The 230686-nt window shown below is 39.5% G+C and carries 219 protein-coding genes, 8 tRNA genes, 1 other RNA gene, 7 pseudogenes and 2 riboswitches (1 of these 237 cut by a window edge); of the genes and pseudogenes, 142 read left to right on the forward strand and 93 right to left on the reverse strand.

From position 1 onward, the window contains the following. Window positions 1-182: 182 nt before the first annotated feature. The 6 genes from ACERCG_RS01290 to recN all read left to right on the forward strand — a co-directional run bounded on the left by ACERCG_RS01290 (window position 183) and on the right by recN (window position 7325). Window positions 183-1094: a D-alanine--D-alanine ligase gene (locus ACERCG_RS01290; protein ID WP_373610292.1), complete on the forward strand. Its 912-nt coding sequence runs from the start codon at window positions 183-185 to the stop codon at window positions 1092-1094. Then, window positions 1094-1885 (forward strand): cell division protein FtsQ/DivIB, encoded by a 792-nt coding sequence (locus tag ACERCG_RS01295; RefSeq protein WP_373610293.1) that lies wholly within the window; start codon window positions 1094-1096, stop codon window positions 1883-1885. Before ACERCG_RS01290 ends, ACERCG_RS01295 begins: the two co-directional genes overlap by 1 nt. A 23-nt stretch (window positions 1886-1908) precedes the next feature. Next, window positions 1909-3180, forward strand: coding sequence for a cell division protein FtsA (gene ftsA / locus ACERCG_RS01300; RefSeq protein ID WP_373610294.1), 1272 nt, complete (start codon window positions 1909-1911; stop codon window positions 3178-3180). A gap of 30 nt (window positions 3181-3210) precedes the next feature. Next, window positions 3211-4437 (forward strand): cell division protein FtsZ, encoded by a 1227-nt coding sequence (gene ftsZ, locus ACERCG_RS01305; RefSeq protein WP_373610295.1) that lies wholly within the window; start codon window positions 3211-3213, stop codon window positions 4435-4437. Between the two features lie 30 nt (window positions 4438-4467). After that, window positions 4468-5388: a UDP-3-O-acyl-N-acetylglucosamine deacetylase gene (gene lpxC / locus ACERCG_RS01310; RefSeq protein WP_373610296.1), complete on the forward strand. Its 921-nt coding sequence runs from the start codon at window positions 4468-4470 to the stop codon at window positions 5386-5388. 257 nt (window positions 5389-5645) lie between these two features. Then, entirely contained in the window at window positions 5646-7325 is a 1680-nt protein-coding gene (gene recN / locus ACERCG_RS01315; protein ID WP_373610297.1) for a DNA repair protein RecN, read from the forward strand. Between the two features lie 350 nt (window positions 7326-7675). On the opposite strand, the gene ACERCG_RS01320 is transcribed toward recN, so the two are convergent. The 12 genes from ACERCG_RS01320 to gltX all read right to left on the reverse strand — a co-directional run bounded on the left by ACERCG_RS01320 (window position 7676) and on the right by gltX (window position 16658). Further along, complete coding sequence (locus ACERCG_RS01320; protein WP_373610298.1) at window positions 7676-8605, reverse strand: inorganic pyrophosphatase; 930 nt, start codon at window positions 8603-8605, stop codon at window positions 7676-7678. After that, window positions 8605-9057 (reverse strand): hypothetical protein, encoded by a 453-nt coding sequence (locus tag ACERCG_RS01325; protein ID WP_373610299.1) that lies wholly within the window; start codon window positions 9055-9057, stop codon window positions 8605-8607. Before ACERCG_RS01325 ends, ACERCG_RS01320 begins: the two co-directional genes overlap by 1 nt. A gap of 10 nt (window positions 9058-9067) precedes the next feature. Next, window positions 9068-9640, reverse strand: a complete 573-nt coding sequence (locus tag ACERCG_RS01330; RefSeq protein ID WP_373610300.1) for a hypothetical protein — start codon at window positions 9638-9640, stop codon at window positions 9068-9070. Continuing rightward, on the reverse strand, window positions 9637-9939 hold the full coding sequence (locus tag ACERCG_RS01335; RefSeq protein ID WP_373610301.1) for a Mor transcription activator family protein: 303 nt from the start codon (window positions 9937-9939) through the stop codon (window positions 9637-9639). The genes ACERCG_RS01330 and ACERCG_RS01335 overlap by 4 nt, the downstream gene beginning before the upstream one ends. 334 nt (window positions 9940-10273) lie before the next feature. Further along, window positions 10274-11839 (reverse strand): DUF5906 domain-containing protein, encoded by a 1566-nt coding sequence (locus ACERCG_RS01340; protein WP_373610302.1) that lies wholly within the window; start codon window positions 11837-11839, stop codon window positions 10274-10276. Window positions 11840-11849: 10 nt separating this feature from the next. Continuing rightward, window positions 11850-12077 (reverse strand): hypothetical protein, encoded by a 228-nt coding sequence (locus ACERCG_RS01345; protein WP_373610303.1) that lies wholly within the window; start codon window positions 12075-12077, stop codon window positions 11850-11852. A 190-nt stretch (window positions 12078-12267) separates the two neighbouring features. After that, a complete protein-coding gene (locus ACERCG_RS01350) occupies window positions 12268-12405 on the reverse strand; it encodes a hypothetical protein (protein ID WP_373610304.1) in 138 nt (45 codons plus the stop codon). 46 nt (window positions 12406-12451) lie between these two features. Beyond that, the gene (locus ACERCG_RS01355; protein WP_373610305.1) at window positions 12452-12928 is read right to left on the reverse strand and encodes an ash family protein; all 477 of its coding nucleotides are present in this window, start codon (window positions 12926-12928) and stop codon (window positions 12452-12454) included. After that, window positions 12912-13115 (reverse strand): helix-turn-helix domain-containing protein, encoded by a 204-nt coding sequence (locus ACERCG_RS01360; protein ID WP_283386349.1) that lies wholly within the window; start codon window positions 13113-13115, stop codon window positions 12912-12914. Before ACERCG_RS01360 ends, ACERCG_RS01355 begins: the two co-directional genes overlap by 17 nt. A gap of 588 nt (window positions 13116-13703) precedes the next feature. Further along, window positions 13704-14873, reverse strand: coding sequence for a tyrosine-type recombinase/integrase (locus ACERCG_RS01365; RefSeq protein ID WP_373610306.1), 1170 nt, complete (start codon window positions 14871-14873; stop codon window positions 13704-13706). Between the two features lie 192 nt (window positions 14874-15065). Further along, window positions 15066-15141, reverse strand: a tRNA-Ala gene (locus ACERCG_RS01370). A 77-nt stretch (window positions 15142-15218) separates the two neighbouring features. Beyond that, window positions 15219-16658 carry a glutamate--tRNA ligase gene (gene gltX, locus ACERCG_RS01375; RefSeq protein WP_373610307.1) on the reverse strand — a complete coding sequence of 480 codons (1440 nt, stop codon included), beginning with the start codon at window positions 16656-16658 and terminating at the stop codon, window positions 15219-15221. A 181-nt stretch (window positions 16659-16839) separates the two neighbouring features. Between gltX and ACERCG_RS01380 the strand changes: the two genes are divergently transcribed. From ACERCG_RS01380 to ACERCG_RS01395, 4 genes are all read left to right on the forward strand, one after another. Next, a tRNA-Val gene (locus tag ACERCG_RS01380) sits at window positions 16840-16915 on the forward strand. Between the two features lie 49 nt (window positions 16916-16964). Beyond that, window positions 16965-17040 (forward strand) — tRNA-Val (locus ACERCG_RS01385). Window positions 17041-17116: 76 nt separating this feature from the next. Further along, a tRNA-Val gene (locus tag ACERCG_RS01390) sits at window positions 17117-17192 on the forward strand. 48 nt (window positions 17193-17240) lie between these two features. Next, window positions 17241-17316, forward strand: a tRNA-Val gene (locus ACERCG_RS01395). Window positions 17317-17447: 131 nt separating this feature from the next. On the opposite strand, the gene mltF is transcribed toward ACERCG_RS01395, so the two are convergent. From mltF to ACERCG_RS01420, 5 genes are all read right to left on the reverse strand, one after another. Next, window positions 17448-18956, reverse strand: coding sequence for a membrane-bound lytic murein transglycosylase MltF (gene mltF / locus ACERCG_RS01400; RefSeq protein ID WP_373610308.1), 1509 nt, complete (start codon window positions 18954-18956; stop codon window positions 17448-17450). A gap of 117 nt (window positions 18957-19073) precedes the next feature. Beyond that, window positions 19074-19150 (reverse strand) — tRNA-Arg (locus ACERCG_RS01405). Between the two features lie 63 nt (window positions 19151-19213). Then, window positions 19214-19290 (reverse strand) — tRNA-Arg (locus ACERCG_RS01410). Window positions 19291-19303: 13 nt separating this feature from the next. Then, window positions 19304-19398, reverse strand: a tRNA-Ser gene (locus tag ACERCG_RS01415). A gap of 212 nt (window positions 19399-19610) precedes the next feature. Next, complete coding sequence (locus ACERCG_RS01420; RefSeq protein ID WP_373610309.1) at window positions 19611-20153, reverse strand: hypothetical protein; 543 nt, start codon at window positions 20151-20153, stop codon at window positions 19611-19613. Window positions 20154-20243: 90 nt separating this feature from the next. Here ACERCG_RS01420 and ACERCG_RS01425 point away from each other — a divergent pair, with 90 nt between their 5' ends. Continuing rightward, window positions 20244-21095 (forward strand): thymidylate synthase, encoded by an 852-nt coding sequence (locus ACERCG_RS01425; RefSeq protein WP_373610310.1) that lies wholly within the window; start codon window positions 20244-20246, stop codon window positions 21093-21095. 52 nt (window positions 21096-21147) lie between these two features. On the opposite strand, the gene ACERCG_RS01430 is transcribed toward ACERCG_RS01425, so the two are convergent. The 4 genes from ACERCG_RS01430 to ACERCG_RS01445 form a co-directional block, all read right to left on the reverse strand. Further along, on the reverse strand, window positions 21148-21438 hold the full coding sequence (locus ACERCG_RS01430) for an HU family DNA-binding protein (protein WP_279611707.1): 291 nt from the start codon (window positions 21436-21438) through the stop codon (window positions 21148-21150). A gap of 116 nt (window positions 21439-21554) precedes the next feature. Then, a complete protein-coding gene (locus ACERCG_RS01435) occupies window positions 21555-22145 on the reverse strand; it encodes a YjaG family protein (protein WP_373610311.1) in 591 nt (196 codons plus the stop codon). 69 nt (window positions 22146-22214) lie between these two features. Then, window positions 22215-23279: a uroporphyrinogen decarboxylase gene (gene hemE / locus ACERCG_RS01440; RefSeq protein ID WP_373610312.1), complete on the reverse strand. Its 1065-nt coding sequence runs from the start codon at window positions 23277-23279 to the stop codon at window positions 22215-22217. A gap of 90 nt (window positions 23280-23369) precedes the next feature. Next, the gene (locus tag ACERCG_RS01445; RefSeq protein ID WP_373610313.1) at window positions 23370-23927 is read right to left on the reverse strand and encodes a UPF0149 family protein; all 558 of its coding nucleotides are present in this window, start codon (window positions 23925-23927) and stop codon (window positions 23370-23372) included. Window positions 23928-24004: 77 nt separating this feature from the next. On the opposite strand from ACERCG_RS01445, the gene ACERCG_RS01450 reads away from it, so the two are divergent. The 6 genes from ACERCG_RS01450 (at window position 24005) to ACERCG_RS01475 (ending at window position 28866) form a co-directional block, all read left to right on the forward strand. Continuing rightward, a complete protein-coding gene (locus tag ACERCG_RS01450; protein WP_373610314.1) occupies window positions 24005-24298 on the forward strand; it encodes a cell division protein ZapA in 294 nt (97 codons plus the stop codon). Between the two features lie 99 nt (window positions 24299-24397). Further along, window positions 24398-24593, forward strand: a non-coding RNA gene (gene ssrS / locus ACERCG_RS01455) — 6S RNA. A 2-nt stretch (window positions 24594-24595) separates the two neighbouring features. Continuing rightward, entirely contained in the window at window positions 24596-25171 is a 576-nt protein-coding gene (locus tag ACERCG_RS01460; RefSeq protein WP_373610315.1) for a 5-formyltetrahydrofolate cyclo-ligase, read from the forward strand. Next, a complete protein-coding gene (locus tag ACERCG_RS01465) occupies window positions 25168-25950 on the forward strand; it encodes an IclR family transcriptional regulator (RefSeq protein ID WP_373610316.1) in 783 nt (260 codons plus the stop codon). The genes ACERCG_RS01460 and ACERCG_RS01465 overlap by 4 nt, the downstream gene beginning before the upstream one ends. Window positions 25951-26035: 85 nt before the next feature. Further along, a complete protein-coding gene (gene putP, locus ACERCG_RS01470) occupies window positions 26036-27550 on the forward strand; it encodes a sodium/proline symporter PutP (protein WP_373610317.1) in 1515 nt (504 codons plus the stop codon). A gap of 155 nt (window positions 27551-27705) precedes the next feature. Further along, on the forward strand, window positions 27706-28866 hold the full coding sequence (locus ACERCG_RS01475) for a sugar MFS transporter (RefSeq protein WP_373610318.1): 1161 nt from the start codon (window positions 27706-27708) through the stop codon (window positions 28864-28866). Window positions 28867-28919: 53 nt separating this feature from the next. Here ACERCG_RS01475 and rsmI read toward each other — a convergent pair whose 3' ends face one another. Continuing rightward, a complete protein-coding gene (gene rsmI / locus ACERCG_RS01480; protein ID WP_373610319.1) occupies window positions 28920-29792 on the reverse strand; it encodes a 16S rRNA (cytidine(1402)-2'-O)-methyltransferase in 873 nt (290 codons plus the stop codon). Between the two features lie 73 nt (window positions 29793-29865). Between rsmI and ACERCG_RS01485 the strand changes: the two genes are divergently transcribed. The 6 genes from ACERCG_RS01485 (at window position 29866) to ACERCG_RS01510 (ending at window position 35429) form a co-directional block, all read left to right on the forward strand. Then, on the forward strand, window positions 29866-31587 hold the full coding sequence (locus ACERCG_RS01485; protein ID WP_373610320.1) for a penicillin-binding protein activator: 1722 nt from the start codon (window positions 29866-29868) through the stop codon (window positions 31585-31587). After that, window positions 31562-31948 (forward strand): YraN family protein, encoded by a 387-nt coding sequence (locus ACERCG_RS01490; protein ID WP_373610321.1) that lies wholly within the window; start codon window positions 31562-31564, stop codon window positions 31946-31948. The genes ACERCG_RS01485 and ACERCG_RS01490 overlap by 26 nt, the downstream gene beginning before the upstream one ends. A 6-nt stretch (window positions 31949-31954) precedes the next feature. Continuing rightward, window positions 31955-32539, forward strand: coding sequence for an SIS domain-containing protein (locus ACERCG_RS01495; RefSeq protein WP_373610322.1), 585 nt, complete (start codon window positions 31955-31957; stop codon window positions 32537-32539). A 9-nt stretch (window positions 32540-32548) separates the two neighbouring features. Beyond that, a complete protein-coding gene (gene dolP, locus ACERCG_RS01500) occupies window positions 32549-33139 on the forward strand; it encodes a division/outer membrane stress-associated lipid-binding lipoprotein (RefSeq protein ID WP_373610323.1) in 591 nt (196 codons plus the stop codon). A gap of 193 nt (window positions 33140-33332) precedes the next feature. Then, window positions 33333-33575: a hypothetical protein gene (locus ACERCG_RS01505; RefSeq protein WP_373610324.1), complete on the forward strand. Its 243-nt coding sequence runs from the start codon at window positions 33333-33335 to the stop codon at window positions 33573-33575. Between the two features lie 438 nt (window positions 33576-34013). Next, window positions 34014-35429, forward strand: coding sequence for an autotransporter outer membrane beta-barrel domain-containing protein (locus ACERCG_RS01510; protein WP_373610496.1), 1416 nt, complete (start codon window positions 34014-34016; stop codon window positions 35427-35429). Window positions 35430-35507: 78 nt separating this feature from the next. Here the strand turns inward: ACERCG_RS01510 and argE are convergent, their stop codons facing one another. Genes argE through rdgC form a run of 4 tightly spaced genes read right to left on the reverse strand, consistent with a single transcriptional unit; the run spans window position 35508 to window position 39009 of the window. Next, window positions 35508-36653: an acetylornithine deacetylase gene (argE, locus tag ACERCG_RS01515; protein WP_373610325.1), complete on the reverse strand. Its 1146-nt coding sequence runs from the start codon at window positions 36651-36653 to the stop codon at window positions 35508-35510. A 13-nt stretch (window positions 36654-36666) separates the two neighbouring features. Next, on the reverse strand, window positions 36667-37461 hold the full coding sequence (locus tag ACERCG_RS01520) for a DUF998 domain-containing protein (RefSeq protein ID WP_373610326.1): 795 nt from the start codon (window positions 37459-37461) through the stop codon (window positions 36667-36669). Between the two features lie 12 nt (window positions 37462-37473). Further along, entirely contained in the window at window positions 37474-38079 is a 606-nt protein-coding gene (locus ACERCG_RS01525; RefSeq protein WP_373610327.1) for a beta-phosphoglucomutase family hydrolase, read from the reverse strand. A 21-nt stretch (window positions 38080-38100) separates the two neighbouring features. Beyond that, entirely contained in the window at window positions 38101-39009 is a 909-nt protein-coding gene (rdgC, locus tag ACERCG_RS01530; protein ID WP_373610328.1) for a recombination-associated protein RdgC, read from the reverse strand. Between the two features lie 87 nt (window positions 39010-39096). On the opposite strand from rdgC, the gene proC reads away from it, so the two are divergent. Further along, window positions 39097-39915: a pyrroline-5-carboxylate reductase gene (proC, locus tag ACERCG_RS01535; protein WP_373610329.1), complete on the forward strand. Its 819-nt coding sequence runs from the start codon at window positions 39097-39099 to the stop codon at window positions 39913-39915. After that, complete coding sequence (locus tag ACERCG_RS01540; RefSeq protein WP_373610330.1) at window positions 39912-41069, forward strand: 3-phenylpropionate MFS transporter; 1158 nt, start codon at window positions 39912-39914, stop codon at window positions 41067-41069. The genes proC and ACERCG_RS01540 overlap by 4 nt, the downstream gene beginning before the upstream one ends. A gap of 50 nt (window positions 41070-41119) precedes the next feature. Here ACERCG_RS01540 and ACERCG_RS01545 read toward each other — a convergent pair whose 3' ends face one another. Beyond that, window positions 41120-41332 (reverse strand): cold-shock protein, encoded by a 213-nt coding sequence (locus ACERCG_RS01545; RefSeq protein WP_373610331.1) that lies wholly within the window; start codon window positions 41330-41332, stop codon window positions 41120-41122. A gap of 334 nt (window positions 41333-41666) precedes the next feature. On the opposite strand from ACERCG_RS01545, the gene proQ reads away from it, so the two are divergent. From proQ to ACERCG_RS01570, 5 genes are all read left to right on the forward strand, one after another. Further along, the gene (proQ, locus tag ACERCG_RS01550) at window positions 41667-42197 is read left to right on the forward strand and encodes an RNA chaperone ProQ (protein WP_373610332.1); all 531 of its coding nucleotides are present in this window, start codon (window positions 41667-41669) and stop codon (window positions 42195-42197) included. Window positions 42198-42270: 73 nt separating this feature from the next. After that, a complete protein-coding gene (gene prc, locus ACERCG_RS01555; protein WP_373610333.1) occupies window positions 42271-44283 on the forward strand; it encodes a carboxy terminal-processing peptidase in 2013 nt (670 codons plus the stop codon). Between the two features lie 115 nt (window positions 44284-44398). Next, on the forward strand, window positions 44399-45898 hold the full coding sequence (locus tag ACERCG_RS01560) for a L,D-transpeptidase family protein (protein WP_373610497.1): 1500 nt from the start codon (window positions 44399-44401) through the stop codon (window positions 45896-45898). Between the two features lie 165 nt (window positions 45899-46063). After that, entirely contained in the window at window positions 46064-46618 is a 555-nt protein-coding gene (locus tag ACERCG_RS01565) for a YcbK family protein (protein WP_373610334.1), read from the forward strand. Between the two features lie 16 nt (window positions 46619-46634). Further along, the gene (locus tag ACERCG_RS01570; RefSeq protein WP_373610335.1) at window positions 46635-47267 is read left to right on the forward strand and encodes an MBL fold metallo-hydrolase; all 633 of its coding nucleotides are present in this window, start codon (window positions 46635-46637) and stop codon (window positions 47265-47267) included. Window positions 47268-47303: 36 nt separating this feature from the next. On the opposite strand, the gene ACERCG_RS01575 is transcribed toward ACERCG_RS01570, so the two are convergent. Genes ACERCG_RS01575 through rsgA form a run of 4 tightly spaced genes read right to left on the reverse strand, consistent with a single transcriptional unit; the run spans window position 47304 to window position 49685 of the window. Continuing rightward, window positions 47304-47675: a YcfL family protein gene (locus ACERCG_RS01575; RefSeq protein ID WP_373610336.1), complete on the reverse strand. Its 372-nt coding sequence runs from the start codon at window positions 47673-47675 to the stop codon at window positions 47304-47306. Window position 47676: 1 nt separating this feature from the next. After that, entirely contained in the window at window positions 47677-48036 is a 360-nt protein-coding gene (gene hinT / locus ACERCG_RS01580; protein ID WP_373610337.1) for a purine nucleoside phosphoramidase, read from the reverse strand. Between the two features lie 12 nt (window positions 48037-48048). Continuing rightward, window positions 48049-48648, reverse strand: coding sequence for a ribonuclease HII (gene rnhB, locus ACERCG_RS01585; RefSeq protein ID WP_373610498.1), 600 nt, complete (start codon window positions 48646-48648; stop codon window positions 48049-48051). Beyond that, a complete protein-coding gene (gene rsgA, locus ACERCG_RS01590) occupies window positions 48648-49685 on the reverse strand; it encodes a small ribosomal subunit biogenesis GTPase RsgA (RefSeq protein ID WP_373610338.1) in 1038 nt (345 codons plus the stop codon). The genes rnhB and rsgA overlap by 1 nt, the downstream gene beginning before the upstream one ends. Window positions 49686-50125: 440 nt before the next feature. Between rsgA and ACERCG_RS01595 the strand changes: the two genes are divergently transcribed. The 5 genes from ACERCG_RS01595 (at window position 50126) to pyrG (ending at window position 55231) form a co-directional block, all read left to right on the forward strand. Then, complete coding sequence (locus ACERCG_RS01595; protein ID WP_373610339.1) at window positions 50126-51016, forward strand: transcriptional regulator GcvA; 891 nt, start codon at window positions 50126-50128, stop codon at window positions 51014-51016. A 96-nt stretch (window positions 51017-51112) separates the two neighbouring features. Then, the gene (gene yjjG, locus ACERCG_RS01600) at window positions 51113-51790 is read left to right on the forward strand and encodes a pyrimidine 5'-nucleotidase (RefSeq protein ID WP_373610340.1); all 678 of its coding nucleotides are present in this window, start codon (window positions 51113-51115) and stop codon (window positions 51788-51790) included. 1 nt (window position 51791) lies between these two features. Continuing rightward, window positions 51792-52775, forward strand: a complete 984-nt coding sequence (gene cysB, locus ACERCG_RS01605; protein ID WP_373610341.1) for an HTH-type transcriptional regulator CysB — start codon at window positions 51792-51794, stop codon at window positions 52773-52775. Then, window positions 52776-53420 (forward strand): hypothetical protein, encoded by a 645-nt coding sequence (locus ACERCG_RS01610; RefSeq protein WP_373610342.1) that lies wholly within the window; start codon window positions 52776-52778, stop codon window positions 53418-53420. 173 nt (window positions 53421-53593) lie between these two features. Beyond that, entirely contained in the window at window positions 53594-55231 is a 1638-nt protein-coding gene (pyrG, locus tag ACERCG_RS01615; protein WP_373610343.1) for a glutamine hydrolyzing CTP synthase, read from the forward strand. Window positions 55232-55340: 109 nt separating this feature from the next. Here pyrG and nfuA read toward each other — a convergent pair whose 3' ends face one another. Then, window positions 55341-55937, reverse strand: coding sequence for a Fe-S biogenesis protein NfuA (gene nfuA, locus ACERCG_RS01620; RefSeq protein WP_373610499.1), 597 nt, complete (start codon window positions 55935-55937; stop codon window positions 55341-55343). A 489-nt stretch (window positions 55938-56426) separates the two neighbouring features. On the opposite strand from nfuA, the gene ACERCG_RS01625 reads away from it, so the two are divergent. The 15 genes from ACERCG_RS01625 (at window position 56427) to ACERCG_RS01695 (ending at window position 72303) form a co-directional block, all read left to right on the forward strand. Next, window positions 56427-57785, forward strand: a complete 1359-nt coding sequence (locus ACERCG_RS01625) for a Na(+)-translocating NADH-quinone reductase subunit A (protein WP_373610344.1) — start codon at window positions 56427-56429, stop codon at window positions 57783-57785. A 3-nt stretch (window positions 57786-57788) separates the two neighbouring features. Further along, the gene (locus ACERCG_RS01630; RefSeq protein WP_373610345.1) at window positions 57789-59024 is read left to right on the forward strand and encodes an NADH:ubiquinone reductase (Na(+)-transporting) subunit B; all 1236 of its coding nucleotides are present in this window, start codon (window positions 57789-57791) and stop codon (window positions 59022-59024) included. Further along, window positions 59017-59790, forward strand: coding sequence for a Na(+)-translocating NADH-quinone reductase subunit C (locus ACERCG_RS01635; protein WP_373610346.1), 774 nt, complete (start codon window positions 59017-59019; stop codon window positions 59788-59790). The genes ACERCG_RS01630 and ACERCG_RS01635 overlap by 8 nt, the downstream gene beginning before the upstream one ends. Then, entirely contained in the window at window positions 59790-60413 is a 624-nt protein-coding gene (locus tag ACERCG_RS01640; RefSeq protein WP_373610347.1) for an NADH:ubiquinone reductase (Na(+)-transporting) subunit D, read from the forward strand. The genes ACERCG_RS01635 and ACERCG_RS01640 overlap by 1 nt, the downstream gene beginning before the upstream one ends. 2 nt (window positions 60414-60415) lie before the next feature. Further along, entirely contained in the window at window positions 60416-61012 is a 597-nt protein-coding gene (gene nqrE, locus ACERCG_RS01645) for an NADH:ubiquinone reductase (Na(+)-transporting) subunit E (protein ID WP_025248146.1), read from the forward strand. A gap of 10 nt (window positions 61013-61022) precedes the next feature. Beyond that, window positions 61023-62252 carry an NADH:ubiquinone reductase (Na(+)-transporting) subunit F gene (nqrF, locus tag ACERCG_RS01650; protein ID WP_373610348.1) on the forward strand — a complete coding sequence of 410 codons (1230 nt, stop codon included), beginning with the start codon at window positions 61023-61025 and terminating at the stop codon, window positions 62250-62252. A gap of 189 nt (window positions 62253-62441) precedes the next feature. Next, window positions 62442-63479: an FAD:protein FMN transferase gene (locus ACERCG_RS01655; protein ID WP_373610349.1), complete on the forward strand. Its 1038-nt coding sequence runs from the start codon at window positions 62442-62444 to the stop codon at window positions 63477-63479. A gap of 12 nt (window positions 63480-63491) precedes the next feature. After that, on the forward strand, window positions 63492-63737 hold the full coding sequence (nqrM, locus tag ACERCG_RS01660; RefSeq protein WP_006250397.1) for a (Na+)-NQR maturation NqrM: 246 nt from the start codon (window positions 63492-63494) through the stop codon (window positions 63735-63737). Window positions 63738-63868: 131 nt separating this feature from the next. Continuing rightward, window positions 63869-65032, forward strand: a complete 1164-nt coding sequence (mnmA, locus tag ACERCG_RS01665; RefSeq protein ID WP_373610350.1) for a tRNA 2-thiouridine(34) synthase MnmA — start codon at window positions 63869-63871, stop codon at window positions 65030-65032. A gap of 102 nt (window positions 65033-65134) precedes the next feature. Next, a complete protein-coding gene (gene argH, locus ACERCG_RS01670) occupies window positions 65135-66511 on the forward strand; it encodes an argininosuccinate lyase (RefSeq protein WP_373610351.1) in 1377 nt (458 codons plus the stop codon). A gap of 183 nt (window positions 66512-66694) precedes the next feature. After that, window positions 66695-67663 carry a RodZ domain-containing protein gene (locus ACERCG_RS01675; protein ID WP_373610352.1) on the forward strand — a complete coding sequence of 323 codons (969 nt, stop codon included), beginning with the start codon at window positions 66695-66697 and terminating at the stop codon, window positions 67661-67663. A gap of 94 nt (window positions 67664-67757) precedes the next feature. After that, window positions 67758-68867 (forward strand): flavodoxin-dependent (E)-4-hydroxy-3-methylbut-2-enyl-diphosphate synthase, encoded by a 1110-nt coding sequence (gene ispG / locus ACERCG_RS01680; protein ID WP_373610353.1) that lies wholly within the window; start codon window positions 67758-67760, stop codon window positions 68865-68867. A 9-nt stretch (window positions 68868-68876) separates the two neighbouring features. Beyond that, window positions 68877-70148, forward strand: coding sequence for a histidine--tRNA ligase (hisS, locus tag ACERCG_RS01685; RefSeq protein WP_373610354.1), 1272 nt, complete (start codon window positions 68877-68879; stop codon window positions 70146-70148). 8 nt (window positions 70149-70156) lie between these two features. Further along, the gene (locus ACERCG_RS01690; protein WP_176807320.1) at window positions 70157-70777 is read left to right on the forward strand and encodes a tetratricopeptide repeat protein; all 621 of its coding nucleotides are present in this window, start codon (window positions 70157-70159) and stop codon (window positions 70775-70777) included. A gap of 479 nt (window positions 70778-71256) precedes the next feature. Then, window positions 71257-72303 (forward strand): hypothetical protein, encoded by a 1047-nt coding sequence (locus tag ACERCG_RS01695; RefSeq protein ID WP_373610355.1) that lies wholly within the window; start codon window positions 71257-71259, stop codon window positions 72301-72303. Window positions 72304-72586: 283 nt separating this feature from the next. Here the strand turns inward: ACERCG_RS01695 and dnaN are convergent, their stop codons facing one another. From dnaN to ybfE, 8 genes are all read right to left on the reverse strand, one after another. Next, window positions 72587-73690 (reverse strand): DNA polymerase III subunit beta, encoded by a 1104-nt coding sequence (gene dnaN / locus ACERCG_RS01700; protein ID WP_373610356.1) that lies wholly within the window; start codon window positions 73688-73690, stop codon window positions 72587-72589. A gap of 24 nt (window positions 73691-73714) precedes the next feature. Further along, window positions 73715-75064: a chromosomal replication initiator protein DnaA gene (gene dnaA, locus ACERCG_RS01705; protein WP_373610357.1), complete on the reverse strand. Its 1350-nt coding sequence runs from the start codon at window positions 75062-75064 to the stop codon at window positions 73715-73717. A 198-nt stretch (window positions 75065-75262) separates the two neighbouring features. Beyond that, window positions 75263-77110: an ABC transporter ATP-binding protein gene (locus ACERCG_RS01710; RefSeq protein WP_373610358.1), complete on the reverse strand. Its 1848-nt coding sequence runs from the start codon at window positions 77108-77110 to the stop codon at window positions 75263-75265. Window positions 77111-77183: 73 nt separating this feature from the next. Then, window positions 77184-77693, reverse strand: coding sequence for an S-ribosylhomocysteine lyase (gene luxS / locus ACERCG_RS01715; RefSeq protein ID WP_373610359.1), 510 nt, complete (start codon window positions 77691-77693; stop codon window positions 77184-77186). A 17-nt stretch (window positions 77694-77710) separates the two neighbouring features. Then, a complete protein-coding gene (locus ACERCG_RS01720) occupies window positions 77711-80371 on the reverse strand; it encodes an MlaD family protein (RefSeq protein WP_373610500.1) in 2661 nt (886 codons plus the stop codon). Window positions 80372-80465: 94 nt separating this feature from the next. Then, window positions 80466-80906 carry a ferric iron uptake transcriptional regulator gene (fur, locus tag ACERCG_RS01725; RefSeq protein WP_373610360.1) on the reverse strand — a complete coding sequence of 147 codons (441 nt, stop codon included), beginning with the start codon at window positions 80904-80906 and terminating at the stop codon, window positions 80466-80468. Window positions 80907-80937: 31 nt separating this feature from the next. Continuing rightward, window positions 80938-81462 carry a flavodoxin FldA gene (gene fldA / locus ACERCG_RS01730; RefSeq protein ID WP_373610361.1) on the reverse strand — a complete coding sequence of 175 codons (525 nt, stop codon included), beginning with the start codon at window positions 81460-81462 and terminating at the stop codon, window positions 80938-80940. A 5-nt stretch (window positions 81463-81467) separates the two neighbouring features. Further along, complete coding sequence (ybfE, locus tag ACERCG_RS01735) at window positions 81468-81743, reverse strand: LexA regulated protein (protein ID WP_373610362.1); 276 nt, start codon at window positions 81741-81743, stop codon at window positions 81468-81470. A 259-nt stretch (window positions 81744-82002) separates the two neighbouring features. Here ybfE and ACERCG_RS01740 point away from each other — a divergent pair, with 259 nt between their 5' ends. From ACERCG_RS01740 to ACERCG_RS01750, 3 genes are all read left to right on the forward strand, one after another. Next, window positions 82003-82989, forward strand: a complete 987-nt coding sequence (locus ACERCG_RS01740) for an oxidoreductase (protein WP_373610363.1) — start codon at window positions 82003-82005, stop codon at window positions 82987-82989. A 105-nt stretch (window positions 82990-83094) separates the two neighbouring features. Beyond that, entirely contained in the window at window positions 83095-84396 is a 1302-nt protein-coding gene (locus tag ACERCG_RS01745; protein ID WP_373610364.1) for an NCS2 family permease, read from the forward strand. A 36-nt stretch (window positions 84397-84432) separates the two neighbouring features. Beyond that, the gene (locus ACERCG_RS01750) at window positions 84433-85626 is read left to right on the forward strand and encodes an NAD(P)/FAD-dependent oxidoreductase (protein ID WP_373610365.1); all 1194 of its coding nucleotides are present in this window, start codon (window positions 84433-84435) and stop codon (window positions 85624-85626) included. A 52-nt stretch (window positions 85627-85678) separates the two neighbouring features. On the opposite strand, the gene infA is transcribed toward ACERCG_RS01750, so the two are convergent. Together infA and ACERCG_RS01760 are read right to left on the reverse strand one after the other, a co-directional pair. Further along, a complete protein-coding gene (gene infA, locus ACERCG_RS01755) occupies window positions 85679-85897 on the reverse strand; it encodes a translation initiation factor IF-1 (protein WP_025217878.1) in 219 nt (72 codons plus the stop codon). Between the two features lie 104 nt (window positions 85898-86001). Beyond that, window positions 86002-86661 carry a YtjB family periplasmic protein gene (locus tag ACERCG_RS01760; RefSeq protein WP_373610366.1) on the reverse strand — a complete coding sequence of 220 codons (660 nt, stop codon included), beginning with the start codon at window positions 86659-86661 and terminating at the stop codon, window positions 86002-86004. Window positions 86662-86746: 85 nt separating this feature from the next. Here ACERCG_RS01760 and serB point away from each other — a divergent pair, with 85 nt between their 5' ends. The 3 genes from serB to ACERCG_RS01775 all read left to right on the forward strand — a co-directional run bounded on the left by serB (window position 86747) and on the right by ACERCG_RS01775 (window position 88357). Beyond that, a complete protein-coding gene (gene serB, locus ACERCG_RS01765; RefSeq protein ID WP_373610367.1) occupies window positions 86747-87610 on the forward strand; it encodes a phosphoserine phosphatase SerB in 864 nt (287 codons plus the stop codon). Between the two features lie 13 nt (window positions 87611-87623). After that, window positions 87624-88115, forward strand: a complete 492-nt coding sequence (locus ACERCG_RS01770) for a YajQ family cyclic di-GMP-binding protein (RefSeq protein WP_334237072.1) — start codon at window positions 87624-87626, stop codon at window positions 88113-88115. Between the two features lie 71 nt (window positions 88116-88186). After that, complete coding sequence (locus ACERCG_RS01775; RefSeq protein WP_373610368.1) at window positions 88187-88357, forward strand: DUF5363 domain-containing protein; 171 nt, start codon at window positions 88187-88189, stop codon at window positions 88355-88357. A 42-nt stretch (window positions 88358-88399) separates the two neighbouring features. Here ACERCG_RS01775 and ACERCG_RS01780 read toward each other — a convergent pair whose 3' ends face one another. Beyond that, on the reverse strand, window positions 88400-89488 hold the full coding sequence (locus ACERCG_RS01780) for a hypothetical protein (RefSeq protein ID WP_373610369.1): 1089 nt from the start codon (window positions 89486-89488) through the stop codon (window positions 88400-88402). Window positions 89489-89726: 238 nt separating this feature from the next. Next, the gene (gene mdh, locus ACERCG_RS01785; protein WP_373610370.1) at window positions 89727-90689 is read right to left on the reverse strand and encodes a malate dehydrogenase; all 963 of its coding nucleotides are present in this window, start codon (window positions 90687-90689) and stop codon (window positions 89727-89729) included. A gap of 198 nt (window positions 90690-90887) precedes the next feature. On the opposite strand from mdh, the gene argR reads away from it, so the two are divergent. The 3 genes from argR (at window position 90888) to uvrD (ending at window position 94553) form a co-directional block, all read left to right on the forward strand. Next, on the forward strand, window positions 90888-91349 hold the full coding sequence (argR, locus tag ACERCG_RS01790; RefSeq protein WP_373610501.1) for a transcriptional regulator ArgR: 462 nt from the start codon (window positions 90888-90890) through the stop codon (window positions 91347-91349). A 65-nt stretch (window positions 91350-91414) separates the two neighbouring features. Next, a complete protein-coding gene (locus ACERCG_RS01795; protein ID WP_373610371.1) occupies window positions 91415-92311 on the forward strand; it encodes a TIGR01777 family oxidoreductase in 897 nt (298 codons plus the stop codon). Between the two features lie 43 nt (window positions 92312-92354). Further along, window positions 92355-94553, forward strand: coding sequence for a DNA helicase II (gene uvrD, locus ACERCG_RS01800; protein ID WP_373610372.1), 2199 nt, complete (start codon window positions 92355-92357; stop codon window positions 94551-94553). A 38-nt stretch (window positions 94554-94591) separates the two neighbouring features. Here the strand turns inward: uvrD and ACERCG_RS01805 are convergent, their stop codons facing one another. Beyond that, window positions 94592-94807: a YdcH family protein gene (locus ACERCG_RS01805; protein ID WP_373610373.1), complete on the reverse strand. Its 216-nt coding sequence runs from the start codon at window positions 94805-94807 to the stop codon at window positions 94592-94594. 186 nt (window positions 94808-94993) lie between these two features. Here ACERCG_RS01805 and ACERCG_RS01810 point away from each other — a divergent pair, with 186 nt between their 5' ends. Both ACERCG_RS01810 and ACERCG_RS01815 read left to right on the forward strand, forming a co-directional pair. Next, window positions 94994-95827 carry a cell envelope integrity protein TolA gene (locus ACERCG_RS01810; RefSeq protein WP_373610374.1) on the forward strand — a complete coding sequence of 278 codons (834 nt, stop codon included), beginning with the start codon at window positions 94994-94996 and terminating at the stop codon, window positions 95825-95827. A gap of 119 nt (window positions 95828-95946) precedes the next feature. Next, complete coding sequence (locus ACERCG_RS01815; protein WP_373610375.1) at window positions 95947-98217, forward strand: NADP-dependent malic enzyme; 2271 nt, start codon at window positions 95947-95949, stop codon at window positions 98215-98217. Between the two features lie 110 nt (window positions 98218-98327). Here the strand turns inward: ACERCG_RS01815 and adk are convergent, their stop codons facing one another. The 6 genes from adk to ACERCG_RS01845 form a co-directional block, all read right to left on the reverse strand. After that, entirely contained in the window at window positions 98328-98972 is a 645-nt protein-coding gene (gene adk / locus ACERCG_RS01820; RefSeq protein WP_373610376.1) for an adenylate kinase, read from the reverse strand. Window positions 98973-99083: 111 nt separating this feature from the next. Continuing rightward, window positions 99084-101216, reverse strand: a complete 2133-nt coding sequence (locus ACERCG_RS01825) for a TonB-dependent siderophore receptor (protein WP_373610377.1) — start codon at window positions 101214-101216, stop codon at window positions 99084-99086. Between the two features lie 27 nt (window positions 101217-101243). After that, window positions 101244-103193: a Fe(3+)-hydroxamate ABC transporter permease FhuB gene (gene fhuB, locus ACERCG_RS01830; RefSeq protein WP_373610378.1), complete on the reverse strand. Its 1950-nt coding sequence runs from the start codon at window positions 103191-103193 to the stop codon at window positions 101244-101246. Next, window positions 103193-104074, reverse strand: a complete 882-nt coding sequence (locus ACERCG_RS01835) for an ABC transporter substrate-binding protein (protein ID WP_373610379.1) — start codon at window positions 104072-104074, stop codon at window positions 103193-103195. The genes fhuB and ACERCG_RS01835 overlap by 1 nt, the downstream gene beginning before the upstream one ends. Next, complete coding sequence (locus tag ACERCG_RS01840) at window positions 104071-104838, reverse strand: ABC transporter ATP-binding protein (protein WP_373610380.1); 768 nt, start codon at window positions 104836-104838, stop codon at window positions 104071-104073. Before ACERCG_RS01840 ends, ACERCG_RS01835 begins: the two co-directional genes overlap by 4 nt. A 191-nt stretch (window positions 104839-105029) precedes the next feature. Continuing rightward, window positions 105030-106322: an AmpG family muropeptide MFS transporter gene (locus ACERCG_RS01845; protein WP_373610381.1), complete on the reverse strand. Its 1293-nt coding sequence runs from the start codon at window positions 106320-106322 to the stop codon at window positions 105030-105032. Window positions 106323-106439: 117 nt separating this feature from the next. Here ACERCG_RS01845 and metH point away from each other — a divergent pair. From metH to ACERCG_RS01865, 4 genes and pseudogenes are all read left to right on the forward strand, one after another. Next, a pseudogene (gene metH, locus ACERCG_RS01850) lies at window positions 106440-110141 on the forward strand (methionine synthase). A gap of 130 nt (window positions 110142-110271) precedes the next feature. Next, window positions 110272-110883, forward strand: a complete 612-nt coding sequence (locus ACERCG_RS01855) for a nucleoid-associated protein (RefSeq protein WP_373610382.1) — start codon at window positions 110272-110274, stop codon at window positions 110881-110883. Next, window positions 110766-111362, forward strand: coding sequence for a nucleoid-associated protein (locus tag ACERCG_RS01860; protein ID WP_373610384.1), 597 nt, complete (start codon window positions 110766-110768; stop codon window positions 111360-111362). The genes ACERCG_RS01855 and ACERCG_RS01860 overlap by 118 nt, the downstream gene beginning before the upstream one ends. Next, entirely contained in the window at window positions 111359-112501 is a 1143-nt protein-coding gene (locus tag ACERCG_RS01865; RefSeq protein ID WP_373610385.1) for a hypothetical protein, read from the forward strand. The genes ACERCG_RS01860 and ACERCG_RS01865 overlap by 4 nt, the downstream gene beginning before the upstream one ends. A gap of 242 nt (window positions 112502-112743) precedes the next feature. Here the strand turns inward: ACERCG_RS01865 and ACERCG_RS01870 are convergent, their stop codons facing one another. From ACERCG_RS01870 to ACERCG_RS01885, 4 genes are read right to left on the reverse strand one after another with little or no spacing between them, the layout of a single operon-like run. Then, complete coding sequence (locus ACERCG_RS01870) at window positions 112744-113418, reverse strand: stress protein (protein ID WP_373610386.1); 675 nt, start codon at window positions 113416-113418, stop codon at window positions 112744-112746. 47 nt (window positions 113419-113465) lie between these two features. Next, complete coding sequence (locus tag ACERCG_RS01875) at window positions 113466-114041, reverse strand: TerD family protein (RefSeq protein ID WP_373610387.1); 576 nt, start codon at window positions 114039-114041, stop codon at window positions 113466-113468. Window positions 114042-114071: 30 nt separating this feature from the next. Further along, entirely contained in the window at window positions 114072-114434 is a 363-nt protein-coding gene (locus tag ACERCG_RS01880; RefSeq protein WP_373610389.1) for a hypothetical protein, read from the reverse strand. Then, entirely contained in the window at window positions 114421-115431 is a 1011-nt protein-coding gene (locus tag ACERCG_RS01885) for a TerC/Alx family metal homeostasis membrane protein (protein WP_373610390.1), read from the reverse strand. The genes ACERCG_RS01880 and ACERCG_RS01885 overlap by 14 nt, the downstream gene beginning before the upstream one ends. A 148-nt stretch (window positions 115432-115579) precedes the next feature. On the opposite strand from ACERCG_RS01885, the gene ACERCG_RS01890 reads away from it, so the two are divergent. Continuing rightward, the gene (locus ACERCG_RS01890) at window positions 115580-116008 is read left to right on the forward strand and encodes a helix-turn-helix domain-containing protein (protein ID WP_373610391.1); all 429 of its coding nucleotides are present in this window, start codon (window positions 115580-115582) and stop codon (window positions 116006-116008) included. Window positions 116009-116131: 123 nt separating this feature from the next. On the opposite strand, the gene ACERCG_RS01895 is transcribed toward ACERCG_RS01890, so the two are convergent. From ACERCG_RS01895 to ACERCG_RS01915, 5 genes and pseudogenes are all read right to left on the reverse strand, one after another. Beyond that, window positions 116132-117370 carry a type II toxin-antitoxin system HipA family toxin gene (locus ACERCG_RS01895; protein WP_373610392.1) on the reverse strand — a complete coding sequence of 413 codons (1239 nt, stop codon included), beginning with the start codon at window positions 117368-117370 and terminating at the stop codon, window positions 116132-116134. Further along, window positions 117364-117627, reverse strand: a complete 264-nt coding sequence (locus ACERCG_RS01900; protein WP_373610393.1) for a helix-turn-helix domain-containing protein — start codon at window positions 117625-117627, stop codon at window positions 117364-117366. Before ACERCG_RS01900 ends, ACERCG_RS01895 begins: the two co-directional genes overlap by 7 nt. Window positions 117628-117733: 106 nt before the next feature. Further along, a pseudogene (locus ACERCG_RS01905) lies at window positions 117734-118108 on the reverse strand (hypothetical protein); the annotation flags it as partial. A gap of 157 nt (window positions 118109-118265) precedes the next feature. Continuing rightward, on the reverse strand, window positions 118266-119003 hold the full coding sequence (locus ACERCG_RS01910) for an ABC transporter ATP-binding protein (RefSeq protein WP_373610394.1): 738 nt from the start codon (window positions 119001-119003) through the stop codon (window positions 118266-118268). Further along, complete coding sequence (locus ACERCG_RS01915) at window positions 119000-119971, reverse strand: FecCD family ABC transporter permease (protein ID WP_373610395.1); 972 nt, start codon at window positions 119969-119971, stop codon at window positions 119000-119002. The genes ACERCG_RS01910 and ACERCG_RS01915 overlap by 4 nt, the downstream gene beginning before the upstream one ends. A gap of 234 nt (window positions 119972-120205) precedes the next feature. On the opposite strand from ACERCG_RS01915, the pseudogene ACERCG_RS01920 reads away from it, so the two are divergent. Next, a pseudogene (locus ACERCG_RS01920) lies at window positions 120206-120543 on the forward strand (addiction module antidote protein). Here ACERCG_RS01920 and ACERCG_RS01925 read toward each other — a convergent pair. The 5 genes and pseudogenes from ACERCG_RS01925 to zipA all read right to left on the reverse strand — a co-directional run. After that, window positions 120521-121117: pseudogene (locus ACERCG_RS01925) on the reverse strand (GlcNAc transferase); the annotation flags it as partial. The pseudogenes ACERCG_RS01920 and ACERCG_RS01925 overlap by 23 nt on opposite strands. A gap of 18 nt (window positions 121118-121135) precedes the next feature. Beyond that, a complete protein-coding gene (locus ACERCG_RS01930) occupies window positions 121136-122296 on the reverse strand; it encodes a hypothetical protein (RefSeq protein ID WP_373610396.1) in 1161 nt (386 codons plus the stop codon). Between the two features lie 60 nt (window positions 122297-122356). After that, entirely contained in the window at window positions 122357-123373 is a 1017-nt protein-coding gene (gene galE, locus ACERCG_RS01935) for a UDP-glucose 4-epimerase GalE (RefSeq protein WP_373610397.1), read from the reverse strand. A gap of 77 nt (window positions 123374-123450) precedes the next feature. After that, window positions 123451-125508 (reverse strand): NAD-dependent DNA ligase LigA, encoded by a 2058-nt coding sequence (gene ligA, locus ACERCG_RS01940; RefSeq protein ID WP_373610398.1) that lies wholly within the window; start codon window positions 125506-125508, stop codon window positions 123451-123453. 65 nt (window positions 125509-125573) lie between these two features. After that, the gene (gene zipA, locus ACERCG_RS01945) at window positions 125574-126488 is read right to left on the reverse strand and encodes a cell division protein ZipA (protein WP_373610399.1); all 915 of its coding nucleotides are present in this window, start codon (window positions 126486-126488) and stop codon (window positions 125574-125576) included. Window positions 126489-126601: 113 nt separating this feature from the next. Between zipA and cysZ the strand changes: the two genes are divergently transcribed. Together cysZ and pnuC are read left to right on the forward strand one after the other, a co-directional pair. Beyond that, window positions 126602-127480, forward strand: a complete 879-nt coding sequence (gene cysZ, locus ACERCG_RS01950) for a sulfate transporter CysZ (RefSeq protein WP_373610400.1) — start codon at window positions 126602-126604, stop codon at window positions 127478-127480. A gap of 78 nt (window positions 127481-127558) precedes the next feature. After that, window positions 127559-128299 carry a nicotinamide riboside transporter PnuC gene (gene pnuC / locus ACERCG_RS01955; RefSeq protein WP_373610401.1) on the forward strand — a complete coding sequence of 247 codons (741 nt, stop codon included), beginning with the start codon at window positions 127559-127561 and terminating at the stop codon, window positions 128297-128299. A gap of 58 nt (window positions 128300-128357) precedes the next feature. Here the strand turns inward: pnuC and malQ are convergent, their stop codons facing one another. Together malQ and purD are read right to left on the reverse strand one after the other, a co-directional pair. Then, window positions 128358-130415 carry a 4-alpha-glucanotransferase gene (gene malQ, locus ACERCG_RS01960; RefSeq protein WP_373610502.1) on the reverse strand — a complete coding sequence of 686 codons (2058 nt, stop codon included), beginning with the start codon at window positions 130413-130415 and terminating at the stop codon, window positions 128358-128360. A 64-nt stretch (window positions 130416-130479) separates the two neighbouring features. After that, the gene (purD, locus tag ACERCG_RS01965) at window positions 130480-131766 is read right to left on the reverse strand and encodes a phosphoribosylamine--glycine ligase (protein ID WP_373610402.1); all 1287 of its coding nucleotides are present in this window, start codon (window positions 131764-131766) and stop codon (window positions 130480-130482) included. Window positions 131767-131998: 232 nt separating this feature from the next. Here purD and rpsF point away from each other — a divergent pair, with 232 nt between their 5' ends. Genes rpsF through rplI form a run of 4 tightly spaced genes read left to right on the forward strand, consistent with a single transcriptional unit; the run spans window position 131999 to window position 133389 of the window. Next, window positions 131999-132373, forward strand: coding sequence for a 30S ribosomal protein S6 (gene rpsF / locus ACERCG_RS01970; protein ID WP_005598107.1), 375 nt, complete (start codon window positions 131999-132001; stop codon window positions 132371-132373). After that, window positions 132348-132722 carry a primosomal replication protein N gene (priB, locus tag ACERCG_RS01975; RefSeq protein ID WP_373610403.1) on the forward strand — a complete coding sequence of 125 codons (375 nt, stop codon included), beginning with the start codon at window positions 132348-132350 and terminating at the stop codon, window positions 132720-132722. Before rpsF ends, priB begins: the two co-directional genes overlap by 26 nt. Next, window positions 132697-132924 carry a 30S ribosomal protein S18 gene (gene rpsR / locus ACERCG_RS01980; protein ID WP_005598105.1) on the forward strand — a complete coding sequence of 76 codons (228 nt, stop codon included), beginning with the start codon at window positions 132697-132699 and terminating at the stop codon, window positions 132922-132924. Before priB ends, rpsR begins: the two co-directional genes overlap by 26 nt. A 15-nt stretch (window positions 132925-132939) precedes the next feature. Then, window positions 132940-133389, forward strand: a complete 450-nt coding sequence (gene rplI, locus ACERCG_RS01985) for a 50S ribosomal protein L9 (protein WP_373610405.1) — start codon at window positions 132940-132942, stop codon at window positions 133387-133389. A gap of 60 nt (window positions 133390-133449) precedes the next feature. Here the strand turns inward: rplI and dnaQ are convergent, their stop codons facing one another. The 5 genes from dnaQ to ACERCG_RS02010 form a co-directional block, all read right to left on the reverse strand. After that, window positions 133450-134223 (reverse strand): DNA polymerase III subunit epsilon, encoded by a 774-nt coding sequence (dnaQ, locus tag ACERCG_RS01990; RefSeq protein ID WP_373610406.1) that lies wholly within the window; start codon window positions 134221-134223, stop codon window positions 133450-133452. Window positions 134224-134237: 14 nt separating this feature from the next. After that, window positions 134238-134516, reverse strand: coding sequence for a type II toxin-antitoxin system RelE/ParE family toxin (locus tag ACERCG_RS01995; protein ID WP_373610503.1), 279 nt, complete (start codon window positions 134514-134516; stop codon window positions 134238-134240). Between the two features lie 7 nt (window positions 134517-134523). Next, on the reverse strand, window positions 134524-134715 hold the full coding sequence (locus ACERCG_RS02000; protein WP_373610407.1) for a hypothetical protein: 192 nt from the start codon (window positions 134713-134715) through the stop codon (window positions 134524-134526). Window positions 134716-134785: 70 nt separating this feature from the next. After that, the gene (ettA, locus tag ACERCG_RS02005; protein WP_373610408.1) at window positions 134786-136456 is read right to left on the reverse strand and encodes an energy-dependent translational throttle protein EttA; all 1671 of its coding nucleotides are present in this window, start codon (window positions 136454-136456) and stop codon (window positions 134786-134788) included. A gap of 81 nt (window positions 136457-136537) precedes the next feature. Further along, complete coding sequence (locus tag ACERCG_RS02010) at window positions 136538-137446, reverse strand: AraC family transcriptional regulator (protein WP_373610409.1); 909 nt, start codon at window positions 137444-137446, stop codon at window positions 136538-136540. A gap of 99 nt (window positions 137447-137545) precedes the next feature. Here ACERCG_RS02010 and ACERCG_RS02015 point away from each other — a divergent pair, with 99 nt between their 5' ends. The 13 genes and pseudogenes from ACERCG_RS02015 (at window position 137546) to ACERCG_RS02075 (ending at window position 148454) form a co-directional block, all read left to right on the forward strand. Beyond that, a complete protein-coding gene (locus tag ACERCG_RS02015) occupies window positions 137546-137887 on the forward strand; it encodes a carboxymuconolactone decarboxylase family protein (protein WP_373610410.1) in 342 nt (113 codons plus the stop codon). A gap of 42 nt (window positions 137888-137929) precedes the next feature. Next, window positions 137930-138262, forward strand: coding sequence for a rhodanese-like domain-containing protein (locus ACERCG_RS02020; RefSeq protein ID WP_373610504.1), 333 nt, complete (start codon window positions 137930-137932; stop codon window positions 138260-138262). Between the two features lie 263 nt (window positions 138263-138525). Then, complete coding sequence (gene rsxA, locus ACERCG_RS02025) at window positions 138526-139107, forward strand: electron transport complex subunit RsxA (protein ID WP_373610411.1); 582 nt, start codon at window positions 138526-138528, stop codon at window positions 139105-139107. Beyond that, the gene (gene rsxB, locus ACERCG_RS02030; protein ID WP_373610412.1) at window positions 139107-139724 is read left to right on the forward strand and encodes an electron transport complex subunit RsxB; all 618 of its coding nucleotides are present in this window, start codon (window positions 139107-139109) and stop codon (window positions 139722-139724) included. Before rsxA ends, rsxB begins: the two co-directional genes overlap by 1 nt. Further along, window positions 139711-142263: an electron transport complex subunit RsxC gene (gene rsxC, locus ACERCG_RS02035; protein WP_373610413.1), complete on the forward strand. Its 2553-nt coding sequence runs from the start codon at window positions 139711-139713 to the stop codon at window positions 142261-142263. The genes rsxB and rsxC overlap by 14 nt, the downstream gene beginning before the upstream one ends. Next, on the forward strand, window positions 142256-142891 hold the full coding sequence (locus ACERCG_RS02040) for a trimeric intracellular cation channel family protein (RefSeq protein ID WP_373610414.1): 636 nt from the start codon (window positions 142256-142258) through the stop codon (window positions 142889-142891). The genes rsxC and ACERCG_RS02040 overlap by 8 nt, the downstream gene beginning before the upstream one ends. A gap of 22 nt (window positions 142892-142913) precedes the next feature. Then, window positions 142914-143978, forward strand: coding sequence for a YhcG family protein (locus tag ACERCG_RS02045; protein WP_373610415.1), 1065 nt, complete (start codon window positions 142914-142916; stop codon window positions 143976-143978). 16 nt (window positions 143979-143994) lie between these two features. After that, a complete protein-coding gene (gene rsxD / locus ACERCG_RS02050; RefSeq protein ID WP_373610416.1) occupies window positions 143995-145050 on the forward strand; it encodes an electron transport complex subunit RsxD in 1056 nt (351 codons plus the stop codon). Beyond that, window positions 145050-145682, forward strand: coding sequence for an electron transport complex subunit RsxG (gene rsxG, locus ACERCG_RS02055; RefSeq protein ID WP_373610417.1), 633 nt, complete (start codon window positions 145050-145052; stop codon window positions 145680-145682). The genes rsxD and rsxG overlap by 1 nt, the downstream gene beginning before the upstream one ends. Before the next feature lie 8 nt (window positions 145683-145690). Continuing rightward, the gene (locus ACERCG_RS02060) at window positions 145691-146374 is read left to right on the forward strand and encodes an electron transport complex subunit E (protein ID WP_373610418.1); all 684 of its coding nucleotides are present in this window, start codon (window positions 145691-145693) and stop codon (window positions 146372-146374) included. Between the two features lie 439 nt (window positions 146375-146813). Beyond that, a complete protein-coding gene (gene lpxM / locus ACERCG_RS02065) occupies window positions 146814-147764 on the forward strand; it encodes a lauroyl-Kdo(2)-lipid IV(A) myristoyltransferase (RefSeq protein ID WP_373610419.1) in 951 nt (316 codons plus the stop codon). A 243-nt stretch (window positions 147765-148007) separates the two neighbouring features. Continuing rightward, window positions 148008-148148 (forward strand): annotated as a pseudogene (locus ACERCG_RS02070) (type II toxin-antitoxin system RelE/ParE family toxin); the annotation flags it as partial. 3 nt (window positions 148149-148151) lie between these two features. Beyond that, window positions 148152-148454, forward strand: coding sequence for a helix-turn-helix domain-containing protein (locus ACERCG_RS02075; protein ID WP_373610420.1), 303 nt, complete (start codon window positions 148152-148154; stop codon window positions 148452-148454). Between the two features lie 43 nt (window positions 148455-148497). Here ACERCG_RS02075 and ACERCG_RS02080 read toward each other — a convergent pair whose 3' ends face one another. Continuing rightward, a complete protein-coding gene (locus ACERCG_RS02080) occupies window positions 148498-149952 on the reverse strand; it encodes an aminoacyl-histidine dipeptidase (RefSeq protein WP_373610421.1) in 1455 nt (484 codons plus the stop codon). Window positions 149953-150905: 953 nt separating this feature from the next. Here ACERCG_RS02080 and ACERCG_RS02085 point away from each other — a divergent pair. The 5 genes and pseudogenes from ACERCG_RS02085 to ACERCG_RS02105 all read left to right on the forward strand — a co-directional run. Next, window positions 150906-151850, forward strand: a pseudogene (locus ACERCG_RS02085) (factor H binding protein domain-containing protein); the annotation flags it as partial. A 124-nt stretch (window positions 151851-151974) separates the two neighbouring features. Next, a complete protein-coding gene (locus ACERCG_RS02090; RefSeq protein WP_373610422.1) occupies window positions 151975-153384 on the forward strand; it encodes a surface lipoprotein assembly modifier in 1410 nt (469 codons plus the stop codon). A 145-nt stretch (window positions 153385-153529) separates the two neighbouring features. Beyond that, entirely contained in the window at window positions 153530-154003 is a 474-nt protein-coding gene (gene gpt, locus ACERCG_RS02095) for a xanthine phosphoribosyltransferase (protein ID WP_373610423.1), read from the forward strand. A gap of 109 nt (window positions 154004-154112) precedes the next feature. Then, entirely contained in the window at window positions 154113-154736 is a 624-nt protein-coding gene (gene gmk, locus ACERCG_RS02100; protein WP_373610424.1) for a guanylate kinase, read from the forward strand. A gap of 110 nt (window positions 154737-154846) precedes the next feature. Continuing rightward, a complete protein-coding gene (locus ACERCG_RS02105; protein ID WP_373610425.1) occupies window positions 154847-156241 on the forward strand; it encodes a TolC family protein in 1395 nt (464 codons plus the stop codon). A 71-nt stretch (window positions 156242-156312) separates the two neighbouring features. Here the strand turns inward: ACERCG_RS02105 and ACERCG_RS02110 are convergent, their stop codons facing one another. Beyond that, window positions 156313-157296 carry an amidohydrolase family protein gene (locus tag ACERCG_RS02110; RefSeq protein WP_373610426.1) on the reverse strand — a complete coding sequence of 328 codons (984 nt, stop codon included), beginning with the start codon at window positions 157294-157296 and terminating at the stop codon, window positions 156313-156315. 231 nt (window positions 157297-157527) lie between these two features. Continuing rightward, window positions 157528-157671: riboswitch (TPP riboswitch) on the forward strand. A gap of 42 nt (window positions 157672-157713) precedes the next feature. Here ACERCG_RS02110 and thiB point away from each other — a divergent pair. The 4 genes from thiB (at window position 157714) to folK (ending at window position 161498) form a co-directional block, all read left to right on the forward strand. Then, the gene (gene thiB, locus ACERCG_RS02115; protein ID WP_373610427.1) at window positions 157714-158667 is read left to right on the forward strand and encodes a thiamine ABC transporter substrate binding subunit; all 954 of its coding nucleotides are present in this window, start codon (window positions 157714-157716) and stop codon (window positions 158665-158667) included. A gap of 234 nt (window positions 158668-158901) precedes the next feature. Further along, window positions 158902-159351 carry an RNA polymerase-binding protein DksA gene (gene dksA / locus ACERCG_RS02120; protein WP_373610428.1) on the forward strand — a complete coding sequence of 150 codons (450 nt, stop codon included), beginning with the start codon at window positions 158902-158904 and terminating at the stop codon, window positions 159349-159351. A 66-nt stretch (window positions 159352-159417) separates the two neighbouring features. Continuing rightward, window positions 159418-160932 carry a polynucleotide adenylyltransferase PcnB gene (gene pcnB / locus ACERCG_RS02125; RefSeq protein ID WP_373610505.1) on the forward strand — a complete coding sequence of 505 codons (1515 nt, stop codon included), beginning with the start codon at window positions 159418-159420 and terminating at the stop codon, window positions 160930-160932. Between the two features lie 92 nt (window positions 160933-161024). Continuing rightward, complete coding sequence (gene folK, locus ACERCG_RS02130; RefSeq protein WP_373610429.1) at window positions 161025-161498, forward strand: 2-amino-4-hydroxy-6-hydroxymethyldihydropteridine diphosphokinase; 474 nt, start codon at window positions 161025-161027, stop codon at window positions 161496-161498. Here folK and ACERCG_RS02135 read toward each other — a convergent pair. The 3 genes from ACERCG_RS02135 to ACERCG_RS02145 are packed head-to-tail and all read right to left on the reverse strand — an operon-like array spanning window position 161495 to window position 165234. Then, entirely contained in the window at window positions 161495-161698 is a 204-nt protein-coding gene (locus ACERCG_RS02135; protein WP_373610430.1) for a YnbE family lipoprotein, read from the reverse strand. The genes folK and ACERCG_RS02135 overlap by 4 nt on opposite strands. Window position 161699: 1 nt before the next feature. After that, window positions 161700-164411, reverse strand: a complete 2712-nt coding sequence (locus ACERCG_RS02140; RefSeq protein ID WP_373610431.1) for a YdbH family protein — start codon at window positions 164409-164411, stop codon at window positions 161700-161702. A 4-nt stretch (window positions 164412-164415) separates the two neighbouring features. Continuing rightward, the gene (locus ACERCG_RS02145) at window positions 164416-165234 is read right to left on the reverse strand and encodes a hypothetical protein (protein ID WP_373610432.1); all 819 of its coding nucleotides are present in this window, start codon (window positions 165232-165234) and stop codon (window positions 164416-164418) included. Between the two features lie 91 nt (window positions 165235-165325). On the opposite strand from ACERCG_RS02145, the gene gloA reads away from it, so the two are divergent. The 4 genes from gloA (at window position 165326) to ACERCG_RS02165 (ending at window position 171270) form a co-directional block, all read left to right on the forward strand. Continuing rightward, window positions 165326-165733, forward strand: a complete 408-nt coding sequence (gene gloA, locus ACERCG_RS02150; RefSeq protein ID WP_373610433.1) for a lactoylglutathione lyase — start codon at window positions 165326-165328, stop codon at window positions 165731-165733. A gap of 81 nt (window positions 165734-165814) precedes the next feature. Next, window positions 165815-166480, forward strand: coding sequence for a ribonuclease T (gene rnt / locus ACERCG_RS02155; protein ID WP_373610434.1), 666 nt, complete (start codon window positions 165815-165817; stop codon window positions 166478-166480). Window positions 166481-166614: 134 nt separating this feature from the next. After that, entirely contained in the window at window positions 166615-168384 is a 1770-nt protein-coding gene (locus ACERCG_RS02160) for a transferrin-binding protein-like solute binding protein (RefSeq protein ID WP_373610435.1), read from the forward strand. An 87-nt stretch (window positions 168385-168471) separates the two neighbouring features. Beyond that, the gene (locus tag ACERCG_RS02165; RefSeq protein ID WP_373610436.1) at window positions 168472-171270 is read left to right on the forward strand and encodes a lactoferrin/transferrin family TonB-dependent receptor; all 2799 of its coding nucleotides are present in this window, start codon (window positions 168472-168474) and stop codon (window positions 171268-171270) included. Between the two features lie 104 nt (window positions 171271-171374). Here ACERCG_RS02165 and fis read toward each other — a convergent pair whose 3' ends face one another. From fis to sixA, 3 genes are all read right to left on the reverse strand, one after another. Beyond that, window positions 171375-171671, reverse strand: coding sequence for a DNA-binding transcriptional regulator Fis (gene fis / locus ACERCG_RS02170; RefSeq protein WP_006247967.1), 297 nt, complete (start codon window positions 171669-171671; stop codon window positions 171375-171377). Between the two features lie 30 nt (window positions 171672-171701). Then, complete coding sequence (gene dusB / locus ACERCG_RS02175) at window positions 171702-172664, reverse strand: tRNA dihydrouridine synthase DusB (RefSeq protein WP_373610437.1); 963 nt, start codon at window positions 172662-172664, stop codon at window positions 171702-171704. A 219-nt stretch (window positions 172665-172883) separates the two neighbouring features. Then, window positions 172884-173372: a phosphohistidine phosphatase SixA gene (gene sixA / locus ACERCG_RS02180; RefSeq protein ID WP_373610438.1), complete on the reverse strand. Its 489-nt coding sequence runs from the start codon at window positions 173370-173372 to the stop codon at window positions 172884-172886. Window positions 173373-173497: 125 nt separating this feature from the next. On the opposite strand from sixA, the gene pyk reads away from it, so the two are divergent. The 5 genes from pyk to ACERCG_RS02205 all read left to right on the forward strand — a co-directional run bounded on the left by pyk (window position 173498) and on the right by ACERCG_RS02205 (window position 179804). Then, complete coding sequence (pyk, locus tag ACERCG_RS02185) at window positions 173498-174937, forward strand: pyruvate kinase (RefSeq protein WP_373610439.1); 1440 nt, start codon at window positions 173498-173500, stop codon at window positions 174935-174937. A gap of 96 nt (window positions 174938-175033) precedes the next feature. Beyond that, window positions 175034-176071 carry a glycosyltransferase family 9 protein gene (locus ACERCG_RS02190; RefSeq protein WP_373610440.1) on the forward strand — a complete coding sequence of 346 codons (1038 nt, stop codon included), beginning with the start codon at window positions 175034-175036 and terminating at the stop codon, window positions 176069-176071. A 37-nt stretch (window positions 176072-176108) separates the two neighbouring features. After that, window positions 176109-177170: a 3-deoxy-7-phosphoheptulonate synthase gene (locus ACERCG_RS02195; protein WP_373610441.1), complete on the forward strand. Its 1062-nt coding sequence runs from the start codon at window positions 176109-176111 to the stop codon at window positions 177168-177170. Between the two features lie 145 nt (window positions 177171-177315). Beyond that, window positions 177316-178437 (forward strand): bifunctional chorismate mutase/prephenate dehydrogenase, encoded by a 1122-nt coding sequence (gene tyrA, locus ACERCG_RS02200; RefSeq protein ID WP_373610442.1) that lies wholly within the window; start codon window positions 177316-177318, stop codon window positions 178435-178437. A gap of 110 nt (window positions 178438-178547) precedes the next feature. Further along, window positions 178548-179804, forward strand: coding sequence for a colicin-like pore-forming protein (locus ACERCG_RS02205; RefSeq protein ID WP_176812770.1), 1257 nt, complete (start codon window positions 178548-178550; stop codon window positions 179802-179804). A gap of 389 nt (window positions 179805-180193) precedes the next feature. On the opposite strand, the gene recF is transcribed toward ACERCG_RS02205, so the two are convergent. Further along, window positions 180194-181276: a DNA replication/repair protein RecF gene (gene recF, locus ACERCG_RS02210; protein ID WP_373610443.1), complete on the reverse strand. Its 1083-nt coding sequence runs from the start codon at window positions 181274-181276 to the stop codon at window positions 180194-180196. 140 nt (window positions 181277-181416) lie between these two features. Here recF and ACERCG_RS02215 point away from each other — a divergent pair, with 140 nt between their 5' ends. From ACERCG_RS02215 to ACERCG_RS02240, 6 genes are all read left to right on the forward strand, one after another. Beyond that, entirely contained in the window at window positions 181417-181746 is a 330-nt protein-coding gene (locus tag ACERCG_RS02215; protein WP_005600053.1) for a YbaB/EbfC family nucleoid-associated protein, read from the forward strand. Between the two features lie 6 nt (window positions 181747-181752). After that, window positions 181753-182358: a recombination mediator RecR gene (recR, locus tag ACERCG_RS02220; protein ID WP_373610444.1), complete on the forward strand. Its 606-nt coding sequence runs from the start codon at window positions 181753-181755 to the stop codon at window positions 182356-182358. Between the two features lie 67 nt (window positions 182359-182425). Beyond that, window positions 182426-182752, forward strand: a complete 327-nt coding sequence (grxD, locus tag ACERCG_RS02225) for a Grx4 family monothiol glutaredoxin (RefSeq protein WP_373610445.1) — start codon at window positions 182426-182428, stop codon at window positions 182750-182752. 148 nt (window positions 182753-182900) lie between these two features. Further along, the gene (locus ACERCG_RS02230; RefSeq protein WP_373610446.1) at window positions 182901-183938 is read left to right on the forward strand and encodes a branched-chain amino acid aminotransferase; all 1038 of its coding nucleotides are present in this window, start codon (window positions 182901-182903) and stop codon (window positions 183936-183938) included. A gap of 69 nt (window positions 183939-184007) precedes the next feature. Beyond that, window positions 184008-184514 carry a hypothetical protein gene (locus ACERCG_RS02235; RefSeq protein ID WP_373610447.1) on the forward strand — a complete coding sequence of 169 codons (507 nt, stop codon included), beginning with the start codon at window positions 184008-184010 and terminating at the stop codon, window positions 184512-184514. A 1-nt stretch (window position 184515) separates the two neighbouring features. Beyond that, window positions 184516-184860, forward strand: coding sequence for a RidA family protein (locus ACERCG_RS02240; protein ID WP_373610448.1), 345 nt, complete (start codon window positions 184516-184518; stop codon window positions 184858-184860). Between the two features lie 78 nt (window positions 184861-184938). Here the strand turns inward: ACERCG_RS02240 and ACERCG_RS02245 are convergent, their stop codons facing one another. Together ACERCG_RS02245 and ACERCG_RS02250 are read right to left on the reverse strand one after the other, a co-directional pair. Further along, a complete protein-coding gene (locus ACERCG_RS02245) occupies window positions 184939-185508 on the reverse strand; it encodes an elongation factor P hydroxylase (RefSeq protein ID WP_373610449.1) in 570 nt (189 codons plus the stop codon). 9 nt (window positions 185509-185517) lie between these two features. Further along, on the reverse strand, window positions 185518-187263 hold the full coding sequence (locus ACERCG_RS02250) for a protein-disulfide reductase DsbD (protein WP_373610450.1): 1746 nt from the start codon (window positions 187261-187263) through the stop codon (window positions 185518-185520). A 207-nt stretch (window positions 187264-187470) separates the two neighbouring features. Between ACERCG_RS02250 and artP the strand changes: the two genes are divergently transcribed. Genes artP through artM form a run of 4 tightly spaced genes read left to right on the forward strand, consistent with a single transcriptional unit; the run spans window position 187471 to window position 190311 of the window. Next, complete coding sequence (gene artP / locus ACERCG_RS02255) at window positions 187471-188202, forward strand: arginine ABC transporter ATP-binding protein ArtP (RefSeq protein WP_373610451.1); 732 nt, start codon at window positions 187471-187473, stop codon at window positions 188200-188202. Between the two features lie 19 nt (window positions 188203-188221). Beyond that, window positions 188222-188950, forward strand: coding sequence for a transporter substrate-binding domain-containing protein (locus ACERCG_RS02260; RefSeq protein ID WP_373610452.1), 729 nt, complete (start codon window positions 188222-188224; stop codon window positions 188948-188950). Between the two features lie 4 nt (window positions 188951-188954). Further along, on the forward strand, window positions 188955-189626 hold the full coding sequence (gene artQ / locus ACERCG_RS02265) for an arginine ABC transporter permease ArtQ (protein ID WP_373610453.1): 672 nt from the start codon (window positions 188955-188957) through the stop codon (window positions 189624-189626). A gap of 1 nt (window position 189627) precedes the next feature. Next, window positions 189628-190311: an arginine ABC transporter permease ArtM gene (artM, locus tag ACERCG_RS02270; RefSeq protein WP_373610454.1), complete on the forward strand. Its 684-nt coding sequence runs from the start codon at window positions 189628-189630 to the stop codon at window positions 190309-190311. Window positions 190312-190416: 105 nt separating this feature from the next. On the opposite strand, the gene pgi is transcribed toward artM, so the two are convergent. After that, window positions 190417-192057 (reverse strand): glucose-6-phosphate isomerase, encoded by a 1641-nt coding sequence (gene pgi, locus ACERCG_RS02275; protein ID WP_373610455.1) that lies wholly within the window; start codon window positions 192055-192057, stop codon window positions 190417-190419. 39 nt (window positions 192058-192096) lie between these two features. Next, window positions 192097-192345, reverse strand: a complete 249-nt coding sequence (locus ACERCG_RS02280) for an accessory factor UbiK family protein (protein ID WP_373610456.1) — start codon at window positions 192343-192345, stop codon at window positions 192097-192099. A 176-nt stretch (window positions 192346-192521) separates the two neighbouring features. Continuing rightward, window positions 192522-192566: riboswitch (PreQ1 riboswitch) on the forward strand. A gap of 3 nt (window positions 192567-192569) precedes the next feature. Between ACERCG_RS02280 and queC the strand changes: the two genes are divergently transcribed. Both queC and queD read left to right on the forward strand, forming a co-directional pair. Continuing rightward, window positions 192570-193238: a 7-cyano-7-deazaguanine synthase QueC gene (gene queC, locus ACERCG_RS02285; protein WP_373610457.1), complete on the forward strand. Its 669-nt coding sequence runs from the start codon at window positions 192570-192572 to the stop codon at window positions 193236-193238. Continuing rightward, the gene (gene queD, locus ACERCG_RS02290) at window positions 193231-193614 is read left to right on the forward strand and encodes a 6-carboxytetrahydropterin synthase QueD (RefSeq protein WP_373610458.1); all 384 of its coding nucleotides are present in this window, start codon (window positions 193231-193233) and stop codon (window positions 193612-193614) included. Before queC ends, queD begins: the two co-directional genes overlap by 8 nt. Window positions 193615-193873: 259 nt before the next feature. Here the strand turns inward: queD and ACERCG_RS02295 are convergent, their stop codons facing one another. Then, window positions 193874-194983 (reverse strand): hypothetical protein, encoded by a 1110-nt coding sequence (locus ACERCG_RS02295; RefSeq protein WP_373610459.1) that lies wholly within the window; start codon window positions 194981-194983, stop codon window positions 193874-193876. A gap of 229 nt (window positions 194984-195212) precedes the next feature. Next, the gene (locus ACERCG_RS02300) at window positions 195213-196517 is read right to left on the reverse strand and encodes an isochorismate synthase MenF (RefSeq protein ID WP_373610460.1); all 1305 of its coding nucleotides are present in this window, start codon (window positions 196515-196517) and stop codon (window positions 195213-195215) included. Between the two features lie 186 nt (window positions 196518-196703). On the opposite strand from ACERCG_RS02300, the gene ACERCG_RS02305 reads away from it, so the two are divergent. The 4 genes and pseudogenes from ACERCG_RS02305 (at window position 196704) to priA (ending at window position 201862) form a co-directional block, all read left to right on the forward strand. Continuing rightward, window positions 196704-197921, forward strand: coding sequence for a pyridoxal phosphate-dependent aminotransferase (locus ACERCG_RS02305; RefSeq protein WP_334238778.1), 1218 nt, complete (start codon window positions 196704-196706; stop codon window positions 197919-197921). Window positions 197922-198147: 226 nt separating this feature from the next. Then, window positions 198148-199047, forward strand: coding sequence for an EamA family transporter RarD (gene rarD, locus ACERCG_RS02310; RefSeq protein WP_373610461.1), 900 nt, complete (start codon window positions 198148-198150; stop codon window positions 199045-199047). Then, window positions 199040-199652: pseudogene (locus tag ACERCG_RS02315) on the forward strand (LysE family translocator). The gene rarD and the pseudogene ACERCG_RS02315 overlap by 8 nt, the downstream one beginning before the upstream one ends. 11 nt (window positions 199653-199663) lie before the next feature. Then, complete coding sequence (gene priA, locus ACERCG_RS02320) at window positions 199664-201862, forward strand: primosomal protein N' (RefSeq protein WP_373610506.1); 2199 nt, start codon at window positions 199664-199666, stop codon at window positions 201860-201862. Between the two features lie 76 nt (window positions 201863-201938). Here the strand turns inward: priA and ACERCG_RS02325 are convergent, their stop codons facing one another. After that, the gene (locus ACERCG_RS02325; RefSeq protein ID WP_373610462.1) at window positions 201939-202685 is read right to left on the reverse strand and encodes a YdcF family protein; all 747 of its coding nucleotides are present in this window, start codon (window positions 202683-202685) and stop codon (window positions 201939-201941) included. 142 nt (window positions 202686-202827) lie between these two features. Between ACERCG_RS02325 and ACERCG_RS02330 the strand changes: the two genes are divergently transcribed. The 10 genes from ACERCG_RS02330 to ACERCG_RS02375 are packed head-to-tail and all read left to right on the forward strand — an operon-like array spanning window position 202828 to window position 212850. Continuing rightward, the gene (locus ACERCG_RS02330; RefSeq protein ID WP_373610463.1) at window positions 202828-203472 is read left to right on the forward strand and encodes an acetyltransferase; all 645 of its coding nucleotides are present in this window, start codon (window positions 202828-202830) and stop codon (window positions 203470-203472) included. Continuing rightward, window positions 203472-204509: an N-acetylneuraminate synthase gene (gene neuB / locus ACERCG_RS02335; RefSeq protein WP_373610464.1), complete on the forward strand. Its 1038-nt coding sequence runs from the start codon at window positions 203472-203474 to the stop codon at window positions 204507-204509. Before ACERCG_RS02330 ends, neuB begins: the two co-directional genes overlap by 1 nt. 58 nt (window positions 204510-204567) lie before the next feature. Continuing rightward, a complete protein-coding gene (locus ACERCG_RS02340) occupies window positions 204568-205827 on the forward strand; it encodes a cytidylyltransferase domain-containing protein (protein ID WP_373610465.1) in 1260 nt (419 codons plus the stop codon). Further along, on the forward strand, window positions 205828-206988 hold the full coding sequence (gene neuC / locus ACERCG_RS02345) for a UDP-N-acetylglucosamine 2-epimerase (RefSeq protein WP_373610466.1): 1161 nt from the start codon (window positions 205828-205830) through the stop codon (window positions 206986-206988). It begins immediately after the preceding gene. Between the two features lie 33 nt (window positions 206989-207021). Further along, the gene (locus tag ACERCG_RS02350; protein ID WP_373610467.1) at window positions 207022-208227 is read left to right on the forward strand and encodes an oligosaccharide flippase family protein; all 1206 of its coding nucleotides are present in this window, start codon (window positions 207022-207024) and stop codon (window positions 208225-208227) included. After that, window positions 208224-209162, forward strand: coding sequence for a glycosyltransferase family 52 (locus ACERCG_RS02355; RefSeq protein ID WP_373610468.1), 939 nt, complete (start codon window positions 208224-208226; stop codon window positions 209160-209162). The genes ACERCG_RS02350 and ACERCG_RS02355 overlap by 4 nt, the downstream gene beginning before the upstream one ends. A gap of 1 nt (window position 209163) precedes the next feature. Then, window positions 209164-209949, forward strand: a complete 786-nt coding sequence (locus ACERCG_RS02360; RefSeq protein ID WP_373610469.1) for a glycosyltransferase family 25 protein — start codon at window positions 209164-209166, stop codon at window positions 209947-209949. Between the two features lie 9 nt (window positions 209950-209958). Next, window positions 209959-211173: a hypothetical protein gene (locus ACERCG_RS02365; RefSeq protein WP_373610470.1), complete on the forward strand. Its 1215-nt coding sequence runs from the start codon at window positions 209959-209961 to the stop codon at window positions 211171-211173. Then, window positions 211166-212050 (forward strand): glycosyltransferase family 2 protein, encoded by an 885-nt coding sequence (locus ACERCG_RS02370; RefSeq protein WP_373610471.1) that lies wholly within the window; start codon window positions 211166-211168, stop codon window positions 212048-212050. Before ACERCG_RS02365 ends, ACERCG_RS02370 begins: the two co-directional genes overlap by 8 nt. Then, the gene (locus ACERCG_RS02375; protein ID WP_373610472.1) at window positions 212050-212850 is read left to right on the forward strand and encodes a glycosyltransferase; all 801 of its coding nucleotides are present in this window, start codon (window positions 212050-212052) and stop codon (window positions 212848-212850) included. The genes ACERCG_RS02370 and ACERCG_RS02375 overlap by 1 nt, the downstream gene beginning before the upstream one ends. Window positions 212851-212893: 43 nt before the next feature. On the opposite strand, the gene msrA is transcribed toward ACERCG_RS02375, so the two are convergent. Further along, entirely contained in the window at window positions 212894-213400 is a 507-nt protein-coding gene (gene msrA / locus ACERCG_RS02380; protein WP_373610473.1) for a peptide-methionine (S)-S-oxide reductase MsrA, read from the reverse strand. Window positions 213401-213591: 191 nt separating this feature from the next. On the opposite strand from msrA, the gene ACERCG_RS02385 reads away from it, so the two are divergent. The 12 genes from ACERCG_RS02385 (at window position 213592) to napF (ending at window position 225867) form a co-directional block, all read left to right on the forward strand. Beyond that, complete coding sequence (locus tag ACERCG_RS02385; RefSeq protein WP_373610474.1) at window positions 213592-214854, forward strand: NupC/NupG family nucleoside CNT transporter; 1263 nt, start codon at window positions 213592-213594, stop codon at window positions 214852-214854. A gap of 147 nt (window positions 214855-215001) precedes the next feature. Continuing rightward, a complete protein-coding gene (gene deoC, locus ACERCG_RS02390; protein ID WP_373610475.1) occupies window positions 215002-215778 on the forward strand; it encodes a deoxyribose-phosphate aldolase in 777 nt (258 codons plus the stop codon). 26 nt (window positions 215779-215804) lie between these two features. Beyond that, window positions 215805-216524 carry a purine-nucleoside phosphorylase gene (deoD, locus tag ACERCG_RS02395; protein ID WP_373610476.1) on the forward strand — a complete coding sequence of 240 codons (720 nt, stop codon included), beginning with the start codon at window positions 215805-215807 and terminating at the stop codon, window positions 216522-216524. Window positions 216525-216707: 183 nt separating this feature from the next. After that, a complete protein-coding gene (argC, locus tag ACERCG_RS02400) occupies window positions 216708-217649 on the forward strand; it encodes an N-acetyl-gamma-glutamyl-phosphate reductase (protein ID WP_373610477.1) in 942 nt (313 codons plus the stop codon). A 76-nt stretch (window positions 217650-217725) separates the two neighbouring features. Further along, on the forward strand, window positions 217726-218580 hold the full coding sequence (gene argB / locus ACERCG_RS02405; protein ID WP_373610478.1) for an acetylglutamate kinase: 855 nt from the start codon (window positions 217726-217728) through the stop codon (window positions 218578-218580). Window positions 218581-218613: 33 nt separating this feature from the next. Further along, entirely contained in the window at window positions 218614-219456 is an 843-nt protein-coding gene (locus ACERCG_RS02410) for a hypothetical protein (protein ID WP_373610479.1), read from the forward strand. A gap of 8 nt (window positions 219457-219464) precedes the next feature. Then, window positions 219465-220646, forward strand: coding sequence for an aspartate aminotransferase family protein (locus ACERCG_RS02415; protein ID WP_373610480.1), 1182 nt, complete (start codon window positions 219465-219467; stop codon window positions 220644-220646). 166 nt (window positions 220647-220812) lie between these two features. Further along, window positions 220813-223227 (forward strand): DmsA/YnfE/YnfF family dimethyl sulfoxide reductase, encoded by a 2415-nt coding sequence (locus tag ACERCG_RS02420; RefSeq protein ID WP_373610481.1) that lies wholly within the window; start codon window positions 220813-220815, stop codon window positions 223225-223227. Between the two features lie 9 nt (window positions 223228-223236). Continuing rightward, window positions 223237-223854 carry a DMSO/selenate family reductase complex B subunit gene (locus ACERCG_RS02425; RefSeq protein WP_373610482.1) on the forward strand — a complete coding sequence of 206 codons (618 nt, stop codon included), beginning with the start codon at window positions 223237-223239 and terminating at the stop codon, window positions 223852-223854. 1 nt (window position 223855) lies between these two features. Then, a complete protein-coding gene (locus tag ACERCG_RS02430; RefSeq protein WP_373610483.1) occupies window positions 223856-224692 on the forward strand; it encodes a DmsC/YnfH family molybdoenzyme membrane anchor subunit in 837 nt (278 codons plus the stop codon). A 51-nt stretch (window positions 224693-224743) separates the two neighbouring features. Then, the gene (dmsD, locus tag ACERCG_RS02435; protein ID WP_373610484.1) at window positions 224744-225343 is read left to right on the forward strand and encodes a Tat proofreading chaperone DmsD; all 600 of its coding nucleotides are present in this window, start codon (window positions 224744-224746) and stop codon (window positions 225341-225343) included. 5 nt (window positions 225344-225348) lie between these two features. Then, on the forward strand, window positions 225349-225867 hold the full coding sequence (gene napF / locus ACERCG_RS02440) for a ferredoxin-type protein NapF (RefSeq protein WP_373610485.1): 519 nt from the start codon (window positions 225349-225351) through the stop codon (window positions 225865-225867). A 47-nt stretch (window positions 225868-225914) separates the two neighbouring features. On the opposite strand, the gene rho is transcribed toward napF, so the two are convergent. From rho to thrA, 4 genes are all read right to left on the reverse strand, one after another. After that, the gene (gene rho / locus ACERCG_RS02445; RefSeq protein WP_373610486.1) at window positions 225915-227177 is read right to left on the reverse strand and encodes a transcription termination factor Rho; all 1263 of its coding nucleotides are present in this window, start codon (window positions 227175-227177) and stop codon (window positions 225915-225917) included. A 180-nt stretch (window positions 227178-227357) separates the two neighbouring features. Then, window positions 227358-228305 carry a cysteine synthase A gene (gene cysK / locus ACERCG_RS02450; protein WP_373610487.1) on the reverse strand — a complete coding sequence of 316 codons (948 nt, stop codon included), beginning with the start codon at window positions 228303-228305 and terminating at the stop codon, window positions 227358-227360. 175 nt (window positions 228306-228480) lie between these two features. Beyond that, the gene (gene thrB, locus ACERCG_RS02455) at window positions 228481-229428 is read right to left on the reverse strand and encodes a homoserine kinase (protein ID WP_373610488.1); all 948 of its coding nucleotides are present in this window, start codon (window positions 229426-229428) and stop codon (window positions 228481-228483) included. Beyond that, on the reverse strand, window positions 229428-230686 hold the 3' portion of the coding sequence (thrA, locus tag ACERCG_RS02460) for a bifunctional aspartate kinase/homoserine dehydrogenase I (RefSeq protein ID WP_373610489.1). It continues 1198 nt past the right edge of the window; only the last 1259 of its 2457 coding nucleotides appear in the window; the start codon falls outside the window, past its right edge; the stop codon is at window positions 229428-229430. Before thrA ends, thrB begins: the two co-directional genes overlap by 1 nt.

Below are 230686 nucleotides of genomic sequence, written 5' to 3' on the forward strand. Positions count from 1 at the left end.
AAGTTATCGGCTCTCTAAGCTACACAACGAAGTGCTTTCAAGGGACGAGACGAGATGCCGATAACGGGTTGTGTTGCTTAGTTTAACTCATTTGAGATATACAAGGGGCGGGTCCTGTGCCCGTCTGTCGCAAAGATATTTTTCGGACAGGCACAGGACCTGTCCCTACAGGATAGATTACTATGTCAATTAAAAACGAAAAAATTGCAGTGTTATTTGGTGGCGTTTCTCAAGAACGTGAAGTTTCGCTTAACTCAGGTGCAGCAGTAACAGAAGCATTAAGAAGTCTAGGCTATGATGTTGAAGGTATTGATACCAAAGAGTTTCCGATTGAAAAGCTAAAAGAAAAAGGTATTCAACGTGTATTTAATATTTTACACGGTGGCATTGGCGAAAACGGCGTGCTACAAGGTGCATTAGAGCAAATGGGAATTCCTTATACAGGCTGCGGCGTGATGGCATCAGCAGTAACACTAGATAAATTCCGTACCAAATTATTATGGAATGCGGTCGGTTTGCCAACCGCTGATATGGTCGTAGTTCAACGTGGGCAAGCGGTCGATTTTGATGAAATTATTGCAAAATTAGGTTTACCTGTATTTGTAAAACCATCTTGCGAAGGTTCAAGTGTGGGGGTTTTCAAGGTAAAAACCAGAGAAGAGTTAGAACCAGCTATTCAAGAAGCATTAAAATTTGACTCTATTGTGTTAGTAGAAGAATTTTTAGCCGGTAATGAATATTCTGTGCCCGTGCTAGATGGTCAAGTTCTGCCTGCGGTACAAGTGATCCCAGACGGAGAGTTTTATGATTATCACGCAAAATATGTGTCTGATAATACTCAATATGTTGTGCCAGCTTTGAATAATGAACGTCAAGCTGAAGTGACACAATTAGTGAAAGCTGCTTACGATGTCGTTGGTTGTCGTGGTTGGAGCCGTATTGATGTGATGGAAGATGGTAACGGTAAATTCCGTTTGGTGGAGGTTAATACTAATCCGGGTATGACAAGCCATAGTATCTTCCCTAAATCAGCCGCAACGGTGGGGATTTCATTTGAAGCATTAGTTGAGCGTGTATTGGAGTTAAGTGCTTAATGGGGATTTTCCGCAAAAAAAACAGCACAAATGTGCGGTTTAATGTTATTAACCCAAAAACGTCGGTTTCTTCTCGTAAATGGTTAGTATTCATTAAACCATTAATTGTGTTATTATGTACACTATTTCTATTTGGTGTGTATAGTAATTGGCAAAATATACTTGAAAGTTGGGATAAAACCCCGATTCGAGCCTATGCTCTGCCCCATAAAACACAATTTACAACAAATGCGGATATTCGTGAAACTTTATCTGGAGAACCTGCTCTAAAAGGGTATTTCGGGCAAGATATTCAAGAGGTCAAAAATAAACTTTTATCTATCCCTTGGGTCAAAGATGTGGTCGTTCGTAAGCTTTATCCTGATCGTTTAAGTATTACCTTGTTAGAGCATAAACCTGTTGCAGTATGGAACGATGTTAATTTCGTGTCGGATCAGGGTGTTGTATTTAGTTTACCGAAAGATAGATTAGATAAAAATGGTTTGCCTTTATTGTATGGGCCAGATTCACAGGGTAAGAATGTATTAGAGGCTTGGAATAAAATTCGAGCTGATTTAAATGCCCGTAAATTAGACCTGACCTCTGTGTCTGTCGATAATAGAGGCTCTTGGACGATTAAATTATCTAATCAAGTCGAGTTGCGGTTAGGTAGGGGAGAGTGGACGTCTAAAATTGATCGTTTTGTAACAATTTTCCCTGAAATTAATATTCCTGAGGGTAATCGATTGGCTTATGTTGATCTGCGTTATCCGCACGGAGCGGCAGTTGGATTTAGCCCTATAAAAAATTAAACGTTTAGTGAATATAAAATAATATGACAAAAGCAGCAGAATCAAAAATTATCGTGGGTCTCGATATTGGCACATCAAAGGTGGTTGCCGTTGTTGGCGAAGTATTACCTGATGGTGTGATTAATGTAATGGGAGCAGGTGTTTGCCCTTCTAAAGGAGTTGATCGTGGTGGTGTAATCGATCTTGATGCCGCCGTTAATTCTATTCAACGAGCGATTGAACAAGCTGAATCTGTTGCGGACTGTCAGATTATGGGCGTAACTCTTGCGATTTCAGGGCAACATATTGTTGGCTTAAATGAAGCCGGTTCATCAACATTATCGGGTGGAATTGTTACTCAAGATAATATTGAAAGTGCTGTTGATATGGCAAAAGCCATTAAATTACAAGATGGTCTGGAAACATTACATATGATTCCACAGGAATATCACGTAGATAGATTACCTGCGACTAAAAACCCAATTGGGTTATCAGGTATGCGTTTACAAGTTCAAGCCCATTTAATTGCTTGCCATCAAGCGTGGCTTAAAAATTTAAAAAATGCAGTAGAACACGCAAAATTAAAAGTCGATCAAGTTGTTTTCTCAGGGCTTGCATCAAGTTATTCTGTTTTAACAGAAGATGAAAAAGAGTTAGGTGTTTGCTTAATTGATATCGGTGGCGGTACGATGGACGTATTGGTTTATACCGATGGAGCGTTAAGATACAGTAAAGTTATTCCATTTGCAGGAAATAACATTACAGATTATTTAGCTCGTGTATTTACTACATCTCGGCCAGAAGCGGAAAGCCTTAAAGTAACTTATGGTAGTGCGATTTCTCCTCCAACTCATAATGCAGACAAGAAAATTGAGGTAGCAGGGTTGGGTGGACGTATGGCAAGAACTTTTACTCGAGCTCAAGTTGCAACGGTAACATCACAATGTTACAACGATTTATTGAAAGTAGTTGAAGATGAACTTATGCAGCTACGCAATGAATTATTCCAAAAAGGGATAAAGCAAGAACTTATTGCTGGTGTTGTTATTACAGGTGGTGGCTCACAAATTGAAGATATTGTAGAATGTGCTAAATCTATTTTTGGTTCGCAAGTGCGTGTTGGCTATCCTCTCAATATTACAGGTCTAACCGATTATGTGAATAAACCTCAGTATGCAACAGCATTAGGGCTTTTACAGTATAGCCATTATAATTATACTGAACAAAGTACAAATAAAGATTCTAATGAAGATATTTTTGCACCAATTGGGCGTGGTACCAAGAAAATTATCGATTTCTTCAAATCAAAATTTTAATAGTGTTATATAACACGCAGGGAGATAAAAATGTTTGAACCTATTATTGAACAAACGCAAGATGCTATCATCAAGGTAGTGGGTGTTGGCGGCGGAGGTGGTAACGCTGTGGACAGAATGTCACGTTCTGCTGATGATATTAAAGGTGTTGAATTCTTTGATGTAAATACTGATGCTCAAGTATTAAGAAAAAGAACAACACGCCAAACTATTCAAATTGGTGCAGCAACAACCAAAGGCTTAGGTGCAGGTGCTGATCCTACTGTCGGTAAACAAGCGGCTGAAGAAGATCGCGAAGCTATCGCTAATGCATTAAAAGGTGCGAATATGACCTTTATTGCTGTTGGTATGGGAGGGGGGACAGGTACAGGTGCTGCTCCAGTTGTTGCTCAAATTGCAAAAGAACAAGGATCTTTAACCGTTGGGGTTGTAACGAAACCTTTCCGATTTGAAGGCCCTCGCCGTATGCGTTTTGCGGAACAAGGTATTAAAGAACTTTCTCAATACGTTGATTCTCTAATTATCATTCCAAATGATAAATTACGTGGTTTAGGCAAACAAACAACCGCAGTAGATGCTTTTGCTGCAGCAAATGATGTATTAAGTAATTGCGTACTTGGTATCACTAATATGATCACCAGTTCCGGTGGTTCTACTGGTGCTGATATTAACGTAGACTTTGCTGATGTGCGTACTGTTATGTCTGGTAAAGGACACGCAATGATCGGTACTGGTTTTGCTGAAGGTGAAGTAGGCGAAGGTCGTGCAGAAAAAGCAATGAATGATGCCATTTCAAGCCCATTACTTGAAAATGTCGATATTTCAGGTGCAAATGGTATGTTGATTAATATCAGTGCAGGGACAGATTTCTTATTAGAAGAAGTTTATGCTATGATGGATTTAATTTATGGATTTGCAACTGAAGATGCAGCTATTGTATTTGGTTGTAACTACTATCCGGAAATGGACGGAAAAGTAAGTGTTACTCTTGTTGCTACAGGTATTGGGCAGCCAGAAGAAACATTGCCTAAAGTTCCACCGTTATATCAACAGCCTCTAGTGAATAGAACACCACCACAGGTATTGCAAGACCCGTTTAACCAACAACCTCCGGACTTTACTCAGCCACCAGGTTATGGTCAACCTAACCAATTAGATGGTCAGCCACGGGTACAACAACCGGCTGCACAATCGGTTGATACAGCACAAATTTTTAACCCTAGATCAATTCCGGGTTTTATGAGAAATAGTCAATAACTTCCAAAATTTGGAAAGTAAGGACACACTATGATTAAACAAAGAACATTAAAACAAGCAGCAAAAGTAACAGGTATTGGCTTGCACAGTGGTAAAAAAGTAACTTTAACGTTACGTCCAGCACCAGCTAATACTGGCGTTATTTATGCCCGTACCGATTTAGAGCCTGCAGTTTATTTCCCTGCAAGTGCAGACTCTATTCGTGATACACAACTATGTACTTGTATGGTAAATGATGATGGCGTGCGTATTTCAACCGTAGAGCATTTGAATGCAGCGATGTCAGCATTGGGCTTAGACAATGTGATTGTTGAAGTAGATGCACCTGAAATTCCAATTATGGACGGTAGTTCAAGCCCATTCATCTATTTATTATTAGATGCAGGTATTGAAGAGCAAGATGCACCGAAGAAATTTATTCGCATTAAAGAAACGGTTCGTGTTGAAGAAGGCGACAAATGGGCAGAATTAAAACCTTATGATAAAGGGTTTAAACTTAATTTCACGATTGACTTTAAGCACCCATTGATCTCGAAAAATGTATGTAGCTATTCAATGGATTTCTCGGCTCAAAACTTTATTCAGCAATTAAGTCGTGCAAGAACATTTACATTTATGAAAGATGTTGAATATCTTCAATCTATTGGTCTAGCATTAGGCGGTAGCTTAGACAATGCAATTGTGTTAGATGACTACCGAATTCTGAATGAAAATGGCTTACGCTTTAAAGATGAGTTAGTTCGCCATAAAATGTTAGATTCAATCGGCGATTTATATATGTGTGGCTACAATATTCTTGGTGAGCTTACTGCGTATAAATCAGGGCACGGCTTGAATAATAAATTACTGCGTGCAGTGCTTGCAAATGAAAATGCGTGGGAATTTGTAACCTTTGAAGATAAGCAACAGATCCCACAAGGTTATCAAGTTCAGCAAGAAATTTTTATTTAATTTAGTGAATGATAGAAAAGACGAACAGAAATGTTCGTCTTTTTCTTTTGCAAATTTTTAGACACAAAACGCATTGTGTTTTGAACATTGGATTTGCCAACGGCTCCGTAGGAGCGAACAAAATTGGGAACAATTTTATGAGTAATAACCACCGTTTGTAACTGTGTAAATTTCCAGTTTTTTTATTCTTTTCTCTTTACTGTTCAAAAAAACAGTTGTACTATATGCCCATACAGTTAATTTGTGCAGGGTTTAGTATGCTAACTCAACTTACTATCAATAATTTTGCGATTGTTCGCCATCTTGTTCTTGAACTAAATGAAGGAATGTCTGTAATTACTGGCGAAACAGGAGCGGGTAAATCCATTGCTATTGACGCATTAGGATTATGCTTAGGCTACCGTTCAGAAAGTGGAATGATACGCAACGGTGCAGATAAAGCCGATATTACCGCTACTTTTTTGATGCAAAAAAACAGCCCGGCTTATTTGTGGCTAGAAGAACACGAATTGCTTGATGAAGATAACCCACAAGAATGTATTTTACGCCGTATGATTAATGTTGATGGGCGTTCAAAAGCCTTTGTAAATAATCGAGCATTGCCTGTTTCGCAGCTGCGAGAACTAGGGCAATACCTTATTCACTTAAATGGTCAGCACGCTCCTCAACTACTATTAAAGCAAGAGTATCAGCTTGAAATTGTTGATAACTACGCTTCCATACAGCCTCTATTGGCTAAAATGGCAAAACAATATAGCACTTGGAAGGACTTGAACAAGCAGGTAAGAAATTTCCAACAGCAATGCCAAGAAAATGAAGCTCGTAAGCAACTATTGCAATATCAAGTCGAAGAATTAGATGAGTTTGTGATTAGAAAAAATGAATTTGAAGAGATGGAAGAAAAATATAATGTGCTGTCTTCTTCCGAAGAACTGACCGAGCTTTCTGATGAAATAATGAATTTGCTCAGTAATGATGGTATTAATGCAAATGATCTGATTTATAAAGCAATACGCAATGCGGAAAATTTAGTGGAAGTAGATAGCCACTATCAAGGTGTGTTGGATATGCTTAATGAAGCCCTAATTCAGGTGCAAGAGGCGAGTTCCGAAGTCGCACAATTAGCGAGTAAAATCGAGCAAGATCCGGAATTATTACACGAATTAGATAATCGTATTGCTCAAGCAATCTCGCTTGCTCGTAAGCATCATATTCAACCAAATGAATTATGGCGATACCACTCAAAATTAAAAAACGAGTTACAGGCGTTACTTGATTTTGAAGATAATGAAGAACAGCTTATCCAAGATGAAAAACAAGCTCATCAGCAATGTTTAGTATTAGCTGAAGAAATCTATCAAAAACGAACAGAAGCAGCAAATAAACTGGCTCAACAAGTTACAAAGCAAATTAAACATCTAGCGATGGAAAATGGCGAGTTCTTTATTAAAGTGGAACATAATGTGGAGAAGCTATCGCCAAATGGAGCAGATTTTGTGGAATTTAACTTATGCAGCAACTTAGGGCAGCAAGCTCAACCCTTATCTAAAATCGCATCAGGGGGCGAACTTTCCCGTATTTCTTTGGCTGTACAGGTATTGACTGCGAATAAGCTCTCGACACCAACTATTATTTTTGATGAAGTGGATGTTGGAATTAGTGGCTCGGCCGCAACAACGGTAGGTAAACTATTGCGTGAATTAGGCAAAAAATGCCAAGTGTTATGTGTTACTCATTTACCTCAAGTGGCAAGTTATGGGAATCAGCACTTCAATGTTCAAAAATATGTTGAAAATAACCAAACTGAAACGCAGATGACATTACTCTCTGAAGATAAGCGTATTCACGCCTTAGCTCGATTATTGGGTGGAAGTAAAATTACTGAAGCCGTATTAGCGAATGCGGAAGAAATGTTAAAGTTGGCAGGAAATAGGTGATTAGAAAACAAAAATCGCATCAACATTTCTGTTGATGCGACTGGAATTTGGGGTAAACACAACTAAACTAAAGCGATTTTGTATTGAAAATAAAGAATTTCCCATTTTGTTAAATCTTATTTGGGTACTATTTTGGGTACTTTTTTACAAAATCAAACGGGTTTAAATGAATGCAAATGAACGCATATATTAAAAAATCTATGAAAAAAGTACAATCAAACTTTATTAAGTCCGCCAAATTCAACATAAAACAACATAATCCCGCATTTTTGCTATAAAACAGTAGGAACGGCAAGGCACAATCCGAAAAATGCAAAATAGCCCCATTTTCGGGGCTAGTTAAGCGGAATTTAGCGGGTCAAGCAATCTTTGATTAGGTAGCCTGCCGATTTGCCGACTAAGTGCGGTTTGTGGATATCCGTGCAACGGATAATTTCAACTTTTCCGCCTTTCTCCTTGTAGGTATCCACAAACAATCCACCTTTACGGCGAACGGTATAGCCGTATGATGGTTCGTAGATTTTGCCTTTTTTCTCAATCGCTAACGGGGAAACGTAGGCAAGAATTACGCAATCGCTCCAAATTTTCTTTAATTCTCCGCTTTCTTCCTTCATCGCACCGCCAATTTTAACGTATTTCACGCCGATAAGTTCGGCGAACACTTCGGGCGTTAAAATCGCCGTGCGTGTGTATTTGATACGTTCTAATAGCGTTTTATTCTGTTTTAGCATTTCCCATACATCGCCGGCAATAATGCAAACGTTGGGCTTTCTACCTGTACCGGTTGAAATAGCATTAATAGCGGTATCAAACACCGGGATTGGGTCGGCTTCAAGGTTGGAGAATTTCGCCTTAGCCGCTAGGCTGACTTTGTTTGCTGTGTCGTAGTTATCAGCATTCTGTGCAATGCCTGCAACTTCTAATTCACGTCCTAATGCGATTACATCTTGCGTGACGTTTAAGGCGTATTCTTTCAGTTGATAGCTTGCCTCTTGTTCTTCACGGTAATCAATCGGGTATTCAATATCGTGTTCTTCCAGCTCTACGTTGATAGTTGTAATATCTTCCGGCGTTAAGCGGTTGCTATCGCCGTGCAACTGTCTAACGGTGGATTGTTGGCGGAATGCCAAACGCCCAAATTGTGGAATTTTGCCCGCTTCTTTCGGAATTTCCACTACCGGCATTAACATATCCGCCACTAATTCAGCGTTATGATAGCCTTGTGCAAGCTGATTTAAAATCGGGTCTTGAATACGGTGTTTTGCGGTTTCTTGTGTCATTAATTAGCTCCTTGAGTAATCATTTTAAATGCAGTGCGATAATCTACGTTTTTGGCGTTCATATACGCCTTGATTTGCTTATCCAGCTCAATCACTTCAAACGGAATATCTTCCGCATAGTCTGCCGTTTCTGTGTGATTTGGGTCACCGCCAAAAGCTCGTTCAGGCGTTGCATATTCGCCAAAGTGAAGAATTTGCGGTTGAGCTTCTAAGAAGGCTTTCACTTTACCGGTTAAGCTCTCGCCCTCATTAAAATCTAACGTTTCCCCATAATCGTAGGCTTCAGCATAATTAAGCAATTCAACGGCTTTATCTCTTGCCACAGGGGCTAGAATGCCTTGTGAAATTAGCTTCCCTGTGTAGTCGTGAATATCCGCCTTAGATTGCTCTCTTAACTGCTCCTTTAATTGGCGGTTTTCAGCCTGTAGGCGGTCAATTTCTTCTTGTGTCATTGTGGTTCTCCTAATGGTTAAAAATATGGTGAATAGCCTCTCTATAACTCATTCCTGTGAGGTTTTGCATATATATGGCTTTTTCGTGGATAGCTTGGGCGGTGCGTTCTTCATTGAAAAACTGCATGCCGTGCTGGTTAAAATTGATATAATCGCCAAAATTGGCGGCTGCCTCTTTGATTGCCTCAATAGGTTTCGGTAAGCCTTTAACGGCTGGGGCTAACGCCCCTAAAAATCCAACGTGGCGTAAATAATAACGGTTCGGCATAGGGCTATTATTTGAGGTTGGCAAATAGAAAGAGGCTGAAATATTGTTATATTCTCCGCTTAAAATATGCCGTTCTAATTGCTCGTTCACTTGGCTTTCTGCAAATAAAATGTCATCTTGTACAAACATTTTATTTACTTCACCGTATGCCGGTGCGTTGTGTTCAGGGTGTCCTAACACAAGTGGAGCAGTAAAAATCGCTTTATTGTAATTATCGGCAATTTGATTTAATTCACTCTCTCCCCAAGTGGTTTTTACACCATTTGCGGATATATGCTTACCGGTTTTAAATATTGCAAAAATGGCGGTTTTCATTTTAATTTCTTCTTGTGTTTATCAATAATTTTATAAATTGCTTGTAAAGAAAGCCCATATTTTCTTGATAATTCAATATGATTTGACCCTTTAAATTCCTCAAGGATTAAGGCATTTCTAGAATTAATATATGTAGAATGTTCAGTAGGGATATATACAACAAGACCGCCCAGATATTTATATACTCCTCGCAATATATTGCTTCTGATTTCATTTATATCTCCGCCTTTTGCTAGTCCTTCTTCAATAGCAAGCCCCATACCTTCATTAAAAAAAGAAATCTTTTCTTTCTTATTCATTCAATGCATCACCCTATTTCTATCGTATTAATGTAAATAATTTAACGCATTTTTAAGAAAATGTATTTTTAAACTCCTTTAAAGAAATTGCCGTTTACAAGCGGTCAATTTTTCTAAAAATTTGCAAAATTCTAAAAAATAAAAATTTGTTGAAAAAACTTTCCCTAATTCCCTAAAAGTGTGTCAAAGCCTTTTCGGATAAGGCTTTAGTCTTGGGGAAAGTTTCAGGGAAACATAGGGGAAAGATGATTTTTAAACTTTCCCTAAACTGTTTTTAGCTACTCAAAGGCAATAAAAAAGGGCGGAATAGTCCGCCCCTGTACTCTGTTTTTGTTTATCCCTGCCACTCATTTAGCGTGGCTTCTCGATTTTTCCATTGAACATTTATTTTTGGTGTCCCGTTGGTTTTTAGCTGTACTATTTCGCCTTGTTCTCCTGTTTCCCTTAATGCTTCGGGGAAGGCTGTTTTAAAATAATTTAGGTTTAGTGTTTGCTTTAATCCAATACAGTCGCAATAATGCAAATAGGCTTTATATAGTGCATTGTTCACCGTCGTTTTACTGTTTGCATAATTGCTTCCCCATTGTAGCCCTTGTGTGCAACTGCCGATAATTTTAAACGCCTTAGCAAATTCTATTAAGTGGTTGGCTTCCCGTTTCACACTATCGCCCTCTCTGCCTGCTTGGTAGCTTTCAAGAATTTTTCTAGCTGTTTCCGGTTCAGGAAAGAGCGAAAGCAATTTATTTGTAATTCCGTAAATTTCGCCTTTTACTTTGGCAATAAAATTCACGTCTTTTTTATCTTTAGGAATAGCCTTTTCAAACGGAATGATAACCCGCCTTCTGGCTATTCCTCCATTCTGATCTCTAAAATCTATCGGGTAGTTTGTACTCATCATAAATACAACAGTCGGCGTAAAATCTTCAAACCCTTTATAATAGATTTGGGCTTTTAAGGTATCGCCACCGGTAAGGCGTTTTAGTCCGTCTGCCGTGCCAGTGTATTTGGCTTGGTCGGGGCTATATGCGAAAGTTTTTCCCATTAAGCCGGCAATGATTTTAGGCTCTTCAAGCCCTTTTATATCAATTACGCTCGTGTTGAACCGCCCGTTTAAGATCGTAGCAATTTCACCAAATACGCTTTTGCCTGCCCCTGCTTTGCCGGTTGCTTCAAGAAATAGCCCCCACTGATAGCGGTTAGTCAATACCATATAAAGCCCTGCTAAAATGGCATTTCTGCGTTCTGTACTGTCGCTTGATACAAACGCTAACCAATCATCAAAATAAGGTGTATCTTGGCTTTCGGTATTCAGCGAAAAATCCTCTAATGCTCGCAAAAAATGCGTAGGGCTATGCGGTAAAAATTGCCCGGTTTTCTTATTAAGCACGCCATTCTGAAAGCCGATTAAATCCGGATTTTCAGGCGGTAAGCGTTCTATTTCTAAAATGGCTAAATCGGCTATTTTGCTGATTTTATGCGGCGAGTAATTGCGATCATTTGCGGATTTTAGAAAATTAGCAATTTCCCGCCTAAATTCTTCTTCATTTAGGCTTATCCACGCTTTGCCGTCTTGTAATCTGTAGGTTTCTCGCCTTAATGTATCACGTCTAAGCGGTTGTTCTTGCCATTCTAAAAACGCTTCTACAATATCAAGCGTATTGAGGCTTTTATCACTTAAATCAAGGGCTAAAGGTTGGCGTTTTCGGGTTTCCTCCGCCACCGTTTCCGCTATTGTTTCCCCTGCTCGGGTGCGTTTGATGTAATCGCTTGCGTTTTCCAGCGTTTGCCCTATATTGTCGTAAAATAGCACGGTTTCCGCTTGCGTGTGCTTTGCAAGGTTCGCACAAATGGCGGTTTTATGGGGCTCGCTTAATCCGCCAAACTGATAAATACTAATCACTTTGCGATTTTCAGGGGCTATGCGTAGGCTGTGCAATTCTTCTAGCTGTTTTTCGCCATAAAATTATGGGCGGATTTTTGCTATCTGCTTTGAGCATTTCGCATAATAATTTCCACGCCGTGCTATTGCCCTCTTTGCCGTAGGCTTCCCACGCTTGATTGCCTGCCAAGATAATTAATTCATCTAACGGCTCATTAATATTTTGCTGTTTTAAATAAGGGGCATTTATTAATTTCATTCTGCCCCCTGTTTTAATAATTTAAGAATAGGGCTTTCTAAATTCTCTTTTGCATTTTTGGAGGTGCTTAAAATATCAATACAATTTTGCATTAAAAAACAAATGCCTAATATTTGGCGGGCAGATAATATATTTTCTTTGCCATTATCATCTGAAATAGCATAATCAAATAATAATTCTTGTAGCGTATCTAAGGCTTCAAGTTGATTATATTGTGCTGAATTAAATTCAGAATATAAATATCCCTTAATTTTTCCAAATTATCGCCGTATTGCTCGCAACGGTTTTTAATATGATTGGATAGGGCAATTGTTAATTCTTTACGCATAAGTTACCCCCTCGCAAGCGGTTAGATTTTGCGGATTTTTTGCAAATTAATTTTGCAAACGGGCAATTAAAAGCGGTTTATTGCAGAATTGAACACGGTTCAAGGCTTCGGCTTTGCTGTTAGCCTGTACGGTAATTTTCAGGCGTTTGGTGCCAGTAAGAGTTAGGAATTTGTAGATCATTGCTGATAGCTCCAAAGTTAATTTTTGAGGGGCTACCGCTAAACTTCTCAGGGTTTGGGCGGTAACGTGTAACGGGCTGAGAAACTGCGAACTTTGGAACACAGCAAAGGGCGAACCTTTCCCATTACACGCTACCATAGAATGACGCTCCGAACCTCTAAGGGTTTCTAGGCGTTCTTTAGGTGTGCGTGTGCTACGAACAAAAAAAGCACGGTTAAAAGGCGTGCTACTGTCCGCCAAAGTTTGATTATTCGAGTTCTCAGGCTCGGCACAAGATTTTGCTTGTGCGTCGCAAAAAATAGCGGATTTCTGACCGCTTGTAAAGTTAAATTTTTGGCTCATTGGCACATTCCTGTAAATAACGCTTGATTTCACTGCCTGCGTAAAGGGTTGTCCGCCCAGCTTTGGTCTTTTTGATAATCCCTTTTCGGGCTAATACATCTAAACGGCTACGGGAAAAGCCTAACAGGGCGGTAAGTTCTTTAACGGTGTAGTATTTTTCGATGGTGTTTAGTTCATCTGTAAGCATTGCTATTCACTCCTATGGGTTGGCTTGTGTTTTTTAAATTACACAATCCAAAAATGTTTGTAAATACGCTCATTTTGTCGCTATTTGTTGCGAAAAAACCATAAAAACTAAGAAAAACCATAAAAACGAAGAAACTCTAAAATTGGGCCCAAAAAATCATACCGTTTAAATACCGTTTAAATGCGTTTCAGTGCGTTTAAATTTTTGGGGCTTATCCCCTGTATGCTTAAACAGTTTCAAACTTAAGTTCTTTAAAGGCACTGATTTTTTATACAAGAAAGTTATATTTAAGTAATTTATTATGATTTGTTTGCTGATTTATTGAGCAATTTAGGCAATATAAGGCTTGATTTGAATGTTCCGCCATAAGTGGAACACTTTCCCTAACATTCCCTAAAACTTTCCCTAGTGTTTTTTACTCTTTTTCTCTTTTAAATCAATAAGATAGAAAATATAAATAGAGTTTAGGGAAAGTTTTTTCAACAAATTGCTAAAAATTTTGGAGGGGTGAGGCTTTGGGACAAAAAAAGCCTAGCAAAAGCTAGGCTAGGAAAGGCTTTAAGGAGTAGAGCGTTCTATAAAATCGCCTCATAATTGCATTATGGCTTTACGTTGCTCTAAATAGGTTGAATGGTTGTAAGCAAGGCTGACGTTTCCGCCAGTCTTGTGAGCTAAACAGGCTTCTGCGTGTTCAAGCGTAATGCTTTGTTCGGCTAAATAGGTGCGGGCAAGCCCTCGTAAGCCGTGGGCGGTTTGGCGATCTTTATAGCCCATTCTTTTTAGTGCAACATTTATGCTTGCTATAGACATTGGAGCGTGGTAATTCCCTCGCTTGGTAAATACATATTTAAACCGTCCGGAAATGGCTTTCATCTGTTCTAGTAGTCTTACCGCTTGCGTAGAAAGTGGCACTATATGCGTTTCTCGGGCTTTCATTCGCTCAGCTGGAATAGTCCATAGCTTTTTATCTAAATCAATTTCTACCCATTCGGCTTCCGTTGCTTCGTTTGGTCTAACCATTGTTAAAAGCTGAAAATGAATTAAGGCTTTAGTATTTAGCTGAAGCCTAGCACTTTCTATCGCTTGGAGTAATTGCGGTATTTCTTCTGTCTTAACGTGCGGATTGTTCTGTTTTTTTACCTTTTTAAGATTTTTTCCCACCTTCACGCAAGGATTAAAGGGGATTAGCCCGCCATTTACTGCAAAATCAAGAATACTATTGACATAACTAGCTAAACGATTAGCCATATCGTAATTCCCCCTAGCTTCAACTTCTTGCAGTGGAATACTAACAAGCGTGGGTACTATTTCATTAATTGGGTACTTTCCAATAACTGGCAATAAATGAAGCTCAATACTTCCCCAGTATTTTTCAATAGTTTTGGTCTCTATCTCGCCTTGCTTCTTCGCTTTCCACCTCTCAGCCACCGCTTGAAACGTATTGGCATTAGATAGTTCTTGTTCTTTTTCCAGCTGTTGGAAGTGGATTTGCGGATCTATCTTTTGAGCAAGTAAAGCGTTGATTTCATCTCGTTTCATTCGAGCTTGTGCAATGCTAACCGCCGGATAGTTGCCGATGGTGTGCTTTGTTCGTTTCTTGGTTTGTGGGTGGTTGTAACGAAAACGCCATACTTTTACACCGGAGGGATAAAGCTGTAAAAATAGCCCGCCCCCGTCTGTGTATTCATTCTTGCCGTTTTCGCTATATTTGAGGCGTTCCACTTGCGTATTTGTTAGCTTGTTACTTGCTCTTGCCATAGTTCCCAATTTCTCTAAAAGTACCCAAAATTTTAGGCATTATATCGCTTGGGTACTGTTTTGGGTACTATTTTACAAAATCAAATGAATACAAACGAACGCAAATAAACGCATTAGAAATAAAAAAAGCCTTGAAAATCAAGGCTTCTAAATGGGTTTCAGTTCAAATGAATTTAACTGAATTTATTAATTTGGTGGAGGTAAACGGGATCGAACCGATGACCTCTTGCATGCCATGCAAGCGCTCTCCCAACTGAGCTATACCCCCGATATGGGCGGAATAATATGCTTTCCGCTTGAAGATGTCAATGGCTTTAGGTAATGATAAAGCTGATTGATTAAAAACTAACTATTCGTTTGAATAAAGTGGATTGCTTTTTCAAGGCGGGTTAATGTTTTCTCTTTACCCACTAATTTAGCTGTAATATCCATAGAAGGCGATTGCCCGCTTCCTGTTACCGCTAAACGGAATGGCATACCTACTTTACCCATACCAATTTCAAGTTCAGCCGCTGTTTGGTTCATCGCTTCGTGAATATTCTCAACCGTCCAATCATTACAAGCGGTCAATTTTTCCAATAATTTTCCAAGTGGAGCAACCGCTTCCGCTTTGAAGTTTTTAGCGGTGGCTTTTTCGTCATACGTCTCAAACTGTTCATAGAAATAACGGCTGCTTTCGGCAAGCTCTTTTAAGGTTTTACAACGCTCGCCCAGTACAGGGATAATTTCTTCCAATTTTGGACCGCTTGTGAAATCAATGCCTTGAGCTTGCATATGCCATTCAAGATGTTTTGCCACATAACTTGGGTCAAGACTGCGAATATAGTGCTGGTTCAGCCACTGCAATTTTTCGGTATTGAATGCACTTGCCGATTTGCTTACAGAATGAATATCGAAAAGCTCAATCATCTCTTGACGTGAGAAGATTTCTTGATCGCCGTGCCCCCAGCCCAAACGCACAAGATAGTTAATTAAGGCTTCTGGTAGGTAGCCGTCATCACGATACTGCATTACACTCACTGCACCGTGGCGTTTGGATAATTTTTGACCATCATCTCCGTTGATCATTGAAACGTGAGCATAAGTTGGTACAGGAGCTCCAAGCGCTTTTAAAATATTAATTTGGCGAGGGGTGTTATTGATATGATCTTCACCACGAACAACGTGGGTAATACCCATATCCCAGTCATCAACAACCACACAGAAGTTATAAGTTGGAGAACCATCAGTACGGCGGATAATTAAGTCATCTAATTCACTGTTGCTGATTTCGATACGACCACGCACCGCATCATCAAATACCACAGAGCCTTCTTGAGGATTTTTAAAACGCACAACGTGTGGTGCATCTACCGAATGGGGATGATCGCCTAAACAGTGGCGGTCATAGCGAGGTTTCTCTTTGTTTGCCTCTTGCGTATTGCGTAATTCTTCCAAACGCTCTTTTGAGCAGTAGCAGCGATATGCCGTACCTGCTTCAATCATCTGGTCGATCACTTGGTTGTAGCGGTCAAATCGTTTTGTTTGGAAATAAGGACCGTGCTCCCACGCTAAGCCAAGCCATTCCATACCTTCAAGAATAGCTGCCGTTGCTTCTGGGGTTGAACGTTCCAAATCGGTATCTTCGATGCGTAGTACAAATTCGCCATTATGATGTTTTGCATATAACCAAGAATAAAGTGCGGTACGAGCACCTCCAACGTGTAAATAACCTGTTGGACTTGGTGCAAAACGAGTACGAACTTTTACATTTGGATCTAAAGGGAAAAGAGTTTCAATTTTCATTTTGTATTGCCTAATTATTATTTGTAAAATTTTAAGAAAAACTTGCCTATTTTACTACGCTTGAGGGCGAATAATAGTAAAAAGTTACATTTCTGGAGTAAAAAATCAGCAAACAGGGCGAAAAGCGTAAAAAGGGTTTGACGAAAGAGTAAAAATCTCTATAATTCACTTCCACAACAGCGGGCGATTAGCTCAGTTGGGAGAGCACCTCCCTTACAAGGAGGGGGTCACTGGTTCGAGACCGGTATCGCCCACCACTTCAACTTTAAGTGTTCTGTTGTTGTAACAATCTAGTTATTTGAAAATGGGCGATTAGCTCAGTTGGGAGAGCACCTCCCTTACAAGGAGGGGGTCACTGGTTCGAGACCGGTATCGCCCACCACTTCAACTTTAAGTGTTCTGTTTTCAAATTCCCTTTGATTTGAAGTCTTACATAAACAATAATTTTTGTTTAAAGTGGGCGATTAGCTCAGTTGGGAGAGCACCTCCCTTACAAGGAGGGGGTCACTGGTTCGAGACCGGTATCGCCCACCACTTAAGACTAAAATCATAAACTTCAAACTACGATTATTCGTATCTGAAGGGCGATTAGCTCAGTTGGGAGAGCACCTCCCTTACAAGGAGGGGGTCACTGGTTCGAGACCGGTATCGCCCACCACTTTTCTTATTAATCAATTTTATAAATAAAAAATCCCTTTCAAGCTGTAACTCAAAAGGGAAGTGTATTATGCTTCTTGCTGCATTTGCATAAATGCTTTTCTGCGTGAAGCAACGAGCCTTTTTCTGTCCTTAATTTGTTTGATCTGGCGTAGGCGTAGCTTCCTCGTTGGTAGGCTTTTCTTTTTCTTCAGTCTTCTCATCAGTCCTATCCTCCTGTTTTATATGACTATCAGATAAATTTTTTTGTTCTTGCTCTAGCTTTTTCTGTTCTTCAATGCGTTGATAATTGATGATACTACCATAATAACGGCGGATGTTTTCAACATATTGTAATGCCTCATAGCCTCTCGCATAGCCATATTTCAGATTAGTATAATAGCGTTTTTCGGCGAGTAGTGGCAGATTTTTTTTCACATCTAACCAATTATCCGGATCACCGCCTAATTGTTTGGTTAATCGACGTACATCTAATAAATGCCCTAATCCCATATTATAAGCAGCTAAGCTATACCAAATTCTATCTTCTTGTGGAATAGTTTCTGGCATCTGTCTCATCAACATATGCAGATATTCGGAACCTGCTTTTATACTCTGAGCAGGGTTAGTTCTATCTGAAATTTTCATTCTATCAGCGGTATCTTTTGTTAGCATCATAATACCACGCACACCCGTTGGCGAGGTTGCATTGGGATCCCAATGAGATTCTTGGTAAGCAATAGCCGCTAGCATTTGCCATTCTAAATCGCCTTTATGGGTCCTAAAAAGTAGTTCATATTTAGGCAAAATGGCTTTAATTGCTCTTAAATAGCTCTGAATATCAACATAATCAAATTTTTCCAAATGATTAAAATATTTCTCCTCAATGCGTGAAATAAGCCCATTCTCTACAGAATCGGACATAAAATCTAATAAAGCAGCTTGTAATTCGCTGTAAGAACTATTTGCTAAATACCATAATACAGGATTTTCATCTGTCAAATCAAAGCCTACTGCGAGATTAGGGTTAATATGCTGTACGGAAGAAATATCAACTGACATCGCTATAGTATGTGGAATTTCGCCTTGAGCGACTTTTAATAACAGCTCTTCTTGAGTAAATTTATCTGAAATTTGCCACTTTAATTGAGGATTTTCTTGCTTGAGCTGATTAAGTATCGGAATAACTGCAGAGCCATTTGGAATAATGACATTTTCTTGTAAATCTGAGAGTCGATATGGTCTTGTAGTGCCTTTCTTATAAACCACTTGCCAAGAAGCAGAGTAATACGATGGTCCGATTTGGAAGGCTTCATTTAATTCTGGATGATAGAGTAAACCTGCGGCTGCAATATCAATCTCATTATTTTTTAATGCTTCAAATAATTTTTCACTACTATCGTAACTTTTTACTTCAAGATTAACCTTTAGATATTGTGCGAAGGCTGTTGCTAAATCATATTCAATCCCACTTTTACCTTCAGGGCCGACAAAATAGGAAAGAGGGTGGTTGATCATTCCCACTTTCAAGTTTTTACTTTGTTGAATTTGCGTGTAGTGATTAGCTTCTGAATGAATAATTTTTTGCCAAGGGAAAATCATATCCCAAGCCCAAAGCAAGAGAGCTATTGCGATAAAAAGGCGAGCAATTAATCCTTTCAATTTAAAATCCTCATTTATTCAACTAAGAGCTAAGTCTAGCTGAAATTATAGCTTAACGGAATAATAGTTTAATTAATTTAGTAATAGAACGGAGAAAAAGAAAGAATTTAAATGAAATGGCGCACCCGAGAGGATTCGAACCTCTGACCGCTCGGTTCGTAGCCGAGTACTCTATCCAGCTGAGCTACGGGTGCGTATTTGAAGATTGTGAGAATTTAGTTTATCAGCGACCATTTTATTTTAGAGTGGAAATAGAATGGCGCACCCGAGAGGATTCGAACCTCTGACCGCTCGGTTCGTAGCCGAGTACTCTATCCAGCTGAGCTACGGGTGCGTGATAAAGTAAATGGCGGTGAGAGAGGGATTCGAACCCTCGATAGAGCTTTTTAACCCTATACTCCCTTAGCAGGGGAGCGCCTTCAGCCTGCTCGGCCATCTCACCACTCACTGTGTCTGTGGGCGACATATTACTAGAATTTAAAAAGATGTCAAATTCTTTTTCCTGAAAAAGTTAAATTCTAGTGTGTTTGCCTATGTAATAAGCAAAACGATGATTTTTTAAGTTTTAGCGGATAAATATTAAACATTTCATAATCTTATAAAAAAATAGAGCGGTAAAATTTTCTGAAAATCTTACCGCTTGTAGTTTAAATCCTATTTTTTCTTACTTTGAAGTTTCTCTTTGTTTTCATCTTCTGCAATAGTTTTTACACAAAGATGCAAAATTTGCTCAACACCATTTTTAATGTAGTCATCGCTGCGCACTTCATTTTTTTGTAAATCTAGCATTGCATCGTGAATACCTTGCGTCATACTTGTTGATTGTACTAAATCCCAGCAGTTTGGATCTAAATGGTTGAAATTACCTTGTAAATCTGCAGCATAAAGCACCCCACTATAATAAGCATAAACATTATGATCTAGCATTCTGTTTATCGTCATTGCACGAATTTGTTCAACAGGTAAGGAAACTTTTTTGGTATACCAATCATTTACGCCATTCATAAATGAATTAATATCATAAGTTTCGTTTACTCTATCTTTATAGGTTTGAGCGGTTGCACCATAAGCAATTGCATAAGACTTTTGATCTACTTCTGCTTCATTTAAGCGCGTCCAACCACCTTTATTTGATGAACAAGCAGCTAAAAATGCCACTACGGTAATCATTAAAATAGATTTAATTGCTTTTTTCATATTTATAACTCCTTATTGTGTTTGTCATAAAGTTTTAGCTATTTTACCGAATAAATGGCAAAATTACTTAAAAATTTTATGAGGGTCAATATGAAACAGTATTTAGATTTATGCCATCGTATCGTAAATGAAGGAAAATGGGTAGCGAATGAACGCACAGGTAAGCGTTGTCTTACGGTGATTAATGCAGATTTAATCTATGATGTTGAGAAAGGCAAATTACCATTAGTGACTACTCGTCGCAGTTATTGGAAAGCCGCGATCGCAGAGCTTCTTGGCTATATTCGAGGCTATGACAATGCCGCTGATTTTAGAAAACTAGGCACGAAATCGTGGGACGCAAATGCAAACGAAAATGCTGCTTGGCTTGCTAATCCTTACCGTAAGGGTGAAGATGATATGGGCTTAGTTTATGGAGCAGTTGGGCGTAATTTCCCAAAACCTGATGGTGGCTCTGTGGATTTACTTCGTCAAATCGTCGATGATTTGAAAAAAGGCGTGGATAATCGGGGCGAAATTTATACTTTCTATCACCCAGGTGCATTTCATATGGGTTGCTTACGCCCTTGTCTCCACAGCCACCACTTTTCATTGCTTGATGGTACACTTTATCTCAATAGCACTCAGCGTTCGGCAGATGTTCCTCTTGGCTTAAACTGGAATATGATCCAATGTTACACTTTCCTTGCGTTAATGGCACAAATTACAGGGCATAAAGCAGGGAAGGCTTTCCATAAAATTGTAAACGCTCATATTTATGAAGATCAACTTGAGATAATGCGTGATGTGCAACTAAAACGTGAGCCGTTAAATGCACCGAAATTAATTATTAATCCTGATATCAAATCACTTGAAGATTTAGAAACTTGGGTAACTTTAGATGATTTTAAAGTGGAAGGTTATGAATACCACCCATCTATTCAATATCCATTCTCTGTTTAATAAAAAAGCCTAGATATATTATCTAGGCTTTCTTTCGGATCGTTAAAAAGAATTATTTTACTAAGTCTTTTAATGCTTTACCTGAAACGAATGCAGGTACTTTAGCTGCTGCGATTTTGATCTCTTCACCAGTTTTTGGATTACGACCAGTGCGTGCTTTACGCTCATTTACTTTAAATGTACCGAAGCCGATTAATTGAACAGGATCGCCTGCTTTTAAGCTTGCAGAGATTGCATCAAGAGTTGCTTCTAATGCTGCTTTAGCATCTTTCTTAGTTAAGTTTGCACCTGCTGCGATAGCATCGATTAACTCAGTTTTGTTCATAGTTTTATCCTCTAAGATAGTGTTTTGAATAAATGACGTAAAACGCCTGAAAAGTTATTGAAACCTTGCCATAGCTTAATTCAAAGTTGAGATTTGTCAAAGTATTATTATGCAAGATTTTGTAAATATTTATGTTATTGATTAATATTTAACCCAATGTTGCTAATGCCACTGCTTCTGATTTCGTCTTTTAGCTCAAAAATGAGATCTAGATCACGGTTTTCACACTCGTTAAGCAATCTATAGATTTGCCATTGCACATCTAACTCTTCTTGAATTTCCTCTGAATTTTTTAACTCTTGCTCGTTGAGTTCTTTGTCTTGTTGCATTTCCAAATAGCTTGCTACTGTGCCTAATGAAATTTGGCTGATACGAATTGCTTGCTCTAACGTTGCTCCTGCAATAATACTATGCAGTAATTCCGAAAGTGCTTCGCAAGCTTCCTGTGCAGGTAAGACACCAAAAAACTCATATTCGTTCACATCAGGGATAATTTCTTCTAATTTTTCCAGCTGATTGTCGAAATTAATTTTTGCCCCTTTTACGGTTAAATATTCCCATACCAAATTTAAAATATTTTGGAATATTCTGGCTTTTTCGGGCTGTTCAGTAACTTCGCAGAAAAGTTGATAGTTCGGGTACATTCTTTCGCATAAACAAGCCATAAAGGTTACGTTCTGCCAAGGCTCGAAGCGTTCCATACGTTTATGAATCGGGTTTCTCATTTTATTTTCTCTCCATACAAGCGACCATTTTATTGCAAATTTTTACACTTTTTTGACCGCTTGTTTGAGTTATTTATGATAGGGTTTTGAGTAGTGATGAATTGCATCAACAAACACTTTCGGACTTCCGACTGGTACGTCTAAGTGAATGCCGTGTCCTAAGTTAAAGACGTGTCCGCTACCATTTCCAAAACCGGCAAGAATGTTTTTCACTTCTTGTTCGATACGTTCAGGGGGTGCATAAAGCACACTAGGATCCATATTGCCTTGAAGGGCTACCTTATCGCCGACACGTTTACGTGCGTCGGCAATATCGACAGTCCAATCTAAACCAATAGCATCACAGCCTGTTTCAGCAATCGCTTCTAGCCATAAACCGCCGCCTTTGGTAAAGAGGGTAACTGGCACTTTACGACCTTCATTTTCACGAATTAATCCATCAACAATTTTGTGCATATAACGTAAAGAGAACTCTTTATAATCATTGTGTGCTAATACACCGCCCCAAGTGTCGAAAACCATTACTGATTGAGCTCCGGCTTTGATTTGGGCGTTTAAATATAAAATTACGCTATCGGCTAATTTATCGAGTAATTTGTGCAGAATGTTTGGATCAGCGTAAAGCATTTTTTTAATTTTGGTAAATGCTTTACTTGAGCCGCCTTCAACCATATAGGTTGCTAATGTCCAAGGGCTACCAGAGAAGCCAATTAACGGCACTTCGCCTTTTAATTCACGGCGAATGGTACGCACAGCGTTCATCACATATTGTAATTCGCCTTCAGGATCTGGAATTGGGAGATTATTTACATCAGCAAGTGATTGTACAGGGCGAGCAAATTTCGGGCCTTCGCCTGCACCAAAACTTAAACCTAAGCCCATTGCATCTGGAATGGTGAGAATATCGGAAAAAAGAATAGCAGCATCTAATTCATAGCGGCGCAAAGGTTGCAAAGTCACTTCGCAAGCTAAATCTGCATTACGGCAGAGCGACATAAAATCGCCCGCTTCGGCACGGGTAGCTTTATATTCAGGTAAATAACGCCCTGCTTGACGCATCATCCAAACGGGGGTCATATCCACAGGTTCACGCAAAAGAGCTTTTAAATAGCGATCGTTTTTTAATTCAGACATTGGTTTTTCCTTTGATTATGAAACGGTCGTTTTTATTGAAAAGTTTGTAAAATATAGATGAAATTTGACCGCTTGTATTTATTAATTTAATTAATGTAATTGTGGCTTTTCTTCTGTTTTAGGCACGCCCAAAGCAAAATGGCTATGTAAGAATAGGGCTAACACTCGTAAGTATTCCAACACTTCTTCGCCTGCTTCAAGCAGTTCTTCGTTGTTATCGTCCTCATTGTACCCTAATTTTGCGATTTCATCTAAATCATCAATAGCCTCGCCTACTTCATCAGTTTCTTGTTGAAGTTTAGGTTGAGCAACGCCTAAACCGAGTAAGAAGTTGTTTGTCCATTCAGAAATACCATCAGCCAGAGCAAAGCCATCTTCTTCGCTTTCAGGTAGCCATAGGCTAAATAGCGTATTGGCTTGAGAAAAACTTTTAGTAAGTTGTTGATAAAATTCGGTGAGTTGTTTTAACGGCTCAACTGAAAATACGTGTCCGTCATTGGTAAATTGGTAGGTTAAGGTTTTCCACGAATCATCTTGAATACCACCTGCAATCAATCCGCATAAGAAGCCGTGAAACTCCGCAGGAGTGTCTTCAATTTGTAATTGTGTGATGAGTTGTTTAAATTCTTGAGAAGTTGTTATAGCCATAATTGCATTATTGTGATTTTGCTAAAGAATGGCATAATATAGCAAAAATTTTGCGATAAAGTGAGGATTTCGTATTTATGTCGGTAAATAATATCGAACTACAGATTTTCGGGCAGGTATTACGCTTACAATGTCCTGTCGAACAACAAGAAAATTTATTGGCATCAGCACAGCGTTTGGAAGAACGTGTAGCGGTATTGAAAGAGCAGTCCGGCATTATTCAACTTGAAAAGGTGCTAGCGATTGTAGCACTGAATTTAAATTATGAATTAGAGCAGGCTCAACGCCAAAATGCAGAAAATAAGAATGTATTAGTTGCCTGTATTGAGCAGTTAGACAATTCGTTAGGTAAATTGCAATCAAATAGCTGATTTTTAAGCTAAGTGATTAGGAATAGAGCTATGAAATCGAAAATTTGCAATTTATTTGATTAAAGACTAGGAAAAATCATTAAATTCCGCTACTATAAATCTTGCCTGGGGTGTGCGTTATTGGTTACGTCCCTGAGCCGATAATTTGAAACTTTGAGTTGGACATCTAATTGTTGGTGAGCAAGCTTGCCTTAAGCTAAAACTTAAGAGCAAGAAGCCTAAAAACGGTTAAGTTTGACTCCCTTGAACCGACTGGTTCAAGGACCATTACTGGTAGCGGCACTTCGGGTACTTATTATGGATAATTCATTAATCTTTTTTCGTCATCAGCTACGGCAATCAATGCGGGCTAAACGCCTCAGTTTAAGTGCAAGCCAGCAAGTTCACTCTTCTCATTCAATTATTCCACACGCAATTTCTCTTATCGAATCTTACCAAGCCTCACATATTGCCTTTTATTTGCCTTTCAACGGTGAAATTTCTCCGCTACCTTTAATGAATACCTTGCTTGAACAAGGCAAAAAACTCTATTTACCTATCCTCCACCCTTTTACAAGCGGTCAATTATTGTTTGTAAATTACCATTGCAAAACGCCTTTAAAATTTAACCGCTTGGGCATTCAAGAACCAGTGCTAGATGTCAGAAATATCATTCCATTGCAAGAATTAGAGATGATTTTTACACCATTAGTGGCGTGCGATAAAGCAGGTAATCGGCTGGGAATGGGTGGCGGTTTTTATGATAGAACCCTTGCTCAAGCACCGCATATTATTAGCGTGGGATTAGCTCACGAATGTCAGCAAGTCGAACAATTACCGATTGAAAGTTGGGATATGCCGTTAAATCATATTATTTTGGGAGCATCAAAATGAGTGAAAAGAAAGAATCCGCAGGAAACCAAAGTTTAATTAGAGGCTTAACGCTTTTAGAGTTATTGGCAAAATTCCCAAATGGCTGTCCGTTAGCTCACTTAGCGGAGCTTTCGGGCTTGAATAAAAGCACGGTGCATCGTTTATTACAAGGCTTACAGCAAGAAGGGTATATTCGCCCTGCACCCACCGCAGGTAGCTACCGCTTAACCACGAAATGTTTGGCAATTGGGCAACGGGCTTTAAGCTCTATTAACATCTTACACATCGCCGCACCGCATTTAGAGACGTTGAACTTAAAATTAGGTGAAACCGTTAATTTTGCGATGCGAGAGAAAGATCACGCAATCCTCATTAATAAATTAGAAGCTACTACAGGAATGATGCGTACCAGAGCTTATATCGGGCAGCAAATGCAACTTTATTGTTCTGGTATGGGAAAACTTTTCTTGGCTTATGATTCCGAAGAGTATATCCCTCAATATTGGCAAGCAAAATCCTCTATAATTCAAAAACTGACAGTAAATACCATTACCACGATTGATGGAATGAAGAAAGAGCTGGAAACCATTCGCAAACAAGGCTTTGCGATGGATGCAGAAGAAAACGAATTAGGCGTTTCTTGTGTCGCTTGCCCGATTTTTGACCATCAACAGAAAGTGTACTATGCGGTTTCGGTCTCACTTTCAACCGCTCGTTTAAACCAATTAGGGCGAGAAAATTTACTGCCAGCTATTCAAGATACAGCAGAAAAAATTTCAGCCGAGCTGGGTGGACGATAATTTGGTATTGCCATTTTGATTATTTCAGGTAATCTTGCAGCCTTTAGATTAGAAATGATATTTTATACAATTTTGAGGTTCATTAATGTTTGGTTTTGACCCAAAAACAATAATGTTTGTTGTTTATATCTTAGGAATGATAGCAATTGGATTTATTGCTTATCGTGTCACAAATAATCTCTCAGACTATATTTTAGGTGGTCGCCGTTTAGGCAGTTTTGTAACGGCATTATCGGCGGGGGCTTCAGATATGTCGGGCTGGCTGCTGATGGGATTACCCGGAGCAGTTTATGCCGGTGGTTTAATTGAAGGCTGGATTGCCATTGGTTTAACTATTGGAGCTTATCTGAACTGGAAATTAGTAGCAGGCAGATTACGTTCGCACACCGAACACAGCGGCGATGCTTTAACCTTACCCGAATACTTCCACAACCGCTTTGGTGATAAAACAAAATTAATTAAGATTTTATCAGCGGTCATTTTTTTACTCTTTTTTGCAATTTACTGTGCATCAGGCGTAGTAGCCGGTGCGAGAGTGTTTGAAAACCTCTTTGGTTTACCTTACCACCAAGCAATTTGGTATGGGGCAGTAGCAACTATTCTTTACACCTTTATTGGTGGATTTTTAGCAGTAAGCTGGACGGATACCATCCAAGCCTCATTAATGGTTTTTGCCTTAATTTTAACGCCTCTGTTTGTAATGTATAACTTAGGTGGTTTTGATGAAATGCAAGCCTTAATCGATCGTGCAGGCGAAATGGCACAAAAAGATTATAACGATATTTTTACCGGCACGAGCATTTTGGCCGTTATTAGCTTGATGGCGTGGGGATTAGGCTACTTTGGGCAGCCACACATTGTGGTGCGTTTTATGGCAGCGGAAAGTGTGAAATCGCTCGAAAAAGCTCGCCGTATTAGTATGACGTGGATGATTATTTGCTTAGTTGGGGCGATTGGCATTGGCTATTTTGGTATGGCTTATTTCTTCGGTAATCCAGAGCAAGCAGGAAATGTGAGCCAAAACCCAGAGCAAATTTTCATTGAATTAGCAAAATTACTCTTTAACCCTTGGGTGGCAGGGATTTTATTATCAGCCATTCTTGCTGCGGTAATGAGTACACTTTCAGCTCAATTACTGATTTGTTCAAGTGCGGTTACAGAAGATTTATATAAAGGCATTTTACGTCCTAACGCAGCGGATAAAGAATTAGTTTGGCTAAGCCGTTTAATGGTGCTTGCGGTAGCTGCTCTAGCCATTTATATCGCCCAAGATCCGAACAGCAAAGTATTCGGTTTAGTAAGAAATGCGTGGGCCGGCTTTGGTTCAGCGTTCGGGCCTGTAGTGCTACTTTCCCTTTTCTGGAAACGTATGAACGGCTTCGGGGCAATTGCAGGAATGCTAACGGGAGCGTTAATCGTTCACTTCTGGGCAGATATAACACTTAAGTTTGCCTTGCCTGAAGTTTATTCGATGATCCCGGGCTTTATTGCTGCAATGGTAATGATTATTGTGGTATCGCTAATTACGCCAGCTCCAAGCAGAGAAGTGCAAGACACCTTTGAACGTGCAAATAAAGCATATTTAGATGAAGTAAAATAAGATAAAAGTGGCTTAGGGCGATCCTTAAGCCACTTTTTTGCAAAATTTTTAGTAAAAATTATTCACAATCCTTGTAAGGATTGTTCACAGCTTCGCTGCCGTTGGCTGAGCCAACGTTCAAAAAGCGATGCTTTTTGTAACCGCTTGTAAAGACTATGACAAACCTCCTCCTTGCGATTATTTATCTCTGTTTTATTAGTTTAGGCTTGCCCGATGCTATTTTAGGCTCGGCGTGGCCTTCTATGCACCAAGAGCTTGCTGTGCCGCTCTCTTATGCAGGTGTCGTTTCAATGATTATGTCGATTGGGACCATTACCTCAAGTTTGATGTCAGATAAGCTGACCTACCATCTCGGCACAGGCAAGGTGATGGTCATCAGCGTGGCTTTAACGGCTCTCGCCTTGTGGGGCTTCTCCATTAGTGATTCTTTCTGGATTTTGTGCTTGTGGGCAATTCCTTACGGCTTAGGAGCAGGAGCGGTTGATGCTGCATTAAATAACTATGTGGCAGTCTATTACGCTAGCCGACATATGAATTGGCTACATTGTATGTGGGGCGTTGGGGCATCTATTGGGCCGCATATTTTAGGTATCGCTTTATTGCAAGGCAGAGGCTGGGAAGGTGGCTATTACACGATTTCTCTACTACAAATCGGGCTAACGATAATCCTGTTTTGCTCTCTGCCTTTCTGGAAATCTCGCAAGAAAACCACAGCAGAAATGAATGAATCCGCAAAACCTGTCAGGCTAAAAGAAGCGATTAACATTCCGGGCGTGAAGTACGGCATTTTAGCCTTTATCGGTTATTGTGGCGTAGAGCAAACCGCTGGGCTTTGGGCGAGTAGCTATTTTGTAATGGTAAAAGGTGTCGGCTTAGAGCAAGCGGCTGCATTTGGTAGTATCTTTTTTATTGGCATTACGGTTGGGCGAGGCATTAGCGGATTTCTAACATTAAAATTGAACAATCATCAGATGATTAAACTGGGCTTAGGCTTGATTTTGCTCGGCATTGCAATGCTTTGTTTGCCTTTCGGAAAATATGTTACCCTTGCTAGTTTGATTATCATCGGACTTGGCTGTGCCCCGATTTTTCCGTGCTTAATTCACTCTACACCTGATTTCTTCGGCGAAGACAAATCACAATCTGTTATCGGCATTCAAATGGCAAGTGCTTATGTTGGTGTACTATTAATGCCACCGCTTTTTGGGTTAATAGCTAATGCGATAAGTATTAAATTACTGCCGCTTTATTTGCTCGTGATGTTTGCCCTAATGGCTTACGCCTACAGAGGCTTATTACGCAAAACCGCAAGATAAGCTAACAAGCGGTGGTTTTTTGCAAAAAATTAGCAAAGAACCACCGCTTGTATCTATTCAAAATGTTCTAACCCATACTGATACAACGCATTCTTTTTATAGCCGAAAGTTTCTGCCACAATGGCGGCGGCTTTTTTCAAAGGCAGTTCTTGGCAGAGGCGTTTAAGTAATGTAATTGCTTGGCTGGAAAATGCTTCCTCGAGATTTTGTTGTTTTCCTTCCACAATCAGCACAATCTCGCCTTTAATGCGGTTGCTATCCTCATTCAGCCATTTGATTAAATTACCTAGTTGTTCACCGTAAATGGTTTCCCAGGTTTTGGTAATTTCACGAGCCATTACCACATAACGCTCGTTGCCAAAGATTTTTTGCATATCCGCAAGGGTGTCTAAAATACGGTGGGTGGATTCATAAAAAATCAGCGTGCGAGGTTCATTTTCTAATTCGGTTAATTTATCGCAACGGGCTTTTGTTTTGGCAGGCAAGAATCCTTCAAAGCAAAAACGGTCTGATGCAATGCCTGATGCACATAATGCCGTAATTGCCGCACAAGCACCGGGAATAGGAACAACTTTCACACCAGCTTGACGACAATGTCGAACAAGATGGAAACCCGGGTCGCTAATGAGTGGCGTGCCGGCATCTGAAATTAACGCAATATTGTCGCCTTTTGCTAATTTTTCCACTAAAACGACCGCTTTCTGTTGTTCGTTATGGTCGTGTAAGGCAAAAAACGGCTTTTTAATGCCGTAATGGCTGAGCAATAATCCGCTGTGGCGAGTGTCTTCAGCGGCAATTAAATCAACAGAAGATAAGGTATCTAATGCACGTTGGGTAATATCGCCTAAATTGCCAATCGGAGTGGCTACAATATATAAAATTCCGTAGTCTGGATTGATTTCAGATGAATTTTGTCTGTTTTTCATTTGCTTTTAGCTCATTTGATAAGTAAGATTTCACATTAAATTTAGCACATTATATTCTATCGAGGAAAATACAATGGCAACTATTTTAAATTCAACGATGAAAAAGGCGTTTGTGCCTACTGCTATCGCACTCTTCATTTCTGCCTGTACATCAGTAAACCCTATCACCGAATCTATTAAAGATGAGGCTTATTCAAGCTCAGAATTTTATATCAATAAAGCGGATCAAACTAAAGCCAAAGAAGATAAAATTTCATACCAGCTGCTTGCAGTGCGTAAATTAATTGATGAAAACAAAGAATACGAAGCACAAAATACCTTTAGCGAAATTCAAATCGCTGAAATGAATGAAGTGCAGAAATTAGAGTATGAGTTAGTATCTGCTCAGCTTGCAGCATTACAAGGTAAGAACGAACAAGCAACCAGTCAGTTAAGAGCAATTCAACAGCCATTATTAAGTTCTGCCCAACGTTTACGTTATATTCAAACCCAAGCCCGAATTGCAGCGAATCAAAATGATGCGATCGGCATCGTGCGTGCAAGATCGCAGTTGAATAGTTATTTTAAAATGAATCGTGAACGCCAACAAAATAACGATATTATTTGGCAAACCTTGCGTGATGCTAATCGTGGTATGTTAGAAAAAACAGTGCCTGAAGCGGGCGAAATGGAGCTTGCAGGTTGGTTAGCGTTAATTAATCTCTATAACCAAAATGTGACTACACCTGCTCAAATGCCACAGGCAATTAATAACTGGAAAAATCAATACCCGAGCCACAGTGCAGTTGCGGTTATGCCGACAGAATTACAAGGTGTGAATAACTTCCAACAAACCCAATTAAATGGCGTTGCCTTGTTATTACCACTAAGTGGCGATGCTCAAATTTTAGGCGATATTATTCAGCGTGGTTTTAATGATGCGAAAGCAGATGACCTAACGCTCGTTCAGACGTTTGATACAAGCTCATCTGATGTAAATTCATTAATTGCCCAAGCAAAACAACAAGGGGCGAATATTATTGTTGGGCCATTGCTGAAATCTCGTGTCGATGAAATGCTATTAAGCCCTGAAATTCAAAATATTAACGTATTAGCATTAAATGCAACAGAAAACGCTCGCAATATTGCTCAAGTGTGCTATTACGGTTTATCGCCAGAATCTGAAGCTCAAGCAGGTGCAGAAAAAATGTACCGTGATGGTCATCGAGTGGCTGTTGTAGCTGCTCCGCAAGATGATTTCGGTCATCGTTCGGCAGAAGCCTTTTCAAAACGCTGGCGTCAGCTAAGTGGCACTGATGCTGATGTACGTTACTACAACCAACCGCTTGATTCAGTGGCTTCTATTCAAAATGCAAGGGTAACTAAAGCTGGCTTGTATGTATTAGGTGGTGCGGAACAAGTGGTGGAAATTAAACAAGGTATTGATACTTCTAATTTAAAAGATCGCTTGGCAATTTATACTTCATCTCGCAGCAATTCACCAAATAACGGCATTGATTTTTATACTGCAATGGAAGGTGTGAAATTTAGCGAAGTGCCATTATTGGCAGATATGACCTCCAGCGAATATCAAAAAGCGGAAAATTTAGCCAATAGTGATTTCTCAATGATGCGTTTATATGCAATGGGGGCTGATGCGTGGTCTTTGGCAACGAAATTTAACGAGTTCCGCCATATTCCGGGCTATAAAATTTCAGGCTTAACAGGCGAATTAAAAGCAGGGCAAAATTGTAATATCGAACGCAGTTTATCTTGGTTGCAATATCAAAATGGGGCTATTCAACAGGCTTATTAATAGCCAAGTTGTGAGTAAACGGCAACAAGGCTCTATTTATGAACAAAAAGCCCGAGCATTTTTAGAACAGCAAGGGCTTCGTTTTGTTGCCGCTAACCAACATTTTAAAGGCGGAGAGCTAGATCTCATTATGCAAGACGGGCAAACCACTGTTTTTGTGGAAGTCCGCCAGCGTAAAAGCAATCGCTATGGTTCAGCCGTTGAAAGCATTGATTACCGAAAACAACAGAAGTGGCAAAATGCGGCGAATATGTGGCTACTCAAGCAAAATCAAAGTTTAGATACCGCAAATTGCCGTTTTGATGTAGTGGCTTTTGAGGGCAATCAACCCCCATTATGGATTCCTAACTTTTTAGGTTAGATTAAGATGTTAAATAAAATCCAAGATAGATTTACCGAAAGTATTCAAACTCAAATTTCGGCAGCAGAATTATTACCGAATAAATTAAGTGAAGCTGCAAACCGCATTGTGGCGTGTTTATTGCGTGGTGATAAAGTAATTGTGTGCGGACACGGGCGTTCTTACGGCAATGCGGCACTATTGGTTAGCCACTTAATTCATCGCTATGAACTGGCAAGACCGAGTTTTTCAGCGGTGCAATTACAACTTAATGGCATATTAGCAGGCGTTTTTGCACAAGATAATGAGCTGGATTCCGTTTATAAAAAACAGTTACAAGCTGTTGCAAAAGCAGGTGATCTCTTTATTGTTTTTTCGCCTGTGGGTAATGAAGAATGTATATTGCAAGCTATTCATACGGCGAAAAATCAACATTTAGATTTAGACATTATTGCACTTACGGGTAGCAGTAATGACCACACACTCGGATTGTTAGATGAAAGTGATATTGAAATTTCAGCCCCTTCAACCAATGAGTTGAGAGTGATTGAAAGCCATCATTTTTATACTAATTTACTCTGTGAACTTATCGACCATTTACTTTTCTCGTAGGGAGAGATTATGACACATTTAGCAAAAAAACTACTTAAAGCAGGTTTGCTTACTCTAGGTTTTCTGTCTTTACAAGGCTGTATTACCACCGCAGTAGTCACTTCAGCGGCAGTGGCAACCAAAGTGGCGACAGATCCACGCTCAACAGGCACACAAGTTGATGATGAAATTTTAGAAGAAAAAGTGGCTTACAACATCAATAAAGACGAGCAAATTAAAGAAGAAGCCCGCATTAATGTAGTCGCTTACAACGGAAAAGTGTTATTAATCGGGCAAGCACCAAGTATGGACGTAGTAGAAAATGCCAAAAATTTAGCCGCAGGAGCGGAAGGGGTAACAGAAATTTATAATGAAATCCGACAAGGCGAAAAAATCGGTTTTGGACAGATTACACAAGATAGTTGGATTACCACCCAAGTGAAATCCAAACTGCTGGTAAATGGCGAAGTAAAAGCCACCGAAGTGAAAGTGGTCACCGAAAACGGCGAAGTCTTCCTAATGGGCAAAGTAAGCCAAGCTCAAGCTGATGCTGCCGCAGAAGTAGCTCGTAATGTAGGTGGTGTAACAAAAGTTGTTAAAGTATTTAGCTATGCACTGTAATTGATAAGGCGAACCTCAGTGTTCGCCTTATTTCGTTGATTTGTAAATTTTTAGGGAAAATTAACCGCTTGTATTTAAAATCTTAGAGAGAAAATTATGAAAAAAATATCATATTTTTAAACTTTCTGCTATTTCTATTGCTTTATTAGGAGCTGCTTCACAAGGATTTACTGAGGATTGTGGGCTTCCTCTATTGATAGAAAAAGAGCAAAATGGCAATTTGAAATCGTGCATTGTAAGTAAGGAATTAACATCGAATTTCTCTTTAGGGCAGCAATCCTTATTAGATATCAGAAATTCCAAACTAAGACTTGAAGATTCAGATCTAACTCTTTCTGGCGATTTTCAAGGCGATGTTATAGCTATTTCAGATTCTGATGTAGAGATTAAAAACAGCAAAATCACTCGTAAGAATATAGCTGATGGAAATTTCTAATCAGATACAATACGAATCTCAGAAGGAGAAAGTGGTATTTCTAAACTTACCCTGGATAATGTTTCTTTAGCATCAACAGGTGAAGCTCATACTATATCTATTCACGCTACAGAAAAGCAAAGTTCTCTAGCCTCTATTATTGCTAAAGACTCTAGTATATCTTCCGAAGATTCTATTTTTGGCTCTTGGTGGTCAACAAGTAGGAAAGTCAAACAATATGCAAATTTTGATATTAATTTAGAAAACTCTACTATAAAAGCCCCACTGATTATAGCTGTAGGGATACCAAGTGATGATGAAGATGGAATAATTGCTGATGATAAAGTCAATATTGTAGCAAATAACTCTAAACTTTCTGGCCCTATAATTACTCTTGCTGATAGTTCTGGAATATCTAAAAGTGATATTAATCTAACTTCTTCATCTTGGTTTGTTCCAATTGCTAAAGATCCAGTAAGTGGAGATGTTACACATAATAGTGTATCTAATCTTAAATTAGATAACAGCCAAGTTACGTTAGATGATAGTCAAGGTTTTCAAACTTTAACTATTTATGAAAATCTATCAGGCAACGGTCATTTCGATCTCAACACCGATCTTGCTAACCAACAATCTGACAAAATTGTGGTAAAAGGCGATGATAGCGGTAATTTCACATTAGGTATTAAAGATAGCGGAAATGAGCCAAATGCTGCGAATGGTAAAGTAACATTTGTTGAAACGCAAACAGGTCAAGCTCAATTTAGCTTAAAAGATCGTGATTATGTTGATGCAGGGGCGTATCGTTATCGCCTAAATAAAGAGGGAACAAACTGGATATTAGCAAACCGCCAAGCTGAAAGTGTTACAAATACACCTGTTCAGCCTACGCCCCCTGCCAAGCCTGTAACGCCAGCACCTACTGAACCAACCCCACCAGTTGTTGTTCAACCAACACAGCCTCAACCGACACAGCCTAGCCAACCTGTTGTTGCACCTGTATTGAAAGCATTAAGTGAGAAAACAAACGCTCTTGTCTCTCTCCGCCAAGCTCAAGGTGCATTGCTTAGCCAAAATTTACAAGGTATTCATCAACGTTTAGGCGAGTTGAAAACCGATAAATTAAGCAATGTGTGGGTAAAAAATAACAATAGCCGTAGTGAAGCCAAAGCCCAGAATGTGGCGGTAGATAGCCGTTCTTCAAGTTTTGAAATGGATTCTCACAGCCTACAACTTGGGGCAGATCGTGCCATTAATGACAATCTTCGTTTAGGTGGATTTGTCGGTGCAAGCCGTGCTGATGTCGATTTTAATGGCGAATACAGCAAAGGTAAATTGCGCTCACAAGCGGTTGGTTTATACGCAACTTTTGCAAATGAACAGGGTTGGTATTTGGATAACATCGCAAAATATGAACACCTAACTGCTAAGTTTGTTGATGAAAAACGTAAATACAATGGGTTTAGCCTTTCAAGCGAAATCGGCAAACGTTTTGCGTTGAGCAATGATTGGAGCGTTACACCACAAGCTCAGCTTGCCTACCATACCATTAACGGCAAAGCCGATGAGAGCCGTTTAAATCTCTTTACTGCCCGTGCAGGTGTGCGTGTAGCAAAAGGTTTTGCATTGAATAATGGTTGGAATCTACAACCTTATGCGGAAGTAAATGCGATTGCGGAAAAAGCAAATAATGCGAAAGTGCGAGTGAATCAATATCAATTTGATGTAGCAGAAAACAAAGGCAGAGTACAAACCGCATTAGGTTTAACAGCAGGCAACAGCAACCACCGCTTAGGCTTAGAGGCTTCGGTTACTTCGGGTAGTAAATTTAAGCAGCCACTTAGTGTATTAGCGAATTATCGTTATCAGTGGTAATAATTTGCAAAAAATCGGGTAAATTCTACCGCTATGTAAAAACATAGGGGCAAATTGTAATTTGCCCCTCTTTTTATCTTATCGACAGAAATGATAAATCAACTTTGTTAATAGCTCTTTTGTCGGTTCAATATATTTGGTTTCTAAAAACTCATCAGGCTGGTGGGCTTGTTCAATCGAACCCGGCCCTAACACCAGTGTTGGGCAGAGTTGTTGAATAAATGGAGCTTCAGTGCAGTAGTTTGCTGAACCACATTCTTCGCCGAGTAGCTTTTCAACCACCTGCACGATTTGAGCAGAATGCTCGCATTCATAGCCCGGAATGCCGTCGTGAATGGGGCGAATTTCAATTAAATCGCCATATTGCTCAATCATCGGTTTTAAGTATTCATCAACCATTACGTATAAATCAGCTAACGGCATATTTGGCAGTGGTCGCATATCAAACTGTAATTCACAGCAGGCACAAATACGGTTAATGGCATCGCCACCCCGAATGTTGCCAAAATTCATTGTTGGGTGAGTTACTTGGAAGAGCGGATTATGGTATTTTGCTTTTAGGTCATCACGCATTTTTATTAAATAACCGATAGATTCGTGCATTAGCTCAATGGAGTTAATGCCTTTACTCGGATCGCTTGAGTGTCCGCTTCTGCCAGTAATTCTGACCGATTCGCCCATATGCCCTTTATGAGCTCGAATTGGCTTGAGTGAGGTTGGTTCGCCGATAATCGCACAATCTGGGCGAATGTGAGTGTGCTGGGCGAAAGTTTTTGCCCCGAGCATTGTGGTTTCTTCATCGGCGGTAGCAAGAATTCGGATCGGCTTTTTGATTTGTGAGAAGTCAATTTGGCTGACCACGTCTACCACGAAAGCGAAAAAGCCTTTCATATCTGCTGTGCCTAAGCCGTAAAGTTTGCCGTTTTGCTCGGTTAGTTTGAACGGATTGAAAGTCCATTTGCCATCATCAAACGGCACGGTGTCGGTGTGTCCTGCTAGTAATAATCCGCCTTCGCCCTCGCCGTAGGTGGCAAGCAAATTATATTTATTACGGCTGCCTTCAACTGCTAAAATTTCAGTTTTAAAGCCAAAATCGGCAAGCCAAGTGGCGAGTAGTTCAATTAATGCACGGTTTGATAAATCGTGTTCTGCCACTAAACTGGAAATGGTTGGTAACTCAATCAATTGTGCGTAGCGATTAATAAATGGAATGTTGTGTTTCATAATCTATCCTGTTTTATTCTATATGTTGTGTTAAGGACGGGATTTTTCTTAACCGTTTGATAATGGCAAAACCGGCTAAAATTTCCCACATCATAATGGTGTAAATGCCAGCTCGCTCAATTAATGGGCTGAAAATCGTCGGCAGGAACATAGTAACCAAAATACAAATTGCCCCGATAATACCTGCCGTAATGCTAAAACGTTTGAAAAAACGTATTGTCGGGTGGTAAATATCGAGCCCTGCAATAATTAGCGTTAAGTTGCCAATTAAGAAAGTAATGCTTGCCCCTAAATTATAAATGCCAAATTCGCTGCGTGAAGTAGGCTGAATGCCCGAAATTAATGAGCAACCAATCGCAAAACCGAGAGCTAAGATTAAGCCGATAACACGCAGCTTATTGTGGGTAATGTGGGTAATGCCGATTGCATAAATAAAGAAAAAAACGACCGCTTGTATCACAAACATTGTCAGCATTACGATGGAGAGCGGCGAAAGTTCGGTAACTTTTCCGTCAATCATTGTGCCAACAGGCACAAGCAATTCTAAAGTGCTATGGTGGAAATAGGTGGTAAGCGATCTTTCACTAAATAAAATCGTGATATGTTCTGCCAACAGATAAAATACACCGCTGAAACTAGAAACAATCGCAATGATAGATACTAGAAACGCACAACTTTTGCGAAAGCAAGGGTGCATTAGAAACGGGTAAAATTTCACCCCAAATGAACCGCTGGTAAAATAGTTTTCCACCGCTTTTGAAATTGCGATTAATTTTTGTACGAAGTTTTTAATCCACTCTGTTTTCATAACAACTTTTCATTAACGAGTTGCGTGGGTAATAGTATTGGTTCGCACATCGAACACGTCCATTCCACCGCTAAGGGCAGCTTGTACGCCCAAATCAGCATCTTCAAATACCAAGCAACGATGAGCAGGCACGCCCAGTTTTTCTGCACATTTTAAAAATGTTTCAGGGGAGGGCTTGTGGTTGATTACATCGTCGGAATCTACAATAACCGAAACATAATGGCGTAAATTAAATTTTTCATCTAATAATTCCACCATTGCACGGTGCGATCCGGTGCCGATTGCCATTGGCTTTTTGCCGAAATTGGCTTTCACAATCTCAAAAGTGGGCAGTAGCGCGGCATTTTCAGGAATTAATTCCATACCAAATTGGCGTTTTAATTTCACCACTTCATCAAAATAATGCTCAGGCATATTAGCACGCTTCATTGTTTCTCGGGCAATAATAAAGGTGGTTGAGCCACTAAGTTTCATCATAGCATCAGAAGTGAGCGGATAACCTAAAACGTCACCCACCATTTCCCACGCTTTGGCGTGGCTTGGCATTGTGTCGATTAATGTGCCGTCCATATCAAAAATGAGGGCATCATATTGGTCAATAATGGCTTGATCTAACATTGTTTTCCCTAAATTTTGGTTCTAAATTCTGGCTTTAAGTCCACCAAATTCTTCAATCATTTTGGCAGTAAAGGTTTTGAGTTCTTCTGTCATTAGTAAGAAATCGGCATCAAAACGTTGAGCAACATCTTCTTTCAGAATATCGTCATTTTTCTCACGCACTTCATCGGCAAATTTCAGGCGAGAAAGGGTAGCATCTTCATTAAGCACACAAGAGAAATGAGCTTCCCACTCAATGGCAAGTCTTGTGATAAATTTACCCGCTTGTAAGTGCTGGGCGATTTCTTCGGTTTCTAGATCTTGGCGTTTGCAGCGGATAACGCTGTCGGTATCGAAGGATTTCAGCTCTGCTTCTTCTAATAAAGTTAGCCAGCTTGGCGTATGCCCTTTTGCCACCCAGTTTGTCATTACCTCTGCAGGCGGTAATGTGAATGAAATCGGCACAACAGGCAATGAGCCAAGCGTTTTACGCAGTAAGGCAAGCGTGTCTTCCGCTCGTTTGCTTGAAGCGGCATCAACATACACGAGCTGATTGTCTAAATCCAACCAAATAGCGGTAAATTGATGTTTGCTAAAGGCACGAGGCAGCAGGTTCGATACCACTTGATCTTTTACCGCTTGCTTTTCCGTTTTTTTGAGCTTGCGAGCTTCTTTTTCTTCTAATTCTGCAATGCGTTGCTCGGTTTCCGCTTTAACAACATTTGCAGGCAGTAATTTATCTTCTTTATGTGAAACCAGCAAAAATTGGTTACCTTGTGAAAAATGAAGTAAATCAGAGCCTTTCAACGGGCTAGACCAGCCAAATTTACTCATATCAAATTGCGTGCAAGGGGTGAATTTTGTCTCTTGCTGTAAATCATCAAGGCTTTTGCTATCAAGCGAAAGCTCGCTGGTTAATTTATAAATCATCACATTTTTGAAGAAAACCATTTTTGCCTGTCCTTTTAGAGAAATCTTTTAAGGTGTAGAATAAGCTATTCTAACAGAGCCAACCCAAACACAGTAGAGGATTTGCGTATGAACAGTAAAAAACTTGCTTTTATCGGCACAGGTAATATGGCATTTGCGATTATTCAAGGTTTATTGAAAAGCGGTTATCCAGCTTCTCAAATCATTGCGTGTAATAAGAGCAATCTTGCTCGCAGAGAGGAATTACAAGCGGTCGGAATTTCCACAAATTTTGCAAATCGTGAAGCAGTGGAGCAAGCAGAGGTTGTTGTGCTGGCGGTTAAACCGCAGATGATGGCGGAGGTGTGTGCGGAATTTGCTGATGTCGATTTTTCAAATAAATGGGTGATCTCTGTGGCGGCAGGGATTTCAGTTCAACGCTTGGAAGAATTATTATCAACGGCGAAAAATATTATCCGCACAATGCCAAATACGCCGTCCTTGATTGGCGAGGGAGTGACTGGGCTATTTGCAAAAAAATCAGTAAATTCGACCGCTTGTGAATTTGCAGAAGAGCTAATGTCGGCAGTGGGCAAATGCTATTGGGTGGAAAGTGAAGAACAAATCAACCATATTATTGCGATTACAGGCTCAAGCCCTGCTTATTTCTTCCGTTTTATGGAAGCAATGCAGCAAAGTGCGATGCAAATGGGGTTCTCTGAACAAGATGCGAGATTTTTAGTGCAATCAGCGGCATTAGGGGCAGCAAAATTGGTAGAGGCAAATCCAACCGTTCCACTTTCAACTTTACGAGAAAATGTAACCTCCAAAGGTGGCACAACGGCAAAGGCTTTAGAAGTATTTGAACAACAAAATTTAACTGAAACTGTAGATAAAGCAATGTGGGCGGCAATTTACCGAGCTGAGGAAATGGAGAAATCCTTATGATAGCGGTTTCGCCGTTTAAGTGGACAGCATTTAACTATTTCGGCTTTTTCTGTGCTTATGGCGTGATATTACCGTTTTTGCCTGTTTGGCTAAAACATCACGGCTATTCTACGGAAATTATCGGCTTATTAGCGGCAGTAGGTTATCTGTTTCGCTTTGGCGGCAGTATGTTGGCTTCGCAGTGGGTAAATGCGGTAAATCAGCTCATTCCAACCGCAAGAGCCTTAACGTGGCTGAATATTGCAGTTGCTATTGTGTTGGCATTTTCAGGCAATTCAATTTGGCTGATTTTTCCTGTGTTAATGCTGTTTCAAATGTTCAATTCAGGGGCGATGCCGATTGCAGACAGTATTGCGTCTATCTGGCAACGGCAAATCGGTTTAGATTACGGAAAAGCCAGACTTTTCGGCTCAATTGCCTTTGTGGTTGGTTCACTTTGTGGAGGCTATTTTATCGGGCAGTTAGGCGAAGATGTGGTGGTTTGGGTGATTATCGGCTTTTTGGTCTTGTTTGGTATCGGGCAATTCGCTACGCCTACTGTTGGTTTTGAAGACAAAAATGTAGTAACTAATAGCTCTACTGTTACTTATTTAGCCTTATTAAAAGAGCCGTCCACGTTGCGAATGTTGGTTGCCGTCTCGTTAATTTCCGCTTCCCACGCAACCTATTACACTTACAGTACTATTCATTGGTCAAATGCAGGTATTTCAACGGAAATGGCCAGTTTGTTTTGGGGATTGGCGGTGGTATCCGAGATTTTATTCTTTTTGGTCTCTAAGCAGCTGTTTAAGTCCTGGAAAATCAGCCATTTAATGATTTTATCTGCGGTGTTTGCTGTTATCCGCTGGGGAATTATGGGGAGTAGCACAGAGATTACATTGATGATTTTTGCTCAACTTCTACATTCAGTTACCTTTGGAGCTTCCCATATTGCGATGATTCGTTATATTTCAATGCAATCGGCAGAGAATATTACGAAGTTGCAAGGTTTATATTTTGGTTTAGCAAGCTGTGCATTTATGGCGGTATTTACTTTTGTAGCAGGTATGATCTACCAAAATTCGCCAAGCTTAACCTTCTGGTTAATGGCGGCTTTTGTTGTGCCGGCAATGTTTATTGTGCCGAAAAAATTTGACGTGCAGATTTTGAAGTAAGTATAAAAAATGCCGACATTGTGTCGGCATTTTCGTTGAAATAGTATTAATTAGATTGTTTTCACGTTTACGGCTGATGCACCACGTTCTGAATCTTGGATTTCAAATTGAACTTTTGCACCATCTGCTAATGTGCGGTAACCATCGTTTGCTTCAATTGCAGAGAAGTGAACGAACACATCTTTGCCACCTTGATCAGGGGTGATAAAACCAAAACCTTTAGTTGCATTGAACCATTTCACTGTACCAGTAACTGCTGACATAGGATTTTCCTCATATAAATGTAAAAAGTGATAAAAGATAGCTAAACGGGATATTACAGGCGTATCTATCAATCACTTACCCAATATTTATTGAAGAAAATAACTAAAAAGATTCAACTTTAATTAACGCACGAACAGCTTTTGCCATTAGAGCATTTATTCATTTTTTAATCAAATTATTTTTATACTTTTCTGAACATTCAAATGAAAAATAGTCTATCGTTTTTATAATAGGAATATGCGATTTATATGGACGAAGCCTTATAAATCAAATATAGTATCGAGTTAGATTTTAACTTAGCAAATTCTCGAATTTTTATTAACGGAACTTATTATGTCGGAACAACAAGTAGAACAAACTCACAATAAAACAAATCCAAGTACAAAGGAAGTGATTGCGTATTTAGCAGAGAAATTTCCACTTTGTTTTAGTGTGGAGGGTGAGGCAAAACCATTAAAGGTAGGACTTTTCCAAGAGTTAGCAGAAGCGTTAAAAGATGATGAAAAAGTAAGTAAAACCTTATTACGCCAAGTGCTTCGCAACTATACAAACTCTTGGCGTTATTTAGCAGCAAGCCAAGCGAATGTTGCTCGTGTAGGATTACAAGGCGAAGAAGCAGGTGTAGTTACTGAAGAAGAAGCAGCTCACGCAGCAGATACTCTAGCAGCAGCCAAAGCTGTTGTTGCAGAACGTAAAGCACAAGAGCGTAAAGAACAACGTAAAGAATTCTTTAAACAAAAAGCTCGTGAAGAGAATGCTAAAAAACGTGCAGAATCTAAAGCGAACAAAGCAAAATCAGATAATTCAGCTAAGGCATCAGAGGAAAAATTAGCGGCTTTAGCAAGTAAATTTGGTCGTAAATAAAATGTAGGGCGTAGTAAATACGCCCTTTGCTAATTTTTGTCATTTTATGACCGCTTGTAGATTGGAATAGAAAATGAAATTAAAAAAATTAAATACGATTTTTGCAGTTACATTAGGTTTCTTCGCCGGTAATGCCATTGCTGTGCAACCTGATATGAAAGAAAGTGCAATCGTTATCCCAAAACCAACCGAGCAACATAGCTTATCCACAAAGCGTGTAACGGCTCGTTTAACGCAATCTCATTACCATAAATTCCAGTTAAATGATGAGTTTGCACATAAAATTTTTGATCGTTACATTGATTGGCTTGATGCTTCTCATAATACTTTCCTGCAATCCGATGTAGAAGAAATGCGTAGCAAATATGCAGTGTCTTTAGATGATGATCTTTATGCAGGTAAATTAGATGCCGCATTTGCAATGTATGAATTGATGTCGAAACGCCGTTACCAGCGTTATAGCTATGCGTTGTCTTTGTTAGATAAAGAACCTGATTTGAAAGGTAGTGACCAAATTGAAATTGATCGTGAAAAAGCGCCATTCCCAACTACAGTAGAAGAAGCTAATACACTCTGGGAACAGCGTGTTAAAAATGACATTATCAATTTATATCTGAAAGATAAAAAATGGGCTGAAATCAAGAAAACTTTAACCAAGCGTTATAACTTTGCGATTAAGCGTTTAACACAAGTTAAAGCAGACGATATTTTACAAACTTACTTGAATTCATTTTCTCGTGAGATCGACCCGCATACCAGCTATCTTTCACCTCGTGCAGCTAAAGCATTCCAAGAAAGTATGAACCTTTCATTAGAAGGGATTGGGGCAACGCTTACTCAAGAAGATGATGTAACCAGCATTCGTTCGTTAGTGCCAGGGGCTCCGGCTGCACGAAGCAAGAAACTTGTTGTGGGCGATAAGATTATTGGTGTTGGTCAAGGTGAAAAAGGAGCTATTGAAGATGTTATCGGCTGGCGTTTAGATGATGTGGTCGATAAGATCAAAGGTAAAAAAGGCACAAAAGTTCGTTTAGAAATTGAGCCGGAAAAAGGCGGAAAAACCAAAATTATTACTCTTGTGCGTGATAAAGTACGAATTGAAGACAGTGCGGCTAAATTAACCGTTGAGAAAGTTGATGGTAAAAGTGTTGGGGTAATTAAAATTCCAACTTTCTACATTGGCCTAACTGAAGATGTGCGTAAATTATTAGCAGATATGAATAAGCAAAATGTAGAAGGCTTAATTATTGATCTGCGTGAGAACGGCGGTGGTTCATTAACGGAAGTGATTAATTTAACAGGATTGTTTATTAAAGGTGGACCAGTAGTTCAAGTTCAAGATGCTTTTAACCGCATCAAAGTACACAAAGATCCAGAATCAAAAATCGTTTATGACGGTAAAATTATGGTAATGATTAATCGCCATAGTGCGTCAGCTTCTGAAATTTTTGCTGCAGCAATGCAAGATTATAATCGTGCAATTGTTGTTGGTCAGCAAACTTTCGGCAAAGGAACAGTGCAACAAAGCCGTTCATTGAATTTTGTGTATGACTTAGATAAGGAACCGTTAGGTTTTATTCAATATACAATTCAAAAATTCTATCGTATTAACGGTGGTAGTACTCAGTTGAAAGGGGTTGATGCGGATATTAAATTCCCTGAAATCATCAATGCGGAAAAAACTGGTGAAAGTTTTGAAGATAACGCACTGCCTTGGGATAAGGTACTGGCAGCAACTTATCAAGAAGTGGGAAATGCGCGTAATGCAGTTTCAGCGTTAAAAGCTAAACACGAAGATCGTATTGCAAAGCACCCGGAGTTCATTGTGTTAAACGAAAATATTACAATTCGTAAAGAGCGTGATGGGCGTAAATTCTTATCGTTAAATTTGGAAGAACGTTTAAGAGAAGAAAAAGCTGATGATGAAAAACGCTTGAAAGATATCAATGCACGCTTTGCAAGAGAGGGTAAGAAAGCATTGAAAAATATTGATGATTTACCAAAAGACTATGAAGCTCCTGATTTCTTCTTGAAAGAAGCGGTACAAATGGTTATCGATTGGTCAGAAATTGATAAAAAGCCATAAATATGGTTATAATATACGCATAAATATTACCGCTTAGGTAACTAAGCGGTCTATTTTTTATAAATAATATAATAAGAGGAAGAGTAGGTTGAGAACCTTTAAATTATTACCTATTATGATGGCGCTTTCAGGTGTAGCTTTAGCTGAAACAGCAACAGTAACACTTACTCAGGCTGAAGCATCTTCTGTGCAAGATAATATTTTACCGCAACTAAGTTTTGCTGCCCAACAAGCTCGAGCGGCAGAATTAGTGAAGCAAGCCGATTATGCGCTGGCACAAGAACAAATTCGCCAAGAGCGAGCAAGAAAATTTGCAGAAGCGGAAGCACGAGTAAAACAAGAAATTGGTGCAAATTCATTATTGCTTAACCAAGCAACAACTAAAGTTTATTTAGAGAGTGAATTCTCTACAATGTGGAATGATAAAGCAGCAGAAAAGGTATTTTTAAAAGAATATGCTCTGTTTGCTGCAAGTGGTGTATCGGCTAAATCAGCAAAAGCGTTACAACAAATTTTAAATCAACCTGAAGGTTTAGGGCGGGATATTTTACTGACAGATGGCTTTTTAGATTATCTCTACTACAACAAAAACGTATTTAAAAATGCGAATAGCTGGTTGTATAACTTAGGTAGCTACTCTCCTAAAGCCCCATCGGTAGAGCAAATCGGTAAATGGGTTAGCTCGGTCAAAAATGGTTCTTCAGGTCAATTTGTAACGAATTTAGTGCCTAGAAATCATTTGTATCGTGATACTGCAGATAGAGTATTAGCGATGGCGGGTGAAACATCTTCAGGTAAAACGAAGAAAGGTAAAACAGCAGCAGAAAGTGCTAACGGTTCTTCTTTTTATAAACTGGCATTGAATGCACAGCGTTTACGTATTATTCCAAGTTTTAGTAACGGTATCTTTGTAAATATTCCAAGCTACCAATTATATTACTTCCGTGATGGTCAGCTAACATTACAATCTAAGGTAATTGTTGGACGGGAAGATCGTAAAACACCGGTAATGTACAGTAAATTAAGCAATGTGCTTGTAAATCCGCCTTGGAATGTGCCAACTAGCATTATGACAAAAGATATTGTGCCAAAATTAGCTCGTGATCCTGGTTATGCGGATAGAGCGAGTTTTGAAATTATTGATGGCAGTGGTAATAAAGTAAATCCCCGTAGTGTGAACTGGTCTCAATATTTAAATGCTAAAAGTACTCCTTATCGCATTCGTCAAAAAGCAGGAGATGATAGTGCTTTAGGTCGTTATAAATTTAATATGCCAAGTTCAGATGCTATTTATTTACACGATACACCAAATAGAGGATTATTTGGTAAAACAAACCGTGCTTTAAGTTCCGGTTGTGTGCGAGTCGCTAAGTCGGATGAACTTGCTACTATTCTCTTAAAAGAAGCTGGTTGGAGTGTAGATAAAAAGAACCAAGTATTAGGTAGTAAGAAAACAACATCAGCACAAATTCGCTCAGATAACCCGGTTTACTTATATTATGTAACCTCTTGGGTTGAAGGTGGAAAGGTGCAAACACTCCCTGATATTTATAACTTTGATGCCAAAATTCCTCAATACTCGATTAGTTGGGGTAAATTGAAAAGTATTATTTAATTGATTAAATATAAATTTCCAAGAAGATTTCGATCTTCTTGGAACTTTTTTCAAATTTAGTTTACATAAATTTACGATTCTAAATTTTAGCTGAATATGGTGTATAGAAATTCGCTCAGAATGGAACGACTTTCTATAAATCATTAGCTAACCTATGAGGTAAAAATGAAACAAATTGATGTTCAACGCCGTAAGTGGTTATCACTTGGCGGACTTGTTTTAGGGGCTAGCCTTCTGCCGGGTCAAGTAATGGCAGCACTTTCTACGCCGGCTCCGGTAGCATTGCGTTTTCGTAATGTGAACACGGGTGATACTTATACGGCAAAATTCGGTGCAGCAGGGTTAAATAAGCAGGATCTCGGGCAATTAAACTATTTAATGCGAGATCGCCATATTAATCAAGTTAAGGCGATTGATCCAAAATTATTTGTAAAACTTAACCAGCTACAGCGTCGGTTAGGTTTCCGTAATGCGGAAATTTTAGTGTTAAGTGGCTATCGCTCAGCACAAACAAATGCAAAACTTCGCCGTAGAAGCCGTGGTGTGGCAAGTCAGAGTTATCATATTCTTGGAAAAGCGATTGATTTCCAAGTTTCTGGTGTACCGTTAAATAAAGTACGACAGGCAGCAGAAAGTTTAAATAACGGTGGTGTAGGTTACTATCCACGCAGTAATTTTGTGCACGTTGATACCGGTCCTGTTCGTACTTGGAAAGGCTAACAAGCGGTCATATTTTATGTTTAATTTGCAAATTATTCCTGTTAGCCCATTTCAGCAAAACTGTACTGTTATTTGGGATAACGATAAAAATGCAGCGATTATTGATGCCGGCGATGATGCCGACCGAATCATTCAATTCGTGGAATCTCAAGATCTAAAGGTGCAGAAATTACTGATTACCCACGCCCATTTAGATCATATTATGGCGGTTGAGAAGGTAAGAGATCATTTTAATGTTGAAGTATTTGGTTCTCATATTGCAGACAAGCCGTTATTTGAACATTTACCTGAAATGTGTCAGCAATTCGGCTTGCCAGCAGTAAGTGGATTTTATCCAGATCACTGGCTAGAAGAAGGCTATGTGGTTGAAGTAGGGGCATTGAAATATCATATTCGCCACTTGCCGGGACACGCACCGGGTCATATCGGTTTCTTTGACTTTGAGAATAAAATCGCTTTTAGTGGCGATGTTTTATTCCAAGACAGCATTGGAAGAACCGATCTCTATATGGGAAATTATGATCAACTTTTAGAAACTATTCGTACTAAAATGTTTGATTTAGATGATGATTTCATCATTGTTCCCGGACACGGGTCGCATACCACCATTGGGCGAGAAAAGCAAAGTAATCCGTTTTTGAAATCTTAGAGATACAAAAAGCAGAGTTTTTACTCTGCTTTTTTACTATCTTGCACCGCGTAAATAAAGTCGATAATTATGACTTTCTTCAGTAGGCTTAATTAATGCTACTGTTTGTTTTTGTTTTGGTTGTAGCCATAAAGTTTGCCAGCCAGAACTTTCAGAGATACCGCCAGGCGATTGGGTTACGCCATCTTTATCGTACCAAAATAGCTTGTAAACCACATTAAGCGGAAAATCAGTTAAGTTTGTGGTACTAAAGGTTTTGCCGTTGGTATTGAGCTCAACTTTTTGTGCAATATCTTCCTCAATATTCACGATCGGCTTTGAGCCTGTGGGTAAATAACTTACGGGCTTACTGGCACAAGCGGTCAAAAAAATCGAGAAAATTGCAAAAGTAAAATAGGATAAACGCATATTATTTCGCCACTAGCGGCCCTAATTTCTGCCCACCAAGTAAGTGCATATGAATATGAAACACTTCTTGCCCAGCGTTTTTATTACAATTCATAATTAGTCGATAGCCATCTTCGGCAATACCTTCTTCTTTGGCAATTTTTGCCGCAACGGTAAATAAACGTCCTAATGCTAACTCATCTTCGGTGATAACGTGATTCACAGTTGGAATAAATTTATTCGGAATAATCAGAATATGGGTTGGTGCTTGTGGAGCAATATCACGAAATGCTGTAACAAGCTCGTCTTGATAGACGATATTTGCAGGAATTTCTTTATTAATAATTTTAGTAAAAATGGTTTCTTGATATTCTGTTGTCATAGAATTTTCCTTCTAATCAATTAAGCCTAATACTTTTTTCACTGGAGCAAAACTTTTGCGATGATAAGGTGTTGCTCCAAATTCAATTAATTTCTCAAAATGTAATTTAGTTGGATAGCCTTTGTGCTTGGCAAAACCGTACTGTGGAAATTGTTTATCCAATTCGTCCATTTCTTGATCTCGTGCTACTTTGGCAATAATCGAAGCTGCACTGATTTCAGCCACTAAACTATCGCCTTTAACTACCGCTTGTGCAGGCACAGAAAATAGCGGTGGTCGATTGCCATCGACTAAGATGAAATCAGGCTGAATATGCAGTCCTTCCACCGCACGCTGCATTGCCAGCATTGTGGCGTGAAGAATGTTTAATTCATCAATTTCAGCAGGTTCAGCTCTGCCAAGTGACCAACTCAAGGCTTTTGTTTTAATCTCTTCTGCTAATGCTAGGCGTTTCTTTTCTGATAGTTTTTTGGAATCCATTAAACCTTCAATAGGATTATTTGGATCTAAAATAACCGCAGCGGTTACCACTGCCCCAACCAAAGGGCCTCGCCCAACTTCATCAACACCTGCAATCAATTTCGCATTTGGATAGATAAATTTACTCATTATTATACTTCTTCTTTTCTAAAATGGCGTTGGCTTTTGGTTTCAGAAAGGCTTTCGATTAAGCGATGGTAATTTTCAAACCGAATTACAGAAATTTGACCATTTTCGACCGCTTGTCTTAGTTCACAGCCTGGATCATTTTTATGCTTGCAATCACGGAATTTGCAAGTACCGAGTACAGATTGAAACTCACGATAGCCAAGTGTAATTTGTTCAGGCTCTAAATGCCATAAGCCAAATTCACGAATGCCTGGCGAGTCGATTAATTGACCGCCTTGTGCTAAATGATATAAACGTGAAGCGGTGGTAGTATGTTGCCCTAAACCTGAGTTATCGCTCACAGAACCTGTTAGTGCATTAACCTCTGGCAGAAGCTGATTGATTAGACTCGACTTCCCAACGCCCGATTGCCCAACAAAAATAGACGTGCCTTCTGCAAGATATTGGTGCAATTCTTGCATATTCTCGCCTGTATCGGCAGATAAGCACAGGGTTTCATAACCAATATCTTCATAAATTTTTAATTGTTCTTGAACTTCTTGTCGTTCTGTTTCATTAAGTAAATCAATTTTATTCAGCACAATAAGAGCAGGGATATTAGCGGTTTCGCAAATCACTAAATAGCGGTCGATAATATTGAGCGAAAGCGTAGGCAAAACTGCGGAAACGATGATGATCTGATCGATATTTGATGCCATTACTTTAATGCCATCATAATAATCTGGGCGGGTAAGCTCATTTTTACGAGGGAATACCGCTTCAATCACTCCACTAATACCCTGTAGCTGTTCGCTGCCTTTACGCCAAGAAACCTGATCGCCAACGACTACATTTTTTAACGTACGACGGATATTACAACGAAAGATCTCACCGTTTTCCATTTCAACATCAGCGTGTTTGACGTGTCGGGTTACAACTATGCCTTGCTGCGTTTCGCCCAGCATATCATCTTGCCATTCCACCTCTTTTTTATTGATGCGCTTATGATGATTAGATTTTATTCTACGTTGCTGATTGTGGGTTAGTTTTGGTTTACTCAAAGGAATACTCTGCTATTAAAAATAGTTATGGTACTAGGATACTATAAAACCTATTTTTATAACAGATGAAAATGAAAGAATAAAAAAGCATAAAAGCTAGAATAAATATAACGAATAATATAGAATGGCAACCAATCTTCTATAGTTATTTTAGATAGAAAAAACCGCCCAAAGTGGGCGGTTATAAACCAATACGGTTCAAAATATACAGGAAGTGAAACGAGTAACTTTCGTTACTCTAGTCTAGTTTCCTAGACCAATATGCAAACACAACATCATACTTAAAATTTAGAAATAGAATAAATTCTACGACCATCCATTAAGTACGGAGAGTATTCTATTGTTTCTACTTTCAGCTATCAACCGAATTTTTTTAATTTTAACCATCAGAAAAAATAATGGAATTGCTTTATCTTAGCAGTTCATTATATTTAAATATTATGAACAGAAAACTTCCACCACTCAATGCACTTAAAGCATTTGAATCTGCCGCTCGGCATTTGAATTTTACCAAAGCAGCAGAAGATCTCTTTGTAACTCAAGCTGCCGTTAGTCATCAAATTAAGTTATTGGAAGACTTTTTAGGAGCTTCGTTATTTCATCGCCGTAACCGTTTATTAGAATTAACGGAATTAGGAGCACAATATTTCTACGAGGTGCAACCTTTATTGGAGCAAATTGCATTGGCAACCGATAAAGTTCGCCAGCAAAGTAGCCGTCAAATTCTCACTATCAGTGTTCCACAAACCTTTGGTATGCACTGGCTTGTACCTCGTTTAGCTGATTTCCACGAAAAATACCCTGAGGTTGAAGTTCGTATTAAAGGCGTAGATCAAGATGAAGGATTACTTGGCAAAGAAACTGATGTAGCAATTTATTACGGTAAAGGCGATTGGCAAGATTTGGAATCTATCCGTTTGACCGAATCCCGCATTGTGATTTTAGCCTCGCCAGAGTATTTATCGCAAAATCGTATTCAGTCGAAAAATGATTTAGTTGATAAGCATTTACTACATTCTTCTACTTATAACAAATGGAAGCGAATGGTTGAGCATCTCAATATTGCTGATAAAGTGGATGCAGAAACAGGTTCTATTTTTAGTCATACGTTTATGGTGTTACAAGCAGCTATGCACCAGCAAGGCGTTGCGATTGCGAATAAGGTATTAGCTCAACACGAGATTGAAAAAGGTACGCTAATTGAGCCGTTCCCAACATCACTGTTTGATGAAAAATCGTTTTATGTGGTGTATCCACCGCAATCGGCTCAAGTACCGAAAGTGAAATTTTTTGTAGAGTGGGTACAACAAAAAATGACAGAGTGCGAATAAATCGCCTTATTTGCAAATTTTTTAACAAACGCTTGCGTTTGAACGTTGGCTCTGAGCGGCTCCATAGGAGCAAGCATAGCGAGTAAAAGGAAGATTATGAGATACCAATGGATATTATTTGATGCCGATGAAACCTTGTTTTCGTTTAATTCTTATTTAGGCTTGAAAGCAATGTTAGCTCGTTATCAGATTGATTTCAGTGAGCAAGATTATCAAGATTTCCAAGCCATTAATAAGCCACTTTGGGTGGCTTATCAGAATAATGAAATTACGGCACAAGATATTCAAATCCGCCGTTTTGCAAAATTATCGCAACAAACGGGCGTTGAACCATTAAAATTAAATCAAGAATTAATGGCAGAAATGGCATTGGTTAGCCAGCCATTAGTAGGGGTAATTGAGACATTAAATGCCTTGTATGGCAAGGTAAAAATGGGGATTATCACAAATGGTTTTACCGAATTACAGCAAAAACGTTTAGATAACACTCAAACCGCCCATTTTTTTGATATTGTTGTGATTTCAGAACAGATTGGAGCGGCTAAGCCCGATCGCCAAGTGTTTGATTATGCTTTTGCCTTAATGGACGAATTCGACCGCACTAAAGTGCTGATGGTGGGCGATACTCTCGCTTCCGATATTTTAGGCGGAAATAATTCGGGCATTGATACCTGTTGGCTCAATACATTCAATTTGGAAAATGATACTGACATCAAGCCAACTTATGAAATCAACGCAATTAACCAACTTATAGAGATTGTAGAAGGAATATAGAATGAAACTACAACAGCTACGTTACATTGTAGAAATAGTAAACCAAAATTTGAATATTACTGAGGCTGCAGAGGTACTTTACACCTCTCAACCGGGTATTAGTAAGCAGGTTCGTCTGTTAGAAAGTGAGTTGGGTATTAATATTTTTGAGCGTAACGGTAAGCACGTTAAAGGATTAACGCCAGCAGGCGAGAAAATTGTGGCGATTGCTCGAGAGTTATTGGTTAAAGCTCAAAGTATTAAATCGGTGGCAGAGGAGCAAACTCGCCCAAATAAAGGTGTGCTAAGAATGGCGACTACTAATACGCAAGCCCGCTATATGTTGCCTGAAGTCATTGAAAAGTTTAAAGCACGTTATCCTGAAGTGAGCTTGCATCTACATCAAGGTTCGCCAAACCAAATTTATGATGCGTTAATGGCTGGCGAGGTGGATTTAGCCATTACGACAGAAGCACAATACTTATTTGAGGAAGCAATATTGTTACCTTGCTATTGGTGGAATCGCTCAGTTATTGTTAAACCAGACCACCCATTGGCAACTTTTGTGAACCAAAGCCAAAATTTAACTGTCGAAGAACTAGGTAAATATGATTTGATTACATACACCTTTGGGTTTACAGGGCAATCAGATTTAGATCACGCATTCAATAAAGAAGGCATTTTGCCAAATATTGTGTTTACTGCAACCGATGCAGACGTGATCAAAACCTACGTTCGTTTAGGTTTAGGAGTAGGAATTATGGCATCAATGGCACATACTGAAGCGGATAAAGATTTAGTTGCAATCAATGCAAGCCATTTATTCCAACCAAGTATGACTCAAATCGCATTTAAACGAGGCACATTCCTTCGTAATTATATGTATGATTTTATTAATTATTTTTCGCCACATTTAACACGAGTGCAAGTGGAGAAAGCCGAACAATTTCCAGATAACAATACCATCTCAAGATTGTTTGAACGTGTATCTTTAGAGGAGAAATAGATGAAAATTTGGCAGAAACTGACAACCGTTATTATTGCAACATCAGCGTTAATTTCAGCCGCTTATGCAGACAGCTACAATATTAAATATAGTTCAAATTACTTAATGCCAGCCTATATTAAATTTAACAACGGCGGCGGACAATATGATATTCAGGCAAGAATTAACATACCTTTGTATAAAATCGTGTTTACAGCGAAAGGCACAGAAAAAAACGGTCAGTTTAATATGTTAAGCTACCGAGACAGTCGTAATGGCAAAACCTATGCAATGGCAGAAATTGATTCCAAAACGGTAAAATATGGAAAAGTAAAAGAGCCATTAAAAGAAGAAGCATTAACAATGCCGACTTATGATCTGTTTACTACCGCATTCCAATTGAGCTATTACGATAAATTACCAACAAGTTTCCAAACCACAAATGGTAAAAAACTATACCCGACACCAAATGTACAGTTACGTAAATCACAAAAAGAGGTAAAATCTGGCGGAAAAACCTATCAAGAAATTACTTATAAGTTTAGAACCAGCGATAATAAAGATATTACAGTTAAAAAATATGAGGGCGAAAAATTCCCACGTTATATCTCTTATAGCCGAGATGGTGATAATTATGAGCTAACTTTTGATAGCTTTGTGAAATAACACGGTGACAAGCGGTTGTAAAATATAAAAATTTTGCAACCGCTTGTTTGCTTTTCCGATAGCTATTTTTCATAATATCCTGTAAACTATTCTCCCGTCCTGATAGTTCTCTTTATCAAATAAAGCGAACTTTTCTGAAATTCAATCAAACCAAACTAGCAAAGGCAATAACAATGACAACGAATTATATTTTCGTCACGGGCGGTGTTGTATCTTCTTTAGGTAAAGGTATTGCGGCAGCCTCTCTTGCGTCTATTCTTGAAGCTCGTGGTTTAAACGTAACCATTATGAAGCTTGATCCTTATATCAACGTTGATCCGGGTACGATGAGCCCAACGCAACACGGTGAAGTTTTCGTTACAGAAGACGGTGCGGAAACCGATTTAGACTTAGGTCATTACGAGCGTTTTATCCGTTCAAAAATGAGCAAAGCAAACAACTTCACGAGCGGTAAAATCTACTCAGAAGTATTGCGTAAAGAACGCCGTGGCGACTATTTAGGAGCAACCATTCAAGTTATTCCTCACATCACTAACGAAATTAAAGCTCGTGTGCTTGAGGGCGGAAAAGGGCGTGATGTCGCTATTGTTGAAGTGGGCGGTACAGTCGGCGATATTGAGTCATTGCCATTCTTAGAAGCATTACGCCAATTAGCGGTGGATATTGGGCGTGAAAAAAACTTATTTATGCACTTAACCTTAGTGCCTTATATTCCAACTGCAGGTGAAGTGAAAACCAAGCCAACGCAACACTCAGTGAAAGAACTACTTTCAATCGGTATTCAGCCTGATGTATTAATTTGTCGTTCAGATCGTGCGATCCCTGAAAATGAGAAGAAAAAAATCGCGTTATTCTGCAACGTGCCGGAGCGTGCGGTGGTGTCATTAAAAGATGTTGATTCTATTTACCGCATTCCTGAATTATTAAAATCACAAGGCTTAGATTCATTTGTGTGTGATCGTTTCCGCCTAGATTGTAAAGAAGCGGATCTTTCAGAATGGGAGCAAGTGCTATACCGCCAAGCAAACCCAACAGGTGAAGTTACTATCGGTATGGTGGGTAAATATGTTGAATTACCAGATGCGTATAAATCAGTAAACGAAGCATTAAAACACGCTGGTTTAACCAATCGCTTAACGGTAAATATCAAATATATTGATTCACAAGATATTGAAACCAAAGGCACAGAATTATTAGCTGGCTTAGATGGTATTTTAGTACCGGGTGGTTTTGGTTATCGTGGTATAGAAGGGAAGATCCGAACTGCCCAATATGCACGTGAAAACAACATTCCTTACTTAGGTATCTGCTTAGGTATGCAAATTGCGTTAATTGAATATGCGCGTAACGTAGCAGGGTTAAAAGAAGCAAATTCATCTGAATTTGATAAAGATTGTTCGCAACCTGTTGTTGGCTTAATTACCGAATGGCAAGATGCAGAAGGTAATGTAGAAACCCGTTCAGATGAATCTGATTTAGGTGGTACGATGCGTTTAGGCGCACAAAAATGCCATTTGATTGAAGGCTCAAAAGCACGAGAAGTGTATGGAGCTGAAACGATTGTTGAGCGTCATCGCCATCGTTATGAAGTGAACAACAACTTATTGCCTCAAATTGAAGCGGCAGGTTTAAAAGTAAGTGGTTTATCTGCCGACCGTAAATTAGTGGAAATTGTTGAAGTACCAAATCACCCTTGGTTCATCGCAGCACAGTTCCACCCAGAATTTACTTCAACCCCGCGTGATGGGCACCCATTATTTGCAGGTTTTGTAAAAGCAGCTAAAGATTACCAAGACAGCCGTAAAGCTTAATTGGAATTTTACAAGCGGTCGGATTTTGTAAAAAAATTGCAAAAAGCGACCGCTTGTAAATGATAAAATTAAAAAGGATAAATCGTCTGATTTATCCTTTTTTACCTTCTTAATAGTAAGAGTGTTCGCCGTGTTGATGTTCGGTAATATCTCTTACACCAACTAATTCATCTGGGAATTGCATTAAGAGCTGTTTCTCAATCCCTTCTTTCAAGGTTACATCAACCATTGAGCAACCATTACAACCGCCACCGAATTGAAGGACTGCATATTTATCTTCCGTTACTTCAATTAAGGTTACTTTACCGCCGTGGCTGGCAAGTTGTGGGTTTACCTGAGTTTGAATCACATAGTCTAAACGCTCGATAAATGGAGCATCATCTGCCACTTTACGCATTTTGGCATTAGGAGCTTTTAGTGTGAGCTGTGAACCCATAGGATCAGTTACATAATCGATCTCAGCTTCATCTAAAAATGGCAGGCTGACATCATCAACAAAGGCGGAAAAACTGTTGAAAGTAAATTCGGTATCTGTTTCCTCTACCGCATTTGGCGGACAGTAAGATACGCCGCATTCTGCACCGGGTGTTCCAGGGTTTACCACAAAAATGCGGATATTTGTACCTTCTTCTTGTTGTTCTAAAAGTCTTGCAAAGTGGGCTTGTGCTGCGTCTGAAATTGAAATATGAGTAGTTTGTTCTTCCATTTTATCTTGTCCTGTCATTAAAAATATTCTACAAAATTTATCAACTATTCTACGCCTGAATTATAAAATTGCCTAGCTAAAATCGCCATCTATTTTTTGAGATAAACTATTTTGATGATAGGAATTGCAAATTAAGAATAAATTTTGACCGCTTGCATCAAAATATTGTACCCATTCATAGGTATTGTTCAATTTTGTCAGCTAGAAATATTGATTTACTTCAAATTTTAGAAACGGAATAGGGAAAAATTAGGGGGTTTTTCTAGCCATAAGGGGGAGTTTTTAGGTAGAATAGACGATTATATTTTTAGTTAATCTTTTGTTAAAAAATAGCCGAAGATTATAATACAGATTTGAGAACTTAATGTAGCTGTTAAAAATAAGTGGGGGGAATCATCGTTTATTTTTAAATAAGGCTGCGGCTCAATAGAAGCGATTGCGTTTTGCGCAATCATATTTTTAACCCAAAAGAAAAGTAGTGCAAACAATATGATTACAATCAAACAAGGCTTAGATCTTCCGATTGCGGGAAAACCTGAGCAAGTAATCCATAACGGGAATACCGTTACTGAAGTTGCTATGCTTGGTGAAGAATATGTGGGTATGCGTCCTTCAATGAAGGTGCGTGAAGGCGATGTAGTGAAGAAAGGTCAAGTTCTTTTTGAAGATAAAAAGAATCCGGGCGTTATTTTTACTGCTCCTGCAAGTGGTACCGTTACGGCAATTAACCGTGGTGAACGACGTGTTCTTCAATCCGTAGTAATTAAAGTTGAGGGTGATGAGCAAATTACCTTTGCTCGTTATGATGCTAATCAATTAGCTTCATTAACTTCAGAGCAAGTAAAACAAAACTTAGTAGAATCGGGTTTATGGACAGCGTTCCGTACTCGCCCGTTCAGTAAAGTACCAGCATTAGATGCAAATCCTTCATCAATTTTTGTAAACGCAATGGATACTAATCCACTTGCTGCAAATCCTGAGGTGATTATTGCAGAACACCAGCAAGCCTTCTTTGATGGTTTAACGGTGTTAAGTCGTTTATTTGATGGTCAAAAAACGATCCATCTTTGTGGTGGAGAAGATTCTAATATCTTAAATGCAGCACAGAGTCGTCAGATCAACAATGTGCAAACCAACAGTTTTAAAGGTCCGCACCCTGCAGGTCTTATTGGTACACACATTCATTTTATTGATCCTGTTGGTACCAATAAACAAGTTTGGTATTTAAATTACCAAGATGTAATTGCTATTGGTAAATTATTTACTACAGGTGAATTGTTTACTGATCGTGTTGTTGCCTTAGCGGGTCCTCAGGTAAAAAATCCTCGCTTAGTGCGTACTCGTTTAGGTGCAAATCTTTCACAATTAACCAGCAATGAGCTAAGTGCAGGTGAAAATCGTGTGATTTCTGGTTCTGTTCTAAGTGGTGCAACAGCAGTTGGTCCACACGATTATCTTGGTCGCTATGCATTACAAGTATCAGCATTATTGGAAGGTCGAGAGAAAGCATTCTTTGGTATGATCGCACCTTACTCTGATAAATACTCAATTACACGTACAACCTTAGGTCACTTTGCGAAAAAATTATTTAACTTTACAACAGCTGTTCACGGTAGTGAACGTGCAATGGTGCCAACAGGGGCTTATGAGCGTGTAATGCCATTGGACATTATTCCTACATTATTACTGCGTGATTTAGCAGCTGGGGATACTGATTCTGCTCAAGCTTTAGGCTGTTTAGAATTAGACGAAGAAGATTTAGCGTTATGTACCTTTGTATGCTCTGGTAAAAATAACTGGGGACCATTGTTACGCCAAGCGTTAGATAAGATTGAGAAGGATGGTTAAAAAATGGGTTTGAGAAATCTTTTTGAAAAAATGGAACCCGCTTTCCATAAAGGTGGAAAGTATGAAAAATACTACACGCTATTTGAAGCGGCTTATACCATTTTCTATACGCCGGGTACGGTAACGCGTAAAGATGCTCACGTTCGTGATGCGATTGACTCTAAACGTATGATGTTAATCGTATGGCTAGCGTTATTCCCTGCGATGTTCTACGGTATGTACAATGTAGGTCACCAAGGTATTTTGGCTGCCTTAAATCTAGGTACATTAAGCGATTTAATTGCAAATGACTGGCACTATAGTTTCGCTAATAGTTTAGGTTCAGTTACAGAGGCTGGTTGGGGAACGAAAATGTTGCTTGGCGCAACCTATTTCTTACCAATCTACTTAACGGTATTTGCTGTGGGTGGTTTCTGGGAAGTTTTATTTGCAATGGTGCGTAAGCACGAGATCAACGAAGGTTTCTTCGTAACCTCGATCTTACTTGCATTAATTGTTCCACCAACATTACCACTTTGGCAAGCTGCACTTGCAACTACCTTTGGTGTTGTGGTTGCGAAAGAAGTATTTGGTGGTGTAGGTAAAAACTTTATGAACCCAGCATTAGCTGGTCGTGCTTTCCTATTCTTCGCATACCCTGCACAAATTTCAGGTGATGCGGTATGGGTAGCCGCAGATGGTTTCTCTGGTGCAACAGCACTTTCTCAATGGGCAATAGGCGGTGAAGCCTCATTAAAACACGTTGCAACAGGTGAAACTATCACTTGGATGGATGCGTTTTTAGGTAATATTCCGGGTTCGATTGGTGAAAGCTCAACATTAATGCTGATCATCGGTGCTGCAATTATCGTATTTGCTCGCATTGCCTCTTGGAGAATTATTGCGGGTGTAATGATTGGTATGGCAGCAACGGCAACATTATTTAATGTAATCGGTTCTGATACCAATCCATTATTCTCAATGCCGTGGCATTGGCACTTGGTATTAGGTGGTTTTGCATTAGGTATGTTCTTTATGGCTACCGACCCAGTTTCAGCATCTTTTACTAATAAAGGCAAATGGGCATACGGTCTTTTAATCGGCTTTATGTGTGTATTAATTCGTGTGGTAAACCCTGCATATCCAGAAGGTATGATGTTAGCTATCTTATTTGCTAACTTATTTGCCCCAATCTTCGACTACTTAGTAGTAAGAGGGAATATCAAACGTAGATTAGCGAGGGTATCAAACAATGGCTAAATTTAATAAAGATAGCGTTGGCGGTACACTAACCGTTGTTGTTTTATTAAGTTTAATTTGCTCTCTTATCGTAGCGGGTGCAGCAGTAATGCTAAAACCAACCCAAGATATGCAAAAACAACTTGATAAGCAGAAAAATATCTTGCAAGCTGCCGGCTTATTACAAGCGAATACGAATGTACCGGCAACTTATGAGAAATTCATTGAGCCTAAAATTGTTGATTTAGCAACAGGAGACTATGTTGATGGAATGAAAGATTTTGATGCTCGTACAGCAGCAAAAGATCCTCAAACAAATGTTGTTATTGCGCCTGAAGATGATAAGGCTAATATTAAAACACGTGCAAAATATGCAGAAGTCTATTTAGTGAAAGATGAAGCTGGTAAAACAACACAAGTAGTATTACCAATGCACGGTAATGGTTTATGGTCAATGATGTATGGCTTTGTTGCTGTTCAACCTGATGCAAATACTATTAATGGTATTACTTACTATGAACAAGGTGAAACAGCTGGTCTTGGTGGTGAAATTGCTAACCCTAACTGGCAGAAAAACTTTATTGGTAAGAAGTTATACAACGACAATAATGAAGTTGCATTAACTATCGGAAAAGGTGCATCTGCGAATAAAGAGCACGGTGTTGATGGTTTATCCGGTGCAACATTAACCTCTAATGGTGTTGATGGCTCGTTTAAATATTGGTTCGGTAAAAATGGCTTTGGCCCATATTTAGCGAAATTTAAAGCTGAAGCAGGAGCTAACTAATGGCAAGTAACAATCTTAAAAAGTTATTGTTATCTCCAATTGCAGATAACAATCCAATCGCACTACAGATCTTAGGTATCTGTTCGGCATTAGCAGTGACTACTCAGTTACAAACAGCGGTAGTAATGGCAATTGCAGTATGTTTTGTTACTGCGTTCTCAAGTATGTTTATTTCAATGATTCGTAACTATATTCCAAATAGTATTCGTATCATTGTACAAATGGCTATTATTGCCTCTCTTGTAATCTTAGTAGATCAGATTTTGCGTGCGTATGCTTATGAGCTTTCAAAACAATTATCGGTATTTGTAGGCTTAATCATTACGAACTGTATTGTAATGGGACGTGCAGAAGCATTTGCAATGAAATCAGGTCCGGCTGAAAGTTTTGTAGATGGTATCGGTAACGGTTTAGGTTACGGTGCAATCTTAATTATTGTTGCATTTTTACGTGAACTTATTGGTTCAGGTAAACTATTTGGTGTAACTATTATGCAGACTGTTCAAGATGGCGGTTGGTATCAAGCAAACGGTTTATTCTTATTAGCACCAAGTGCGTTCTTTATTATCGGATTTGTAATCTGGGCAATTAGAACGTGGAAACCGGAACAAGTGGAGAAATAAAGATGGAGCATCTGATTAGTATCTTTGTTAAGTCCGTATTTATTGAAAATATGGCGCTTTCTTTCTTCCTTGGCATGTGTACATTCCTTGCGGTGTCTAAGAAAGTTTCAACTGCATTTGGCTTAGGTATTGCGGTAATTGTAGTATTAGGTATTGCAGTACCGGCTAACCAGTTAGTTTATACTCACATTTTAAAAGATGGTGCATTAGTTGAAGGTGTAGATTTAACATTCTTAAACTTCATTACCTTCATCGGTGTAATTGCAGCACTTGTTCAAATCCTTGAGATGATTTTAGACAAGTTCTTCCCTGCATTATATAGTGCATTAGGTATCTTCTTACCACTTATAACGGTAAACTGCGCGATCTTCGGTGGAGTATCATTTATGGTACAACGCGAATATAACTTCGTAGAATCAGTAGTTTATGGTGTAGGTGCAGGTACAGGTTGGATGTTAGCAATTGTTGCACTTGCAGGTTTAACAGAGAAAATGAAATATTCTGATGTTCCGGCTGGTCTTCGTGGTTTAGGTATTACCTTTATCACTGTTGGTCTAATGGCATTAGGCTTTATGTCATTCTCGGGCATTCAGTTATAAGGAGCATATCGTGGATAGTAATTTTATTTTCGGTATTATCGCATTTACTGCTCTGGTATTAGTGCTTGCGGTGATTATCCTTTTCGCTAAATCTAAATTAGTAGACTCAGGCGATATTACAATCTCAATCAACAATGATCCGGAAAAAGGGATTACACTACCGGCAGGTGGAAAATTACTTGGTGCTTTAGCGAGCAAAGGAATTTTCATATCCAGTGCTTGTGGTGGTGGTGGCTCTTGTGGTCAATGTAAAGTTCAAGTGAAATCAGGCGGTGGTGAAATCTTACCGACTGAGTTATCTCACATCTCGAAAAAAGAAGCAAAAGAAGGTTGGCGTTTAGCGTGTCAGGTAAACGTAAAATCTTCAATGGACGTAGAACTTCCAGAAGAGATCTTTGGTGTGAAAAAATGGGAATGTACTGTTATTTCTAACGATAACAAAGCAACCTTCATCAAAGAGCTTAAACTTCAAATTCCTGAAGGTGAAGAAGTACCATTCCGTGCGGGTGGTTATATTCAAATTGAAGCAGAACCTCATACAGTTCATTACAAAGACTTTGATATTCCTAAAGAATACCACGAAGACTGGGATAAATTTGACTTATGGCGTTATACTTCAAAAGTGGACGAGCATATTATCCGTGCATACTCAATGGCTTCATACCCAGAAGAGAAAGGCATTATTATGCTAAACGTGCGTATTGCAACGCCTCCACCAAAACAGCCTGATGCTCCTCCAGGACAAATGTCTTCATACATTTGGTCATTAAAAGCGGGCGACAAAGTAACAATTTCTGGTCCATTTGGTGAATTCTTCGCCAAAGATACTGATGCAGAAATGGTATTTATTGGTGGTGGTGCAGGTATGGCACCAATGCGTTCGCATATTTTTGACCAATTAAAACGCTTAAAATCTAAACGTAAGATGACCTTCTGGTATGGTGCTCGTTCAGAGCGTGAAATGTTCTATACCGAAGACTTCGATATGCTTCAAGCAGAAAACGATAACTTCAAATGGTATGTAGCACTTTCTGATCCACTACCAGGTGACCGTGAAGACTACTTCCGTGGCTTCATTCACAACGTGCTTTATGAGAACTACCTCAAAAATCACGAAGCCCCGGAAGACTGCGAATACTATATGTGTGGTCCACCGGTGATGAACGCAGCGGTAATCGGTATGCTGAAGAGCTTAGGTGTTGAAGACGAAAACATCTTATTAGATGATTTCGGTGGTTGATAAACCGTAACTTCATCAAATCACAAGCGGTCGTTTTTGCAAAATTTTTTGTAAAATTGACCGCTTGATTTAGTTTATATTCTTAAATTTTCAGTGTGGTGAATTTAAGAATAAAAATTGTAGGGTGCAACTTGTTGCACCGTTAAATATCGTGAATTGGTGCAACTTGTTGCACCCTACGGAGAAAAAATGAACGTTAAATTTTTCGCTTTTGCTATTTTCTCACTGCTCTTAGCAGCCTGTGAAAAAGCTCCGGAACAAATTACCTTGCAAGGTAAAACGATGGGAACGACTTACACTGTCAAATATATTGATAATGGTGAAGTGAAAAATCTGTCTAATCCCGAAAAAATAAAAAGCCAGTTAGATCGATTATTAGTAGATGTGAACAACCAAATGTCCACTTACCAGCAAGATTCGGAAATTAGCCGTTTCAATCAGCTAAAAGAAACCAATCAAGCGGTTGAAATTTCGCAAGATTTTGCAAAAGTAGTGGAAGAAGCCATTCGCTTAAACAAAATCACAGAAGGAGCATTAGATGTTACTGTTGGGCCTGTGGTGAATTTATGGGGATTTGGGCCTGATAAACGTTTAAATAAAGTGCCTTCTGATGAGCAGATTAAAGAGCGTTCTAGCTATGTCGGCATTGATAAAATTATTCTTAGAACAGAAGGTAAGCCAATACTTACTAAAAGCGTACCTAATCTCTATTTAGATTTATCCTCTATTGCGAAAGGATTTGGTGTCGATAAATTGGCAGAGCATCTTGAAAAATTAGGCGTGAGCAACTACTTAGTTGAAATTGGTGGCGAGTTGCGTGGCAAAGGCAAAAATTTACAAGGTTTAGGTTGGCGAATTGCGATTGAACAGCCTATAATGGAACAAGCACAATCTGTACAAATTACTGTGCCTTTACATAATTTAGGAATGGCAACATCGGGCAATTATCGTAATTATTTTGAAGATGAAAACGGCAACCGCCTTTCACATATTATTGACCCGCAAAAATTAAGCCCAGTAAGCCATAACTTAGCCTCAATTACTGTACTCGCCCCAACAACAATGACGGCGGACGGATTATCAACAGGCTTATTTGTATTAGGTGCAGAAAAAGCATTAGCACTTGCAGAACGTGAAAAATTAGCGATATTTTTAATTGTTAAAAATGGCGATAAGTTTGAAACGCAGATGTCGAGCGAATTTAAAAAATTAACTCAATCACCATAGTTGGAGTGGAAAATGGAAACTGTATTATTAACTTTCGGTTTTTTTGTAGCAGTAATTTTTGCAATGTCGATTGGTTTTATCGTAAAAGGTAAAACCATTAAAGGCAGTTGTGGCGGTATCACTGCATTAGGTATGAAAAAAATGTGCGACTGCGAAGAGCCTTGCGATAACTTAAAATCAAAAATCGCAGATGGCACAGCAGACCCTGAAGAAGTGGCGCGTTTTAATAAAGAACCACAATTTTACGAAGTGAAGTAGTCTTTAACTTCTTTAATTTTATTATTCATCTATAAGCGGTATGATTTGCAAAATTTTTTGCAAATTTAACCGCTTGTTGCTTTTATAACTAACCAAATGTGCTTCGCCTTAACCGAAGTTACGGGAGATTTATGACAACTCAATTAACCTCAAAAACCTACGACACCCATTTCCCTAAATTAACCCCTGAGCAACTTGCTGAAAACGGCAAGAAAAAAGTGATTATTGGTATGTCGGGCGGAGTGGATTCCTCCGTTTCCGCTTTTATTCTTCAACAACAAGGCTATATCGTTGAAGGTTTGTTTATGAAGAATTGGGAAGAAGATGATGATACCGATTACTGCACGGCAGCGGCGGACTTAGCTGATGCACAAGCGGTTGCCGATAAACTCGGTATGAAGCTGCACAAAATCAATTTTGCTGCTGAGTATTGGGATAACGTATTTGAATATTTCCTTGCAGAATATAAAGCAGGACGTACGCCAAATCCTGATATTTTGTGTAATAAAGAGATCAAATTCAAAGCCTTTTTAGAGTATGCAGCGGAAGATCTTGGGGCGAATTATATCGCCACAGGGCATTATGTTCGTCGAAGCGGAGACGATCAAAACGCAAAACTATTGCGTGGCTTAGATGAAAATAAAGATCAGAGCTATTTCTTATATGCTATCAATAAAAAGCAAGTCGGGCAGAGTTTGTTCCCTGTGGGCGAAATTGAAAAGCCGATTGTGCGAGCGATTGCCGAAGATTTAGGTTTAGCCACGGCAAAGAAAAAAGATTCTACGGGTATTTGCTTTATTGGCGAACGTAAATTTAAAGATTTCTTAGCTCGTTTTTTACCCGCTCAACCAGGCGAAATTCGCACTGTTGATGGTAAAGTGATTGGTCGCCACGATGGTTTGATGTATCACACACTGGGTCAGCGTAAAGGTTTAGGTATTGGTGGTGTGAAAGGCTTGAGTGAAGATCCATTTTATGTTGTGGAAAAAGATCTGATTAATAATGTGTTAGTGGTTGCTCAAGGGCACGATAATTCGGCACTACTTTCAACAGGTTTAATTGCCAAGCAGCTTACTTGGGTAGATATGCAGCCACTGCGTGAAAATTTACGCTGTACGGTGAAAACTCGCTATCGTCAGGCGGATATTCCGTGTGAAATCCAAGTCATTGATGATGAAGCCATTCGTGTGATATTTGATGAACCACAAATTGCGGTGACGCCGGGGCAATCTGCCGTGTTTTATTTAGGTGAAGTTTGCTTAGGCGGTGGAATTATTGAAGAAAAATTAAAATAGTTGTAAATAAATATTGAAATATTCTGCATATTTATGCAAAATAGTGGAAAATTAAGGCGGTGAAACGCCTTTTTCATTTTGATAAGATAATAAGGAATAATTATGGCTCTTTGGGGTGGACGTTTTACACAACAAGCAGACGCAAAATTTAAATATTTTAATGATTCACTACGTTTTGATTATCGCTTAGCAATTCAAGATATTGAAGGCTCAATCGGTTGGGCGAAAGCCATTACTTCGGTTGGTATTTTAACCGAAGCTGAACTAGAGCAGCTTATTGCAGCATTGAAAGAGGTGCGTGCAGAGGTGGAATCTAACCTAACCATTATTTTAAAAGATGATGCGGAAGATATTCACAGTTGGGTAGAATCTAAGCTAATCGAAAAAGTGGGCGATTTGGGCAAAAAATTACACACAGGGCGTAGCCGTAACGACCAAGTGGCGGTGGATATTAAAATGTGGTGTAAAGTGCAAGCGGTTGCTTTGCAGGAACGTATCCGAGCGTTACAAGAGCGTTTGGTTTCTGTTGCAGACGAAAATCAGAGCTCGGTTATGCCGGGCTACACTCACTTACAACGAGCCCAGCCTGTTACTTTTGCCCATTGGTGTATGGCATATTATGAAATGCTGGAGCGTGATTTCAGTCGTTTAAGTGATGCAAATAAGCGTATGAGCACTTGCCCACTTGGTTCGGGAGCGTTAGCTGGCACGGCTTATGGCATTGATCGTGATCTCCTTGCCCGTGATTTAGGTTTTGAAGAAGCGACCCGTAACAGTTTAGATAGTGTATCAGACCGTGATCATATTTTAGAGCTGCTTTCAACGGCTGCAATCAGTATGATGCATTTATCCCGTTTTGCCGAAGATTTGATTATTTTCAACAGTGGTGAATCGGGTTTCCTTGAAATGTCTGATCGTGTAACCTCTGGTTCATCATTAATGCCACAGAAGAAAAACCCGGATGCTTGCGAACTTATTCGTGGTAAATCAGGGCGTGTATTCGGGGCATTAACAGGGCTTCTAACTACCTTAAAAGGCTTACCACTTGCTTATAATAAAGATATGCAAGAAGACAAAGAAGGCATTTTTGATGCGTTAGAAACTTGGCAGGCTTGCTTAGAAATTGCAGAGCTTGTGTTAGTTGATATTCAAGTGAACACAGAACGTACTCGTGAAGCGGCTCAACAAGGTTATGCAAATGCAACGGAATTAGCTGATTACTTAGTCGCAAAAGGCGTACCATTCCGTGAAGCACATCATATTGTAGGTGAAGCGGTGGTATATGCAATCAGCAAAAAAGCGCCACTTGAAGCATTAAGCATTAATGAATTCCAGCAATTCCATCATTCAATTGGTGATGATGTTTATCCGATTTTGTCATTAGAATCTTGCTTAGAAAAACGTTGTGCCAAAGGTGGGGTAAATCCACAGCGTATAGCAGAAGCGATTACTGCGGCAAAAGTCTCATTAGCTTCTTAATTATTTTAGATATAAGCGGTCGTATTTTTAACAAAATTTGCAAAAAATTCTGTAAATATGGCCGCTTGCATATTTAATTTTCAAATTTTTGCTCGTTATGATTGCAAAATGGGCATTACCTCTTTAAACTTCCGAATAATTTTTTGAATTTTTATTTCCACTATTTTATTTCAAGAGTGTTGTATGACCGAATCAGTGAACCCTATTCAGGAACAGCCTAATTCAGCTCTCACTTTAGGGCAACAATTAAGAGCAGCTCGTGAGGCATTAAATCTTTCTATTGCCGAAGTTGCTCAAAAAACAAACCTAAAAAAATTACACATTGAGTCGATTGAAAGTGATATTTTTATTTTAAAAAATGTCGCTCCCACCTTTGTGCGTGGTTATGTGCGTAATTATGTGAAATTTTTACGTTTGCCTGAATCGTTGGTTTCTTCTGTGAATTATGGCGAAGTAACCATTCCGAAAGAGATTACAAAGGTTTCGCCTGTAAAACCATCATCAAATTCACAGGGTAAAGCATTGAAATATTTAACTATATTTGTGCTTTTAGCCGCATTAGGTATGACGCTGTTATGGTGGTGGCAGGGTTATCAGAAAGATCAGGAAAACCGTGAACAGCTTGTGAATTCAGGTCCTGTAGTGGAAACAACAAATACAGAGCCTGTTGAGCCTAGCAATCAAGTTTCTGTGCCTGTTCAACAGCCAATTCAAGTGCAAGAGCCTCAAGTTCAGCCACAGCCTGAAACTGCTACAGTTGTAGAACCAAACCAGCAGGAAAATACAGCAGCTCAGACAGTTGAACCGCCAAAACCTGAAACGGAAGTAGCAGTTGAACCTGCAAACGTTCTCCAGCAGATGCAGCCAACAACAGAGGCTGAAGCTACAACAGAGCAGCCAGCAGCGATCAGTAATGATGAGTTACGCATTGAAATCACAGGCTCGCAAAGTTGGATTACGGTGAGAAATGCGAAAAATAAACGTTTAGCTGAAAAGCTCTATAATAATGGCGAAGTATTAACCTTTAATGAAAATGAGCAATATCGTTTAACCATTGGTGCACCTGCAAATGTAAAAATTTATTACAAAGGGCAGGAAGTACCATTAAAAATTGATGGACGTGTCGCTCGTATTCGTTTGCCATTGCAATAATCTTTTTAAGAATAAAAACGCCGTAAGCTAGCAGCTTAGATTGTTATTTTACGAGCGTTTTCTGCTTTATAACTTTTAACGACTATTTAAAAATATGATACATCAATCTCCAATTAAACGTCGGGTATCGAAAAAAATCTATGTGGGTAATGTGCCGGTAGGGGGCGATGCACCTATTTCGGTACAATCAATGACAAATACCCGTACCACTGATGTGGAAGCAACTGTTGCTCAAATTAAGTCTTTAGAGCGAGTAGGGGCGGATATCGTACGTGTTTCTGTACCAACAATGGATGCAGCAGAAGCCTTCAAAGTTATCAAACAGCAAGTGAATGTGCCATTAGTGGCAGATATCCATTTTGACTACCGTATTGCCTTAAAAGTGGCGGAATATGGTGTAGATTGTTTGCGAATTAATCCGGGTAATATCGGTAACGAAGAGCGAATCCGCGCCGTAGTAGACTGTGCTAGAGATAAGAATATCCCGATCCGTATTGGGGTAAATGCAGGCTCGCTTGAGCGAGATCTTCAAGAAAAATATGGCGAACCAACACCAGAAGCATTATTAGAATCGGCACTACGCCACGTTGATCATTTAGATCGTCTTAATTTCGATCAATTCAAAGTCAGTGTGAAAGCGTCAGATGTATTCCTAGCGGTCGAATCATACCGACTTCTTGCAAAACAGATCGATCAGCCTCTGCATTTAGGGATCACCGAAGCAGGTGGTGCAAGAGCAGGTTCAGTTAAATCTGCGGTTGGTTTAGGTTTACTATTAGCAGAAGGAATTGGTGATACGTTGCGTATTTCTTTGGCGGCTGATCCCGTTGAGGAAATTAAAGTCGGTTTTGATATTTTGAAATCACTACGTATTCGTTCACGCGGCATTAACTTTATCGCTTGCCCAACCTGTTCACGCCAAGAAATTGATGTTATTGCAACAGTAAATGAGCTAGAGCAGCGTTTAGAAGATATTATTACTCCGATGGACGTTTCCATTATCGGCTGCGTGGTAAATGGGCCGGGTGAAGCGTTGGTATCAGATTTAGGTGTAACGGGTAGTAATAAAATGAGTGGCTTCTATTTAGATGGTGTGCGTCAAAAAGAGCGTTTTGACAATGCAAAATTAATCGACCAATTAGAAGCTAAAATTCGTGCGAGAGTGGCACAACAAAATAATAGCATAGATGTTGTAAATAAATAGGAAAAAATAGTGGCAAAAACAATTCAAGCAATTCGTGGAATGAACGATTGCTCCCCAACAGAATCCCCATTATGGCAATGGGTGGAAGAAAAAGTGCGTAATGTACTGGCAAGTTATGGCTATTCAGAAGTGCGTATGCCAATTGTTGAAAGTACGCCGTTATTTGCTCGTGCGATTGGCGAAGTCACCGATGTGGTATCTAAAGAAATGTACACATTCTGGGATAATGATGAGCAATTAACCCTTCGCCCCGAAGGCACAGCAGGTTGTGTGCGTGCAGCAATTGAGCGTGGCTGGATTTATAATAACGAACAACGCTTGTGGTATATAGGACCAATGTTCCGCCACGAGCGTCCACAAAAAGGACGTTATCGCCAATTCCACCAGGCAGGTGTGGAAGTGTTTGGCATTCCTAATCCAGAAATTGATGCGGAATTGATTATTTTAACGGCTCGTTTATGGAAAGAGTTAGGCATCGATCAGCATGTTTCTTTACAGCTGAACTCAATTGGCTCGTTAGAAGCTCGTGCGAATTATCGCTCTGCATTGGTAAATTTTTTACAAAATCACACCGCTTTAATGAGCGAAGAAGAGAAAAAACGTTTGGTAAAAAATCCACTGCGTATTTTAGATACTAAAAACGAAGCCTTACAACAAGTGCTAAACGATGCGCCGAAACTGCTGGATTATTTAGATGATGACAGCCGTGAGCATTTTGAGCAACTCTGTGCATTGCTTGACTCAATGGGCATTGCTTATGAAATCAACCCGAAATTAGTGCGTGGTTTAGACTACTACAACAAAACCGTATTTGAATGGGTAACTTCAGCTTTAGGTTCACAAGGCACAGTTTGTGGCGGTGGGCGTTATGATGGCTTAGTTGAACAGCTTGGCGGACACGCAACGCAAGGTGTAGGCTTTGCGATGGGTTTAGAGCGTTTAGTGCTATTAGTTCAAGAAGTAAATAAAGAGATTGATTTACCAAAAGCGGTTGATGTGTATATTGTCTTCTCTGGCGAAGGCTCAACAGTTAATGCGTTCCATCTGGCAGAACAAATCCGCACCGAATTACCACAACTTCGTGTAATGAGCCACTGTTCAGGTGGAAAATTCCAAAAACAATTTAAACGTGCAGATAAAATGGAAGCAAAGATTGCATTAGTAATTGGCGAAAGTGAAGTGGCAGAAAAAAAAGTGGTTATCAAAGACCTGCGTTCAGGTTCTGAGCAGATTACGATTGCACAATCAGAACTAATTGCTGAACTTAATAAACGATTTTAGGAGAAAAAATGAGTAACGAATATTTAAATAAAACCGAAGAACAGCAGTTTGAAGATGCCAAAAATTGGTTTAAGGAAAATGGTACCCCTATTTTAGTCGCAATTATTTTAGTTTGTGCAGCCAGTTTGGGGTGGAATTTTTGGAAAAACCATCAGCTTGAAACGGCACAAAAGACTTCCGCATCATATCAGCGTGTGATGGAGAGCTATTTGCAAAATCCAAATAAAAATCAACCGCTTGTAGAAAAGTTTATTGCGGATAATCAAGATTCAAGCTATGCGACTTTTGCACAATTTGAGCAAGCAAAACAAGCGGTCGAAAAAGGCGATTTTTTTGCAGCTAAAGTAGCGTTACAATCCGCTTTAACTCAATCTGATTCTACATTGAAAACTTTGGCTCGTTTTCGTTTAGCACAAGTGGATTACCAATTAAAATCTTATGATGAAGCACTTGCAGGTCTTACTCAGATTCAAGATAAAGCGTGGGAGTTACGTAAGCAAATCCTAATTGGCGATATTCTTGTTGCAAAAGGTGATAAGCCTGCCGCTAAAATGGCTTACGAACAAGCTAGATTAAATGCGGCTCCTCAAGAGCAAACCTTAATTGATGTGCGTTTGAATAATTTATAAAAATAAAGCCTGATTGAAAATAGAAAGTCAATCAGGCTTTTATATTTTTGATGTTGAGGGTTAATTTTTTCATAGAAAAACAAATTTCTTGCCATAGTGGATGATTAGAAACCTAGAATATTGTAATAATTGTTACAAAAGTAGTAAAAACTTATTAAAAAAACTACTATTAAAAAATAAATTTGATTATAATAGAAGCGTAAAGTGAAAAGGAGAGTATTCTCTTTTTTCTATTGATAGTAATTTATTTTGATGGTTTATTTTGCTTGAAGTATTTTTAATTGAAAATTTATTTCAATCAATTTTAAAATTTAAATTCAATCAATCGCTTTTTATTTGGTAAATGTATTGAATTAAGATAACGTTTATCAAATGGCTAGCTCATTTGGTTAGCCTAAGTAAATTAATAAGGTTGCTTTTTGGATAAATAAGTAATCCCTATTTCATATTATTTTATTTATTGGTTATTAGGAGAAAATATGCAACATTCATATACAGCAGCTAGACGACCTTCGTGGCGCGGCATTTTGGCTGGGCTTGTTATGGGCTTAGTTGTTAGCATGGTTATGTTTGCTTTAGCATTAGTTGTTGGTTCATTCTTGTCATTGGATTTAAGCGGAGCTGGCATTGCTGCAGGCGTTTATGCTGTTATCACAGCTTTAATCAGTGCTTTTGTTGCAGGCTATTTTGCTGTTAAGGCATCAGCACCTGAAGCTTTATTTGGTGATGGCACTGACATCTTACCAAAAGATGCTGTCTTAACGGGTATCTTGACTGCCGCTACTATCATCGTTATCACTACTTTTTCAACTATGAACGGGCTAGGTAACGTTGCTCGTACTGCAGGTTCTGCGATCAATTCGACAGCTAGTGTAACTACGAGTGTTATCAGTTCAAGTTCTATCGGTTCTATTATTTCTGAAGAACTAGAAGAGGCATCTGCTGGAGAATCAGGTAATGTGATTAATATCATTACCAATAAAGCACAAGAGCTTTATCAACAAGTTACCGGCAACATCAGTCGTGAAGATATTGAACAATGGGTTGCTAAAAACAACGATACATTCTCTAAAGAGCAAATCAGTGCGTCTGCTAATGTGGTAGAAAAAATGGTTAATACCACTAAAAATGAAATCAAAAATATGGACTTTAATAGCATCGAGACGTGGAAAAATCTAGATGATTATGCTAAAAAACGTGCTGCTGAAATTGAAAATGCGTTAACAGGTGATAAAATCATCGTTCAGTTAAAAAATGAAGGTTTAAGCGAAGCTGAAGCTCAGCAAATTCGCAATGAAGCAGTTTCTGCTTATCAAGAATATAAAGCTAAAATTGAGCAAGCTGTTGCTGATGCTAAAGCTAAAGCAGAACAAGCTTTAGCTGCTGCTGAAGAAGCTGCTCGTAAAGCTGCACTATATTCTGGTCTATTTTGGTTAATTAGCACACTATTAACCTTTGTAGCTTGTGTGCTTGGTTCGAAAAAAGCTGCTGCGAACTATCGTTTAGCTCGCCCTTTGGCTCACTAATCAATACGTGTAGTATCGAAAAGCTATACGCTTTGATCTAAAATCTAAAATTTAGGCTATTTTAATTTAAGGACTAAGTTCTGTATTGCACGGGCTTAGTCCTTTTTGTTTTCGCTAGCAGCTGATTGTTATAGTGTTAATGATCCGATTTACTGTTTTGGAGATAACATTGATTTGCTGTTTGAAAGATTAGTTGTATTTAGGCATAAAAAATCTGCACCTTAATCAGTGTTAACTTTTGGGGGCAGATCAAATAGGGGCTTATTATTTAGAGCATCTAGGATTATAGACGCATCGGCATAATTACATATTCTGCAGAGGGGTTATCACAATCTTCAATTAAGCAGCTTGAGCTGGAATCGACTAAGCTGAAACGTACTCGTTGACATTTTAGAGTGTTTAGTACATCTAACACATAGCTTACGTTAAAGCCCACTTCCATTTCAGGGCTGTCGTAGGCTACATCAATAATCTCTTCTGCTTCTTCTTGCTCTGGGTTGTTGGCAGTAATTTTAAGCAGGTTATTGCTTAGTGCTAAACGCACACCTCTAAATTTCTCGTTTGAGAGAATAGCCGCACGCATTAACGCACGTTTTAGTGTTTCAGTATCCGCTTCTAAAATGCGATCTGCATTGCGAGGCAGAACACGGCGGTAGTCTGGGAACCTGCCATCAATTAATTTAGACGTGAACACAATACCGTTCATTGTAATGCGGATATTGCTTGAGCCAATTTCTAAACGAACTTCATCACTCGTTGTTGAAACTAAACGTGAAAGTTCAAGTACGGCTTTGCGTGGCACAATAACCGAATGAGTTAAAAGTTCTTGGTTTAGCACCATTGTGCAAACGGCTAAACGGTGTCCATCTGTGGCAACGGTGCGTAATAAATTGCCTTCGGTTTCAAACTTCATACCGTTTAAGAAATAACGGGCATCTTGGTTTGCCATTGAGAATTGAGTGGCATCAATTAAGCGAGCAAGGGTTGCTTGTTCAATGGAGAAATCAACTTCAGGCCTCCAATCCATTAAATTAGGGTAATCGCTGGCAGGTAAAGTGGCTAAGCTAAATTTACTACGACCTGCTTTGATGATCGCTTTATCTTCTTCGAATTCAACGGAGATCACGCTGTCATCAGGTAAACTTTTGCTGATATCTAAGAATTTTTTGGCTGGAATGGTAAATTTTCCTGCAAAATCGACCGCTTGTAGCAGTTGAGCTTGGGTGGTTAATTCAACTTCTAAATCCGTTCCAGTTAAAGATAAACGATCGCCTTCAATTTCTAATAAAATATTGTTAATCACAGGCAAAGTTGGGCGACTGCTTAATACGCCGCATACCTGCTGCAAAGGCTTGAGTAATTGGTCTCTGGTAATCGTAATTTGCATAATCATTCCTTTATTCTTAACAGCTTAAGATGATAATTTACGCGTTAAATTGATATAGTCTTCTTGGATACCACTTTCGGTATCACGCAATTCATTAATGGTTTTGCAAGCGTGCAATACGGTGGTGTGGTCACGTCCACCAAACTCTCTGCCAATTTCAGGCAAGCTATGGTTTGTGAGTTCTTTTGCTAGTGCCATTGCCATTTGGCGAGGGCGGGCAACACTTCTGGCACGGCTTTTTGATTTTATATCCGCCACTTTAATGCCGTAATATTCCGCCACAATGCGTTGAATATTTTCAATTGTAATTAAGTAATCGAAAGAGGCAAATAAGTCTTGTAAGGTTTCACGCACTGCATCAACCGTAATTGGGCGAAGTGTGAGTTTTTGCCACGCAATCACACGATTTAATGCCCCTTCTAATTCACGCACATTGGTGCGAAGTTTTTGCCCCATCAAATAAGCCGCATCTTCTTGTAAATCTGCCCCCCGTTCTAAGGCTTTTTGGCGAAGAATTGCCACACGGGTTTCCAATTCAGGCGGTTCAATGGTTGCACTAATACCGCCACTTAGGCGAGATTTAATTGCCGTATCAATTTTATCAATATTCTTAGGCAGAACATCAGAAGTTAGAATAATCTGCTTTCTTTGCTCAAATAAAGCATTGAGTAGATGTAAAAATTCTTCTTGTACTTTTGGTTTATTAGCAAGAAATTGAATATCGTCAATCATCAATACATCAAGCGAGCGATAGAATTTTTTGATTTTTTCCGCATCGTTATTTGAGCTATTAATGGCTTTGATAATATCACGGTAAAAACGCTCAAGGTGGATATAAAGCACTCGCACAGTTGGATTGCGTTTAACCAATTCATTACCGATAGCGTGTAATAAGTGGGTTTTACCTAAACCTGTGCCGGCATAGAAAGAGAGCGGATTACAATGGCTTTCACCTAAATTATCTACCACTTGTTGAGCCACCAATTTCGCTAGTTGGTTTGAGCGGCCTTGTACAAAATTATCAAAAGTTTGATGCGGATTTAAGCCTGTTTTAAAGCCCGTATTGCTAAATTCGGAAGACTCGTTTTTTGAGCTGATTTGTGGTTTTGGTTGCTCGGTAGGTTTTATACCCACTCTTAAATTGACAACTAAATTATCGTTTTTAGATAAAAAACGCGCTAATTCAGTAATTTCCGCTAAAAATTTATCTTTAACCCAATTTTCAACAAATTGGTTTTGAGCATAAAGCGTGAGTTCCCCGTTATCAGAACTGGCTTGCAGAGGGCGTAGCCAAGTGCTGTAATCAGTTGGCGATACTTTCGTTTGTAAATGATTAAGGCAATCAGACCAAAGGGAAGACACAATTTGCTCCAAAAATTATTGTTATTAAAGGTGATAATGATACCTGAAAAAAGGGGAGAAATCTTGCAAATTTTTGAGAGATTTGGCAGAAGAAATAAACGAAGAGAATAGTTAAATTATTATCTATTAGTCCTACAAGCGGTCATCTTTTACTAAAAATTTGCAAATCAATAGATAAAAATAAGGGCGAAAAATTTTTCGCCCCTACAGTTACATATCCACATTCTCAGGCAAGAACCCACCACTTTGATGAGCCCAAAGTCTTGCGTAAACGCCATTGTGAGCAAGGAGTTCTTCGTGTGTGCCTTGTTCAACAATTTCGCCTTTATCTAGCACGATTAATCTATCCATCGCCATAATGGTAGATAGACGATGGGCGATTGCCACAACGGTTTTCCCTTCCATTAGTTTGGTTAGATTTTCTTGGATTGCCACTTCCACTTCGGAATCTAATGCACTGGTTGCCTCATCTAATAATAGAATTGGGGCATCTTTAAGCATTACACGGGCAATTGCAATACGCTGGCGTTGCCCGCCTGAGAGTTTCACACCACGTTCGCCAACGTGTGCATCAAAACCAGTTCTGCCTTTGGCATCTTGCAGGTTTGGAATAAACTCGCTCGCAGCGGCTTGTTCAACTGCTTTAATCATTTCTTCCTCTGTAGCAGTTGGGCGACCATACATTAAATTTTCACGCACGGAACGGTGGAGTAGCGAGGTATCTTGCGTGACCAAGCCAATTTGTGAGCGGAGGCTTTCTTGCATGATATCCCGCACATTTTGCCCATCAATCGTAATTGAGCCGTCTTGAATATCGTAAAAACGCAATAGCAGGTTGGTAAGCGTTGATTTACCTGCCCCACTACGACCGACTAATCCCACTTTTTCTCCTGGTTTGATGGTTAAATCAAAATCTTTCAGTAATGGTTTGTTCGGATCGTAGGCAAAATCCACATTCTCAAATTTGATTTCGCCTTTGGTTACGTTTAACGGCTGAGCATTCTCTTTATCTACCACATTGTGCGGTTTAGAAAGGGTAATCATACCATCTTGTACTGTGCCTAAATTTTCAAATAGGCGTGCAAATTCCCACATAATCCATTGTGATAAGCCTTTAATGCGTAAAGCTAAAGCAGTTGAGGTCGCAATCGCCCCTGCGGTTACCACACTTGATCCCCAAAGCCATAAACCGATACCTGCAGTTGAAACAATTAATGCCATTGAAGTTAGGTTAGTGACGGTTTCAATTACAGTAACTAAACGCATCTGTTTGTGTACGGTAACCATAAATTCTTGCATAGACTCTTTGGCATAGGCAGATTCACGGTTGCCGTGAGAGAAGAGTTTGACGGTGGCAATGTTAGCGTAAGCATCGGTAATTCGACCGGTCATTAGACTTCTGGCATCAGATTGTTCTTGAGCGGCTTGGGCTAATTTCGGTACAAAATAGATAATGGTTGCCGCTAATGAGATGACCCATAAAATAAACGGCACGAATAACCAGCCGTCAAGTTGTAATAAAATCACGCTGGAGGTGGTGAAGTAAACCAGCACATACACCAACATATCGGCACAAGTCATAATCACATCACGCACGGAAAGGGCGGTTTGCATTACTTTGGCAGATACTCTACCTGCAAATTCATCTTGATAGAAACCTAAACTTTGCCCGAGCATTAAGCGGTGGAAGTTCCAACGCAAACGCATTGGGAAAACCCCTTGTAGCGATTGAAAACGAATACTACTGGCGAGATAAACAAATACGACGGCAAGTATCGCAATAAAGAACATTCCTACGATTGTCCAGCCTTTTTCTGCCCAAAGCTCAGAAGGGGTGTATTTGTTGATCCAATCGACTAAATCACCCATAAATTGGAATAATATGGCTTCGATAACACCAACGGCTGCCACTAAAATAGTGAGTATGAGAATATAAATTCGCATACCTTTGGTAGCATCAAAAATAAAAGGAATTAAGCCTGATTTTGGCGTTTTCGGCATTACGTTCGGGTAGGTTTCAACCCGTGCCTCAAACCATCTAAAGAGTTTTTCAAACATAAATGAATAATTTCCGAGTGTAGAAAAATGTAGGGGCAAATAACCATTTGCCCCCGAAAAATGTTAAGAAAAATTATGGATTAAGTAATTTTTCGTCTAAGGCTAAATCTTCGTTGCGATTTACACCAATGCCGGCAGCTAACACATTACGGGCAATTTGGTGAGCTTCTTCTAAAGAATGCTCTTTGTAAGAGCCACATTGATATTCGTTCAGCTCAGGAATTGCCGATACATCAGGGATTTTATGTAACGCATCTTCCATTGAAGCTGTCCACGCTTTGACAACCTCTTCTGCTGAAGGTGTGCCAATCAGTGACATATAAAAACCAGTACGGCAGCCCATTGGCGAAATATCAATGATCTCCACTTGTTCGCTATTGAGGTGGTCACGCATAAAACCGGCAAAAAGATGTTCCATTGTGTGAATCCCACGCACCGGTAGAATATCAATATTCGGGCGACAGAAGCGGAGATCGAACACGGTAATGGTATCGCCTTTCGGTGTGGTCATTGTTTTTGCAACACGCACGGCTGGGGCGTTCATTTTGGTGTGATCTACTTTAAAACTATCTAATAAAGGCATTTTTTACTCCATCAATATTATTCCGCAATTCCTTGATCCCAAGCAGGGGCTTCATCAGGTAGTTTGCGTTGTAAGAAAAATCGTCTGTTTGGCTGAGCCTGAGGCTTCACCACTTTAGTGTAAGGGGTAGAGAACTCAATACCGCCGTTTAATAACTGCGACATTGTGCCGGAGTTCATACTTACACCTTGCAGGCTCACGTCCATCGTGTAACCTGAAGCTTGCCAGAATTGGGTATTAGTTCTGACTAAGTGCTGATATTTGCTATTAATTTTCAGGTGAATTAAAACTCTATCATTTACTTCGCTGAGGCTTAAATGGCTGACAATCCCCACCTGCATTCCACGATAAAGCACAGGTGCTTCTGGCTGAATACCATTGGCATTAGTGGTTTCAACAATAATCGGGAAACCGTTGGCATAGGTGGTTTTTACCGTGTCGGTATCCGAAAGGGTAAATTGGTTTTGAGCTTGCCCTGAACCGACATCAACCGTAATGTAATTTTGTAATGCAGCATCTAAGTTTTTAAAGCCGGAAGTGCTAATTTCCGGTGAAACAACATTAAATTTACTGCCGGCTTTTGCAATTAACGGATAGTATTTCCCTTGAATGTAAGCGGTCGCTTTTATTTGTTTTTTTGCATTTTGTAGCTCAAGTTTTTCAATTTGACCTACGGTTAAGCCCATATATTTAATGTCCATTCCTTCGCTTAACTTACTCGCATCTTTCGCAATCAGCGTGAGGTAAGTATTGCCCGAGGTAGCTTTTTCTTTGCTGGTATAAAGCGTTTTATTGCCTTTTGAACCGCCATTATCAAAGCTGATCGCTCCTTTTAAGGTACGCATTAACGGCGCTGTGGTGATATTCACGCCTTTGAGTGACACATCGACATTGGCTGCCGGTTCAATCCAGAAACGGCTTTTTTCGGTTAATAGATGGCGATAATTTGGCTGAATAAATAGCTCAACCTCAAATTTCTGTTGTTTCGGTGTGATTTTTAACACCTCACCGACCTGAAAATCACGGTATAGCACCACAGAACCTTCGATAATACCGGATAGTGATTCAGCCGAAAGGGTAGTAGTCGCTTTTTTCTCTAAGGTTGTAACGCCTGATTCCGCACTTTCTACATCTTTATAAAGTGCATATTGTTTTTTCGGGCTGCCATCATTTTTACCGTTAAGTAAGCGAATGCCACCTTTTAACCATTCTGAAGGCGAGCCTGCGTGAACCCGTAAGCCGTCTAATCCAATTGACATATCAATATTGGAAATCGCAACAAACTTGCTGTTACTGCCAATCAGATTGCGATAAGGCGGATAAATAATGACATCAAAACGCACTTGGTCTAACGCTAAGCTACGTTTGACGATTTCCCCGATTTGCACATCGCTATAGTAAATCCCTTGGTTGGTATCGACTCCGTAAGCTTGGGGGGCAACTAGGCTAAAACTGAGTAAATTTGGCAAGCTCAATAGATAATCGGCTTCATTTTGTACGATAAATTCCGATTGAGGTTCTCCTTCCCCCGGGTGAACCTCAAAATAGACACCACGCAGCAGCTCAGCTACTTTCGTCAGCTGCTCTGTGTTTAAGGAGAATTTCGGCTCTTTGAGCAAGATTTTAGTTTGGGAGCGTAGTAAATTTTCATAACTTGGGTCAATTAATAAAACCCCATCAATCTGTTTATGCTGTCCTGATTCTTGCTGTGGCACACCGTTGTCTTTTACTTGTGGTAATTTTAGCTGCGAAAGCATACCAATTTGCACATTTTGGTGAAAAACACCAGTCTCATTAATTTTTAAATTATGTGTAAGCGGTAGTTTTACGTTGATTTCAATTCCACGTTTAGCTGATTTCAAATCCGGATATAGCTCAAATTTCTGTCCTTGCTCGGCAATTTCCATATTATCAGGTGAATCAAAAGCAACCGCACCTTGTACTACCGAGGCAAGGCTGTCCATATTGATTTTAATACCTTGTAAATTTACATCAGCGCTAATACCGCTAATATTCCAAAATCGGCTCTCTTTTTTCACTAAATGAGCGTATTTTTGATTAATGACGACATCAATTTCGATTTTTTTCTGGTCTTTGGTAAAACGATAATCGGCAATATTGCCCACTGGCACTTTACGGAAATAAACACTCGCTCCGACAGTAATAGAGCCTATGTCATCAGAGATTAAACGGATCAGTAAATCTCCATCGCTTACTGTTACCGCAGGTGGATCTTCTTCAGCGATAAACTCATCAGCAAAATCGCCCTCTCCAGGTAGGAGAGTAATATAATTACCAGATACAATTGCATCTAAACCGGAAACTCCAGCTAATGAGGCACTAGGCTGGACTAGCCAAAACTTTGTATCTTGACGTAAAACACTTTTGGCCTCAGGAGTAATTTCAGCTTCTACTTCTACTTCTCTTAGTTCATCAACAAAATATACTCGTTTTACTTGACCAATTTGTAAACCTTGATAGCGAATTACTGTTTTTCCTGCAGTAATACCATCGCCTTTTGCAAATCGGATAGTGATGGTTTCTCCTTGCTCCTTTAAAATTTGGAAAAAAAGCAAAGTGCCGATAATAAAAGCGGTAATTGGTAAGATCCAAAATGGTGATATTTTGCGAGGTTGCCTGATTCTGGCGTCTATTACATTCTGCGTTTGTTCTTCCATCATAATATTAGATTTACAAAACCTATATAGAATAATACCGAAGCCCTATAAAAGGCTTCGGTAAGAGTATTAATAAGTCTAAAAATAAGAAAAGCTATTTTTTTTCATCACAGTTAGTTAAATTACTACATTTCCCATAGAGATATAAACTGTGATTTGTTAATTCCATTCCGTGCTTTTCACTGATTTCACGTTGGCGGCGTTCCATATCCGGGTCTTTAAATTCAAAGACTTTACCGCAATCCATACAGATAATATGGTCGTGTTCGTGATTCATATTCAATTCAAACACCGCTTTATTTGCATCAAAGTTATGGCGCATTAGAATCTCAGCTTCTTCAAACTGATTTAATACTCTGTAAACTGTCGCTAGGCCAATATCTGAACCTCTTTCTAACAGAATTTTATAAATATCTTCTGCTGAAAAATGTTGCATTTCATCACGAATATCTTGCATTAATGCAAGAATAGTTAAACGAGGCTCAGTAACTTTTAACCCTACCTCTTTTAAACGTTTAATATTTGCTTCAGACATATCTGCCACCTAATTACCTTTACTTAAAATCTTATGCAAGTTGGTCTAAACACATTTCTTCTTTTAACTGAGCACACCATTTATTAACACGCTCAGTGGTTAATTCAGGCTGTCTGTCTTCATCAATACAAAGACCAACAAAAGTTGCATCATCAACTAAGGCTTGTGAAACCTCAAAGTTATAACCTTCGGTTGGCCAATGACCAACAATTACGCCACCGTTTGGCTCAATAATATCACGCACTGTGCCCATTGCATCACAGAAATATTCTGCGTAATCTTCCTGATCGCCACAGCCGAAAATTGCCACAACTTTACCGTTAAAATCAATCTCTTTTAAGGTTGGCATAAAATCGTCCCAATCTGCTTGAGATTCGCCATAATACCAAGTTGGAATACCGATCATTACAAAATCGTATGCTTCAATATCTTCTTTTGTGCTTTTAGCAATATCACGAATATCCACTAATTCAGCACCTAAGTTTTTCTGAATCATTTTAGAAATATTTTCTGTATTGCCAGTATCGCTACCGTAAAATAAACCTACAACTGCCATTTTTACTACCTATTTTGGATGTAATTATTTAGAATTATTTCGATTAACTGCCCGCGTGAAATACCCTTTTCAGACGCTTGTTCTTCTAACACTTTGACTAAATCCGAATGCAATTTTAATTCAACTCGTTTTAAGCCTGACGATTTATCTCGCTTTAGCTGATTACGTTTATTAATTCGAATTTGTTGTTCTCTATCAAGAGGATTAGTGCGAGGACGCCCAACTTTTGGTACAGTCGCAAACAGATCTAAAGTGATACAATCTGAATCTTGTTTTGCCATTTCTTTACATATCGGGCTTTTGGGCTTCCATTCACGTTCTGTTTTAATGAGAATGATAAGCTACTTTTCAAAGTGTGAACTATATCAAAAATCCACACATTTGAAAAGTAAATCAGCTAGAAAACAAGCGGTGTTTTTTTGCTAAAAATTTGCAATTAACTCATTGTGAGTATGAAATTAGCCTTGTTATTCTGAATAGCGAAGAAATATAAATTACACTATAATTTCTAAAATGAAGATGATGAAAAAAGGAGAAGATGTGTCGAATATCCATTTAGCCATTGCCGGTGATTTTACTTTAGCTGAAAAAATTCTTGAGGTGTTAGAAAACCAAGATTTAGCTGTTGAAAAAATTTCCGCCGTCGAATTAGAGCCGTTCGGCGAAGAGCAAAACTTACGCTTCGGGGCAAAAGCCGTTGCACAATATGCGTTAGATGAAGTGAATTGGGCGGAATTTACCCACGTTCTCTTTGCAGGCAAAATGGCTCAAGCAGAAGTATTAGCAGAAGCGGTGAAAACAGGTTGTGTGATTTTAGATTTATATGGCATTACCGCATTAATTGGCGATGTGCCTGTGGTTGTGCCAAGTGTTAATGATGAAAATGTGGCAAATCTGCGTGAGCGAAATATTGTTGCGCTTGCTAATCCGCAAGTTTCGCAACTTGCCTTAGCGTTAAAGCCGTTATTAGCTCAGCCGTTAAATCAAGTTTTTGTTACCTCACTTTTACCTTCCGCTTATTTTGGCGATGAAAAAGTGAAAGAGCTAGCAGGGCAAACGGCTCGCTTATTAAATGGTATTCCGTTTGATGAAAATGCAGAGCGTATCGCCTTTGATGTTGTGCCTGCTAATGTGCAAGGTGAAGAGAAAAAGTTACCTTTCTCCAAAGCCTTTGAATTACAACTTGCAAAAGTTTTACCAAATTTAACCGCTTGTACGACATTCCATTCGGTTCAAGTGCCTGTTTTTTATGGTGTTTCACAAATGGTATCTGTTAAATCAGAATATCAGTTAGATGCAGAAACTATCAGTGCGGAGTGGAAAGCAGAAAATTGGGTTCAATTTAACGAAGAGTCGGTGATTACAGCGGTAAAAAATGGCGAAAACGAAGAGCGAAATGTGCTAGAAATCAGCCAGTTATTAGCAAAATCAGAGCAAGAAATTCAGTTCTGGTCGGTTGCTGATGAACAGCGTTTTAGCCTCGCATTTTTATCCATTGAATTATTAAAATTAGTTTTGGAATATTAATTGCTTGCCAAATGGTTCATTCCGTGATAAAAATCATCAACGCCCGAGCAACCGATTGGATTGCTCGGGCGTTGTCATTTCCAAAATTCTAGTTTTGAAGGTCTTATGTTAGAAAAATTATTTCAGCTTAAAGCGAAAGGCAGTAATGCGAAAACCGAAATCATCGCAGGTATTACTACCTTTTTCACAATGGTGTACATTGTTTTTGTTAATCCGTCCATTTTAGGTGTAGCAGGAATGGATACCCAAGTGGTATTCGTGACCACCTGTTTAATCGCTGCATTTGGCACTATTGCAATGGGCTTGTTCAGTAACTTACCAATTGCCCTTGCGCCTGCAATGGGCTTAAACGCCTTTTTTGCATTCGTGGTAGTACAAAAATTAGGCTATTCTTGGCAAGTAGGTATGGGAGCAATTTTCTTAGGCTCTGTCGGTTTGTTTATTTTAACGGTACTACAAGTTCGCTATTGGTTTATGTCTGCAATTCCACTAGGTTTACGTGTTGGAATTGGGGCAGGTATTGGCTTATTTATTGCATTAATTGGCTTTAAAAATATGGGCATTGTGGTGCCAAATGAAGCAACTTTAGTTGCATTAGGTAACTTACACGATCCTAAAGTATTAATGGGGATTTTAGGTTTCTTCATTATTGTCGTATTAGGGGCAAAAGGAGTTCACTCTGGTGTATTAGTTTCAATTGTTGTTGTAACAGCATTAGCGTTAATTTTTGACCCAGCGGTAACCTTCAATGGTGTAATGTCTATGCCACCAAGTTTAGGTGCGGTTGTAGGACAAGTGGATATTGCTGGGGCGTTTGATGTTGCCTTACTCGGCATTATTTTCTCCTTTATGCTAGTAAATCTGTTTGACTCATCAGGCACGCTGATTGCTGTAACCACTAAAGCAGGTTTTGCTGACGAGAAGGGACGCTTCCCAAAAATGAAACAAGCTCTATTAGTGGATAGTACCGCTGCAATGGCAGGTTCTTATATGGGAACATCAGCGATCTCAACTTACATTGAAAGTGGTTCAGGCGTTTCTGTGGGTGGTCGTACAGGTTTAACGGCTGTGGTTGTTGGTATTTTATTCTTACTTACCATTTTCTTTTCACCATTAGCAGGTTTAGTGCCAGCTTATGCAACCGCTGGTGCGTTAGTATTCGTAGGCATTTTAATGGCTTCAAGCCTGATCGAAGTAAAATGGGACGACTTAACTGAAGCAACACCTGCGTTCATCACAACAGCAATGATGCCATTTACTTACTCGATTACTGAAGGGATTGCCTTTGGTTTTATCAGCTACTGTGTAATGAAAGCATTCACAGGGCGTTGGAAAGAGATCAGCCCGTCTGTGTTAGTGATTTCCTTGCTCTTTATGATTAAATTTATTTGGGCAGACGCTCACTAATTTATAGTTTTCCTTTTCATTTGCGGGCAAGGTTGAATGCAAAAATTTGATGTCATCATTATTGGTGCAGGGGCGGCAGGGCTATTTTGTGCCGCCCAACTCGGGCAAGCAGGCAAAAAGGTTGCGGTGCTAGATAGCGGCAAGAAAATAGGACGTAAGATTTTAATGTCGGGCGGTGGTTTTTGTAATTTTACTAATTTAGATGTGAGTGCTGGAAATTATCTTAGCCAAAACCGCCATTTCGTGAAATCTGCCCTTTCTCGCTATACGCAATGGGACTTTATATCTCTTGTGGCAAGTTACGGCATAAGCTACCACGAAAAAGAGCTAGGGCAACTTTTCTGTGATGAAAGCTCGCAGCAGATTGTAGATTTATTGCAAGCTGAATGTGAGAAAGGCAAGGTTGAGATCTTGTTACGACAAGCGGTCATTTCTATCGAAAAATTTGCAAAAAATTTCCAAATTTCGACCGCTAGTGAGCAGTTCCAAACTGAGAATTTAGTGATTGCCACAGGTGGATTATCAATGCCAGCATTAGGTGCAACCCCCTTTGGTTATCAAATTGCTGAACAGTTTGGTATTCCTGTTATTGCTCCTCGTGCCAGCCTTGTGCCGTTTACTTGGAAGGAGAGTGATAAACACTTTACCGAGCTTTCTGGCATTGCGATTCCTGTTACCGTTTCTAGCCAAAATGGGAAAAGTTTCAGTAATCAAATGTTATTTACCCACAGAGGATTATCTGGTCCTGTGATTCTGCAGATCTCCAATTATTGGGAGTTGGGCGAAACAGTGGAAATTGATTTACTCCCAAGTGAATCTATTCTTGATGTGTTGAACGAACTTCGTCAATCTTCGCCAAAATTGCAGTTAAAAACCGTGTTATCTCGCTATTTACCAAAAAAGTTGGTCGATATTTGGCTAGAGCAGAAATTGCTGACTGATAAAATCATTGCAGATTTGAGTAAAAAAGATCTCGCTTTCTTAGATGAATTTATCCACCGCTGGCGATTCTTACCAAATGGCACAGAAGGCTACCGTACCGCAGAAGTAACAAAAGGCGGAGTAGATACCGATTATATTTCTTCTAAAACAATGGAAGTGAAAAATGTAGAGGGGCTTTATTTTATCGGCGAAGTGCTTGATGTAACAGGCTGGCTTGGTGGCTATAATTTCCAATGGGCGTGGTCATCAGCTTTTGCGTGTGCGGAAGGGATTATTGAAAAAGGCTAAATTCAAGCTAAAAACAAAGGCGAACATTCAACAGTTCGCCTTTATTTTTTAATTATCTCGCACGGAAAATAATGCGTGCTTTGCTTAAATCGTATGGGGTCATTTCAACGGTTACTTTATCGCCTGTTAAAATACGAATGTAGTTTTTACGCATTTTACCTGAAATGTGAGCGGTTACAACGTGCCCATTTTCTAATTCCACACGGAACATTGTATTTGGTAAGGTTTCTAAAATTGTACCTTGCATTTCAATGCTATCTTCTTTAGCCATTTATTCCTCTTTAAATTTTTAATTTTATGCTGTGCCATTCGGCGAAAAACGGCGGATATTATACGCTTATTCGCTCAAATTACAATCGTTTCTTTGAGAGTACACTATTTCCGCTTAATCCATCGACGCCGTGAATGAAAACGCTGAGTTTGTGTTTTTGCTTCACTCGCTATTGGTTTTGGGGCGATTTGTAGATGATGAATTTTACGGCGGAAGTAGTAATGTACGCTGCTTGCTAAGAGTACCCCTGTTAAAAGCAAAATTATCATTTCGCCATAGAGTTGGTGGAATTGTTGTTCCACTCGAGCTTTTGTCGTTTGCCCGTATTCAGCATCAAACGTAACCCGTAAAAAACCAACTAATGCTTGTTGAGAAAAAATAGGCTCAACAATCTGTTGGTTTTTTTCTGCTTGTTCCGTCGTTAATAAGGTTTTTAGATCTTTAGCATTTTGACTTTGTGCGAGCAACACACCTTTAGGCGAGTAAATATTTGCATCAATAATAAAATCTTCTTTAGCAAAGCTATCCAACGCATCAACCAGTTCATCTGTTTTCGCATTTTTAACTAATAAAAACGAAAAAATATTCGCTTGTTGGCGAACCAATAAATGCGAGAGATTTGATACTTGGTTAATACTGGCTAATTGAGAACCTAATTTAAATTGATTGACGCCCGTTAAAATAACCGCCACAATCGCTACGCACAGAGCGGTGATCCCAGCCAGTAAAAGCGTTTTAGCTATTTTTTCACGAGTAATATACATAGCATTCCTCTTAAAATGATGCGTGATTGTAGCACGGTTTTCTGTTAGATTAATGCAGTAAATTTAAACAACCTAAAATAAGGCTATGGCAAATACAATTTTTATCTATTCAAAAACCTTAAATGATCGTGAAATTGAGCAATTTTCAACGCATGCAGAGGCTAACTTACTGAAACAAGAGGTCTATTTAGACTATAAAATTGCATTTTTTTCAACAAATTTGACCGCTTACGAATTGCGTGAAACGGCTCAACAAATAAATGCAGATATTAGCGATCTGAATATTATTCCGAACTTAAACCAAGCAGGTTTACTGTTAATGGATATGGATTCAACCGCCATTAAAATTGAATGTATTGATGAAATTGCGAAATTGGCTGGGACGGGGGAGATTGTGTCTGCGATCACTGCCAGTGCAATGCGTGGCGAGCTAGATTTCGAGCAAAGTTTACGCAAACGTGTTGGTACACTTGAAAATGCACCAGAAAGCATTTTGCAAAAAGTTCGAGAAAATCTACCGCTTATGGACGGCTTTGAGCAAATGGTGTCGATTTTAAAAGCGAACGGCTGGAAACTGGCGATTGCCTCTGGCGGATTTGACTATTTCGCCGATTACTTGAAAGAAAAATATGGCTTAGATTTTGCTGTATCGAACCAACTGGAAATTATTGATAGCAAATTAACAGGTAAAGTTTTGGGTAAGGTAGTAGATGCTCAACATAAAGCGGATACGTTACAACAGCTTGCTAACCAATTTAATATCCTACAAAATCAATGGGTTGCGGTAGGTGATGGGGCGAATGATTTACCAATGTTAAAAACCGCCAGTTTAGGCGTTGCTCTACACGCCAAACCAAAAGTACAAGAACAGACGAATTTTGTGGTAAACTTTGGTGACTTAACCGCATTATGTTTATTACTGAATGCGAAGAATTTATTTCAAAATTAATGGAGAACAAAAAATGCCATCATTTGATATTGTATCTGAAATCACAATGCACGAAGTACGTAATGCGGTTGAAAATGCAAACCGTGTGTTAAGTACTCGTTATGACTTCCGTGGTGTGGAAGCGGTGATTGAGTTAAACGAAAAAAATGAATCTATCAAACTAACAACAGAATCAGACTTCCAACTAGAGCAGTTAATTGAAATTTTAATCGGCTCTTGCGTAAAGCGTGGCATTGAGCATAGTTCGCTTGATATTCCAGCGGAAAGTGAACATCACGGCAAACTTTACTCAAAAGAGATCAAGCTCAAGCAAGGGATTGAATCAGATATGGCGAAGAAAATTACTAAGCTGATCAAAGATTCAAAAATCAAGGTTCAAGCCCAAATTCAAGGCGAGCAAGTGCGTGTAACGGGTAAATCTCGTGATGATTTACAGGCAGCTATTCAATTAGTGAAAGGAGCAGATTTAGGGCAACCTTTCCAATTCAATAACTTCCGTGATTAATTAAAATGCGAGTGGTTGTTTTTTGTAAAAAATTTGCAAAATACGACCGCTTGTAACTTGAGGGGAAAGAGATGAGCGAGCAAACCGAAAAGAAAAGCTGGTTTAAAAAAGCGTTAGAAAAATACGATAGTTTCTGTAATGAATTGGGGGTAAATCAAGGTGCGTGCCGAGGTTGTGTGCCGGTGGTTAAGTTTGATCCAGAGCCTGAAAAAGAGCAGAAAGTTGAAAATAATAAAGAATAAAAAAATCCCCTTGAGTCTTATCAAGGGGATTTTGTTTGGATATTAGTAGCGAGTGATTGCAACTAAACCGTGAGTAGGATTAATCTCTTTTAAGCTAACGTTATCGACAAATTTTACTCTGCCTGAGGTTTCCAATACTTTCTCGATCATCTCATCAACAATGTCTTCATAAGTATTTTCTGTTTGCTCGAAAGACCCCTCAAGCTCGTTTAATTTACGACCATCTTCGCTTACTTTAGCTGAAATATGTAAATCTTCCTCAATTACTAGAGTTTCAACTCGTCCGTCAATACAAGCCTGCCATACTTCATTTAAATCACTAACGAAGCGGTTATTGCCTTGTGATGCGCCAATTTCATCAAAGATTTTTTGGCGTTCAGCGTGTAAGGCATCTTTAATTTGTGGCCAAATGGTTTTAGCAAGTTCGTGTTCACTTTCATTACTTAAACCGCTGTTGATATAGAGCATAATATCATCGCTGTTACGAGCACCATCTCTGAAATGACCGATATTGCGATCTACACCTACAACTACAATAGGGGCTGGTGTTGCTTTTTGCGCTTCAACTAACGCATCGCCAATTTCTCTCATATGATCAGTGACGATTTGATCTCTAACGTGGCTGATATCTTGCCCAGGGCTTGCAGTTGCAATCACATTTTCAAGTGAGAATGGGAAACCATAATCTTCAACTTCATCTAAAATATCTTTATGACCGACAAATAAACGTGTTCCGTTTTCACTTAATATCGTTAATAAATATAATGGACTACGATTCATTGCATAAACTAAATCACGCGTTACAAAGTTATCTTCAATACTTGCGCGTTCTGGTAAACGGAATGGTAATTTATATGAAGCACTAAATTCATTACTTGCAAAAATAACTAAACCGTCTAAATTATATTGATGATCTACTTCATCAGCTAAACGTTGAATATTTTCAACAATATTTTGTGTTTCTCGTTTATCAAATTCTGACTCTAAACGATTAACAACATCTTGCACTAAATTTTTTAGACGAATAGCATCTTTTTCATTATCTGGTGCAGTACGATTTGTTGGTAAGGTAATAGTTACACTTGGATAAGAGTGTTTTGCTTGGATTTCCTTAATTTTTTGTAAATTCATTAAATTCTCCTTCCTGAATTTATTTAGTTTATGGACATTTTATTAAAAATAATTGTAAGCGCTTATAGTTATGGACTTATAATATTTTGAAAAGTTCATAAAAAATTGAAAATATTAAAAAATTATTTAATATTTTCAATTTTTATTTATTTTATAATTTTAATTAAATAAAGTTTAATGCTTAAATTTAATATAAATAAGAGCTGAATAATTATCAGCTCTTCTCTTATAATGCTAATTAAGTATCTTTCTTGAAGTTTTGACCTAATTCAATTTCTTCATTTAAAATTGGAATTAAATCTTCTACTTGTTTTTTCTCAAAATCGCTTAATTCACCAATTGGTAGCACTTCTATCAAACCATCTTTACCTAAGCGAATTGGGTAAGCAAAGAATGCTGGCGAGGTTTCTCCGTTGGCATTATCAACATAAGCGTAGCGAATAACGTCTTCGCCAACTAACCCTCTTACCAAGCCAAGAGCAAATTCTGCACCAGCTTGTGCCATTGATAATGTTGCTGAACCGCCACCTGCTTTTGCTTCAACCACCTCAGTACCTGCATTTTGAATGCGATGTGTTAATTGCTCAATTTGCTCTTGGGTAAATTCAAGTTTTAAGCCATTTACCGTTGCTTGTGAAAGCAATGGAAGAATGGTTGTGCCTGAATGTCCGCCAATCACAGGAACTCTTACATATTTCACATTCACATTTTTAGCTTCAGCTACAAAGGTATTGGCACGGATTACATCTAATGTAGTTACGCCAAAGAGTTTGTTTTTATCGTAAACGCCTGCTTTTTTCAACACTTCAGCTACAATAGGAATGATGGTATTAACTGGGTTAGTGATAATTGCGATACACGCTTTCGGGCAAACTTTTGCTGCTTTTTCCACTAAGTTATATACGATAGTTGCATTGACATTGAATAAATCCGCACGCGTCATACCAGGTTTGCGAGCAACCCCTGCAGAAATCACAACTACATCCGCATCTTTAAGTGCATCAGTCGGATCTTCGCCTGCAAAACCTGTTACCTTAACATCTGTTGGGATATGACTTAAATCAACCGCAATGCCGGGTGTAACAGGAGAGATATCATAAAGAGATAATTCAGATTTAGCAGGTAAATTGAGTTTTAATAGAAGTGCTAATGATTGACCAATGCCACCTGCAGCACCTAAAAGAGCGACTTTTTTACACATAAATTTCTCCTAATAAGTTATGGAAGTTTAGACCAATTTAGTGTAAGGCAAATTTTTTGGGGATTCAAATAGCAAATCTCATTTTTGAGACATAGAGCAAATTTTTTATTTGATTTTCACTTGGTTTGTTGATTTATTTGCATAGATAAGCAAGAATGATGAATAATTTTAGCTTTTATTATGAATAAGAGAATGATTGTGGATAAGGTAGATAATTTATCAGAAGCGTTTAAATCGCTGTTGCGAGAAGAAAAATTCAGCTCACAAAGTGAAATTGTAGCCGCATTACAAGAAATGGGGTTTGAGAACATTAACCAATCTAAAGTTTCTCGAATGTTGTCTAAATTTGGAGCAGTTAGAACGCGTAATACTAAAATGGAAATGGTCTATCAACTGCCTGTAGAATTAAGCGTGCCAACAACATCAAGCCCACTCAAAAATTTAGTAATAGACATTGACTACAATGATGCCTTAATTGTGGTGAGAACCAGTCCGGGAGCCGCTCAACTGATTGCTCGCTTACTGGATTCAATGGGAAAAGCAGAAGGCATTTTAGGGACTATAGCAGGTGATGACACTATTTTTATTACCCCAGTTCGTCAGGTTTTAGTCGAAGATTTAATTAAAAATATCACGGAGCTATTTGAAACATCGTTGTAGGTAGCTAGATTGTAAGCAAAGCAGTAGCGTGGCAAGTTTGCCCTTTCTTTATAAGGAGATAACTTATGAATATTCTTATTACGGGTGGTACGGGCTTTATTGGTACTGAATTAATTAAAAAATTAAAACCTGAAAATCATTACTTCACACTTTTAGTTAGGGATAAAGAAAAGAAAAGTGATGATAAACAGATCACATATTGCTACTCACTTGATGAATTTTCTGATTTAAACAACTTTGATGCGGTTATCAACCTTGCAGGCGAGCCGATTTTTAATAAGCGTTGGACGGAAGAGCAAAAGCGTAAACTTATTGAGAGCCGAGTAAAAGTTACCAATAAACTCAGCGAATTAATTAACGCAAGTAGTAATCCACCTCATACTTTCCTCTCAGCTTCGGCAATCGGCATTTATGGCGATTTGCCAAAATCTGCAAATTTTTACACAGAATCGACCGCTTGTTATCAAGACTGCTTCACGAACTACCTTTGCGAGCAGTGGGAAGCCTCTGCATTAAAAGCCGAAAGCGATAAAACCCGAGTATGTTTAATTCGCACAGGCACGGTATTTTCGCCAGAGGGCGGAGCATTAAAGAAAATTTTACCGATTTATAAATGTGGATTAGGCGGAAAACTTGGTTCGGGTAAACAGTATTGGGCGTGGATTAGTCGCCGAGATCACGTACAAGCGGTCATTTTTTTGCTAAAAAATGCAAATTGTTCAGGGGCTTATAATTTTGTGGCACCAAATCCAGTCAGAAATGAGGAATTTAATCGTATTTTAGCCAATGCTGTTAATCGCCCTGCTTTCTTTACTGTGCCTGAATTTGCCTTGAAATTAGGCTTAGGCGAACGAGCTTGTTTGGTGTTAGATAACCAGCAACTTGTTCCAGAAAAACTACTCGCAACAGGTTTTGAATTCCAAGATCCAATTTTAACGGAGAACATTTTCTTAAACCCATAATTTAGGCTATAATGCTGTATAAAAGCACAGATTAAGGGCGATTATGGATTTCTCATTATTATTAGATGGTTTAAATGATAAGCAGCGAGAGGCGGTTGCAGCTCCTCTTGGCAATTACTTGGTACTTGCAGGAGCAGGCTCTGGTAAAACACGGGTTTTAACTCACCGTATCGCGTGGTTAATTGGCGTAGAAAATGTGCCAGAATCGAACATTCTCGCCGTTACCTTTACCAATAAAGCCGCAGCAGAAATGCGACACCGTATTGAGCATACCCTTTCCCAATCAGGCGATAATCGCCTGTTTGGTATGTGGGTAGGCACTTTCCACAGCATTGCGAACCGTTTACTGCGTTCTCATTATTTAGATGCCGATTTACCCCAAGATTTCCAAATTATGGATACCGAAGATCAGCAGCGTTTGCTCAAACGCTTGCTGAAACTGCACAATATTGATGAAAAACATTTCCCACCTAAACACGTTGCGTGGTATATCAATGCTCAAAAGGACAAGGGCAAACGAGCCAAAGATATCGAACACCACAACGATCCCAATGAGAAAAAGTTGGTTGAGATCTATCAGATCTACCAAGAGGCGTGCGACCGTGCTGGCTTATTAGATTTTGCCGAGCTGCTTATTCGTGCTTATGAGCTATTCAAACACAAACCTGCGATTTTGCAGCGTTATCAGCAGCGCTTTCAACAGATTTTGATCGATGAATTCCAAGACACCAACAACATTCAGTACGATCTTATTCGCTTATTAGCAGGCGATGTCGGCAAAGTAATGATTGTAGGCGATGATGACCAATCGATCTACGGTTGGCGTGGAGCTCAGGTGGAGAATATTCAGCGTTTCTTAAAAGATTATGACAAGGCTCAAACCATTCGTTTGGAACAAAATTATCGCTCAACAGGCAACATTTTAAGCTGTGCCAATGAATTAATTGCTAACAACGACAATCGTTTAGGCAAGAATTTATGGACGGACAGCGGCAATGGCGAGCCTGTGGATATTTACTGTGCTTTCAATGAGTTAGACGAAGCTCGCTTCGTTGCCTCCCAAATCAAACAGTGGAAAGAAGATGAAGGTGATCTAGCTGAATGTGCGGTGCTTTACCGTAGTAACAGCCAATCTCGTGTGATCGAAGAAGCCTTAATTCAAGCCAATATTCCATACCGCATTTATGGCGGTATGCGATTCTTCGAGCGTCAAGAAATTAAAGATGCGTTAGCTTATTTACGCCTAATTGCCAATCGCCAAGACGATGCTGCCTTTGAGCGAGTGATTAACACCCCAACCAGAGGCATTGGCGACAGAACCTTAGACACACTTCGCCAAATTACCCGTAACCGCCAAATTACTTTATGGCAAGCTATTCAAGTGGCGGTGCAGGAAGAACAACTTTCAGGCAGAGCGGCTTCTTCGTTGCTCCGATTTGTGGAGTTGATTAATGCTCTAGACCAAGAAACCGAGCAGATGTCTTTAGCCGAACAAACCGATTATGTGATTAAAAAATCGGGCTTGTATGAAATGTATAAGCAAGAAAAAGGAGAGAAAGGCGAAGTTCGCATTGAAAACTTAGAAGAGCTAGTAACTGCTACCAAACAGTTTGTGAAGCCTGATGAAGCAGACGATTTAACCGATCTCACTGCCTTTTTAACTCACGCCTCTCTTGAAGCAGGCGAAGCACAAGCCTCTCAACACGAAGATTATGTGGAGCTTATGACGCTACATTCAGCCAAAGGCTTAGAGTTCCCTCGTGTCTTTATGGTGGGCGTGGAAGAAGGGATTTTCCCAAGTGGAATGAGCTTTGATGAAGGCAGATTGCAAGAAGAACGCCGTTTAGCCTATGTAGGCATTACTCGTGCGAAGAAAAAACTGACCATTAGCTATGCCGAATCTCGCCGTTTATACGGCAAGGAAGAACGCCACGTTCCTTCTCGTTTTATTGCAGAGTTGCCAGAAGAACATATCCGAGAGGTGCGTTTAAGAGGCTCAATTAACCGTGCGGCGAGTTTTAATCAATCTTCCACATTTGCAAAAAATCCGCAAAAAACGACCGCTTCCATTTTGAATGATGATAGCTGGAAAATGGGGCAGAAAGTCAATCACGTCAAATTCGGACAAGGCACGATTATTAATGTGGAAGGCTCGGGAGAGGCAACCCGCTTGCAAGTTGCTTTTATCGGTAACGGCATAAAATGGCTGATTGCAAAAATGGCGAATTTAGAGAAGCTATAAACGAAAAGTCCAGAATTTCTGGACTTTTTCTTTAATCATTAAACGGATTTTTGTTTTAGGATAGTGTAAAGCTGATCTTTTAGATGCAGCTTTTCCTTTTTGAGCGTTTCCACTTCTTCGTGAGTGGCGATCTCAATATTGGCTTCCATATTTTTAATACGCTGATCTAGCTCATTATGTTTGTCAAACAAGCGAGAAAAATGTGCATCGCTTTGTTTTAATTCTGTAATTAAATCACGAAATTCGGGAAACATATTTAACTCCTAGTTGTTGTTTGTCATACTCATAGCAAAATACTAGCATTTTTTCGTGATTTTACGCATAAATCTTTCTGATTTTTTGAACTTGATCACAAAATTTATATCGAAAATTAGTATGTGTGATAACCCTATTTAAGGCTATAATAGCCACCATAACTTTTATCTTTAGGATACCAAATAATGCGTTATAAAGCGGTCTTTTTAACACTGTTCTCTCTACTTTTAGGAACAGCAAATGCAACTTGGAAAAAAATTAACGATGTCAATTATACTTGGGGACCGTTTAATATCTACCACATCACGCTTTTTACTGAAACGGGTAGTTATGCGGAAGGCACACGTCCGTTAATGCTTACCTTGCAATATAAAAAGCCGTGGGAAGGACGCGATTTTGCGGCTTCTTTGCCGAGAACTTGGAATAATTTAGGCATTCAGCTCCCTGAACAGCAAGTTGATGGAGTGATTACTCGCCTGAGAAAAACATTCCCTGATATTAAGCCAGAAGATACCTTGCACTATATTGCTTTAGAAGATCGAGGTTACTTTATTTTAAATGATCGAGTAGTATCTGAGGTTTTTAATAAAGAATTTAGCGATGCGATTGCGGCGATTTGGCTCGACCCTAAAATGGACATTAGCCGCCAATTATTAGATCCGTCATATAAACCAAAAGTGGAAGAACAGGACACGGAACAACCTGCGGAGCAAGTACCAACTGAACAAAACTCTGAACAAGTGAATGCGAAAGAAACAAAGGTTGAAGCTCCGCAAATACAAATAGAGAAGCAAACAGAAGATTTAACGAAAAAAGAGATAGACACTAATGAAGTTAAACTGAATTCTCAAGAAATAGATCTGCCTAAGCAAGAACAAGATACAGCTAATAAAAAAGACGAGAGTAGTCCTGAAAATAAAGCAGAAGAAAAGCCAAGAATGTTTAAGATTGAAAATCCTGAAGTTGTAATTTTACCTATTTATGATGATTTTGTAATGCTACAGAAGCATTACGCTTAATAAACAAGCGGTCGAAAAAATCCGATTTTTTGCAAATTTTTTCTAATTACTATGATTAGAAAATAACGTTAAGTTATTGATATATAAATTTATTTTACTATCGAATTAAGGACTAAACTATGAGCGATTTGCGTCAAGCAGCACTTGATTTCCACGAGTTTCCAAAACCGGGAAAAGTTGAAGTTACTCCAACCAAATCTCTAGCAACTCAGCGAGACTTAGCCCTTGCCTACTCACCGGGCGTAGCTGAGCCTTGTCTGGCAATTGAACAAGATCCATTAGCAGCTTACCGCTATACAGCAAAAGGTAACTTAGTTGCAGTAATCTCAAACGGTACAGCGGTATTGGGCTTAGGTAATATCGGTGCATTGGCAGGTAAGCCTGTGATGGAAGGTAAAGGCGTGCTATTTAAAAAGTTCGCAGGCATTGATGTATTTGATATTGAAATTAATGAAACTGATCCGGAAAAATTGGTGGATATTATCGCCTCACTAGAGCCGACTTTTGGTGGTGTAAATCTTGAAGATATTAAAGCACCAGAGTGTTTCTATATTGAGCAAAAACTGCGTGAGCGAATGAATATTCCTGTTTTCCACGACGATCAACACGGCACGGCAATTATTAGTGCTGCAGCAGTCATTAACGCGCTGCGTATTGTAGATAAAAAAATTGAAGATGTTCGTTTAGTGGCATCTGGTGCAGGAGCTGCTTCAATTGCGTGTTTGAACTTGCTCGTTTCACTTGGTATGAAGCGTGAAAACATTGTGGTGTGTGATTCCAAAGGGGTGATTTACCAAGATCGTGATGATCGTATGGACGACACCAAAAAAGCCTATGCCATCATTGATAACGGCTGGCGTACACTAGCTGATGCTATGCCAAATTCAGATATTTTCTTAGGCTGTTCAGCGGCGGGGGCATTAACGCAAGATATGGTTCGCTCAATGGCAGCTCATCCGATTATTCTTGCCCTCGCTAATCCGAACCCTGAAATCACTCCGCCTGAAGCAAAAGCGGCACGCCCTGATGCGATTATCTGTACAGGTCGTTCAGACTATCCAAACCAAGTAAATAACGTACTTTGCTTCCCATTCATTTTCCGTGGAGCATTAGATGTAGGGGCAACCACCATTAATGAAGAGATGAAAATAGCGGCAGTGTATGCTATTGCAGATCTTGCCCTAGCAGAACAAAATGAAGTGGTTACTTCAGCTTACGGCGGCGAAGGGGCAACATTCGGAGCGGATTATATTATTCCTCGCCCATTCGATCCACGCTTAATTGTGCGTATTGCCCCTGCTGTTGCAAAAGCCGCAATGGATTCTGGTGTTGCAACTCGTCCGATTACGGATTGGGAAGGTTATATTGAAAAACTAACTCAATTTGTTTACAAAACAAGCTTATTTATGAAGCCAATTTTCAGCCAAGCGAAAGAAGACAAAAAACGTATTGTGCTTGCTGAAGGCGAAGAAGCTAAAGTGCTTCATGCTACTCAAGAGATTGCTTCAATGGGCTTGGCATATCCGATTTTAATCGGTCGCCCTGCGATTATTGAAGCTAAAATCAGAAAATTAGGCTTACACATTGTAGCCGGCAGAGATTTTGAAATCGTCAATAACGAACAAGACGATCGCCACGAACACCTTTGGAAGCGTTACTATGCCTTAATGAACCGTCGTGGTATCACAGAAGCGATTGCAAAACGAGTAACGACCTCAAATACAACAGTAATTGCTTCATTACTCGTTGAAATGGGCTATGCAGACGGTTTAGTGTGTGGATTGTTTGGTTCATATAGCCGCCATTTAGAAGCTATTAAAGATATTATCGGCATTAAAGAAGGCGTGAAAGTACCAGCTGCACTCAACAGCCTTGTGTTACCAACGGGGAATGTGTTCTTAACAGATACCTATGTAAATGCCGAGCCAACGGCTGAAGAGTTAGCGGAAATCACGCTAATGGCAGCTGAGGAGATAAAACATTTCGGTATTGATCCAGCGGTTGCATTACTTTCACATTCAAACTTTGGCTCTAATAACTATCTTGGTGCGCCGAAAATGCGTGAAACCTTACGCATTGTGCAAGAACGAGATCCTAGCTTAAATATTGATGGCGAAATGCACGGCGACTTAGCTCTTAATGAAGAGTTACGTTTAGCTCATATGCCAGATACCACCTTAAAAGGTTCGGCAAACTTATTAGTTATGCCAAATGTGGAATCCGCTCGCATCAGCTATAACCTACTGCGTGCAACCACAACGGCTATCACAGTTGGCCCAATCCTAATGGGGGTGAAAAAATCAGCTCATATTTTAACGCCTGTGGCTTCTGTTCGCCGTATTATCAATATGGTAGCGTTTGCAGCGGTAAAAGCTCAAACGCAAGCTTAAAATCTACAAGCGGTCAAAAATCTGCAAAAAAATGCAAAAATTTGACCGCTTGTAACAATAATAAAAAAATCTGCACTTTAAACAATAAGGTGCAGATTTTTTATATTAAATTAGAGTAGGATTTTTTCTAACTCAGCACTCACTTCTTCAACAGGTTTTGTACCGTCTAAACGCTCATAACGAGTGTTACCTGCTTCCGCTTCTGCGGTGTAATAAGCAATTAATGGTTTAGTTTGTTTGTGATAAATCGCTAAACGATCTAATACTGTCTCTGCTTTATCATCTGGACGGATAATTAAATCTTCACCTGTTACGTCATCTTTACCTTCTACTTTTGGCGGGTTATAAACCACGTGGTAAGTACGACCAGATGGTTGGTGTACACGACGGCCGCTCATACGCTCAACAATTACTTCATCAGCCACATCAAACTCAAGCACTAAATCAATTTTTACACCTGATTCTTTTAATGCGTCCGCTTGCGGAATAGTGCGAGGGAAACCATCTAATAAGAAACCTTTTGCACAGTCTGGTTGTGCAATACGATCTTTTACTAAAGCAACGGTTAATTCATCTGGCACTAACTTACCTTCGTCCATTAACGCTTTTGCTTGTTTACCAAGCTCAGTGCCTTCTTTAATTGCCGCACGGAACATATCTCCGGTTGAAATTTGCGGAATACCGAATTTGTTCATAATAAACTGAGCTTGAGTACCTTTGCCTGCACCCGGTGCGCCTAATAAAATTACTTTCATCTGAAACCTCAATAAACTAAAAAATAGAATAAATAACTTAGGCAGTAACCTTACCGATTAGTGCCTAAAATTGCAAATTTTTTTAATTTTTTGACCGCTTGTTATACGGAATTAGAATTCATAGCGTAAATTTAAGTGTGTATAGAATGGCTCACCGTAGCTATATTGGCTAAAGCTGAGGGCGTTACGATATTTTTTATCGAATAAGTTATCAATGTTAAGCTGTGCTGAGAAGTTGTCATTAAATTGATAACGAGCCATTAAATTCACTAAAGCATAAGCTTTTTGACCATATTCGCCATAAGTAGCATGTTTGGTATAGATTCTGCTTTGCCAGTTTACACCTGCACCTACTGTTAAACCTTGCACTAAACGGTTCATATTGTAAGTTGCAAAGAATTTAAATTGTTTGCGTGGTTGAGTTGTGTTAATTGGGTTACCTGAAGCATCATCGCCTTTCCACTGAGTATATCCTGCACTGAGTTTTAATTTTTCAGTTACATTTCCAGATGCTTCTACTTCAAAGCCTCGAACTTTCGCGCCTTTGGAGGCTGTGTAGTAGGCTAATAATGTATTAGGGTTAATACCGGCAGATTGAGCTAGATTATCTTGTCTTGTTTCAAATACGCTAATTTGAGTTTGCAAGTTGTCATTGAAATAACTCCCTTTCCAACCTGCTTCGTAGGTTTCGCCCGTAACAGGAGAGAGTAGTTTGTTATTGATGTCCGCTTGACTTTGTGGTTTGAAAATATCGGTATAACTTACATAAACGGTATTTTGTGGATTAATATCAAAGGTTAATCCTGCATAAGGTGTCCAAACATCGTTAGCGTGGAAGTTTTGTGTTGAACCATAGAAAGTGCCTTCTGTGCGGTACGATGAAATACGAGAACCTAGAAGCATAGACAGCCTATTCGTAAGACGTAAACGAGTAGAAGCATACACCCCGAACTCTTTTAAGTTTTGGTAGTATTTTTCAGACATACTTCCCCAGTTTGGTCTAGCATAAATGCCATTCCAATTATTAAAGTCGAAAGCTCCGTCAAAGGTGCTGTTATCGGCAGAGTAGGAATTACGATGTGCTCGATTGTATTGAATACCGATTGCCGCATCGTGTTCTAATCCCCAAGCAGAGAATGAACCGGTAAGATCAAGCTGCACATTAGATTGTGTATTATCATTTTTAAATTTACCCGGCCAAGGCGACCAACCTAATCCATCTTGTCGATTAAGTGATGAGCCGCTGAAATAGAAAAGTTCTGAATTATGTTTGCCTACACGGTAATTGCCTTTTAATGCAAGTTCCCATTTTTCGCCTAGTTTTTGTGTAATATCGGCAAAATAGTTTACGGATTCATTATCCCAGTAAGCCCATTCTGGGCTGGCATTTTTGCTTCTGCTCCAGTTAGTTTCACCACCATCGCTATAGAATGCGGGTAAACCACCCCAAAGTGCTGCATCACGTTTTTCTTTTTGATAACTTACACCTAACCCAAGTTTGGTAGTGTCAGTTAAGTCTGCTTCAATATTGCCATAAAGCGTGGTGTAACGTTCTTTTTCATTTTTAATGAACGTATTACCGTTTTTATGCTCTGCAATAAAGCGGCCTCTTACTGATCCTGAATTATTCAATGCTTGGCTATGGTCAATCATTGTATTGAAATCAGCATAACGCCCGATTCCAGCTTCTAAAATAGTATAACGGGAAGTGCTATTGGCTCGTTTACGAACAAGATTAACACTTGCAGAGGGATCGCCCGCCCCAGTAGTTAAGCCTGTAGCACCACGCACAACTTCTACTCGGTCGTATAACACGCTGTTGCCTGTATTTTCGCCCGTTGTCCATTGGTTATTTACTTTGAGATCCATACCATCTACCTTGACTTTATCAATCCCAAAACCACGAGCACTGAAAGAATAGCGTCCTCTGTCAAGCAAAGAAACAGAAACACCGTGAGTTGCTTCAAGTGCTTTGGCAATCGTATTAAGATTTTGATCTCTGATTTGTTGATGCGTTACAGCCGTTACGCTTTGTGGCGTGTCTTTCGCACTCAATGCCATTCCATTAGAGCCTTTGGCTTTTTTCTGTGCATAACGTCCAGTTTCTTCCGATGAGGCATTTGGCGTTTCGGCACTTACTTCTACGGTATCAAGATGAGTAACTGTTTCAGCGTAAGCTGTTGAGATAAACCCTATACCAGAACTGTATAAGGCAAGTTTTATCGCTTTAGATAGCGTGTTCATAATTTCTCCTAAGTAATGAATAAAAAATTATTTATGTTGTTTGAGTAACAGTAAGAAATAGATACCCCCGAGAATAGAGGCAATAATGCCTGCCCCAATCTCATAAGGGAAAATTAGATAACGCCCGAGCCAATCGGCAATGAGCATTAGCATTGCCCCTAATAATGCCGATATAGGGATCTGTTTCTCCGGTGTAATTGCACCTAAATTTTTAGCTAAATGAGGGGTCATTAGCCCAATGAAGCTCATTGGCCCTACCGCAAGTGTAGAGGCGGCACTCATTAGGGCAATTAAAAGTAATACAATCATTTGTACTTTTTTAACCTCTAACCCTAAATGGTAAGAAACGGTCTCGCCAAGTGAGATCAAACGTAAAGGTTTGATAAACAGTAAAGTGGCACTGATAAGTAGGATTGCAACAGATAATAAAATCCAAACTGTATTCGGATTAGCGTAATAGGTTGAGCCAGACAGCCAACTAATAACTGCCGTTAAACGAGGGCTGCCGCTTAGTTGAATAATAGCCATTAAGCCACTGACTAAAGCTCCAATAGCAACACCTGTAATCATTAACGCTGATGGTTGTAATTTACGAGAGAGCCACATAATAAGAGCGAGAACAGTCAAACTCCCTAATACACCAAATAACAAGAAGCCAATGCTAGATAATGTTGGGAAAAGTAAGAATGACAGTACTGCAGCAATAGTTGCCCCTGAACTCACGCCTAATACTTCAGGGCTTGCCATTGGGTTTCTCGTTAAGATTTGTAATAGGCTACCACTTACCGCAAGCATTGCCCCTGTTGCTATCGCACTTAGACTACGAGGCAAGCGGTAGGAACTCATCAGGTTTTCATCAATGCTAATAGCCCAGCCATTCATTGTTGGAGCAATGATTTGTAATAGACAAAATAGGATAACTCCAGCGCATAACAACAATATTGGCAGTTTCCACGAATTGAGGCGTTTAACGGGGAAGTATGCTGTATTGCTTGCTTCAAATTGTGCTTTACGTTGGCGTAATACCAAGAAAATTAATAATGGTGCGCCTAGTGTTGCGGTAAATGCACCAACAGGTAGTAGAGTGTCGTAAATTCTGCTAACAATGCCGATGAGATTATTGGTAAAAAAGAGTAAAAATCCGCCCGCTAGAAAAGCAATCAAGAGGCGAAGTAATAAATGTCGTATTTTGGCAAAATGAGCCAAACTTGCACCTGCAAATCCAATAAAGCCAATCACACCTATTTTGCTTACAACCAATGCTGTAATGGCGGCACAAACAAAAATAACTAAGTAGCGTAGTAAATTAACAGGCGCGCCTAAGCGACGAGCTTGTTCATCATCTAAACTTAAAATTGTGAGTGGACGAGAGAGTAAGACAAAGATAAAAAATGCAACTACTACCGTTATCGCTAAGGTAATAGAAGTTGCCCAACCATCTTGTAAAAGTGAGCCACTTCCCCAAACCATCACGCCAAATAAAAAATCAAAGTAGAAAAGGGTCAGTAAAGAGGCAATAGCTCCAAACAAAATATTAACAATCAATCCCCCTAAAATAAGGGTAAGGGGATTGAGCTTAGAGGCTTTAGCAATAAATAAAACCAGTACGATAGCAGCTAAAGAGCCAAGTAACGCAATCCAGAAACTAGAAAAAAGCTCGGCGGTTGGGAAAAAGATAACCGCAATCATCAATGCAAGTTGAGCCCCGCTACTGACAGCAAGTGTGCTATCTGACGCTAAATTATTTCTGACAATATGTTGTAAGCCACTGCTGGCTATAGCCAATAAACCGCCTGCTAAAAATGACGTTGTCATTTCAGGTAAAAGGGCTGCTTTTACCGCAGCTTGATTAATCGGCAATAAATCAACATTTATGAGTAGTAACTGCCATTCCCACTCCCAGACCATATTTAAACGGATAACAGCTGTTACTAAGGATAAAAGAATACAGCCAATCAATAAGAATGATGATTTCATTACTCTTTTTCTCCTTGTGTCATTGCATTGTGTAAAAACTCAGCAAAGTGCGAGATGGAATCAGCCCCACCAAAGAGCCAAACAGGCGGTAATACTTTCATACAACGGTTTTTACCAAATCCTAAACGTTGCCAAATGTAGCTATTTTCTAAATCTGCTTGCGTCATTTTAGAAAAAGGTGAGATGACAATTAAACAGGTGCGTTCGGGTAATTTAGCTAAATCACTCACAGGAATAAGTTTATTTCCCCAGCGATCTCCCACACCTAAATCAGCCTGTTTTAAGCCCATTAAATCAAAGGCAACACGGAACATTGAATTAGACGCATATATGCGTAACTCTCTCGGAGAGCCAAATTGAACAACAGAGTAGTAATCAATATCTGGATTACTGTTAAGGATTTCTTTCCCCCATTGAGCCAACGTTTGTTCAGTTTTCGTTAAATATGCTTCTGCCGCATTAGGGTTTTTAATCGCTGTTCCAATCATACGAGTGGCTTTTTGGTAAGTATGCCAATGTTGCTGAGGTTCAGTATTTCCGCCATCAAATAACACGTCTATTTGTGGAATTTCTTTCGGATAAACAGAAGCCAAGTGAGCGTAGAAAAAGTTTGATAGCACCAATTCAACAGGAAGTTGTGCTAATAATTCACGATTAGGCTGATAACGAGCTCCAATGTCTAACACGCTATTAGGCTGAATAGGGCGGTGCGACCATAGCGGATAAATTCGCTTATCCCCCATAGCAATAGGCGGATTTCCCATTTCAGTAAGGGCTGAGGCAATAGACCAATCAGGCGTAAAAATTTTGGGCTGAGAAAATGCGGTAGAAATTTGCAAAATAAAGAGAAAAATGAACCGTTTGTATTGCCTAAACATCATAATACCGCCACTTTATGTAAGCCTGTGGGGTGGTTAAACAAGTGCAGTTTTAGCCCGAAGATCTCAAGTAATTTCTGTTCTTGCATAATTTCATCAACAGAACCTTGAATACAGAGTTCGCCTTGCTTTAACGCAATAATTTCATCACAAAATTGGGAGGCAAGATTAATATCGTGAATAATGATAATGACTGTTAAGCCTTGTTCATTCACTAGCTTGCGAATAAGCTGCATTACTTCAACTTGATAAACAATATCAAGGGCAGCCAATGGCTCATCTAGCAGTAAATAGGGTGTTTGTTGGGCTAAGCACATAGCAAGCCAAACTCGTTGTTTTTCTCCGCCTGATAGACTATTTACAGGCTGTTTAGCAAACTGAGTAACGGAGGTGCTTTTCATTGCTTGCTCAACAATTTGAACATCAAATTCTGTTGGTTTTTGTAGCCATTTTTGATATGGAAATCGCCCTAAAGCAACCAGTTCCTGCACTAAGAAGTCCGCCGCTTCAGGTAAACGTTGTGGTAAATAGGCAATATGTTTTGCCGCTTCTTTGGTAGAAAGCTGATGAAGTGGTAATCCATCGACTAAAATTGAACCGCTGGTAGGTGTTATATCTCCGCTTAGTAAACGCATTAACGTTGATTTACCCGAGCCGTTATGGCCTATTACGCCATATAAACGCCCCTTGCTTAAATTGAGGGAAATATTGCTTAGCAGTTTACGGTTTTGTTCAACAGAGTAGCTAATGGAATTTATTTGAATCATAGTGTTGTGTTTTAAGAGCGTAAAAAAGGTGGGATTACCTCACCAAATCAATCAAAATGAAAATGAGTAGATGAAAATCTATTATGAAAACGGTGCTAAATATATTTTTATTATAAATGAAAGTCAATGTCATTTAGTTTTAGATGAGGGTAAATTTTAGGATAAATAAAAAATCTTATTTTTATGAATAGCTATTCAGCTTGTCCCCAAGGCGCAACCTTAAACAACATCAGCATTCCCGGAATACCGATAAAGAAACAGAGCCAGAAGAATTGGTAATAGCCCATCATTTCCACTAAATGCCCGGTGTATGCCCCTAACATTTTGCTTGGTAGGGCAGCAAGGCTGGTGAAAATGGCGAGCTGCATTGCAGTGTAAGCGGGATTAGTTTCACGAGCCATAAAGGCAACGAAAGCCGCTGTGCCTAAACCCACGCCCAGATATTCACCTGTCATTACTAAACCTAGTTTCCAAAGCTCGGCAGCACCAATAGTTTCTGTTGGGAAATGCCCAAAGCTGGCAAGATAAGCAAAGCCTAAAATGGTTACTAATTGAACTAAGCCAAATAACCACAATGCACGGTTTACGCCTAATTTCAACATCGTAATACCGCCGATAATGCCGCCGCCAACGCTACACCAAAGTGAGGTCATTTTCACAATGCCTGCAATATGCGATTTGGTAAAACCCATATCTAAAATAAATTTAGTTTGCAATGTGGTGGCGAGAGAATCACCCAATTTATAGAGGAAAATAAACAGAATCAGCCCAATCGCTCCTGCCACGCCTTTACGGGTGAAAAATTCTTTAAACGGATCCACAAACGCCATATAAAACGGCTTGGAACGGTCAATTGGTTTATGGTTAGGCTCAGCTGCGATGAGCGTAACAAATAAACAAGGTACTAAAAAAGCTGAAGTAATCAGGAAAACCGTATCCCAAGCGTAGTGATCCGCTAAAAACAGCGATAAGCCACCGGGAATTAAGCCTGCAATACGATAAGCATTAACGTGAATAGAGTTCCCTAAGCCTAGTTCTTTATCCGATAAAATCTCACGGCGGAAAGCATCCACCACAATATCTTGGGTGGCAGAAAGAAACGCCAATAGCACTGAAAGAGTAACAATAATCGAAATATCTTTGACTGGGTCAAACAAGCCGAAACTGGCTAAAATCACTAAAAGCCCGATTTGAGAAATAAAAATCCAGCTTCTACGTCTGCCCAAAAATGGCGGAAAATAGCGGTCTAACAACGCAGCCCATAAGAATTTCCAAGTATAGGGAAGGGAAGTAAGGGTAAATACCGCAATGGTTTTAATATCTAAATTTGCACTGGTTAGCCACGCAGGCATTAGCTGAATTAATACAAATAACGGCAAACCAGAACAAAAACCTGTATAGATACAAAGGAGCATATTTTTTGTGAAAATCTGCTGCCAAATAGAGGGTTTTTGAACGTTATTTTCAGGGGGGTAAGCGGTCATATTTTTCCCTAATTTTGCAAAATGTTAGCAAGGAATATACCACAACTTAAAAGGTTTGACAGCTTTATTACATCTTCCTATTATTTCAGTCATTCTAGAATAAAAAGGAATACCATAATGGATAGCCAAAATAGAACAGAATTACTTCAAAACGCCCTTGCCGAACGCATTCTTATCTTAGACGGTGCGATGGGGACGATGATCCAAAAATATAAACTGACCGAATCAGATTTCCGAGGTGAACGTTTTAAAAACAGTACTATTGATCTCAAAGGCAATAACGACCTACTCACACTTACCCAGCCCCTCCTGATTTCTGCTATTCACGAGAAATATTTAGCCGCCGGTGCGGATATTATCGAAACTAATACCTTTAGTGCGACTACCATTGCTCAAGCGGATTATGAACTTGAAAGTATTGCTTATGAGCTGAATCTTGTGGGGGCCAAACTTGCCCGTCTAGCTGCCGATAAATTCTCCACACCGGAAAAACCTCGTTTTGTGGCCGGTATTCTTGGGCCGACCAACCGCACTTGTTCGATTTCGCCTGATGTAAACGACCCGGGTTTCCGTAATATTACCTTTATGCAACTGGTGGAAGCCTACGCAGAGGCAACCCGAGGGTTGATTGAGGGCGGGGCGGATCTGATTATGATCGAGACCATTTTCGATACCCTGAACGCCAAAGCTGCTGTGTTTGCGATTGAAACCGTGTTTGATGAGCTGGGCGTGAAGTTGCCGATTATGATCTCCGGTACGATTACCGATGCCTCAGGACGAACGCTGTCTGGGCAGACCACTGAGGCGTTTTATAACTCGCTCCGCCACGCCAAACCGCTGACGTTCGGCTTGAACTGTGCGCTCGGGCCGAAGGAACTCCGCCCTTATGTGGAGATGATGTCGAAAATCAGCGAGACTTTTGTTTCGGTTCACCCGAATGCCGGCTTGCCAAACGCTTTTGGCGGCTACGATTTAGGGGCGGAAGAGATGGCGACTTACATCAAAGAGTGGGCAGAACTCGGCTGGCTTAACATTGTCGGCGGCTGTTGTGGCACCACGCCAGAGCATATCCAAGCCTTTGCCGAAGCAACCAAAGGCGTTGCGCCTCGTAAATTACCTGAAATTCCAACCGCTATGCGTTTGTCGGGCTTAGAACCGCTGACGATTGACGATAATTCGCTGTTTGTGAATGTGGGGGAACGCAATAACGTCACCGGCTCGGCAAAATTTAAGAAGCTGATTAAAGAAGAGAAATTTGCCGAAGCGATTGAAATTGCGATCAGCTAAGTGGAAAACGGGGCGCAAGTGATTGACGTGAATATGGACGAGGCGTTGCTCGACTCCAAAAAATGTATGACCCGTTTCCTCAACATTCTTGCTACCGAGCCTGAGGCGGCAAAAGTGCCGATTATGATTGACTCCTCAAAATGGGAGGTGATCGAGGCGGGCTTGCAAACCGTGCAGGGCAAGCCGATTGTGAACTCAATTTCACTCAAAGAGGGCGAAGAGAAATTTATTCACCAAGCCAAACTCTGCCGCCGATATGGGGCTGCGGTGGTGGTGATGGCGTTTGACGAAGTCGGGCAAGCGGATACCGAAGAGCGCAAGGTAGAAATCTGTACCCGAGCCTATCGAATTTTGGTTGATCAGCTCGATTTTCCACCGGAAGACATTATTTTCGACCCGAACATTTTTGCGATTGCCACCGGTATTGAAGAACACAATAACTACGGGGTGGACTTTATCCAAGCCTGTGAGCGGATTAAGCGAGACTTGCCATACGCCAAAATTTCCGGCGGGGTGTCGAATGTCTCCTTCTCTTTCCGTGGCAACAATGTGGTGCGTGAGGCTATTCACGCTGTGTTCCTCTACTATGCGATCAAAGCCGGAATGGATATGGGGATCGTGAACGCAGGGCAGTTGGCGATTTATGATGACCTCGACCCTGAACTGCGAGAGGCGATTGAAGATGCGGTGCTGAACCGCCGTCATGACGCTACTGACCGCCTGTTGGAAATTTCCGAAAAATATCGGGGCGTAAAAGTAGAAAGTGCCGATGAAAGTGCCGCTGAGTGGCGAAACTTACCTGTGGCAGAGCGTTTAAAACACGCCCTCGTGAAAGGAATAACGACCTACATTATTGAAGATACCGAAGAGGCTCGCCAGCAATTTGCCTCTCCGCTGGAAGTGATTGAAGGGCCGCTAATGGCGGGGATGGACGTGGTGGGCGACCTGTTCGGAGACGGTAAAATGTTCCTGCCACAAGTGGTGAAATCGGCTCGGGTAATGAAACAGTCGGTTGCCTATTTAGAACCGTACATCAACGCCACTAAGCAGAAAGGATCGAGCAACGGCAAAATGGTGATCGCCACCGTGAAAGGCTATGTACACGACATCGGCAAAAACATCGTGAGCGTGGTGTTGCAATGTAATAACTTTGAAGTGATCGACTTAGGCGTGATGGTGCCTGCCGATGTCATTATCGAAACCGCCATTCGAGAAAAAGCCGATCTCATTGGGTTAAGCGGACTAATTACTCCATCGCTGGACGAAATGGAGTATTTTTTAGGTGAAATGAACCGCTTGAAGCTCGATATTCCGGTGCTGATTGGCGGTGCAACCACCTCAAAAGAGCATACGGCGACGAAATATAACTACCCCGTAGTCTATACCGCTAACGCTTCACGTTGCGTCACCGTCTGTGCGACCTTGATGAACCCTGAGGCAAAAGCGGAATTTTGGGAAAAAACCAAAGCCGAGTACGAAGAAATTCAGCGTAAATTTGCCGTTCGCAAACCACTTCGCAACGGTTTATCCATTGAGGAGGCTCGAGCCAATCGTTTTGACGGATTTAGTGGCGAATGGGCAGACTATGTGCCGCCAACGCCAAAACAGACCGGCATTATCGAGTACAAAAATGTACCGATTGCCACCCTACGCAAATTTATCGACTGGTCGCCGTTCTTTATGCTCTGGGGCTTAATGGGCGGTTATCCTGATGCCTTTGATTATCCGGAAGGCGGCGAAGAGGCACGCCGTGTCTATAACGATGCCCAACGGGTGCTGGACGAATTTGAGCAAAACGGCAAGCTCAATCCAAGCGGGATTATGGGGATTTTCCCTGCCGTGCGTGAGGGCGATGATATTGCAATTTTAAACGAAGATCGCACCGCTTGTATCGGCAAATCCTACCACCTCCGCCAACAATCGGAACGAGGCAAAAACAGCAAAAGCCCGTACAACCTCTGTTTAAGCGACTTCATCGCCGACCGAGAAGGACAACAAGACTGGTTCGGTATGTTCGCCGTCTGTGCCGGCATTGAAGAACACGATTTGGTCGAAGGATACAAAGCGGCTGGTGACGACTACAACGCCATTCTGCTCCAAGCCGTTGGCGACCGCTTAGCCGAGGCAATGGCGGAATACCTACACTTTGAGCTACGCACCAAAGTATGGGGATATAGCGAAGAAACCTTCGATAACGACCGCTTGATCCGTGAAAACTACCGAGGAATCCGCCCCGCCCCGGGCTACCCGAGCTGCCCTGAGCATACCGAAAAACAGATCATCTGGGATTTACTCGAAGTCGAACAACGGATCGGTATGAAACTCACCGAAAGCTATGCCATGTGGCCAGCAGCAAGCGTCTGCGGCTGGTACTTCACCCACCCTGCTAGCAACTATTTTACGTTAGGGAAAATTGACGAAGATCAGGTGATGGATTATGCCAAACGCAAAGGCTGGGACGAACTCACGGCAAAGAAATGGTTGAGTGTGGCGATGAAACAAGATGTGAAGTCGCAGGCTGAGGGGATTTAAGAATAGATGTTAACATGCAGTGGATTTAATTCTATGTAACACATAAAATTTTTCATACGAAAATTTATGTGTTATTTTAAGTTATCTAAAAATGAATGATGTAAATGACTAAAATGTAAGGAAAGAAATAATGACTATTCAGATTACCGCAGGTGTAATTCATCAAGTTATAAAGCAACAAAATGCCCCAACTAGTAATGCAACATTACAATTACAACAAAACCTACATAGTACCAATAATCACTTAACTAACTTTGTAGAATATGCTGAACAGCAACTACATAAATCAGGTAAGAATAACTCTATTAGTGGTGGTTTTGGTATTCAGAATACCTTATCTAAGGTTTTAGCTGATGGCTATTTTTCAGTATTAACTCAGATTAACTATTTACAGTTATCCAAAGAATTAGCTAAAGGGCTATTTCATTTTGTTACACAGAAAACAGCTACCACCGGTGAATATGTTCCGATGGTATTTTATAGCCAAAATGATACCGATTATTTATTAATTTCGTTAATTAGTCTTAACAAATATATCAATATTGATGCACAAGGTGAATTTTCCAATGTAAGTGTAATTGATAATGATGCATTAAAAGTAGGGATTAAAATCAATTTAACAGAATGGCAAAGCACTATACTACTCCTAATCATGAGAATGAAACTTATTACATTCAATGGATTCAACGCGGTAGCACAAGACTTCCTTCATATATTCAAGATTTCATACCTGTTGGCATGAAAATTGATAATGGAATAAGTACATCATCCTTATTAAAAAATATAAAAAATTATACAGCCAGCGTATTTAGTGATCCTAAAATTCGCCATCAAGTAGAAACAGAAGTAGTTACATTATTGAGAACTAAATTTGACCATAATAATGAAGTACATATTGAAGAGGACATTGATGTTTTACTTAATAATGCTTTGAATACTCATGGAATAAAAGGAAAATCCACATTCTTTACCTATCGTCAAGAAAACAATATCATTCTAGACTCATCTTTTAAAGTGGATGAAAGTAAATTAAGAAAATATGAAAAATTTGATTTATCACTATCAAATAAAAATATTCAAATTAAAGGTGAAATGCAACAACTTGGATCGAGTGTTTTAGTTGTTGAAGATGAAAATAGTGAAAAGAAATACTTGCAAATTGAGTTGGATCAAGAAGAATTTGAGCAAATCACCAAGCGTTACAAGAGCTTATTACAGTGAAATTAGATACATTTTTTAGTTTAATCAATACAGCAACAGTTGGTACAAACAAATTAACTGGTTTTGTAGTGCCTAAAAATCAAGACGATGTGATCGCTCTGCAAGAATGGCTTGAAAGTTCCTCAGAGATTCAGCTAAGTCCAGAAACATTCGGTACAAATGATAAAGTATCCTTCACTTTAACGCCTATGCTAGAAGGTGGGTTAGGTTATGCAAGCTATGAACAGTATTTTGAAAGAAAACGATCATGGTGGGATAAATCAGATCTTAATGAAATTATTGAGCATCAATGGCTATTATGTCAACATTCTGATAAGCAAATTATTCCTAATAACTTAAATAAGGTTATAGAACTATTACAAATTCTTACTGATAAAAATCGATTCTATGTCACTAATAATACTGTTGTATTCTTTAGTAAAAAGCCATCCGAGTTAGCTTTAAAAGCTCGAGATAATAAGCTATTAGTTCAACTAATCCAAGGGTTGTCTACAACTCAAATTCAAGCCATTGATGAAATTTGCGATTTGTTAGGTGGTGATACAAATTCCGAGCATTTCTACTCGAAGAAAAATGCTTTTTCTAGTGCCTTGACAGATTATCTGACAGAGAAAGAGGGACGCATTCAGCCTGATATCTGTGATCTATTATTAGATATTGTTAATATCAAAATCCAAGCAATTGCTCAGTATCAACTCTATCTGGAAGATTTTTCTTATAGTAAATTTGTAAAAAAAATTGAGGAAAATGCATCTAAATTTACAATCCGAATTAATGAATCTTTAGGAAAATCTATTGCTCAAGTGTTAGGCTTACCGGTTGCAACAGCAGTATTTAATATAATGAAAATTGAATTACATTGGGTGAGTGTTATTTCTTTAATGGTTTATTCAGCTTTATGTGCTTTAGTACTCTATACTCAGCAAAAGCATCTTGATTATATTGAAAAAGAAATTAACTTTTTTGAATCTAAATTACCAAAACAACTAAAAAATGAACAGTGGTTAATAACACACTCAGCGATATCAGAACAAATAGCTGATCAAAAACGACTGATAAAATTCTTATGGTTCATTATTCTAAGTTCCTTTTGGTATAGTTCTTGGTTAATAGGAACTCTAACCGCAATAAGTAAATAAGATGATATAATCATTAGGCTTGGCCATAAGTCCTGACAAATTCTATACAAAATAATCAGCTACTAGGAGATGAACAATATCTAACTTCTACAAGAGAGAGCATTCTCTCTCACAATTTGCAAACAATCCCTAAATTTTCACTGCTTGTCTCTAATTGGGTTACTGAATGCTGTGGAGCTTGTTATTTTTCAGGTGAAAGTGCTATATAAGTAACAGGAAAGCGGACTCTAGTCCGCTTTCCTTTATTTAGAACCAGCCCCCCAGTTAAATCCCCATCCATAATAGTGATCGCACTCTTTATGACCATTATGGAATGTGATTTCTTTACGAACTGACATTTGATTTCCGTGAAATTCTATAGAGGCAATTGCACAGAAAGTTCTAGGATCGGTTTGTCTTCCCATTTCAACAACAATATCCGGTTGATTAGGTACTTTGACTGTAACGACAGCATCAGATTCTCCCCATTTTGCTACACCTTCATAAATAAAACAGTAAACGATAATCCGTTTAATATGTTGAGCGCCTTGAGGATTCACTAAAATATTCTCGCCTGAATTATTGCCAGCACCTCGATCATCGCCACAATGCCAAATATAAGGTGCTTCGGTATAACAGCCTTGTCGAGTTCGTTGATTTCTCGCTCCTCCTCGATTATGAGAGAACTGTAATCCGTCAATTACTGAAGATTGCCCATTATTTAACTCATAATAGCAACCTAAATCTAGGTCAATATCTTGATTTTTATTAAATAGGTTAGCAAATAATCCGGCATTTTTCTTCTGTGTCCAATTTAAATTGATCACAATATTTTGATCATTGCTTTTAGATAAATCAATACGAGTAGAATCCCCAGACTTTTCTAGAATCACTTTGCTGAGTGATATTTTAGGTTTTTTAGTTACATCAATAGCCATTTTTTTCTCCATAAAAAATGGGTAATTACTTACCCATTTATTTCCAATTAAATATTAATACCGTAATTTCTTGCTAATGCTGCTAAACCACCAGTAAAGCCTTGTCCTACGGCACGGAATTTCCATTCTCCATTATGGCGATAGATTTCACCAAAAATCATAGCTGTTTCGGTTGAAGCATCCTCACTTAAATCAAAACGAGCAATTTCTTGATTAGTTGTGCCATCAACACAACGAACAAATGCACCAATAACTTGACCAAAACTCTGTTTTCTTGATTCTGCTTCATGAATAGTCACGGTAATCGCAATTTTTTTTACCGTAGTAGGTAATTTGTCAAGGTGTACAATGATGCTTTCATCATCACCATCGCCAGCTCCTGTACGGTTATCGCCTGTATGTTCAACACTACCATCAATTGATTTCAAGTTGTTATAAAAAATAAAATCGGCATCTGAACGTACTTTACCAGTTGAGTCTAAAATAAATGCTGAGCCGTCAAGGTCAAATTCAGCACCATCTGTTGCTCGAACATCCCAACCTAATCCAATCACTAATTTAGTTAAATTAGGGGCATTTTTACTTAGGCTTACATTACCGCCTTTTGATAAAGATACTGACATATAAATTCTCCATTGAGTTGATGAATAAAATTAGTAACACTTTTGTTGAGGTAAACCTGCTTGTTGATTTAATCTCTTGGTTGCTTCACACGCTGATCGTGATTGTTTCCCTGCACAATTTTGATTAAACCAGTTAGTTAGTTGGTTTAATTTTGCAATATTTTGGTTATATTGATTAACTTCATATTGAGAGTATTGATTAACCGAAGTATGGTTTAAATGATTTTCTAGCCATTCAGCTTCATTATAAATTTTGACACACTGCTCCATTAACTCATCACTAATTACAGGTACACAACCACTTGTAGAAGATGTTGGTGGAGCTTTATAAGGTTGTGGTAACGCAGAGCTAGAAATAAATAATAGGCTTAAGATAAAATTAATTTTTTTCACTATTCTCTTTCTCCGGAAAAATAAAGGAAGCTAATACACCAAGCGCAAGAGTACCTAATACAATAAATAGGCTCGTATTTGGGGAAATATGAATACCTGTATCACCAAAAGCGTGGTTCCAAGATTGGATTCCCATTTTGATTCCAATAAAGAAAAGTAATGCGATTACTGCTTTTTCAAGATGAACTAAATATTTAGTCAGTGCAGCTAAGATAAAGTAAAGGCTACGCAACCCTAAAATAGCGAAAATCATCGCAGCATAAACTAATAATGGTTCTTGGGTAACGGCAATGACGGCAGGAACAGAATCAAAAGCAAATGCAACATCAGAGGTCTGAATTGCCATAAGACAGAGGAATGCCGGTGTAGCATAACGAATCCCTTTACGAGTGACTAAGGCTACATTTTCTGCACTCAATTCATTATGTTTAATAAAGAAACGCTCTCCAAACAATTTTGGATAAACACACATTGTTTTTCCGATAAAGCGGACACTCCAATGATTAGAATAATCTTCAATCTCTTCCTCTGACTCATTGTTACTGCTGAGCATTTTATATCCACTCCAAATGACAAAAGCAGCAAAAATAAAACCAACATAAGGACTTGCTGTAAATAGGCTTGCTCCAATTACCACAAAGATTGCACGGAAAACCAATGCTCCTATAATCCCCCAGTAAAGAATACGGTGTTGTAATTTGCCAGTGATTCCAAATGATGCAAAAATAGCAACGAAAACCATTAGATTATCAATCGATAGACTTTTTTCTAACACATAACCAGCAAGATAAAGATCAGCAGATTCCTTATTAAATCTCGCCCATAAATAACCATAAAAAGCTAAAGCTAGCCCAATCCAAAATAGTGACCAAAGCGAAGCATCTTTAACTGTAATCTCTTTGGTATTGCGATGAGCAAACAAATCAAGGTACACCGAAAAGATAATAACCCCAAAAAAGACAAGGATTGTTTCGACAGGAAAGCCAAAATTAGCCATAATAGAACTCTCTTAATTCAAGCACTGCTTGATAAATAAACAAACAAAAACTAGAATTAGTATAGTTTTTTCGCTTCACTTAACCACCCACAGAAGATGGAGGAAATTACGCTTTTTGTGGGTAAATTTCGCCAAATAGTAGGTATCTATGGAATACAATCAAAAAATCAGAGCATTAAGGGAAATTAAGCAGTGGTCACAGGAAGAAATGGCAGAAAAGCTACATATGTCCTTAAATGGTTATGCCAAAATTGAGAGAGGAGAAACCAAGCTTACTTTGGATAAGTTAGAGCAAATAGCAAATTTATTTAATATGGACGCATTGGAATTTATGCATAATGCAAATAAAGGTGTCTATTTTATGATGAATGACACTGTAGATAATAATACGGTTTACTACGGTATTCAGGAAGGACAAACAATCGAATTAGAAAAATTAAAATTAGAAATACAGCTGAAAGAGAATATGATTGCGCATAAGGAAGAGTTGTTAAACGCAAAAGATCAGCTCTTAGAACAAAAGCAAAATGAGATTAACTCATTAAAAGAGATCATCTCTTTGTTAAAACAGAAGTAATTTCTCTATTAACAAGCGGTCAATTCCCCAAAAAACTTTGCAAAGTTTCTCAAAAAAACGACCGCTTGTCCCCCTCTATCCATTTACTACAACCAACTCCCTCTCCACCCTACTCAAAATCGGTTAAACAATTTGTTCGGGCAAATGTTGTGTCGGGATACTATTTAATCGTGATGAAGCCACAACAATCTCCTGCAATATCTCTTCCACGGTCTGCTTGGATAAGCCTGCTAATTTCGCGGTATGAAAAATATGCCGAAGTTGGATTTTATCCCAAAGATAATGCTTATTCTGCTCGCCGTGCCACGCCATTGCCATTTTAACCTTTTGTTTTTGCAAGCCTTTCGGGCTAATCAACGGGTAAGCAGAAATCACATCATAAAATGGCGTGAGTTTATAGCGGTTGTCAGGTTCTAAAAATAGGCTGAAATTTTTGGCGTGTCCGTCAATTGCACAGAGCAGCCAAAACAGAATTTGGGCTTTGAAAAAGGCTTTTTGATCGGCAAGTGCATTGCTCGAACCTTTGAGGAGTTGCATAATTGGCAGAATACCAACGCCACCATCATTTTCATATTTCCGAGCCGGAGCAATGTTAAACGCTTGGCACATATCTTCTTGTGGTAAACGGAGCAAATAGCTATTGTCCTTCGCCCAACGGCGGTCAAAACGTTCCACAATCAGCACTTTGGTTTCGCCAAAATAGGCAATTTCCGCCTGAGGTACAGCCAAGCCAAATACCCGTAAAATATTCAAACAGAGCCACTCATTTCCACAACTATTCGAAAGGTCGATTTGCCCTTGCCCGACAAAACCGATCGGTAATTTGAAAATATGTGTGGTTGGCGTTGAACCCAACGGGCGTTTCCATTCGCCTTGATGGTAAAGAAAGGCCGTTTTTTCCTGAGCACCGGCAATTGAAATACGGAAATCTGCCTGCTCCGCCATACCCAGTGGCAGGCTTTGATAATTTTGTAAAATATGCTCAATTTCCTGATCTGCCAGCTTTTGAGCGTTAATGTTCTGAGTGGGCGAAGGTGTTTGATTATAAAGCTGAATAGCTCCCACACAGTCTTGCCCGATTGCCGAAAGCAAATCGAACGGCGATTTTGTGGTGGTTTGAAAACGTTGCTGAATACGGGAGCGAATTAATTCATTGTCCGGCAACAAATTATCGAAAAAATTATAGACTACATCACCACGATAAATTTGATCCGATAGCGGTAATGAAAGAGAAATCGCTCGTTTTCGTGGAGAGTTGAGCCAGCTCGGGATATAACAAAATTCCGTTGCTCCGCTAGAAAGTTTTCGCCAATGCCCAACTTCTAACCCATTCATCGCAACCGTCAGTACATTGCCTACCATATCTCGCCCTCTTCATCTTGCAAAATATCACTACTTTTCGGGCGAGGCTGGACAACTAACTCCAATTCTAATGCCATTAAAATATTGAACAAAGTTTCAATTTTTGTGCCTGTTGGATCGTTTTCAAATATGGAGATCGTCGCTTGTTTAGTGTTTGCCAAATTGGCAATTTCTGTTTGGGACTTTTGCTGTAACTTGCGGTACTCTTTCACCGCGTGCGCCAGCATTTGTGGTGTGGTAGCAACCATGGGGAACATTCTGTTTTCCTTATACGCTAGAAGGGATAAGGATAACTTTATACCTTTTAGCGTATATTTGCAAGGTTATCCTCTTTAAGGGATAAAATAACTTGCCCCCAACCATTTACCCCAACAACCAATCCACAATATAAATCACTTCACTCCCATCAATCTCGGATTGATCGTAATATCTGCCTGTGATCAGGATTTTCTTATAGTTATCCTTAATATGCAGTAAATTATCGGTTTCGTGGGTATTTTCAGGGATTTCATAAGCTACTTGGATATAGATTGTTTCATCCGTTTTTCGGGCAATAAAATCAATTTCTTTGCTGTCTAAGTTGCCGATATCCACTGTGTATCCTCGTCGTAAAAGTTCGAGGAAAACAATATTTTCTAAGCGATTGGCGTAATTGGCACCTTTCCGTCCGATAGCATGTCGTCTTAAACCGTTATCGACAATAAAATACTTTGCATTGGTTTTTAAATAGCCTTTTCCTCATAAATCAGTGTCTTTAAATTGGATCAGTTCTTGCAAGTAGCTTTCACGGGAAATCATAGCCTCCTCAAATTGGAAGTTAAGCTCCATTTTTATAAAAAAATTAACAAGTTGGAACTTAACTTCCAATTTCTCAAAAAAATCACCAAAACTGGAACTACACTTCCAATTTCTCAATCCCCCACATTTCCCTTTTCGCCCAATCCATTTCAGCTTTTACCCCAAAAGCCGTTGCAATATTTTCCGCATTTAAGACCGCTTGTGTGTTGCCACTGGCGAGTAAATTGCCGTTTTTAAGCAGAATGATTTCATCACAAAAACGGTAGGCAAGGGGCAAATGATGAATGACTACCACGCAGGTTTGTGTTGGGGTTAGGGCTTTGAGCTGTTGCATAATGTCGATTTGATAGTAGGGGTCGAGAGTGGCAATCGGTTCATCAGCAAGTAAGATCGGGGCTTGTTTCATCAAGCAACGGGCGAGTTGCACTCGGGTCTGTTCACCGCCAGAAAGCTGTTGATAAGTATTATCCAACAGGTGAGAAATCGCCAACTGTTCGGCAACCGAACGCACCTTTTGACGCTCTTGTTCAGGCGAAAGAGGTGCAGGCAAGCCGAGTGCAATCACATCATACACCGAAAGTTGCCACGCCACGTTGAGCTGTTGGGCAAGGTAGGCAAATTGTCGGCTCCGTTCAACGGCGGAAAGTGCGTGCAGTTTGCAATTTTCCAGCCAAATTTCACCGCTTGTCGGGCGTAGAATGCCGGCAATCGCTTTGAGCAACGAGGATTTCCCCGCCCCATTTGCGCCCATAATACCGATCAATTTGCCTTTTGGCAGATGGCAAGAGAGGCGCTGAATGCCGTGGGCAAGGGTAAGGTTTTCAATCTTGATCATTGTACCAATCTCCGTTGCTGGGTGAATAAAATCCAAATCAGAAAAGGTACGCCCAAAATCGCCGTGAGCGTGCCGATGTAAATTCGGGCAAAAAACGGCACATATTGCACCGCCAGATCTGCAATCAGCAGTAACAACGCCCCGATTAACGCGGAGGTAAGATAAAGCTGAGACGGCGGTTTTTTCAGCCAAATACGGGCAAGATGAGGGGCTATCAAGCCGATAAAACCGATAGTGCCGGTTTGTGGAATCGTTGCTCCGACCAACAAGGCCACGCCAATGCTAACGGTAAAAAAACTGCGTTGCAGGTTGATGCCCATTGTTGCAGCCGTCTCTTCGCCGAAGGTGAGCAGGTCGAGATAACGCCGTTCCCGATAGAGGCAGACAATGCCAAGTAATATCAAGGGTAACGCCCAAGATACTGCCTCTGCGGTTGCCCAGACTAATGAGCCTTGCAACCAGCGGTAGAGCTCTGCCAACGCCCACGGGCTTTCGGCATTGGAAAGCAGTAAAGTCACCGCTGCCCCGAGCAATACGTTTACCGCCACGCCACTTAAAATCATCATTGTTGTGCCGTGGCGAAAGCTAATCAGCCATACCAGCAAAAACGCTCCCAGCGCCCCTGCTACACTGCCAAACAGTAGCCAGCCCATCGGAGCTGAAAAATAGTAGAGCAGAAACACGCTCACCGCCGTTGCCCCCGAACTGCTCCCAAGCAAACCGGGGCTGGCAAGCGGATTTTGAAACACCCCCTGCATCGCATTGCCAGCCAACGCCAAGCTCACACCTGTTAGCACCGCCAGCCCCATTCTCGGCAGGCGAATATCGCTCAACACCAGCCACCGCCAATCGCTGAATTTTCCCTCTGCATTGACCAATGCCGAAAAGTCGCCTAAGTGGTAAAAGGCGGCGGTGGTGAAAATGCCTATCAGGAGAAGAGCAAGGAAAAGGTTAAGACGGTTTGGCATAGATACTCTTTGACTGTCGATTATTGGCAAAATTATAACACATTGCCTCACTCAAAAAACGGGCGTCAAGGGGCAAAATCTATTTTTGGGATCGCTGTAGAAAAAATCATTTTTGCCCAGCGATTCATTTTTTCAACGCTGTTATAGTGCCTTGCTATGTCTATTTTGTATTTAAAACATTACAAATAAGTCATTGGGGGGTAGAATGTATCCTATTGAACAGGAGAAAAATCAATGCTCGAATTAAAAGATGATCCTATCCCACAAGCAATAAGAGAAAAATACGGCATTACCGAATTTGATGCCGCCGAATACTTAACCAATGACGAACTTATCGCACTCTATCTTGCGGAGACGCTGAAAGATGGCACGGACGAGGAGTTTATTCAAGCCTTGAATACCGTTGCCCGTGCAAAAGGAATGAGCTGGCGAAAAAAGCGGGGATCGGGCGGGAGAGTTTGTATCAAACTTTATCCAGCAGTAAGCCCCGTTTTGAAACAATCCGCAAAATTCTGACCGCTCTTAATTTAGACTTAACCGTGGTTCAGGCTAACGAAGCTGCCGCCCGATAATCTCCGCTCCCTGCCACACACCATGATCAAAACAGTAAGTATATTTCATCGGCAGGCGGGCAAGCGGGCGATTTTGGCTGATTTTTTGCAAAATCGGGTGGCGGAGTAACTCTGCTTGATGGTTGTAATGTTGATTATCTGCCAGTAAAAGGATCTGCTGAGGTTGGGCTAACAGCAGTTTTTCAAGGGAGAGATTGTGCGGGGTTAAATCGCTTTTTAGTGGCGAAAGCCCAAGCAACGCCAACAAAGTTTGATATTGCGGAAAATGCGGTTCGACCAAGCCGGTTTCTGATAAGATCAGCGTCCCGACAAGCGGTTGTTTTTCAGGGATTTCTTGCAAACGCAGTTTTTCCACCAAGGCGTTTGCTTTGGCTTGGTTTTGGGTGAGTTCGCCTAGTTGCAGAATGAGATCAAACAGCTCTTCTGGTGTTTGTGGGTTATCGTTTAAGGCGACAAGTTTAAAACCAAGCTTGGTTAGCTGTTCCGCCAATTGTGGATAAAAGGTGGTATTGAGCAGAATGGTTTTATCTGCATAGGGTAATAAATCCGTCAGCTCAGGCTCAACGGTTGGCTTAACTGTGCCACTTTATTTTTATTGGTTTTCAGCAATCCATATCTCGCCATTGTGTAATAATAAGTAGGCTCTGTCAGGTGTTGCTTTGGTTTTTTTGATTTCAGCAGGCAGCTCTGTTGTTAATTCAGATAGATTGCCATTTGTATCAAGTATCACAACCTGACGATATCCTGCTTTAGGTATGACAGCAAAGTGATCTGTAGCTGCGACTAAATTTGTTTCATAATCACCATAGCGGTGGTTGCTTAAGCCGGAGGTAATAAAACGTTCGGTTAAGCGGTTGCCCTTGAGGCTGTATTCGACCAAATTACCTTTTAAATGCGGCATTTGGATGGCATAGAGCTTATTGTTAAAGCTAAATGGCGATTGCCAACGGTTAGTTGGCAGTGGCTCACTTTCTGCTTCTATCAATAATTTGCCTTCTTTAAGGCTAATTACAGCGGTACTGGCTCCATTACCGTCTCCAGCTATTACGGAAATCAATTTGGTTTTTCCATTTTCCGTTAAAGTCGCAAAACGATTTGCCTCAAAAACTCGCCCTTTCTGAGTTAGTTTTTCTGCTAATGGTTTAAGGGTATGGCGTTCTAGGAATTGAATTTCACCTGCCTCTATATCATCGCCTAATACACCGTGTTGATAGGTGGCATTATCAGGCTTTGCAAGCACGGCAATATGCCCTTGGTTAGGGGGGGCTGAGTCAAAATCAATTTGCTGAGGGTGAGCATCAGGCAACACTTCTGTTTCGGATATGGCGGTAATTTTTGCTTGGTTTCCTTGCGTTTCAATTCTGGCTAACTTAAATTGCCCGTTTTGTTTAGTTACAGCAATGGTGGCAAAATTAAGGGCAGTCATTGTTGCTTTTGGAGCAAGTGGAATATCGGAAGTATAGATTTTATCTGCCGTCCACAACATAAAATATCCGTTCTTATCCGCTAACGCAATTCGTTGGTGCTGGGCTTTGGGTTCAATCTCAGTTGAAACGCCATCTGCTAATTTTTGAGCTTGATTAACCATCTTCCATAGTTCATTTTGACGATTAATAAAGATTAATTCGCCTTGTTCTGAGAGATCAAATTGGCTCACTTTCCCGATTTCAGTGAGAGCCAGCGGAGAAAGCTGAACTTCGGCGAATAGCGAAGCCGAGAAAAAGCTCAAGATTAATGGGATAGATTTTTTCATCAGGATTACCTAAAAGAGAATATTAAAATGATAAAGGGAGATATTATCTCCCTTTGTGTTTTAACCTTTATATCCATTCGGATTATTCTTTTGCCAATTCCAAGTGTCTTTCATCATTTGCTCTAAGCCACGCTTGGTTTTCCAGCCGAGTTGTTCGAGGGCTTTTTGAGGAGCAGAGTAGCAAACGGCAATATCGCCCGGGCGGCGGTCGGTAATTTTATATGGAATAGTAATACCATTTGCGTTTTCAAATGCTTTTACCATATCTAATACGGAATAGCCTGTGCCTGTGCCTAAATTATAGATGTGGAAACCAGCATCGCCTTGGTGTTTTTCTAATGCTTTTAAGTGCCCGATAGCTAAATCAACAACGTGAATATAATCACGCACGCCTGTACCATCGTGAGTAGAATAATCGCCACCAAAGACAGAAAGTTGTGGTAATTTACCCACTGCAACTTGGCTGATAAATGGCATTAGGTTATTTGGAATGCCGTTCGGATCTTCGCCAATTAAGCCGCTTTCGTGAGCCCCCACCGGGTTGAAATAACGCAATACTACCGCACTTAATTGTGGGAAGGCTTTAACGGTATCTTCAAGAATGCGTTCCACCATATATTTTGATGTGCCGTAAGGGTTAGTTGTGCCGCCTACAGGGCAAGATTCCACAATTGGAATGATTTGAGGATCTCCATAAACGGTTGCAGACGAGCTAAACACAATCGTATTCACGTTTGCTTTTAGCATTTCTTCTACTAAAACAATCGATCCCGTCACATTGTTTTGATAGTAACGTAGTGGCTCTCTCACGCTTTCGCCCACAGCTTTTAAACCTGCGAAGTGAATAACCGATTCAATTTGATTTTCCGCGAAAATCTTGCGTAACATATCGCGATCTAAAATATCGCCTTGATAGAATCTTACGCTTTTACCCGTAATTTGTTTTACACGTTCAAGCGAAACCTCAGAGGAGTTAGAGAGATTGTCTAACACCACAATTTCACGGTTTTCGTTTAATAACTCAACTAAGGTATGAGAACCGATGTACCCCGCACCGCCTGTTACTAAAATTGCCATTTTGTGTTCCTTTTTGCAAAGTTTGTTACGAAAGTTACCGCTTGTATTCTAGACGTTTTTTACTATTTTGACGAATATTAATTCTGTGTTAGTTCAATAAAATCTTGCTCAGTTAAAATCTGAATACCCAATTCTTGGGCTTTAGCTAGTTTTGAGCCTGCTTTTTCGCCTGCGATGAGATAGTCGGTTTTGCTTGAAACCGAGCCTGATACTTTGCAGCCTAGACTTTGTAATAAGGCTTTGGCTTCATCACGGGTCAGCTGAGTAAGCGTGCCTGTTAATACCACGTTTTTGTCTTTTAGTGGATTATCGGCAATTTCAGTTTTAACCACGTTTTCCCAGCGTACGCCTTGAGCAATTAAATCTTCCACTACTTCCACATTATGCGGCTCTTGCCAGAAGCTCACAATACGGTTTGCTACCACTTCGCCCACATCTTGTACCTCTTTTAATTGCTCAAAGTTGGCTTGGCGGATTGCTTCTAAACTGCCAAAGTGGTTCGCTAAGTTGAGAGCGGTTGCCTCGCCCACTTCACGAATACCTAGTGAGAATAAAAAGCGAGGAAGGGTAGTATTTTTCGCTTTTTCGATGCTATTTAGTGCATTTTGAGCTGATTTTTCGCCCATTCTCTCAAGTCGCATTAAGGTTGTGTGATCGAGCTTGAATAGATCGGCTGGCGTTTTAATTAACTCACGAGACATTAACTGTTCAATCAGTTTCTCGCCCATGCCGTCAATATCCATTGCTTTGCGAGAAACGAAATGTTTCAATGCCTCTTTACGCTGAGCCCCACAGAATAAACCGCCCGTACAACGAGCCACCGCCTCGCCTTCTACCCGAACAACCGCAGAGTTACAGATAGGACAAGCGGTCGGAAATTCAATTTTTTTTGCATTTTCAGGTCGGCGTTCAGCAACCACCCCTGTAATTTGTGGGATCACATCACCTGCACGGCGAATAATCACAGTATCGCCAATGACAATACCTAAACGTTCAATTTCATCGCCATTGTGGAGCGTGGCATTACTTACTGTTACGCCTGCCACAAACACAGGCTCTAATTTAGCCACAGGCGTGATTGCCCCTGTTCGTCCAACTTGAAACTCGACATCTTTTAAAACCGTCATCTGCTCTTGAGCAGGGAATTTATAAGCAATCGCCCAACGGGGAGAACGGGAGATAAAACCAAGCTGTTCTTGTAAGGCGATATCATTGACTTTTAACACTGTGCCATCAATATCATAGCCTAGCGTTGGGCGTTTAGCTTGAATGTCGGCATAATAAGCTAAGAGTTCCGCTTTGCCTTGAGCTAATCGGATTTCATTATTGACGGGAATGCCAAACGATTTCAGCCATTGCAAACGCTCAAACTGAGTGTTTGGCAATTCATCATCACTTTCATAAACACCAATGCCATAAGCATTTAGCACAAGTGGGCGTTGGCGAGTAATTTTCGGATCTAACTGGCGTAACGACCCAGCCGCCGCATTACGAGGGTTAGCAAAAACTTTCTCACCTTTGGCTAAGGCTTTTTCATTTAACTCATTGAAACCAACTTGGGGCATAAACACTTCGCCACGAATTTCTAAACGAGCTGGTGGATTAAGCGTATTGAGTTTTAACGGAACATTACGAATGGTGCGGATATTTGCCGTAATATCTTCGCCTGTTGTGCCATCGCCTCGAGTTGCCGCACGGGTAAGTAAGCCATTTTCATACAAAATACTCACGGCTAGGCCGTCTAATTTTGGCTCGCAGCAGAAGACTAATTCGTTTGGATTAGCCGTAATATAGCTCTCCATTCGGCGTAAAAAACCGTCTAAATCTTCATCGCCAAAGGCATTATCTAACGAAAGCATTGGGATTTCGTGCGTAACTTGAGCAAAACCAGCTAATGGTTTTGCACCCACTCGTTGCGTTGGAGAATCGGCGGTAATCAGCTCTGGGTGTTGCCATTCAATATTTTTCAGCTCGTTCATTAAGCGATCATATTCTGCATCTGGCACACTTGGATTATCTAAAACGTGATATTCAAATTCGTATTGACGTAATTTTTGGCGAAGTTGTTCGATTTGTTCAACTAACGTTAGCGTTGTATCTTCTTCAAATAAAGAGCCTTGACTAAATAAAGACATTGGTAAAATTCTCTACAAAAAAGACCGCTTGTAACAAGCGGTCGGAAAAACAATTATTTTTGCAATTAGTGCATTACTCGTTGCATATAACGTTGGCGAGATTCTTCGCTAAATGGCTGCTGAGCATCGTCATATAAATAACCGCCGAGCGATGATGCCAAGTGTTCTGCATTGCTTAGTAATAATTTCATATTCACAATATCATTGCCTTCAGTTGGTAATTGCATAAATAGCACCAAGCCTGCGGTTGAGAAGTTAGCGATATTATGTAAATCAAATGTACCCGGGTTCATTAAGTTTGCTGCACTGAAAATAATCGGGCTGAGCGAATCGTCAATGTGTTGATGGCGGTGGAAAATTTGGTGTTCGCCAAAACGCAATCCAACTTCTTCCAAGTAGTGAACCACATAGTCGCCACGAAATAGCTCATTTTGCGGTGCATAAACATAGAGCGTTACAAATGGATTTTCTTCTTCTGTTGCTTGCACTGCATCGGTTTGTTCTACCGCTGAAACTTGAGCTTCTTCCTCAGGCACAAGTTCAGGGGTTATTGAGACATTAATCGTTGGGTTCGCAAAATCAGGCGTATTTTGAATATGTTGCTGATTAGAAATTTGCTGACCATAAGTACTACCGGCAGGTTCTGCCATAAGTTGCTGAAAAGGCTGTACGGGCTGAATTTGAGGCTCTCCCGGTAAGCTGATTTTGATATTTTGCAATGAGCTTTCCACTTCCTGTTGGATTTGTTGTGGATTTTCTTCTGGCACAGACATTGCTTGATATTCATTCGCTTGTGGTTGCAATGAAGCAGGAATAGGGCTATTTAGCTCATTACTTGGTGGAGGCACAACAACAGGTCTACTTGAAAATGTATTTGAGAAAATGTTCGATTTTTCACGGCGGGCAGACCAAATACTAAAGCCGATTAAGATCGCAATCAATAATCCGGCTAGAATAAAGAAAATAATATGTAGTTCCATTGTGTCCTCTTTATTTTAAATAATTAGTAAAAAATACATTTTCATATTTGCGAAAATAATGTGCGTAGCTTACCATATTCTAACAAATTTTTGATAAAAAATAAGGAATGATTATGTCTTCTGCTTTTTCACAGCCTCAAACTCAAGTAGGGCTTGGTTTCCACTACTTTATTTATGGCTGGAAGTTGTTACTACAACGTCAATTTTTACCCTTTGTTATTTTCCCGATTTTGATTAATACAGTGCTAATGGTGGGGCTGATTTGGGCATTTTTTGCCAATATTGGTGGATTATTAGCATTGATGTTACCAGGTTGGTTGGAATGGCTAAGTTTTATTCTAATTCCACTGATTTTTTTAATGATCTTAGTTGGATTTTATTTTGCCTTTACCACATTGGCAAACTTCATAGCAGCTCCTTTTAACGGTTTACTGGCTGAAAAAGTAGAGCTACAACTTACGGGCGAGCCATTGGGCGATATGTCTTTCGGAGCAATGCTAAAAGATGTGCCAAGAATGTTAAAGCGTGAATGGCAAAAAATGATGTACAGCATTCCAAGATTAATTGCCCTTTTTGTGCTTGGATTTTTGCCTGTGGTAGGGCAAACCATTGTGCCTATTCTTACCTTTATGTTTGGGGCGTGGTTGATTGCAATTCAGTATTGCGACTATCCGTTTGATAACCACAAAATCAGCTTTCAACGTATGAGAAATGCACTTGCACAATATCGTACCCTTAATTTTACCTTCGGTGCGTTAGTGAGCCTATTTACGATGATCCCATTTGTGAATTTAGTGGTAATGCCTGTGGCAGTTTGTGGAGCAACGGCGTTATGGGTAAATGAATATCGCCGTTTCTTCTTAAATAATCAAACAGGTGAGTTTAGCAAAGCCGACTACACTTTTAAACGCTCAGGAACGGCAGTCAGTACAGAAACTCGTTCAGGCGAGGTAAGTGTAGAGGTGAGAAAAGGCGATATTCAGCCTAAGTAAAATTCCCTTTACTTAATTTTGCTTTTTTGGTTTTTATGCTCTATGATTTGAAATGTATTTTTTACATCGGAGGCAGGTATGCACGACTCATCATTTTCAACAAAATTAAAACAAGAATTTTTTGGTGGCTGGACTAAATTTGAAGCGGGGTGGTTATTAACTTTCCTTGCGATACAAATTGCCATTTTTATTTATCAACCAGATAGCTGGATTGCCACCATTGCAGCAATCACTGGTATCTTGTGTGTTGTTTTTGTGGGTAAAGGGAAAATCAGCAACTACTTTTTCGGCTTAATCTCTGTTTCTCTTTATGCTTATATTTCATATACTTTTCAGCTTTATGGAGAAATGATGCTAAATTTACTGGTTTATGTGCCAGTGCAATTTATCGGCTTCTATTTCTGGCGTAAAAATATGACCAGCCAAAATACGGTAAATAACGCAGGGGTAGAGGAAGTGATTGCAAAAGCCTTAACCGCTAAGCAATGGGGGATTGTGATTATTTCCGCTATTGTTGGGACTTTCCTGTATGTTGAATTACTGAAATACTTAGATAGTGCTTTACCTGTGCTTGATGGGGCAACGGTAGTGATTTCAATTGTGGCTCAAATCTTAATGGTGCTACGTTACCGTGAACAATGGGCATTGTGGATTATCGTGAATATTATGACGATTTCACTTTGGGCGGCAATGTACTTCCAAAACGGCGAAACCAGCTTGCCATTGTTAGTGATGTATGTGATGTACCTGTGTAACTCCATTTACGGTTATTACAACTGGATTAAACTACATAGAAATCATCAGCAAGAGATTAGATGATGAAATACAAGCGGTTGTTTTTTGGTAAAAATTTACGAAAAAACAACCGCTTGTTACACTATTTCTTGCGAATGGCGTTGATGTCCGTAAGCAATTTTTGGATATCAGAGTTTGCAAAAATCTGATCGGTTGTTGCGGATAATTTTCTTCGCCAGTTTGGATACTCCGTACTTGTTCCCGGAATGTTCACAGGCTCTAACATATTCAGCCAATCTTCGGGCTGCGTGCCGAATAATGCACTGTTGGTGTGAGCCACATAGCGTTGTAATTGATGAGTAAATTTCATTGTTACCCCCACTTCATTCGGCTCAAGTTCCATTACCTTTTCCACGGCTGAGCGGATATTTAAACGGTCATAAGAGCGATCTTCTTTCAGCTTTCTCACCACAGCTTTACTTGGGTAAGTATCAAATTTTTCGCCTAACTCAAAATCATAACCTTTCCAATAGCCTTGAATAGTGGGTAAATCGTGCGTGCTAAGGGTAGTCATTGCTTGATAAGGGTAATCTTCCAGCGGTTTGACAGCATTTTCTGCTTTTTCAAAATAGAAAATGTTATAAGCAAAAATGCCTTTTTGCTCAAGAGCCTCTAAAATCCCTTCCGGCACAATGCCTAGTGCTTCAGCAATCACTAAACATTGATGACGTTGGCTCTCTAACGCCAAAATGGAAAGCAGAGCATCTAACGGGTAGCGAACATAAATCCCTTCTTTAGCCGATTCGCCATTTGCTACCCACCACATACGGGCAAAGCCAAGAATATGATCGATGCGTAACGCACCACAATATTTCATATTAGCACGCACTAAATCAATAAATGGCTGATAACCACGATTTTGTAAAATATGCGGGTGCATTGGCGAAAGCCCCCAACCTTGTCCATTCGGAGCAAGCATATCAGGCGGTGCTCCGATGGAAGCCTCTTGCACAAATAATGCCTTATCTGCCCACGTTTCTGCTCCATTATTGGTTACGCCCACCGCTAAATCACGGTAGAATCCAATCGGCATATTTAATGATTTGGCGAAACGATCACATTCGGCTAATTGCTGAATAGCGATGAATTGTAGCCACATATAAAAACGGACAAGTTCGGCTTGAGTTTGCTGAAATTCGGCAACTTTAGGCGCGTGATAATCTTGATATTCCTCCGCCCAATCAGCCCAACCACCGTGCTGACCAAGTTGTTCCGAAAAGTGTTGATGTAAGGCATCAAAAGTGGCTTGAATTTTTAACGATTCTCCCGATTGCTCAATAAAATCATCAAATTTTGCTTGGTTTTGGGTTGAAAATTGCTCAAAAGCAAAACGTAATGCGGTTAATTTGAGCTTGGTTACTGCACTATAATCCACATAATCTTTAGCCCTTAAGCTGGCAAGTTGCTGTTGAATATCCGTAGAGTTAAACCATTCTTGGGCTTTTTTTGATTGCTTGAATGCCTCAACGGCGTTGATATCAATATAGAGAATATTTTGCCATAAGCGAGAAGATGGGCTGTAAGGGCTTGCCCCTTCAGGATTAGCTGGAAAGAGAGCGTGAATTGGATTAAGCCCAACAAAATCTGCACCGTAATTGGCAATATTCGCAAGAAATTGCTTTAAATCGCCAAAATCACCCACGCCCCAGTTTTGGGCAGAGCGTAGGGTATAAAGCTGTAAAAACGCTCCCCATAATTTTTTCTGCTGCTGTAATGGAGCAGGTTGGAAAGCTTTTTCAGGAGTAACAATTAGAGAGCAATTTTCCTCTGTATTTGCTATTTTAAGGGAAAGTGTGTGATAGCCCAAAGGAAGATCTTTTGGTAGAGCTAAAATCGCGTCTTCACTTGTTTCAATTTCGCCTGTTAATTGGTCGCCATTTTCAAGTGTGATTGTCCAATGTGCTTTATCACCTGCAAAAGAAAGTGGAATTTCGACCGCTTGTTCCTCCATTGTTTGTGTAATCACTTTTACAAGCGGTAGGATTTTGTTATTTTTTTGCAAATCGGGAACGTTATTTAGAATTTGCTCGATTTTTTTAAATACGGCAGGGGTAGCTTGTTCCTTAATGTTAGGGTCGTAGAAGTACGTGTTTAGTGTAGAAGCTGTCATAATTTCCTTAGATTTTTTATTATAGGTTATAAAACAAGCGGCAATAATAACCGCAAAAATAAAGGCATACAATATCTTGTATGCCTTATGTTTTTTACTTCATTTGCTCTCTTTTTACCGCCCGATAACCAATATCTCTACGGTAGAATTTACCTTGCCATTGAATTTGCTCGGCAAGCTCTAAGGCTTTTTGTTGAGCCTCAAACACGCTGTTTCCTAAAGCGGTGGCACAAAGCACACGCCCGCCATTAGTGAGCAATTTGCCCTCTTTTTGTTCCACGCCGGCTAGAAATACTTTTTTATCTTGCGTAGCAGTTGGAATACCTGTGATTTCATCGCCTTTGCGGTAATCAGCAGGGTAGCCTTCGGCAGCTAACACAATGCCAAGAGCGGCTTGTTCACACCATTTTGATTGAATGGTATCTAATTTGCCCTCACAGGCTTTCAAGCAAAGCTCGACTAAATCTGATTCTAAACGCATCATAATCGGCTGGGTTTCGGGGTCACCAAAGCGGCAGTTAAATTCAATCACTTTCGGCTGACCATTTGGCATAATCATTAAACCTGCATATAAAAAGCCGGTGTAAGGATTATTTTCGCTTGCCATACCACGCACTGTTGGGTAAATAATTTCTTCCATTACACGGTTATGAATTTCAGCGGTTACAACTGGAGCTGGAGAGTAAGCCCCCATTCCGCCTGTGTTCAAGCCTTTATCGCCTTCGCCCACACGTTTATGATCTTGCGAGGTTGCCATTGGCTCAACATGTTCGCCATCAACCATTACGATGAAACTAGCTTCTTCTCCATCTAAAAATTCTTCAATTACTACACGGCTTCCAGCCTCGCCAAAGGCGTTGCCTGAAAGCATATCACGCACAGCATCTTCGGCTTCTTGTAATGTCATTGCAACAATCACGCCTTTGCCAGCAGCTAAGCCGTCCGCTTTAATCACAATAGGCGCACCTTTTTCTTTCAGATAAGCAAGGGCAGGTTCAACTTCGGTAAAGTTTTGGTATTCAGCGGTTGGAATATGATGGCGAGCCAAGAAATCTTTGGTAAATGCCTTTGAACCTTCTAATTGTGCGGCAGCTTGGGTTGGTCCGAAAATCGTTAAACCGTTGGCACGAAAAGCATCAGCCACGCCTACAACTAATGGGGCTTCAGGGCCGACAATGGTTAAGCCGATATCGTTTTCTTTGGCAAAAGCGACTAATGCGTTTAAATCTGTACCTGAAATCGCCACATTTTCAATGCCGTTTTCGGTGGCTGTTCCTGCATTACCTGGTGCAACAAAAACCTTGTCTGCTAATGGAGATTGGCGGACTTTCCACGCAAGAGCGTGTTCACGCCCACCATTGCCGATAATTAAAATGTTCATATAATTCCTTGATAAAATGAGAAAGCAAACGTTTGCGTATTGTACTTTATTTATTTGTTTGATGACAAGCGGTCGTTTTTTGCCAAAATTTTGCAAAAAGATGAATTGTTGCTTGCAAAATAGGCTTTTTCCAGTATAATTCCGCCGTTCAGTCACATCCGTTTTTTAATCCTTGCTTCCACAAGTTGGTGACTGGCTAAAGTTGGAGGCTGCTAACCCGTAAGGATAGTCAATGCGTCACTACGAAATCGTTTTTATGGTTCACCCGGACCAAAGCGAACAAGTACCAGCAATGATTGAGCGTTACACAGCATCTGTTAAAGAAGCTGGCGGTCAAGTTCATCGCTTAGAAGATTGGGGTCGTCGTCAATTAGCATACCCAATCAACAAACTTCACAAAGCACATTATGTGTTAATGAATGTAGAAGCACCTCAAAGTGTAATCGACGAGTTAGAAACTAACTTCCGTTATAACGATGCTGTTCTTCGTAACTTAATCGTTCACACTAAAGCGGCAGTAACTGAAGCATCACCAATGGTGAAAGCAAAAGAAAGCAAAGTTGCTGAAGCGGTAGCTGAAGTTGAATCAGAGGAAGCAGGCGAATAATTCGCCGATTGATAATTGTTTAACCTTAAGTGGCACAGTTTCCACAATGGTTAAGCAAAGCCTAAGCCCTCTTGGAGTTCCACATTACAGCTTTTGGTTGGAACATCGTTCAAATCAAATAGAAGTGAATTTAGAACGCCAAGCGTGGTGCAAAATCAAAGTGGTTTTGGCAGGCAGTCAATTTAGTTATTTAACCCAACAAATTAAGCTCGGTGAGCAAGTGAGAGTTAAAGGTTTTATCCATACTCACAAAGACTTTAACGGTTTAAATCAGTTAGTCTTACACACCGAACAGATTGAATTTATAGATCAGGAGAAGCCAAATGGCACGTTATTTCCGTCGTCGTAAGTTCTGCCGTTTCACAGCGGAAAATGTTGTTGAAATCGATTACAAAGATATCGCTACATTAAAGAACTACATTTCTGAAAGCGGCAAGATTGTTCCTAGCCGTATTACTGGTACTCGTGCGAAGTATCAACGTCAATTAGCTCGTGCAATCAAACGCGCTCGCTACCTTGCGTTACTTCCATATACTGATAACCACCAATAATCAGGAGAGAGTACAATGCAAGTTATTTTATTAGATAAAGTTGCTCACTTAGGTTCTGTGGGCGACCAAGTAACCGTTAAATCTGGTTTTGCTCGTAACTTCTTAATCCCACAAGGTAAAGCAGTTATGGCAACTGCAGCAAACATTGCTCACTTTGAAGCTCGTCGTGCTGAATTAGAAGCGAAAGCAGCTGATGCGTTAAACGCAGCTCAAGCTCGTGCAGCTAAAATTGCTGAAATCGCATCTGTATCAGTATCTGCAACATCAGGTGAGGATGGTCGTTTATTCGGTTCTGTTTCTGCGAAAGATATTGCTGAAGCATTAACAGCAGCTGGTGTTGAAGTGGCTAAATCTGAAGTTCGTTTAGGCGAAGGTCCACTTCGTACAACTGGCGAACACGAAGTTAAAGTACACTTACACCCAGAAGTGAATGCAAAAGTAACTGTAAACGTAGTTGCTGAATAATCAGTAAAGATGTTAAAAAACCCAGCTTATGCTGGGTTTTTTGATTTCTAACTCAGTCAGTTAGTGAAGTTGTTCGGCTTCTCCAGTAGCTTTCGCCCACAAACAATTCCCTTTAGATTTCTTTTCAATGATCTTTAATAAAGCTAAGTGTGATTCTTCCTCTTCATCGCTGGCTCTGAGAATAATTGCCTCATCAGGATTTAGGGTAATTACTGAAAATTCTTCTTCAATTTCAATAACTTCTGAGGTTGTTTCTACTTCTTCCTCGCCTAATAATGAAATCTGACCACCTGTCATCATTAAGAAAACATCGGCAAGAATTTCCGCATCCAGTAACGCCCCGTGTAATACACGTTTGCTGTTATCAATGCCTAAACGATCACACAACGCATCTAAATTGTTTCTTTTGCCCGGGTACATCTTCCGAGCCATTTGTAGGCTATCAGTAACAGTACACATCTCAGCCGTTTTTGCAGGCGGATTTGGCAAGTAGGAAAATTCTTGATCCATAAATGCCACGTCGAAGGGAGCATTGTGGATAATCAGCTCAGCCCCTTTGATAAATTCCAAAAATTCATCGGCAATTTCAGCAAAAGCAGGTTTATCTTGCAGAAATTCATTAGTAATACCGTGAACCGCAATCGCTTCTTCATCAACTTCACGGGGTGGCTTGATGTAAACGTGATAAGTTCTACCTGTTAATCGGCGGTTAATTACTTCAACCGCCCCAATTTCAATAATATTATGTCCTATCTGTGGAGGCCCGCCTGCCATATTCATACCTGTGGTTTCGGTATCCAGAACCACTTGGCGGACAATTTTTTCTTCTGTCATTTTAGTTTAATAAATTATGAATTTTCTAGACGTGGGTAAAGCCTAGATGAGTGAATGACGGTTAAAATATAAACATCATCGCCATACAAGCGGTAAATTATGCGGTAATTTCTGCAAAAAGTTTCAAAACGTTCATTATCTCGCCTTTTACCAATAGTTGGCATATAGGCAATTAAATCAAATTTTTCGTTCAGATCTTGCCACAGCGATACAGCACTAGTCCAGAAACCCGTAAAGTTTGAAACATCTCGTAAAATCTGTTCCACTTCTTTTTCAGCTTCTGGTGAAAGTATTCAATATCTAGCCATATACAGTCTCTGTGGAAAAAGATTTATACTGCTCGTTTTGTTCCCTTTCTAACTCTGAAAGTAATTTTTGCATTTTGAGTTGCATTTGGGCTTTACTTACACCTTTACCCTGTTCCATTGATAATTCTGCTTGGCGAATTTTTTCTGCTAAAAATTCATCATAGCCTTTTTCTTTGAAAATCATCGCTGCTCCTTTTTGCAAAGTTTTTCGATTATTTGACCGACTGTATAAGGTGGGATAAGCTCCCACCTACCTATTTAGCAATCCGTTTATATTTCACACGGTGCGGTTGAGTGGCTGCTTCGCCAAAGGTTTTCTTCTTCCACTCTTCGTAGTCGGAGAAGTTACCCTCGTAGAAAGTGACTTTGCCTTCATCGCCGTAGTCTAAAATGTGGGTGGCGATACGGTCTAAGAACCAGCGGTCGTGAGAAATCACCATTGCACAGCCTGGGAATTCTAAGATCGCATTTTCTAACGCTCGTAAGGTTTCCACATCAAGGTCGTTAGTTGGTTCGTCTAATAACAGCACATTACCACCACGTTGCAGAAGTTTCGCTAAGTGTAAACGGCCACGCTCACCGCCTGATAATTCTCCCACACGTTTTTGTTGGTCCACGCCTTTGAAGTTAAAACGCCCTACATACGCACGGCTTGGGATTTCAAAGTTGCCGATATTGAGAATATCTTGTCCGTTAGAGACTTCTTCCCACACGGTTTTCTTATCATCCATCGCATCACGGAACTGATCCACGCTTGCCAATACCACCGTTTCACCCATCACGATAGAGCCGCTATCTGGTTGCTCTTGCCCTGAAAGCATACGGAATAGGGTAGATTTACCCGCACCATTTGCCCCGATAATACCCACGATCGCCCCTTTCGGAATGCTGAATGAGAGATCGTCAATTAAAGTGCGGTCGCCGTAAGATTTCGTCAGGTTTTGCACTTCAATCACTTTATCACCTAGGCGTGGGCCCGGTGGAATAAAGAGTTCGTTGGTTTCGTTGCGTTTTTGGTATTCGCCGCTGTTAAGTTCTTCAAAGCGAGCCATACGAGCCTTGCTCTTCGCTTGACGACCTTTCGGGTTTTGACGCACCCATTCCAATTCTTTCTCAATCGATTTTTGACGAGCCGATTCCGCCGCTTGCTCTTGGGCTAAGCGTTTCTCTTTCTGCTCTAACCAAGAAGAGTAGTTACCTTCCCAAGGAATACCCTCACCACGGTCAAGCTCTAAGATCCAGCCTGCGACATTGTCTAAGAAGTAACGGTCGTGGGTAATTGCCACCACAGTGCCTTCATAGTCGTGTAAGAAGCGTTCTAACCACGCCACTGATTCCGCATCTAAGTGGTTGGTTGGCTCATCTAATAACAGCATATCCGGTTTTTCAAGCAATAAACGGCAGAGTGCCACACGGCGGTGTTCCCCTCCGGATAAATGCTCGATTTTTGCGTCCCAATCCGGTAAACGAAGAGCATCGGCTGCTCGCTCTAATTGGTTTTGCAAATTATGACCGTCGTGAGCTTGGATAATCGCTTCCAGCTCTGCCTGTTTTGCAGCAAGTTTATCAAAATCTGCATTTTCATCGGCATATTGAGCATAAACTTCATCAAGCTGAGTTAAAGCATTTTTCACTTCGGCAACCGCTTCTTCTACCGCTTCACGTACGGTCTGTTGCGGATCGAGCTTCGGCTCTTGCGGTAAATAACCGATTTTAATTCCCGGTTGTGGACGAGCTTCGCCCTCAAATTCTTTATCAACACCTGCCATAATGCGAAGTAAGGTTGATTTACCTGCACCATTTAGACCAAGTACCCCGATTTTCGCCCCCGGGAAAAAGCTCAGGGAAATATCTTTAAGAATATGACGCTTTGGCGGCACAACTTTGCCGACTCGGTGCATCGTATAGACAAATTGACTTGACATTGTTTGTATTCCTCAAAAAAAAATTCGCCCTATTTTACTTGAATTTTAGCGTGAAATATAGGGTAAAAGAGAGCCCGGCAGTTAATCTATGCCATTTCTTCGATAGCGGCTTGGTGTAGTGCCATATAGGTTTTTAAAGGCTTTGCTAAAATGTGTCTCTGATAGAAATCCGCAGGAAAGGGCAATCGTCAATACTGATGATGAGGAATTTTTTAACATCATTGCTGCTAATTGTAAGCGGATATTATGGACAAAGGCGTGAGGCGTTATTCCTATTTTTTGCTTAAATATCCGCATTAATTGCGCTCTTGAAATATGTGATATTTCTACCATTTTTTCAATAGTCCAATCTTGTTCAGGGCAAGATATAATTTGGCTGACAAGTGTACTGAGACGGTGATCTTGAATACTTTTGAGTATGCCTGAAACTGCTTCAGGTTTCTGTATCAAATAATGGCGTAGAAGATGAATTAGCAGCACATTAGATAGACTGTCTATAGCTAATTGTGAAATTTGTTCAGCTTTATCTACTTCTTGATGTAATAAATTAAGGATAGGCTGTAAAATTTGGTCAGAAAGATGAATGTAGATACAATCGGGTAAATTCATAAAGAGATCTGAATGTGGCTCATAGTAAAAATGTGCACAAAATAATTTAAGCTCATTGCCTTGACCATTAAAAATTTTGCGAATTTGTATCCCGCCTTTTTGCTCTATATCCGGCGAGCTCGGAAAAGGGTTAACATCTTTTGAGCTACTTAATTGATGAGCCGCTGAACGGCTAAGCAGTACAATATCGCCTTTCTGTAATTGCCGGCTTTCTCCATTTTCTAATTTCAACCAACCACAGCCTTCTGTAACGATATGCACTACTGCTTGATTGGCATGGTCGTGATGTTGAACCGTCCATTCCCCTTGAAAATGGCATTGTACATTCACTCCTCCTCGAATTTGTGCTAGCTGAACTAATTTATCAATATTTCCAATCATACGATTTCACCATAAATTGAGACTTTTTAATAAAAAATACATTCTAAAAATAGCAATAATAGCATTGCATTTTATTTAATCTAGAGGAGAAATGAGATAATGCAACAATTTACTGATTGGAAAGCCCATACTACTCATGTTAAAAAATCGTTTGGCAAGCTTGCGCAAGAACATCCAAAAATGTTTGAGGCTTATCGAGCATTAAATACCGCAGCAGCGGCAGAAGCTCTTGATGCGAAAACTCGTGAATTGATCGCTCTTGCTGTTGCAATTACCACCCGTTGTGAAAGTTGTATCAGTGTTCATGCAGAAGAAGCAGCAAAAGCTGGGGCGACAGAGAGCGAAATTGCCGGTGCATTGGCTACAGCTATCGCACTGAATGCAGGTGCTGCTTATACTTATGCACTTCGAGCAATGGAAGCCGTCGAAACACAAAAATAGAATGGAGGAAATATGCGAAAGATTCGATTACTCTCTGTATTAATGGCGTTATCCGCTTTACCTTTTGCCACTTTTAGCTATGCGGAGAAAGCACAAATTCAGCAACAGCAAACCAAAGCTGCAGGAGTATGGATTGATGTGCGTTCTGCTGAAGAATTTGCTCAAGGGCATTTGGAAAATGCAGTAAATATTCCGCATACAGAGATTTCAACACAAATTACTAAACTTAATTTGAGTAAAGATGAACCTATTCACGTTTATTGCCGTTCAGGCAGACGTTCTGAAATCGCATTAGATGAACTGAAAAAACTTGGTTATACGAATGTTACTAATCAGGGCGGATACAATGATCTTATCAAGAAAGGGTTGAAATAACCCCATACTCTAAAGGCAGGTTTTCATTTTCAGTTGATTATACTAAAAATGGAACCTGCTTTTCCTAATCTTAAGCCATAACCACCTACCTATTTGATCGATAACATTCTACCTCTGATTTTTTATTGTGAATGATGTAAAAACAGGGGATAATATCACGTTATTTTTTATTGAAATTTTCATAGCAAGCGGTCGAATTTTGCCAATCTTTTGCAAAAAATCACTCAAATTTAACCGCTTGTTCTCTTTATGTTGTGGAATTTATGGTCGATTATATTCTGTTAATCATCAGCACGGCACTTATTAACAACTTTGTTCTAGTGAAATTTCTAGGGCTTTGTCCGTTTATGGGCGTGTCGAAAAAAGTGGAAACCGCCATTGGAATGGGGTTGGCAACAACTTTTGTACTAACGGTTGCCTCACTCTCTGCCTATTTATTGGAAACCTACTTACTTGTGCCGTTAAATGCACAGTTTTTACGCACACTCGTATTTATTTTAGTGATTGCGGTGATCGTGCAATTAACCGAGATGATCGTACACAAAACCAGCCCAACTCTTTACAGATTACTAGGCATTTACTTACCGCTAATTACGACTAACTGTGCCGTACTTGGAGTGGCATTGTTAAACGTGAATTTGGCGAATAATCTCGTGGAATCTGTGCTTTATGGCTTTGGTGCCGCAGCCGGTTTCTCCCTCGTTTTAGTATTATTTGCAGCACTGCGTGAACGCTTAGCGGCAGCCGATGTGCCTCGCCCGTTTCAAGGGGCGTCTATCGCCTTAATTACCGCAGGCTTGATGTCGCTTGCCTTTATGGGCTTTACAGGATTGGTGAAACTCTAATGCTCGATTTACCAATTATCGCTTATATTCTTATTGCTATTGCTGTTATCGCACTGATTTTCGGGGCGATTTTGGGCTATTCCTCGATTAAACTGAAAGTTGAAGCTGATCCCATTGTTGAGCAGATTGATGCTTTATTGCCGCAAAGCCAATGCGGACAATGCGGCTATCCGGGCTGTAAGCCTTACGCCGAAGCCATTGCGAACGGCGATGTCATCACAAAATGTGTGCCGGGTGGGCAACCTTTGGTGGTTAATCTTGCCGAACTGTTAGGGGTAGAAGTGCCGCCGATGGAAGGAATGGAAGAACCCGAAGTCAAAGTGGCTTTTATCATTGAAGATCTTTGCATTGGCTGTACTAAATGTATTCAGGCTTGCCCTGTTGATGCGATTATCGGCACAAATAAGGCAATGCACACCATTATTCCTGATCTCTGTACAGGCTGTGAGCTTTGTGTTGCTCCTTGTCCGACAAACTGTATTGAAATGATCCCTGTTAAACAAACCACGCAATCGTGGAATTGGAAGTTCGACCAAAATTTAATTATTCCTGTGGTAAATACAACCGAATTACAGAAAAAATTAGTTACTGGCGGAGGAAAAAATGAGCAATCCTAATTTAGTGATTGAACGAATCCGCCAAAATAAAGAAACAGGTAAACTGTGGGATTTCCCAGGTGGTATTCACCCAATGGAAAACAAAGATCAATCCAACAGTAAGCCAATCCGTACCCTTAATTTACCTCGCTTTTTCTATGTGCCAGTTGTGCAGCATTCAGGTGTGGCGGGCGAGCTATTAGTCAAAGTAGGCGATTTGGTACTAAAAGGGCAACCGCTCACTAAAGGTGATCATTACCGCCAACTGCCCGTACACAGCCCAACGTCAGGGCGAGTGATTGGCATTGAGCCTTATGTATCTACCCACGCTTCAGGCTTACCTGAAATGACGATTATCATTGAAACCGATGGCAAAGATGAATGGGTAGAACGCCAGCCGATAGAAGATTTCTTAAGCCTTACAAGCGATCAAATTATCCAAAAAGTTTACCAATACGGCATTGCTGGCTTGGGCGGAGCGGTGTTCCCAACCGCAACAAAATTAAGCCTTGCGGATAAACGCTGCAAATTGCTCGTGATTAACGGGGCGGAATGTGAGCCTTACATTACTTGTGATGATCGATTAATGCAAGATTACACCCACGATCTGATTGAAGGCATTCGGATCTTGCGTTATGTACTTCGCCCTGAAGAAGTAGTGATTGCGATTGAGGACAACAAACCGCACGCCATTAAAGCCCTAGAAGATGCTCTAAAAGGCTCGAATGATATGTTTGTGCGAGCCATTCCGACTAAATATCCGTCAGGGGCGTCTGATCAGCTAATCCAAGTATTGACCGGGCTTGAAATCCCCGCAGGGCAACGCACCATTCAAATGGGCATTGTAATGCATAATGTCGGCACAGCTTATGCGGTTAAACGTGCGATTATTGATGACGAGCCGTTAATTGAACGAGTGGTTACGCTTACGGGCGATAAAATTCGCAATAAAGGCAATGTATGGGCAAGGCTCGGCACGCCAATTCAACACTTATTAGAGCAAGTGGATTATCAAGCTGACAAGCGTTTCCCTGTGTTTTTAGGTGGGCCGATGATGGGATTTATTCTGCCTTCATTGCAAGCACCTGTTACCAAAACGGTAAACTGTTTAATTGCCCCAGATCATTTTGAATATGCTCCGCCAGAGCCTGAGCGTAACTGTATTCGTTGTTCAAACTGTTCTGATGCTTGCCCAGTTGGTTTATTGCCACAGCAGCTTTACTGGTTTGCTCGTGCAGAAGATCACGATAAGTCTAAAGAATATAATCTCGATGCCTGCATTGAGTGTGGCGTTTGTGCTTACGTTTGCCCAAGCTATATTCCGCTTATCCAATATTTCCGCCAAGAAAAAGCAAAAATCAATGAGATTGAGGAAAAAGCTCGCAAGGCAGAAGAAGCAAAAATCCGCTTTGAGGCAAGAGAAGCCCGTTTACAAAAAGAACGAGATGCAAGAACGGCTCGCATCACACAAGCCGCTGAAAAACGTCGTGAAGAAGTGGCAAATGCAGGTGGCGTTGATCCTGTAAAAGCCGCTCTGGAACGTTTGAAAGCGAAAAAAGCGGCTGAAACAGCCCAAGAAAAGCCAACAGAAGTAAAAGCAAAACCTAACGGCGAGCCAGATAACAGCGATTTAATGGCACAACGCAAAGCCAGACGTTTAGCCAAACAGGCAGAAAAAGCGGTCGAAAAATCAGAAAATATTACAAATGTAGGGGCGAATAATCATTCGCCCGAACCAACAAAAAATACAGAAGCCGACCCACGCAAAGCCGCCGTTGCCGCAGCATTAGCACGAGCGAAAGCGAAAAAAGAAGCCCAACAAGCGGTCGAAAAATCGGAAAATATTGCAACTGTAGGGGCGAATAACCATTCGCCCGAACCAACAGAAAATACAGAAGCCGACCCACGCAAAGCCGCCGTTGCCGCAGCATTAGCACGAGCGAAAGCGAAAAAAGAAGCCCAACAAGCGGTCGAAAAATCGGAAAATATTGCAACTGTAGGGGCGAATAACCATTCGCCCGAACCAACAGAAAATACAGAAGCCGACCCACGCAAAGCCGCCGTTGCCGCAGCATTAGCACGAGCGAAAGCGACAAAAGAAGCCCACCACGCGGTCGAAAAATCGGAAAATATTGCAACGTTCGGGGCGAATAACCATTCGCCCGAGCCACCAGAAAATACTGACATCGACCCACGCAAAGCCGCCGTTGCCGCAGCATTAGCACGAGCGAAAGCGAAAAAAGAAGCCCACCAAGCGGTCGAAAAATCGGAAAATATTGCAACTGTAGAGGCGAATAACCATTCGCCCGAGCCAACAGAAAATACGGAAATCGACCCACGCAAAGCCGCCGTTGCCGCAGCATTAGCACGAGCGAAAGCGAAAAAAGAAGCCCACCAAGCGGTCGAAAAATCGGAAAATATTGCAACTGTAGGGGCGAATAACCATTCGCCCGAGCCAACAGAAAATACGGAAATCGACCCACGCAAAGCCGCCGTTGCCGCTGCTATTGCAAGGGCAAAAGCCCGTAAGCAAGCTCAACAGGAGCAAAAAGATGTTTAGCGAGCTAATTCCACCGCTGCCGTGGTCGTTCCTGTTTATTCAGGATTTAATCGGCACAATCGTGTTTGCGATTTCAGGGGCGATTGCGGCTCGCCAACACAAAATGGATATTTTCGGCATGTTTATTTTGGCATTTGTAACGGGCGTAGGCGGTGGCACATTGCGGGATATGATGATTGGCTCAACCCCTGTATTCTGGATGAAACAGCCGATTTATGTGTTGATGATTACTTTGGCAGTTGTGATTACTGCGATTTTCCGCAATCAAATTTCCCGCAAAAGTTGGCAAACTGGTTTGCTTGTGTTCGATGCGATTGGGCTTGGCGTGTTTACTGTCATCGGTGTGCAAAAAGGTTTAGATTTTGGGCTTCACCCACTTATTTGCGTAGCACTTGGCGGTGTAACAGGCTGTTTTGGTGGTGTAATTCGAGATATTTTACGAAACGAAGTACCGATTGTGCTACAAAAAGAGGTTTATGTCACTGCAAGCCTGATTGGCGGTGTGATTTTTGTAATGGCAAATTCATTTGGACTAGATAGCGATTGGGTTTATTTCGCTACTGTTTTTACGGTGATTATTATCCGTTTAATGGCGATTAGATTTAATTTGAATTTACCGAAGGTGTAACCTGTTTGTATGAGAGGCAAATATGACAGAATTAGTTAGGAATAAACTCTTTGAACAGATTGCTATATTGTTAGATATGGCTCGCCAAAAAGTGATGACTACTGTTAATCATACAATGGTGCAGACCTATTTTGAAATCGGAAGAATGATTGTTGAAGATGAATTACAAGGCAATGAAAGAGCAAAATATGCACAAAGTCAGTTGAAAGGATTATCTGAAAAACTCACAGAGCAGTTTGGGAAAGGATTTTCGGTTTCTAATTTGAAAAATATGCGTCAGTTTTATTTGACATATAGCGAGCAATCCCAATTTTTAGAGAAAGAGTTTGCTAAATTAGAGCCAATTCGCCAGACAGTGTCTAGCGAATTGATTAAAAAAGATACTGAAAAACAGACTTTTCCATTGAGTTGGTCGCATTATCAAAAGCTAATTCGTATTTCTGATCCCTATGAGCGTCGATTTTATGAAATTGAGGCAGAGAAAAATCATTGGAGTTTACGAGAGTTAGAAAGGCAATATGATTCAGCTCTCTTTACTCGCTTGGCATTAAGTAAAAATAAAGATGAAATTCGGGCTTTAGCTTTAGAAGGGCAAAAAATAGAAAAACCAGCAGATTTAGTTAAAGATCCTTATATTTTAGAATTTCTTGGTTTATCAGAGATGCCTAGTTATTCTGAAAATGAATTAGAACAACACTTAATTGATAAACTCGAACATTTTTTATTGGAACTTGGTTCAGGTTTCGCTTTTGTCGGACGGCAGAAGAGAATTAGTTTTGATGAACAACATTTTTATATTGATCTAGTGTTTTATAACCGATTATTGCGTTGTTTTGTCTTGATTGATTTGAAAATAGGAAAGCTCAAACATCAAGATATTGGACAAATGCAGATGTATGTGAATTATTATGATCGTGAAATGCGGTTAGAGGGCGAAAATCAAACAATTGGCTTGATTTTATGTCAGGATAAAACTGAATCGCTTGTTAAATATACCTTACCAGAAGATAACGATCAGATTTTTGCCAGTAAATATCAAACTGCTTTACCAAGCAAAGAAGCATTATTAGCACTGCTTCAGGAATAGAATTTAAGGAAAATTAATGTTCAAAGTTGTAAGTTCCCCTCATATGCACTCAAGCAATCTCACCGCTAATGTGATGCTATGGGTAATTGCGATGATGCTGCCCGCACTCGGGGTTCAGTTTTATTATTTTGGTTTTGGGGTGCTCATCCAAATTGTAATTGCGGTGGGGTTGGCAATTATCATTGAGGTTGGAATTGCAAAATTACGCAAAAAAACGACCGCTTTCTATTTAGCGGATATGTCGGGTATTTTAACCGCCTTGATTTTAGCAATGTCGATTCCACCTTATGCTCCTTATTGGATTATTGTGATTGGCGTTATTGTCGCTCTGCTATTGGCAAAACATAGCTATGGTGGTTTAGGGCAGAATTTGTTTAACCCTGCGATGGTGGGCTATGCGGTGCTGTTGGTCTCTTTCCCTGTACAAATGACTTCGTGGATTGTGCCGATTGATTTATTAAACGAACCACCTACATTGAGCGATGCGATTTCATTAATTTTCAGCGGGGTAACTAGCGATGGCTTTAGTCTTCATCAACTGGTTAATAGTGTTGATGGCATTGCACAAGCCACACCGCTAGACAGTATGAAAAGCAGCCTAGCCAAATCTGGCTTTGAGGCGGTAATGAATACGCCGATTTTTAATGGATTATTCGCAACAGGCTGGTTGCAACTGAATATCGCCTTTTTATTGGGTGGACTTGTGCTGATTTATAAACGCATTATCCATTGGCAAATTCCTGTTTCAATGCTTGCCACCTTTATCGTGTTAAGCGGTATTACTGATCTGGTAACAGATCAAGCACATCTTCATTTTGTCAGCCATTTATTCAGCGGTGCGATGATGTTCGGGGCGTTTTTTATCGCAACTGATCCTGTCAGTGCTTCTATTACGCCGAGAGGCAAATTGATTTTCGGAGCATTGGTCGGCACTCTGCTTTATGTAATCCGCTATTATGGTAATTACCCTGATGCGATTGCGTTTTCCGTATTATTGGCAAATATCTGTGTGCCGTTAATCGACCACTACACACAGCCAAGACTATACGGCACAAAATTGGATAGAAAATAATGAATACCTCAAAAATCACGTTAAAATATGCCCTCATTTTGGGCTTGATTGCGTTGTTAAGCACCGCTGTTTCTACCGCTGTGTATCTGCTTACAAAGGGCAGAATTGATGATGTAACTGCAATGCAGCAGCGTAAATTATTAGAAGAAGTTGTGCCGAAAAGCTTTTTTGACAATGATGTGCTAGGCAACTGTAAGCTGGTTCAGCTTGAAAATGCACCTTATTTGAACCGCATTTATATTGCAAAAAAATCAGAAAAAACGACCGCTTACTTAATTCAAAGTACCGCCCCAGATGGTTATTCGGGTAACATCATCTTATTAATGGGGATTGAGCCAAACGGTAATGTGTTAGGTGTTCGTACTCTTGAACATAAAGAAACGCCGGGCTTAGGTGATAAAATTGAAACTCGTGTGTCAGACTGGATTTTATCTTTCACAAACAAGCTATTTAGCTTAGAAAATGAAGCAGAGTGGAATGTGAAAAAAGATGGTGGACAGTTCGACCAATTTACTGGTGCGACCATTACGCCCCGTGCAGTAGTGAATAATATTCGCCAAAGTGCAAAATGGGCGATCACAGAGCTTTCACAAAATCCGCAAATGATTGACCAATTTAAAGATTGCAAATAGGGCATAAAATGGAAAGAAAAAACCAAATCCCTGTCACCAATATTGAAGTAGAGCCAAAACAGGCAACAGTGTGGAAAGATCTGTTTACCGATGGTGTGTGGAAAAACAATGGTGCTTTGGTGCAATTATTAGGGCTTTGCCCATTGCTTGCGGTGTCAAACAGTGTAACCAATGCACTTGGGTTAGGTTTGGCAACAATGTTTGTATTAATTTGCACCAATGTAACGGTATCGCTTTTCCGCAAAATTACACCGCACGATATCCGCATTCCAATTTATGTGATGATTATTGCAACGGTTGTAACGGCGGTACAGCTTCTAATGAATGCCTTTGCATTCCCTGTGTATCAATCGCTCGGTATTTTTATTCCGCTGATTGTAACCAACTGCATTGTAATTGGGCGAGCTGAAGCCTACGCCTCGAAAAATGAAGTCAAATTCTCCGCCTTTGATGGATTTTCAATGGGACTAGGTATGACATTAAGCCTTGTGGTGCTAGGTGCATTGCGTGAGATTATCGGCAACGGAACGCTTTTCTACGGTTTAGATTTACTGCTCGGCGACTGGGCAAAAGCGTTATATATTAACGTATTGCATATTGATTCAGGATTATTACTAGCCATTTTACCACCAGGGGCGTTTATAGGGCTGGGGATAATATTGGCGGTGAAGAATATTATTGATAAGAGATGAGATGGTATGTCACTTTCTTTGCTTCGCCAAAGAAAGTAACCAAAGAAAGGCGACCCTACTTCACCGCTGTCTTCGCTTGGTTTGAATTTGCTTAACGAAAAAATTCCAAACTCGCAGCTTCGCTGCTCAAACAAGGAATTTTTCCTACAAATTCAAAGTCGCTCAGGCGGTTCAGAAGGGAACCCAACAAAGCATCATTTTGCAAAATTTTTCAAAAAAATCACCGCTTGTATGGTCGGATCGGGTCCCCTTCTGAGTTGTCCGAGCGACTTGAAATTTTTAGGAAAATAACCCGAGCGAGAGCGAAGCGAACATCAGGGTTATTTTTCGTTAAGAAAATTTCAACCAAGTGAGGATAGCAACGAAGCAGGGTGTGCTTTCTTTTGGTTACTTTTCTTTGCACAAGCAAAGAAAAGTGACAAACAAGAGGAATTATATAATGACACGAATTACCGCCCAAGACGGTTACACTCACAAATTCCGATGGTCTTTCTTTCACCCAAAGTATTGGGGCGTGTGGTTAGGCGTATTAGGGCTTGTGATTTTGGCGTATGTGCCAGCAAGGATAAGAGATAAATTTGCTACTTTTGTGGGTAAAACTGCCTATCAATACCTCAAAAAGAAAAATAAAAAAGGCTATCATCGTGCAAAAGTCAATTTACGCTACTGCTTCCCTGAGTGGAGCGAGCAAAAGCGTGAAGAGGTGGTGGAGAAAATGTTCATCACGGTGGCTCAAACAATGTTAGCGATTGGCGAAACGGCAATCCGCCCAGTGTCGTATTTACAAAAACGTTGTGAATTTACGGGTTTTGAGTATGTGATAAAAGCTAAAGAGAGCGGAAAAAACGTGATTATGCTTGTGCCGCATACTTGGTCGATTGATATGGCTGGGGTGGCGATGTTCTCTTTGGGCTATCCGATGACATCAATGTATAATCCACACCGTAATGCATTGGTGGATTGGCTCTGGAACATTACCCGTGAGCGTTTAGGTGGGCGAATGCACACTCGTCAAAACGGCATTAAAGCCTTTTTAGCCGATGTAAGAAAAGGCGATGTGGGTTACTTCTTGCCAGATGAAGACTTTGGCGCAGAATTAAGTGTGTATGCAGATTTCTTTGCAACTGAAAAAGCAACGCTGCCGGGCTTGAATAAAATGGCGAGAGTGGCGAATGCGGAAGTGATCCCGATGTTCTCGATTTATAATGCGGAAAAAGCAAAATATGAAATGGAAATTTTGCCACCGCTTGAATTTTCAGGCGATCCAATTCAATCCGCCCGAGAAATGAACCGAGTGATTGAATATTTTGTGGAGAAAAACCCCGAGCAATATGTTTGGATTTTACGGCTACTCAAAACCAGACGAAATGGGGAAGATATTTATAGATAATGAAAGGCGGAGATTTATCCGCCTTTATTGTATTTAAGAAATTATTTAATTTACAGTTTATTGCTTATTAGATAAAATCATCATAAATGATTATTTTGAGGTCGCTATGGTTGAGATAAATGAGGACGTAAAGCCTAATTTTACAGTACATATTTTAGCTCAAATGAAAAAAGCGATCTCTAAAATGCCTCTATCATTACAAGAGAAAATCTATTTTGATTTAGATGATCTCGCAGTTTCTTCTTTTTTCATATTGGTAAACAAATTTATGTAATCCACGCCATACAAAAGAAAACGCAGAAAACCCCAAAACAAGATTTACAGCTAGCCAAAGAGAGAATGCGGCAAGTTAAATTACAGCTTGCTCAGCAAAATAAGGAGTAACGAATGGAAAATGAAAAATTAGAGTTTGTGTCTTTAGAGGAATTTAAACAGGAGTTACTAGAACAAGATCCAACTTTTATAGAGCGTTTGAAAGTGCATAAATTGCAACAAGCGATGATTCAACAACTAAAACAAGATCGCCTAGCTCAAAAACTTTCTCAACAAGAAATTGCACAACGAACAGGTATTAAAACCCAAAATATCAGTCGTCTTGAAAGAGGGTTAGTGATTCCTAAAGCAGATACTCTAATAAAGTATGCTCAAGCTCTAGGTGGGTCATTCCAATATATTCCAAGCCGTAGCTAGTGAAATGCCCTCCAGTTGAGGGCATTTTTTAATATATCTTAGATTATTTCTTTGGAGTTTGTGCCAAAATCTGTGTTAATAATTTCCAATACGTTTCCACCGCTGGAATATGCACTTTTTCATCTGGCGAGTGGGCGTTGAGAATGGTTGGTCCAATCGAGACAAAATCCATATTTGGGTAGATTTTGTTAATTAAGCCGCATTCTAAGCCCGCGTGGATAACCTTAATTTGAGCTTTATAGCCTAAAATATCGTCATAAATCGCTTTGGTTAATGGAGTAATTTTTGACTCTGGATTTGGCTCCCAGCCCGGATAGCTACCTGAAAATTCAAATTCAGCACCAACAAGAGCAGCTAATGAGCGGATTTTACTGCGAATTTCCTCTTTTCCACCTTCAATTAATGAGCGGGCAAGAATGGTTGCTTTTACTTCATTCTCTTCGGTATTAAGCACACCAATGCTTAATGAGGTTTCCACCACATTTTCTACTACATCGCTATTACGCACCACGCCATTTGGCAGAGCATTAAGGAAATGAATAACACGAGTAGTGCTTGCTGGATCGAAGGCTTGTTCAGGCAATTCCGCCTCTTCAATGAAAAAGTTGAAGTTTGGCTCTGCAATGCGAAATTCTGTTTTTAATTGTTCGGCAGTTTGAGTTAAACAAGCGGTCAATTTTTCTTTATTTTCTGCAGAAACAACCAATGTTGCGTGTGCTTCACGGGGAATAGCATTACGCACAGAGCCACCTTGAACGATTGAAATTTGAAATTCTACTTTGTTATAGGCTTCTTCCAAAATACGAGCGAACACTTTAATCGCATTTGCACGGGTGGTGTGAATATCACAGCCTGAATGCCCGCCTTGTAAGCCTTTAAGCGTAACAGTAAGTGCAGCGTCTTGTTGATGTGGCACTAAGAAAACAGGTAGTGTGATATTCACATTTTCACCACCGGCACAGCCGATATAAATTTCGCCGTTTTCTTCGGTGTCGGTATTAATCATAATATCGGCAGTCAGCCAGTTTGGACGTAAACCAATCGCCCCTTCCATTCCTGCTTCTTCTGTCATAGTCAGTAGCACTTCAATGTTTGGGTGAGCTAAATCATCACTATCCAACACTGCTAAGCACGAGGCTAAACCAATGCCGTTATCCGCCCCAAGCGTTGTGCCTTTGGCTTTTACCCATTCGCCGTCAATATAAGGCTGAATTGGGTCTTTGGTGAAATCGTGAGCTGTGCCGGCATTGGCTTGTGGCACCATATCTAAGTGAGCTTGTAGGGCGATGGTCGCATGATCTTCCATTCCTGCCGTTGCAGGCTTACGGATTAACACATTGCCCGCTTCATCACGTTCTACGAAGAAATTTTTTGATTTTGCCCAATTTACAATAAATTCAGCCAGTTCTTCCTCGTAATAAGAGGGGTGCGGAATGGCACAAACTTTATCAAACCATTGCCAAAGCAGTTGCGGTGCGAGCGTTGAGATTTCAGACATAATAAGCTCCTTTTGTAAAATTTTAAGAAAAAATAACCGCTTGTGTTCAAGCTGATATAGACCTCTGACATTGTAGAATATTTAGTGGAAATTTAACAAAAAAATCTTAAAAAAATATTTGATGACGAGTTGTTTTTTTTTTGTACAATCTACGCGTGTTTTATACACATCTATTTTTGTTTATCTTACAAAAGGAACATTTTATGTCTATCAAAAAAGTAACTTTAGCCAGTTTGATTTTATTGGGTTTAACGGCGTGTAGTAGTGGTGGTTCGGGCGGAAGCTCAAGCAATGTGGCAAAACCGAATACTAAACCGCAAACTACTCAGCAACAAACCGATAAAGCGGCAGCAGAAAAAGCAGCTAAAGAAAAGGCGGAAGCGGAACGTTTAGCGGCAGAAAAAGCAGCTAAAGAAAAGGCGGAAGCGGAGCGTTTAGCGGCAGAAAAAGCAGCTAAAGAAAAGGCGGAAGCGGAACGTTTAGCGGCAGAAAAAGCAGCTAAAGAAAAGGCGGAAGCGGAGCGTTTAGCGGCAGAAAAAGCAGCTAAAGAAAAGGCGGAAGCGGAACGTTTAGCGGCAGAAAAAGCAGCTAAAGAAAAGGCGGAAGCGGAGCGTTTAGCGGCAGAAAAAGCAGCTAAAGAAAAGGCGGAAGCGGAACGTTTAGCGGCAGAAAAAGCAGCTAAAGAAAAGGCGGAAGCGGAGCGTTTAGCGGCAGAAAAAGCAGCTAAAGAAAAGGCGGAAGCGGAACGTTTAGCGGCAGAAAAAGCAGCTAAAGAAAAGGCGGAAGCGGAGCGTTTAGCGGCAGAAAAAGCAGCTAAAGAAAAGGCGGAAGCGGAACGTTTAGCGGCAGAAAAAGCAGCTAAAGAAAAGGCGGAAGCGGAGCGTTTAGCGGCAGAAAAAGCAGCTAAAGAAAAGGCGGAAGCGGAACGTTTAGCGGCAGAAAAAGCAGCTAAAGAAAAGGCGGAAGCGGAGCGTTTAGCGGCAGAAAAAGCAGCTAAAGAAAAGGCGGAAGCGGAACGTTTAGCGGCAGAAAAAGCAGCTAAAGAAAAGGCGGAAGCGGAGCGTTTAGCGGCAGAAAAAGCAGCTAAAGAAAAGGCGGAAGCGGAACGTTTAGCGGCAGAAAAAGCAGCTAAAGAAAAGGCGGAAGCGGAGCGTTTAGCGGCAGAAAAAGCAGCTAAAGAAAAGGCGGAAGCGGAACGTTTAGCGGCAGAAAAAGTGGCGAAAGAGAAAGCAGAAGCAGAACGTTTAGCGGCAGAAAAAGCAGCGAAAGAGAAAGCGGAAGCAGAACGTTTAGCGGCAGAAAAAGCAGCGATAATAAAAGCAAAAGGCATTGATGATGAAAATTACGGTATCAGATTTAATGGTTTTAAAGAGATAACCGAAGACAGAGTTAAAGTTAGAACACAAAGTTATTTATATAACCAACCTTATTCGGTAGTAACAGCACAAGAGGTTGAAAGAAAAGGTTGGGAAAATGGAAAATATATTGATAAATCAGATAAAACGATTACGGTTAAAGGTTTAAAAACAGAAAAATTACCAACAGAAGGTAAAGCAACTTATGAAGGAAAAGCCTTTAATTATAACGGAGATACAGGGCATAGTGGAGGTTTCTTAACCTATAATGTTGATTTTACTAATCGCACTGGTTCAGGAAGAGTGGAGGGTGATTGGGGAATGTATATTCTATTAGATAAAGGAAGTATAGAGAAAAATAGTATTTCTTCTACAACACATCAGTATTATGGTAATTCTCATTATGTTGATGGGAAATATCAGATTGAATTTTTTGGTCCAAATGCGGAAGAAATTTCTGGAAAAATTCAGACTGATATAGATCCTAATGGAAGACGAGAAAGTTTCGGTCTTGCCGGCACTCGTGGCGATATCCAACAATAATCTTTTCTAACGTTCAATGCCGTTTAACGAAAAATTAAGCGGCATTTTTATTAATACCTAGCACGCTAAGCGTACTAGGTTAAGCATAATTGAGTGGCTCTGCCACTCTGTTTAATCTGATACTATGAAAAAATATCCCCTTTTATTTTCGCTTTTCAGCCCTGTTGTATGGGCAGAAACGGTAATTGAACACAACACTGACCCGATTTCCTTTGAACGCCATTCACAAGCGGTCAAATTTGAGCAAAATGTTGTAAAAAATTCACAAAAACCGACCGCTTATCAGCCTGCATATTCATTCAATCAAAATGTTGAACAGCAAATTAACCAAGCGATTCTCAGCCAAGATTGGGCAACGCTTGAACCGCTTTTAAGCCGTTATCCGCAAACTGAAAATTTTGACCCCTTGTTGTGGCACTACGCCCACGCCGCACTTGCCTATGCGAAAAAAGATCATCAAACGGCAGTTTTTCACTACCGCCAACTGTTAGCCAAGAACCCGAGTCTAGTTTACCCTCGTTTTGATTTGGCGTTAATTTTGGCAGAAGATCAGCAATTTCGTGCGGCAGAACAGGAATTTAAAGCTATTCAAGCCCATTTACCGCCAGAACTTGCTAAAATTGCCCGTAATACGCAAGCTCAAATTGCTGAAATCGAGGCGTGGCAGCCCGATTTTTATCTGCAATATACCCAAACCGATAACGTGAATAATGCCTCATCTTCGCCGATTGTGAATGTAAATGGGCGGATTTTTCGCAAAAATGCAGACAGTTTGCCACAATCGGCAAAAGGCGTGCGTTATGGCTTGGGGCTGAGTAAATTTCACAATGTGAAAGGCAATCATTTTGCCGGTTTAACGCTCAATTATAGCGGGATTTACTATTGGGATAACCGAGATTACCGTGAGCAATCCGTGTCCGTTTCGCCGAGTTATAGCTACCGCACCGCAGATTATCGGGTGGCTTTTTCGCCTTTTATTGAGCAAAATTGGCTGGGGAGTAGCCGTTATAATGTTCAATTTGGGGCAACACTCAACGGTTTGCGTTACCTTAATTCACAATGGTTGGTGTCGGGGAGTTTTACCCATTTGCAAAAACGGTATTTTGAGGAGCTAACCGCAAGCCGTTATAACAGCTATCAGCACCAACTCAGTGGCGGTGTGCAGTGGCAAGCGGTTAAAAATGGACGATTTTTTGCAAATTTAAATGGCGTGCGTGAAATTGCCCGAGAAAAAGCACAAAGTTCGAATAAATGGCTAGCTCGAATCGGGGCGGTTTTTCAGGGCGAGCGTTGGGCAACACAGGCGAGCATTGGCTTTGGTAAGCGATATTTTGCCGACAAGCACTATTTATTTGGCTATAAGCGGTTGGACACGGAATATCAGGCTAATTTGTCAGTCTGGAACCGCACTTGGCATTGGCGTGGCATTGTACCGAAGCTTAATTTCCGTTATCAAAAAATTGATAGCAATATTGCCGATTTTTACTCTCGCCAAAACAAGGAAGTCTTTTTTACCTTAGAAAAGCTATTTTAGTGTTGGTTTTTTGTGCTAAGCATACGTTTGCGTAACCAGCCGCACAAAAAAATAAATGAAATGATAGCGAAAAAAGCATTTTCGGGTTATCCTAGTGCAATTTTTTATATCGGGGTAGCCCCCAATTTTATATTAGGTTGTTTCTATGAGTGAAAAATACACAAATGAAAAATATGTCGTGACGTGGGATATGTTCCATATGCACGCTCGCAAGTTGGCAGAAAATTTATTACCTGCCACACAGTGGAAAGGGATTATTGCGGTGAGCCGTGGCGGCTTGTTTCCGGCAGCCGTTTTAGCACGTGAGTTGGGTATTCGCCACGTAGAAACAGTGTGCATTGCCAGTTACGATCACGATAGCCAAGGTGAGTTAAGCGTATTACACGCAGCCGATACCGATGGCGAAGGCTTTATTGTGGTTGATGATTTAGTGGATACCGGCAACACAGCAAAAGAAATTCGCAGCATGTACCCTAAAGCCCGTTTTGTAACGGTGTTTGCGAAACCGCAAGGTGCCCCGTTGGTTGATGATTATGTGATTGATATTCCGCAAGAAACTTGGATTGAACAACCTTGGGATTTAGGCATTACCTTCGTTCAACCTTTGGCTCGTAGATAATTTTGTGTAATGGACAATGAAAGTTGTCCATTATTTTTATTTATTCCTATGTAAAAATGTAGGTCGGATTATTATTCGCCCTACTCTAAAAAACAAATAGCTATACACAATGAGTTTAGGCAATCTTTATATTATTTCTGCCCCAAGTGGTGCAGGAAAATCTTCCTTAATTAACGCCTTATTGGCGGATTTACCCCGTTCGGAAGTACAGCTTTCGATTTCACACACTACCCGTCAGCCTCGTCCGGCAGAGCAGGACGGCGTGCATTATTATTTCACTTCGCACGATGAGTTTAAACGGCTGATTGAGCAAGGGCATTTTTTAGAATGGGCAGAGGTGTTTGACAATTATTACGGCACATCATTACCGATGATTGAACGTAGCCTAGAGCAGGGCATTGATGTCTTTTTGGATATTGATTGGCAAGGGGCTAGACAAATTCGGGAAAAAGTGCCGAATGTGAAAACTATTTTTATTCTGCCACCGTCAAAAGCCGAGTTGGAAAAACGCTTAATCGGGCGTGGGCAAGATTCCGCTGAAACCATTGCCAAACGTATGGCAGAGGCGGTGTCGGAAATGAGCCATTACAATGAGTTCGATTATGTGATTATTAATGATGATTTCCAACAGGCATTGAAAGAGCTAAAAGCGATTTTAATTGCTGAGCGTTTGAGCTTAGGCTCGCAACAAATTCGTCATCAGCATTTGATTACTGATTTGTTAAATAATTAAATGAACAGTCGTTCATTTAACTGGAAAGGCAATCTGTTTTTGGGTAGAATACGCCAGTTTTCTACCCAAATTTTTTCCCAAAATTATTTTATCCTAAATAAGGACATAGAATGAAACTCTCAAAATTAGCCTTTTCTGTGGTGTTAGCCTTAACGGTAACGGCTTGTACCACAGGAAATATGAGTAATGACGGCACTTTGCAACAAGCACAAGCAACCTACCAAAGCTATGATGAAATCACAAAGCAATATCAAATTAATGGGCAATGGTGGCAAGGTTACAATGATGCAGAATTAAACCGTATTGTGGCTTTAGCCATTAGAAATAACCTTGATTTAGCGAAAAGCGGTATTGCAGTAAATAAAGCGCTTTATAACGCTAATTTAGTGGGGGCAAATTTAGTGCCAACCTTTAGTGGCTCAGGCTCAGCTTCTGCGGCAAAAGGCATTGGCTCTTCGTCTAATGATATTTCAACAGGTGTTTCAACTACCGCAGCTCAAGCTGCATTTAATTTAAGCTATACCATTGATTTGTGGAGACGTTTAGCCGATACCGCAAGTGCCGCAGAATGGGCTCATAAAGCAACAATGGAAGATTTAAAAGCGACCCGTTTATCTATTATCAACTCTGTAGTAACCACTTATTACCAATTGGCTTATTACCGTGATGCCATTCGTATCACTGAAGAAAGCATCAAAAACTACGAGCAAATCAGCCGTATTTTAACGAACAAGATGAATGCAGGTGCAATTGACCGTTTAGCAGTAGATCAAGCTCAACAAGCCGTTTTAACTGCTCGTAATAAAGTGATTGAGCTACGCACTATGCAAAAAACAGCAGAACAAACGTTACGCAATTTGCTAAATATTCACCCAAATACACCGCTTAATATCCGTTATCCGAATATTATGAATGTGAAATTACAAGGCGTAGATTTAAATGTGCCTGTTTCAGCTATTGCAAATCGCCCTGATGTAGTAGGTTCATTACAACGTTTACAAAGTGCGTTTAAAACTTTAACCGCAACAGAGAAGAGTTGGTTCCCAACTTTAACTATTGGTGGTTCAATTACCGGTAGTGGTGCTAACATTGGTAATGTGGCCGATAATCCGGTAGGAAGTGGTGTTGTATCACTTGCGTTACCATTTTTAGATTGGAATCGTATAAAAAATAACGTGAAAATTTCAGAAGCGGATTATGTAACGACTCGTTTAAATTATGAGCAAAAAATTACTGCGGCATTAAATGAAATTGACCGTTATTATTATGGCTATACGCAATCAAGAAGCTCGTTAAAAGTGCTACAAGATGCGTATAATCAAGATAAACGCATAAGTACATACTATAAAAACCGTTATGAACAAGGTGTTTCAGAATTCCGTGAATGGATAGCAGCAATGAATACAGAGCGTAATTCCCAATTGGCAATTTTAAATGCCAAATACACCATCTTAGCGAATGAAAATGCGGTTTATCAGGCAATGGCGGGTAAATATAGAAGATAAGGTAGCACTAAAAAAGAGTTGATATTTAGCATATCAACTCTTTTTTGTTTTTGCATAAATAAAGCTATTAATTATAAGCCTAATACTTTTCGTCCATTAATACTGGCGATATTTGCCATTTCTTCTAAGTTAGTAAAACGGCAGCCCGCAGAGAGCAGACTTAACTCCTGCCACATATCGCCTTCACATAATGGCACCATATAATCGCAGATGTTGTCTGTACCAATTGCAACAGTAATACCTTCAGGAATTAGTTCATCAGCAGGAGTTAGAGCATTATGGAAAGGTTGCAAATCTTCTTTACGACCACTATCAATCCACGCCATCGGGCAAGCAATGACCATCATTTGACTATCACGCATTTTTTGATACAACATTTTACGGTAATCTTTTGGGTGGGCCCCAATTGAAATACCGTGAATTGCCACAACACGTCCTTGCATTCCGTGTTCTACCGATTTATCACAGAGTTGCTCGGTTTCTTTTTCTTTTGGCGAGTTAAATTGATCGACGTGAACGTGCAGCATTTTACCTTGTGACTTAGCTGTCTCCATTAAAATATCCATCGCCTCTAAGCCTTTGCCGTAATCTACTTCATCACGGTAAGGTAAGCCGCCGATAATATCTACCATTTCAGAGCCAATATCGAACCATTTTTTCGCCGTTGGTTCAATCACACCTTTTAACGTTTGGTTAGCAAATTTTAAGACAATATCATTTTTATACACTTCACGGGCTTTATGAGCGGCAATAATCGCTCTGTCTTCACATACCTGATCGATATCCACAAAAGTCCCGAATGCGGTAACCCCTTGTGAAATCATCAATTCAATGGCTTGCGAGAAGCGGCGGTAGTAATCTTCTACGCTTGAATTGCGTTTTACTTCATCTACCAAGTCCCATTTTTGTTGTAGATTCGCATTTTGGTAAACAGTGATTTTCTCTGGCGTCATTGTAAATGCACGGTCTGCGTGAGCGTGTGCATTTACCCAGCCGCCTTGCTTGATGATTTCATCACGAATATGACCTTTTAGGGTACGAATCAACTGGCTCATTTGTTATTTTCCTCTTTAATATTCTTGCAAATTTAAGTCTGTAAAATAAATAAAAAAACAGCTACGCATCAGAAAACGATGCGTAGCTGTTATTTAGAATTCGGTTTAAGGGATTTTATCTGTTTCATCTCTAGTTCCTTGTTTGGACTAGGGCGATAGTATAATGATTTTTTAACTAAATAGCAAACGTTTGCGAATATTGAAATTCAGCAACAAACTTTTTACAATAAAGCGTTCTCATTGGGGTGCAACAAGCGGTCTAATTTGCCTAAAAATTTGCAAATTTTCGCTAAAATCCAACCGCTTGTAGCTGAGAAATACCCATAGAACCTGATCTGATTAATATCAGCGTAGGGATTTGAGATAGCAAACTTGCCTCTTAAATCCTTCTATCAACGTAATTTAGAAGGGCTTTTTATGAAACTGATTTTATCTTCATTGGCACTACTTACCGCCACCGCTTTTGCCAACCAACCAACACTTACCGTTTACACTTATAGTTCGTTTGCCTCTGAATATGGTCCGGCTGCAAAATTAGAGCAAAATTTTGAGAAAGAGTGTAACTGTGATTTAAAATTTATGCCGTTTGATAATGGTGTAACAATGTTCAACCGTGTGCGTTTAGAAGGTGAAAAAACCAAAGCCGATGTGGTGTTAGGCATTGATAATTTCTTGCAAGCCGAAGCAGAGAGTTCAGGGCTATTTACTGAGTTTGATGCAAAAACCAAATTAGAGATGAAAGATAAAATTTTCTTTCCGTATGATACAGGCTCTTATGCCTTTATTTACGATAAAGAAAAGCTCAAAAATCCACCTAAAAGTTTGAAAGAACTGGTTGAACGCCAAGATTTAAAAATTATTTATCAAGACCCAAGAACCAGCAGCGTTGGGCGAGGCTTCTTAATGTGGGTAAATCAAGTGTATGGTGATGAAGCTCCAACTGCTTGGAAAACATTGGCAAAACATACCATAACGGTAGGTAAAGGCTGGTCTGAAACTTATGGAGCTTTCTTAAAAGGGGAATCGGATTTAGTATTAAGTTATACTACATCGCCTTTATATCATAAGTGGCACGAAAACACCGATAAATATATAGCAGCTCTATTCGAGGAAGGGCATTTAGTTCAAGTGGAAAATGCGGCAATTGTAAAAACGACTAAACAAAGAGCGTTAGCAAATCAATTTTTAGCATTTTTGCATAAGCCGGAGTCGCAACATATTATTTCTTACCATAATGTAATGAATCCTGTTTTGTTAGAGGGAGTTGATCCTGCTTTTGCAGAAACGCCAACCTACAACACATTAGAATTTAACCCACCATCTAATGACACCATTCAAAAATGGCTCACAGATTGGTCAAAAAGCTGGTAATAAATAAGCAGAATGATAGCCGAATTGTAATTCGGCTATCATTTTGTACAAATAGATCAGTATAAATGCAAAATTTTTGCAAATTTATTTGTTAGTCATTCAATTTTGTGTTATTTATAGCCGCCATTACTAAAAACCCGAAGATGTTGATTTTTTCGTATATGCAGTTACAAGGAAGTTAGGTCGTATTCGGGATATAATTTTGACAATAAAATTCCAAACAAGGAGTAATCTATGACTGAAGCGGCTAAAACCACCTCTCTTGGTTTATTAGCATTAGCAGGTGTTGAGCCTTATGAGCCGGCAAAAGATGAAGAGTATATGAATGAAGCTCAACGTGAGCATTTCAAAAAAATTCTGACAGCGTGGCACGGTCAAATTATGGAAGAAGCAGAACGCACAAAAAGCCAGCTTCAAGAAGATATGACAAACTTTGCTGACCCTAACGATCGTGCAAGCCAAGAGGAAGAGTTCAGTTTAGAACTTCGTAACCGTGATCGTGAGCGTAAATTATTGAAAAAAATTGAGCAAACGTTATATAGAATTCAAGAAGACGATTACGGCTTTTGTAACGCTTGCGGCGTAGAAATTGGGATCAAACGCTTAGAAGCCCGACCAACCGCAGATTTATGTATAGATTGCAAAACGTTAGCTGAAATTCGTGAGAAGCAGTTAGGTTTATAAGCAAATTACATAATGCCTCTTTTATAAGAGGCATTTACTATTTAGAGGTGTATTATTTTTAATTATATTAAGTCATTATTTTCCAAACCGAAAAAGCAAGAAAAGGAAAATAAGCCAGTAGTTGAACCAAGAGCAGAGAAAACAACTAAATCTACTCGTCCTAAACGTTCAGCCCCTAAATTAACAGAGCAAAAAAGCCATAAAAAAGGCAGTAAAGGTCATCAAACAGATGTGCCTTCTCATCTCCTACATAAAAAATTTACGTTAAGTGCTGCTCAATACGGCATTAGTCCGAAGGATTTCCCTAAAAATGCCCTTTCTATTGTAGATAAATTACATCTTGCAGGATTTGAAGCCTATATTGTTGGCGGTTGTATCCGTGATCTATTACTTGAGAAAAAACCAAAAGATTTCGATATTGCCACTAATGCTCGCCCAGAAGAAATTCAGCGTATTTTTGGCAGACAGTGCCGATTAATCGGTCGTCGTTTCCGCTTAGCTCACATTGTTTACGGGCGTGAAATTTTTGAGGTGGCAACCTTCCGAGCAGGGCACGCTTCCCACAGCAATGACAAAATCTCGAAAGTAAGCGATGAAGGAATGCTATTGCGTGATAATGTATACGGCACATTAAGAGACGATGCCGAGCGTCGTGATTTTACCGTTAATGCGTTATATTACGATACCAAACGTAACTTGATTTTTGATTTCTTTAAGGGCATTGAAGATTTACGGGTGGGTAAATTATCGCTAATTGGTGAGCCTGCTATTCGCTACCAAGAAGACCCTGTGCGTATGATTAGAGCCATTCGTTTTATGGCGAAGCTGGATATGTTCCTTGATAAAGCAACAGAAGCTCCAATTCGTGATATGGCGGTGCTTTTAACCAATATCCCGGCAGCTCGTTTGTTTGATGAATCGCTCAAATTATTACAAACAGGAGCAGGGCTGAAAACCTATAAATTACTGCGTGAATACGATTTATGGCAATTCTTGTTCCCTGTTTTAACGTCATTTTTCACGCCAAAAGGCGATTCGAATGCGGAGAGAATGATTACCAAAGCATTAAATTCCACAGATGAACGCATTGCAGATAAATTGCCTGTGAATCCTGCGTTCTTATTTGCGGCTCTACTTTGGTATCCATTGCGTGAAAAAATGGAACAACTTAAAAATGAAGGCGGTTTTAACAGCCATGATGCAATGATGTTAGCAGCAAACGATATCTTAGCCGATAGCTGTAAAGCCGTTGCTCTGCACCGCCGTCATACTTCAGTTATTCGTGATATTTGGGCGTTACAGTTCCAAATGATGAAACGCACAGGCAACCGCCCACAGCAAACGTTAGAGCATATCAAATTCCGTGCAGGTTTTGACTTACTGGTAATGCGTGCAGAAATTGAAGGGGGCGATTTAGTTGAGCTTTCCGCTTGGTGGCACGAATACCAATTCAGTAATGAAGGACAACGCAATGAATTGTTAAAATCGGTTCGCCATTTACCAAATGTACAGGCGGAAGTGAAGAAAAAACGTCGCCGCAGAACGTTTAAGAAAAAACCGAAAACTGCTAAAGCAGAATAATTTTGTAGGGGCGAAAAATCTTCGCTCATATTTTCAATATATTATTAAGGGCGAAAGATTTTTCGCTCCTACTTTTTTAGGAAAGGAAAATTATGCAAACTGTCTATATCGCCTTAGGCTCAAATCTAGATAATCCGCTTAAGCAAATTAAACAAGCGGTCGAAAAATTGAAAAAATTTGCAATTCATTTTGAGGTTAGCCCATTTTACGGTTCAAAACCTGTTGGGCCGCAAGACCAGCCCGATTATGTGAATGCCGTAGCGAAATTTGAAACCGAGTTATCGCCAACCGAATTGTTGGATAAGCTCCAAAGTATTGAAAACGAACAGGGCAGAGTGCGTTTACGTCGTTGGGGCGAACGGACGTTGGATTTGGATATTATTTTGTACGGAAATGAGCAAATTCAAACCGAACGTTTGAATGTGCCGCATATCGAGATGAAAAATCGGGAATTTGTGATTGTGCCGATGTTTGATTTAAGCCCCGAATTAGTGCTGCCGACAGGGGAAAAATTAGCCGATATTTACCGGCAATTTAAAGATCATCAAATGGTAACGTTTAATTAATTTTTCGTTTTATTTTCACTTTTCGTGATCACCGCACGGGATTTCTCGTCCATCTTCACATCAATGCGGTGATCTACTACCACATTCATATTAATCGTAATCCCTTCCGCTGGTGTTTCGAGCTGTACTTTAGGGGTACAGGCGGTTAAATTTAGCAAAAAAATTGCAAAACCAAGTTGAGCGATGTTTATTTTTTCCATATTACTTTTCTAATTTTTGATAGAGATAATTTTCTAATTTTTGTTCAAATTGTGAGCCATAGTTAATTAAGTGCCACAAATCAAACATATTTTCTCGATGATTATAGTTTAAATTCACTTTTGATTGATTTTGATTAGAAGATAATTTTAATTTTCCGTCTAATACTAAATCGCCTTTCGGGCCGACATTAATCAGACTACGAAAATCATTAATTGTGCTTTTATCTACCAAATGTAACAAAATTTGTTCGGTGTAACCACTTTTCTGCATTTCAGACAGCAATTCAGGGGTAAAGGTTAGATAAGAGGTTTCCGCCTGTGTAAGTAAGCCATCACAGATGTAGCAAGGCTTACCGCTTAACCAAAATGGCAAGGTTGCGTTGGCTTTACCTTTCAGATCGATTTGTTGATACTGCATAAATTGCAAAATTTTCTCAAAATCTAACCGCTCTAAATTCAAATAAGCCAGTTCGGTTTGCGGTAGAGCAAAGCGTTTTACATTGAGTTTACCGCCAAATAAATCAAAGGATAACTGATTTAAATTCAATGGTTTAGCTTTAGTGTAGGGGTAGTAGCCATTAATTTTCATTGAGGCATTATCAAGTTCTAACTCCCCTAGCTTGATTTGTGCTATGTTTACATCAATCGGTTGTTTTACCCCGAAATGAAAACGTCCATCTCGGTAACGATAAGGTAGAGCAAATTCAATGCCTTTTATCTCGCCATCTGGTAAGGATAATCCTCCGTTGCGAATGGCTAAGTGTCCGCCTGCAATTAAGCCTTTTTCTGCACTGGTGGTAAATGCCGTTTCGCCACGAATTGTACCGCTATTAATTATCCATTGACTCCGAAATGGGAAAAGTGGCTGAAAGCCTTGTGCAGACTGCTCTAGCCAATAGAGTTTACCGATGATTTTGCTGGCATCTGCGGTTAATTGGCGGCGAGCAAACAATCTAAGCGGACCGAGTTCGGTGGTGTTTACTGTACCTTTGAAATTAAGATTTTCTAACTCGCCGTTAAAAGCAAGTTTTGCTTGCGGTTTTGGTAGTAGCCCACCGTAATCAAAGTTAATTTCAGGTGATTTGAGCTGAATAGCTCCGTCAAGTGAGAATTTTTTGATATTAAATTTAATCGCTTGGCTATTAGTTAGCTCTGTTTTAGGAATGGTTATGCCGTCAAGCCTTATAGAGGATAAATCCCCCTTCAGCTCATTAAGCTGTACTGTATTTTTATGCCATTGCCCTCGACCGCTTAAAGTCACTTTGCTGTTCAAAGCATCAAGCTTAGAGCTTCCCCAAATTCGCCATTTCCAACTATCTTTAACGGCTTTTGGGTCTCTTGGATCTTGGAAAAAATCTAACGCTCCTGCTTTAAAATTTTGAGCTTGTCCATCTAAATGGAATTCAATATTTTTAAAGTCAGGACTTTGCCCTCGAAGAATAGCATGTAATCGCCCGTGAATACCCTGTTTATCTATTTTGATTCCCGCCAGTGGAAAACGTAAATCATCAATCGTTAAATAACGCTCTTTACCTGTCAATCGAAGCAGGGAAGTAGGTAGGAATTTCAGGGTTAAATCATCGTAATTACCCTGAAAATCCAGCGGAATACTGCTGTAAAGAATAAAATTGCCATGTTTGATATTACCTGTTAAACGCAGTGGTAAATTCAGCCCTTGTTCGGTCATTTCTCCCTCAGAATTGGAGATAACAATATTGCCTTTTCCCCAACTGTTTTGGGAGAGTAGGCTGATGCGGATAGCAGTTTTTAGAGGAAAAAATGGCTCGTTAGTAAAAGATTGTGGCGTAAATTTTGCACTAACAAAACCGTGAAGCGGAAAACGCTCGGTTAAGCTCCAGTCAAAACGTCCTTGTTTGATTTCTAGGCTTTTGCCATCAAATAAAAAAGGGAAATCAAGTTTATCATTTTCAGCTTTATTAAGGCTTACCACCCAATTTCCTGCAAGCTGGTCTTCAGCATTTTTCTGCCAGTTGAGGGTGGAGTGTCCTGTTTGTAAGGCTTTTGTTGTAATGACTTCATCAGGCAGTTGCCAGTGATATTCTGCTGAAAGGGCTGGCGGGAGTGTGAGGAAATTATCCTCAATTTCAGCCGAAAGGGTAAGTTTATGCTGCTCTTTCTCACTTGGTCGGTAAGCTAAATCGGCATTCAATTTTCCATTTGCAAAAAAAGCAGAAAAATTGACCGCTTGTTGAGCTAATGTAGCCTTGATTTCCCCGTTAGAGAGCGAAAGTTTTAGTGCGGCTTGTTGTTCTAATAAGTGGATAATTCTTGGGTTGAAATTGGCGGGTAGATTTTTCCAATTAAGCGAATGAATGGTCGCTTCACCATCAGGAATTACCGCCAGTAATGCTTTTAGTGACGTATCGGTATCACTATTTTCTGATTGCGGAAAAAGCGATAAACAGCTGTAGTCAATATCTAATTGTTCAACAAACAGATGGTTTTGCTTAATCCAAGTAAGATCCGTTTTATCCGCACTAATCAGCGGACAATCTTGATAAGAAAGTTGGAATTGTGAAACGGATGAGCCTTGCCAATTCAGGTGTAGCCCTTGTGGAAGTTGCACTTTCCAATCTTTCGGCAAAATCCAGTTAATAGGAATAGCAAGTTGGGCATTAGGTACAAATAAAAAGGCAGTAGCCGCAATCAAGATTGCGGTAAGTACAACCAAAATTCTTAATGCCCATTTCATAAAATCAAACTACAACATTAGCAAAAGGGTATAGCATCGCAAGCAGTGTGGCGACACTCCAAGCGGTCGGATTTTTAATATTTTTTCCAAGTAGTAACCACGCTAACATCAATAAAATCACAAATTGTGTGGCAAAATAAAGCATAAATGAGAGCAACGGCATCTCCGGCATAATTTGTAAATGTTGATATAGCACAAATGCAGACCAGCAGTAATTAAGTATTAAGGCAATTAACGCCGCTTTTACCAATAATTTTAAGAACACTTCTAAACGACTTTTTGCCAGCATTAAATACCAGCCGGCGAGCAAAATACCAAACAGCACTTGAGCAAAATTATTGGCACGAATGCCGTTAAATAATGAAGGCAATTCAATCCAATAAATCGCCAAATATTGAATAGTGCCGATTGCCACAATGCTAAAACCACAATAGATTAAGGTGTTGTAGAGCGTTTCATCTTCGGGCAAACGAAAATAGATCAAGCAAGATAAAATGGCAGCAAAACTTGCAATCGCCATTGGGTTATATTTAGGTGTGAAGCCAATCGAATAAATGAAATTCCCAACGGCAAAAATCAGTAAAAAAGGCAGAATAAAGGTTAAACGGCTGGTTTGTCCACGACAAATTTCGCCTTTCCATAATACTAAAATGGCAATGAAAGAGGTAACAAAAAACGCCAATAAATAAGGAGAGATGAAAATGGTGTTATCCGGAGCGGCGTAAAAATTAAGTGCCATTTCAATAAATAACATTAACACCATCGGCAGAGCTGCGTGTGTGGCAATTTCAAGTTTTGATGGGCTGTCGTGATCGTGAGCCATAAATAATCCTAAAAAATGGAAAGAAAATGATTTTAGGCTCAAATTATGCCATAATACGCAAGACTTTTTAACTTCAAGGGGGAAAGAAAATATGCGAATTTTACACACAATGTTACGCGTTGGAGATTTAGAGCGTTCAATCAAATTCTATACCGAAGTGTTAGGTATGCGTTTGTTACGCAGAAGTGAGAATGAGCAATACAAATACTCTTTAGCTTTTTTAGGCTATGCCGACGAAAGTGAAAGTGCAGTGATTGAGCTAACTTACAACTGGGGCGTGGATAGCTACGAGCTAGGCACAGCTTATGGTCATATCGCATTAGGCGTTGATGATATTTATCAAACGATTAAAGATGTGCGTGCCGCAGGCGGCAATATTACGCGTGAGCCAGGCCCTGTATTAGGCGGCACAACCGTGATTGCATTTGCTGAAGATCCCGATGGTTACAAAATCGAATTTATTGAAAATAAAAACGCACAAGCCGCATTAGGAAACTAATTCCTTTCACATAGTCACAAGCGGTCGGATTTGTAAAAAATTTTGCAAATCAGACCGCTTGTATTTTTAAGTTGAAATAAAATGGAAAATATAACTGAATCTATCCCTCAATCGACTACACCACCAACCGATTATAATCTATTAAAAAATCGCTTTCGTGGCTATTTGCCTGTTGTGATTGATGTTGAAACGGCAGGGCTAAATGCTCAAACCGATGCGTTATTGGAGCTGGCGGCAATTACTGTGAAAATGGACGAAAACGGCTATTTAATTGAAGATCAAAAATGCCATTTTCATATCAAGCCATTTGAAGGGGCAAACATCAACCCCGAATCTCTTAAATTTAACGGCATTGATATTGATAACCCCCTGCGTGGTGCGGTGGCAGAGAATATTGCGATCCCTGAAATGTTTAAAATGGTGCGTAGGGCGATGAAAGAACAAGGTTGCCAGCGTGCGATTATTGTGGCTCATAATGCCACATTCGATCAGAGTTTTTTACAAGCAGCAATCAAGCGGATTAACGCTAAACGTGATCCATTCCACCCTTTTGCAATGTTTGATACCGCAACACTTGCTGGTTTTATGTATGGGCAAACCGTGTTAGTTAAAGCCTGCCAAGCTGCCCAAATTAACTTTGACGGACACCAAGCGCATTCAGCATTATACGATACCGAAAAGACCACAGAGCTATTTTGTGCTATGGTGAATAAACTAAAAGATTTGGGCGGCTTTCCACACATTTAGTGTAGAGGAAGATGGGCGTTATTTTTCAATTTTTATTATTTAAAAGATGGCTCTCTAAAAAAATATAATCTAGCTATTTACACAGTCCTTCTATATAAATAAAATGGTAATCATTTTTAATTAAGGAGAAAATTGTGTTTAAAATAAAAAATAGCGTTATTTTATTGAATGCTGTACTACTTTCGGCTTGTACTTCAAACGGTGGTAGTTTTGATACCAATTCAGTTAAGGCAAGCTCATCTTATTCTAGCTCTTCTAAAGACTCAACAGCCCAACCTAAATCAGAACGTAGAACGATATCTTCGACTGAAAGCCCGACTCAACCATCCTTAGGATTTCAAACTAAAATTCCACGTCGTAATTTCTTCGGTGGCACAGGAGAGGAAAATGGGGCGATTGAGGCGATTACGCCTATTGTAGGTGAGTCGTTAGATATTGAGAAAGAAGTAAAAAAACTTTTTGAAGAAGTGAAAAAGCTTGGTGGTGATGAAGACCTGATTATTCATACTCACGATGGAAAAAAATTACATCGTAAGCGAGAGATGAAATTTGTTCGTTCGGGTTATTTCCTTCATTTAGGTGCTGCAGCCGAGACAAGTAAACGAGGAGAACCTCGTCTTCTAAAAACAGGCCATACAGGGTATGTTTATTATTTAGGCACTCAACCATCTAAAGCTTTCCCAACCCAAGTAGCAACTTATGAAGGAACTTGGGATTTTACTACTAATGCATCTACAAAAAATAAAAGTAAGTATTTTGAAGGAGGTGCTGCTGGTACGAATGTTGGGGCTACGCCAGAAAACAACCAAGCAAATACAGAGGTGGAAGGCAATCCTATAGGGCATAGTAGTAAGTTTGAGGTTAATTTTAGCGATAAAACGCTTAAAGGTACTTTAACTAAAAATGGCTATGTAAATCCAAGGAAAAAGGACAAGCAGGAAATTACTGATCATTATAAGATAGAAGCGAATATCCACGGAAACCGCTTTAATGGTAAGGCAAAGGCTTTAAAAACAGACGATCCTTACTTTGGTAAAGATAGTAATACAGTAGAAGGCGGTTTTTATGGCGATAAAGCTCAGGAACTTGCGGGAAAATTTTTGGCAGATGACAAATCAATTTTCGTTGTATTTGCGGGTAAGCGTGATGAACGTGATGAAAAAGGTGAAGACAAGGTCGAAAAGAAATTTGATTCAGTGCAAGTGAGTTTGAAAGATTTGGCTAAATCAGATATGGATACTTTTGGTCTGGCAACTCATTTAGTTATTGATGGTGTTCAAATTGCTTTATTGCCAGAAGAAAAAACACGTTTTGCTGATATGGATTTTTATCAAGCATTAACAAAAAATATAAATGGTAAAGATTACAAAATTACAGTCTGTTGTAATAATTTAGACTATGTCAAATTCGGTACATTTGAGCAAGTGGGTAAAGACGGGCATCAATACCTAGTGGGTGAACGTACGGCAGTTGCTGATTTACCAAAAGAGGCTCGTATTTATCGTTATACTGGCACTTGGAATGGCATCATTCGTAGTAAGGACGAGCGTGTAGGTGGCGATTCGCCAAGTGATAAAGCTCATGGTACTCGTTCTATATTTAATGTGAATTTTGCTGATAAGAAGATTGAGGGCAAATTAATTGCAAATGATGGTTTAGAGACAAATCCGATGCTGACATTAGATGGAAAGATTGAAGGCAATGGTTTTAGCGGTACAGCAAAAACGGGTGAAAAAGGCTTTAATATTGATAATAAGAGTACAACTGGTGGTACAGATGTTCATCTTAATGCCAAATTTGAAGGTGGTTTTTATGGTCCGCAAGCTGCTGAATTAGGCGGCATTGTGCATAGTGCAGAAACTAATAAAGATAAAGTGAGTATCACTTTCGGTGGAAAACGCTAGGTAGAAAATAAGCCAAGACTTACCCGCTCTAACAAGCGGGTAATTTTCGCCAAAAAAATGCAAAATCTAAAGGAGATAAATAAAACAATGAAAGAACATACTTTCCATTATTCGCCGATTGCTATAGCAGTCATTTTTTCCGTCTCACACTCTCAATTATTTGCTAATGAACATCAAATGACAAACGATCATTCTACAGTTCTCGATGAAGTTATTGTGACAGAGAGCCATTATGCTCACGAACGTCAAAACGAAGTAACTGGCTTGGGGAAAGTAGTGAAAAATTATCACGAAATGAGTAAAAATCAAATTCTTGGTATTCGTGATTTAACTCGCTATGACCCTGGTATTTCGGTGGTGGAACAAGGTCGCGGTGCAAGTAGTGGCTATGCCATTCGAGGTGTAGATAAAAACCGTGTCAGCTTACTTGTTGATGGGCTACCACAAGCGCAGCATTATCATACGCTAGGTTCAGATGCTAATGGTGGTGCAATTAATGAGATTGAGTATGAAAACATTCGTTCAATTGAGTTAAGCAAAGGAGCAAGTTCTGCGGAATATGGCTCTGGTGCGCTAGGTGGTGCTATTGGTTTTCGTACTAAAGATGCGCAGGATATTATTAAAGAGGGGCAGCATTGGGGCTTAGATAGTAAGACCTCTTATGCCAGCAAAAATAGCCATTTTTTACAGTCTATCGCAGCGGCTGGTGAGGCGGGTGGTTTTGAAGCACTTGTTATTGCAACTCACCGACACGGTAAAGAGACCAAAATTCATTCCGAGGCAAATAAATTAAAACATAATATTCGGCGTATAACCGGCTTTGAAAATCGCTACGATCTTTACCCAGATTCCGCACAGAATGCTCCTGGAGGATCTTTTTTTATTGTGGAAGATACTTGCCCAACATTAGATTGTACTCCTCGTGCAAGGCCTAAGTTGAACCGCGATAATTTCCCAGTGAGAACATCTCCGGAATATACGCCTGAAGAGCGCAAACAGCTTGAGCAGATTCCTTATCGCACTGAGCAGCTCTCAGCCCAAGAATATACCGGTAAAGATCGCATTGCACCAAACCCTTTAGATTACAAGAGTAATTCTGTTTTTATGAAGTTTGGCTATCACTTTAACTCGTCTCATTATCTTGGCGCAATCTTAGAAGATACGAAGCAGCGCTATGATATGCGTGATATGCAAACGCCAGCTTACTATACAAAAGACGATATTAATATCAGGGTAGACGACTTATCACGTAAGAACTCTTCTGTTTATGAAGGGGATAATATTTTAGATGGCTTAGTGTTCAATAAAAGGATCCCTTATGGGTTGCGTTATAGCCATGTGAAGTTTTTTGATGAACATCACCACAAACGTCGTTTAGGATTCACCTATAAATATAAACCAGAGAATAATCGCTGGTTGGATAGCATTAAACTCAGTGCGGATAAACAAGATATTGAACTATATAGCCGGCTACATCGCTTGCATTGTAGCGATTATCCTGTGGTAGATAAAAATTGCCGTCCGACTTTGGATAAATCTTGGTCGATGTATCGAACTGAGCGTAATAATTACCAAGAAAAGCATCGTGTCATTCATTTAGAATTTGATAAAGCGCTAAATGCTGGTCAAGGCGTATTTAAGCAAACCCACAAACTGAATTTAGGGTTGGGCTTTGATCGATTTAATTCGCTTATGGATCATGGGGATATAACTGCCCAATATACCAAAGGCGGTTATACCAGCTACCGCGGTAGAGGGCGTTTAAATGACCCATATATTTATCGTCGCAATCCACGCAGTATTGAAACGGTATCTTTGTGTAATAATACACACGGCGACATCATAAACTGTGAACCGCGTAAAATTAAAGGCGGTAGCCATTTTGTTAGCTTCCGCGATCTGATAACGAGCGAGTATGTGGATTTGGGATTAGGGGTGCGTTTTGATCAACATCGATTTAAATCTGATGATCCGTGGACACTTAGCCGAACTTATCGAAATTGGTCTTGGAATGGTGGGATTACGCTTAAACCAACAGAGTTTGTATCGCTTTCTTATCGCATTTCAAACGGTTTTAGAGTGCCTGCATTCTATGAACTTTATGGTAAACGTGATCATATTGGGCTTAAAGATAACGAATATGTGCAACGCGCGCAACGTAGCCACCAGTTAGAGCCAGAAAAATCGACTAATCATGAGATTGGAGTTAGCTTTAAAGGTCAATTTGGTTACCTTGATGTGAGCTATTTCCGTAATAACTATAAAAATATGATTGCGACAGCATGTAAAAGAATAATACAAAAATCACACTGTTTCTATAACTACCATAATATTCAAGATGTAGCACTAAACGGGATAAATTTAGTCGCTAAATTTGACTTACACGGTATTTTATCTATGCTGCCAGATGGTTTTTATTCATCAGTTGCTTATAACCGTGTAAAAGTAAAAGAGCGGAAACTAAACGACTCAAGACTTGATAGCGTAAACGATCCTATTCTAGATGCGATTCAGCCAGCACGCTATGTGCTTGGATTCGGCTACGATCACCCAGAAGAAAAATGGGGAATTGGCATTACTACCACCTATTCTAAAGCCAAAAACGCCGATGAGGTGGTAGGCACACGTCATCACGGCATATATCGCGTTGATTTAGGTGGCAAACTTACCGGTTCTTGGTACACTCACGATATCACCGGTTACATCAATTATAAAAACTATACATTACGAGGTGGCATTTATAATGTGACTAACCGTAAATATTCTACTTGGGAATCAGTGCGTCAATCTGGTGTGAATGCGGTAAACCAAGACCGAGGTAGCAATTACAGTCGATTTGCCGCACCGGGGCGAAATTTCAGTTTAGCATTTGAAATGAAGTTTTAGACGGCAAAATAAAATAGAAAAACGCTGAATAGTATATTCAGCGTTTTTTGTTGGCTCTAACTAATTACATACGAATTAAAATCGTGTTTTAACGGTCGGTTAGACTAACCCATACCGTATTTTTTTAATTTTTTGCGTAATGTGCCACGGTTAATGCCTAGCATTGTGGCAGCACGGGTTTGGTTGCCACGGGTGTATTGCATTACCATATCTAGCATTGGGTGTTCGATTTCAGATAATACTAATTCGTATAATTCTGTTGGATCTTCACCATTTAATTGAGATAAATAGTTTTTTAATGCTGCTTTAACGTTATCACGAAGAGGTTTATTAACCTGTTGTGCTTGTGCATTTAACATTGTTACTGTTAATGGGTTTTGTGTAGGTTGTTGTTCTAACATTTTTTTCTATCCAACTTTATTATTAAGATTCTAACGAATCGATTTAACAAAATCTTCTAATGCGTTTAATTGCTCTTTGGTTGAGCTTAACGTATTAAAAGTGCGTTTAAAATTTGATTCCGGTTGTAATTGTTCCACATACCAACCAACGTGTTTACGAGCAATTCGATAGCCTTTTTCTTCCCCATAAAAGTGGTGTAAGTCTTCAATATGCTTAAACATCAGTTGATATTTTTCATTTTCGGGTAATGTGGAATATTGCCCGGTTTCAAAAAAATCGTTGATTTCCTTAAATAGCCAAGGATTACCAAAACTTCCTCGCCCAATCATTACTGCATCAGCATTGGTGTAATCTAAAACAGATTTCGCTTTTTCAGCCGAAATAATATCGCCATTAGCAATAATAGGGATTGATACAGCTTGTTTAACGGCTTTGATGCTTTCATATTCCGCCTCGCCATTGAATAAACAACTGCGGGTGCGTCCGTGAATAGTAAGGGCTTTAATGCCGGATTGTTCTGCAATTTTGGCTATTACCAGACAATTTCTATTTTCAAGATCCCAGCCTGTTCTAATTTTTAGCGTAACAGGCACATCAACGGCATTAACCACAGCATCTAATATTTGAGCGACTAATTCAGGTTCACGCAGCAGAGCAGAGCCTGCCATTTTTTTGTTTACCTTTTTAGCGGGGCAACCCATATTAATATCAATAATATTGGCACCATACTCAACATTCACTTTTGCGGCTTCTGCCATCTCTATTGGATCTGAACCTGCAATTTGTACAGCATTAATGCCGATTTCTTCGTGATGAGCTAAACGCAATCTCGATTTTTCGGTATGCCATACATCAGGATTTGTGGACATCATTTCTGAAAACGTCAAACCTGCACCAAGTTGGCTACATAATCGGCGAAAAGGCTGGTCGGTAATACCTGCCATCGGTGCAAGGAAAATACGGTTTTTAATTTCATATTGTCCTATTTGCATTTTTAACCTTTTATTAACAAATTTGAAGTAATTTTAACCAGAGGGATATCCAAATAAAAAGTACGGCAAATACCGTACTTCTTTATTAATCATTTAGTTATCAGTTTTACTGATTTAGGGGGCGTATAATACGCATTTTTTAATCATTTTGGAAGTCTATAAATTAGACAATTTGCAAAAATAGTGAAAATATTTTTATTGACAATATAAAAAATAGGGCTAAGCGTGCTTTATTTCAGCAACTTCACCACGGTTTCCAACCCAATGAATTTCTGCAATGGTGGAAGTTGGGAATTGCACATTGCTTCGGTTGTTGGTTAAACGTTGGCTTAAATCGAACACCAATGGTAAATGAGATACCAACAGAATATTTTTTGCTCCTTCTTCTCTTAAAAAATGGAGATAGTCTTCAACCGTGTAGGGGTTGCCATCTGGCGTAATTTCTTCCCACTCTTCGATAAGCGTTGCAAAATTTTGGGAAAAATTGACCGCTTGCATACCTGTAATGAGATTTTCAAGGGTTTGCTTAGCTCGAAGATAAGGGCTAACCAGAATTTTATCGAGTGTTATTTGCTTATTGTTTAAATATTCTCCAAGCCATTTGCCTTGTGAAATAACATTTTTTATACCGTTGTTGGTTAAACTACGAGCAGTATCGCTTGAGGCATTAAAACCTGCTTCTCCGTGTCGCATAATCCAAATATTCATAACATTCTCCTTAACTTGTATTTAAACTCTTATCATTTAGGCGTATAATGACCCCCGTTTAACGCATAATCAAGTGCTTAGAAAGATTTTAACTTATATTTTTAAATTTATTACGGAGTCAAATAATGTCTAGAAAACTCAGAAGAACCAAGATCGTTTGTACAATGGGACCAGCAACGGATCGTGGCAATACGTTAGAAAAAATTATTGCCGCAGGTGCGAATATGGTGCGTATGAACTTCTCTCACGGTATCCCTGAAGATCATATCGAGCGTGCAAATAAAGTGCGTGAAATTGCCTCAAGATTAGGTCGCCACGTTGCTATTTTAGGCGATTTACAAGGCCCTAAAATTCGTGTTTCTACATTTAAAGACGGCAAAATTTTCTTAAACATTGGCGACAAATTTACCTTAGATGCAGATTTACCACGTGGCGAAGGTCATCAATATGCAGTAGGTTTAGACTATAAAAACTTACCAAACGATGTAGTACCGGGCGATATTTTGTTATTAGATGACGGTAACGTACAACTTAAAGTGTTAGAAGTTGATGGTGTGAAAGTGCATACCGAAGTAACCGTTGGCGGCCCGTTATCAAACAATAAAGGGATCAACAAATTAGGCGGTGGTTTATCAGCTCCTGCATTAACTGAAAAAGATAAAGAAGATATTAAATTAGCGGCGAAAATTGGTGTAGATTACCTAGCGGTTTCATTCCCACAATCAAGTGCTGACTTAGATTATGCTCGCCAATTAGCGAAAGAAGCAGGTTTAGATGCAAAAATTGTAGCAAAAGTTGAACGTGCAGAAACTGTTGCAACGGAAGAAGCAATGGACGACATCATTTTAGGTGCAGATGTGGTGATGGTTGCGCGTGGTGATTTAGGCGTTGAAATTGGTGATGCTGCATTAGTGGGTGTACAAAAACGTTTAATCCGCCGTGCCCGCAAATTAAACCGTGTGGTTATTACGGCAACACAGATGATGGAATCAATGATCAAAAAACCAATGCCAACCCGTGCTGAGGTAATGGACGTTGCAAACGCAGTATTAGATGGTACTGATGCGGTAATGCTTTCAGGTGAAACGGCAAACGGTGATTACCCTGTTGAAACCGTTAAATCAATGGCTGAAGTGTGCTTAGGTGCGGAAACAATGCCAAGTATTAACATTTCTCGTCATCGTATGGAAGGTAGATTTAAATCAATTGAAGAAGCAGTTGCAATGTCTGCAATGTACACAGCTAACCACTTAGAAGGCGTATCTGCAATTATTTCATTAACTCACTCAGGCGAAACAGCGAAATTAACCAGCCGTATTAGCTCAGGCTTGCCGATTTATGCAATGTCTCGCAACCAAAAGGCATTAAATCTTTGTGCATTATATCGTGGTGTAACACCTGTATATTACAATGAAGATAGCCGCACAATGGAAGGTGCTAGAAAAGCTATTACCCAATTAAAAGAGCAAGGTTATTTATTAACTGGTGAATTAGTACTTCTAACTCACGGTGATGAGTTAAGAGCAGGCGGTACAAATACTTGCCGTATCTTAAGAGTTGAATAACCTACTGATTAACGCCAAAAGCCACATAAAACACTTTATGTGGCTTTTTTTATATCTTAATATAAGCCTACTCAATGTTTAACCCGTTAGATTACTATGCCAAATAAACCACTCTCGATTTGTATTTTACGCCTCTCTGCTATTGGCGATGTGTGCCACACTTTAGCGGTAGTGCAAGCTATTCAGCGACATTATCTTTCTGCTGAAATTACTTGGATTATCGGCAAAACTGAAGCCGCTTTAATGAAAGATATCCCGAATGTTACCCTCATTCCCTATGATAAAAAAACAGGGTGGAAAGGAATCTTTACGTTATGGAGTTCCCTTTCTCACAAGCGGTTCGATTTTTTACTTAATTTGCAAACCGCATTTAGAGCCTCAATGCTTTCAATTGGGATTAAAGCCGATAAAAAAATCGGCTTTAATAAAGACAGAGCAAGAGAAATGCAGTGGCTGTTTACCAATCAGAAAGTGGAGATGACAAATTCTCCCCACGTTCTTGATGGACAAATGATGTTTGCAAAAGCCATTGGCGTAACGGATTTATCAGCAAATTGGCATTTGCCAATAAGTGATGAAGATTTAGCTTATAGTAAACAATTCATTGATTTTACTCGAAAAAATGTACTAATTGCTCCTTGCTCAAGTAAAAAAGAGAAAGATTGGTTGCCAGAACGATATGCAGAAATTGCAAACTGGCTAGGTACGCAAAACATCAATGTATTAATTGCAGGTTCCCCTTCTCAATATGAAATGGATACAGCGAATAACATTCAGCAACTTGTACCTAAGTGCGTTAATATTGCAGGGAAAACCTCATTAAAACAGCTTGCAGGTGTTATTCGACAAGTGGATTTAGTGGTTTCTTCAGACTCAGGTCCAGCCCATATTGCGACTACTCAGAACACACCTGTTATTGGCTTGTATGCAATCCATAACCCAAGACGAACAGGGCCCTATCAAGATTTAGATAAGGTGGTTTCTGTATATGATGAGGCAATTTTGCAATCCTACGGTAAATCTTGGCAAGAACTGGCTTGGGCAACCAAAGCCAAAGGTAAAGATTGGATGGAAAAAATCACTGTTGAGGCAGTTAAGCAAAAAATAGTTGAAACTTTAAAAATAAAGCTGTAAATTAAGTGTAATTTAAAATTTACACAAGGAAAATAAAATGAACACTGTATTCAATCAAGATAGCGTACACAATGTTAATATTCAAGATGAAAAAGTTTTACTTACCCCATACGAGCTAAAACAGGAATTTCCTCTGCCGGAACATTTACGAGAGCAAATTGCACGCTCACGCAAAGAGATCTCAGATATTATCCACAGACGTGATAAACGCCAGTTAATTGTGATCGGGCCTTGCTCTATTCACGATCCAGTAGCTGCTATTGAATATGGTAAAAAACTCAAGGCACTTGCAGATCAAGTAAGCGATAAGCTCTACATTGTAATGCGTGTTTATTTTGAAAAACCTCGTACCACAGTGGGCTGGAAAGGCTTAATTAACGATCCGAAAATGGACGGCTCTTTTGATGTCGAAACAGGCTTGCGTATCGGGCGTAAACTTTGTCTTGATTTAGCTGAACTCGGCTTACCGCTGGCAACTGAAGCCCTAGATCCAATGACCCCTCAATACCTTGCCGATTTATTCAGCTGGTCTGCGATTGGGGCAAGAACCACCGAATCCCAAACCCACCGTGAATTGGCTTCAGGCCTATCAATGGCGGTTGGCTTTAAAAATGGTACAGATGGTGGCTTAGCGGTTGCGTTAAATGCAATGCAATCTTCCGCCCAAAGCCATCGTTTTATCGGTATTAACCAAAAAGGGCAGGTGACGTTACTCAAAACCAAAGGCAATGCGGACGGACACATTATTTTGCGTGGTGGCAAAACGCCAAACTATGAAAAACAATATGTTGATGATTGCGAGTGGGTACTTAAACAAGCGAATTTGCCTACGGCGATTATGATCGATTGTAGTCACGGCAACTCAAATAAAGATTACCGCCGCCAGCCGATTGTGGCAGAAAATGCCTTGGAACAGATTCTTGCAGGCAATACCTCGATTATCGGTTTAATGATTGAAAGCAATTTACACGCAGGTAATCAATCATCAGAATTGCCGTTCGAGCAGATGAAATATGGCGTTTCCATTACAGACGCTTGTATTGACTGGCAAACCACAGAAGAGCTTTTAACCCATTTTGCCGCAAAATTGCGAGATTAACTATTTGCAAAAAATGAGATAAAAATTATTCACAATCCTTGTAAGGATTGTTCACAGCTTCGCTGCCGTTGGCAAAGCCAACGTTCAAAAAGCGATGCTTTTTGTGACCGCTTGTTTTACCTTGATAAGAGCATTGATAACAAATATGAACCCATTAGCCCCATTACGCGAACAGATCGACCAAGTCGATCAACAACTTATTGCATTACTTTCCAAACGCTTAGCTCTTGTGGCTGAAGTAGGGAAAGTGAAATCAGAACACGGTATTCCAGTTTATGCCCCAGAGCGAGAAAGTGCAATGATTTCCGCTCGCCGAGAAGAGGCGGAAAAACAAGGCATTCCAGCCGATCTGATTGAAGATGTGCTACGCCGTATAATGCGTGAATCCTATGCTAATGAAAATAAACACGGTTTTAAAAGAGTGAATGACACCATTCAAAAAATCGTGATTGTGGGCGGTAAAGGGAAATTGGGTGGGCTGTTTGGCAATTATTTAACCTTATCTGGCTATAATGTGGAGGCGTTAGGGAGTGATGATTGGGGCAATGCCGAGCAGATTTTAGCCAATGTCGATGTGGTTATTGTGTGTGTGCCGATTGCTAACACCCTAGAAACCATCGAACGCTTAAAACCTTATTTAACCGAAAATATGATTTTGGCGGATTTAACCTCCGTTAAACATCAGCCATTACAAAAAATGTTGGAAGTGCATAATGGAGCGGTAGTTGGTTTGCACCCAATGTTTGGGCCAGATATTGCGAGTCAAGCGAAACAGGTTATCGCCTGCTGTGATGGACGTTTTCCAGAGCGTTACGAATGGCTGCTAGAGCAAATGAAAATTTGGGGTGCGAAAATTGAACCGATTGAGGCAAAAGCACACGATAACGCAATGACTTACATTCAAGCCTTACGCCACTTTTCCACCTTTGCATTCGGGCTACACCTCTCTCGCCAGCCCGTGCAGTTATCGCAACTTTTAGCGTTATCGTCTCCAATCTATCGCCTAGAATTAGCGATGATCGGGCGTTTATTTGCTCAAGACGGTAGCTTATACGCTGATATTATTGCCGATAAACCTGAAAATTTGGCAATTATTGAATCACTCAAAGAGAGCTTTGAACAAGGCTTGGATTTCTTTAAACGTAATGATAAAGCAGGATTTATAAAAGCCTTTGAGGAAGTACACCACTGGTTTGGCGATTATTCCGAACAATTCTTAAAAGAGAGTAGAGTGCTGTTGCAACAGGCGAATGATTCAAGACGTTAGTCCTAACGTAATAATTTTAATCAATTTTGTGATAATCAACCGAAATAACTTTATCAAATCTAACGTTTTATTAACTCAGTTTGTTTTCTTTGGCTATAAGGAGATTATATATGTCAAATAATTCAATTGTACTTGATCCAATTATCGTTAAACCAGATTATAAACCTAGCCCAATTACAATAGGCGGGAAGCCTTATTATCCTGGACCATCTTTTGGGATTTCTTTAGAGGTTCCTGCACATGTTGTTTTAAAGCCTGTAGACTTAAAGATAGGAAGAGTTGGATTGATCAATTTAGCGGAATTTTCTATTAAAATTCGAGATTTAAATGGCTCTATTGTTAAATATAAGGCTCAGCTTTCTAAGTCGGAAGTGCAAAAGCTGCTTTTAGAAGCTAGGGAGTGGTTTAATAAATATGCATTGGATTTTGAAAAAGGACAAGAAATAGAAGTTTATATAAATACACTGGAAAATGCCTTAAAAATTTTAGAAAATTCTGAGAAGAATTTAATTTCCTTAGAGAATGATGCGGATAAGAAATTTGATGAATTATTGAATAATAACATAGTTAGATTATCTAATTTTAAAAAATTTAGAGATAGTAATCCTGGGCTCATTTCTGCTGCTTATGAATCTAATATTGCTTATTTTCGTAGTCCTAAAATGACAGAGGAATATATCAAATTATGGAAAGAAAAAGTGGAGATACCCCAAACTAAAATTTTACTGGAGAAACAGAAAATAGAAGCGAGTTTACGTAGTTTAATTGATGTAAGGAAAGAGGCAAGTGAGCTTTTAAAAGGTTTAAAACAAGATTTACAAGACAAAAAGCTTAAAACTATTTTAGAGTACTCTAATGCTTTTTTTGAACATATTACTGAAAAATATGGAAACCTAGCTAGTCAGGAGGCTAAAAAAATTGCAGCAGTAGCTAAAGGAAAGAAAATTCGGAATGTCAATGAAGCCTTAAAAGCATTTGATAAATATAAAGGAGATATTAATAAGAAATTTAATTCTAGGGATCGTCAGGCAATATCTAAAGCTTTACAATCCTTAGATATGAAATCAATTAGTAATGATTTGTATAAGTTTAATAAGGCTTTCAAATATGTGGGTAAAACATTTTCAGGAGTAGCTCTAACAACAGCTTTGAAAGAAGGGTATGAAAAAGGGAATTGGAAGCCATTTTATTTTGAAGTAGAAAAGCAAGTATTAGACAAATCTGCAACTTATGTTGTAAGCCTTGCTTTAGTAATCTTAACTAGAACTCCAATAGGTATTATAGGTTATGGAGTATTAATGGTAGTAGTAAGTGCTTTGATAAGTGATGAATTAGTAGAAAAAGTACATAAAGCATTATTCTTCTAGGCTAGAAAAGGAAGAAAGCTTGTTATAGCTTTCTTTCTTTTTTTAAATATTTATAAATAATCAAACAAAAACTAATTGGGATAGAAAACAAAAAACTCACAAAGAAACAAAAATATTCCTTCATTCTAAAGAAAGCTGGGTTATCTATAAATTTGTTTCTTTCTATTCTTGAATGAATGAAATAAGAATAGCTAGTTTCGAGAGTATAATGTGCAATAGGATATAAAAATACACAACTAATTATCCACAATAGAAATAAATATTGTTTATAGCTAGTTAATGGAGATGAAAATATTTTATAAGAAATTATAAATCCTATAGTTAAACTTAAAAGAAAGTGTTTAAAGTAATATTTTTTATTCATTTTTTCTTTGGATTGACTAACTAAATTAATATTTAATTATACCATTTTCTACCTCAAACAAACAATCATCAGCCCTATCTTTCCATTGCATTTGATTGAGCTGATCTTGAGTAATGGCGGTAACGAATACTTGTGAGCCACTTTCTCTTAAACGATGTGCTAAAAGCTCACGTTTGGTTGGGTCGAGTTCGGAGGCGAAATCGTCAATTAAAAACAGGCATTGGCGTTGTTTTTGAGCAACTAAATGTTCCCCTTGAGCTAATCTTAATGCACACATCAATAATTTTAACTGCCCACGAGAAAGCACATCTTCTACAGGTAATCCGTTCGCTTTAAAACGAAAATCAGCTTTTTGTGCCCCAATCATTGTATAACCAATGGCTTTATCACGCTCAAAGCCTTGTGCCAAAATCTCGGCATAATCTGCTCCCTTTTCCCAACCTTGATGAAAACTTAAGCCGATTTCTATTTCAGGTAAGAAAAATTGGCAGGTTTTCTCAATTTCAGGGCGGAGAGCTTCGGCATATTCCGCTCGCATTTGGCTGACTACATAGGTGGTTTTAACCAGTTCGATATCCCACGCTTTCAGCTCTTGGTAAGAGCGAACTTGCTGGAGTGCGGAGTTTCTTTGTTTGAGCAAACGGCGAAGATTGTTCCAATGAGCGTAGAAATCACTGTGTTGGTGGAATAATCCCCAATCTAAAAAGGCACGACGAAAGCTCGGGCCACCGTTTAGTAGTGTTAAGCCTTCAGGAGTAATTACTTGCATTGGCAATAAATGGGCGAGATCAGCAATTTTATTGCCATCTTCGCCATTGATTTTGAGGCTCGTATCGCCACTTCGATATTTTTGAATGCCCACCGACCAGCTATGTTGAGCTTCATCGATTTTGCCGTGTAGCACGAAATCATCTTTATCGTAGTGAATAATGCGGTTACTGATATGGCTTTTAAACGAACGCCCGTGTCCTAAATAGAAAATCGATTCCAACAAGCTCGTTTTACCGCTGCCGTTTGCACCCACTAAAAAGTTAAAGTGGGGGCTAAAGTCCAAATCGGCATTTTGGATATTGCGGAAATGATTAATCAGTAAACGGGTTAAAGCCATAAAGTTAAATGCAAGCGGTTAAAAATGAGCGATATTTTACCAAATTTGCAAACTTTTGGGAAAAATTAACCGCTTGCAGATTAGAAAAGCGTTCAGTAAAATGAACCGCTTATTTTATCGCTAAATTTAGAGGAAAAATTATGTTTGGAAAAGGCGGTTTAGGTGGCTTAATGAAACAGGCTCAGCAAATGCAAGAGCGTATGCAAAAAATGCAAGAAGAGATCGCACAATTAGAAGTAACAGGCGAGTCTGGTGCGGGTTTAGTGAAAGTAACCATCAACGGAGCTCATAACTGCCGTCGCATTGAGATCGACCCATCATTAATGGAAGATGATAAAGAAATGGTGGAAGATTTAGTTGCCGCAGCATTTAACGATGCGGTTCGCCGTGCAGAAGAAATGCAAAAAGAAAAAATGGCAAGTGTAACCGCAGGAATGCAATTACCACCAGGTATGAAATTCCCGTTCTAATTGAGTATGCAAACCAGTCCTTTACTTGAAAATTTAATGGAAGCCTTGCGAGCCTTGCCGGGCGTTGGTCCAAAATCGGCTCAGCGAATGGCATATCATTTGCTACAACGTAATCGTTCGGGCGGTGTGGCATTGGCTAAGGCATTAAGCGAGGCGATGAGCCATATTGGGCATTGCCAATCTTGCCGTACCTTTACGGAAGAAGAAGAATGCACGATTTGTAAAAATCATCGCCGCCAAATGAGTGGGCAGCTTTGTGTGGTTGAAATGCCGGAAGATATTCAAGCCATTGAGCAAACAGGGCAGTTTTCAGGGCGTTATTTTGTGCTAATGGGGCATTTATCGCCGATTGATGGTATTGGCCCGCGTGAAATTGGATTAGATTTATTGCAAAAACGTTTAGAGGAAGAATCTTTCCACGAAGTGATTTTAGCTACTAATCCAACCATTGAGGGTGATGCAACGGCGAACTATATTGCGGAAATGTGCAAAATGTACAATGTAAAAGCAACCCGAATTGCACACGGTGTGCCTGTTGGGGGCTCGCTAGAAATGGTTGATGGCACAACACTTTCGCATTCATTTGCAGGGCGACGTGATATTACCTTTTAAACTATTTCGGTATAGGCTTAATTCTGATATAATTACTCAACTATTTTAAATTCTATTGAGGCTAAAAATGGAAACTATCGACAAAATCAAACAACAAATTAGCGAAAACCCAATTCTACTTTATATGAAAGGTTCGCCAAAATTCCCATCTTGTGGTTTCTCTGCTCGTGCGGTAGAGGCAGTAATTAACTGCCAAGTGCCTTTCGGTTATGTGGATATTTTAACTAACCCTGATATCCGTGCTGAATTACCAAAATTCGCAAACTGGCCAACTTTCCCACAATTATGGGTAGAAGGCGAGCTAATCGGCGGTTGTGATATCGTATTAGAAATGTACCAAAAAGGCGAACTTCAAGCATTATTAAAAGAAACGGCTGAAAAACACGTAGCATAATTCTTTCAAGTTAATTATTAAGGCTCTTAAGTAAATTAAGAGCCTTAATTTTTTCGCTCAATTTCGCTGAAAACTCCTTACTTCAACTGCTATTTTGTTTTAGAATGTCGAAATTATTTTCAACATAAAAAAATAAAAGGACACAACAATGGCATTAAAAGAGTTAGATTGGGCAAATTTAGGCTTTTCTTATATAAAAACAGATTATCGTTTCATTGCACATTGGAAAGAAGGTAAATGGAATGAGGGCGAATTAACACAAGATAACACATTACATATTCACGAAGGCTCAACGGCATTACATTATGGGCAACAATGTTTTGAAGGCTTAAAAGCCTATCGCTGTAAAGATGGTTCAATCAACCTATTCCGCCCTGATCAAAATGCAGAGCGTATGCAACGCACTGCAGATCGTTTATTAATGCCACGCGTGCCAACCGAATTATTTATTCGTGCTTGTAAAGAAGTGGTGAAAGCCAACCAAGATTGGCTAGGCCCTTACGGCTCTGGTGCAACTTTATACTTACGCCCATTTTTAATTGGCGTGGGAGAAAACATTGGCGTGAGAGCAGCGCCTGAGTTTATTTTCTCGGTGTTCTGCTGCCCAGTAGGGGCTTATTTCAAAGGTGGTTTAGCTCCGTCTAACTTCATCACTACAGAATATGACCGTGCAGCTCCTATGGGAACCGGCGGGGTAAAAGTAGGTGGTAACTATGCGGCAAGTTTATTACCACACGAATTAGCAGTGGAAGAAAGCTCGGCGACTCGTAAATTTGCGGATGCTATTTATCTAGATCCGAAAACGCATACCAAAATTGAAGAGGTTGGTGCTGCAAACTTCTTTGGTATTACCAAAGATAACAAATTCATTACGCCGATTTCAGAATCAATTTTACCGAGTATTACTAAATACTCATTGCTTCATATTGCCAAAGAGCGTTTAGGTATGGAAGCAATTGAAGGCGATGTGTATATCGACCAACTTGATCAATTTATTGAAGCAGGTGCTTGCGGTACAGCAGCAGTGATTACTCCTGTTGGCGGTATTCAACACAAAGATAACTTCCACGTTTTCCATTCTGAAACCGAAGTTGGTCCAATTACTCGCCGTCTATATGCAGAATTAACAGGCATTCAATTTGGTGATGTGGAAGCGCCAGAAGGTTGGATTGTAAAAGTAGAATAATTTTCGTATTTAATGGTGGGGCGAAATATTTTTCGCCCTTTTGTTTTTTGAGATTATACTTTTTATAAAATGAAAAAATTACTTTTTTTAGGCTTATCAGCACTTGCGTTAGCAGGCTGTTCATCAGCCATTTCTAATTCAAATCAGTTAGTCGGAAATTGGCAATGCACGATAGATTACAATGATTTTGACATTCGAACTGTCGATCACTTTAGATTTTCTGGCAATGGGACTGTGAACAATAGGGGAGATATTCACTACCCGATTAAAAAGCCGATTTTTGTTTATAACTTACAGCAAAACGGGAATTGGACGGTAAAAAGCGGCAAAATTATTTATCGGGTGATGTCAGAATCTCTACAACGTACGCATCGTTCTGAGATTTGGGCGGAATTACAGCGTGATAGTGAATTGCAGCAATTTGAGGAAAACTTGTTCGATTCTCTTTCAAATAGTGAAAATCATAAGGTGATAGAGTTTACCGTTACGGATTTTGATACAAATAAAATGGTGATTAAACACGAGATTAAAGGGCATAAAGCCTATAAAGGACAATGTGTAAAAACGAGAGGATAAAATGATTCAACGTATTGAAGTCGGACAACGTTTTTCGGAAGTTGCAATCCACAATGGTGTGGCTTATTTGGCAGGACAAGTGCCAGTTGATGAAACAGCCGATGCTTACACCCAAACTCAACAAGTGCTTTCTGAAATTGACAAATGGCTAGCAAAAGCTAATACCGATAAAAGCAAAATTTTAATGGCAATGGTGTATTTAAAAGAGATGTCAGATTATGCTGAAATGAACCGTGCGTGGGACGAATGGGTTGCCCCAAATAACGCTCCACCTAGAGCCGCTGTTGAAGCAAAACTAGCCAACCCAAATTGGAAAGTGGAAATTGTGGTAAAGGCTGCGGTTTAAAAACTGATATTTGCTGATTCTTATTAGGAAATAACCGCTTGTAAAGACAAGCGGTCATATTTTTTCAGATTTTTGCAACTAAATCCGTTCAATATTAAATTGTTTTAAATCAATTACATAAGGCGTACCATAGAATGCACATAATGCTTTACGCAAGGTTTCTGCTCGTTTAGGGAGATAACCACGTTCTGCATAAATTTTTACTTGGTCGTACACAGCCTGTTTGAATGCAGAATTATCGCCCGGGTTGCCTGAAAGGTTATCGGCACTTGCAAAATAGCGGAAACCTGAGGCTGTTGCCAGCACCCATTCAATCGCTTGGGGTTTTACTTCTGCACTTTCAAATTCACGTTGGTGTTCGGCTGATCTACCGTCCGGTTCATACCAATAACCGAAATCTTCTAATTTTCGGCGTTCTTCACCAGCAACCAGCCAATGAGCAATTTCGTGCAATGCACTGCTGTAGTAACCGTGAGCAAATAAAATCACGTTGTAAGGGCGTTCGCTTGGTACACCGTCTTCGTTTAAAAAAGCAGGTAAATAAATTGGATAATCGCCGCCTCGTTCTAAGCGAGTATTGTATTCGTCGGCAAAGCATTCATCAAAAATGCGAATAATATCTTCAATTTGATGGTTTTCTTGGTTCATTTTGTTCCTTTATAGTTTATTTAACCAGTCTAAGAATTTGTCTGCTTCTAAAAAGCCGGTAACACGAGATTGGCTCATTTCATTGCCGTTTTCATCAAAAAACAGAATGGTTGGCAAACCTAATACATTAAAGTGTTTCATCAGCTCGGTATTTTCAGTCGAGTTTTTCGTCATATCAATTTGTAGTACCACCATTTCATTCAGTTTTTGCTGAACATTTTGGTCACTAAAGGTGTATTTTTCAAACTCTTTGCAGGCGACACACCAGTCTGCATAGAGATCGAGCATCACTTTTTTACCTTTGGAAGCGGTCAATTTTGTCTCTAAATCTGCAAGTGATTGAATTTTTTCCAACGCTAAGTGCTGTGTATTTTGTTGTTGAGCAGTTGAGCCGTTCCAAGCTAAATCTGCCCAAGGTTTAGCGGCGATGGCTAAAGCAAGTAATAATAAGCCTTTGATGATTTTTTTGATGATCGAATTAGATGGAATGGCATCCACCAACCAGCTCAAAAACGCAATAGCAAGGGCTGACCATAAAAACGGCTCATAGTGGCTTGGCAGCACACGACTTAATAAGAACACCGGTAAGGCAAGCATAACAAAGCCGAAGGCAGCTTTCACTTTTAGCAGCCATTCGCCGGATTTTGGCAGAATTTTGTTGCCGAATAAGGTAATTAAAATCAATGGTAAGCCCATTCCGAGTGCGAGTAGATAGAGAGCTAATCCACCGGTGACTAAATCACCACTTTGTGCCACATACAGCAATGCACCTGAAAGCGGAGCAGAGGTGCAAGGAGAGGCAATTAAGCCTGCGATCATCCCCATTAAAAACACGCTACCCAACGCACCGCCTTGCTGTTTTTGGCTCATTGCATTGAGTTTTTGTTGCCAGCTGTTTGGCAGCCGGATTTCGTATAAGCCAAACATTGAGCAGGCAAGCAGAATAAAGACGATAGATAAACCTATCAACACAGGTGGGCTTTGTAAGGCGATTTGGAAAGGCAAGCCGATAGCCGCCACAATTAAGCCGAGTAAGGTGTAAGTAACCGCCATCCCTTGCACATAGGCAATACTGAGCATTAAGGCTTTGGTATTTGATGGGCGGTTTTTATTGCCAATTACGATTGCAGAGAGCAATGGTAACATCGGCAGCACACAAGGTGTGAAAGCTAAACCGACCCCTAATACAAAAAACCAGAAAATTGAAAAGCGATTATTGGCTAGATTTTCAGCTAGCTGATCTTGCTCTGCTTTGGTCATATTATCGGCGTTTGCAAAATTTTCACTATTTTCGACCGCTTGTGTTCCCTGTTGCTCAAGCTCTTCGGGCGTAGCAGAAAGAATGCTGTCAAATTTCAGTTCTACCCGTTCCGGCGGATAGCAGAAACCTTTGGTACAGCCTTGATATTCCACTTCGATTGAAGCATTGTCTTTCACCTCTTTAAACGGCACGTTGAGTGCTAAGTGGTTGCGATAGATCTCAACCTGCCCGAAAAATTCATCGTTATGTTGCTCGGCAGTAGGAAATGCGATGTCGCCCAGCTCAATATTGTGAGGCGTGATGCGGATTTCTTTTTTATAAAGATAATAATTGTCTGCAATATCCCAATTTAACTGTAATTTTTCATTTTCGTTTTGGATTGAAAAAACAAAGGCTTCTTCAGATTTTAGAAATTTTGGCTGAGAGAAGAGATTAGCGTGAGATGAGTTTATCATCAATAAACTCAAGAGAAGTGCGAAAAAGTATCTAATCATATTGAAATCCTATCTTATATTATCTTGGAGAACATTATAGCGTAATCAGTATTTATATTCCGAATAAATTACGTTATTTAATGATGTTAGACGATGTAAGTGTTATTTTATTACAAAAATTTTGTTGGAAAAGAAAAAAATATTGCATATTTATGCAAAAATAATTATTATTCATTCATTATTTTAAATGTAGTAGGATTTTCACGAATGGCAATTCGTATTCAAAATGTCAATTTCTTTTATGGCTCAAATCAAGCCTTATTTGACATTAATTTAGAGATTGAAAAAGGCGACACCGTCGTCTTGCTTGGCCCAAGTGGGGCGGGCAAAAGTACTTTAATTCGTACCTTAAACTTAATGGAAGTGCCGCAATCAGGCACATTAGCCATCGCAAATCATAAATTCGATTTGGCTGCCAAAACTAATAGTAAAGAAGTAAGTTTATTACGCCGTGAAGTGGGAATGGTGTTTCAGCAATATCATTTATGGCCGCATTTAACGGTAATGCAAAACTTAATTGAAGCACCGATGAAAGTGCTTGGGTTAAGTAAAGAAGAGGCAACAAATCGTGCGAAAACACACTTGGCACGTTTACGTTTAAGCGAGTTTGCAGATCGTTTTCCATTGCACCTTTCTGGCGGTCAGCAGCAACGTGTAGCAATTGCTAGAGCGTTAATGATGCAGCCGCAGGTGTTACTTTTTGATGAACCGACAGCGGCTCTTGACCCTGAAATTACCGCCCAAGTAGTTGATATTATTAAAGAACTTCAACAAACAGGTATTACTCAAGTGATTGTAACTCACGAAGTTGGCGTTGCCAGAAAAGTGGCGACCAAAGTGGTTTATATGGAACACGGTAAAATTATTGAACAAGGCGATGCAAGTTGTTTTATGCAACCAAAAACAGCAGCGTTTGCAAATTATCTTTCACACTCCTAATAAAAATAAGGACACAACAATGAAACAATTATTTTTAGCAACTTTAATTGCTACCTCTGCAATGGCAAATGCACAGCAAGAAATCACTTTTGCGATGGAGCCAAGCTACCCACCTTTTGAATTAACCAATGAGAAAGGCGAAATTATCGGCTTTGATGTGGATATCGCCAATGCAATTTGTAAAGAAATCAATGCAACTTGTCATTTCAAAAGCCAATCATTTGACTCATTAATCCCAAGTTTAATGAAAGGTCGTGGTGGTTTTGATGCGGCAATTTCAGCGATTGATATTACAGAAGCTCGTGCAAAACAGGTGTTATTCTCTGACCCATATTATGAAAGCTCAGCAAGTTTCATTGCGGTAAAAGATAAAGGTTTAACGCTTGAAACGGCGAAAAAAGTGGGTGTACAGAACGGTACAACTTATCAGCAATATATCGCAAATGAAGCGAAACAATACACGGCTTCATCTTACGCAAGTTTACAAGATGCGATTTTAGACCTGAAAAATGGACGTATTGATATCATCTTTGGCGATACTGATGTAGTAAGAGAAATGTTCAACAAAAATCCTGAATTAGGTTTTGTTGGCGACAAAGTTACCGATAAAAAATACTTCGATAATGGTTTAGGTATTGCGGTAAACAAATCTAAAGCTGAGTTAGTTGAAAGCTTAAACAAAGGTATTAAAGCGATTAAAGAGAATGGCGAATACCAAAAAATCTACGATAAATGGATGACAAAATAATCTGATGTTTACTGATTATCTTCCCTTAATTTATACCGCAACCCTAATGACCTTAGGGTTAGCGGTTTGTTCTTTATTGCTTGGCTTTGTGCTGTCTATTGTTTTGGTTTCATTAGAAACGAGCAAATGGGCGGTTGTGCGTAAAGCAACAAGCATTTTTTTAACATTATTGCGTGGTTTACCGGAAATTCTGGTTGTCTTTTTAATCTATTTTGGTACACCTGAAGTATTGGAATTGCTGACAGGGCAATATGTTGAAGTTGGACCGTTTGGCTGTGGTGTTGTAGCACTCTCATTTATTTTTGCCTCTTATGCTTCACAAAGTTTGCGTGGTGCAATTCAAGCTATTCCGCTTGGGCAATGGGAATCTGGAGAGGCTCTTGGTTTAAGCCGCAGTTATACCTTTATTAATATTGTGATGCCTCAAGTATGGCGACACGCTTTACCGGGTTTGAGCAACCAATGGTTAGTGTTACTTAAGGATACGGCATTGGTTTCTCTTATTGGTGTTCACGATTTAATGCGTCAAACAGAGCTAATTAACACCCGTACTCACGAGCCATTTACTTGGTATGGCTTAGCTGCCTTGATTTACTTGGCTATTACCTTAATCAGCCAAGTTGTTATTCGCCGTCTTGAATTACGTTTTACTCGTTTTGAAAGAGGAGGCAGATAATATGTGGCAAGAATATTTAAGCGTAATTGCACAGGGTATTCCAACCAGCCTTGCGTTAATGGCAGTGGCGTTGGTGATTGGTTTTGTGTTAGCGGTAAGCCTTACTTTCCTGCTCTCAATGGAAAATAGACCAGTAAAATGGCTTGTGAATGGTTTCTTAACGCTATTTACAGGAACACCATTGCTCGTTCAGTTTTTCTTAATTTATTATGGGCCGGGACAATTTGAGTGGATTACTCAAAGTGCAGCGTGGGGACTATTTTCAGATGCTTGGTTCTGTGCGGTATTGGCATTATCACTAAACAGTGCTGCATATACCACATTACTGTTTCACGGTGCGGTAAAAGCTATTCCTAAAGGGCAATGGGAAACCTGTGCTGCATTGGGTTTAAGCCGTTTAGATACGCTCAAAATTTTAATTCCTTATGCACTAAAACGTGCTTTACCCTCTTACAGTAATGAAATTATCTTAGTTTTCAAAGGCACATCGCTTGCTTCAACCATTACGATTATGGATATTATGGGCTACGCTCGCCAATTATATGGCACGGAGTATGATGCTCTTACCATTTACGGAATGGCTGGTGTGATCTATTTAGTGATTACAGGCATTATGACGGTGCTTTTAAGAAAATTAGAAAGTAAAGTATTAGCCTTTGAGCGACTTGAAGTAGAAAAAGCCTAATAAGCTAATATCAATAATAAAGCGGACAAATCAAATACAGATTTGTCCGCTTTTGTTTTATGGATTGCTCATTGCAAAATTTTAGCGAAATTTAACTGCTTGTTGTTATCTCCAAGCCTTAAACTGATTAATCAAGCCATTGGTTGAGCTGTCGTGGCTGGTAATTTCTTCATTATTTTCTAGCTCTGGTAAAATGCGGTTAGCCAGTTGTTTACCTAATTCCACACCCCATTGGTCGAAGCTGTAGATATTGAAAATGACACCTTGTACGAAAATTTTATGTTCGTACATTGCAATTAATGCACCTAAACTATAAGGCGTGATTTTTTGTACCAAGATAGAGTTGGTCGGTTTATTACCTGTAAACACTTTAAATGGGACAATTTCAGCGACTCCCTCAAGGGTTTTGCCTGCCTCTAAAAACTCTTTTTCTACCACTTCTTTTGATTTACCAAATGCCAGAGCTTCGGTTTGGGCAAAGAAGTTAGAGAGTAGTTTGTTGTGATGATCGCTTAACGGATTATGCGTTTGAGCTGGAGCAATAAAATCACAAGGAATTAATTTAGTGCCTTGATGGATTAATTGATAGAATGCGTGCTGTCCATTCGTACCCGGCTCGCCCCAAATAATTGGTCCTGTTTGATGGGTAACTGGTTTACCATCACGTCCAACAAATTTACCGTTTGATTCCATATTACCTTGTTGGAAATAAGCCGCAAAGCGGTGCATATATTGATCGTAAGGTAAAATCGCTTCAGATTCTGCCCCTAAGAAGTTGTTATTCCAAATTCCCACTAAAGCCAATGTGGTTGGAATATTTTTCTCAATTGGTGTTAATAGGAAGTGCTGATCCATTGCGTGAGCACCCGCAAGAAGTTGCTCAAAGTTTTCAAAACCAAGAGAAAGGGCGATAGATAAGCCAATCGCAGACCAAAGTGAATAGCGACCGCCTACCCAATCCCAAAACTCGAACATATTTGCGGTATCAATACCAAATTTTTCGACTTCTTTCGCATTGGTTGAAAGTGCCACGAAATGTTTTGCCACCGCTGATTCATCTTTCGCTGAATCTAATAACCATTTACGGGCAGAAAGGGCATTGGTCATTGTTTCTTGCGTGGTAAAGGTTTTTGAAGCGACTAACACTAAAGTGGTTTCAGGGTTTAACTTGCGTAATACCTCTGCGATGTGAGTACCATCAACATTCGACACAAAGTGCATATTCAGATGGTTTTTGTAAGGGCGTAGAGCCTCTGTTACCATATAAGGGCCTAAGTCTGAGCCACCAATACCGATATTAATCACATCAGTAATTGCTTTGCCCGTGTAACCTTTCCATTCTCCTGAAATAACGCGCTCACAGAAATCTTTCATTTTAGCTAATACGGCATTTACTTCTGGCATTACATCTTTACCATCAACAGCGATTGGCGTATTAGCACGGTTACGCAACGCAACGTGTAAAACAGCACGATCTTCTGTGCGGTTGATTTTCTTACCCGAGAACATCGCATTTTTAGCTGAATCCAAACCGCATTCATTTGCTAATTGGCGAAGCAGGGTAAGGGTTTTGTCATTAATCGCATTTTTAGAAAAATCGACCAGCAATTCGTTTTCAAAACGAAGGGAATATTTATCAAAACGGCTGGCATCTTCAGCGAAAAGTTGAGGAATGGAGAGGTTATCTGCTTTATGCTGAGTCAAAGCATTCCAAGCAAAGGTTTGAACAGGATTGATTTTCTGCATTTTTTATTTCCTTTTACGAATTTACAAATTCAAATCGGTTTAGGATTGAGCATCTTTAGTTAATTCATCAAGACGCTTTTCTAATTCATTTAATTTCTCGCGCGTGCGAAGTAAAACTTGTGATTGAACATCAAACTCTTCACGGGTTACTACATCAAGGCGAGCAAGCTGAGCTTGTAGAATTTGTTTGAATTTTTCATCTAGATCGTTACCTACATTTTTTAGACTTTGGGGTAACGCATTGTGTAATTGTTGAGCAATGGCTTCTAAATTTTTCGGTGAGAGCATTTTAATCTTCCTTTTAATAATCACTTGCTCAATTCTAGTTAATTTTAGGTACAAGAGAAAGTAAATTCTGCAATTTATTGCGATAGTTTATGTGATTTAAATAGCCATTTTACCTAATTCTTTGTAAAATGCCGCCTTTCGCAAAATATAAGCAAAATACAACCGCTTGTATTTGTTATTCCGTGGTTCGAAAACCTCCCACGCAAAAAAACTAAGGACACAAAATGACATCTCAAAACAAAAAAGCCGTTGTGATTTTTTCAGGCGGTCAAGACTCCACCACTTGCTTATTTCAAGCCATTGCAGAATTTGGTAAGGAAAATGTGGAAGTGCTTACTTTCCAATATGGGCAACGCCATTCTATTGAACTTGAAAAAGCTGAATGGATCGCAAAAGATTTAGGCGTGAAACAAACGCTCATTGATACTTCTGTGATTAAAGCGATTACCACCAATGCGTTAATGGATGATAATGCTGAAATCAAACAACAAGGCGATACGCCAAATACCTTTGTTGATGGGCGTAATGCACTTTTTCTGCTTTATACCGCCATTTATGCTAAAGGGCAGGGCATCCAAACTATCTTTACCGGTGTGTGTGAAACCGATTTTAGTGGCTATCCGGATTGCCGAGATGTATTCGTGAAATCGATGAATGTTACGCTGAATTTAGCAATGGATTATAACTTCAATATTCGTACACCATTAATGTATCTCACCAAAAAAGAAACTTGGGCATTAGCCGATAAATTAGGGGCTTTTGATTATATTCGTGAGCATACCCACACTTGTTATTTAGGAATTGAAGGCGGTTGCCACGACTGCCCGAGTTGCATTTTGCGAGAAAAAGGTTTGAATGAATATTTGGCGGAAATAGGACAATCCAATGTTTAAAATTGCAAAAGAATTTAGTTTTGATATGGCACATATGCTTGATGGACACGATGGAAAATGCCAAAACCTGCACGGACATACTTATAAATTGCAAGTTGAAGTAGCGGGAGAGCTGTTCCAAGAAGGAGCAAAACGTGGAATGTTGATGGATTATTCGGATCTGAAGGCAATAGTGAAAACCCATATTTTAGATTCAATGGATCACGCCTTTATCTACGATTTACACAACGAACGTGAAAGCCAAGTGGCACAATTTATATCGCCACTAGCCCTAAGCGAATATATCAGGATAAATATCAACGCCGTTGCATTGAATTTGCAAATGAGGTTCGTATTGTTGTTGATGGTGAAGTACAAGCATTTTGTGAAGAGATAGAAAGCAAAATTCGGGCAGAACATTATTACCTTTCACCTTGTGAAATCGATGGCAAAATGAATTTGCTGGAAACCATCACCCAGATTGGGTTATTAAATCAGCGTCCAAATAAGCCTAGATGGCAGCTAAGTATCCAAACGCATAAAATTGTGGGGATTGAGTAAGCAGAAGTTAGAAGATGATTTTCTACAATTTAAAAGACTGAGCCGGTATTATCCAGACTCAGTCTTTTTATTTCAGTTTTAAGCAGAAGATAACTTTATTGTTTCTCGCTAACCATTATAGCTTGCCAGTTCTCGCTTTTTGCTTCACCGATAAAGTATTTTTGGTCGGAATTACCAGCCTTTGAATCAATAAACTTAGTTTCCATAATTGCTTTTTCCATTCCTGGAGTATAGCTTTTTTGATTTTGGGTTAAAATTGCCATAATAATTGGGTTACCCTCTGTTGGTGCAATTTCTAACTGCTTAGTGTTACCAGTAATATTAAAGATATCTGAGTTTCCATCTTTCACTCTTCCAGTTGCTACACCATCTTTAAATTGGATTTCTACATCACCCAATTTGCTGATACGTGCGGCAAATTCTTTAGTATGTGGATTTGAACCATATACAAATCCTTCTTTTTTATGGTAAGTTGCTGTTAATTTATCAGAGATATTATTATTTACTCGTTTCTCATCATACACGACAAAATATTGACTGAATTTATCGGCAGCATCGACAAGGTTTTTGCTATTTGTATCGTTATAGTAGCCATAGAATAGCTCATCGCTACTGCGGATAAGAAAATCGCTAGAGAGTTGTTCAGCATTAATATCAGCCAAATTTAATACGAGAAAATCTTTTTCTTCAATAATTTGTTTACCGCTTACCACATCAAATTTTGGCTTTGTACCGGCTTTATCCACCAAAGTGAATCTACTAAGCTCAAGAGTTTGAGCGTCTTTATTGAGTTTTATTGAACCAATTTTCTCAAAAGAAGCGTCAATTTTTTGTGATTGTGGCTTTGGTATGGACGGAGTAAGCTCTGTTTGAGGAGCATTTTCTACCTGAGGAGCATTTTCTACCTGAGGAGCATTTTCTACCTGAGGAGCATTTTCTACCTGAGGAGCATTTTCTACCTGAGGAGCATTTTCTACCTGAGGAGCATTTTCTACCTGAGAAGCATTTTGTGCCTGAGAAGCATTTTGTGCCTGAGAAGCATTTTGTGCCTGAGAAGCATTTTGTGCCTGAGAAGCATTTTGTGTTTCTAGTACTGGTTTGGACTGGCTCGGTGTTGAAGACGAACCTCCGCTACCGCTCCCTCCGCAAGCACTTAAAACTAAGGTTGCAGCAAATGTTAAAATTAATTTTTTATTGAATTTCATTCAGTTATTCCTTAAATATAAAAACGAAACTGCGAGGAGTCTATCACATTTTTTATATAAAATAAGAATGAGTGGTCTGAGGAGTCTTACGTAAACGTTTCTCTAATGAAAATTTTTTAATTATGGGAATATCCACTACTAATTTTGTAGCGATAATGTATTTTTTTAGGAAGATGGAAATGAAAATAGAGAAATAAATAATTAAGAGCTTAAGTTCTGAAAGTCTGCCTTACAGATCCCCTTTTGTTACTAAATCAATATTCAATAATTTAGCGATACCTTGTGATTTACGTTTAATTTCCTGCCATTCCGATTGTGGATCTGACGCCTCTACAATGCCAGCCCCTGCATAAAGCGTAATTGAATTTTGTGAAATTAAGGCAGAACGGAGTGTTACGCAAAATTCGGCTTCACCATTACTCATTACCCCTAAAGTGCCAGCGTACCAATGGCGGGTAAAGGGTTCATTTTCAGTGATAAATTGTTTTGCTTTTGGGCGAGGAAGCCCAGCTACAGCGGCAGTGGGGTGAATACGACTTAAGCAATCACTATCAAAAACACCTTGTTTTAGCGTAGCTTGAATTTGGCGGCGTAAGTGCTGGACATTGTGCAACCGTTTGATTTTCGCTTCAGATACTTTAAATTCAGTAACACAATCGGAAAGATTGCTCTCAATATCATCAACAACTAATTGATTTTCGTGGATATTTTTCGGGTCGCTTAATAGCCATTGTGCATTCAGTTCTGTTTGGGTTTCACTTGGTGTAACTGCTACTGTACCGGCGAGAGCTTCAGTAAAAAATTGCTTGTCTTTGCGTTGATATAAACGCTCCGGGGTTGAACCAATGAACGCAACCTCTGCACTTTCAGCCCAGAGGAAATGGTAGCAACCTTGATTGATTTGGCGACTTTGTGCAATCAGATCATAGCTGCAAATCGGATTTTCAAAATGCAGACGGATGGCGTTTGCCAATGCCACTTTTTGAAATTCGCCTTGTCCAATAGCACAAATCGCTTTGTTGATATTGCTTTCCCATTGCTCAAAACTGCTGGCTGCTGCAACGGATTGCAACGGATTATCGGGCAAGCTCAATTCTTCAATATGCTCAAAATTTGCAATAAATTGTGCAAAAACAACCGCTTGTTGCGCCATATTATCGCTATCGAGATAGAAACAAGCGATCAAATTTTGCTGATTTTTTACTAAGGTGAATTGAGGCAAAATAAACTGAGTGTAACCTTCAAATTGTAATCCACCGATTAGAGGCAAATTATGTTGTTGAATAAAGGCTTGTGCGGTTTCTAGGGTATGAAATTGACGAATTGCTCCCACAGTTGCAATTGTCTCATCTTTATCACGATATTGTAGAAAAAAGTGTGGATAGTGCTGATTTTGTGCTTTTAACCAACCAAGTAGCGGTAGATTTTCTTCAAATAGTGGTACGGAGGCTTGAATGCTGATTAAGCCTTCTCCTTTTCCTATTTTTGAATAAATTTTTATAAGCTCTTGTTTTAATTGGTTAAAAATAGACATTTGCAAAAGAATGAAAAAATTATACCGCTTGTTTTTAGCTGATTTAAAAAAAGGTCATCATTTTAACGTATTTCCTCTTTTTTTTCCTCTCAAATTAGAGTAATGTTTGCAAATTCATTACAAAGTATCGATTTTTTAAACAATCGTATGCGGAAATAGCAGAATTAATCATATAGGAAGTTAGCAATGGAACGTTTTCCCAAGTCAGATAAATTAGCACAGGTTCGTTACGATATTCGCGGACCAATTCATAAAGAAGCTCTCCGTTTAGAAGAAGAAGGGCATAAAATTTTAAAATTAAATATTGGTAATCCTGCTCCATTTGGTTTTGAAGCACCGGATGAAATTTTGGTGGACGTTATTCGTAATTTACCGAAAGCACAAGGTTATTGCGATTCAAAAGGTTTATATTCAGCTCGTAAGGCGATTGTGCAGTATTATCAATCAAAAGGTATGCGTGGAATGGACGTGAACGATGTTTACATCGGTAATGGTGTTTCTGAGCTGATTACGATGTCGATGCAAGCATTACTCAATGATGGGGATGAAATTTTGATTCCTATGCCTGATTATCCGTTATGGACAGCCGCCTCAACTTTGGCTGGCGGTAAAGCGGTGCATTATCTGTGCGATGAAGAAAATGAATGGTTCCCGGATATTGAAGATATTAAATCAAAAATCACTCCTCGTACAAAAGGGATTTTAGTCATCAACCCAAATAATCCAACGGGTGCGGTGTATAGCCGTCAAATTTTACTTGAAATTGCAGAGCTTGCTCGTCAGCATAATCTGATTATTTTTGCAGACGAAATCTATGAAAAAATTATTTATGATGGTGCGGTTCATCACCACATTGCAGCACTTGCCCCTGACTTATTAACCGTTACTTACAACGGTTTATCAAAGGCTTACCGTGTGGCGGGTTTCCGTCAAGGTTGGATGGTGTTAAGCGGGCCGAAACATCAAGCTAAAGGTTTTATTGAAGGCTTGGATATGCTGGCTTCAATGCGTTTATGTGCGAACACGCCAATGCAGCACGCGATTCAAACTGCATTAGGTGGTTATCAAAGCATTAATGAATTTGTATTGCCGGGCGGTCGCTTATTAGAGCAACGTAACAAAATGCACGATTTATTAGTGCAAATTCCAGGTATTAGCTGTGTGAAAGCGAAAGGGGCGTTGTATATGTTCCCGAAAATTGATACCGAAATGTACGGCATAAAAGATGACCAAAAATTTATTTACGATTTGTTGCAACAAGAAAAAGTCTTATTAGTACAAGGCACGGGCTTTAACTGGCATAAGCCGGATCATTTCCGTGTGGTAACCTTGCCTTATGCACATCAAATTGAAGAGGCAATCGGTCGCCTTGCGAATTTCTTGAAAACCTATCGTCAAGACTAAGTCGAATCTCCCTTTACCCCACTTTATAAAAGCAGGGTTGTAAGTTCTATAATATCAGTAGGGACAGGTCCTGTGCCTGTCCGCTAACGATATTAATTTGCGGGCGGGCACTGGACCCGCCCCTACCTCCGAACATTATTCATTTATTTAGAACTCGACAATCCTCTTTAGAAAAGAGGGGGAGGGGAGATTTGAAAAATTAAAAAATAATTACTTTCTTATCACTATGTTAAAAGGCATTCTTTTATCTCTTTCAGCCTCTGTGTTATTCGGCTGTATGTACTATTTGGCGATCTTTCTAAAACCGCTGGCAGGTGTGAGCATTTTCGGCATTCGTATGCTGGTTACGATCCCTTTTCTTTTCCTTGCCTTATACCTTTTTAAAAAACAAAACGAATTTATTGAATTTCTCCAAAGGCTCAAGCGAGAACCCCATTTATTGCTTGTTATTTTAATTACAGCATCTATTGTGGGCGGGCAGATGTGGCTGTTTTTATGGGCTCCTAATAGCGGCAAAGCGATTGAGGTTTCAATGGGCTATCTATTAATGCCGATTATTATGGTGGCATTTGGCAAAGTGGTCTATAAAGAAACGCTTTCCTTTAATAAATGGTTGGCTATTATTGTGGCTTTCGTTGGTGTGGTGAGTAATATTTTGTTTACCGGAAAAATTTCGATAGCAAGTTTATTTGTTTGCACTGGTTACCCAATCTATTTTTACCTTCGCCGAAAATTTGGCTTAAGTCATTTACATAGTTTTGTGGTAGAAATTGTATATTTGCTCCCTATAGCGTGCTATTTTATCTCTCAAACTGATATGCAATATGTCGAAACGCAAAACCCTAATATTTACTATTTTATTGCATTACTGGGTTTAATTAGTGGCACTGCACTGATTAGCTATACGCTAGCCAGCATGATTTTACCCTTTAATTTGCTTGGTTTATTAGGCTATGTTGAGCCTCTATTGATGTTGGTGGTTTCTTTCTTAATTGGTGAAAGACTTGCAAGTGAATCGTATATCTTAATGATCTGCCTACTCATTTCGATTTTATTTTTGGTGTTAGATGGTATGTTTGCTCTTCGTCAGCAGCGTAAACGTAAATTGAGTGTGAACAATGAGTGATATTGTAAATTATTGGGGATTTTTGACCGCTTGTATTCTGCTAAATCTTACCCCGGGTTCGGATACAATCTATATTTTAACTCGCACTATTGCTGAGGGGAAAAAGTCGGGCTTAATGTCTTCATTCGGCATTCTAGCAGGCATTTTATGCCATATTCTTGCGGTTTCACTCGGGCTTGCAGGCATTGTGGCACATTCGCCCACTTTATTTAATTTTCTGAAATACGCAGGGGCAATTTATCTCTGCTATCTCGGCATTAAAATGTGGCGAGAGCCGTTGGTGTTAGAGAAAATCAATCTAGACAAACTTCCTCTATGGAAGATATTCCGTCAAGGGTTGATTACCAATCTATTAAACCCGAAAGTATTGCTCTTTTTCTTGGCGTTATTGCCGCAGTTTGTATCCAGTAATTTGGAAAATACCTTTTATGCTGTTGGGGCTAACGTTTTTATCCACCAGCATTATTTGGGTAAGTATTTTAGTCTTAGCCGCTGCACCTGTTGGGCGTTTTTTACGGCATAATCAAACCTTTGGAAATTGGTTAAATAAAATCTGCGGCTCGATATTTATCGGGCTTGCAATCAAAATTGGTTTAGAGAAGTGAGATTAATCAGAGTGGCACTGAATGTGCCGTTGCATCGTTTTTTTGACTACTTACTGCCTGACGAGCTGAATGCCGGTAAGGGCAGCAGGGTTGTTGTACCTTTCGGCAGGCAAACTAAAATCGGCATTGTGGTTGATTTTCCGCAAACGAGTGATGTGCCAATTGATAAACTTAAACCGATTAAAAACGTATTAGATTTAGATACTCTTTTCGATGATGAAATGTGGCAGCTGCTTACTTGGGCTGCTCGCTATTATCACGCCCCAATAGGCGAAGTATTAAACAGTGCTTTGCCCGTCAAACTTCGTAATGGCGATTCTACCGAACGCTCCCAACCCGATTATTTTGTGGTAACGGAACAAGGAAGAAAATCCTTAATTATCGGTGAAAACAAAAAAGCCAAAAAACAGGTTGAGCTTTTAACTGAACTTGCCGAATTTGCAAAATTTTTTGAAAAACCGACCGTTTGTAGCCCTTCTGCGTGGAAAGGATTATTAGAGAAAGGTTATGTTGAGAAAATTGATGTGCCTTTTATTCCGCAATTGTGGCAACAATCGCTTGGCGAATTGCCGTTAGTGAATGTGCAAAATCGTCTCACCTTGAATAAACAGCAAACCTTAGTAGTTAGCCGTTTAAATGTGCAAAATGAGTTTGCTACTTTTTTACTGAATGGGGTAACGGGTTCGGGTAAAACCGAAGTTTACCTGCAATTTATCGAAACCGTGCTAAAACGCAACCGGCAGGTGCTTGTGCTTGTGCCTGAAATTGGACTAACACCACAAACGGTACAACGTTTTAAAGCTCGCTTTAATGTGGAAATTGACGTTTTACATTCCAATATGAATGAAACTGAACGTCTGAATGCGTGGCTTCGAGCTAAAAATGGCGAAAGTGCGATTGTTATCGGTACACGTTCCGTCCTCTTTACTCAATTTAAGAAATTGGGGGCGATTATTTTGGACGAAGAACACGACAGCTCATTCAAACAACAAGATGGCTGGCGTTACCACGCACGGGATTTGGCGGTGGTTAGAGCCAAAAATGCCAATATTCCCATTGTGCTAGGCTCAGCTACACCAAGCCTTGAGAGCTTGCAAAATGTGCAAAATGGCAAATTTATTGAGTTGGAATTGACCGCTCGGGCAGGCAGTGCTCAAATAGCCAATCAACACATTATTGATTTAAAAACTCAAAGAGTTACCGCAGGCTTGTCTGAACGCTTACTTTCAATGATGAAACATCATTTAGAGCAAGGCAACCAAGTGATGTTGTTTTTAAATCGAAGAGGCTTTGCCCCTGTGCTGCTTTGCCACGAATGCGGCTGGATTTGCGAGTGTGAGGCGTGTAACAAGCCTTTTACTTATCATCAAAAACAGCGTGTGCTACGTTGTCATCACTGTGCGACACAAAAAGTGATCCCTCGCCAATGTGGGCATTGTGGCTCAACCAATTTGATTACCACAGGTGTTGGTACAGAACAGCTTGAGCAAGTGCTTAATGAGCAATTCCCCACTTATCAAGTAACCCGAATTGATCGTGATTCCACTTCACGAAAAGGCTCATTAGAAAATCATTTGACTGATATTCGAGAGGGGAAAAGCCAAATTTTAATTGGTACGCAAATGTTGGCAAAAGGGCATCACTTCCCAAATGTTACGCTGGTGGCGATTGTCAATGTGGATTCAGCCCTTTTCTCCACCGATTTCCGGGCGGAAGAAAAACTGGCTCAACTTTACTTGCAAGTAGCAGGCAGAGCAGGGAGAGCAGAAAAAAAAGGCGAAGTGGTACTACAAACGCACTATCCAGAACACCCATTACTCAAAACCTTGCTAGAACAAGGCTACAGCGAATTTGCCAAAGAAGCCCTAAAAATGCGACAAATAATGGCATTACCACCGTTTTCTTCCCAAGTGCTATTTAAAGCGACAGGAAAAAATAACGAGCAAACGTTAAAACTACTTGAACAATTGGCGGAGTATTTTCAACAGAAAATCCAGCAACAAAATTGGCAAGGTTTCCAACTTATCCCCCCATTTTCTGCTCCAATGGCAAAGAAAGCAGGCTTTTACCGCTGGTTGTTGTTACTCCAACACCCAACCAGAAATGCTTTGCAACAGCTACTTGATTGGTTTGATCAAGAAAAAGAGGGTTTAGATATTCCTACGAATATTAGACTAAGTTTGGATATTGATCCGCAGGAGATTGGGTAAAAAGAAAATAAGCAAGCGGTTGATTTTCTATGTTTTTTTACAAAGTGATAAGGCAGGGTTTAACCTGCCTTATTTGTTATCTACCCTCCTTCCAATACCCAATCCATTCTTTCAATGCCAGCATATTGCTATTCATTGCCCCTGCTTGTGGGATAAAGTGCATAAAGTTGAGCTTGTAATGGCTGGGAGTATCGCCTGAACCAACACTTGCAGGTAACACTTCAAACCCTTGTTGGGTAAAGAGCATTTCTGCTCGTTTCATATGCCATTGGTTGGTTACTAGAATAATTTTATTGATGTTCTCTTTTTCTAAAATTTCACGGCTGAAAATCGCATTTTCTTTAGTGGTTTTCGCCTTATTTTCCAGCCATTTGGTTTCAATATTAAAAAATGTTTTAAATTCCTCTGCCATCACTTTTGCTTCAGAAGTACCGTTTGGGCTGCTGCCGGTGGCTAAAATGGGTAAGCCGGTTTCTTTATGTAAGTAGGCAGCATAACGCATTCTTTCTAATGGAATGCCTGTAATTGCGAGTTTACCAAATAACTCTTGGCTATCTCGCAATCCTCCGCCTAATACCACGATGGCTTGGGCTGTTTTGTATTTCTCGATAGTTGGCTCTTCCCCTTCAAGTAAGGAATAGCCTAACTTTTGTGAGGTATAAGGAATACTGAAAATATATAGAATAGCAATGCCAAGAAAGGCAAAAAAATAGGCTGAATATTTATAGCCTATAGCGAAGAAAATTAATGCCAGCAGCCACAATAGAATAATATTAAATGGCGGTAGGATCATTGCAGTAATGAGTTTAATTAGTTCAAACATAAAATTGATTTATCGTAAAGATGGGTAAATAAATATTTATTTTCCTAGATTATCGGAAAATTGTCTATTTTTCCGTATGGAAAAGTATTAACAAACTCCATTTGGAGAGTGTTCCTGATAGATAAAGAAGAGAGGAATTAATATGCAACAGCGATCTACAAAAGAAAAAGTGATTTTAATTGGTGCGGGTGGTTATGCAAAATCGGTACTAGATTCACTCGATTTTGAGCAATATGAATTCTATGGTTTTATTGATAATTTTAAGCCTGAAGGCAGTAAGCATTTAGGGTATCCTGTTCTCGCATCAGCAATACAAGATTTTGCAGAACGTGAGAATTATAGTTATTTTATTAGTATTGGCGATAATGCACACTGTTTGGAGAAATTTTTTAAATTGCAACAACTGGGATGTAAAATTATTAATGTGGTAGATAAAACTGCATTGGTATCAAAAAATTCTACTCTCGGAATTGGCGTATTTGTCGGCAAAATGGCGATTTTAAATAGTGGCGTAACAGTGGGGGATAATGTGATTATTAATACCAAATCGCTGGTTGAACACGGCTGTTTTATCGGCAATCACTGCAATATTTCAACCAATACGACACTGAATGGCGATGTGATTGTAGAAGATTATGTGTTTGTAGGTAGTTCGTCTGTGATCAACGGTCAGTTAAGAATTGGTGAAAGTGCATTAGTTGGCTCTGGTGCGGTCGTAATTAGAAATGTAGAGCCTCGCACTGTGGTGGCGGGTGTTCCTGCAAAATATATTAAGGATATAAAATAATGGCAAATGTATTTATTGTGGCAGAAATCGGTTGTAACCATAATGGCGACCCTGCTTTAGCCAAAAAAATGGTGGATGTAGCAAAAGAGTGCGGTGTTGATGCGGTTAAATTCCAAACTTTCAAAGCAGATAAATTGATTTCTAAATATGCCCCTAAAGCAGAGTATCAAAAAGTAACTACAGGTAAGGCAGATTCTCAGTTAGAGATGACGCGTAAATTAGAGTTGCCTTATGATGAATTTGTAAAATTAGAAGCCTATGCTCGTTCACTTGGTTTAGAAGTGTTTTCTACGCCATTTGATTTTGAATCGATTGATTTCTTAGCAAGCCAACAACAAAAAGTGTGGAAAATTCCATCAGGTGAATTAACCAATTTGCCATATTTAGAAAAAATTGCTCGACTCCCGATTGAAGGTAAAACCATTGTGATTTCAACGGGAATGGCAACCATTGAAGAAACTAAAGCCTCACTAAAAGTATTAGAAGGTAATGGTGTGGCGAAAAAAGATATTACCATTTTACATTGTAATACTGAGTACCCAACCCCTTACGAAGATGTGAACCTAAACGCCTTCCATCAACTTAAGCAAGAGTTCGGCGAATATAGCTTAGGTTTTTCCGATCACTCAGCGGGCTATTTTGCAGGCTTGGCGGCAGTGCCTTATGGCATTACCTTTATTGAAAAACATTTTACGTTAGATAAAAACTTTGAAGGTCCAGATCATAAAGCTTCTGTTACGCCAGATGAACTGAAATTATTATGTGAAGGCATTCGTGCGGTAGAGAAATCACTTGGTTCTTCCGAAAAGTTAGTAACAAACTCTGAAGCTAAAAATAAAATTGTGGCGAGAAAATCCATTATTGCGGCTCGTCCAATTCAAAAAGGTGAAATTTTTACAGTAGATAACATTACAACCAAACGCCCAGGCAATGGCATTAGCCCGATGTTCTGGTATGATGTGTTAGGAAAAGAAGCGCAACACGATTTTGAAGAAGATCAACTTATTCAAGATTCTCGTTTTGCAAATCAGATGTAATGGCATATAGTGATGGGGCGAAAGCTCCATTATTTTTAGATAACAAGCGGTCAAATTTATGAAAAAAATTGCAATTATTACAGCCCGTGCTGGCTCAAAAGGCTTACCAAATAAAAATGTATTGTTGGCATATGGTAAGCCCCTAATGGCTTATTCGATTGAAGCGGCGATTGAGTCTAAGCAGTTTGATAAAATCATTGTGAGTACAGATTCGCAAGAATATATTGATTTACTGTCTCATTATCCGATTGAATTTATCAAACGTGCCGAGCATTTAGCCAGTGATAAAGCGAGTTCGTTTGTGGTAATCGAAGATGTATTAAATCAATATAAACACGTTGATTTTGACTATTTTGTGCTACTTCAGCCAACATCGCCGTTAAGAACCGCACAGCATATTCAAGAATGTTGCGAGAAGTTTGAGCGTAACTTTGATAAGTTTGATTTCATCGTATCGGTATCTGATGCCCATAAACCGACTACGCTTACCCGTGTGATTGAAGAAGATGAAAGTTTAAAACACTTCCAGCTGGATTATTCAAATTATGCACGCCAGCTTTATCGCCCTGAATATTCGCCAAATGGTGCAATTTTTTCGGCAAAACCGACCGCTTACCTAGAGCAAAAGCACTTCTACGGAGCGAAATGTCTTGCCTATTTTATGGATAAAGATGTTTCGATTGATATTGATGATCGCCAAGATTTTGAGTGCTTCTACTTTATTCTGCAACAACGCAATAAAGAAAAAATCTTGCTTGAAACCATCAAGCGTTCAATTTTAATGAAAAAAGAGAATTTCAACGAAGTCAAAGAAATTGCACTTATCGGTCACTCTATTATTGAGTATTGGCATATTGAACATTTAAACGGCAAAGCAGTCAATAACTTAGGCATTGCAGGTATTTCAACAAAAGAATATAACGAGCTGATTTTAGATAAAGGTTTAATTTCGGCTTTACCGAAAGAAGTGGTATTGATGTTTGGTACAAATGATCTTGTTCGCCAAGGTTGGAGCGATGAGAAAATTCTTGCGGACATCAATCATTTAATTAATCGATTAAAAGCAATCCGTGCCGATATTGAGATTTCATTCTTAGAAATTACCCCAACGGCATTTAGGGCAGATCGCAATAACAATGACATTCGCTTGTTAAATCAATATCTGAAAGATAATTTATCGGTAAAATGGATTGGGTTGGATAAAGCCTTTAGTGATAAATACGGCAAGTTAGATCTCAATTACAGTGATGACGGCTTACACTTAAATGCAAAAGGTTACGAAAAATTAACCGCTATTTTGGAAGAAGAATTAAAGTAAATGAAAAATATCGCATATATTACAGGCTCGCGTGCAGAGTACGGCATTGTTAAGCGTTTATTAAAAAAATTAGAGCAAGATCCCGAGCTTAATTTCTCGCTTGTGGTAACCGCAATGCACCTTGCTCCGCAATATGGCAACACAGTTACTGTGATTGAACAAGATGGATTTGAGATAGCCGCTCGCATTCCGCTTACCTTAAATAGTGAAAATAATCAAACGATTATTCACTCTATGGCGGAATGTTTGGATAAATTCGGTGAGCATTTTCAACAACATAAATATGATGCGGTTATTGTGTTAGGTGATCGCTATGAAATGTTAGCGGTGGCAACAGCGGCGGCAATGCATAATCTGTCTCTTATTCATTTGCACGGTGGCGAGCAAACTTTAGGCAATTATGATGAATTTATTCGCCACTGCATTACCAAAATGTCTAAATTGCATTTAACTTCAACGGAAGAATATAGACAGCGTGTGATCCAAATGGGTGAATTGCCAGAAAATGTGGTGAATACTGGCTCGCTTGGGGCAGAAAATAGTTTAGGCTTAGTGCTGCCAACCAAAGCGGAATTAGTTGAGCAGTTAGGCATTCCAAACACACCGTATTTCTTGGTGGTTTTCCACCCTGAAACTTTAACGGATGTATCAGTATTAGATCAAATTGAGGCACTTTTAAATGCCTTTGAGCAGTTTAAAGACAAATACCAATTTGTGTTTATCGGCTCAAATTCAGATACTAATTCTGAGCAAATTTACGCCCGTTTTAAAGCCTATACCGACGAAAACCAATTTAAGTTTTTCACCTCTGTAAAACCAGAGGAATATTTAGCCTTGATTAAATATTCTCAAGGCTTAATTGGCAATAGTTCATCAGGCTTGATTGAAGCTCCGAGCTGTGGTGTGGGAACACTTAATATTGGCAATCGCCAGCAAGGAAGAGTGCGTGGCGAAACAGTTATTGATGTAGAAAGCAATGAACAGTCCATTGTTCAAGGCATTGAAAAATTAATTTCTGCAGAGTTCCAAAACCGCTTGTCTGAGATGACTAATCCATATTTTCAAGACAACGCAATGGAAAAGGCTTACAATGCCATCAAAAAATTCTTGGCGGATAGCAAAAACAGCCAGCCGAAAGGATTTTATGATGTGAGCTTTTAACAAGCGGTCAAAAAATTAGAATAATTTTCAATTATGAAAGCAGTTAAAGACGGCGTTATTTACTTAATCGGGGAATTGGCTTCTAAGTCAATTCCTTTCTTGCTCTTACCCTACTTCTCCCGAAAATTAGGGGTGGAGGGCTATGGGGAGCTTTCTTATTACCAAACGTTCTCCGCTTTGTTTGTGATTTTTATCGGACTTAGCCAAGATGGAGCAGTAGCCCGCTATTTCTATTTCTATGGCAAACGTTCGCTCAATTTAGTACTGACAACGGGATATTTATACACGCTTTTTGCAACGAGTATTATTCTATTAGGCTGTTGGTATTTTAAATCTGAAATCATTGCTTATGTGGCGATAGGGGCGATGTTTCAATCCTTTTTGAATGTGCAATTAAGCGTTAGGCAGTGCCAAAAACAGGCGGTTTCTTATGCAACCATTCAGTTAATGTCCGCTGTTTTTTCAGCAGTTATTACTGTTGCGATGATGGAATATTTTAAAACAGATTTGGTTGAAAAGCGGATTTTGGCGATTTTAATCAGCAATGCGTTAGTCTTTTTCATCGCTTACCTGCTTTATGCTAAAAAAAGCAAAATAAAAAAATTAAGCATTACTCGCTATAAAACCGCCCTATTTTATTTAATGGGCTTTGGTTTGCCGTTAATTTTGCACCATTCAAGCATTTTCTTAAAAGGGCAGCTAGATCGTATTTTTATTTTCCATAAATTTAGCGAAGCAGATTTAGGCTTATACGCAATGGGTGCGCAAATTGCATTTATTTTAGCTATTGTCATTCAAGCCTTAAATAAAGCAACGCTCCCATATTTTTATGAGGCATTAAAACAGAAAAGAATTAATGTGAGTCATATTCATAAATGGGCGTTTTATGCGTTATTTATTGTGCCAATTCCTGCACTTGTGATGTGGCTTATTCCTGAAGAAGTGGTAGTATGGATTTTAGGTAACCAATTTGTAGGCACAAAATATTATATAATTCTCTTTTTAATTGCGACAATGCTGGTTGTGCCTTATTTAATTTTAGTAAATTATTTATTCTTTTATGGCAAGAATAAGCTTATTTCGCTTTGCTCTATTTTATCGACCATTTTCTATTTGGTCGCTTTATTTGCTTTAACCTTTACCCAAATAGAATATATTCCTTTTGCAGCCATTATTGGAGCAGTGGTAATTATTCCAATTCTCTATGTAATGACTGCGAGAGTAGGAAAAACAGTATGAATTTAATTATTTGTTGTACCGCTTTGCAGGTGTTGATTGCAGAGAAAATCATTGAAATACACCCGAATGAGCCATTTTTCGGCGTAATGCTCTCAACGGTTAAAAATGCGAAATTTGATTTCTACCAAGCTCGCTTGGAGAAAAAATGCCAACAATTTTTTACAATGCAACAACATAGCGAGCGTATTCAGCTATTAAAAGAAATTCTTTATTTAAAATCGACCTTTGGTGGTAAACAATTTAATAAAGTATTTCTAGCGAATATCAATGAGTTAGAAATTCAATTTTTGCTTAGTGCGATTAAATTTAATGAGCTAAATACCTTTGATGACGGCACAGCAAATATTGTAAAAAGCAGCCTTTTCTATAAAGAAGAAAATATAGGGCTAAACCGTAAATTAATTAATCTGTTTTTAGGGAATAAATACAGTCTAGAAAAACTGAAAAACTTATCTAAAACACACTATACAATTTATAAAGATTTTTCCAATATTATTGAAAATACAACTTACCTTGATCTAATCAGTTCAAATAAAGTCGCTAATATAGATACTGAAAATGGTAAGGCAATAAACATTTTGCTCGGTCAGCCAATTTTTGAGCGAGAAGATGAGAAAAACATCGCTTTAGCAGAGAAAGTGATTAAAAAGTTTGATATTGATCTCTATCTACCTCACCCAAGAGAAAAATATAAACTCAATAATGTAGAATATATTAATACCGATTTGATTTTAGAAGATTATATCTTCCAAGAATTTAGTTATAAAAAATGCCGAGTTTATACCTACTTTAGTAGTGCTGTTATTAATATTTTAAATAAAAGCCCAAATATTGAGGTGGCTGCTTTAAGAGTAGCAGTAGATAACCCAGCCTATATTGAAACTTATGAGCTTTTTGAAAAACTAGGCATTAACATTATTGATATTCGAGAATAAGATGAAAAAATATTTAATTTCATTAGAAAAAGATGAAAAAAGACGAGAGCTTTTTTTCTCTCAATCCAATACGGCAGATTTTGAAGTCTTTAGTGCCATTAATACGATGAGTAGTGATTGGGAAGCCTTAAATACCCGTTTTGATTTAGCAAAATTTGAGCAACATTATGGGCGTAAAACCACGAAAGGCGAAGTAGGCTGTACATTAAGCCATTTATCTGTTTATCAAAAAATAACAGAAGATAGTACAATTCAAAATGATGATTACTGCCTTGTGTGTGAAGACGATGTGTTATTTGCGCCAGACTTTCAAAAGCATATTGACGCTTTATTAGCACAAAATTTAAAAGCCGATATTATTTTAGTTGGCCAATCTAAAATCCCTAGTTTCAATGATGTAGAATTAGAAATTAATTATCCAACCACCTTTGGTTTTTTACAAAAACAGATTGGTAATAGCCAATATAAATATGCTTACCCTTACCGTAATTATTTTGCCGGCACAGTTGCATATTTAATTAAAAAATCGACCGCTTGTAAGTTTTTAGCACAATGCTCAACAACTCGCCCTTACTGGCTTGCTGATGATTTTATTTTATTTGGTAATAAATTCAAATTAGATGTGTTAATTGTTCGCCCATTAATGGCGATTGAAAACCCTGTTTTAATCAGTAATTTAGAAGATTTACGCGGTTCACTCAATAATAATTTATTTAAAAAAGCAATGAAATACCCGCTTAAAAAATTATTAGCGATTAAACGTAATCTAAGCTCATTAAATTCATAATAGGTTAATATGTCAGCACTGTTTAATTTATTTTATATTTACGACCCTTGGTTTTTCCACTTTCTGCGAATGGCATTTGTGGTAGGTTTATTGGCTTGTGGTTATGTAGCTTTTCAAGTGATGAGAGGAAAATCTAACGGCATTATTATTCCGAAAGATAGTTTAATTGCCATTATTGCTTTAATTGGCTTTAGCATTATTCCACTATTAATTAACGGCACAAAAGAAATAGGCGTATTGGCAATGTATGTCAAAATGCTGATTTTATTTGTGTTTGGCACTGCTATTTATAATATTTTTTACCGAACTGAAAACGGTAAAGCTTTATTTGTTCGTGATCTCAAAATAGGTATTGCTATTCAATGGATCTGCGGTGTGGTTGCCTTATTAGGCGTGCCGTTTATGGTTGATTTTCTATTATCCAGCAATGCAATGATGCCACGTTTTTTGGGTTCTGAACAGGAATATAGACTTTATAATATTACCTCGTCAGCGTTTTTCCAACTAAGTATTTTTTACTTAATGTTACTACATTTTTTATTAGCCTATAATAAAAAAACAGACTCAATCAATGAGTGGTTTTTATTTTTAATTTTATGTATTGGGCTGATTTCAGGTAGAACATTTTTATTAGTATCGGTAATTAGTATCGCCCTTTATTTTAAATGGAAATATCTATTTCCACTTATTGCTTTTACGGCATTAATTCTATTTTTAGCCATTGTTTTCCCTGAAAATCGTTATATAGGGCATGCTTTAGAGCCGATAATTAATATTGTCAATATAGTTTCATCAGAACAAAATGTGGCTGATATTTCTCAAATTAGTTCATCCAGTGAGAATTTAGTGAAAAACCATTTATTTATTCCAACCTTGGGTCAATTTATTTCCGGTGATGGTTTATATTATACAGAAACGGGTGGCTATTACGGCGGTTCAGACTCAGGCTATATTCGCCAAGTATTATATGGCGGTTTAAGTTATATGCTAGTTTGTTTTGCATTTACAGCCTATTTTGTGCGAAAAGTGGCGGTAAATTGGTTTGAGGGAAGCTGGATTTTTACCTTATCAACACTCGGCATTTTGGCTATTTTAAACATTAAAGCAGATACTTTCGCTTTCCCAGGATTGATGATGTTGTTTTTAATGTTCTTATCCTTATTTGGAACAAGCGGTCGAAATTTAATCTTATTTTGCAAAAATAAAGAGGCAAAAAATGTTTAGTATTATTGTGCCTTCTTATAATCGTAATGAAGAAATTAAAGCATTATTAGAAAGTCTAAAGCAGCAAACGGTTTATAATTTTGAAGTTGTGATTGTTGATGACTGCTCTAAAGAGCCTGTGGACGTGAATGATGATTATCCTTTTGAGGTAAAAGTTATTCGTAATAATCCCAATGTTGGGGCAGCTCAAAGCCGTAATGTTGGGGCGAATAATGTCAGCCGAGAGTGGTTGCTATTTTTAGACGATGATGATCGCTTTATGCCTGAAAAATGCGAGCGATTAGCACAAGAAATTGCAGAAAATCCAACCGCTAATTTTGTGTATCACCCTGCAAAATGTGAGATGGTAAATGAGGGTTTTACTTATGTAACCTCGCCATTTAAGTATAAAAGTGAATTGACGATAGAGAACATTCTTAAAGCGAATAAAATTGGCGGAATGCCGATGATTGGCTTGAAAAAAGCACTCTTTTGCAAAATTGGCGGATTATCTGACCGCTTGCGTTCCCTTGAAGATTATGATTTCTTACTGAAATTATTGGAAGAGCCAACTTTTGAGCCACTTTATGTGGACGAGGCTTTGACCTATTGCACCTTCCATACTAAACGTTCAAGTGTTTCAACAGATACCAGCAACACCGAAAAGGCAATTGAGTATATAAAACAAACCTATATTCAAACCCCTGAACAGGCAGAAAATTTTAAATTAAACTCACTTTATATTTTAAGTTATCCGCATATTATGAATTTATCCCGCAAGGCAGCAGGTTATTATTTTGAAATGTTCAAACAGACAAAAAATATCAAACAGCTGATTATTGCCCTTGTGATTTGTGTTTCGCCGAAGTTGGCGATTAATTTAAAAAGGTTTATTTAATGAAATTTTCCGTTTTAATGTCGTTATACATTAAAGAACAGCCTCAATATTTAAGAGAATGTTTTGAAAGCCTAAAAGCTCAAACTCGCCAAGCAGATGAAATTGTTGTCTGTTTTGATGGGGCTGTTACCCCTGAATTAGAAGCGATTGTGGAAGAATATAGTGCAATTTTGCCGATAAATGCGGTGAAATTTCCACAAAATCGGGGTTTAGGAAAAACCTTAAATGATGGCTTGACTCATTGTGCCAATGAGTGGGTTTTCCGAATGGATACCGATGATATTTGTTTGCCTGACCGTTTTGCAAAACAGGTGGCATTTATTGAGAAAAATTCAGAAGTGGTGATTTTTGGCGGGCAAATTGCGGAATTTGGGCAAGATATTAATGATATTGTGGCTTACCGCAATGTGCCAACCACAGCAGAAGAAATTATTAAATTTACTCGTACCCGTTGCCCGTTTAACCATATGACGGTAGCCTATCAAAAATCAAAAGTGTTGGAAGTAGGTGGATATCAAGACTTACAAGAAGATTACTATTTGTGGATCAAGCTCATCGCTCAATTCAAACAAGTCGCAAATTTACCTGATTTATTAGTCTATGCGAGAGTGGGAAACGGAATGGTAGGCAGACGCCGTGGAAAAGCCCAAGCAGAGGCAGAATGGCGTTTATATAAACTCAAAAATCATAGCCAAATCCACGACCCGATTTCCGGTTTTGGTATTTTCTTAATGCGGGCAATTCCACGATTATTGCCGCTATCTATGCTTAAAGCCATTTATGGACTATTGAGAAAATAAAGCAAAAAGAAACCACAGATTTTACCCTGTGGTTTTTTGTTATCTATTGATTCTTCAAAATCTCATTCATCAACTGAATATCAATATGGCAATAGCCCGTTGGGTTTTTCACTAAGTATTCTTGATGATATTCCTCAGCTGGGAAGTATTGTTCCAACATCTGATTTTCTACCGCGAGCGGTTTATCAAATTGAGATTGTAATTCGCTTAAGGCTTGGTTAATCACTGGTACATCTTGAGGATCGGTATGATAAATACCGGTGCGGTATTGAATGCCGATGTCGCCGCCTTGCTGGTTAATACTCACGGGGTCAATCACTTTAAAGAAGTAGTCTAATAGTTTTGCTAAGCTGATTTGGTTAGCATCATAAGTTACTTTCACGACTTCTGCGTGTCCACTGCCTGCACATACATCTTGGTATGTTGGGTTGTCTGTATTACCGTTGGCATAGCCCGATTGAGCTTTGATTACACCTTTAATACGTTGCATAAAAGACTCTACGCCCCAGAAGCAGCCGCCCGCTAAATAGATTTCACGAATGTTTTGCATATTTTCTCTCCTATAATCCTTCAATTTTAAAGCATCAGTAAAAATTAACTAAAATTATACCTCTTGTAAAACACAATAATATATATTTTACCGATTTCAATTATAGATAATTGCATTTTTTACAAGATTTTTTACGCAAAAATAGGTATAGTATCGCCACCTTTTTTAATCAATTTATAATTAGAGGTTCTATGGGTACTCTTAACAGCCTTTTAGGCATTATTGTTTTATTATTCATCGCATTTTTATTTTCGAGTAATAAACGCTCAATAAATGTGCGTACAGTATTAGGTGCGTTAGCGTTGCAAATTGCAATTGCGGCATTGGTGCTTTATGTACCGGCAGGTCGTGATGCATTAAATGCAATGGCAAGCGGTGTTTCTAAAGTTATTTCTTATGGTAATGAAGGTATTTCATTCCTATTTGGTGGCTTAGTCAGCGACAAAATGTTTGAAGTGTTTGGCGGTGGCGGTTTTGTCTTTGCTTTCCGTGTGCTTCCTGTGATTATTTTCTTCTCGGCATTAATTTCATTGCTTTATTACATCGGTGTAATGCAATGGGTAATCCGCATTTTAGGTGGATTATTACAAAAAGCGTTAGGTACATCTAAAGCGGAATCAATGTCTGCGGCGGCGAATATTTTCGTTGGTCAAACCGAAGCTCCACTTGTGGTAAAACCCTTTATCAGCAAAATGACTGAATCTGAACTCTTTGCGATTATGTCGGGTGGTTTAGCTTCTATTGCTGGCTCAGTAATGGCAGGTTATGCAGGAATGGGTGTGCCTTTAACCTACTTAATTGCAGCATCATTTATGGCAGCACCGGCAGGTTTATTATTTGCGAAAATTATGGTGCCACAAACAGAAACATTTCGTGATGAGTTAGAGGCAGTTGATTTAGAAAAACCAGCTAATATTCTTGATGCGGCTGCTTCAGGTGCGTCATCAGGTATGCAGCTAGCCTTAAACGTAGGGGCGATGTTGATTGCTTTCGTAGCGTTAATTGCCTTAGTGAATGGTATTTTAGGTGGTATTGGTGGCTGGTTCGGCTATGGCTCATTAAACTTAGGTCAAATTTTTGGCTGGATATTCAAACCACTTGCTTGGGTAATTGGCGTTCCTTGGGAAGAAGCTGAAATTGCAGGGCAGATGATTGGTCTAAAATTAGCGGTTAATGAATTTGTAGGCTACTTAGAGTTTGCAAAATATTTAGCACCTGAATCAGCCATTCAGTTAAGCGATAAAACCATCGCAATTATTACTTTTGCACTTTGTGGTTTCGCTAACTTCAGTTCTATTGCTATTTTAATCGGTGGTATTGGTGCAATGGCTCCAAATCGCCGTGGTGAGATTGCACGACTTGGTATTAAAGCCGTAATTGCAGGTTCACTAGCGAACTTAATGAGTGCGACTATTGCAGGCTTATTTATCGGCTTAGGCGGTGCAGTTTTATAATCTGAATAATGAATAAAACCACTAGAAATAGTGGTTTTATCTTTTTTTATTGAACGTAAACGGTTGCTTGGGATTTGTCTATTTACAAGTGGTCAGATTTTTATAAAAATTTACTGAATCATTCATTTAATTAAAAAGGAGAAGCTTATGAGTCTAAAAAATTCAGCTGAGATTGCACTTTCTTTGATGGATCTCACTACATTAAATGACAATGATACAGATGAAAAAGTCATCGCACTCTGTGAGCAAGCTAAAACCGATTTTGGAATACCAGCGGCAGTATGCGTTTACCCATGCTTTGTGCCAATTGCACGTAAAACGCTAAAAGCACAGGGGATTGAGCAAGTAAAAATAGCAACGGTAACTAATTTCCCACACGGCAATGATGATATTGAAATTGCTATTGCTGAAACCAAAGCGGCAGTGGCTTATGGGGCAGATGAAGTTGATATTGTTTTCCCGTATAAAGCATTAATGGCTGGGAACGAGCAAATTGGCTTTGAATTAGTGAAACAAGCTAAAGCAGTGTGCCAGGCAAGCAATGTTTTACTTAAAGTGATTATTGAAACGGGCGAGTTAAAGTCAGCAGAACTCATTCGTAAAGCAAGTGAGATTTCAATTCGAGCAGGGGCAGATTTCATCAAAACTTCAACGGGTAAAGTGCCTGTAAATGCGACCCTTGAATCAGCTCGCATTATGCTTGAAACTATTCGTGATTTAGGTGTGGCGGAAACAGTAGGTTTTAAAGCCGCAGGTGGGGTAAAAACCAGTGAAGAGGCTGCAGAATATCTATCGTTAGCTGAATCGATTTTAGGAAAAGAATGGGTAAATAGTACCCATTTCAGATTTGGTGCTTCGAGCTTATTAGCGAATTTGTTAGCGACGTTAAATGATGAACAGCAACAGACTGTTCAAGGTTATTAATTTTTATTTATTAAGAGGAAAAAAGTATGGCAACTCCACACATTAACGCACCTGAAGGTGCATTTGCAGACGTTGTATTAATGCCGGGCGATCCGCTTCGTGCAAAATATATTGCTGAAACCTTTTTAGACGATGTGAAAGAAGTAACTAACGTACGCAATATGTTAGGCTACACAGGAACTTATAAAGGTCGCCGCATTTCTGTGATGGGACACGGTATGGGTATTCCATCTTGCTCAATTTATGCTAAAGAGTTAATTACCGAATATGGTGTGAAAAAAATTATTCGTGTTGGCTCTTGCGGTGCGGTGCGTAATGATGTTCACGTTCGTGATGTGATTATCGGTACAGGTGCTTGTACAGATTCTAAAGTAAACCGCATTCGTTTCCGTGATAACGATTTTGCGGCGATTGCAGACTTTGAGATGACATTAGCAGCATATCAAGCAGCACAACAAAAAGGCGTGAATGTACGAGTAGGGAATTTATTCTCAGCAGATTTATTCTACAGCCCAGATGTTGAAATGTTTGATGTAATGGACAAATACGGCATTTTAGGTGTTGAGATGGAAGCGGCTGGTATTTATGGTGTAGCGGCAGAATTTGGTGCGAAAGCATTAGCGATCTGTACCGTTTCAGACCATATTCGTACAGGTGAACAAACAACGGCGGAAGAGCGTCAATTAACCTTCAATGATATGATTGAAATTGCATTAGAGTCAGTTTTAATTGGTGATAAGCAATAAGCGGTCATATTTCTACAATTTTTTGCAAAACCCTAACAGTGCTAACGTTAGGGTTTTTTATTAGTTTTGGTGAATAAAAAATCATTTAATCTGAATTATTATGCAGAAATAAACTTGAGTTTAGAGAAAAATAAACTTAGACTACAAGCAGATAAATAAAGATTAAAGATAGAAGGATTTTCAATGAGCAAATACAAAATTTTTGTGGACGGTGCAGTTGGCACAACAGGGCTACGCATTCACGAACGTTTAAGCCAAGCAGAAGATATTGAGTTATTAATTTTGCCCGAAGAGCAGCGTAAAGAGTTAGACGCTCGTTTAGCCAAAGTGGCAGAGGCGGATTTAACTTTTCTTTGTTTGCCTGACGAAGCCTCAAAAGAATTAGTAGCGAACGCACCGCAAAATGCTCGAATTTGTGATACTTCAACCGCTCATCGAATCGATCCTGATTGGGTTTATGGTTTTGCTGAATTAACAGGACAGGCAGCAAAAATCAAAAATGCCAACCGTGTTGCCGTGCCGGGTTGCCACGCTACAGGCTATATTGCATTAGTTCGCCCATTAGTGGAAAAAGGTGTGTTGCCTGCAGATTATCCATTAAGTTGCCATTCACTTACAGGCTATTCGGGTGGTGGAAAAGCGATGATTGCGGATTATGAAAATCCAAATCGTGGAGATGCCTTGAATGCACCTCGTGCTTATGGATTAGCATTAAAACACAAACATTTGCCTGAAATGAAGGCTCTTACGCAAATGCAAAATCCGCCGATTTTTACCCCAGTTGTCGCAGATTTCTACAGCGGAATGCTAGTTACTGTGCCGTTACCAATGTCTGTATTACAAGTGGTGAAATCTGGCGAAGAAATTGCAAATCTGTTGGCAGATTATTATCAAGATAGCCAATTAATCAGCGTTCACCCTTTCCAAGATTTACCTGAAGATGGAATGCTCTCAGCCAATGCTTTTTCAGGCAAAGACAGCCTAGAGATTTTTGTATATGGCAATGAAACACAAGTTTTACTCGCTGCCCGTTTCGATAATTTAGGCAAAGGGGCATCTGGTGCTGCGGTGCAGTGTATGAATATAATGCTTGGAAGAGAGGAAATCTCTGGACTAAATATCTAAACGTAGGGACGCACTGAGTGCGTCCATTATATTGATGAGGACACACGCAGTGTGCCCCTACAAGAAGAGAAATAAAATGCAACTACAAGAAATCAACCAGCTCGTAAATTTATTAGAAAAATCAACCGCTTGTCTAGCTAAATGGCAAGATAAAATCATCGTGGTGAAATATGGCGGTAATGCGATGATTAACGAAGAGCTGAAAAAATCGGTAATGGCGGATATTTTATTGCTAAACCGTTTAGGCGTGAAAGTGGTGCTGGTTCACGGTGGTGGGCCTGAAATTTCGCAAGGGGTAAAATTATTAGGCAAAGAACCGCAGTTTATTAATGGATTGCGTGTAACAGACAGCGATACCATCAATGTCGTGCTGCAAATGTTAGCAGGTAAAGTAAACAAAAGCCTCGTTGCATTACTGAAAGGCAAAGGCATTGGCTTATGCGGTATTGATGGAGCAATGTTGCAATGCAAAAAACTAGAAGCCGATGTAGATTACGGCTTTGTAGGCGATATTGTTAAAGTTGATCCAACTGTGATTGACATTGCTCTAAACGCAGAGCTAATTCCTGTGATTTCAACGGTGGGGGTTGATGAAATGGGGCTGGCTTATAATATCAATGCCGATACCGCAGCGAGCGAAATTGCCATTGCACTAGGGGCGGCAAAATTGGTTTCAATGACGGATATTGCAGGCTTATTGCGAGATCGTTTTGACGAAAGTACCTTAATTCCAGAGGTGGAAGTTTCCGAAGTTCAAGGCTTAATTGATCAAGGCATTATTGCGGGCGGAATGATCCCTAAAATCGCTTGCTGTACTGATTTTATTAATGCAGGCGGCATTGAGGCAAATATTATTGATGGCAGAATAGACCACGCCATTCTAGTTGAGCTTTTTGGCGGTAAAAATGGTACACGTTTTTATAAAGCCTAATTTGCAAAATAGTGAGAAAATTTAACCGCTTGTATGAAATTATTGCTTAAATATTTCGTCTGTGCTTTGTCTGTTATCGGCTTAGTTGGGCTAGTTTACTATTTCTCTTCTTATGAGTTTAGATTGAAATCAGAAGCATCAATTGGCGACGCTCAAGCTCAATATACTTTAGGTTCGGGATATTTTAACGGGGAACCGAATGGTTTAGTATTCGACCCTCAAGAGAGCTTAGCGTGGCTTGATAAGGCGGCGAGTCAAGGTCATCAAAACGCACAGTTGATGTTAGCTGAGGTGTATGCTGATTCAGATTATTATCCACAGTTTTACGATGAAACCTTAGCGTTAAAATGGCTCAAAGAATTAGAAAAAGGGGAATTGGAGAAAGCAACTGCATTTCACGCAAAAAAACTGCGATTTCATCTTTATGCCGATGGTGCAACCTTCAACAAGCGGTCAGATTTAGTCAAAAATTGGCAAATGAAAATAGAGCAAAAAGCATTTGATAGCGGAAGAAACGAGGCGGCAGACCTATTATTTCAAGTGTTTTATCAGCTTGAGGATTATGAAAGAGCTTACCAAGTTGCTCAAACGCAGTTAAATAACGAACTGACTAAAGGTTATTATTTACATTATGTTGCAATGGCAACCATTGAGGGAAGGGGAACTGAGCAGAACTTAACCCAAGCCACTCAGCTATTTAAACAAGCGATAGAAAACCATCAAGATTATCGAATATATTACCTAGCAGAAGATTTTGTGGAAACTAATCAGCTAGATAAGGCACTCTACTTATATGGCTTACTTTGCGAAGTGGAACATTCAGCGAATAGCGAACGTGAAAAAGCCTGCGAAAAGTTAAAATCATTACAGAAATAAGGAAAAATATGACAAGCAACAACATCAAACAATTAGATAAAGAGTATATTGCCCAAACGTACGGCAGATTTGATTTAGCCCTTTCACAGGGCAAAGGCTGCGATGTGTGGGATTTTGAAGGCAACCAATATTTAGATTTTACTAGCGGCATTGGGGTAAACAGCTTAGGTTGGGCTGATGATGACTGGCTTTCGGCTATCACAACTCAAGCAGGAAAATTACAACACACCTCAAATTTATTTTTTACTGAACCCTCAAGCCAATTAGCGAAAAAATTGGTGATTGCAAGCGGTCTAAAAAGATCATTTTTTTGCAATTCAGGGGCGGAAGCAAACGAGGGAGCAGTAAAAACAGCTCGCAAATATAGCCACGATAACTATGGCACTGGGCGTTCAACGGTTTTAACCTTAGTCAATTCATTTCACGGCAGAACGATTTCAACCTTGGCGGCAACGGGGCAAGATGTGTTTCATCAACACTTTTTCCCCTTTACTGATGGCTTTGAATATGTGCCTGCAAATGATATCGAAGCACTCAAAACACGTTTAAATGCCAATGATGTATGCGGTATTTTAGTTGAAGTAGTACAAGGCGAGGGCGGTGTTTGTGCTTTAAATAATGATTACTTGCAGGCGGTGCAGTCGCTTTGCCAACAAAAAGATTTAGTCTTTATTATCGATGAAGTACAAACAGGCATTGGGCGAACAGGCACAATGTTTTCTTACCAACAATTTGGTTTGCAGCCTGATATTGTAAGTCTTGCCAAAGGCTTAGGCGGAGGATTACCGATAGGGGCTTTTCTGTTAGGCGAGAAAGTGGAAAATACATTAGGCAAAAGCGATCACGGCTCAACCTTTGGCGGCAACCCTGTTGCCTGTGCTGGAGCAAATGTTGTATTAGATAAAATCAATGCTGAATTCTTACAAGAAGTACAACGAAAAGGGCAATCTCTACAGCAAAAATTACAAGTTCTACCAAAAGTAAAATCGTTATCGGGCTTAGGCTTAATGCTTGGCGTGGAATTTGAAGAAAGCGTTTCAGCTTCTGATGTGGTGGCTAAATGTATTGACAAAGGTGTACTATTTTTAACCGCAAAAAGTAAATTAAGATTACTCCCACCGCTGATTATTTCTGATGAGCAGATTGATAAGGGGATTGCTGTCTTGAAAGAGGTGTTGGAAAGTTATTGATCCCAAATAAGGTTGCATTAATAATAGCCTTTAGTATATTGAGGATAATAGAAATACATATCATTAGCAAGTATTTGATTTTATTAGCTTTTTGATTTCAATCAAAGTTATTTGTACTCCTTTTAGGTTAAAGTTACTTTAGTTAATTTTCGTGGAGGGAAATTATATGAGTGATTTTAACCTAAATCGTCGTCATTTTCTTAAAACTGCCTCTGCAACAAGCCTAGCGGCAGCATCTGGTTTATCTCTTCCTTTTTCAGCTAAAGCTGAGTCTATTCCCGTTCAAAATACAAGCGATGAAAAAATTGTATGGAGTGCTTGTACCGTAAACTGCGGTAGCCGTTGTGCGTTACGTATGCACGTTAAAGATGAGCAAATTACTTATGTAGAAACGGATAATACAGGTACAGAAACCTATAATGTGGATCATCAAGTTCGAGCTTGTTTGAGGGGGCGTTCAATGCGTCGTCGTGTATATAATCCTGATCGTTTGAAATATCCGATGAAACGTGTGGGTAAACGTGGAGAAGGAAAGTTTGAGCGTATCACTTGGGATGAGGCCTTAACTACCATTGCGGATTCATTGAAGAAAAACATTGCAAAATATGGTAATGAAAGTATCTATTTGAACTATGGTACAGGGACTTTAGGTGGCACGATAACGCAATCTTGGCCACCAGGTTCAACATTAGTTGCTCGTTTAATGAACTGTATCGGTGGTTACTTAAATCATTATGGTGATTATAGCACAGCACAAATTGCGGTAGGACTAGATTATACCTACGGTGGAGGCTGGGCATTAGGTAATGGAATGGCTGATATAGAAAATACTAAACTTATTGTGCTATTCGGTAATAACCCAGCGGAAACCCGTATGAGTGGTGGTGGATTAACTTATTGTATTCAGCAAGCTAAAGAAAAATCTAATGCCAAATTAATTATTATTGACCCTCGTTATACCGATACCGGGGTTGGTAGAGAAGATGAATGGATTCCAATTAGACCTGGAACAGATGCCGCATTAGTTTCGGCTATTGCCTATGTGCTGATTACTGAAGATTTAGTGGATCAACCATTCCTTGATAAATATTGTGTAGGTTATGATGAAAAAACATTGCCAGCAAGTGCTCCAAAAAATGGTCACTATAAGGCTCATATCTTAGGACAAGGCAAAGATGGTATTGCAAAAACGCCTGAATGGGCTGCGAAAATTACAGGTATTCCTGCTGATCGTATCATTAAGTTGGCTCGTGAAATTGGTTCAACTAAACCTGCTTATATTTCTCAGGGCTGGGGGCCTCAAAGGCGCAGTAATGGGGAAATTCTTTCCCGTGCAATTGCAATGCTCCCGATTTTAACTGGTAATGTTGGAATTAGTGGGGGAAATACAGGTGCACGTGAAAGTTCTTATGGTCTTCCTTTTGTGAGAATGCCAACTTTAACTAATCCGGTCAAAGCTAGCATTCCAATGTTTCTCTGGACAGATGCTATTTTCCGAGCAACAGAAATGACGGATAAAACAGATGGTATTCGTGGTGTTGAGCGTTTAACTGCACCAATTAAAGTCATTTGGAATTATGCAAGTAATTGCTTAATTAACCAGCACGCTGACATTAATCGTACTCACGAAATTTTACAAGATGAGTCTAATTGTGAGCTGATTATTACCATTGATAATCATATGACTTCAACGGCGAAATATAGTGATATTTTATTGCCAGATTGTACAACATCTGAGCAGATGGATTTTTGTTTAGATGCGTTCACATCCAATATGAACTACGTCATTTTTGCGGATCAAGTGGTTAAACCACCATTTGAGTGTCGCAATATCTACGATATGTTAAGTGATTTATCTGAAAAATTAGGAGTAAAAGAGCAATTTACAGAAGGAAGAACACAAGAGCAATGGTTACGTCATATTTATGAACAATCAAGAGAGCAAATTCCTGAATTGCCGACTTTTGATGAATTTAGAAAACAGGGAATTTTCAAGAAAGTCGATCCAAATGGCTTTTATATTGCTTATAAAGATTTCCGTGAAAATCCAGAGGCTAATCCATTAGCAACACCATCAGGCAAAATTGAAATTTATTCAGAACGCCTAGCTGAAATCGCTCAAACGTGGGAGTTGGATAAAGATGAAGTTATCCACCCATTACCTATTCACGTAGATAGCTTTGAGCATTATGGCGATCTGTTAATAGAAAAATACCCTCTACAGGTATGTGGTTTCCACTATAAGGCTCGTACGCACTCTACTTATGGTAATGTTGATGTATTAAAGGCTTCTAATCCGCAAGAAGTTTGGATTAATCCGATTGATGCAGAGCCAAGAGGAATTAAAAATGGCGATATGCTCAAAATTTTTAATGACCGTGGAGAAGTACATATCAACGCTAAAGTTACGCCTCGCATTATTCCTGGCGTTGTTGCATTAAGTGAGGGGGGCTGGTATGCACCAGATAATAAAGGGATTGATCATGGCGGTTGTGTGAATGTACTCACTACACAACGCCCATCTCCTTTAGCCAAAGGTAATCCGCAGCATTCTAACTTAGTACAAGTTGCAAAATTATAGGGGTGAGTTATGGAACAATATGGTTTTTATTTCGATTCTGAACGTTGTACCGGCTGTAAAACGTGTGAGTTAGCTTGTAAGGATTATAAAGACTTAGGTACAGAGGTTAATTTTCGCCGAATTTATGAATATGCTGGCGGTAATTGGATACAAGATAGCAATGGTTGCTGGAATCAAGATGTCTTTACATACTATATGTCGATATCTTGTAACCATTGCGATGCCCCCGCTTGTAGTAAAGTCTGCCCAACAGGTGCAATGCACAAAAATGCGGATGGTTTTGTATTAGTTGATGATACTAAATGTATTGGTTGCCGTTATTGCAGTATGGCTTGTCCTTATGATGCACCACAATTTGATGTGAAAAAAGGACTAATGACGAAATGTGATGGTTGCTACTCCCGAGTAAAGGAAGGTAGCAAGCCAATTTGTGTAGATGCTTGCCCATTGCGTGCGTTGGATTTTGCCCCTATTACCGAGCTTCGTAAAAAATATGGTGAGCAAGCCTCTATTGCTCCATTACCACCAGCAGATTTTACTAAACCGAATTTGGTTGTAAAACCGAATAAGAATGCTCGCCCAAGTGGCGATAAAAGTGGCTTCTTAGCAAATCCAAGGGAGGTGTAATATGAACGGACTACACGAATTACCTTTAATTATTTTCACCGTTCTTGCTCAAGTGGTAGTGGGTTGTTGGCTATTATTTAGTTTTGTTCTGTGTCGTGATAATTCAGAGCAAAGTCGCTCTTATTTGCATAAAATGCTGTTTATTCCCTTAGTTTTATTAGCGATTGGATTTATTGCATCAGTTATGCATTTAGGTTCGCCACTAAAAGCATTTAATAGCTTAAACCGTGTTGGACAATCAATGCTTAGCAATGAAATTGCAAGCGGAGCAGCCTTCTTTATTCTAGCAGGTTTGTATTGGATATTGGCAATTTTAGGTAAGATACCAAGAGGAATTGCAAAAATTTGGCTAATTTTGACCGCTTGTATTGGCTTACTTTTTATGTATATGATGAATAACCTCTATCATATCAATACTGTGCCAACGTGGAATACGGTATTTACCTCGTGGCAATTTTACTTAACGGTTGTTATTGGTGGTAATGCGTTAGGATATGCACTATTAAAAAGTAATCCTTATCGAGAATATCCTCTTTGCTACTGTTCTTGGATTTATTTTATTGCCGTATTTTTAGCAGCTATAGTGGTGATTTATCAAGGCTTTAGTTTAAGTCAAATCCACAGTTCAGCTATGCAAGCAACAGCTTTAGTGCCAGATTATGCGATTATGCACGCAGTTCGATTATGTCTATTAGGTTTAGCAGGTATTTTATTATTTAAGGGTAAAAATACAATGCTTTTAGGAATAGCTGTCATAATGATGCTATTTGCTGAAATGATTGGCAGAACCGTGTTTTATGGCTTACATATGACCGTTGGAATGGCGGTGGCAGGATAAAATAAAGGGCGAATTATTCGCCCTTTGAGAATTTTTTATATTCGAGGTGGTATGGATAAAGTATTATTAGAATGGATTTCCTTAAGTGGAAGATTATTAGGAACACTATTTTATTATTCGCCAAATGAGCTACAGGCTCAGGCTGTATTATCTCTATTTTCTGAGTCAGAGTGGGCACAACAATGGCCAATTCAGCATTCAGAAATACCTGCCTTGATTACTAATGGGCTGAAACAAGACATCCCTAGAGATTATCAAGCATTGTTTATTGGTCCAAATGAACTAGCTGCACCACCTTGGAGTTCTGTTTATTTAGATGAAGAATCTGTCATTTTTGGTGAATCGCTATTAAATTTAAGGGCATTTTTGCAAAAGCACCAGATTAGCTTTTCATTAGGAACGAATGAACCTGAAGATCATTTTGGATTGATGTTAATGCTATCCGCCTATTTAGCTGAAAATAAACCAGAACTGTTAGCTGAATATTTAGGTAGCTATTTATTAAATTGGGCTTATCGCTATTTAGATTTATTAAGTGAACAGCAAGATTATCCTTTTTATCAAGGGCTGGCATTACTTGCTAAAGATACACTACACTCTTGGCAAGAGCAGGCGAACATAGAAGTTATCCAATCTCAACTCTATCGGTAATGAATATGCAAGCTAGAAATGAACAGTATTATGAGGCATATTTAAGCCATAAACAGATTTCAAGGCGTGGATTGTTCCGCACGTTATTTAACTCTGTAGATAAAGGGCAGAAAGAATATAATGCTCGTTTAGCTCATCGTCCGCCTTTTGCTGCGGAGGAACATCTATTTCTAGTTGCTTGTACTGGCTGTGGAGATTGCACTCAGACTTGCCCACATAATTTAATTCAAATTCAGCAAAAAAAAGCGGTTTTAGAGCTAGATTATATGAGCTGCAGTTTATGCGGAAAATGTGCCGAAAGTTGCTCTACTAATGCTTTAAATATTGCCTTCAGACGAGATACTGGGCTTCGCCCAAGTGTCTCTAATGAGTGCTTAGTTAAGCAAAATCAGCCTTGTACTATGTGCCAAGATCAATGTTCTCAGCAAGCTATTTCTAGCAATTTGACGGTGAATAATGAACTATGTAATGGTTGTGGAGAATGTAAGATAAGTTGCTTTTTATCAGCTATTCAACTAGTTTAATCTTTCAAAAAGAAATCAGCACCTAAATGGTGCTGATTTTTTATACTCTACGAACGTTTCATTATTTCAAAAAACTCTTCGTTGGTTTTTGCCATCATTAGTTTATCAATTAACCATTCGATAGCGTCCACTTCGTCCATTGGATTAAGCACTTTGCGTAACATCCAAGTTTTTTGTAGCTCGTCTGCTGCCATTAATAAGTCATCTTTACGAGTACCTGAGCGGTTGAAGTCAATTGCAGGGAAGATACGGCGTTCTGCAATACGGCGAGAGAGGTGTAGCTCCATATTACCCGTACCTTTGAACTCTTCAAAGATAACTTCGTCCATTTTTGAGCCGGTATCCACAAGTGCGGTTGCGATAATGGTTAAGCTACCGCCTTCTTCCACGTTACGAGCTGCACCGAAGAAGCGTTTTGGACGGTGTAATGCGTTAGCGTCCACACCACCCGATAAAATTTTACCTGAAACAGGGGTAACGGTGTTGTAAGCGCGAGCAAGACGTGTGATAGAGTCTAATAAAATCACCACATCTTTTTTATGTTCAACAGAACGTTTTGCTTTTTCAATTACCATTTCTGCAACTTGAACGTGGCGGGTTGCTGGCTCATCAAAGGTTGAGGCAATTACTTCACCACGCACGGTACGTTGCATTTCAGTAACCTCTTCAGGGCGCTCATCAATTAATAAAACAATTAATTCACATTCTGGATGGTTAGAGGTTATGCTTTGTGCAATATTTTGCAGAAGAACGGTTTTACCTGCTTTTGGTGGTGCAACGATCAACGCACGCTGACCTTTACCAATAGGTGCGGCTAAATCTAAAATTCGAGCGGTTAAATCTTCTTTTGAGCCGTTCCCACGTTCCATTTTTAAGCGAGAGTTAGCGTGTAATGGAGTTAAGTTTTCGAATAGGATTTTGCTGCGAGAGGCTTCAGGTTTATCATCATTAACTGAATCGACTTTTAATAATGCGAAGTAGCGTTCGCCTTCTTTTGGTGGACGGATTTTACCTTCTACTTTATCACCGGTTTGTAAGTTAAAACGGCGGATTTGACTTGGTGAAACATAAATGTCATCAGGACCTGCTAAGTATGAGCTATCAGCTGAACGTAAGAAACCAAAGCCGTCGGGTAAAATTTCTAATACGCCTTGACCGAAAATGTCTTCGCCACTTTTAGCGTGTTGTTTAAGGATAGCAAAAACAATATCTTGTTTGCGTAAACGAGCTAGATTTTCTAAGCCCATCTGGTTTTCGCCCATTTCAACTAATTCTGAAACAGGGGTATTTTTAAGTTGAGTAAGATGCATAGTATGAATATTAAACTTGTGATTAAATAAGATTGGGTTATTTGATTAGATATGGATAAGCCATAAAAGATGTGGCGAAGAATACAGCAATAAGAGAAAAATTGCAAATTTTTTATAAAAGATAACCGCTTATAGCAAGAAAAATGCCGACATAAAGTCGGCATTTCGTTTGAGTTTGAATTACGCTTCGATACCTTCAAATAAAAGAGTACTTAAATAACGTTCTGAAGCTGATGGTAGAACAACCACGATTAACTTATCAGCAAATTCAGGTAATTTAGCAATACGATCTGCTGCTGCTACCGCTGCACCTGATGAGATGCCACCTAAAATCCCTTCTTCTGCCATTAATCGACGAGCCGTTGCAATCGCTTCTTCGCTTGAAACTTGTTCAACACGATCTACTAATGATAAATCTAAGTTTTTCGGAATAAAGCCTGCACCAATACCTTGAATTTTGTGTGGACCCGGTTTTACTTCTTCGCCGTTTAAGGTTTGGGTAATGACTGGTGATTCTGCCGGCTCAACCGCCACAGAAATAATTTGTTTACCTTTATCTTGTTTGATAGCACGAGAAACACCTGTAATAGTACCGCCTGTACCAACACCTGCTACTAATACATCAATCTTACCTTCAGTTGCTTCCCAAATTTCAGGGCCTGTTGTTTGCTGGTGGATAGCTGGGTTTGCAGGGTTTTCAAACTGTTTTAAAGTTACATAATGGTTTGGATCAGAGGCTGCGATCTCTTCTGCTTTTGCAATCGCCCCTTTCATACCTTTTGCACCTTCGGTTAGCACTAAATTTACGCCTAAACTGCGTAATAAACGTTTACGCTCGGTACTCATTGTTTCAGGCATTGTTAAGGTTAATTTATAGCCACGAGCCGCTGCAACATAGGCAAGGGCAATACCTGTGTTACCACTGGTTGCATCAACGATTTCTTTATCTTTAGTGAGAATACCGTCTTTCTCTGCTTGCCACACCATATTTGCACCAATACGGCATTTAACGCTGAAACTTGGGTTACGGCCTTCCACTTTCACCACGATATTTCCATTACCGAAGTTTTTTAAACGAACAAGTGGCGTGTTACCGATAGAATATGAATTGTCTGCATAAATTGTCATTGTGATATTCCTTACTTGGTTAGTTAAGATTTGAAATTATCATACTCATTTTTTTGCACTTTGCTAGTAGCTGGAATTTATTTGATATAACTAAAAGGAATATATGGAGTGTTTAAAGGCAAGAAAAAACGGTCTGTTTGCAAAAAATTCACAAAATCAGACCGCTTGTAATGGGTTATTTCAGCTCTCTTGCCCCTTGATTATCTACTTTACAAATGTGGATAAAACCCTCGTTGTTTTGTAGATATTCTTTCTCAAGATAATTCACTAAACGTTGGGCGTGTTCTAAATCAGGTGCAATGGCAAACATAGTTGGGCCTGAACCTGAAATGCCCACCGCTAATGCCCCTAAATCTTTACAGCCTTGGCGAACTGCTGGGAAGTTTGGCAGTAAATCTTCACGATAAGGCTCTGCGATTAAGTCTTTCATCATCGTGGCGGCTAATACGTCTTGATGTGTATGGCAAGCGTGTACGAAAGAGCCTAAGTAGCGAGCTTGTTGAATCATATCTTGGCGGGTGTAGCTTTTTGGTAGAATCGCACGAGCTTCCGCAGTGGAGACTTCCACCCCCGGATAGGCAAGCACCCAATACCATTCATCAAAGAACGGCAACGGTTGGCAAATATTACCGAGTGATTGTGTCATTAACTGCAAACCGCCTAAATAGCAAGGGGCTACGTTATCATAATGGATTGAGCCAGAAATTCTGCCTTCTAATTCGCCCATCATTTCCAACAATTCCATTTTTGAGAACGGCTCATCGTGGAATTTATTGAGTGCGACTAATGCAGCAACAATCGAACAAGCACTTGAGCCGAGCCCTGAACCAATCGGCATATTTTTTTCAAGCGTTAAGCGTAAATTTTTAATGTTGCCACCACGCAATTTAAAGCGTTCGCTAAATAGTACATAGGCTTGATAAACGATATTTTTTTGTGGTTCTTTTGGCAATTTACGCACAAAATAACCAGCACTTTCTAACTCAAACTGTTGATCACAATCTTCAATTTGAAGCACATCGCCAAGTAAAGAGCCGTCAATCGGGGAGATGGCAGCTCCTAATGAGTCAAAACCCACACTAATATTTGCACTTGAAGCTGGAGCATAAATACGTAAAGCCATTAGTTTGCACCTCCCGGTAAAGTACGCAGAATATCGGCGAAGATACCTGCGGCGGTTACGCTATTCCCTGCACCATATCCACGCAATAAAAGTGGAATTGGATTATAGTAGCGAGTTAAGAATGCAAGGGCATTTTCACCATCTTTCACTTTATAAAGTGGGTGGTTTTCATCAACGGCTTCAATTGCCACTCGGCATTTATCGCCTGTGATAGATCCAACATAGCGTAACACTTTACCTTCTGCTTTTGCTGCTTCAACACGTTTGTTAAATTCTTCGTCTAATGAAGGTAGGATTTCTAAGAACTCATCACGAGTCATACCTTCCGAAAAACCTTTTGGTAACACGCCTTCAATTTCAATATCATCAAATTCAAGCGGTAAACCTGTTTCACGGGCTAAAATCAATAACTTACGAGCAACGTCTGCACCTGATAAATCATCACGTGGATCTGGCTCGGTAAAGCCTTTCTCTTTGGCAAGCAATGTAGCTTGAGAAAGCGTTAAGCCTTCTTCTAATTTACCGAAAATAAACGAAAGTGAGCCAGATAGAATACCTTCAAATTTCTCGACTTCATCGCCAGCAGCTAATAAGTTTTGTAAGTTTTCGATAACAGGTAAACCTGCACCTACATTGGTTTCATACAGGAATTTGTGCTGGCTTTGGCGAGCATTTTCACGCATTTCTAAGTAGTAGTCATAGCCTGATGTATTCGCTTTTTTATTTGGTGTTACTACGTGGAAACCCTCTTTTAACGCACGAGCGTAAAGGTTCGCTACCGATTGAGCCGAAGTACAATCAACAAACACAGGGTTTACAACGTGGTGGAATTTGATAAATGAAAGCAATACATCAAAATCAGACGGTTGGATTGCTTTTTCTAAATCTTCTTTCCAGTTCTCTAAATCTAAGCCATTTTCGTTTAGTAACATTTTATCCGAATTGGCTAAGGCACAAATTCGGATCTCAATGTCCTTCTTTGCCAAAAATTCCTTTTGCTGTTTGACCTGCTCAATTAACTCGCTACCAACGCCGCCCACACCCACTAAAAACATATCGACAACACGTTTGCTGTTAAAAAGTGATTTGTGGGTTGCTTTTACCGCTTCAATCGCTTTATTTAATGGCACAACCGCAGAAATTGAACGCTCTGATGAGCCTTGTGCAATTGCTACAATACTAATATTTGCTTGAGCCAGAGCAGAGAAGAAACGTGCCGCAATACCTTTAGCGGTACGCATACCATCGCCTACTACAG

Origin of the sequence: Mannheimia sp. E30BD (assembly GCF_041807785.1) — a bacterium.
Taxonomy (GTDB): Bacteria; Pseudomonadota; Gammaproteobacteria; order Enterobacterales; family Pasteurellaceae; genus Mannheimia.

Coding starts and splice junctions, on each gene's coding strand:
- ACERCG_RS01560 (WP_373610497.1), top strand. CDS start 44,399: ATGATGGCGCTTTCAGGTGTAGCTTTAGCTGAAACAGCAACAGTAACA.
- dusB (WP_373610437.1), bottom strand. CDS start 172,664: ATGCAAATAGGACAATATGAAATTAAAAACCGTATTTTCCTTGCACCG.
- ACERCG_RS01835 (WP_373610379.1), bottom strand. CDS start 104,074: ATGATGTTTAGGCAATACAAACGGTTCATTTTTCTCTTTATTTTGCAA.
- ACERCG_RS02105 (WP_373610425.1), top strand. CDS start 154,847: ATGAAACTCTCAAAATTAGCCTTTTCTGTGGTGTTAGCCTTAACGGTA.
- ispG (WP_373610353.1), top strand. CDS start 67,758: ATGATACATCAATCTCCAATTAAACGTCGGGTATCGAAAAAAATCTAT.
- ACERCG_RS01345 (WP_373610303.1), bottom strand. CDS start 12,077: ATGAAATTAATAAATGCCCCTTATTTAAAACAGCAAAATATTAATGAG.
- ACERCG_RS01900 (WP_373610393.1), bottom strand. CDS start 117,627: ATGTTCCCCATGGTTGCTACCACACCACAAATGCTGGCGCACGCGGTG.
- ACERCG_RS01335 (WP_373610301.1), bottom strand. CDS start 9,939: ATGAATAAGAAAGAAAAGATTTCTTTTTTTAATGAAGGTATGGGGCTT.
- ACERCG_RS02420 (WP_373610481.1), top strand. CDS start 220,813: ATGAGTGATTTTAACCTAAATCGTCGTCATTTTCTTAAAACTGCCTCT.
- galE (WP_373610397.1), bottom strand. CDS start 123,373: ATGGCAATTTTAGTAACAGGCGGTGCGGGGTACATCGGTTCTCATACC.
- dolP (WP_373610323.1), top strand. CDS start 32,549: ATGACACATTTAGCAAAAAAACTACTTAAAGCAGGTTTGCTTACTCTA.
- argH (WP_373610351.1), top strand. CDS start 65,135: ATGGCTCTTTGGGGTGGACGTTTTACACAACAAGCAGACGCAAAATTT.
- ACERCG_RS01570 (WP_373610335.1), top strand. CDS start 46,635: ATGTTTAATTTGCAAATTATTCCTGTTAGCCCATTTCAGCAAAACTGT.
- ACERCG_RS01495 (WP_373610322.1), top strand. CDS start 31,955: ATGTTAAATAAAATCCAAGATAGATTTACCGAAAGTATTCAAACTCAA.
- ACERCG_RS01545 (WP_373610331.1), bottom strand. CDS start 41,332: ATGTCAGCAGTTACTGGTACAGTGAAATGGTTCAATGCAACTAAAGGT.
- nqrM (WP_006250397.1), top strand. CDS start 63,492: ATGGAAACTGTATTATTAACTTTCGGTTTTTTTGTAGCAGTAATTTTT.
- ACERCG_RS01610 (WP_373610342.1), top strand. CDS start 52,776: ATGAAAATTTGGCAGAAACTGACAACCGTTATTATTGCAACATCAGCG.
- ACERCG_RS02045 (WP_373610415.1), top strand. CDS start 142,914: ATGACAGAATTAGTTAGGAATAAACTCTTTGAACAGATTGCTATATTG.
- ACERCG_RS01295 (WP_373610293.1), top strand. CDS start 1,094: ATGGGGATTTTCCGCAAAAAAAACAGCACAAATGTGCGGTTTAATGTT.
- ACERCG_RS01625 (WP_373610344.1), top strand. CDS start 56,427: ATGATTACAATCAAACAAGGCTTAGATCTTCCGATTGCGGGAAAACCT.
- pnuC (WP_373610401.1), top strand. CDS start 127,559: ATGCACGACTCATCATTTTCAACAAAATTAAAACAAGAATTTTTTGGT.
- argC (WP_373610477.1), top strand. CDS start 216,708: ATGAGCAAATACAAAATTTTTGTGGACGGTGCAGTTGGCACAACAGGG.
- ACERCG_RS01490 (WP_373610321.1), top strand. CDS start 31,562: ATGGGGCTATTCAACAGGCTTATTAATAGCCAAGTTGTGAGTAAACGG.
- lpxC (WP_373610296.1), top strand. CDS start 4,468: ATGATTAAACAAAGAACATTAAAACAAGCAGCAAAAGTAACAGGTATT.
- ACERCG_RS01860 (WP_373610384.1), top strand. CDS start 110,766: ATGGCAAAGCACTATACTACTCCTAATCATGAGAATGAAACTTATTAC.
- ACERCG_RS02370 (WP_373610471.1), top strand. CDS start 211,166: ATGTTTAGTATTATTGTGCCTTCTTATAATCGTAATGAAGAAATTAAA.
- dnaN (WP_373610356.1), bottom strand. CDS start 73,690: ATGCAAATTACGATTACCAGAGACCAATTACTCAAGCCTTTGCAGCAG.
- ACERCG_RS01845 (WP_373610381.1), bottom strand. CDS start 106,322: ATGACCGCTTACCCCCCTGAAAATAACGTTCAAAAACCCTCTATTTGG.
- dnaQ (WP_373610406.1), bottom strand. CDS start 134,223: ATGACAGAAGAAAAAATTGTCCGCCAAGTGGTTCTGGATACCGAAACC.
- ACERCG_RS01745 (WP_373610364.1), top strand. CDS start 83,095: ATGTTAGAAAAATTATTTCAGCTTAAAGCGAAAGGCAGTAATGCGAAA.
- ACERCG_RS02245 (WP_373610449.1), bottom strand. CDS start 185,508: ATGAACCAAGAAAACCATCAAATTGAAGATATTATTCGCATTTTTGAT.
- ACERCG_RS01910 (WP_373610394.1), bottom strand. CDS start 119,003: ATGATCAAGATTGAAAACCTTACCCTTGCCCACGGCATTCAGCGCCTC.
- ACERCG_RS02145 (WP_373610432.1), bottom strand. CDS start 165,234: ATGGCTCACGATCACGACAGCCCATCAAAACTTGAAATTGCCACACAC.
- ACERCG_RS01365 (WP_373610306.1), bottom strand. CDS start 14,873: ATGGCAAGAGCAAGTAACAAGCTAACAAATACGCAAGTGGAACGCCTC.
- fis (WP_006247967.1), bottom strand. CDS start 171,671: ATGTTAGAACAACAACCTACACAAAACCCATTAACAGTAACAATGTTA.
- ACERCG_RS01460 (WP_373610315.1), top strand. CDS start 24,596: ATGGATAATTCATTAATCTTTTTTCGTCATCAGCTACGGCAATCAATG.
- ACERCG_RS01770 (WP_334237072.1), top strand. CDS start 87,624: ATGCCATCATTTGATATTGTATCTGAAATCACAATGCACGAAGTACGT.
- ettA (WP_373610408.1), bottom strand. CDS start 136,456: ATGTCAAGTCAATTTGTCTATACGATGCACCGAGTCGGCAAAGTTGTG.
- ACERCG_RS01810 (WP_373610374.1), top strand. CDS start 94,994: ATGCGTTATAAAGCGGTCTTTTTAACACTGTTCTCTCTACTTTTAGGA.
- proC (WP_373610329.1), top strand. CDS start 39,097: ATGAACAGTAAAAAACTTGCTTTTATCGGCACAGGTAATATGGCATTT.
- ACERCG_RS01775 (WP_373610368.1), top strand. CDS start 88,187: ATGAGCGAGCAAACCGAAAAGAAAAGCTGGTTTAAAAAAGCGTTAGAA.
- hinT (WP_373610337.1), bottom strand. CDS start 48,036: ATGACAACAGAATATCAAGAAACCATTTTTACTAAAATTATTAATAAA.
- ACERCG_RS02020 (WP_373610504.1), top strand. CDS start 137,930: ATGGCGTTATCCGCTTTACCTTTTGCCACTTTTAGCTATGCGGAGAAA.
- ligA (WP_373610398.1), bottom strand. CDS start 125,508: ATGTCTTTATTTAGTCAAGGCTCTTTATTTGAAGAAGATACAACGCTA.
- ACERCG_RS01635 (WP_373610346.1), top strand. CDS start 59,017: ATGGCTAAATTTAATAAAGATAGCGTTGGCGGTACACTAACCGTTGTT.
- ACERCG_RS01445 (WP_373610313.1), bottom strand. CDS start 23,927: ATGGCTATAACAACTTCTCAAGAATTTAAACAACTCATCACACAATTA.
- ACERCG_RS02295 (WP_373610459.1), bottom strand. CDS start 194,983: ATGAAATTCAATAAAAAATTAATTTTAACATTTGCTGCAACCTTAGTT.
- ACERCG_RS02280 (WP_373610456.1), bottom strand. CDS start 192,345: ATGCTCTCACCGAAAAATTTAGAAGCCATTGCTCAACAATTACACAAT.
- ACERCG_RS02230 (WP_373610446.1), top strand. CDS start 182,901: ATGGCATTAAAAGAGTTAGATTGGGCAAATTTAGGCTTTTCTTATATA.
- ACERCG_RS01640 (WP_373610347.1), top strand. CDS start 59,790: ATGGCAAGTAACAATCTTAAAAAGTTATTGTTATCTCCAATTGCAGAT.
- napF (WP_373610485.1), top strand. CDS start 225,349: ATGCAAGCTAGAAATGAACAGTATTATGAGGCATATTTAAGCCATAAA.
- folK (WP_373610429.1), top strand. CDS start 161,025: ATGCAAACTGTCTATATCGCCTTAGGCTCAAATCTAGATAATCCGCTT.
- argB (WP_373610478.1), top strand. CDS start 217,726: ATGCAACTACAAGAAATCAACCAGCTCGTAAATTTATTAGAAAAATCA.
- ACERCG_RS02080 (WP_373610421.1), bottom strand. CDS start 149,952: ATGTCTGAAATCTCAACGCTCGCACCGCAACTGCTTTGGCAATGGTTT.
- ACERCG_RS01655 (WP_373610349.1), top strand. CDS start 62,442: ATGAACGTTAAATTTTTCGCTTTTGCTATTTTCTCACTGCTCTTAGCA.
- ACERCG_RS01465 (WP_373610316.1), top strand. CDS start 25,168: ATGAGTGAAAAGAAAGAATCCGCAGGAAACCAAAGTTTAATTAGAGGC.
- ACERCG_RS02305 (WP_334238778.1), top strand. CDS start 196,704: ATGGAACGTTTTCCCAAGTCAGATAAATTAGCACAGGTTCGTTACGAT.
- ACERCG_RS01780 (WP_373610369.1), bottom strand. CDS start 89,488: ATGAATTTACAAAAAATTAAGGAAATCCAAGCAAAACACTCTTATCCA.
- ACERCG_RS02250 (WP_373610450.1), bottom strand. CDS start 187,263: ATGATTAGATACTTTTTCGCACTTCTCTTGAGTTTATTGATGATAAAC.
- ACERCG_RS01350 (WP_373610304.1), bottom strand. CDS start 12,405: ATGCGTAAAGAATTAACAATTGCCCTATCCAATCATATTAAAAACCGT.
- gpt (WP_373610423.1), top strand. CDS start 153,530: ATGAGTGAAAAATACACAAATGAAAAATATGTCGTGACGTGGGATATG.
- ftsZ (WP_373610295.1), top strand. CDS start 3,211: ATGTTTGAACCTATTATTGAACAAACGCAAGATGCTATCATCAAGGTA.
- cysB (WP_373610341.1), top strand. CDS start 51,792: ATGAAACTACAACAGCTACGTTACATTGTAGAAATAGTAAACCAAAAT.
- neuC (WP_373610466.1), top strand. CDS start 205,828: ATGAAAAATATCGCATATATTACAGGCTCGCGTGCAGAGTACGGCATT.
- luxS (WP_373610359.1), bottom strand. CDS start 77,693: ATGCCTTTATTAGATAGTTTTAAAGTAGATCACACCAAAATGAACGCC.
- nqrE (WP_025248146.1), top strand. CDS start 60,416: ATGGAGCATCTGATTAGTATCTTTGTTAAGTCCGTATTTATTGAAAAT.
- ACERCG_RS01630 (WP_373610345.1), top strand. CDS start 57,789: ATGGGTTTGAGAAATCTTTTTGAAAAAATGGAACCCGCTTTCCATAAA.
- ACERCG_RS01540 (WP_373610330.1), top strand. CDS start 39,912: ATGATAGCGGTTTCGCCGTTTAAGTGGACAGCATTTAACTATTTCGGC.
- ACERCG_RS02195 (WP_373610441.1), top strand. CDS start 176,109: ATGAACACTGTATTCAATCAAGATAGCGTACACAATGTTAATATTCAA.
- thrB (WP_373610488.1), bottom strand. CDS start 229,428: ATGGCTTTACGTATTTATGCTCCAGCTTCAAGTGCAAATATTAGTGTG.
- ACERCG_RS02385 (WP_373610474.1), top strand. CDS start 213,592: ATGGGTACTCTTAACAGCCTTTTAGGCATTATTGTTTTATTATTCATC.
- ACERCG_RS02325 (WP_373610462.1), bottom strand. CDS start 202,685: ATGTTTGAACTAATTAAACTCATTACTGCAATGATCCTACCGCCATTT.
- ACERCG_RS01355 (WP_373610305.1), bottom strand. CDS start 12,928: ATGAGCCAAAAATTTAACTTTACAAGCGGTCAGAAATCCGCTATTTTT.
- ACERCG_RS02350 (WP_373610467.1), top strand. CDS start 207,022: ATGAAAGCAGTTAAAGACGGCGTTATTTACTTAATCGGGGAATTGGCT.
- ACERCG_RS01290 (WP_373610292.1), top strand. CDS start 183: ATGTCAATTAAAAACGAAAAAATTGCAGTGTTATTTGGTGGCGTTTCT.
- ACERCG_RS01875 (WP_373610387.1), bottom strand. CDS start 114,041: ATGTCAGTATCTTTATCAAAAGGCGGTAATGTAAGCCTAAGTAAAAAT.
- adk (WP_373610376.1), bottom strand. CDS start 98,972: ATGAAAGTAATTTTATTAGGCGCACCGGGTGCAGGCAAAGGTACTCAA.
- rpsR (WP_005598105.1), top strand. CDS start 132,697: ATGGCACGTTATTTCCGTCGTCGTAAGTTCTGCCGTTTCACAGCGGAA.
- ACERCG_RS01930 (WP_373610396.1), bottom strand. CDS start 122,296: ATGAAAAAATCTATCCCATTAATCTTGAGCTTTTTCTCGGCTTCGCTA.
- ACERCG_RS02190 (WP_373610440.1), top strand. CDS start 175,034: ATGCCAAATAAACCACTCTCGATTTGTATTTTACGCCTCTCTGCTATT.
- ftsA (WP_373610294.1), top strand. CDS start 1,909: ATGACAAAAGCAGCAGAATCAAAAATTATCGTGGGTCTCGATATTGGC.
- ACERCG_RS02240 (WP_373610448.1), top strand. CDS start 184,516: ATGATTCAACGTATTGAAGTCGGACAACGTTTTTCGGAAGTTGCAATC.
- rarD (WP_373610461.1), top strand. CDS start 198,148: ATGTTAAAAGGCATTCTTTTATCTCTTTCAGCCTCTGTGTTATTCGGC.
- recN (WP_373610297.1), top strand. CDS start 5,646: ATGCTAACTCAACTTACTATCAATAATTTTGCGATTGTTCGCCATCTT.
- nfuA (WP_373610499.1), bottom strand. CDS start 55,937: ATGGAAGAACAAACTACTCATATTTCAATTTCAGACGCAGCACAAGCC.
- rnt (WP_373610434.1), top strand. CDS start 165,815: ATGGAAAATATAACTGAATCTATCCCTCAATCGACTACACCACCAACC.
- rsxA (WP_373610411.1), top strand. CDS start 138,526: ATGGTCGATTATATTCTGTTAATCATCAGCACGGCACTTATTAACAAC.
- ACERCG_RS02205 (WP_176812770.1), top strand. CDS start 178,548: ATGTCAAATAATTCAATTGTACTTGATCCAATTATCGTTAAACCAGAT.
- msrA (WP_373610473.1), bottom strand. CDS start 213,400: ATGCAAAACATTCGTGAAATCTATTTAGCGGGCGGCTGCTTCTGGGGC.
- ACERCG_RS01855 (WP_373610382.1), top strand. CDS start 110,272: ATGACTATTCAGATTACCGCAGGTGTAATTCATCAAGTTATAAAGCAA.
- queD (WP_373610458.1), top strand. CDS start 193,231: ATGTTTAAAATTGCAAAAGAATTTAGTTTTGATATGGCACATATGCTT.
- ACERCG_RS02430 (WP_373610483.1), top strand. CDS start 223,856: ATGAACGGACTACACGAATTACCTTTAATTATTTTCACCGTTCTTGCT.
- grxD (WP_373610445.1), top strand. CDS start 182,426: ATGGAAACTATCGACAAAATCAAACAACAAATTAGCGAAAACCCAATT.
- ACERCG_RS02235 (WP_373610447.1), top strand. CDS start 184,008: ATGAAAAAATTACTTTTTTTAGGCTTATCAGCACTTGCGTTAGCAGGC.
- artQ (WP_373610453.1), top strand. CDS start 188,955: ATGTTTACTGATTATCTTCCCTTAATTTATACCGCAACCCTAATGACC.
- ACERCG_RS01520 (WP_373610326.1), bottom strand. CDS start 37,461: ATGAAAACAGAGTGGATTAAAAACTTCGTACAAAAATTAATCGCAATT.
- ACERCG_RS02110 (WP_373610426.1), bottom strand. CDS start 157,296: ATGAGCCAGTTGATTCGTACCCTAAAAGGTCATATTCGTGATGAAATC.
- hemE (WP_373610312.1), bottom strand. CDS start 23,279: ATGTCTGAATTAAAAAACGATCGCTATTTAAAAGCTCTTTTGCGTGAA.
- mnmA (WP_373610350.1), top strand. CDS start 63,869: ATGACAACTCAATTAACCTCAAAAACCTACGACACCCATTTCCCTAAA.
- deoD (WP_373610476.1), top strand. CDS start 215,805: ATGGCAACTCCACACATTAACGCACCTGAAGGTGCATTTGCAGACGTT.
- ACERCG_RS02000 (WP_373610407.1), bottom strand. CDS start 134,715: ATGATTTTCAAAGAAAAAGGCTATGATGAATTTTTAGCAGAAAAAATT.
- ACERCG_RS01675 (WP_373610352.1), top strand. CDS start 66,695: ATGACCGAATCAGTGAACCCTATTCAGGAACAGCCTAATTCAGCTCTC.
- ACERCG_RS01690 (WP_176807320.1), top strand. CDS start 70,157: ATGAGTAACGAATATTTAAATAAAACCGAAGAACAGCAGTTTGAAGAT.
- ACERCG_RS02340 (WP_373610465.1), top strand. CDS start 204,568: ATGAAAAAAATTGCAATTATTACAGCCCGTGCTGGCTCAAAAGGCTTA.
- ACERCG_RS02215 (WP_005600053.1), top strand. CDS start 181,417: ATGTTTGGAAAAGGCGGTTTAGGTGGCTTAATGAAACAGGCTCAGCAA.
- ACERCG_RS01915 (WP_373610395.1), bottom strand. CDS start 119,971: ATGCCAAACCGTCTTAACCTTTTCCTTGCTCTTCTCCTGATAGGCATT.
- rho (WP_373610486.1), bottom strand. CDS start 227,177: ATGCATCTTACTCAACTTAAAAATACCCCTGTTTCAGAATTAGTTGAA.
- ACERCG_RS01750 (WP_373610365.1), top strand. CDS start 84,433: ATGCAAAAATTTGATGTCATCATTATTGGTGCAGGGGCGGCAGGGCTA.
- gltX (WP_373610307.1), bottom strand. CDS start 16,658: ATGAAAATTGAAACTCTTTTCCCTTTAGATCCAAATGTAAAAGTTCGT.
- artM (WP_373610454.1), top strand. CDS start 189,628: ATGTGGCAAGAATATTTAAGCGTAATTGCACAGGGTATTCCAACCAGC.
- tyrA (WP_373610442.1), top strand. CDS start 177,316: ATGAACCCATTAGCCCCATTACGCGAACAGATCGACCAAGTCGATCAA.
- ACERCG_RS01815 (WP_373610375.1), top strand. CDS start 95,947: ATGAGCGATTTGCGTCAAGCAGCACTTGATTTCCACGAGTTTCCAAAA.
- deoC (WP_373610475.1), top strand. CDS start 215,002: ATGAGTCTAAAAAATTCAGCTGAGATTGCACTTTCTTTGATGGATCTC.
- uvrD (WP_373610372.1), top strand. CDS start 92,355: ATGGATTTCTCATTATTATTAGATGGTTTAAATGATAAGCAGCGAGAG.
- fhuB (WP_373610378.1), bottom strand. CDS start 103,193: ATGAAATCATCATTCTTATTGATTGGCTGTATTCTTTTATCCTTAGTA.
- ACERCG_RS02135 (WP_373610430.1), bottom strand. CDS start 161,698: ATGGAAAAAATAAACATCGCTCAACTTGGTTTTGCAATTTTTTTGCTA.
- ACERCG_RS02330 (WP_373610463.1), top strand. CDS start 202,828: ATGCAACAGCGATCTACAAAAGAAAAAGTGATTTTAATTGGTGCGGGT.
- ACERCG_RS01485 (WP_373610320.1), top strand. CDS start 29,866: ATGGCAACTATTTTAAATTCAACGATGAAAAAGGCGTTTGTGCCTACT.
- ACERCG_RS01895 (WP_373610392.1), bottom strand. CDS start 117,370: ATGGTAGGCAATGTACTGACGGTTGCGATGAATGGGTTAGAAGTTGGG.
- cysK (WP_373610487.1), bottom strand. CDS start 228,305: ATGACAATTTATGCAGACAATTCATATTCTATCGGTAACACGCCACTT.
- ACERCG_RS02260 (WP_373610452.1), top strand. CDS start 188,222: ATGAAACAATTATTTTTAGCAACTTTAATTGCTACCTCTGCAATGGCA.
- zipA (WP_373610399.1), bottom strand. CDS start 126,488: ATGGAACTACATATTATTTTCTTTATTCTAGCCGGATTATTGATTGCG.
- ACERCG_RS02300 (WP_373610460.1), bottom strand. CDS start 196,517: ATGTCTATTTTTAACCAATTAAAACAAGAGCTTATAAAAATTTATTCA.
- ACERCG_RS02010 (WP_373610409.1), bottom strand. CDS start 137,446: ATGATTGGAAATATTGATAAATTAGTTCAGCTAGCACAAATTCGAGGA.
- ACERCG_RS02090 (WP_373610422.1), top strand. CDS start 151,975: ATGAAAAAATATCCCCTTTTATTTTCGCTTTTCAGCCCTGTTGTATGG.
- cysZ (WP_373610400.1), top strand. CDS start 126,602: ATGTCTTCTGCTTTTTCACAGCCTCAAACTCAAGTAGGGCTTGGTTTC.
- ACERCG_RS02075 (WP_373610420.1), top strand. CDS start 148,152: ATGGAAAATGAAAAATTAGAGTTTGTGTCTTTAGAGGAATTTAAACAG.
- ACERCG_RS01420 (WP_373610309.1), bottom strand. CDS start 20,153: ATGAAAAAAGCAATTAAATCTATTTTAATGATTACCGTAGTGGCATTT.
- ACERCG_RS01450 (WP_373610314.1), top strand. CDS start 24,005: ATGTCGGTAAATAATATCGAACTACAGATTTTCGGGCAGGTATTACGC.
- ACERCG_RS02355 (WP_373610468.1), top strand. CDS start 208,224: ATGAATTTAATTATTTGTTGTACCGCTTTGCAGGTGTTGATTGCAGAG.
- ACERCG_RS01795 (WP_373610371.1), top strand. CDS start 91,415: ATGAATATTCTTATTACGGGTGGTACGGGCTTTATTGGTACTGAATTA.
- pyrG (WP_373610343.1), top strand. CDS start 53,594: ATGACAACGAATTATATTTTCGTCACGGGCGGTGTTGTATCTTCTTTA.
- ACERCG_RS01710 (WP_373610358.1), bottom strand. CDS start 77,110: ATGTTTGAAAAACTCTTTAGATGGTTTGAGGCACGGGTTGAAACCTAC.
- ybfE (WP_373610362.1), bottom strand. CDS start 81,743: ATGGCAAAACAAGATTCAGATTGTATCACTTTAGATCTGTTTGCGACT.
- ACERCG_RS01885 (WP_373610390.1), bottom strand. CDS start 115,431: ATGGCTAATTTTGGCTTTCCTGTCGAAACAATCCTTGTCTTTTTTGGG.
- ACERCG_RS01320 (WP_373610298.1), bottom strand. CDS start 8,605: ATGACACAAGAAACCGCAAAACACCGTATTCAAGACCCGATTTTAAAT.
- ACERCG_RS01805 (WP_373610373.1), bottom strand. CDS start 94,807: ATGTTTCCCGAATTTCGTGATTTAATTACAGAATTAAAACAAAGCGAT.
- ACERCG_RS01435 (WP_373610311.1), bottom strand. CDS start 22,145: ATGAGAAACCCGATTCATAAACGTATGGAACGCTTCGAGCCTTGGCAG.
- gloA (WP_373610433.1), top strand. CDS start 165,326: ATGCGAATTTTACACACAATGTTACGCGTTGGAGATTTAGAGCGTTCA.
- dksA (WP_373610428.1), top strand. CDS start 158,902: ATGACTGAAGCGGCTAAAACCACCTCTCTTGGTTTATTAGCATTAGCA.
- ACERCG_RS01425 (WP_373610310.1), top strand. CDS start 20,244: ATGAAACAGTATTTAGATTTATGCCATCGTATCGTAAATGAAGGAAAA.
- putP (WP_373610317.1), top strand. CDS start 26,036: ATGTTTGGTTTTGACCCAAAAACAATAATGTTTGTTGTTTATATCTTA.
- ACERCG_RS02060 (WP_373610418.1), top strand. CDS start 145,691: ATGGAAAGAAAAAACCAAATCCCTGTCACCAATATTGAAGTAGAGCCA.
- ACERCG_RS02165 (WP_373610436.1), top strand. CDS start 168,472: ATGAAAGAACATACTTTCCATTATTCGCCGATTGCTATAGCAGTCATT.
- serB (WP_373610367.1), top strand. CDS start 86,747: ATGGCAAATACAATTTTTATCTATTCAAAAACCTTAAATGATCGTGAA.
- ACERCG_RS02140 (WP_373610431.1), bottom strand. CDS start 164,411: ATGAAATGGGCATTAAGAATTTTGGTTGTACTTACCGCAATCTTGATT.
- thiB (WP_373610427.1), top strand. CDS start 157,714: ATGAAACTGATTTTATCTTCATTGGCACTACTTACCGCCACCGCTTTT.
- infA (WP_025217878.1), bottom strand. CDS start 85,897: ATGGCTAAAGAAGATAGCATTGAAATGCAAGGTACAATTTTAGAAACC.
- proQ (WP_373610332.1), top strand. CDS start 41,667: ATGTCGGAACAACAAGTAGAACAAACTCACAATAAAACAAATCCAAGT.
- rsxB (WP_373610412.1), top strand. CDS start 139,107: ATGCTCGATTTACCAATTATCGCTTATATTCTTATTGCTATTGCTGTT.
- ACERCG_RS01360 (WP_283386349.1), bottom strand. CDS start 13,115: ATGCTTACAGATGAACTAAACACCATCGAAAAATACTACACCGTTAAA.
- ACERCG_RS02415 (WP_373610480.1), top strand. CDS start 219,465: ATGACAAGCAACAACATCAAACAATTAGATAAAGAGTATATTGCCCAA.
- ACERCG_RS01525 (WP_373610327.1), bottom strand. CDS start 38,079: ATGTTAGATCAAGCCATTATTGACCAATATGATGCCCTCATTTTTGAT.
- pgi (WP_373610455.1), bottom strand. CDS start 192,057: ATGCAGAAAATCAATCCTGTTCAAACCTTTGCTTGGAATGCTTTGACT.
- ACERCG_RS01475 (WP_373610318.1), top strand. CDS start 27,706: ATGACAAACCTCCTCCTTGCGATTATTTATCTCTGTTTTATTAGTTTA.
- ACERCG_RS01840 (WP_373610380.1), bottom strand. CDS start 104,838: ATGATTCAAATAAATTCCATTAGCTACTCTGTTGAACAAAACCGTAAA.
- yjjG (WP_373610340.1), top strand. CDS start 51,113: ATGAGATACCAATGGATATTATTTGATGCCGATGAAACCTTGTTTTCG.
- fur (WP_373610360.1), bottom strand. CDS start 80,906: ATGTCTGAAGCAAATATTAAACGTTTAAAAGAGGTAGGGTTAAAAGTT.
- ACERCG_RS01575 (WP_373610336.1), bottom strand. CDS start 47,675: ATGCGTTTATCCTATTTTACTTTTGCAATTTTCTCGATTTTTTTGACC.
- ACERCG_RS01890 (WP_373610391.1), top strand. CDS start 115,580: ATGGAATACAATCAAAAAATCAGAGCATTAAGGGAAATTAAGCAGTGG.
- rsmI (WP_373610319.1), bottom strand. CDS start 29,792: ATGAAAAACAGACAAAATTCATCTGAAATCAATCCAGACTACGGAATT.
- purD (WP_373610402.1), bottom strand. CDS start 131,766: ATGAACATTTTAATTATCGGCAATGGTGGGCGTGAACACGCTCTTGCG.
- ACERCG_RS02410 (WP_373610479.1), top strand. CDS start 218,614: ATGAAATTATTGCTTAAATATTTCGTCTGTGCTTTGTCTGTTATCGGC.
- sixA (WP_373610438.1), bottom strand. CDS start 173,372: ATGAATATTTGGATTATGCGACACGGAGAAGCAGGTTTTAATGCCTCA.
- rsxC (WP_373610413.1), top strand. CDS start 139,711: ATGAGCAATCCTAATTTAGTGATTGAACGAATCCGCCAAAATAAAGAA.
- ACERCG_RS01825 (WP_373610377.1), bottom strand. CDS start 101,216: ATGAACACGCTATCTAAAGCGATAAAACTTGCCTTATACAGTTCTGGT.
- ACERCG_RS01695 (WP_373610355.1), top strand. CDS start 71,257: ATGCAACATTCATATACAGCAGCTAGACGACCTTCGTGGCGCGGCATT.
- recF (WP_373610443.1), bottom strand. CDS start 181,276: ATGGCTTTAACCCGTTTACTGATTAATCATTTCCGCAATATCCAAAAT.
- pyk (WP_373610439.1), top strand. CDS start 173,498: ATGTCTAGAAAACTCAGAAGAACCAAGATCGTTTGTACAATGGGACCA.
- ACERCG_RS01330 (WP_373610300.1), bottom strand. CDS start 9,640: ATGAAAACCGCCATTTTTGCAATATTTAAAACCGGTAAGCATATATCC.
- dmsD (WP_373610484.1), top strand. CDS start 224,744: ATGGATAAAGTATTATTAGAATGGATTTCCTTAAGTGGAAGATTATTA.
- rsxD (WP_373610416.1), top strand. CDS start 143,995: ATGTTCAAAGTTGTAAGTTCCCCTCATATGCACTCAAGCAATCTCACC.
- rplI (WP_373610405.1), top strand. CDS start 132,940: ATGCAAGTTATTTTATTAGATAAAGTTGCTCACTTAGGTTCTGTGGGC.
- prc (WP_373610333.1), top strand. CDS start 42,271: ATGAAATTAAAAAAATTAAATACGATTTTTGCAGTTACATTAGGTTTC.
- mdh (WP_373610370.1), bottom strand. CDS start 90,689: ATGTGTAAAAAAGTCGCTCTTTTAGGTGCTGCAGGTGGCATTGGTCAA.
- ACERCG_RS02375 (WP_373610472.1), top strand. CDS start 212,050: ATGAAATTTTCCGTTTTAATGTCGTTATACATTAAAGAACAGCCTCAA.
- ACERCG_RS01760 (WP_373610366.1), bottom strand. CDS start 86,661: ATGTATATTACTCGTGAAAAAATAGCTAAAACGCTTTTACTGGCTGGG.
- gmk (WP_373610424.1), top strand. CDS start 154,113: ATGAGTTTAGGCAATCTTTATATTATTTCTGCCCCAAGTGGTGCAGGA.
- neuB (WP_373610464.1), top strand. CDS start 203,472: ATGGCAAATGTATTTATTGTGGCAGAAATCGGTTGTAACCATAATGGC.
- ACERCG_RS01720 (WP_373610500.1), bottom strand. CDS start 80,371: ATGGAAGAACAAACGCAGAATGTAATAGACGCCAGAATCAGGCAACCT.
- rpsF (WP_005598107.1), top strand. CDS start 131,999: ATGCGTCACTACGAAATCGTTTTTATGGTTCACCCGGACCAAAGCGAA.
- lpxM (WP_373610419.1), top strand. CDS start 146,814: ATGACACGAATTACCGCCCAAGACGGTTACACTCACAAATTCCGATGG.
- ACERCG_RS02365 (WP_373610470.1), top strand. CDS start 209,959: ATGTCAGCACTGTTTAATTTATTTTATATTTACGACCCTTGGTTTTTC.
- recR (WP_373610444.1), top strand. CDS start 181,753: ATGCAAACCAGTCCTTTACTTGAAAATTTAATGGAAGCCTTGCGAGCC.
- ACERCG_RS02425 (WP_373610482.1), top strand. CDS start 223,237: ATGGAACAATATGGTTTTTATTTCGATTCTGAACGTTGTACCGGCTGT.
- fldA (WP_373610361.1), bottom strand. CDS start 81,462: ATGGCAGTTGTAGGTTTATTTTACGGTAGCGATACTGGCAATACAGAA.
- queC (WP_373610457.1), top strand. CDS start 192,570: ATGACATCTCAAAACAAAAAAGCCGTTGTGATTTTTTCAGGCGGTCAA.
- ACERCG_RS01870 (WP_373610386.1), bottom strand. CDS start 113,418: ATGGCTATTGATGTAACTAAAAAACCTAAAATATCACTCAGCAAAGTG.
- ACERCG_RS01595 (WP_373610339.1), top strand. CDS start 50,126: ATGAACAGAAAACTTCCACCACTCAATGCACTTAAAGCATTTGAATCT.
- ACERCG_RS02360 (WP_373610469.1), top strand. CDS start 209,164: ATGAAAAAATATTTAATTTCATTAGAAAAAGATGAAAAAAGACGAGAG.
- artP (WP_373610451.1), top strand. CDS start 187,471: ATGGCAATTCGTATTCAAAATGTCAATTTCTTTTATGGCTCAAATCAA.
- ACERCG_RS02040 (WP_373610414.1), top strand. CDS start 142,256: ATGTTTAGCGAGCTAATTCCACCGCTGCCGTGGTCGTTCCTGTTTATT.
- argE (WP_373610325.1), bottom strand. CDS start 36,653: ATGAAACACAACATTCCATTTATTAATCGCTACGCACAATTGATTGAG.
- rdgC (WP_373610328.1), bottom strand. CDS start 39,009: ATGGTTTTCTTCAAAAATGTGATGATTTATAAATTAACCAGCGAGCTT.
- ACERCG_RS01565 (WP_373610334.1), top strand. CDS start 46,064: ATGAAACAAATTGATGTTCAACGCCGTAAGTGGTTATCACTTGGCGGA.
- ACERCG_RS02015 (WP_373610410.1), top strand. CDS start 137,546: ATGCAACAATTTACTGATTGGAAAGCCCATACTACTCATGTTAAAAAA.
- rsxG (WP_373610417.1), top strand. CDS start 145,050: ATGAATACCTCAAAAATCACGTTAAAATATGCCCTCATTTTGGGCTTG.
- ACERCG_RS01325 (WP_373610299.1), bottom strand. CDS start 9,057: ATGACACAAGAAGAAATTGACCGCCTACAGGCTGAAAACCGCCAATTA.